We start from the raw sequence: 230686 nt of genomic DNA, 5'->3' as shown, positions 1-230686 counted from the left end.
CGTCGTCAGGCAGGCGGATGCCTTCTGACTCCAGCGCTTGCGTAAAAGCCGCCAGGCTGTCGTCGTCACCCAGCCAGCAAAATACCTGTACGAGCCGGAGTTCATCATTCTGGCGAAGCTGCGTCAGCAAACGGCGGGCGAGATAACGGGCCAGCAGCACAGAGCGACTCTGCATCCCCAGCACCTGTGAGCAACGCAGCAATGCGTTGCCCGCTGCATCCGTACTTTGTAACGGCGTCGGGGGTAGTGAAGACGAGAGCAAAGGCTCGTGGTCGGCCTCTTCATCGCCGAGCGGCGTGACCAGCAGGACGTGTTCGACGGGTAATGTGCGGGAGCGATATTGCCACCAGGCATCAAGGGACTCGGCTATCGTTACCTGATAGGTATTGCGGTTGTACAGCGCCACCAGCCAGACCAGCCAGCGTCCGGCCACGGCAATCAGCCACAGCAACAGTGGAAGTACCAGGCTCCAGAACCAGAATGACGGCGTGCGCGTGGGTTTACCTTCCGGCCACAGCAGCATGGTCGCCATCGCCGACAGAAACAGCATGACCGGCAGCGCCACCCACCAGCGCCGCCAGCTGGCGCGGTGAATATCGGCGTAGTCAGGATAGTGCGGCGGGTGATTCATCCACGCACGTCCATATGCGTCAGGGAACTGACCAACGTACAGCCACAGGCGCATTGATGCCCGTCGAGCGCCACCGCCTTACCGTTCATGATGCTGCCGGTGGTGCCCTGCGCAATGGTGGTCATGCCGTGCTGGTTACATTTGGCCTTATCGTCAACGCAGGCCACCGCCTTACCAAAGGCGCTATAGCTGCCGCTCAGCACTTCACCGCCGTAGGGCTTAAGCGTATCGCCCACGCGGATGAGTTTTTGCAGGCTCATACGATGTTGGCCCCGGAGGCTTTGAGCATCTCCAGCGACGATGACATCATAGCCTGATGGTTGCTGCTGATGGTAGCAGAGCGATTTTGGGCCACTGTAAGGCCCGGCTCCGTACCCGGTAGAGACTGCACGTCGGCGGTGAGTTTTTGTGTGACGCCGTTTGCCAGGTCTTTGACTTTATGGACTTCAGGGGCATACGCCGTTTTCGGTTCCACCAGATAGATAACCTTATTAGAGGTTGGCGCAGCCCCGACCACTTTGCCTTCCACTGAAATCAACTGCAGCTTTTTGTTGGCCTTATTGCCACAGTAAATCATGCGATAGCGGAAGTAACCGCCCCATGGCTCACGCCCACCGAGTGCACTTTGCATAAACCAGGCGCGGGAATCGTGGACTTGCTCATCGTAGAATGCCAGCAGTTCAGCGCGGGGTTGAGTTCGGATACCGGTGCCCAGACTGTCGATAAATAACTGCGGATAAAGCCTGTCACCGTCCGCTTTCATTTCTTTATATTCGGCCTGGTCATCATCGCCGTTAATCAGAAACACCGCATGCTTGGGAATAACGTCCAGCGCAATCTGGATTGTTTTATCCCAGAAGATATCTCCGTTGATGTCTCGCACCCACTCTTTATAGTCGTGCTGGAACTCACGGGCAGCTTCGCGCAACTGGTACTGCGCGTTGGTTGGGTCGAGATCGGGTTTGCCCTGTAAGCTCTCATCCGGCGGTTTGCGCGCTTTTTTCGCTTCGGCACGGCGGATGGCGAGTTTCCTTACGGCTTCTTTATGGGCATCTTTCTCGTCTTTCAGCTCTTGAGCGTTTAACTGTGGAGCTTTATTGAAGAAACTGTTGGCAAACATGGGCCCCTGAGGAAGCATGCTGCCATGAGCATAGCGACCAATGCGCCAGGCGGTGATCCAACCCACCTGATCGATAACGGCGCTTTCGAGGGTTTGAGAAAGTTGATATGCGCGATAGCCATTCTGGCTCTCTGCGGTTTCTCCAGTGCCCTGCAAGGTTGTGTTAAGCAGGGTTTGACGCCAGAGGTTGAAGCGTTTGGTGACTACAGGAGCAATTGCAAACTCAGTAACTGAATTACCCGACATTACACGTGATGGTGAAATGTCTTTTATTAATTCGGTGAGCGAAGAAGGATGGACTGATAAAGGCGAACCAGCCTCAAACGCAGCTGAATATAGGTCATGTAATACTATTTGAGATAATACTTCCCCTGCGCCGTTAAGGGATTTTCCCTGATCGCCAGCCGGGTAACCGCCCCCGATATCAGAATGCATGCCGGGATAAATAACCTCATTCGAATAAGACGGATAACTACCATCGTCAGCCCTGCGAATAGAATCCAGCGGGAAACACAGCCGCTGTTCATGCGCCGCGACAAAATGACGGCAGCATTTAATTAACCCAGGGAATTTAGTTTCATCAGGCAGAGGTTGGGTATTATCCGCCCACCCCATATGCCCTGCGGCTCCGGGCAATATATGGGCAGCACCCACGGAGGCCACTGTATCCAGCAGGCCAGCAAATTCAATACTGACAGGTAGTCCGGCCAGAGTGAGTGGTTGGTTTCCGCCAGATTTATTGGGGGCTGGCAGTTGCGTCAGCCAGTTGATAAAGGTCCGAGCTTCAGCGGCTCCGCGTGAAAAACCATAAATGAACAGCTTAACCCCCAACAGATGGGGCTGCTGGCTCTGTTTGGCCTGGCTTTCCAGAGCCTTTAATAAGGGGTTGATGGCATTACGACGGTTCACTTCACCCGAGAACGGTGCATGGGCACGCATGTCCGGTAACATTCCTTTGGCGACACCATCATCAAGACGCTTAGCCCCTTTGGTGATCACATAGCTCAGGGCATCGACCAGCCTTAACAACGCCCAGTTAATACGATCTTCTCCACCAGCCGCAAATGCCAGACCATCATTACTGTAATCCATTTCGCCAATTTTAGGGAAAGGGGTGCCAACACCGGGAATATAATAGCGAAAATAGCCGTCTCTCTCAGCATCCTGATATGTAGCGTGATAAAGTTTTGCAATATTAGTGGGATGCGTAGGATCACTACTTGTATCGTTATGTTCATTGTTGCCAGTCCCGTCAAAAAACAGGCTGATATGCAGGCTACGACAACATACAAAACCGACCTTTTTCCCTGACTGTTTGCCTAAGCGGGTTTTGTAATCCTGCTCTTCCTGTATTTGCTTTTTATAGTTGGCATTGACCTGCGCTTCCGTAAGAGGCAGGCGACCGGCCTTCGGAAATAATGGCGGTGCCCAACAAGGATTGGCTAAACTCATTTCACCGGACATGACGCAGGCTCCTTCATGTTAAGAGGCTCTTTGATTGGGTAATTCGGCGTACCGTATCCTGAACAAACCGTTGTGACTTTTACCTGGTCACAAGGTAAGAAATGCACGGTTAAACCACAGCGTTCTTTGCCATACTGAGGGATATCGACAATAGTGCTGTGCTGTTGGAAACTACTTTTCAGTTTCTTTTCCCAAATCAGATAGTTATCCCAATCCTCGTAACCAGGGGGAAGGGGCGCTGTATGAGGGTCAACTTCCCATTCAATATGTGCTTTCAGACCCGGCGTCCATTTGTTGGGAAGTTGAATGCAGCAATAACCACCGCCCAGCCCTGGCACATGGTATCCGTTTACAGAAAAACCATTGATTCCAATACCATCAACATGGTTAACAGCGCGTAAATCCCCTGCGGTATAATCATCGTCACTTGCATGTGAACAACCAGATGCAAAAAAAACAAACAGCAGAAAAACAAATCTTAAGCCGGACATGATGCAGGCTCCTTCATGTTAAGGGGCTCTTTGATCGGGTAATTCGGCGTACCGTATCCTGAACAAACCGTTGTGACTTTTACCTGGTCACAAGGCAGGAAGTGCACCGTTAAACCACAGCGTTCTTTGCCGTATTGGGGGATATCAACAATAGTGCTGTGCTGTTGGAAACTACTTTTCAGTTTCTTTTCCCAAATCAGATAGTTATCCCAATCCTCGTAACCAGGGGGAAGGGGCGCTGTATGAGGATCAACTTCCCACTCAATATGTGCTTTCAATCCCGGCGTCCATTCATTAGGAAGCATGATGCAGCACGAATTACCCGTCAGTGTTCCACCGTAGCCATTGACCGAGAACGAGTTAACGCCACTGTCGGCCATGTGATTAAAACCTCGTAGATCACCAGCGGTATAACCATCATCACTGGCATGTGAGCAACCAGAGAGCAACATCGCTACTGCGAGTATCAGTCCATTGATAAAGCTTATTTTTATCTTCATCATCACTCCCTCGTTATTCCTTAAAATCCAGCAAACTGCCGAGATAGCCCGCTTCATTTGCCCGCATAACCAGCGCCATACAGCGGGCAAAGTCCGCTTCCCGCGTCATGTCCGGGGATGGCAGTTCCTTCCTGAATGCTTCTGCATCACTAATACATCCCATCATCTCAACCTGCGCATCATCCACCCGACTCATTTCGGGTTCATCGGCAAGTACCCGTTCCGGTGTCCAGGTTCCGGCTTTCCATGTGGGGTCACCATCACGATTTCGCCAGCTCCAGAACAGGGCGATATCCGTAAACGCAGCCTGTTGCTGTGGCGTCAGAACGTGCTCGAACAGCGGCGCAAATATCCGGTTGTCGTAGTAACGCAGCAACCCGGTCTGTTCTTCCCAGTGAACCTGCGACAGCGCCTGCAGGTGGCGACATAGCAAATCGAAGCTCAATGGTGAAATCAGCAGCGTGAGGCGTGGTGTATTAGCAAAATGTTCGACCAGTTGCTCAAGCCAGCCGCGGTGATTACTGACGGGAAAATGCAGTCGCATCAGTATCGGTGAGTATTCGGTTGTTCCGGCTTCGGGTGTGTCGTCAAACAGCGCAAACCAGCGGATGGCGGGCGAAAGCTGGCGCAGCGCATTCTGCAGGGGCTGTTCGGTTCCGGCCTGGTCCACCAACACGTCAACATAGTCCTGTCCGGCTGCGGTACAGAGTGCTTCGGCCTGCTTTATCCACGCCGTGCCGATATCGGTCGTCATGTCCATGTCCTTATCCACGCGGCGCAAAGGCCGCCGCTTCTTCCTGCGCCCGCTTCAGGCAGTCTTTACACACCGATTTCGGCAGTTCCGGCAACGGTGTATCGACACTGGCAGGCGCGTCCCAGACGTGCTGCCCCTTCAGGCTCATTTTGCCGGGGGTATGAATGCTGATATCACCCTGCGGTGAAATGCTGATGGTTCCGCCACCGCAACCCAGCACAATGCCGTTCTTCGCCGAGAGGTGAAGCTGGCCCTGAGTGGACTGCACGGTGACATCTTTCAGGCCCGTGAGCGCCATGATGTCGCCGTGTGATTCGAGGGTGAGCGGCCCTTTACCGGATACCAGCCGCATTCCTTCCTGCTGTGCCAGCATCGAAATAGTCTGGCTGGCGTTTACTGAGATACGCTGGGCGCTGGCAATGCTGGTTTCATCCTGACTTTGCAGGTGTAGCGTTTTTCCGCTGTTCAGTAAGATGGACTGCGGGCTGACCACCCCGATACCGTCCGGTGCACTGAGCAACATCGCCGGGGATTTCAGTTGGTCGGCAGCCGTAAGATAGGCTTTCAGATGGGTGGCATCGGGTTGCAGATTGTTGTGTGACTGGGTGATGGTGCGCCATTCATCTATCTGGTTCACCGCACCTTTGACCAGGCTGATGGCCGGGGTCATGTCCAGCACCTGTCCGGTGGCGGTAGCTTGTGCATCGGCGGTCAGGTAAAGCCCTTTACCGGCGCGTAGCGTACCCGTGCTGTCAGTGCGCAGTTCAAACCCTTCACCGCGCTTGTTACGCGAGCTGTCCACGATATGACCGAGTGACAGCTGGCTCTTACCGCCGAATTCAGTCGATAATTTTACGTGCTCATAACCTCGCTTATCCTCAAATCTCAGTTTGTTATTTGAAGGCGTTCTGAGCACATTACGTTGATAGTTATAGAGATTAACGTGGTCTTCATGGCGGGAGTCGTGCATGGCACAGAGGATATAAGGCCGGTCCGGGTCACCGTTGGTGAAGGCGATCATCACCTGGGTTCCCGCTATCAGCGGGAAGTGCCAGCCGTAGACATTACCGGCGTAAGGTTTGGCAAGGCGCACCGGGACGCTTTCAAAGCCCGGTTGCCAGGCGGTGTTCAGGTCAAACTGGAAGCGAACCCGATAGCGGCCAGTGACATCCAGCTCAGCGTACTGCGCGTTTTCGACCGGGCTGGTGACGCGTGCCAGCAGCGTACCGGCAATGGTGGGGCGTTCCAGCAACGGGGGGCGATATGAAATATGCTGGCGGTTAGGGATGGCAGTAAAGCTGATGGTATAAGCCGTGTCACGGGATACCCGAGATGAAGAAGTGGAGACCACTAACAGGCCGTCGGGGGCATCTTCCCAGGATTTCCCCTCGGGTTTGATGATCATTCCCGGACGGATATCCATGCCGTTCGACTTACCCTCAAAAATCACCTGTTCGCTGATAAGGCGCTCGCGGCGACGTTTGACGAACCAGCGGCCTTCTTCCGGCTGTTCTCTGGCCTCTTTACCTTGTTCCAGATAGTGCTCACCGTAACGGTAGAGTTCACCCGTCAGTGCCGGTTTATCGAGGTCAGTGTCGGCATTCGCCTGCATGTCGTTTTGTGCCTGGCGATAATACTCATCATTGACGCGGGTCTGTCCTGCTACCGAATGGCGATTTACCGAGATACCCCACAGGGATTCAAGGCCACCGTCAAACAAACCTGACGGGTTGCGGAACGCAATAGACGGTCCATCAATAAAAGCATAGCCAGAGTCACCAAGGACCAGCACATCACGGTGATTTTCTTCATCCCAGGCAAAGTAATAGAACACGCCGACACGCGCCAGATGACGTTGAATAAAGGCCAAATCGCTTTCTGCATAGGAGATATAAAAGTCACGTACCGGATATTGTGTGCTGAGCTGGTAGCGATAATCGAGGCTGGAGAATTCCCAACGTTTGAGAATATCTTCGACGGCACCGATAACACTTTTATTCTGATAAACCGCATAGGTCAGGCTGTTTTGCAGTAGCGCCAGCCTCGGCTCCAGCACCACGACATAGCGGGTGATATCGGCAGAACTTTCGCACTGTTGAAAAGAAGTAATAACGCCACGCAGTACGCGAGGGGTAACGGCCTGCCAGGGCTGACCGTCCGGGTACATAAGAAACTGTGCCGTGGTATTTATCAGAATGTCAGCCGGAATGTCCGGGGTCGCACTGGTCAGTTCAATGGTGTAACGCCACGGCGTACTGAGGGCTTCCTCGCCGCTGAAACGCAATACCGACAGCTGGATATCAGGGCGCTGCTTGTGCAGTTCCGCCACGTTTAGCTGGTAGTGGTTATAAACCGGGATTTTCCCGCCCTGAAGACTGAAATTATTTTCACTCATGTCTGACCCTCTCCCTGGTTATCGGTGTTTCAGCCCCGTGTGTACCACTGTCCGAGTAAGTAATGCAGATGAACGCTTGCGCCACAGGTAACAGCCACAATTAACAGCAATGCTACTCCCCGCATTATCCACGGTGAGCGCCGCCAGAAGCGGATATCTGGACGGGAACGTCGGATAAAAACGGGGCTATTGATTTTGCTCTCAGGGGCAGGAAGGCGTTGACGTAGCTGGTTCATCAGCGCCTGGCGTTCGGGATGATCTTCTACGCGGTATTTCCCCCGGTACCCCAATAACAGCATGCGGTAATAACAGGTGACTAATACAAGGGAGGGAGCAGACTCACGCAACAGCTTTTTGATGTGTTCGTAGAAAAGATCGCCGCCATGAATGTTACCCAGAAAATGGCCCTGCAGCGGCGTGCGGTTCCACCAGGTGGACACATCCGTATCCGGCTGGGACATTATTGCTTCATCCACAAATATACAGTGGGCAAATTTGATTTCTTCAGCGAGCCGTTCAGAGGCACCGGAAGAGACCAGCTTATCTTCTACAAGCTGGATCATACCAAGGCAGTGCTGATACAAACCATCGTCAACCGCCGGAGGCTTGCCGTTTCTGATGGCAAGGGCCAGCAGCCAGGTATCCTGCATCAGGGTATCAAAGGCTTGTGCTGTAATGTCGTTGTCTGAAGAATGCAAAGGCTACCGTCCTGGTGAGTGCCGTACTCTGTCAGTTCATTGGCCCATGGAACGTGATAATTTCAAAGAATATCAAACCATAGCCTGGATAAAGTGCGCCCAAAAACTCCCAGACAGATCGTTTGCATGATGAATGACGAGGCAGGCACTACGTTTCAACATCGCGATATTAGAGCAATATTAGCACCAAGATCAAATTTTTAGATCTATATGTTGAGGAAATGAATTTTCTAGGATTTTTCTTCTAAATATTAATGAGTGAAGTGACTAAAAAATTAACAATACTTGCTATGTATGACTGATCATGATGTAGCTAATGGTGATTTATGTTGGGAAAATTTATGTTTTCGTTGCATCACTAGCTGATCGATATTTCATTGATTTACATCAATTAAAAATTTTCTATCGGGTAACTTAGGTGACTTTCATCGGGAGGGGCATTATATCGGTTTGCGAAGGTAGTTACTGGGTGTTACCGCAAAACTGCAAATTATAGCCAAAGCTCGGTTCGGTGGGATACTTACAGTTCCACTTCACGGAGGATTGCAAATATGTTCTGGATACCTAATCACTCAGTCATATCTATAATTACGGCATGCTGTCTGTGAGCCTGGATTACCTGACCAAGATTGAAAGTAAAATTTACAAAAAGAGTGAAAGGAATTTTTGGCGCAGTCGTAAGTGACAGACAAGTCAGTTTTTCACAAAAAATAAGTAGTTATATTTTTTGTGTTGTCACTCATTGAATAAATAGGTAGGCTGAATATACGTATTTATCATAAACTCATCAATTTATTTTTTAGATATAGTTGATACAGTTCTCCTTGTCCCAGACGAAAGCCCTCGTATTTAAGTTTAAACTGGCTCATCCCTTAAGGAATAGGCCAGAATTTAAATTCCGAGAGTGTATTTTAGAATAGCTATCACGCATTACCATTAGATAAAAACTTACCCTATCAGCTTTCAAATGATTATATCTGAGTTATCTGGTCAAGTAAATTCTGCAGCCCTTGCTGTACTATAGAAATATCATCATTATTATTAACCACAGGGGCCGATATTAACTTTGAGCGTGTTGCTTCAGATAATAATATACTTGCCGAATTTAAATGTTCAGCATTAGATGAGATAAAACCTATTGGTACACTGACAGGTTGATGCTCCAAATGAAGGTGAAATAGGGCACAAACCATTAGGCCGGGCATTAATAATAACTCTAATTTACCATCCATGAGACATATGTCTGCATTGAATAAACTTTGAAACTGATCTCTATATTTAAAAGTACGTTCTTTAGCTATCTGATTTCGACCGCTGATCATCACATAGACACCAGCGGGATATGTACTTTTTTTGCTACTCCTCGACTCCAACAAACGGTCAATTTTTTGTACAAGCTCTTTAGCACCACGGGTTCTAGCCCAAAGAGATAATTGAGGAGCAAGCCATAAACCATTTTGAATGACCGAGTGATCTGAAGTAAGTTCCTCATTTATCTTTTTATCACCTCCTCCTTGTGAATCAGGGCTACTGCTTTCCTTTGTTACTAACTCTTCTGCTTTCAACATTTCCTCACCAATTTTTGATATGATTAAATCAGCATTATTTTGTAAGTGAAATGCACCCAGTAATGGGGTGACTTCTTTATTTTCATAACCAAAAATCCGAGATAAATGAACATCCTGAACATAACGGCGCAGGTCAAAAGCATCATTCAAAATATAACGCCTGAGCAATGAGTAATTAAATCTATGGATAAATTCTTCAAAACTATCATTTTGTGGGCGTTCTTGATTGGAAAGGGCATCAGTAATAGCCTCTGATATTTCAAGTCGACTACTAAAAACTTCATCATCGATATCACGACGAACATTAACCTGCCCTTCTAAGTCTAGATGGAATACACAGGATAATGGAATACTAAAACGCTCACCAGCATCGACAGCACTAATTTTATAAATCTCGGCTTTATCTTTTTTACAAATATTATGAAAGTTCTCTTGGAATGCTTGTTCTGCGTACTGAATAGTTCTTGATTGTCGCTCAATATTTCGTGTTGCTAGTTCTACAAATGAATTTAGCCTTCTTAATCTATTAGGTCGTCCTGCAGGACTAAAACTTATTAGGTCAAAAACAACTTCAGAGCTCCATTCTTGAATTTTAAAGAATCGTGGCAAATGGTCAGAACTGTCTTGAAAGCGAGTTAATGCGTAAGACGTTAATTCTAACTGCTCATCCTCATTCCATTTAATGAGGCGCTCACCAAGTAAAGTTTGTATTACAGCATCTGTTTCTTTCTTCGTGAAACCAAAAAATTCTTGAACTTGTGCTGGACTCAATATGCCACAAACATAAGCAATGCGAAGTGCAAACTCAGTGACAACAGGTAATGCCTCTTCAGCACTTATTGAACATTCGATAGCAAAACTTTGTGCAGGAATTGCGAAAGTAATCTCGTCAATCGCAAGGATTTCTCTTAATTTTTTCTCTTCTAATGTAATCATTTCTGTTCATCCACAATGGCTAGTGCCTGCACTAAATTGAAGTTTTCACTATCACGATGTTGTTCGATGTAGGCTAATACACGACCCAGTGCTGAAGTTTGATGCCGTTCTCGCCACATGCGTGCGGCCCCGACGATCACTAATCTATCCATTGCACGAGAAATAGCTACGTTCACTCGCTCCAAGTTGCGCCAAAAATTTTAACGACGATTGCCGATAAGTGCATCAATAAAAAGCAACTGGCTGAGATAAAAGCCAAAGAATCATCTGACGACAGGCTGCTTAAACAATGGGTAGCAAAAGAGACGCTCAATGAGCTATGCCGAAAGAAAGGGAATTGTTGACGCCATCTCGACTATCGGGTGCTTTCAAATCAGGATTGTAGAAAATAAGGACGAATAGATGATCATGCGACAATACGTTTTATCTGCATCACTTTGCTTACTCTCATCTCCTGCTCTGGCTATTCCCAATATGTGGAGTAGCGGCTTCGGGCAGGGCAATGCGGAATACACAATCACCAGCACGGATAATGTTGCCTTCACGATCTACTGCACCGACAATCCCGACAAGGATGGAATACTTGAGCATGGTGTAGCCGTCACGTTAGCCAATGGCACGACTGTATATCCTGGGGATCAAGATCCTAATATTGTTGTTGTAATAAGTGACCAGCAGTATTGGATCCCACCCTCTCTAGGGTGGCGAAATGCCGATAATGCATGGGTATCGTTCATTGGCGATATTGCGAAGGCTCAGAGTTTCGATGTTTACATCAATGATAAGAAGGTAAGCAGTTATCAGGTCAACCTGAAAAATGCCCAAAAGGTACTTCCACAAGAGGGGGAATGTACTGAAATTTATTACCGATAAAGAACGCCGAATTATTAACCCATTCTTTTATTAACCCCTGCCGCTTATGCGACAGAGGTTTTTCTTTTTCAGCAGCCATTAGCCATATCGAAAGTCGGATTAGCGGTTTCTCTTTCATTGGAGTGAGCTATGCAATACCCATCCCACCGGCGCGTGATCCAAATGGCGCTAACTCTGCTTGAAAAACAGATGAAGCAGAAGCCCATTAGTTTTAATTCTAGTGTGGAGACGCTTCAGTACCTGCGTTTGCAACTGGAGCAACTCGAACGCGAGGTTTTTATGGTGCTGTATCTGGATAATCAGCACCGGCTAATCACCAGTGAAATCAGCTCGCAGGGCACCATCAACGCCACGTCGGTCTATCCGCGAGAAATCGTGAAAGCTGCACTCTCTCATAACGCTGCGGCGGTGATATTCGCGCACAACCATCCGTCGGGCATGGCTGAACCGAGCCATGCGGACCGCACCATCACCAACACGCTGATAAACGCGCTTTCGCTTATGGATATCAAGGTGCTGGACCATGTCGTCATTGGTCACGGCGAATCGATATCGTTTGCCGAACGCGGCTGGTTATAGGGGAATGGAGATGAAACCATCACCTGATGCGCCGCAATGGGGACTGAACAGTAACATCATACCGCGCTTAGGCGCTCGTCTGGTACAGGAGGGCAACCGGCTGCACTATCTGGCTGACCGTGCCGGTATCTGCGGGGCGTTTGGTGAAGCGCAGGCGCTTACACTAGAAAATACCTTCCCGTACTTTATCGACCAGCTCGAGCGGATGCTGATTTCCGGTGAACTCTGTCCCCGCCACCAACGCTGTGTGACGCTACACCATTGCGGCCTGACCTGCGAAGCCGATACGCTCGGCTCACACGGCTATGTCTATATTGCCCTTTATCCGACACCGGCGGTGTAACGCGACCGTTTCTTATCTTTGCACGCCGTACTGCTTCACTCACCCATTATCCTTACCTACCGCGAGATAACCCTATGCCAATATTACCTGTCCCTGCCGCGCAGGCGGCTCAACCCTGCCTGTCACCAATTGCCGTCTGGCAGACCTTGCTCACCCATCTTTTAGAGCAACACTACGGTCTGACGCTCAACGACACCGCGTTTAGCAACGATGCCGTTATTCAGGCACATATTGAGGCCGGTATATCGCTCGCCGACGCGCTGAATTTTGTCGTTGAAAAATATGAACTGGTGCGCACTGACCGCGCCGGTTATAGCGTCAAGGAGCAGTCACCTTTTATTACTCATATCGATATTCTCTGTGCCAGAAAAGCCGCAGGGTTAATGACGCGCTGCGGATATAAAGCCGTCAGCAATATCACCAACGGCGTTTCCCATGCTCAAGAGCTCGGTTCATGAAGCTCTCTATTAACGTCGAGGCCGAGAGCGTCAGCGTACTGGCGCTCAACTTGGGGAAAATTGCCGTTGAGTTGGAGGGTATTGAATTAGCCAAGTTGGTTGATGCAGTTAACCAAAATGGGGTGGTGCTTCACGTTGCTGACGAGCTGGGGAGTATCAACGCCGCGAACTCACAGGCACCAGTGACCCGCCTTAACGGTATACGGTGCAGCACGGCCCATATTACCGACGGTGACAACGACTTGTTATTTCAAGCTTCGCACCAGTCGGAGGAGTTTGGCAACGCGGAGTGGATACACTTTACCGGCACCGGTTATCTGCTCCGGCTGAGCGCCTGGCAGTATCCGGTACTGCGGCTTAAGCGCATGGGATTATCGAAAACCTGTCGCCGTTTGGTTGTCACACTGATGCAATCCGACGCAATCGACATTCTTCATCTGGATGCCTTCGGCGACGTGTTGTCGGAATTTACCACGTTTGACTGGTAAGCCATGAAATACCCGCCCTTACTCCCCCAACGTTGCTATCTACAACACATACTGTACTCCGCCGCCCTTAACCGGCGGTGGTATCCTTTATAGAGAAAGAAAATCATGCAGACAGAACCCGATGTATTAACCGACCATACCGATCTTATCTGCTCGACCAACATTGAGCGCATTGTCACCGGACGTGATAGCGCGCTGGCACAGATTGAATCCCTTATCAGCCAGCTTGAAAGCATCTCGGAAACCACCAGCAGAATTGGCGGTGGAATGGCAAGAAACTGGGCAATGCGACAAGACTTTCGCTGCGGCTGCTGGCTTATGGAGAAAGCAGAAACGGCAATGAAAGTTATTACCCGCAATATGGACCGCGGTATATGGCGAGATCTGATGAAGAAATCGGGGATGCTTTCTATTATGGATGCTCAGGCCCGGGAGCGGTGGGACAGAAATCTTGAAGGGGATGAGATCCCTGCCATCAGTGAAGCCAACATACTCAGTACCTTTGAGCAGCTCCACCAGAGCAAAGATGAGGTATTTGAGCGGGGAATTATCAATGTTTTTAAGGGGCTAAGCTGGGATTTTAAAACCAATAGTCCCTGCAGCTTCGGTAAGAAGGTCATCATTAACAATCTGGTGACCCATAACCGCTGGGGATTTAGTCTGAACTGGGGCTGGAGGCGGGATCAACTGGCAGATTTGGAGCGGATGCTGTTTTTACTTGATGGCAAACCGATACCTGACAACCGTAGTGATATATCTACCCGTTTGATGGAGCATATTCGGGACAGCCCAACTAAGGAAGTTTACGAAGATGAGTTCTTCAGCATTCTTTACTATCAAAAAGGAACTGCCCATTTGACGTTTAAACGCCTGGATCTGATTGAAAGGATGAATGACATCATCGCTAAGCACTATCCGGGAATGTTAGCTAAGCCACGTTAATGTTGATGGCCGTTGAGAAAATTTACTTACACCAGCCGTTACATAAACTTTTGTAAGGCGTGGTTTTTAGTGAGGAGGTTTGCGTAACTCATTGATTTTAAATGGTACGCCCTACAGGGCTCGAACCTGTGACCTACGGCTTAGAAGGCCGTTGCTCTATCCAACTGAGCTAAGGGCGCATTGCTGTCCCGATTCGGGAGCGTTGCGGGTTCGGATTATACGGGCAGACAGGGTTGAGTCAATGGCTTTCGAACTCTCTGCTTAATGCCTGAACAATTTGGTACTCTTTCCGGTCTGCCCTGCGGCAGAATATGGGGCGTTTACCTTATTTCTCTGACTTCAGCGCTGCGGCTATCACGCGAGCAGACGCATGGTAGGCCACACCTTCATAGGCAGTCAGTTCCGGTTGCAGGGTCTGCACGATGCCGTGCTTGCCGATCACCGCTGGCTGGCCGATATAGACGTTCAATCCTTCATCCCACGCCGAAACGGGGTATACGCTGTGCGCATCGGACAAAATCGCGTCCACCAGACGTGCCGTCGCGGTAGCGATACCGAAGCTGGTCCAGCCTTTTCCTTGCAGGATCTCCCACCCGCCACCGCGCACCGCATCGTTCATTTTAGCCCAGTCGACGTCACGGTTGCCCGCCACTTCTGCGACCGGACGCCCGCCGAGAGTGACAGTGCTCCAGGCGACAAACTGGGATTCGCCGTGTTCGCCCATCACGTAACCGGTGACGCTTTTCGGGTCGATATCAAAGAACTCGCCGACGACGCGTTTCATGCGCGCGGTGTCGAGCGACGTGCCGGTCCCGAAGACCTGTGAATGCAGGAAACCGCTGGTTTGCTGAATAATCTGAGTAACGACGTCGCACGGATTGGTGATGTTGACGATAACACCGCCAAAACCGCTGCCGATCACGCGGGGAATGACTTCACGCACTGCGGCGCGTGTCTCAGCCACCTCTTCGAGGCGGTCTTCACGGAGTAACGTTTTTGGACCAACGGCGATCACCAATACATTGGCGTCGCGCAGCTCGCTGTAATCATTGGCGATCACCTTCACGCGTGAGGCGGTGAGCGACGCCATATCGCGCAGCTCCAGCGCCTGGCTGGCGGCTTTCTTCTCATCTTCATCCAGCAGAACGATCTCGTCGCACAGACCTTGTGTGACCAAAGAAAATGCAACGTCAGCGCCCACGTGGCCTGCGCCGATAATCCCCACTTTGCGTGTCATTGGTTCCTTTCCTTATGATTTAAAAAGCCCTGTTTCTAAAATAGACACTTTTAAGGAGAGTGTCTCAGTGAATCTTCAGGAAAGTTATTCGCATTCAACGCCTGACAGCGCCCGCCGCTTCTGACAAAATAGGCGTATCCCCTGCATTTATTAATTGATGGATTTACTCCCTGATGGCAGCAAAGATTATTGACGGTAAAACGATTGCGCAGCAAGTCAGAAACGAAGTTGCAGCGCGTGTTCAACAACGGCTGGCGGAAGGTAAACGTGCCCCTGGCCTGGCCGTGGTGCTGGTCGGTGAAAACCCGGCATCACAGATTTATGTCGCCAGTAAACGCCGCTCGTGCGAAGAAGTCGGGTTTATCTCCCGTTCGTATGATTTGCCGGCCACCACTACGGAAGGCGAACTGCTCAAGCTCATCGACCAGTTGAATAACGACGGCGAAATCGACGGCATTTTGGTCCAGCTTCCGCTGCCGGCAGGTATTGATAACATCAAGGTTTTAGAAAGTATTCATCCGGATAAAGACGTCGACGGGTTCCATCCTTATAACGTCGGTCGACTGTGTCAACGCGCGCCTACCCTGCGCCCTTGCACACCGCGTGGCATCGTTACCCTGCTCGAACGCTATGGCATTGATACCTTCGGGCTCAATGCGGTGGTGATTGGCGCATCTAACATTGTGGGCCGACCGATGAGCATGGAACTGCTGCTGGCCGGTTGTACGACGACCGTGACGCACCGCTTCACCAAAAATCTTCGTCATCACGTCGAAAACGCCGATCTGGTGGTGGTAGCCGTCGGTAAACCGGGCTTTATTCCGGGTGAATGGATTAAACCGGGCGCGATTGTCATTGATGTCGGTATTAACCGTCTGGAAAGTGGTAAAGTTGTCGGCGATGTGGAATATGATGCCGCCGCTGAGCGCGCTTCCTTTATCACACCGGTGCCGGGCGGAGTTGGCCCGATGACGGTCGCGACGCTGATTCAAAACACCTTGCAGGCGTGTGAGGAATATCACGACATCAGCGCCACTAAGTCTTAATTCATTCGTACCAAACAAAGTCAGGAATACATGGAAACTTTTTTTCTCGAAAAGCACCCGCACGTTGAACTCTGCGACCTGCTCAAATTTATGGGCTGGTGTGACAGCGGCGGTAGCGCGAAATCCGTCATTAGCGAAGGCCAGGTAAAGGTCAACGGTAAAGTCGAAACCCGCAGACGCTGCAAAATCGTAGCCGATCAGCAGGTTGAATTTGCCAGCAACACGGTCGTCGTTAAAGCGTCTGCTGAATAATATTCTCAGCGTTTTAAGCCAGAAAAGAAAATGCCCTGAAAGCGTCATGCTTTACAGGGCATTTTTATGACTTAAAGAAAGTTACGGATTCTGAGTGACCCACAACACCGGCCATTCGCCGCCGCTGCTATAGCCATCACAGGCTGGCTCCGAGGCGAACGCCGCCAGCCGGAACACTTTACCGTCAAACATCCAGCGGGAAGATACACCGCAGTCGCCGATCCCGCGGCCTTTATCGTACGTCGAGAGCATGCCGGTTTTAGGGTCAAAATCTGCGTTAATCAGCTCTGGCGACTGTTCATCGTCGCCCAGTCTGAACGGCATATTCAGCGTCAGGTTCTCCATCTTATAAGGAGCCTGTCGTGACACCATGAACCCCAAGGCGAACAGGTTATAGGCTCCCATGTCGCAGTTAACGGTCATCAGCGCTTTATCATTACTGAGGGCGAAAATATGCACTTCGCGTTCGGAAGGATCGAGGCTGCAATCGTTGTTCTCGATGGTGGTGGCGGCGTTTTGCGTAATGGCGGAAATCTCCGCCTCGGAGAGCGCGTGCGGTTCGCTAAAGCGCGGCAATACCAATGCCGCCGGGGCTGGCGGCACAGTGCTCACCGGTTTGTTGCCGCGGTTCGCCCAGGCCGTTTTAGTGCCAACACGGCCCTGCCGGTCATCAATGGCCAGCAAGGCGGCCTTCAGGCCTTTGAGCGAAATCATCGGCCTGACCGGTTGTGCGGGATCGGCTTTACCAGCCAGCTGAATGTTGCTGCCTTCACGAATTGTGGCGATGAAATCGTTGACCACCAGACGGTTACTGGTGGAGAGATGTTTTTTACTGACATCCCATTCCCGGTGATTAAAAGTGAGCGTTTTTCCATTCATCTGCAACCGGTTAGCGAGAGATGCGTCGGCGCTTTGTTCATCGCTGTTGCGCTGGTAATCAATACTGATTGTCGATTTGCCTTCCGGCCCGGCTTCGCGGGTGATTTTCATCACCAGCTCCTGCCCGTCCTGACTGTTACGCGCGGCGCAATGGTTAAGGTTGTCGCAGCTTACCTGCCAGTCGTTATACATGGCCTGCATCGGCTCGGCCTGCGCGCTAAAAGCCAGCACTCCGGCCAGCAGGCATAAAGGGGCGGTTATCGATCTGCTCATTTGAGGTTCAGCTCTTCTCGAAGTTATCTTCCTGATAATAGCGTAACCTCTTCGGGGAGACTGCTAACAAAGCAGCATTTTTTTATTCGAAATTAGAAAGAGATACCTTGCCCTGTCCGTTTCGAGGCAAACAATTATTTTCACCTGTTACGAAATCACGTAATGGTGACGTAACAAAACTTTCAGTACACTGGCTTTCGCACGCCATTGCCAATAACGAAAAAATAATGGCGTAAAGGATGATGTTCATTTCTCCGGGAGATACAGATGAAGTTGTGGATTTGGTTGATAGCCCTGCTGGCACTGCCTGCGCTGGCGGAAGAGCCGCCGGTGGTCTATTCCGGCACGCTGGGTAAAACCGCTATTGTTGTCGAGCTGGATTTAAATAAACCCGATGAAGTCACGGGCCGCTACTTTTATCAAAAATACCGTCTTGACCTGCCTTTAAACGGCGCCGTGGACGGCCAGGAACTCAAACTTCAGGAAGGGCTGGATGATTTTGACGACACGCCGCGCCCTGAGCTTTCACTGACCAAAGATGAAAAAGGTGGCTGGCAAGGGAGCTGGACCAATCCGCAGGGTAAAACGCTGCCGGTAAAACTACAGCCAGCACAAATCCCCGTCCCACCGGCGGATGATACGTGGCTGACCACCCTCGCCCACACTGAACCTTATGAATTTTTACGCCTTTCCGGGCTTCAACTGACCGCCGGTAAAAGTGAAAACTTTATGGGCTATCAGTTGCAATGGTGGACTGAGCCGCAATCAAAAATCGCACTGTTTGAAATTGCCTCCGGTTATCCGGAAGCCGAACTGCACGCGATCAACCAAAAGCTGCGCGCCCGTCTGTGGCAGGAAGTCAGTGGCTGGCATGCCTGTATGCTGGGCGCCAGCCGGTTCGGCAAGGGTGAATATATGCAGACCGTGACGCCGAAATTCCTGAGCAATGACGTGGTCAGCATCAGTATTTTCACCTCCTACGACTGTGGCGGTGCGCATCCTGACTTTGGCGAAGCGCCGGTGAATATGAATGCGAAAACAGCAGAATCGCTGACGCTGGAAGATGTGGTTTGGGTAGGCGAAGGTGCGCCGTTCCATTATCTCAATGCAGAAGACGGCGTCTCAACCGGCAAAAATGATGTGGATTTTGATACATTCGCTGAGTATCGCGACAAGAAATGGGCTCCGTGGCTGGTGAAACAGCTGACCGAAGCCTATCCGCAGGAAATGAAGAAACCGACTGAGGAGAGTGATGATGATTGTGATTACTCCCAGCCGGAAATCTGGCAGTTCCCGGCTTGGTATTTCACGCCGAAGGGGCTGTATTTTGATCCGTCATTCGCCCGCGTTCAGCGTTCCTGTGAAGGTCCGGAATGGTCGGTTCTGCCATGGTCAGCCATCAAAGGTCATGCGGGTAGTACCCCGGTCGCCGCAGCGCAGTAAACATTTTATCCTCATTAAAAAATACAAAAGGCACCCGAGGGTGCCTTTGTCATTCATCACGTTGTCGTTTCGAAAGCAGTTACGACATCCAGCCCTGAATCTGCGCGTACTGCAACAGCATGATGGTTTTGCCGTCTTTGATGCGGCCATCTTTTATCATTGCCAGGGCGTCGCTGAACGGCACTTCGAGGACATCAATATCTTCGTCCTCTACCCCGCCGCCGTCGTTCTGACGCTGGGACTCATCGTACTGCGCAGCGAAGAAGTGGACGATCTCCGTAACGCTGCCCGGCGACATGTAGGCTTCAAACAGCTTATCGACTTTACCGACTGCAAAACCGGTCTCTTCGATCGCCTCTTTGCGGATGCAATCTTCTGGCGAATCGTTATCCAGCAGACCCGCGCAGGTTTCCAGCAGCATACCGGTGGCATTGCCATTGACATAGGTCGGCATACGGAACTGTTTGATCAACAGGACGGTCTTTTTGATTTTGCTGTAGAGAAGGATCGTCGCGCCGTTGCCCCGGTCATATACTTCGCGGGTTTGCGGCTGGCGTTCGCCATTGCGCTTGATCAGATCGTAGGAGAATTTACGCAGAATGTACCAGTTGTCCGACAGCAGCTCGCTTTGGACGTTTTCGATTTTGGATGACTTACCTGAAGAACTATCGTCTTGAGATGACATTCAATGCCCCCGCTCAGAAGTGGTGAGAGAAGCCCGTCATCTTAGCCGGAATATTCTCCCCACGCTATCGTCATCCTTGTGAAATCGCCTTGAGTAGTTCATCGCGGTGCCGTTCAACCCATTGTTTATCGAGCGGTCCCCAGCTCGATAGCTGATAGTACCCGTCATTGTTGCGGATCCCCTGCTGCACAAAATCGAGTTCAACGCCCATCCCCGGCAGCGCTTTCAGCACGTCTTGTAAGGTCCGGCGCGGCCAGCCGGTAATTTCCATCAGCTTCGGCACATTAGGTTTTTGTTCATTTTCTAGCCACCAGCAAAGATACAGACGGCGGGCAAACACCGAATTCAAATTCATCAAACGCACTCCGGTCGTGTTATTAGGAAAGGATCACACCAAGCGTAGAAGATTTTAAGAAACATAACCCCGTGTCCGGAGTGGGTTTTTTACATTATCTCCTTTATTTCTCCACGTTTTATGCGCGGCGAGCAGGTAAAGTGCTTGGACGTAGAACTACACTCTAACACTCGCTCCGTCCTCTTTGGACCTTACTGCCGCTGGGAACTGCTTCTCAGTGGATTTTTTTGTCAGATTACTGACGTTCTGTTTGTTTGCTGATGTTCGTCACTCCCGCCTGAGTGATAACGAGGTTCTTGACGCATGGCCAATTTTTTCATCGATCGCCCGATTTTTGCCTGGGTTTTAGCGATCATCATTTCCTTGTCCGGCGCACTGGCTATTTATTCCTTGCCCGTTGAGCAATACCCCGATCTGGCTCCCCCGAATGTGCGTATTACGGCGACGTATCCGGGTGCCTCTGCCCAGACGTTAGAAAATACCGTAACGCAGATTATCGAACAAAACATGACCGGGTTAGATAACCTGATGTACATGTCCTCGCAGAGCAGCAGCAACGGCAGATCGCAAATTACGCTGAGCTTTATTGCCGGAACGAATCCTAATGAAGCGCTGCAACAGGTGCAGAATCAGCTCCAGCAGGCACTGAAAAGGCTGCCGCAGGACGTGCAGACGCAGGGCGTGACGGTTTCTAAAACCGGTGATACGAACCTGATGACCGTGGCGTTCGTCTCCACCGACGGCAGTATGGATAAGCAGGATATCGCCGATTATGTGGCCTCGAACATTCAGGATCCGCTGAGCCGCATCGACGGCGTCGGCAGTATTACCGCTTACGGTTCGCAGTACGCCATGCGCGTCTGGCTCGATCCGAACAAGCTCAACAACTATCAGCTCACCACCAGTGACGTCGTCTCAGCCATTGAGGCGCAGAACAGTCAGGTGGCGGTCGGTCAGCTCGGCGGCGCGCCCTCGGTAGATTTTCAGGCGCTGAACGCCACCGTTAACGCCCAGTCTCAGTTGCAGACGCCGCAGCAGTTTCGCGATATTACGCTGCGGGTGAATCAGGACGGCTCTCAGGTCAAACTCGGCGATGTCTCGGTGATTGGCCTCGGGGCGGAGGATTACAGTATTCTCAGCCGTTATAACGGTCAGGCGGCCTCCGGGATGGGCGTACAGCTGGCATCCGGTGCCAACGAACTGCAAACCGACAAACTGGTGCGTGCGCGTCTGAGTGAGCTGGAGAAATATTTCCCACACGGCCTGGAAACCCGCATTGCCTACGAAACCACTCCGTTCGTTAAAGCAGCGATCACCGACGTGGTGAAAACGCTGTTTGAAGCAATTGTGCTGGTGTTTCTGGTGATGTATCTGTTCCTGCAAAACTTCCGCGCCACGCTGATCCCCACCATCGCCGTGCCGGTCGTGCTGCTCGGTACCTTCGTCGTTTTGCATCAGTTCGGCTATACCATTAACACGTTGACCATGTTCGCTATGGTGCTCGCCATCGGGTTACTGGTCGATGACGCCATCGTGGTGGTGGAGAACGTCGAGCGTGTGATGAGTGAGGAAGGGCTAAGCCCCCGGGAAGCCACGCGCAAATCGATGGGACAGATTCAAAGTGCGCTGGTCGGTATCACCATGGTGCTTTCGGCGGTGTTTATCCCGATGGCCTTCTTCGGCGGCACCACCGGGGCGATTTACCGCCAGTTCTCCATTACTATCGTGGCGGCGATGGTATTGTCCGTCTTTGTCGCGCTGACACTAACACCGGCGTTGTGCTCCACCATTCTCAAGCCAATTGCCAAAGGCCATCATCACGGTAAAACCGGCTTCTTTGGCTGGTTCAACCGCATGTTCGATAAGAATGCCCGACGTTATGAAAACGGCGTCGGCAGCATTCTCAAACACAGCGTGCGCTACATGTTGGCGTATCTGCTGATCGTCGTGCTTCTGGCGATCCTGTTTATCAGGCTGCCAACGTCCTTCCTGCCGCAGGAAGATCAAGGAGTGCTGACCGTTCAGGTTCAGCTGCCGCCGGGCTCCACGTTGCAGCAGACACAAAAAGTGGTCGAGAAAATCGAGCACTACTTCCTCACGGACGAGAAGAAAGATGTGGTCTCCGTGTTCTCCACCCTGGGCGCAGGCCCCGGCGGGAACGGACAAAATGTGGCACGACTCTTTGTCAGCCTGACAGACTGGGACTCCCGTACTTCCGGTCAGAACTCAGTTTTCGATATCATTAACCGGGCCACCAACGAATTTAAACACATCAAGGAAGCGCGGGTTATCGCCAGCGGGCCGCCAGCGATTAATGGGCTGGGCACGTCAGCCGGTTTCGATATGGAATTGCAGGATCACGCCGGTAATGGCCACGATGCCCTGATGGCTGCGCGTGACCAGTTGCTGGAGATGACAGCGAAAAACAGCAATCTAAGCCGTGTGCGTCACAACGGTCTGGATGACAGCCCTCAGTTGCAGATCGACATCGATCAGGCGAAAGCGCAGGCGCTCGGCGTATCGATAGCGAACATCAACAGCACGCTGAGTACGGCGTGGGGGTCAACTTATGTGAATGACTTCGTGGATCGAGGCCGTGTGAAAAAGGTGTATGTGCAAGCCGAAGCGCCGTTCCGCATGATGCCGGACGACGTCAACAAATGGTACGTGCGAAACACCAGCGGTACGATGGTACCTTTCTCGGCGTTCGCCTCTTCCCACTGGCAGACCGGTTCACCGCGTCTTGAGCGTTATAACGGCTATTCGGCACTGGAGATCGTCGGTGAAGCCGCGACCGGAGTCAGCAGCGGCACTGCAATGGACGAAATGGAAAAACTGGTCGCCAAACTGCCTGCCGGATTTGGTCTCGAATGGACAGGGCTTTCCTATCAGGAACGGTTGTCAGGCGCGCAGGCGCCGGCGCTGTACGCGATTTCGCTGCTGGTGGTCTTCCTGTGTCTGGCGGCACTGTATGAAAGCTGGTCGATTCCGTTCTCGGTCATGCTGGTCGTACCGTTAGGCGTGATCGGCGCGGTGATCGCCACCTGGTTGCGCGGGCTGGAAAACGACGTTTACTTCCAGGTGGGAATGTTGACCATTATCGGGCTGTCGGCGAAAAATGCCATTCTGATTGTCGAGTTCGCCAACGATCTCAACGCCAAAGGCAAGGCGCTGATGGAGGCCACGCTGGAAGCCTCAAGAATGCGCCTGCGCCCTATTCTGATGACCTCACTGGCGTTTATCTTCGGCGTATTGCCAATGGCAACCAGCAGCGGCGCAGGTTCCGCCAGCCAGCATGCGGTGGGGACCGGTGTTATCGGCGGGATGATCTCCGCGACGGTATTGGCTATCTTCTTCGTACCGCTGTTCTTCGTGCTGGTGCGCCGCCGTTTTCCGGGGAAATCCGGTGAACCGGTGATTGCCAATATTGTTGAAATAGCGCCAGACGACGTGAAATAACCGCGTAAAAAGCCCACAAAAAAGGCGTTAATGTGAATTAACGCCTTTTTTATTACTGATTTACTGGTGTAAGAATCGTCGCTAAATCGGACGTAATGGTCTTCCTGAACAAACGTTTTTATTATGACGGGCTGACACTGCGAATAAATCTTTCTTGCTTTACAGGCCTGAGTTTTACAGCAATTACGCGTTCAACATACGGTCGATAAAGTCTTTCCAGTTACCTAATTCTTGCTCTAACATTTGACTCCCCTTTATTGGACGCGGGGATTATACGACTGTTTTTTGTACAAACCAAAGATCTCTTACGATTCTTTAATCACGATCACAATCCCGCCCCGTCTGGATCCTGCCCGCGTTTTGCCTCATTATGTGCCCTATCCTCGCACCGGCATTTTATGCTGGTGAAAAGTTCATAATTACTGACAGGTTACGTTTTTCTATGGCAACGACTTCAGCTTCAGCCGCATTTATTCTCTATGGCATCAAAAATTGCGATACCGTCAAAAAAGCCCGTCGCTGGCTGGAAGAAAACGCGGTCAGTTATCAGTTTCATGATTATCGCGTTGAGGGGCTGGACGACGCGCTGTTGCAGAAACTGATCGATAAACAAGGCTGGGAAGCGATGCTGAACACCCGTGGCACCACCTGGCGCAAACTCGATGACGCCGTCCGCTCGGCCAGCGATAACGAAGCCAGCGCCAAAGCGGTAATGCTCGAACATCCGGCAGTGATCAAACGCCCGTTTTTACTGGCTCCCGATGGCCAGTCTCTGCTGGGATTCAAACCAGAGAGCTATCAGCAATTCCTCGCGGAGGTGAAATAACATGAGCTGCCCCGTTGTCGATCTCGCCCAACAGTTAATTCGTCGCCCTTCCCTCAGCCCGGAGGATGCTGGCTGTCAGGACATCATGATTGCCCGCCTGCGCGCTGTAGGTTTTCACATCGAAACCATGAATTTTGGCGATACCCTGAATTTCTGGGCCACGCGCGGTGAAGGTAAAACGCTGGCGTTTGCCGGCCACACAGACGTTGTGCCAACCGGTGATCACAAGCTTTGGGTCACCGGTCCGTTTGAACCGACACTGCGCGACGGCATGCTTTACGGCCGTGGCGCGGCGGACATGAAAGGCTCGCTGGCGGCGATGGTCGTCGCCGCCGAACGTTTCGTGGCTGCCAATCCCCATCACAAAGGCCGTCTGGCGTTTCTGATCACTTCCGATGAAGAGGCCAGCGCGGTCAATGGCACGGTAAAAGTGGTCAATGCGCTGATGGAACGCAACGAGCGTCTGGATTATTGCCTGGTCGGCGAACCTTCCAGCACCTCGCGCGTCGGCGACATTGTGAAGAATGGCCGTCGCGGCTCCATGACCGCTAACCTGCATGTCCACGGCGTTCAGGGACATGTCGCGTATCCGCATCTGGCTGACAATCCGGTTCATCGCGCCATGCCTGCGCTGAACGAGCTGGTGGCTACCGTCTGGGATAACGGCAATGAGTTCTTCCCGCCGACCAGCATGCAAATCGCCAATATCAACGCCGGAACCGGCAGCAATAACGTCATTCCCGGCGAACTGTATGTACAGTTTAACTTCCGATTCAGCACCGAACTGACCGATGACATTATTAAACAGCGCGTGGCAGAGCTACTCGATCGCCACAATCTGCAATACACGCTGAACTGGGTGGTCTCCGGTCAGCCATTCCTGACCTCACGCGGCGAACTGGTAGATGCGGTGGTCAACGCCGTTCGCCATTACAGTGAAATCACGCCAGATCTGCAAACCACCGGCGGCACCTCAGACGGACGCTTCATCGCGCTGATGGGCGCACAAGTGGTCGAACTGGGGCCGGTTAACGCCACTATCCACAAGATCAACGAATGCGTACACGCCGCCGATCTGCAAGTCCTGAGCCGCATGTATCAGCGCATCATGGAGCAGTTAGTCGCATGATCACCAATGAGATGCTGACCGGGCGCTCAGCCGCGCATCTGGTCACATTGGGCGACGGGCCGCACCGTCTGCAAAAACAGGCCGCCGACGCGTTCGCCAGGATGCAGCAGGCCGCGCAGGAAGCTGGTTTTGATTTGCAGCCTGCCAGTACTTTTCGCGATTTTGAGCGCCAGCAGGCTATCTGGAATGGCAAATTTCGCGGCGAGCGACCAGTATTAGATAAAGACAGTCAGCCGGTGGATATCAGCGGATGTTCTGACGCCGAACGCTGCGGGCTAATCCTGCGCTGGTCGGCACTTCCGGGCGCCAGCCGTCACCACTGGGGGAGCGATCTGGATGTGTATGATCCACACCTGCTGCCCGCAGGCCAGTCGTTACAGCTGGAGCCGTGGGAGTATGAACTAGGCGGATATTTTTATCCGCTGAACAAATGGATGTCAGACCATATGGCGGAGTTTGGTTTTTACCGCCCGTATGATAAAGACCGTGGCGGAGTTGCCATTGAACCCTGGCACCTGAGTTATCGCCCGCTGGCCGTATTGTGCGCTGCGCAACTGACGCCGGACGTGCTCATCAGCGCATGGCAGGGGCAAGATTTAGCGGGATCCGACTGGATAATCAGCGAGATCGCGACTATCTTCCCAAGATTCATCGCCCTACCTACATAACAATTTAAGGAGCACGCCATGGAGTGGATTAAAGATTACTGGTGGATCATTCTGATCATTCTGTTCGGGATGTTAATCAGCGGCATTAAAGAACTGCGACGCGTTGATGTCAAAAAGTACCTCAACGACAAACCTGAAATCCCGCCGCATCGCGATAACAATGCCGAGTGGGATAAAGACGATGACTGGCCGAAGAAGAAGTAAGGCCGGTAAAAACGAAGGCAGCCAGGATGGCTGCCTTTTTTTATGGCAATGACCAGATTACTGCGGCTGATCGTTTTGCAAATGCGAGATAGCGGTATTGATCATCTGCGAGTCCAGCCCGTGCGCCATGCCCGCCTGAATGTTCAGGGTGCACACGTTGCCTAAGGATTTCAGGCGCTCTGCGGCACTTTTCGACTGAAACGGATTGATTACCGGATCCTGCTCACCGTGAATAAAATGCACCACGGTGCCTGCGGCAATCGGTTTTTCCGGCAGATTGGCGAAACGGCCACTGAACGCGACGATACGCGACGCCAGATGCTCTTCTACTTTGGTGGATTCCAGCGCCATGATAGTACCCTGCGAGAAACCAACCAGCGTGGTGTGTTCCGGCGTTACGCCGGTTTTCTGCTGCCAGTCACGGACAATCTGAATAAACAACGGCATCGCGTCATCAATGCGCGGCTGACGGTTTTTCTCGGTCACGCCCTGCACGGAGAACCACTGGAAGCCGCGGCCAAAATCACAAATATCCGGGCTGCCGACGCTTACCACCTGCGCCTGCGGAAAGGACACGGCGAAAAACTTGCCGATTTCGCCCATGGAAATCGGGTTATCGCCCACGCCGTGAAATAGTAGAATCAGCTGGTTAGCGCGCTCTTCCGGTTGCTGGACGATAATCTGTTCTGAGCTCATGGGTCTCTCCCGTTTTTAGGTTAATGCCGCCACTATACGCCGCCAGCCGGACAGTGAAATCGGGTTTTATTGAACGAGTCTTTCCATTTTTTGCAATGACTGCACATCGTTAAATTCTTTGCCGCCAGCGTTCGCAGACCGCTGAGTCCAGCGCCACCAGCGCCTGCTGCGTTTCCTGTCGCCAGCGCTGAACCAGCGCTTTTCGCCCCGACAGCCCCGCCGTCTGCACCACTTCCGCCACATTTTTCCCTTGTTGCAGATGCGCCCGCAGCGCCGGAAGGGGCAACTGACTCATAAGCAGCAAGCGGTTGAGCGCGGGCAGGCTGCTTTCCAGCGGCCGGTGCGCGAAGGCGAATCCGGCCAGTTCGCGCCAGTCGGCCTCATTGAGTGCTGTCTCTGCGCCAAGTGGAAGCGGTAAAGTAATTTCCATCAGCGGTGCCAGCCAGCGCCAGTCGCGATGAAGTTGCTGCTCAGCCGTCTGCGCCAGATCCCGCCCCGTCAGACTCACCGGTAAAATCGCCATCACGGCATAACATCCGCTGCTGGCTTCTTTCTGCGTGCTGATGCGTGCAAGGTGGAATCCGGCCTGCTGCCACAGGGCAGCCAGCTCACCGGTATACCCAAAACTCACTGACAGGAAATCTAACCCCTGTTTGCGTGCGCGCTGCTTTTGTTCCGTCAGCAACGTGCGGGCAATGCCCTGACGCCGGAATGCCGGATGCACCGCTATGCGGCTGATGCGTCGCGAACGCAATACCGCCGCCTGCTCCAGTCCGGCATGGGCAGCAAGTGACTGCGCCACCAGATTTCCGCGCGGGCGTCGTCTTCCCGCCCAGACGTCGTGTGCCAGTTCCGGGCTCAGCCCGCCCTCATCCACCAGCCACAGCGCGCCGGTCAGAATATCGCCCTGTCGGGCGGCGCTGAAAGTCATGCCCGGCGCATCCAGCAAACGGCGTAAATCCAGCGGCGACGTGCGGTAGTGCGCGCTGGTCAGCAGGCCGTAGAAATCCTGTAACAGCGCAGGATGCCGCAGCCAGTCGTCGGCATCGGGGGTAAATATGTCCGAACGTCCACCCACGTTTTTAACGTCCGTCAGGGGCTCGCCGAAAAGTAATGCTTCCCCGATCAGCGGCTCGAGCAGATCCTGTTCTGACCAGCGGATCGGCGCGGTCAGCCTTAGATCGTGCCAGTGCGGCAGCGAGGCGCAAAACTTCAGCAGGAATCCGCGTCCGGTGCCTTCGTAACCCTGCACCGTGGTGGTGAGCAACACACGCGGGAAAGCCGTCACCAGCTCCGCCAGCATCGGCGCAGGAATAGCAGCGGCTTCATCGATAATCAGCCAGTCCGCCCCCTCCACCGCTGCTTCACGGCACCGCGCCAGCAGGGCATCGGGCGCGATAAAATAGGTGCTTTCGGGCGCGAGTTCGAGGATCTGACCTGCCGGGCGCTTACCCGGCGCAGTCACCCAACAGCTGCCCGGCCACTGCGCGGCCAGCATTCCCGCCAGCCGCGACTTACCACGACCGCGCGGCGCAGTCAGCACCCACACACCGGATTTGGCCCGCATCAGCCGCTGTAAAATCTTTTGCTGCTCGGGCGTCGGTTGCCCCTCGGGTGGCAGCCAGTCAGGTGCAGGCGGTAAAGGAGAAAGTAAAAAAGGTTGATGTTGCCTGCACAGTGCGACATGCGGCGTGCTTTCCAGTAATGCCTGAAAACGGCGGATAAAACGCGGCGTGGGGATCGCCTGTGGTTGTTCGCTCCAGCGCAGGCTGTCGGCATCAGGTAACTGTGACCAGCGGCACCAGTCCGGTACCAGCAAAACCAGCCAGCTCCCGGCTTTTAGCGTACCCGAAAACGCTGCCAGCGCGTCCACGTTCAGCCCGTTGCGGGCATCAAAAATGCCGTGAAAAATATCCTGACCGAGCAGCGAATGCGCCGCAGACGGTGAGCAGGCGTTCACTCCCACAGGCGGTGAATCACTGATCCACAGCCAGTCTCCGGCGCCGTTTACCGAAAAATCGAGTGCCTGCGCTACACACCAGTCCGCTTCACCGCTGAATACCAACACGCACCGCACGCCCCGGCGCAGCATCTGTAGTTGTAACGATGTGGCCGATACCGCAGGCATCTCAGGTTTTCCCGACCAGCATGGAGAGCAACCCGGCGGCGATAAGCGGCCCGACCGGCACACCTTTAAACAGCGCCACGCCGAGCACCGTACCCACCAGCAAACCGGCAACAAGGTGCGGCTGAGTGCCCATCAGCGTCAGTCCGCGTCCGCCGAGCCACGACACCAGCACGCCAACCAAAATGGCGGCGATGGATTTCCAGTGGAAGAACGAATGCACGACGGTACTGGCACTTATTTTTCCGCTGGCGATCGGCGCCATCACCCCGATGGTGAGAATAATAATGCCGATAGTCAGACCGTATTTTTCAATCCACGGGAAGAAGGTATTCAGCGGCGTGATGCGCACCGTCAGCAGGAAGAACATCGCGATAGTCACCGCGCTGTTGTGGCTGATAATGCCCAGCCCGGCGAATACCAGTAAGATCAAAAGCGTTGGATCGAGAAAAGCCATAGCGTTCCCTGCGTTTTCTGTCAGAAAGGCAGAAAGGCTCCGGAGAGCCTTTCTGAATCGGTCTTTGATTATTGAACAGTTTTTGCGGGCAGACCAGAACTGAATGGCCATGATGCCGCGAAATCAGCGGTTGGCGAAGGTGTTGCACTGATCCGGATTACCGGTATCGAAACCGCGTTTGAACCAGTCATAGCGCTGCTGTGACGTGCCGTGGGTAAAGCTGTCCGGCACTACGCGTCCCTGACTTTGCTGTTGCAGACGATCATCGCCGATCGCCTGTGCAGCATTCAGCGCTTCTTTCAGATCGCCTTCTTCCAGTACGTTCTGCTCCTGCATCGAATGGCCCCAGACACCGGCGTAGCAGTCGGCCTGTAATTCCATTTTCACCGACAGCTGATTCACCACCGCCTGCGAGGCGCCCTGCTGCATCTGACGCACTTTGCGCTCAGTGCCCAGTAAACTCTGTACGTGGTGTCCAACTTCGTGGGCGACAACATAACCCTGTGCGAAATCACCGCCTGCGCCCAGTTTGTCCTTCAGTTCCTGATAGAAAGAGAGATCGATGTACACCGTGCTGTCCGCCGGGCAGTAGAACGGCCCCATGACCGACTGACCGGTGCCGCATCCGGTGCGGGTCGCGCCACGGTACATCACCAGTTTCGGCTCGCGATACGTCATCCCCTGCTTCTGGAAAATGTCTTTCCACGTATCTTCCGTCGAGGCGAGGATCACCGACGTGAATTTCGCCTGCTCGTCATCTTTCGGGCTGATGGATTGGGACTGCGTCTGATGTTGCGCATTGCCGGACTGTCCTCCATCAATCAGCGGAGAAAGGTCGATGCCATAATACCCGGCGACCAGCACCACAATGATAATCACGATGCCGCTTTTGCCGCGCAGAGGGATGCGCATACCGCCGCCACCCAGACCGCCGCCGCTGGATCCCTGTCCGCGTCTGTCTTCTACATTGTCGCTTTCGCGACGCCCTTGCCAACGCATACTCCACCTCCAGACTGTTTTTATAAAGACTAGCCAGCGCACGCGGTTAATACCATCCGCGCAAGGACGTAATTTTAGGTCAGAAGGAATTAAATGAAATAAAACAGGGCGAAAAAGAGGAAATTAAATGCGGGATAGAAAATTGGGTGGCGAAATAGCCACCCGTTATAGCCCATGCCCGCGACGGAAACGATTGCGCATCCGGGCTAAAAACTAAGCGTTGCTTAGTCCAGTTTCACACCGATGCGGTGAGCGACTTCTTCGTAAGCTTCGATCAGGCCACCCAGACTCTGGCGGTAACGATCTTTATCCATCTTGTTCAGCGTCTCTTTGTCCCACAGGCGGCTGCCGTCTGGTGAGAATTCATCACCCAGCACCACTTCACCGTTGAACAGACCGAACTCGAGTTTGAAATCGACCAGAATCAGACCAGCATCGTCAAACAGCCTGGTCAGCACGTCGTTGGCTTTGTAGCTTAGCTCTTTCATACGCGCCAGATGCTCTTCGTTCACCCAACCGAAGGTTTTGCAGTAAGACTCGTTGATCATCGGATCGTGCATCGCATCGTTTTTCAGGAACAGATCGAACAACGGCGGATTCAGAACCAGACCTTCTTCAATGCCCAGACGTTTCACCAGCGATCCTGCAGCACGGTTACGGATCACGCATTCAACCGGGACCATATCCAGTTTTTTCACCAGCACTTCGTTATCAGACAGCAGGCGTTCCATTTGGGTAGGAATCCCGGCTTCTTCCAGCTTAGCCATGATGAAATGGTTAAATTTGTTGTTAACCATACCTTTACGGTCGAACTGCTCAATACGCTGACCATCCAGTGCTGACGTATCGTTACGGAATTCCAGCACCAGCAGGTCCGGGTTTTCAGTGGTATAGACGGTTTTCGCCTTGCCGCGATACAACTCAGCTAACTTTTGCATCTTTACTTACTCCAGTGGAAAAAACAGATGTAAAAAGGGGCCGGAGCCCCTTGGTATTATTTTGCACTGCTCTGGCTAAATGCGGCCTGCATGACCGCCACCATCGCGTCGTTCTGCGACTGGCTGAGAGCATGTCCTTTAGGATCAAGGAACTGCAAGCTACTACGGTTGTCGAGGTCACCAACCTGAAGTTTGTAGTCACCGGAAGAGAGGCCCGGATCTTTCGCACCCAGTGTCTGCCACGCATCGTCATTCAACGGTTTGTAGGTGACGGACAATGTACCCTGCGGACGGCTGCTGTCGGTCACTTTCATGCCCGCTTTCGCCAGTGCATTCGGTAGGCGATCCCACACTACGCCGTAGGAGGTACGTACAATCAGCACCGGTAAACCGGTATCATCAGCGCCGCTCTGCACGTCGATTTCACCGACGCGACGATTGTCGAGACGGGCTTGTGTATCCTGCTGCACTTTATCCAGACTGGCGGTGATGGAGTTCATCATCTGGCTGTTATACCGCTGGATTTCAGCTGAGGCGGTGACGGCTTTATCCTGCTGTTTCAGCTCAAGCGTTTTCACGGTCAGCGCTAACTGGTAGCTCTGCTGTTTCACGCTGATCTGGTAACGGCCCTGATACTGGAAGTCTTCATCTGCACGATTCCAGTCGACAAAATCAGTGGTCAGCGTCTGGTTAGCGTCATCGCGGTTTGCAATTTTGTAATTATTTTGTTGAACGGCTTTCACCACGCTGTTCCACAAATCGCGGTTTTGCGCGGTGTTTTCCAGCAATACAGTACTGCTGTCACCGGCGAACTGCGTTTGTGAACCGTTCAGCAAGGCCAGAGGCTGCATTGGTGGACGGATATCGAGCTGTTTGCCGACCGCACCTTGCATTGCGCCCTGACGGATTTCGTAAGTGCCATTCTGCACTGGCAGAATCATGCCCGCCGGTGCTTTGAGCTCACTGAGCGCGGGCGCATCGAGGTAGGATTCATCACCGCTGACCTGACGCTTGTAACGCTGGTCTGTGGAACAGGCCGCCAGCAGCATAATCAGGGAAACCCCGACCACTTTCGCTACGGCTGTTTTCTGCAAACGGGTCATCTGGAAACTATTCTTGTCAAATAAAGAGGCCATCAAATCTTCCTAAGAGTTACAGCAAACCGGCGCTTTTTAATGCTTGTTCCACGACCGGACGGGCAGCATCTGTTAACGGCGTCATAGGCAGACGCAGAGTATCGGTTGCCATCAACCCCAGTGCCTTACAGGCCCATTTCACCGGGATTGGGTTTGCTTCTACGAACAAATGCTGATGCAACGGCATCAGGCGCTGATTCAGGCGACGCGCTTGGGCAAAGTTGCCCCTTGCCGCCAGTTCACAAAGTTGGGCCATTTCACGGGCAGCCACGTTGGCTGTGACGGAAATGACGCCTTTGCCACCAAGTTGCATAAAGTCCAGACCGCTGGCGTCATCGCCGCTCAACAGAATGAAATCTTCATCATCAACCAGCACTTGGATCTGACTAACACGACTTAAGTTCCCTGTTGCTTCTTTAACAGCAACAATATTCTTTAATTTTGCTAAACGCGCGATGGTTGGCGGCAACATATCGCAGCCGGTACGTGAAGGCACGTTGTAGAGAATTTGCGGCAGCGAGGTGTTTTCAGCGATGGCTTTGAAGTGCTGATACAGGCCTTCCTGCGTAGGACGGTTATAATAAGGTGTGACTGTCAGACAGCCCACAACACCACTCTTTTCAAAACGTTGCGTCAGAGAAATCGCTTCGGCGGTGGCATTGGCACCAGTGCCTGCGATAATAGGGATGCGCCCATCGGCCAGTTCCAGCGTTTGCATGACCACGTCACCGTGTTCGTCATGGCTAAGCGTAGCCGACTCGCCTGTCGTGCCAACGGAAACGATCGCCGCAGTACCACTGGACACATGATAATCAATCAGTTTTTTCAGACTCGCGCGATCGACAGCACCTTTGGTGTCCATCGGCGTAACCAGTGCAACAATACTTCCCGTAAACATTGACCTTCCCCTCCACAAACAGGTCACTCATGGTACTTTTGACACCACTGCAAAAGCAAGCAATCAACGTGTTGTAAGCGCTTGTCCGACGGTTTTTTTTATGTTTACCTTGGGAATACTCCCAAGCACGACAGGAACAGCCATTTTGCCGCAGCCACAACAACATTATCTGGTTATCACCGCCTTAGGTGCCGATCGCTCTGGTATCGTCAATACCATTACCCGCCAGGTCAGCAGCTGCGGCTGTAATATCGAGGATAGCCGTCTGGCGATGCTCGGTGACGAGTTCACCTTTATCATGCTGCTTTCCGGTAGCTGGAACGCCATCACGCTGATTGAGTCTACCCTGCCGCAAAAAGGCGCCGAGCTGGAATTACTCATCGTGATGAAACGTACCAGCGCACCGGTTCGTCCGCCGATGCCTGCCACCGTCTGGGTGAAAGTAGAAGTCAAAGACTCTCCGCACCTGATCGAACGCTTTACCGATTTATTCGATACGCACCAGATGAACATTGCAGAACTGGCGTCGAAAACCCGCCCTGCCGATGCCACCACGCCCGCGCAGCTCTCTATCCAGATGACGGCGCACAGTGCGGCGAATACCGATCCGGCAATAATTGAGCAAGCCTTTCATCAGCTATGTACAGAACTGAATGCGCAAGGCAGTATTAACGTCGTTAGTTATTCTGAGAATGAAAATAAACTGCAGTAATCGCTAAGAGATACGGAGAAAGACAATGAGCCCACTGAAAGCCGGTGATCCTGCGCCGCAATTTAGTTTACCCGATCAAGACGGTGAACAAATTAATCTGGCCGACTTCCAGGGACAGAGAGTCCTGGTCTATTTTTATCCAAAAGCTATGACCCCAGGCTGTACCGTACAGGCCTGCGGACTGCGCGATAACATGGATCAGCTGAAAAGTGAGGGGGTGGAAGTGCTGGGGATCAGCACCGATAAACCTGAAAAACTGTCTCGTTTTGTCGAGAAAGAACTGCTGAACTTCACCTTGCTGTCCGATGAAGATCACCAGGTGTGCGAGGCGTTTGGTGTCTGGGGTGAAAAAACCTTTATGGGGAAAACCTACGACGGCATCCACCGCATCAGCTTCCTGCTCGACGGCAATGGCAAGGTTGAAAAAGTGTTCGACGACTTCAAAACCACCAATCACCATGACATCGTGATGGCCTATCTGAACGAGAAATCAGCCTGATTGTTTACGCCTGATCCACGTTCATAAAAAAAAGCGCAGACGCGCTTTTTTTATTTGAGTGAGAGAATGATGGCCTCAGACCGTTTCGTTCAGCAATTCATCCGGCCAGACGTGAACAACCGCTTTGACCAGCGTGGCCAGCGGTATCGCAAAGAACACGCCCCAGAATCCCCATAGTCCGCCGAACACCACCACCGAAAGGATGATCACCAGCGGATGCAGGTTCACCGCTTCGGAGAACAGCAAAGGAACGATGACGTTGCCGTCCAGCCCCTGCACTACCAGATAGGCGACGATGAGCGTCCAGAAATCTGCGCCGAGCCCCCACTGGAACATCGCGACAATCACCACCGGAATGGTGACCAGCATCGCGCCGATATAAGGGATCAGAACCGAGATACCTACCAGCACCGCCAGCAGCAGCGAATAGCGCAGATCCATTACCCAGAAGACCAGATAAGTCGCAACGCCGACGATTATCATCTCAAGCACTTTGCCGCGAATATAGTTGGTGACCTGCTGATTCATCTCCGCCCAAACCTGCCCCGCCAGCCCCCGATCGCGCGGCAAAACGCGGCGCACAGCATTGAGCATTTGCTCTTTGTCTTTGAGCAGGAAGAAGACCATCATCGGTACCAGAATCAGGTAAATGGCCAGCGTCAGTAATCCGACCAGCGACGCCAGAGAATATTTCACCACCGATTCGCCCAGCCCCGAGAGCTTGCTGCGCATGTTCTCGGCCATCATGTCGATGATGCCCGCATCCACCAGCGCCGGATAACGCTTGGGCAACGTGGCGGCAAAATCGTAGAAACGGTTAAGCATGCTCGGTAAATCCGCCAGCAGATTGACGCCCTGCTGCCACGTCACCGGGGCAATAACCAGAATGCCTATCATCAGGATCCCGGCAAACATCAGCAGTACAACGCTGACCGCCAGCGTGCGCGAAAGCCCGACGTGTTGGAGGCGTACAGTCGGCCATTCCAGCAAATACGCCAGCACAATCGCCACCAGCAGCGGGGCTAAAATGCCGTTCAGAAAGTAAAGGATACAAAAACCGGCGACCAGAATCGCCAGCAGCGCAATAGCCTGCGGGTCGGTAAAGCGGCGGCGATACCACTGTAATAACATGTCTAACATCTGAGAACGCTCCTGAGATTTTTATTGCCTGTGGGGTTGCGCTGTTCGTTCCCTGCGCGCTCAGACACAAGTAACTATCTTTTAAATTCGTTGTCACACAACTGAAGCCAGCGGAGTGTTTTAAACTCCCACGAGGATAGCTACTATAGAGTTCAGCGCCAACAATAGCGCCAGAAAATAATGCTCACTTCGCCAGTTCATGAAATAAAAGCTCTTAAAGCTCATCGATGTGCGGTTCACTTATTGGGAAGCAAATGTTTATGGTAATGCGGTTGAAAAAAACGGTGATCGCCCTGTGTCTTGGCAGCCTGTTCACTGGCGTAATTTTCCCGGCAGGCGCTGACGACAGTTCATTCTGGTCAACGCCGGTGACCTCTTCTTCCAAAAACACTAACTCGCCTTTGGCACCGCCGGTGAGCGATCAGTTACCGGATATCGGCACCACGGCGGGAGGCACGCTGAGCATAAATCAGGAATTACAGATGGGCGATTTTTACGTCCGTCAGATGCGTGCCAGTACGCCGCTGATTAACGATCCGCTGCTGAATCAGTACATCAACGAACTCGGACAGCGTCTGGTCGCACACGCCTATTCCGTGCGCACGCCGTTCCATTTCTTCATCGTCAATAATGACGAGCTGAACGCCTTTGCCTTCTTCGGCGGCAACGTCGTGCTGCACTCGGCGCTGTTCCGCTATACCGATAATGAAAGCCAGCTGGCCTCGGTCATGGCGCATGAAATCTCCCACGTTACGCAGCGCCATCTGGCCCGTGCGATGGAAGATCAGCAACGTAATGCGCCGCTGACCTGGGTCGGCGCGCTGGGTTCAATCCTGCTGGCGATGGCCAGCCCGCAAATGGGCATGGCGGCGCTGACCGGTACGCTGGCCGGCACGCAGCAGGGAATGATCAGCTTTACGCAGGGCAACGAACAGGAAGCCGACCGTATCGGTTTGCAGGTTCTTCAGCGTTCCGGGTTCGATCCGCAGGCGATGCCCGCGTTCCTGCAAAAACTGGCCGATCAGGCGAGTTATTCCACCCGTCCACCGGAAATGTTACTGACGCACCCCCTGCCGGACAGCCGTCTCGCCGACGTACGTAACCGCGCCAATCAGATGCCGCACACTGTCGTACAGTCTTCGCAAAATTACCTGATGGCGAAAGTGCGCATGTTAGGGATGTACGGCTCCGAAAGTTTCCCGCTGACCGATGATTATCTGCAAAAGCTGAGCGACGGCAACGTACGTGAACAGCTGGCGGCGAAATACGGCCAGGCGCTGCAATTTTACAAAGCGAAGAAATACGATCAGGCGCGGGCGATTCTGGAACCTCTGCTGGTACAGAATCCGGGCAATGAATGGTTGCTGGATCTCTCCACCGATAACGATATCGAAAGCAAACGCGCACCGCAGGCCATCGCCCGTCTGGAGCAGGCGGGAGCGGCTACCAGTTCTAACCCGGTACTTCAGCTTAATCTGGCGAATGCCTATCTCGAAGGGGCAAAACCGGCCAACGCCAGCAAAATTCTTAACCGTTACACCTTCAGCTATCCGGGCGATCCGAACGGCTGGGATCTGCTGTCTCAGGCTTCAGCCGCGCAGGGTTTACGCGCGCAGGAACTGGCCGCCCGCGCGGAAAGCATGGCGTTGATCGGACGTCTGGATCAGGCCATCGAAATGCTGAGTAACGCCAGCGCATTGCAAAAATTAGGCAGCCTGGAACAGGCCCGCTATGACGCCCGTATCGACCAGCTTCGTCAGCTACAGGGCCGTTTCCGTCAGTATCAGAAAGGCTGATTTTGACTCATTAAGGGAGAATGTTATGGCACATGATGTCGCGATTTATCACAACCCGCGCTGCTCGAAGAGCCGCGAAACGCTGAAATTGCTTGAAGACGCAGGGATCGAGCCAGCAGTGATTTTGTATCTGGAGACGCCACCGACGGTCGCCACGTTGCAGAATTTAGTAAAAAAGCTCGGGTTCAGCTCGGTGCGGGAACTGATGCGAAAAGGCGAAGATATTTATAAGGAACTCGGTCTGGCCGATAAAAGCCTGAGCGAAGCACAGCTGTTGCAGGCAATGGCTGAGAATCCGAAGTTGATTGAACGCCCGATCGTACTGGCCAACGGCAAAGCGCGTTTAGGGCGCCCGCCGGAACAGGTTAAAGAGATTTTGTAATTCCGCTCGTCCGTTTGGGTTCAAGATTCGAACCCGAACATCCTCCGATCACAGCCCCAGAATGTCCTTCACGAACGGGATAGTCAGTTTACGCTGCGCGGTGATAGACGCGCGATCGAGCTGATCAAGCGTCATAAACAGCGTGCGCATTTCGCGATCCAGACGTTTGAGCAGGAACCGCCCGACGTCTTCCGGCAATTCAAATCCGCGTAGTTTGGCGCGCAACTGCAATGCCTGAAGTTTCTCTTCGTCGGAGAGCGGCTGAAGCTTGTAGATCTGTCCCCAGTCGAGACGTGACGCCAGATCCGGCAGGCTGAGATTCAGCTGACGCGGAGGACGATCGCCGGTAATAAACAGACGCGTGCGGCCGGTTTCCAGGATGCGGTTATACAGATGGAAAACCGCGGCTTCCCATTCGTCATCGCCGGCAATCCCTTCGATGTTATCGATACAGACCAGCGCAAGATGCTCCATGCCGTCCAATACTTCAGGCACAAAATAGGCGCGTTTATCTAAAGGAACGTAACCCACGGCTTCGCCGCGCTGGGATAATTCTGCGCAGGCTGCGTGAAGAAGATGGCTGCGGCCGCCGCCTTCGCGGGACCAGAAATAAATATAGGTGCCGTGTTCCTGATGCAATGCGGTCTGAATCGCAGAAAGCAGAGAGGGATTCTCACCCGGATAAAAACTGGCAAAGGTTTCATCATCGGGAAGATAAAGTGGCAGGGAAAGCTGTGCCGGCGTATTCAGAAGCACCTCAACCGAAGCGGTATGAAGACCGCAGATGTTGTCATGTCAATAAAAAGGAACGACAGAATTCTAGCAAGGATCCGCAGCAAATTGAACTGTGCCGAGTGCAACCGCTTGTGATCCGAGCACCTGACCGGAAAGCACTGCGCCTGCCGGTCAGGTGTTTCAGCTAAAATTCACCCATCAGACCGGCGGATTTTCCCGTTCGTCTTCGATATCAATGATCTTTTCTTCGCCACGGAAGATCTCAATCACTTTAAACAGCAGACTGAGGAAGATGCCGACGATGGTCGCCAGCGCCATACCTTTAAGCTCCGCTGCACCGATGTGAATCTTAGCACCGCTGACACCGATGATCAGGATAACCGCGGTCAGGATCAGGTTCTGAGCTTTGTTGTAATCGACTTTCGATTCAATCAGCACACGGATACCGGATGCGCCGATCACACCGTACAACAGCAAGGAGACGCCGCCCATCACCGGCACTGGCACGGCCTGAATGGCCGCCGCTAATTTCCCAATGCACGACAGCAGGATCGCCAGAATCGCCGCGCCGCCTATTACCCAGGTGCTGTAGACCTTGGTGATGGCCATCACGCCAATGTTTTCTCCGTAAGTGGTGTTCGGCGTAGAGCCGAAGAATCCGGAAAGTACGGTAGACAGGCCGTTTGCCAGCATCGAACGGTGCAGGCCGGGGTCGCGCAGCAAGTCTTTCTTGACGATGTTTGCCGTCACCACCAGATGCCCGACGTGTTCAGCAATCACCACCAGCGCGGCAGGCAGAATGGTCAGAATCGCCACCCATTCAAAGCGCGGGGTATAGAACGTTGGCAGCGCAAACCAGTGCGCATTGGCAATAGCAGAGACATCCACCACGCCCATAACGAATGACAGCGCATAGCCGACCAGCACACCGATGAGGATCGGGATGATCGCCAGGAAGCCGCGAAACAACACTGAACCCAGAATGGTCACCGACAGCGTCACCACTGAAATGGTCACTGCGGTGGAATCCACCGGTGCGCCATCAGCAGGCAGCAGCCCGGCCATGTTCGCTGCCACGCCCGCCAGTTCCAGACCGATGACGGCAACGATTGCGCCCATCGCCGCCGGAGGGAACATCACGTTGATCCAGCCGATACCCGCCTTCTTGACGATAAGCGCTACCAGACAGAACAACAGCCCGCAGGCGATAAATCCGCCCAATGCCACTTCATACCCCATCGGCAGCAGTAATAGCACCGGTGAGATAAATGCAAAACTGGAACCGAGGTAAGCCGGTATTTTCCCTTTACATACAAACAAATACAGCAAAGTCCCTATGCCATTGAACAGCAGCACCGTTGCCGGATTGATTTTGAACAGAATGGGTACCAGAACGGTGGCACCAAACATGGCAAACAGATGCTGGAAACTCAGGGGGATTGTCTGCAGTAAAGGCGGACGTTCGCTTACCCCGATGACACGACGGGTCATGGATTGATCCTCTGTGAAATGATGTTGTATTTAACGAGTAAAAAAAAATCAAAAAAAAGCCGACTTCTCAGTCGGCTATTGCTTATTTCGTACCAAATATCTTATCGCCCGCATCACCGAGTCCCGGGATGATGTAGCCTTTTTCGTTCAGCCCCTGATCAATCGAGGCGGTGTATAGCTCAACGTCCGGGTGCGCGGCTTCCAGAGCGGCAATCCCTTCCGGTGCAGCCACCAGCACCAGCACTTTGATGCTCTGGCAGCCCGCTTTTTTCAGCAGGTCGATAGTTGCAATCATCGAGCCACCGGTCGCCAGCATCGGGTCAACCACCAGCGCCAGACGTTCTTCGATATTAGAAACCAGCTTCTGGAAATACGGCACAGGCTTCAGGGTTTCTTCATCACGGTATACGCCCACGACGCTGATACGCGCGCTCGGTACGTGCTCCAGAACGCCTTCCATCATGCCCAGACCGGCACGCAGGATCGGCACAACAGTAATTTTTTTACCCTTGATCTGATCGATTTCAACCGGACCATTCCAGCCTTCGATAGTCACTTTCTCAGTTTCTAAATCGGCAGTCGCTTCATACGTCAGCAGACTTCCCACCTCAGAAGCCAGTTCGCGAAAACGTTTCGTGCTGATGTCGTTCTCACGCATCAGGCCCAGCTTGTGTTTCACCAGCGGGTGTTTCACCTCGACGATCTTCATTTTTTATTCTCCTAAGGTGGTTGAACTGCAAAAAAAAATCGCGAGATTATAACGCCATTTTTTTTCTGCGCCACAGCCAATTGCCTGATCACGATCAACATAACTGGCATCAGTGGATTTGTGCGCTGCCCATGAGTATAGATCGAGACACTTCATAAGGCGCTCGCAAACGTTTGCCTGCGCTGTTAGAATTGCCCCGCTTTATTCTTCAACCACCAACCCAAACCGCCGTGGGGACTTCGCAGTGACCGACAAAACCTCTCTCAGCTATAAAGACGCAGGCGTAGATATCGATGCCGGTAACGCATTGGTAGATCGCATTAAAGGTGTAGTAAAACAGACTCGCCGCCCTGAAGTAATGGGTGGACTGGGCGGTTTTGGTGCCCTCTGCGCATTGCCGCAAAAATACCGTGAACCCGTACTGGTTTCGGGCACCGACGGCGTTGGCACCAAGCTGCGTCTGGCGATGGATTTGAAACGCCACGATACTATCGGTATCGATCTGGTCGCGATGTGCGTCAACGATTTGATCGTTCAGGGTGCTGAACCGCTATTCTTCCTCGATTATTACGCCACCGGTAAACTGGACGTCGATATCGCCGCCAGCGTGATCACCGGTATCGCCGAAGGCTGCAAGCAGTCAGGCTGTGCGTTAGTCGGTGGTGAAACCGCTGAAATGCCGGGCATGTATCATGGCGAAGATTATGACGTGGCAGGTTTTTGCGTCGGCGTGGTGGAAAAATCAGAAATTATTGACGGCAGCAAAGTCGCTGACGGCGACGTGCTGATCGGTCTTGCCGCCAGTGGACCGCATTCCAACGGCTACTCTCTGGTGCGAAAAATTCTGGAAGTCAGCAATACTAATCCGGAAACTACCGATCTGGCAGGCAAGCCTCTTGCCGATCACCTGCTGGCACCGACTAAAATTTACGTGAAATCGATCCTGAATCTGATCGAAAACGTCGATGTTCACGGCATTGTGCATCTGACCGGTGGCGGCTTCTGGGAAAACATCCCGCGCGTTCTGCCGGACAACACTCAGGTCATCATCAATGAATCCAGCTGGCAGTGGCCAGACGTCTTCACCTGGTTGCAGACCACCGGTAACGTCAGCCGTCACGAAATGTACCGCACCTTCAACTGTGGTGTGGGCATGGTCGTGGCACTTCCGGCAGAACTTGCCGATCAGGCGATAGCTTTACTCAATGATAATGGCGAAAAAGCGTGGAAAATTGGCTATGTTAAAGCCTCTGACTCAGCTGAACGTGTGGTGATTGAGTAATCCGGTAGATCAACTGACTGACGACAGGTAGCGATATGAAAAGGATTGTGGTTCTGGTATCGGGCGAAGGCAGTAATCTTCAGGCCCTGATTGATGCCTGCCAGCAGGGACGAATTAATGCAGAAATCATCGCTGTTTTCAGCAATAAATCCGCCGCTTACGGTTTGGAACGTGCGCGACTGGCAGACATTGCGGCGCACGCTCTGGATGTCAAAGCCTACGAAGACCGCGCGGCGTTTGACGTCGCGCTGGCCGACGCTATCGATGAATACCAGCCGGATCTGGTCGTGCTGGCGGGGTATATGCGTATCCTTACTGCCGACTTCGTCCAGCGCTTTGCCGGACGCATGATCAACATCCACCCTTCCCTGCTGCCGAAATATCCGGGTTTACACACTCACCGCCAGGCGATTGAAAATCAGGATACAGAACACGGTACATCGGTGCATTTTGTAACGGAGCAACTGGATGGCGGGCCGGTGATTTTGCAGGCCAAAGTGCCGGTATTTAGCGATGACAGCGAAGACGATCTGGTGGCCCGCGTACAGACGCAGGAGCACAATATCTATCCTTTAGTAGTCAGCTGGTTCGTTGAAGGCCGTTTATCCCTGAAAAACGATCGGGCGTTGCTGGATAACAATCCACTCCCTGAGCAGGGTTACGCGGCGGATTAATCTGCTTGAGTACGATGATTTCACTACAAACCGGCCTCGTGCCGGTTTTTTATTTCCTGTCATTTGACACTTGTTTACAGTTCAGCCGATATAATGGCGTTCCCGGCGCACGTTTAAACGTCGTTTGTGCGCCGACCTTCATCTGGAACACGGTTGTTTCAGATTTCATTTCCAAGAAGGTTACCTCAGGTAAAACGGCTTTATTTTTTGAGGAACACCCCATGTTTAGCAATAACAGCGTCAGATTACGTCCCCTGGAAAAGGATGACCTGTCGTTTGTTCACCGTCTTGATAATAACGCCAGTATCATGCGTTATTGGTTTGAAGAGCCTTACGAGGCATTCGTCGAACTGACCGATCTCTATAACAAACATATCCATGACCAAAGCGAACGCCGCTTTATTATCGAATTCCAGGGCGGGCCGGTTGGCCTTGTCGAACTGGTGGAAATTAATCATATTCACCGCCGTGCGGAATTCCAGATCATCATTGACCCGCAGCATCAGGGGAAAGGATTTGCAGGCGATGCCGTACGTCTGGCGATGGATTATGCTTTCTCGGTACTTAACCTCTACAAACTGTATTTAATCGTCGATAAAGAAAATAAAAAGGCGATCCACATCTACAGCAAATTAGGGTTTGAGCTGGAAGGCGAACTGAAACAGGAATTCTTCGTGAACGGAGAATATCGCAGCGCCATCCGCATGTGTATTTTCCAGCCGCAGTTCCTGGCGAAATACAAAACCAAACCGGTTCAGATCAAACCGGAAGCGGTGATTGGTGCCGGCGCGGTCTGATTTACCTCAGACAGTCTGTAGCAATTTTTGTCGGTGAAGGACGCCAATGTCCTTCACCGGTAAGACTTTTCCTGCTTATTTCCTGCGTTTTCTCCTCTTTTATTTCATCTGATAAAACTCTCCCTGTTATGTTGGACTTTCCTGTCAATCTTTCGCAATATTGTTAGTAGACACTAGGCCCCTCACACAAAAGGCTTCCTGTTACGCTGACCGTTGGAAAAGCGAGCAGCACGAAGATGATGTTGAGCTAAATTGCGGTGTTTTCAGGCGGGTTTCGCCTGTATGGGCCAGGTTGTACGCTAAACGAACGGAGTGAAAATGGGTCAGGAAAAGCTTTATATCGAGAAAGAACTAAGCTGGCTGTCCTTCAATGAACGCGTTTTGCAGGAAGCAGCAGACAAAAGTAATCCTCTGATCGAACGGATGCGGTTTTTAGGAATTTATTCCAATAACCTTGATGAGTTTTACAAAGTCCGCTTTGCTGATTTAAAACGACGGATCCTCATTAGTGAAGAACAAGGTTTTCTCGGCGCATCGCGGCATTTGCTGAAAAAGATTCAGGCGAAAGTCCTGCGGATCGATCAGGAATTCGACAGCCTTTACAACGACCTGTTGCTGGAAATGGCGCGTAATCAGATTTTCCTGATTAACGAGCGTCAGGTGTCGGAAAATCAACAGCTCTGGCTGCGTCAGTATTTCAAACATCACCTGCGCCAGCACATCACGCCGATCCTCATCAATCACGACACCAATCTGGTGCAGTTCCTTAAAGACGATTACACCTATCTGGCGGTCGAAATTATACGCGGCGAAGAGATCCACTACGCGCTGTTGGAAATCCCGTCGGACAAAGTCCCGCGCTTCGTCAATCTGCCGCCGGAAGCGCCGCGTCGCCGCAAACCGATGATTCTGCTCGATAACATCCTGCGTTATTGCCTCGACGACATTTTCAAAGGCTTCTTTGACTACGACACACTGAACGCCTATTCGATGAAAATGACCCGTGATGCCGAATACGATCTGGTCACGGAAATGGAATCAAGCCTGCTGGAGCTGATGTCTTCGAGCCTGAAACAACGTCTGACTGCCGAGCCGGTACGTTTCGTTTATCAGCGTGATATGCCCAATGAAATGGTGGAATTACTGCGCGGTAAGCTCGGGATCTCCAACTACGATTCGGTGATAGCCGGTGGCCGTTACCACAATTTCAAAGACTTCATCGGCTTCCCGAACGTCGGTAAAGCCAATCTGGTGAACCGTCCTCTGCCCCGCCTGCGCCATTTGTGGTTCGATAAATTCCGCAACGGTTTTGCCGCAATCCGCGAGCAGGACGTGCTGCTGTATTATCCGTATCACACTTTCGAGCACGTGCTGGAGCTGCTGCGTCAGGCGTCTTTCGATCCGAACGTGCTGTCGATAAAAATCAATATTTACCGTGTTGCCAAAGACTCGCGAATTATCGAATCGATGATCCACGCGGCGCACAACGGCAAAAAAGTAACCGTTGTGGTCGAGTTGCAGGCACGTTTCGACGAAGAGGCGAATATTCACTGGGCGAAACGTCTGACAGAAGCCGGTGTACACGTTATTTTCTCTGCGCCTGGCCTGAAAATTCACGCAAAACTCTTTCTTATTTCCCGCCGCGAAGGCGACGAAATTGTCCGCTATGCTCATATTGGGACCGGGAACTTTAACGAGAAAACAGCACGTCTTTACACCGACTACTCGCTGCTGACTGCAGATTCGCGCATCACTAACGAAGTCCGCCGGGTGTTTAACTTCATCGAGAACCCTTACCGCCCGGTTTCATTCGAGCATCTGATGGTGTCGCCGCAAAACTCGCGTGACATGCTTTACCGGCTGATTGACCGTGAAATCGCCAACGTTCAGGCCGGAGGAACCGGTGGTATTACGCTGAAAATCAACAATCTGGTGGATAAAGGGCTGATCGACCGTCTCTACGTGGCGTCCAACGTGGGGGTAAAAATCCGTCTGCTGATCCGCGGTATGTGTTCACTGGTGCCCAACCTGCCGGGATTCAGCGAAAACATTCAGGTCACCAGCATCATCGACCGTTATCTCGAGCATGACCGCGTTTACGTGTTCGAAAATGGTGGCGATACGAAAGTCTTCCTGTCGTCCGCCGACTGGATGACGCGCAATATCGATTACCGTATCGAAGTGGCGGTCGCGTTGCTCGATCCGCGTCTCAAACAGCGCGTGCTGGATATTCTGGAGTTGCTGTTTAATGACACAGTCAAAGCCAGAGTGATTGATAAAGAACTGAGCAACCGGTATGTTCCACGCGGAAATCGCCGAAAAGTCCGTGCACAACTGGCGATTTACGAGTATTTGAAAGATCTGGAACAACAGAGTCAGCAAGCCTGAACCCCCTGGAGCGTTACACGACTATGCCCCTTAAAAACAGCTCATTGAGTGCCAAGCCACAGGAAATTGCGGCTATCGATCTCGGGTCGAACAGTTTCCACATGGTGATTGCGCGCGTCGTCAACGGCGCCTTACAGGTGTTAGGCCGCCTGAAGCAGCGCGTTCATCTGGCTGACGGCCTCGACAGTAAAAATGTGCTCAGTGAAGAAGCCATTCAACGCGGGCTGGATTGCCTGGCTTTGTTTGCCGAACGCCTGCAAGGCTTTCCGGATAACAACGTCACTATCGTTGGGACGCATACTCTGCGTCAGGCAGTGAATGCTGAGGAATTCCTCAAGCGCGCCGCCGAAGTCATCCCCTACCCGATAGAAATCATCTCCGGTCAGGAAGAAGCGCGTCTGATTTTCATGGGTGTGGAACACACGCAGCCGGAAAAAGGCCGCAAGCTGGTGGTTGATATCGGGGGCGGATCTACGGAACTGGTCATCGGTGAAGACTTCGAGCCGTTACTTGCCGAAAGCCGCCGTATGGGCTGTGTCAGCTTTGCGCAAATGTTTTTCCCGAACGGGGAAATCAGCCGCAGCAATTTCAAACGCGCGCAACTCGCTGCCGCACAAAAGCTTGAAACGCTGGCGTGGCAGTACCGTTTGCAAGGCTGGCAGTATGCGCTCGGCGCATCCGGCAGCATCAAAGCCGCCCATGAAGTGCTGGTGGAAATGGGTGAGAAAGATGGTCTCATCACGCCGGAACGTCTGGAAATGCTCACCGAAGCGGTACTGGACTTTAAGAGTTTCGATGCGCTGGATTTACCGGGGCTGTCGGAGGATCGTCAGTCGGTATTCGTACCGGGCCTGGCTATTTTGCGCGGCGTGTTTGATGCGCTGGCGGTTAAAGAACTCCGTCTTTCCGACGGCGCGCTGCGCGAAGGCGTGCTGTACGAAATGGAAGGCCGCTTCCGTCATCAGGACATCCGTACCCGTACCGCGAAAAGTCTGGCCGAGCACTACAATATCGACCGGGAACAGGCGCGCCGCGTGCTGGAAACTACCGAGCAACTCTACAGCCAGTGGCTGGCGCAAAATACCAAGCTGGTTCAGCCACAGCTGGAGTCGCTGCTGAAATTCAGTGCCATGTTGCATGAAGTGGGACTGAGTATTAACCACACCGGCATGCACCGCCACTCTTCTTACATCCTGCAAAACACCAATCTGCCGGGGTTTAATCAGGAACAACAGACGTTACTGGCGACCATCGTGCGTTTCCATCGCAAAGCGATCAAACTGGAAGAGCTGCCACGCCTTAACCTGTTTAAGAAGAAGCATTACATTCCTCTGATCCAGTTATTGCGCCTTGGTGCGTTACTCAATAATCAGCGTCAATCGACTACCACGCCTGAGTCTTTGCGGTTGTCGACGGATGATAATCACTGGACGCTGCGCTTCCCTGCCGGTTATCTGGCGCAGAATAACCTGGTTCAGCTCGATTTTGAGCGTGAACAAAGTTACTGGGATGATGTGACCGGCTGGAAACTCATGCTGGAAGAAGAAGACGGCGAAGCGAAAGAAAACTAAGCGGTTTTGTGTCAATCAATGACGCAGGATAGCGAAACAAAAAGCCCTCAGGCACGTTGTGGACTGAGGGCTTTTTCTTAAGTGCCTTGCCTGCGGGTCAGGCTGGCGACACTTCCAGCAGCGTCGATAAAAGCTGAGGTTTTCCGACCAGATAACCCTGCATGTAATCTACGCCCAGCGCGTGCAGCGCCGCTTTCTGTTCTTCGGTTTCCACATATTCCGCCACAATCGCCAGATGCTTCATCCGCGCCACCTGACAAATCGACTGCACGATGTAGCCATCCAGCGAATCCGTCAACATGTTACGCACAAAGCTGCCGTCAATTTTGAGGATATCGGCTTCAATCGCTTTCAGGCGTCCATAGCTGGCGTAGCCTGTCCCGAAGTCGTCGATAGCGATACGGCAACCGTAATGGCGCAGCTCACGCATGGCGTAGTCAGCGTATTTCACGTCCTGCAATAAATGCGACTCGGTGACTTCCAGCACGATCTGGAAGGGCTCCACTTCGTACTCCTTCATCAGCGCTTTGAAATCGCGAGTGAATGTCGGACGACACAGCGTCGATGGCGTAAAGTTGATAGCAAAACGCAGGCTCGGCAACCGCACGCGATTCTGGCAGATAAACATCAACGTGTGCCTTAGCACCCACATATCCATCTGATACGACAGACCAAATTCGTGCACCACTGGCAGGAATTTATCTGGCGCGATCAGCGCTTTATCTGAACCTTCCGACATGCGCAGCAGAATTTCATGATAGCTGTCACCCCGCACGCCCAGAATCGGTTGTGCCATCAGAACAAAGCGGTCGTCATCCAGCGCGCGCTGGATTTTATGCAGCATATCGACCTTGTCTCTGATTTCAGTCTGCACCTGACTGTGATCGCTTTTATTCGATTCCGGCTTCCCGGTGGTCAGCGACATTTCGGCAATCCCGCTCAGTTCACCCAGCAAAATCGGCAGATGTTCGACGGGAGAATAGACCGTACAGTACGACAAACCGATATTCGGATGCAGCGGTAAACCGTTCCAGATCAACCGAAAATCTTCAACGTACTCATACAGCTGACGCAATTTTTCTTCGACATCGTCACAGTTCAGCCGAAGAACCAGATCATAGCCCGGCAGATGATAGACTTTTTCGCCCGGCAGTAAGTAAGGCTTCAATCCCATCGCCAGCTGTCGTTTGAACTGGATACGTAGCTGCATCCCGTAATTACGGCTCAGCACATCCATATCCGAGACACGCACAAAGCACAGCAGAGAGCGCGGGTACTTCGCCAAATCCCGGTTAAAAGCGCGCAGATTTGGCAGGCCGAATACCGGATCCTGCAACGCTGCCGCTCTGAATTTTTTCATCAGCAGGCGCTGGCGCGAAGAAATCACCGCCATCAGCAGCAACGTGAAGGTATAAACCAGCATCAGGGCGGAGACAAAAACCAGACTGTGAATAAAGTTCTGCTCAGAGATAAAGCCCTGATAGTTGTGGAACAGAATCGTGAGCGTAATGGTCCACACGATGCTGATGAAGTAATAGCCGTAACGCAGCGCGCCGAACAGCAGAACCGGGAACAGCAGCGTGAGCGTATAATCACTGAGCAGAATCTTCATGAAAGGCTCGCTCAGCCCTTCGATACACAGCAAGGCTACCATCGTGCAAAGGATGAAAAACCACACCACTATTTCTAAAGGCTTCACGCTGGGTGCACATTGCTTGCGTAGCATCATACGTAACACACGCCAGTACCTTGGCTGCCGCATAATGCGGATCACCAGATAAATCAGATGTGAGTTAAGCAAGATCCCCAGAATCATGGATTGCAGATTGATCAGCGTACGCAGCGTCATAAATTCGCGGGTCGCCATGCCCAGATACTGCGGCAGCAGGCCGCTTTCCACTACGATTTGCAGCGCAATGGTGAAGAAGAACGTCAGGAAGATAAGCAACCAGCCGACGCGCACCCACGGCTTACTCATCAACCCGAGCGGGGCGGACCAACGGCTGCCGGCCTGCCAGCGATATCCAAGCCAGGCAAGAAACAGTGACGTGAAGTAAATCACCGTCATCAGAGTGCCCATTTCTGCCCCCACGCGCAGGTAATAGCGCAGGAACAGCGCCAGCACAATACCGGGGAATGCCGCCCAGTCAAAGACCATCAGCAGCGCTACGCAGGTCGCGAGCGGCATATAAATCAGATAAGTTCGACCTTCCGGCAACATAATGATCGGAGAGAGCGAAGAGGTGATAGGGATCAGCACCAGCGCGCAGAAGATCGGAAGTCCCCACCATTTGTGGCGCAGTTCATTCCAGGAAAAGAATTTTTGCATTGGGTCCATCATAAGTTTCGCGGATGTGAGTCATGCCGCAGTAAAGGTATCAGGATAAAACGGGTGTCATGAAATCGCCGGGCGACAGTGACGACAGGCTCTATATTCAATTATCGTCATAAAAATGTCATTTCACAGAAACCAACAGAAAAAAAGAAAAACAGCGGAGGTCGGTGTCATAAATCTTAAAATAAAGCTGAATTCTAATCGGCTTCATATTAATGCTCTTGATACTGATCAATAAACACATTCTTCAACTTTTTGACTAAAAAGATCCTAAACAATTCTGCACGTGATTAACAAATTAACAAATACATTCAAATCCATGAGATTAACTTTAAACATATAGATTATCTGAATGGTAATGTCATCGCACAACTTCACCTGTCAGTGAAAATAAACCGCACTTTTTGCTTTTTGCCTTTATCTGGAGAGTCGTTTAGATGTGCGTTATATTGTAACCGTTATCATTTACATCTTTTATCGCTGCCATCGGAGCAAAGATCCCCCTAACGGACTTTACTATGTCTCGAAAATCCAACATCAAGTTGATGACGAAAATCGTGTTGTCGATAAGCTTTATTATTTTGTTCGGACGTCTTGTCTACTCCGCTGTCGGCGCGTATTCGCATCATCAGAATCAAAAGCAAACTCAACGCGAAGCGCAGACCCAGGCACGTCCTGAACACACTGATACGACGAAATCCCTACCGGCGCCCTGAAGGCCTGCCGGACGTAAAAAAGAGAAAGGACCCTGAATGTCTGCCGAAAAACCAAAGAATTACGGCCAAAAGCTGGCGGAAAGTCGCCGCCGGATCCTCGATCTCCTGCTTAACACCGATGAACTCGCCGACAGTATTCTCGGGGAAGAGATTGAGGTTGATGACGCCACCCGCGCACAACTCATGGACTACACCGCTGAACTCAGCGCGCGGGTACAAAAACTCCACGCAGCCGACGTCGCCGACGTACTGGAAGCGTTGCCGATCCGCGAACGCCTGGCGCTGTGGCGACTTGTTGAACCGGCCGCGCGCGGTAAAGCGCTGGTCGAGGTCTCAGAAACCGTCTGGGACAGCCTGATCGAAGAAATGAGCGACAAAGACCTGCTGAAAACCATGTCGCTGCTCGACGTGGACGATCAGGTGTATCTGGCGGAATACCTGCCGCGTGACCTGACGGGGCGCGTACTCACGTCGCTGGAACCGAAGCAGCGGGAAAAAGTCCGCGAAGTCATGAAGTTCAACAAGGAATGCGTGGGCCGTATCATGGATTTCGAGCTGATGACCGTCCGCCCGGACGTCACTCTCGCGACCGTACAGCGCTTTCTGCGTTTGCAAAAACGTATTCCACAGGCCAGTGACAAGTTGTTTATCACCGATCGCAAAAATACCCTGCTCGGCGAACTGCCACTGACCGCGATTTTGCTTAATCCGCCGGAGACGAAAGTCGCCGATGTGATGATTACCGATCTCACCAGTTTTGAGCCGGAAGACAAAGCCGAAGACGCCGCCAGTGCGTTCGAACGCTATGACCTGATTACCGCGCCGGTAGTGGATAAAAAGGGCAAGCTGATGGGTCGCCTGACGGTGGAAGAGATAGTCGACTTCGTCAACAACGATACCGACAGCAATCTGCGCCGCATGGGCGGTCTGAGCCCGGAAGAGGATGTATTTTCCCCGGTCAGTAAAGCGGTGCGCAACCGCTGGGCGTGGCTTGCCATCAATCTGTGTACCGCCTTTATTGCGTCGCGCGTTATCGGCTTGTTCGAACATACGATTTCGCAACTTGTGGCGCTGGCCGCCCTGATGCCGATTGTCGCCGGGATTGGGGGTAACACGGGTAATCAGACTATCACGATGATCGTACGAGGCCTGGCGCTGCACCATGTGCAGGTAGGTAATCTAAAATTCCTTATGTTCAGGGAACTCGGTGTGGCGCTTATCAACGGCTTAGTCTGGGGAGGCCTGATGGGTATCGTCACCTGGCTGCTGTACGGCGACTGGGAGATGGGTGCTGTGATGACGCTGGCGATGATCCTTAATCTGCTGCTGGCCGCGCTGATGGGTGTGATTATTCCTTTAACCATGGTGCGCATCGGCCGCGATCCTGCCATTGGTTCCAGCGTGATGATTACCGCGCTGACTGACACCGGCGGCTTCTTTATCTTCCTCGGTCTCGCCACAATCTTCCTGATCTGATGACGTTTTTCCGGCCTGCGGGCCGGAAATGTCCCTTTTCGCAAAACAATCAGAAGAATAGCCCTGAAAATCTCGCCTTATTTCTGTAACAGACTATTCGTTATCACCGAAGGAGTGATGTAGAATTCATACTAATAATCTTAAAATAATAATCATTCACTTCAATACATCGCTAGCAGACTGAAAAGGTCTTATCTCCTGTGAGCCGGTGATAAATAACAGCTAAAACAAGCGTCACCGTTACTGTCTGCCACTCATTGCCAGTCAGAATAAGGTTTTCACCGTGGAAAAAAGCAAACCGACCGTTTTCCTTACGAATCAGGTCAACTGGAAAGTGCCTCTGCTGACGGGCATCGCTATTTGTCTGCTGACTCTGGCGTGTCTAAATATTATCCAAAAAACATCCAGTCTGGCAGGATTGTGGTTACCCACGGCGTTTCTGATCCCCGTACTGTTCCATCACCGTTATCTGGACTGGATCCCGCTGCTTTGCGCCGCGGCATTAGGTATTTCAGCCGCGCATACTCTGATGGGTTCGCACATCCTCGGTTATCTGCCCTACGTCCTCAATAATCTGATTGAGGCCACGCTTTGCGCCCTGCTGTTGCGGCGGGCATTATCGCAACAAGATCCGCTTTCCGGCCTGGGTCAGTGGGTGAAATTTTTGGTCATTGCCGTGATTTTCTGTCCGCTGGTCAGTTCAGTGATCATGATGATGTTCATTCTGCACATCCACACCTCGGCAGAGTTACAGGAACGTTTTGCGACCTGGTTTATGTCTGAAGCTGTGGCAATTCTCGCGCTGACCCCGCTGGGGCTTATCTATCAGCGAGGTAATTTCACGCAAATCCTGACTTCCCGCCGTCTGGTTGAATTACTGGTCACGCTGATTGTGACGCTGACGCTCGGTTTTATGGCGCTAAAATGGCTGCCTTATACCTTCGCCTTTATTACCATTCCTCTGCTTTGGGCTGCCATTCGTTTGCCGCGCATCGAGGCATTTATTATTTTCCTGTCAATGATGCTGATGATTGCCCTGCTGCAAACCAGCGGCATTGTTACCGTCCAGCCTCATGCTATTCAGATCCCGCAGGGGTTGATTTTCCTGCCGCTGTTACTGATTCTTCTGCCCGCCAATGCGATGGCGATGGCGATGCATGCCCTGCGCACGGAGAAATCGCACATCACACAAAGCGAAAACCGTTTTCGTAACGCGATGGAGTATTCGGCGATTGGTATGGCACTCGTCTCGCCGCAGGGCAAATGGCTGCAGGCGAACAAATCACTGTGTAAACTTCTGGGCTATGACGCTGACTACCTGAAAACGCTGACTTTTCAGGATATAACCCATCCGGAAGATTTAGGTAAAGATCTCGCCCTGCTCCAGCAGTTGTTAGACGATGATATTCAGAGCTACAACATGGAGAAGCGCTATCTTTGCCGTAGCGGCGAAATGGTTTGGGTCCTGTTGGCGGTTTCACTGGTGCGCGATGAAAACCAGAATCCGCTCTATTTCATCTCTCAGATTGAAGATATCACCGAGCTGAAGCACACCGAAATCACCAATAAGCGGCTGTCCGAAGCGTTGCATGAAGAGAAAGAGCTGTTGCACATCACGCTGAACTCAATCAACGAAGCCGTGATTTCCACCGACCGCGATCTGAACATCACCTTTATGAATCCGGTGGCTGAGAAAATGACCGGCTGGAAAGAGTCTGAGGCGCAGGGGCAACCGGTCGGTCGTATTGTACACATCACTAAAGGGCCAGATGGGCCGTTGCTCGACAATTTGCAGCAGTTTGATATCAGCGAAAATCTGCACTCGTCCGTGGAACAATCGTTAGTTTTACACGGCCATAGCACGGGTCTGTTTGACGTCCAGCTGGCGGTTTCACCGTTGCGCACGCTCAAAGATGAACCGATCGGCATTGTGCTGGTCTTGCAAGACGTCAGTAAATCCCGCGAGCTGATGCGCAAACTCAGCTACAGCGCCTCGCATGATCTGCTCACCGGTTTAGCTAACCGCGGCAGTTTCGAAAAAAGCCTGAAAAAAGCACTCAGCCTGACGGCGATACAGCATCAGGCGCACAGTCTGGCGTTTATCGATCTCGACCGTTTCAAGGCAATAAACGATACCGCGGGCCACGCGGCGGGTGATGAATTACTGCGTCAAATCAGTACGCTGATGCAGGACCACATCCGCAACAGCGACCGTCTGGCACGACTGGGCGGTGATGAATTTGCGCTGATCCTGTTCGATTGCCCGCTGGATCAGGGGCTGAACACTCTTCAGCAACTGGTCAATAAGATCAATGCGTTTCAGTTTGTCTGGGAAAATCAGATTTACCGGATCGGTGCCAGCGCCGGCCTGACGCTGATTAATAATGCCAATATCAGTAGCAGCGAGTACATGGCACAGGCGGATGTCGCCTGTTATACCGCCAAACACAAAGGACGCGGGCGGGTATTCACCTATGAATCGCGGCAAAAACTGCAACTTTCCTCCCACACGGCGCTGTTCCGCCCCGAGGACATCACCCGTATTTTGAGTGAGAATCAGATAACCCTGCATTGCCGCGCCGCGTCGCCGCCCAAAACACCGCTGTCGGTATGCTTCTATCAGATATCTTTACAGCTGGCGATCCCCAATCAGATCGCGCAGACCGCCGAACTGTTCCTGCAGGCCGCTCATTTCTACGACATGATGCCGCAGGTTGACCGCTGGCTGTTACGCCGCGTGCTGACCGATTACGGACAGGGCATCGCCAATAAAGGCATTTGCGTGGCGATCCCGCTGTCGACGGAAGGTTTGTTGCAGCCAGCTCTGCGCGCTGATTTGCTGGAGATGCTCAATGAAACGCCGCTGCCAATGTCATCTATCAACCTGATGATTGACGACGCCGTTCTGCTTAAACACCCTGATTTGCGCAAATTTATTGCCGACATTCGCCAGCGCGGCTGCAAAATTGTTGTGCAGAACATTGGCAAGAACATGGTGGAATTTAACCAGTTGCAGGCGGATACGGTGGATTACGTGCAGATTGACCCGAGCTTTATGGCGCAGATCCATTACAACCAAATGCATGAAGTGCTGGTGACTATTTTGCACGGCAACACCCACCGGCTGAATGCTCAGACGCTGGCGGGACCGGCGGATATCACCGAGACGCTGGAGAAACTGACCGGGATCGGCATCGATCTGGTTGGCGGCGACACCATCGCCCCGGAAACTCCGCTGGAAAAACTGCTTAACACCGGCTATTTCGGCATTCACTAGGGCATGTCAGGCTGCCAGTCGTTGTTGAACCATAAATGCAGCGTGGCGTAGGTGCGCCACGGTTGCCAGGTTTCTGCGTAACGGGCGATTTTCCCCGGTGTCATGCCCGGAAAACGCTGTTTGATCAGATAATCCCCACCAAGAAAAACATCCGGCGCTGACCATGCTCGCATCGCCACATAACTGGCGGTCCAGCTGCCAATGCCGGGCATTGCCAGCAGCATTTTGATACCTTCCTGCGCATCGGTCATTTCATCAAGCGGCAACCGCCCTTCTTCCACCGCCTGCGCCAGCCCGATTAAGCAGGCCGCACGTTTCGCCTGTACGCCAATCCCACGCAAATCATCCACCGTCAGTTGCCCGACAGTCGCCGGTGACGGGAAGAGATGCGTCAGTGCCGCAAACGGCGTATTCACCGGCTCGCCCCATCTTTGCGTAAGCCGCGTGGCCAGCGTCGCTGCCATTTTCACGCTGACCAGTTGCCCGAGGATCGCCCTGACCACCAGCTCAAAACGGTTCACGCAGCCCGGCAATCTCAGCCCGATAGCGTTTTTCGCCAGTGCTCCCAGCCCGGCGGCGATCTGTTCCGGCTGTGCATCCAGATCCAGCAACCGCCGCACCTGCTTCGCAACATTGTCCGCAACGGGTTCCAGCGACGACGATACTTGCAGTTCGACACTGTTCTTTGCGGGTAAAGGCCGCAGCCTGAACCAGCCGGTCAGCCTTTCACCGTTGTGCTTCACCGCCAGCGTGCGCTGGTAAAATTCGCCATCCTGCTGCTCAACGCCCTGTAAAGCACGCGCGCCAAGAAAGGTCGTCATCCACTGCCAGTCGTACGGTGGATGATAGGTCAGAAGCGTTGTAGTCACGGGACGATCCTTATAAAAATGGCCCCCAAACGGGAGCCATTGAGCGTAGCTGAAAAAAGAGAGAAAGGATTACTTTCTGCGCCAGGTGGTGCCTGCCGCGCCATCTTCCAGAACGATACCCATTTCATTCAGACGGTCACGCGCTTTATCCGCCATGCCCCAGTCTTTACTGGCGCGGGCGTCGTTACGCTGTTTGATCAACGCTTCGATTTCAGCGACTTCGTCATCATTATCCGCCTGCGCACCGGATTTGAGGAACTGCTCTGGATCCTGCTCCAGCAAGCCGAGCACGGCCGCCAGCTGGCGTAACTCTGCCGCCATGCCGTTGGCGGAAGACATGTCTTCCGTTTTCAGACGGTTGATATCACGCGCCATATCAAACAGTACGGAATAGGCTTCCGGCGTGTTGAAATCGTCGTCCATCGCCGCACGGAAGCGGGCAACAAACGCTTCGCCACCCGCTGGCGCTGCGCTGGCGTCGGTGCCGCGCAGTGCGGTGTACAGGCGTTCCATCGAGGTACGCGCCAGTTTAAGGTTCTCTTCGCTGTAGTTCAGCTGACTGCGGTAATGGCCGGACATCAGGAAGTAACGCACGCTTTCGGCGTCGTAATATTTCAGCACGTCGCGCACAGTAAAGAAATTATCCAATGATTTGGACATTTTCTCACGGTCGATCATCACCATGCCAGAGTGCATCCACGTATTCACATACGGGCCTTCGTGCGCGCAGCTTGACTGAGCAATTTCGTTTTCATGGTGCGGGAACATCAGATCAGAACCCCCGCCGTGGATATCAAAATGATCGCCCAGCTGTTTGCAGTTCATCGCAGAACATTCGATGTGCCAGCCCGGACGGCCTTCACCCCAAGGTGACGTCCAGCTCGGTTCACCCGGCTTGGACATTTTCCATAGCACGAAGTCCATTGGATTACGTTTCACATTCGCTTCGACTTCAACGCGCGCACCGGCCTGCAACTGATCCAGATCCTGACGGGACAGCAAACCGTAATCAGGATCGCTTTCCACCCAGAACATCACGTCGCCGTTCGACGCCACATAGGCGTGGTCGCGGTCGATGAGCTTCTGTACGATTTCAATAATTTCACCAATGTGCTGCGTGGCACGCGGTTCAGAATCCGGTGGCAAAATGTTCAGCGAAGCAAAATCATTGTGCATTTCGGCAATCATACGGTCGGTTAAGGCCGAGAAATGTTCGCCTTGCTCAGCGGCACGTTTGATGATCTTGTCGTCGATATCGGTAATGTTACGCACATATTTCAGGTCATAACCGAGGTAACGCAGGTAGCGCGATACCACATCGAAAGACACAAAGGTGCGACCGTGGCCAATGTGACACAGGTCGTAAACAGTGATCCCACACACGTACATCCCGACTTTACCGGCATGAATTGGCTTGAATTCCTCTTTTTGGCGACTCAGGGTATTAAAAATCTTCAGCATCAGGCTATTCCGTGTGTTGGGCGTAGAAAATGATGGTTAGGCGCTTTCGCGACACTTCGGCTCATAATATAACGAAAACGCCTTCACCGAAACGGCATAAGGCCGCCGGACGGGCTTTAGTCGTCACAAACCGTCTGCTGACGGCAACTTTTGAGTTATGGTATAAGAAAAGGCTATAGTAGCGACTCTTACTAAGAGCACACATCAACATAAGCAGGATGATTAATATGGTCACTTTCCACACCAACCACGGCGACATCGTAGTAAAAACTTTTGCTGACAAAGCGCCCGTAACGGTTGAAAACTTCCTGAACTATTGCCGTAAAGGCTTCTACGACAACACAATTTTCCACCGTGTTATCGACGGTTTCATGATTCAGGGCGGTGGTTTTGAGCCAGGCATGAACCAGAAAAATACTGATGCTCAGATTAAAAACGAAGCAGACAACGGCCTGAAAAACACCAAAGGCACGCTGGCGATGGCACGTACCAACGATCCGCATTCTGCTACTGCACAGTTCTTCATCAACGTGACTGATAACGACTTCCTGAACCACAGCGGCAAAAATGCGCAAGGTTGGGGCTACTGCGTATTCGCAGAAGTGGTTGAAGGTCAGGACGTGGTTGATGCGATCAGAGCGGTTAAAACCGGTCGCAGCGGCATGCACCAGGACGTTCCAAAAGAAGATGTTGTGATCAAAAGCGTCACAGTCAGCGAATAACCGACGTTTTTAAAGAACGCGTCGGAATGACCACGTTTTTTATCGCAGATATTCATCTTTGCGCACAGGAACCGGCAATTACTGCCGGTTTTCTGCGTTTTCTACGCGAAGATGCGCCGCAGGCCGACGCACTGTACATTCTCGGTGACTTATTCGAAGCCTGGATTGGTGACGATGATCCTGAACCGTTACACGCGCAAATCTCTGCGGCGTTAAACCACCTCCACCAGCAAGGCGTGCCCTGTTTCTTCATCCACGGCAACCGCGATTTTCTGCTCGGCAGACGTTTCGCGCGCGACAGCCTGATGACGCTGCTTCCGGAAAAGAAAGTCCTCGAACTCTATGGTCGTCGCGTGCTGATCCTGCACGGTGACACGCTGTGTACCGATGATATCCCCTATCAGAACTTCCGTAAAAAAGTACACAATCGGCTAATCCAAAAACTGTTCCTGCTGTTGCCGCTGAAATGGCGTCTGGGCATTGCCGCCAAAATGCGCGCCAACAGCAAAGCCTCGAATCAGGGAAAATCACTGGCGATTATGGATGTAAATCCTCAGGCTGTGGTCAGTGAAATGCAGGCGGCAGGCGTGGAATGGATGATTCACGGCCACACTCATCGCCCCGCGGTCCACGACGTACCGCTCGGTGAGAAAACCGGCCACCGCGTGGTGTTAGGTGCATGGCATGAAGAGGGATCGATGGTCAAAGTGACTGCTGAAAACGTGGAACTGGTCAGCTTCCCGTTTTGAGACTGCACACGGGTGTTCCGCTGTGAAAGCGGAACTGCTCATCTGGCGATAAAATTAACTCCGCTTCAATCCTTCCGAAAAATTCCACCCTATCGCTGATATCCGTGCCGGCATACTGCTCCGCCAGCGCCAGATAATCGGCGAAGTGCCGTGATTCCGAGCGCAAAAGCGACGTGTAAAAACGCGACAACGTTTCATCCAGATGGGGCGCGATTTTAGCGAAACGCTCGCAGGAACGCGCCTCGATATAGGCGCCGATAATCAGCCGGTCCACCAGAATGTTCAAATCGTCGTGATGCCGGGTGTGTTTGATCATTCCGCTGGCGTAACGCGACGGAGAAAGTGGGGTATAGGTGACATTACGCTTTTGCATGATTTCCACCACCTGTTCGAAATGGTGCAACTCTTCGCGCGCCAGCCGCGCGGCACAAAATAATAATTCGGTACGGTCGAGGTATTTGGTCATCAGGCTCATCGCCGTGGCCGCCGCTTTCTTTTCGCAATTGGCGTGGTCAATCAGCATCACCGCCTGATTTTCCAGCGCAACATCCACCCAAAGAGCCGGTGTTTTACAGTGCAGAAAATCATAAATCGGTGCCAGTAAAGTCTGCGTCATAAATCAGTTTCCCGTCGGGTACGTTAAAAACAGAGTGGTGGGGATTATACAAATCTGCCGACAACTTCTCAGCAAAAAAGCACGGTTCTCCGGCGACGCAACCGTTTTCCTTGCTTCATGAGCGTGATATCATTTGCGCCCTCTCCGCCAGAACCAGTCCTCTGGCGATGCTTGCATAATCACAGGAGCTATACAGACATGTCATCCAACGTTACCCCGGCAAAAATCGCCATCGTTATGGGGTCTAAAAGTGACTGGGCGACCATGCAGTTCGCCGCCGAAGTGCTCACAACGCTGAATATTCCTTTTCATGTCGATATCGTCTCCGCTCACCGTACGCCGGATAAATTGTTCACCTTCGCGGAACAAGCTTCGGCCAACGGGTTTGATGTAATCATCGCAGGCGCAGGCGGCGCGGCACATCTGCCGGGCATGCTGGCCGCGAAAACACTGGTGCCGGTACTGGGCGTGCCGGTGCAAAGTGCTGCGCTGAGCGGCATCGACAGCCTGTATTCCATCGTACAAATGCCGCGGGGTATTCCGGTGGGTACGCTGGCTATCGGCAAAGCGGGTGCCGCAAACGCTGCCCTGCTCGCCGCACAAATCCTGGCGCTGCACGATACTCAGATCAGCAAAAATCTGGCCGCATGGCGCAAAGCACAAACCGATGAAGTCCTGAACAACCCGGACCCGCGGGAGGAAGCATGAAGCCGGTCTGCGTACTCGGAAACGGTCAGTTAGGCAGAATGCTGCGTCAGGCGGGCGAACCACTGGGGATTGCCGTTTATCCGGTAGGTCTGGATGCTGAGCCGGAAGCCGTGCCTTATCAGCAAAGCGTAATCACCGCTGAAATCGAACGCTGGCCTGAAACCGCGCTGACCCGCGAACTGGCGACGCATACCGCGTTCGTCAACCGCGATATTTTCCCGCGTCTGGCCGATCGTCTGACGCAAAAGCAGCTGCTGGACCAGCTTGGGCTGGCCACCGCGCCCTGGCAGTTACTGGCCGATGAAGCCGAATGGCCGCAGGTTTTCTCACAGCTCGGTGAACTGGCGATTGTAAAACGTCGCGTCGGCGGTTATGACGGCCGCGGCCAATGGCGTCTGCGTTCAGGTGAAGAAGCCACATTGCCGAAAGACTGCTACGGAGAATGCATCGTCGAACAGGGCATCCATTTTTCCGGCGAAGTATCGCTGGTCGGTGCGCGCGGGCACGATGGCAAAACTGTCTTTTATCCGCTCACCCACAATCTGCATCAGGACGGTATTCTGCGCACCAGCGTGGCACTGCCGGAGCCCGACGCCGCGCTGCAACAGCAGGCGGAAAGTATGCTGTCGGCAATCCTTAATGAACTGAATTATGTCGGCGTGATGGCGATGGAGTGTTTTGTGGTCAGCGAAGGTTTGTTGATAAACGAACTGGCTCCACGTGTACATAACAGCGGGCACTGGACGCAAAACGGCGCATCTTACAGCCAGTTTGAAATGCACCTGCGGGCGATCCTTGGCCTGCCGCTCCCGAAACCTGTCGTCAGTACGCCGTCGGTGATGGTCAATCTGATTGGGACGGATGTCGCTGCGCAGTGGCTCAGCCTGCCGCTGGTGAACCTGCACTGGTACGAGAAAGAAGTACGTCCCGGACGTAAAGTAGGACACCTGAATCTCAACGACGCCAGTGCCAGCCTGCTGAAAGATAACCTGTCTGCACTGATCCCGATGCTCCCGCAAGAGTACGCCAGCGGTATTGAATGGGCGATTGAGAAGCTGTGATTTGAGCACCTCCCGCTAAAAAGGAGATGCTCTGGTGACCTAAATAATTCGAGTTGCTGTTCAAAAGGCTTCAGCCTTTTGAACAGCACATGTGCTGGCCCAACGGGGCGAGGCTCTGCCGAGTAACGCAGCAAGTAAAGAAATCCCGATGAGCTTACTCAGGTAAGTGATTCGGGTGACTGAACGCAGCCAACGCTCCTGCGGCTCGAAGTATGGCGGTTACGCGTCGTATTGCCTGAACAACGCCCTTCCCCGCAGCAACCGCACACCCAGCCAGCCGCCGCAGACCGAGAGCAGCAACGCGCTGACTACCGGCACGGCAATCCACATCAGGTAATTCGGCTCCCAGGGGAAATCGAACACTTTGCGCTGCAACAGCCATAATGCCGCTTCCGCCCCGATGGCCGCCGCGATACCGGCGACCAGCCCGAGTACCGCAAATTCACACCACAGCGTGCGATGCAGCATTTTTTTGCTGGCGCCGAGCGTGCGATAAACGATCAGCTCCTGACGGCGCTGGCGCATCCCAACCTGAATTTGTGCCAGCAGGAGCAGCCCACCGCACAGCATCACCAGAATCACCATCACTTCCAGCGCCCTGCTCACCTGCTGCAGAACCTGTCCAATCTGACGCAAAATCGAGCCGATATCCATCATACTGACCGTCGGGAACTGGCGGTTGAACTGCGTGATCGTGCTGTCGTCGCCGTGATAGCGGAAGCTGGTCAGCCAGCTTTGCGGCTGGCCGTCGAGCGCGCCCGGCGGGAAGATGAAGTAGAAGTTCGGCTTCAGACTGTCCCAGTCCACTTTACGCAGACTGGTAATTTTGGCGCTGAAATCCTGTGTATCACCGTTAAAAGTCACGGTATCACCGAGCTTCACGCCCAGACGCCCCGCCAGCCCTTCATCGATCGACACTTCACCGACTTTCGGCGGCCCGTTGCCTGCGACCAGCGGATTGTGATCCGGCAGGCCTTCCATCCACGTCAGGTTCAGCTCACGGTTTACCGCCTCACCGCCCGCATCATCAGGTTTGATGATGTCGGTGGCAATCTTGTCGTTAATTTTGGTCAGACGCACACGCACGATCGGATAGAAGGTTTCCGGCTCGGCTTTATGCTGATGCAGAAAATCCGTCACCTGCGGGATTTGCTCTTTGGTGATGTTGAGCAGGAAATAATTCGGGCTGTCCGGCGGCAGCTGTTGCTCCCAGCGATCCAGCAAGTCCCCGCGCATCACCAGCAACAACGCCAGCAACATAAACGACATTGAGAACGCCGCCAGCTGGCTCAGCGTTACCCACGGCTGGCGCAGCAGACGGTTAACCGCCAGACGCAGAGGAAGCTGGCGGAACGTCAGGCGGCGCAGTAATAACAGCGCGCCCCAGCCGATAACCCCCAGTAACAATGACAGCACCAGCACGCCCGCCAGCAGTGACCAGAGCAGCGAACTTCCGCCCATCAACGCCGCCAGCAGCCCGACGACGACTAACACCATTACCGGCAGGAAATAGCGCAGCGGCCAGACGTTGGCGACCACGTCGTTACGCAACACGCGCAGCGGCTGAGTCGCCAGCAGCTGGCGGTAAGGACGAATGCCGATCAGCAAGGAGATCACCACCATCGCGCCCATCGACCACACCCACGGCCAGACGCCAGCAGGCGGAAGCGCCGCAGGCAGAACCGGAGCCAGTACCTTCATCAGCCCCGCTTCAAACGCCAGCCCGACCAGGCTGCCGCAAATACCCGCCAGTACCATCACCGCTAGCCACTGGCCGATGATCAACCTGCGCAGCGCCTTCTTCCCCGCGCCGAGCGTTTTAAGCACCGCCACCAGGTCGTAACGGCTGCGGCAATAATGTCCCATCGATACGGCTATCGCGGCAATCGACAACATCAGCGTCAGCAATGCCGAGAGCGTGAGGAACTGCTGTGAACGTTGCAAGGATTTGCCCAGCGCGCCGTCGGAATCTTCCATGCCGGTCCAGCGCTGATCGGGTTTCAGCAATCCTTTAATGGCGTCGCCGTAGCTCTGAATCGCCTCAGGCGTTCCGGCAAACATATAACGATAGGTCAGACGGCTGCCCGGCTGGACTGCGCCGGTTTTCGGCACATCGTCCAGATTCATGATCACACGCGGAGCCGTCTGGAACGGATTAAAACCCGAGTCCGGCTCCTGCACAATCACGCCGGCGATTTTCAGCGTGGAATCGCCGACGTCCAGATTGTCGCCCACTTTCACGTTCAGCAATGCCAGCAGACGCGGCGCGACCAGAACAGTGCCCGGTTCCGGTTTCAGCCCGGCCGGTTCTGTCTGTAATGCGCCATACAGCGGATAGGCCAGATCGGTCGCTTTCACGGATGCCAGCTGCGGGGTATTTTCGGCAAAGGTCATGGTCATGAAAGAGAGCTGACGGCTGACTTTCAGCCCCTGCTTTTCCGCGTCCTGCAACCAGGCTTCGGTAATCGGATGCGCAGAGCGCAGCACGCGGTCACCGACGATAAATTCGCGGCTTTGCTGGCTCAGCCCTTTATCCATACGGTCACTGATACTGCCGAGCGCCAGCACACAGGCCACCGCCAGCGTCAGTGCCAGCCAAACGATCAACAACGAAGGTGAACGCCATTCACGCCAGAACCAGCGCCAGATCATGCTTCCTCCCACAACTTACCGTCACGCAGACGCAAACGCCGCTGGCAGCGCGCCGCCAGTTGCTCATCATGGGTGACCAGAATCAGCGTGGTGGCCGCATCGCGGTTCAAAGAGAACAAGAGATCCATGATGCGCTCACCGGTGGCGCGATCCAGATTGCCGGTGGGCTCATCTGCGAAGAGTAATTTCGGCTTGCCGATAAATGCCCGTGCCAGCGCCACACGCTGCTGCTCTCCGCCTGAAAGCTGTGCCGGAAGATGATGTAAGCGCCCGCCCAGCCCGAGACTTTCCAGCAACTGCACAGCCTGCTGACGGCTGTTGCTGTCACTTTCACCGCGCAGCAACGCCGGAAGCTGAACGTTTTCCAGCGCGTTCAGCGTCGGCACCAGCATGAAAGACTGAAACACGAAGCCAACATTTTTGGCCCGCAGCGCGGCGCGGCCCTCTTCGTTTAGCGAACGGAGAGATTTGCCAAGCAGCACCACATCACCGCTGGTGCCGTCGTCCAGTCCGGCCAGAATGCCCAGTAATGTGGATTTACCGGAACCCGACTCGCCGATCAGCGCAATTGTCTGCGCCGGTTTGACAACCAGCTCCACACCGGACAGGATGGTTAGCTGTCCTTCACCCTGACCGACGTGCTTATTAAGATGATGAACTTCAAGAACGTTTTCCGCTGGCATCTCCCCTTCCTTATGTTGTTAGGATTATTGAGTTTTCGCGCCGTTGCTGCTGATAACTTGCTGATTATTGGCGACAGTTTAAGTGCTGTCTATCGCCTTCCGGTAGCCGAATCCTGGCCGTCACTGCTAAATAACAAATGGCAAAAAGAAGGGAATAAACCCAACATTATTAACGCCAGCATCAGCGGCGATACTGCCGGACAAGGGCTGGCGCGACTGTCTGCGCTGCTGCAACAACATCATCCGCGCTGGGTGCTGATCGAACTGGGCGCCAACGACGGACTGCGGGGATTCCCGCCGCAAACCATCTCACAAACGCTGACACAGATTATCAGCCAGATAAAACAGGCCGATGCCCAACCGCTGCTGATGCAAATTCGCCTGCCGCCAAACTATGGCCGACGCTACGGTGATGCGTTCTATGCCATTTATCCGGCACTGGCGAAGCAGGAAAACGTGCCGCTGGTGCCATTCTTTATGGAACAGGTCGCCGCGAAGCCGGAATGGATGCAGGACGACGGTTTACATCCTGCGCTGGCCGCTCAGCCGTTTATCGCCGACTGGATGGCTGAGAAACTCGCCCCGCTGCTGAGCAATTAGGTTTAAAATACGATAAATAAAATAATACCGGGACGTGAGTAAAACCAAGACGTTACCTTTTTCACCCGACTCCCTAGTAAATCACAGCTATAAAAAATAGGGACACCTCACAGGTAAAGTTATGCAAAAAGCAGTATTAATCACCGGCTGTTCCAGCGGTATTGGGCTGGTGGCGGCGCAGGACTTGCGCAGCCGCGGTTATCGGGTGCTGGCCGCCTGCCGGAAAGCGCAGGATATTGACACGCTTGAGCAGATGGGTTTTGAAACCCTCCAGTTAGATCTCAATGATGAAAATAGCGTCGAACGGGCCGCTGCCGAGGTCATTGCGCTGACCGGCAACCGCCTGTATGGCTTGTTCAATAACGCCGGATATGGCGTTTACGGCCCGCTTAACAGCATTAGCCGGGCACAGTTTGAGAAGCAATTTTCCACTAACCTGTTTGGCACCCATCAGCTGACGCAACTTTTACTGCCCGCCATGTTGCCGCATGGCGAAGGCCGTATTATCCAGACCAGTTCCGTTATGGGGCTTATCACCACGCCACGACGGGGCGTCTATGCCGCGAGTAAATTCGCGCTGGAAGCCTGGTCCGATACGTTGCGCATGGAGCTGCATGGCACAGGCATTCAGGTCAGTCTGATCGAGCCAGGCCCTCTGAGCAGCAATTTCACCGCCAATGTGAATCAGTCGCAGGCCGATCAGCCAGTGGAAAATCCGGGGATCGCGCGACGTTTTACGCTCAAACCGGAAGCAGTTTTGCCAAAACTGCACCATGCTTTAGAAAATCCGCGCGCACGGCTGCGTTATCCGGTCACGCTGGTCGCCCATGCACTGACCGTGCTCAAACGACTTTTGCCTGGCCGCTTGCTGGATAAAGTTTTACGCGGAAACAGCTAACTTAAATCGGAGGGGTTGAAGCCGCGATTGCCCGCCCCCATTTGTTTATTAATACTTTAATTTTATATACCCAAAATATGAAGGGTATAGCGAGAGAAAGAATTCATGCTTGCACAACCTACTATCATCGATATCGACGAAACCAACTTGCAACAGGCGCTGGAGCAATCCATGTCTGTGCCGGTGATGTTCTACTTCTGGTCCGAACGCAGTCAGCACTGCCTGCAACTGGGGCCAATTCTCGACAGACTGGCCGCCGAATATGCCGGTCAGCTCATTCTGGCGAAGGTCGATTGCGATGTGCAACAGATGATCGCCCAGCAGTTTGGTCTGCGTTCCATTCCTGCGGTTTACCTGTTTAAAGACGGGCAACCAGTGGATGGTTTTCAGGGACCGCAACCGGAAGAGGTGATCCGCGAATTGCTGCAAAAAGTCCTGCCAAAAGAAGAAGAGCTTAAATTGGCTCAGGCGCAGGAATTGCTGCAGGACGGTAAAGCGCAGGAAGCGCTGCCACTGTTGAAAGACGCGTGGCAGTTGAGCAATCAGCGCAGCGATATCGGCCTGCTGCTGGCGGAAACACACATTCATCTGAACCGCATCGACGACGCCGAAGCGGTGCTGGCAACCATCCCGTTGCAGGATAAAGACTCCCGTTATCAGGGATTGATCGCCCAGATCGAACTGCTGAAACAGGCGGCGGATACCCCTGAGATTCAACAGCTTCAGATGGAACTGTCAGGCGATCCTGATAACGCCGAGCTGGTCGTTAAACTTAGCCTGCAACTGCATCAGGTGGGACGTAACGAAGAAGCACTGGATTTGCTGATGGCTCCGCTGAAGAAAGATTTAGGGGCTGCCAACGGTGCAGCGCGTAAAACGCTGATGGATATTATGGCCGCTCTGGGCACCGGCGATGCGCTGGCCGCAAAATATCGCCGCCAGTTATATTCTCTGCTGTACTGATTGATCAGAAAGTAACGAATTAAGACTCCCGGCGCACACCGGCTTCCCCCAGCCAGTGTGCGCTTTTTTTGTGCCCTTTTTCCTGTCTTTTTCCCTCTGAACTATCCTTTATTAATACGATGACTCGTGTAAGTGTGCGACAATTGATCTCGCCTCTTACCCTTTGGTAAACGCGCAGGGACTTGTTTTATCGGGATATTCCAGCCGGAATATTCAGGACACAGTTTTACAGGAGTTTTATACTATGTTTGATCTCATCCCCATCCCCATTATCATTCTGATCGTACTGGCACTGCTGGTGGTTTACGCCGGGATCAAAATCGTGCCACAAGGCTACCAGTGGACCGTAGAGCGCTTTGGCCGTTATACCAAAACACTGATGCCTGGGCTGAACCTGGTCGTGCCGTTTGTTGACCGCGTTGGCCGCAAGATCAACATGATGGAGCAGGTTCTGGATATTCCGTCTCAGGAAGTTATTTCCCGCGATAACGCCAACGTAGCCATTGACGCAGTCTGCTTTATTCAGGTCATCGACCCGGCGCGTGCCGCCTACGAAGTCAGTAATCTGGAACAGGCCATCGTCAATCTGACCATGACCAACTTCCGTACCGTTCTGGGTTCGATGGAACTCGACGAGATGCTGTCACAGCGCGACAATATCAACGCACGTTTGCTGCATATCGTCGATGAAGCTACCAATCCCTGGGGCGTGAAAATCACGCGTATCGAAATCCGCGACGTGCGCCCACCGGCAGAACTTATCTCCGCGATGAACGCACAGATGAAAGCTGAACGTACCAAGCGTGCCGATATTCTCGAAGCAGAAGGCGTGCGTCAGTCGGCTATTCTGCGCGCTGAAGGTGAAAAACAGTCGCAGATCCTCAAAGCAGAAGGTGAGCGTCAGTCGGCCTTCTTACAAGCGGAAGCGCGTGAACGTGCAGCCGAAGCCGAAGCGCAGGCAACTAAAATGGTGTCCGAAGCCATCGCTGCGGGGAGTGTCCACGCCATCAACTACTTTGTGGCGCAGAAATATACCGACGCACTGACCAAAATCGGTTCCGCTAATAACAGCAAAGTGATCATGATGCCACTGGATGCCAGCAGCCTGATGGGCTCGATTGGTGGTATCGCCGAATTATTGAAAGAAACTAAAGGCGGCAAATAATGCTGCAAAACCTGATGGCAACGCCGCATCTGTTCTGGCTGTCGCTCGGCGGCCTGTTACTGGCTGCTGAACTCGTCGGGGCGAGCGGTTATTTGTTATGGAGCGGCGTGGCGGCGGCGCTGGTAGGGTTAGTCACATGGATCCTGCCGCTGCCCTGGGAATGGCAGGGCGCGGCGTTTGCCGTGCTCACCATTATTGCGGCGTGGCTGTGGTGGAAATGGCTGAATCAGCGCGTGGATAAAAACGGCGGCAACGCGTCGCTTAATCAACGCGGCCAGCAGCTGGTAGGCACTTACGCCACCGTGATAGAGCCACTGGTGAATCACTTTACGCGGGTAAAAATCGGTGACAGCAGCTGGCGCGCCATCTGCACCTCGCCGTTAAGCGTTGGTGACGAAGTGATTATCACCGGCGTCGAAGGCGCGACGCTGCGGGTGGAACCTCACCCCCGCTAATCCTAATGGCTGTGGCAACAGCCGCTGAGATTGTCGATGATCGGGCAGTTAGCACCGTCATCCCCCGGACAAGACTCCGCCAGCGTCAGAAGGCGCTGATGCATGACTTTCAGTTCTTCAATGTGCCGCGCAATTTCCGCGGCCTTTTCCAGCGTCCGCGCTTTCACATCGGCACTGTGGCGCTCGGGGTTATGGAAAAGTGCGACTAACTCCTGACACTCCTCCAGCGTAAATCCAACCTGCCGCGCCTGACGCAGAAGCGTCAGTTCTTCAATATGTTTTTGCGCGTAACTGCGATAACCATTTTCGGCGCGCATCGGCGCAGTCACCAGCCCCTTCTCTTCGTAAAAACGAATCGCCTTGCTGGTCAGCCCGGTTTTTTTTGCCACATCACTGATATTCATTTTGACTCCTTGACCTTCCCCTTGCTGGAAGGTTTATCCTCTATAACTAATGAAAGTTGACCATCGGGTCAAGACAAAAAGGAAATCATCATGACAACGACCGTTTTATCCCTGCAAGGTTTGTCCTGCGGACACTGTGTCGCTTCGACGCGTAAGGCGCTGGAAGCGGTGGAAGGCACCACGGCTGTGGAAGTTTCACTCGACAAAGCCATCGTTGAAGGCGACGCCAGCAGCCAGAGTCTGATCGACGCTGTGGTGGACGCCGGCTATGAAGCACAAGTGCTGGAGGATCCATCCCCAAAATCTGAGCCGCTGACCGATAAGGCGACTGTTTTGCCGGAACCCCTGTCAGCGGCTGTCTCACCCGTTCCGGCACACATTCCTGCCACTGATGACAGCGTACAGCTGTTGCTCAGCGGAATGAGCTGCGCCAGCTGTGTCAGTAAAGTACAGCGGGCGCTGGAAGGCGTGACCGGCGTCGAACGGGCGCGGGTTAATCTGGCAGAACGCAGCGCGCTGGTCAGCGGCGACGTGGATCAGGAGGCGCTGATTGCCGCCGTTGAACGTGCCGGTTACGGCGCTGAAATTATTATTGATGAAACTAAACGCCGCGAGCGTCAGCAGCAAACCGCGCGCAGTAGCATGATCCGCTTCAGCTGGCAGGCCGCCATCGGTCTGGCTGCCGGTATTCCGCTGATGCTGTGGGGGCTGCTCGGCGGCGAAATGATGGTCACCGCAGAGAGCCAGACCGGCTGGCTGATTGTCGGCGTTCTGACGCTGGCTGTCATGGTGGTCGCGGGCGGACATTTCTATCGCAGCGCATGGAAAAGCCTGATGCACGGCAGCGCCAACATGGACACGCTGGTATCACTCGGTACTGGTGCGGCGTGGGCGTTCTCCTTCGCCGTCAGCCTGTGGCCGGACGCCTTTCCCATGCAGGCACGCCATCTTTATTATGAAGCCAGCGTGATGATTATCGGCTTAATCAATCTCGGCCATGCGCTGGAACAACGCGGGCGCCAGCGCTCTTCTCAGGCGCTTGAACGTCTGTTAGATCTTACCCCGCCGACCGCCCGCGTAGTCACAGAACAGGGCGAACAATCCATCCCGCTGGCGAATGTTGAGCAAGGGATGACACTGCGCCTGACCACCGGAGATCGTGTGCCGGTCGACGGAGAAATCCAGAGCGGCGAAGCCTGGATGGATGAGGCGATGCTGACCGGCGAACCTGTCCCGCAACAGAAATCGCAGGGAGAAAAGGTACATGCCGGGACACTGGTGAAAGATGGCAGCGTGCTGTTTCGCGCAGACGCCATTGGCAGCCAGACTACGCTTTCCCGCATCATCAAGCTGGTGCGCGAAGCGCAAAGCAGTAAGCCTGAGATCGGTAAACTCGCGGACAGAATCTCTGCTGTGTTTGTCCCTGCCGTGGTGTTGTTCGCGCTGTTCAGTGGGGCTATCTGGTACTTCTTCGGACCGCAGCCGCAGCTGATGTACACGCTGGTAATCGTCACTACGGTGCTTATCATCGCCTGTCCTTGTGCGCTTGGGCTCGCCACGCCGATGTCGATCACCGCCGGTGTCGGGCGGGCGGCGGAGTTTGGCGTACTGGTGCGTGATGCCGATGCGCTGCAAAAAGCCAGTACGCTCTCGACGCTGGTCTTTGACAAAACCGGGACGCTGACCGAAGGCCAGCCGAAAGTCACCGATATCCATACTTTTGGCGGTATCAGCGAATCCGAAGCGCTGCGTTTTGCTGCAGCGCTGGAACAGGGCTCCCATCATCCGCTGGCGCAGGCGATTGTTGAAAAAGCGCAAGATCAGGCCATTCCCGACGTGCAGAACTTCCGCACGCTCGGCGGTCTGGGCTTACGCGGCGACGTCAACGGCAAAACGCTGCTACTGGGCAATCAAGCACTCATGGAGGAAAACGGTGTTAATGCTCAGGTGACTGAGGCATTGCTCAATGAGATGATGGAGCAAGGCGCAACACCGGTTCTGCTGGCGGTGGACGGGCAGATGGCGGCGTTGTTCGGACTGCGCGATCCACTGCGCGAAGACAGCGTCGGGGCATTGCAGCGTCTGCATCAGCTCGGCTATCAGTTGGTGATGCTGACCGGCGACAACCTGCGCACTGCGCAGGTGATTGCAGCGCAGGCAGGTATCGATACGGTAATTGCAGGCGTGCGGCCAGACGGTAAAGCAGACGCCATTAAAGCATTGCAGGCCAAGGGGCAGCAGGTTGCGATGATTGGGGACGGGATTAACGATGCGCCAGCGTTGGCACAAGCGGATGTCGGAATTGCGATGGGCAGCGGCAGCGACGTAGCGATTGAAACCGCCGCCATCACCCTGATGCGCCCGAGCCTGCACGGCGTCGCCGACGCACTGGCGATGTCGCAGGCTACGCTGCGCAACATGAAACAGAACCTGCTTGGGGCATTTATCTACAACGTGATTGGTATCCCCATCGCCGCCGGTGTGCTTTATCCGCTGACCGGCACCCTGCTCAGCCCGGTGATTGCCGGAGCGGCGATGGCGCTCTCTTCCATCACCGTGGTGGCGAACGCTAACCGCCTTTTACGCTTCACGCCTAAAAAACAGGCCTAAAAAACAAGACGTTTCCTCTGTTCGCCCAACGTATGACGCGATAGCATGGTCTCTCATTTTTCGGGAGACCAGGCTATATGGCGCAGTTTTTTAAACAGACATTCAGTTGGCTACGCAGGCTGCTTCCCGTCGAGTATTCCTATCCTGCCATTGATGTTCAGCTTCCCGGCCACCGTTCCCTTCATCTGGTCGGCAGCATTCATATGGGTACGCAGGATATGCAGCCGCTCCCCGCGCAGCTGTTACGCCGTATGCAAAAAGCCGATGCACTGATTGTCGAAGCAGATATCAGCGGAACCGAATCTCCTTTCGAAATGTCCGGCGAATACCCGCCGCTGACAGAACGTCTGCCCGAATCGCAATACCTGCACGTCGAAAAGTTATGCGAAGAGCTGGGAGTGTCGATGTGGACGCTTAACCCGCTGCCGTCGTGGCAGGTCGCGCTGATGTTGCAGGCGACGCAAGCGCAGCGCCTCGGGTTACGCGGTCATTACGGCATTGATTATCAGCTGTTGCAGAACGCTAAACAGCAGAGCATGCCGATCATTGAACTGGAAGGCCCGCAGGAACAGTTTGCGCTGTTGCAGCAGCTTCCCGACAACGGTCTGGGGCTGCTGGAAGATACGCTGACGCACTGGCACACCAACGCCCGTTTGCTGCAAACCATGATCAGTTGGTGGCTGGATACTAAACCGGTGGCAGCGTTAGATCAGTTGCCGAATACCTTCAGCAGTGAGCTATATGATGTGCTGATGAATCAGCGTAACGCACGCTGGAAACAACAGCTCTCTGACCTGCCCCCAGGAAATTACGTGGTCGCCGTGGGCGCGCTGCATTTGTACGGCGAGGGGAATTTGCCGGATTTGCTGGCGGGTAAGTAAAAGCACAGATAAAAAAATGGCCGGGTTTTAAGGCCGGCCAGTCAAAGAGGAATTTCATTTTATTTTTATAGCTACAATGCCAGCCCTTGCGGACACGGCACCGGCGCGCACAGGGTAACAACCTGCGCTGGGTCTTGGCAATAAGCATTCATTGCACTACTATTTCTCCCTCGCTTATTAATCATACTTTATTGTTAAATTTCATCGAATTGAACTGCCGACGATTTTTCGAACAAAAAAGTAATCAGAGATGAAAGATCATGACCCCAGCGGTACTTCTTCTGGAAAAGAATAAAGTCAGCTTCACTCTTCATCCGTACGAACACAGCAGCGATGAAACAAACTTCGGTGACGAAGCGGTGAAAAAGCTTGGGCTGGATGCGCGTCAGGTCTATAAAACGTTGCTGGTTTCCCTCAACGGCGACGCCAAAAATCTGGCCGTTGCCGTAACACCGGTAGCCTCAATGCTGGATCTGAAGAAAGTTGCCAAAACCCTTGGTGCGAAAAAAGCCGACATGGCGGATCCGACGATCGCCCAGCGCGTGACCGGTTATCTGGTCGGCGGCATCAGCCCTCTCGGACAAAAGAAATTACTGCCAACGGTTATCGACAGCCCGGCGCAGACGTTTTCCACCATTTATGTTTCAGGCGGTAAACGCGGACTTGATATTGAACTGGCGGCAAGCGATCTTTGTCGCTTACTGAAAGGCCAGTTCGCTGAGATCGCGAAAGTCGACTGACAGCCCTGCCCCGATAATTCTAAGATGAAGGTTCACCTGCTATGACCGATAACACGGCAACGCCGGAAAGCCCGCAGAAAGACGCAGTCAAAAAGACTGCGTTTTCTATTTTGGCGGCGATCAGCGTTTCTCATCTGCTTAATGACATGATTCAGTCGCTGATCCTGGCGATTTATCCGTTGCTGCAAAATGAATTTGCGCTCAGCTTCACCCAGATAGGGATGATTACGCTGACGTATCAGATAACCGCGTCGCTGCTGCAACCTCTCATCGGTTATTACACCGACAAGCACCCGCAACCCTATTCGCTGCCAATTGGGATGGGGTTTACGCTCTCGGGCCTGCTGCTGCTGGCCGCGGCACAGAGTTTCCCTGTCGTGCTGCTGGCGGCTGCTCTGGTAGGCACCGGTTCTTCGGTGTTTCACCCGGAATCATCCCGCGTGGCGCGCATGGCCTCTGGCGGACGTCACGGGCTGGCGCAATCGCTGTTTCAGGTGGGCGGTAACTTTGGCAGCTCCCTCGGCCCGTTGCTGGCTGCGTTGATTATCGCGCCTTATGGCAAAGGCAACGTTGCGTGGTTTTCGCTGGCAGCGTTGCTCGGCATTGTCGTGCTGCTGCAAATCAGCAAATGGTATCGCCAGCAAAATCTGATCGCCAAAAAGCGCGGCCCGATGAAAAGTACTATAACCGTACTCCCGCGTCGGACGGTGGCGATGTCGCTGGGCATTTTGCTGGTGCTGGTGTTCTCAAAATATTTCTATCTGACCAGTATCAGCAGCTATTACACCTTTTATCTTATCCACAAATTTGGCGTCTCGGTGCAAAGCGCGCAGATCCATCTGTTTGTTTTCCTGTTTGCGGTCGCGGCGGGGACGATCATCGGCGGGCCGGTGGGTGATAAGATTGGGCGCAAATACGTCATTTGGGCGTCAATTCTCGGTGTCGCGCCATTTACGCTACTTTTGCCGCACGCTAATCTCATGTGGACCAGCGTGCTGAGCGTGATTATCGGCGTGATTCTGGCCTCGGCATTTTCGGCCATTCTGGTATTTGCCCAAGAGCTGATGCCGGGAAAAGTCGGCATGGTGTCCGGCCTGTTCTTCGGGCTGGCCTTTGGAATGGGCGGGCTGGGGGCGGCAGTGCTCGGCTATGTAGCGGATATCACCAGCATCGAGCTGGTGTATCAGATTTGTGCCTTCCTCCCGTTGCTCGGGATATTTACTGCCTTCCTGCCGAATTTAGAACGTAAAAACGCTTAAGCGGTACCTCCTGCTGCCGATATTCTGAATATCGGCAGCAACTAATCCTTTCCCTACTTGAGTTTTGCCTGATAAAACCCATTTAAATCATCCATTCAGATTTTTTTTGTTGTCTGTGGGGGATTTACGGCAAAAAAGGCCAAAATTCCTCAACGTGGAAATGATTTTTACCATAAACTTAGAAACAATCTGCAACACATTGCCCTGAGCATAACCAGAAGGAGTCTGAATGCATCATTCTACGCCCTTGATTACCACGATTGTCGGTGGCCTGGTACTGGCCTTTATCTTTGGCATGATCGCCAATCGATTACGTATTTCCCCTCTGGTTGGCTATATCGCTGCAGGCGTGCTGGCCGGGCCATTTACACCAGGCTTTGTTGCGGATACCTCTCTTGCTCCTGAACTGGCTGAAATCGGCGTAATATTGCTGATGTTTGGCGTGGGTCTGCATTTCTCTTTAAAAGATTTACTGGCCGTAAAGGCGATCGCCATTCCTGGCGCTGTAGCGCAAATCGCAGTAGCGACGCTGCTGGGAATGGGGTTATCAAGCCTTATGGGCTGGGATCTCGCCACCGGTCTGGTCTTCGGACTGTGTCTGTCCACCGCCAGTACCGTGGTGCTGCTGCGTGCTCTGGAAGAGCGGCAGTTAATTGAAAGCCAGCGCGGGCAAATCGCCATCGGCTGGCTGATAGTTGAAGATTTGGTGATGGTGTTGACGCTGGTCTTATTACCGGCCTTCAGCGGCATGCTGGAAAGTCATCACGCCAGCCCGACCGAGCTGCTGATTGAGCTGGCGGTCACCATCGGTAAAGTCGTGGCCTTTATGACGCTAATGATGGTGGTCGGACGTCGCGTAGTGCCGTGGATCCTGGCGAAAACGGCCAGTACCGGTTCTCGCGAACTGTTTACACTGTCGGTTCTGGCGCTGGCGCTGGGTATCGCTTACGGTGCGGTCGAGTTCTTCGACGTCTCCTTCGCGCTGGGTGCGTTCTTCGCCGGGATGGTGCTCAACGAATCCGAACTAAGCCAGCGGGCGGCGCATGACACCCTGCCGCTGCGCGATGCGTTTGCCGTGCTGTTCTTCGTATCAGTCGGTATGCTCTTCGACCCGATGATTCTGGTGCGCGAGCCTCTGACAGTGATTGCCACCCTGGCCATTATTGTGTTCGGCAAATCCATCGCCGCCTTCTTACTGGTGAAAATGTTCGGGCACTCGAAACGCACCGCGCTGACGATTTCAGTCAGTCTGGCGCAGATCGGCGAATTCGCATTTATTCTGGCAGGGCTGGGCATTTCTCTGGGGCTGCTGTCTGAGCCAGGTCGCAATCTGGTACTGGCAGGGGCAATTTTGTCGATTATGTTTAACCCGCTGCTGTTTACGCTGCTGGAAAAATATCTGGCGAAAACCGAGACCATTGAAGATCAAAGCATCGAAGAAGCGGTGGAAGACGAAAAACAGATCCCGTTTGATCTGTGTAATCATGCACTGCTGATCGGTTATGGCCGCGTCGGCAGCCTGCTGGGCGAGAAGCTTCAGGCCGCTGGCATCCCGTTGGTAGTGATCGAAAATTCCCGTCCGCGGGTCGAAGCGCTACGCGAACAGGGGATCAGCACTGTTCTGGGCAACGCCGCCAATCAGGAAATCATGGATCTGGCGCGTCTGGACTGCGCCCGCTGGCTGCTGGTGACTATCCCTAACGGTTACGAAGCCGGTGAAATCGTTGCGTCAGCGCGCGCCAAGCGGCCGAATATCGAGATCATTGCCCGTGCGCATTACGATGACGAAGTGACGTACATCATGGAGCGCGGGGCGGATCGCGTGGTGATGGGCGAACGTGAGATCGCCAACAGCATGCTGGATATGTTGCAGATCGACATCATGACCGAAGACGAAAAGCGGCCATTTTGCCCGGTGTGATCACCTCTGAATCACGGGCGCATTTTTGTGCGCCCGTTTCAATATCGTTTATTTCCCCACAACATCCCGCTACATAAAAAACACCTAATCAGATTAATTCGCTGTATTCTGTTGGTATGCCAAACAGTGATCGGTAGGCGCGATGTTGTTACCCCATCTGGAAACGTTAAACATATTAAGTACGCCGGTCTGGGTCGTTTCGGCGCACAGTCAGCATATTCTTTTCGCCAATACGGCGGCCAGAAAGCTGGCAGGCAACAGCCTGCTCGGGCCGCTGCGTAATGGCCAGTTCTCCGTTCATTCTCAGTTATCCCTCGAGTCCTATTTGCCGAATCTGGCAAAAGATGATCAGATCGTCGAAATCTGGACGATCCACAAAGAAGGCCGGGCTTTCCCACTGAGCTGCCGGCTGTCTTCAGTCCAGCTGGATACAAACGAAACCGCCATTGTGTTCGAAGGCGCGCACACTTCCGCCGCCAACGTGCCCGTTCCCGTTCCAAATGCCACGCCCTATCGCCGGGATGAAAGTGGTTTCTACGAACGGCTGTTCCAGACTAATACTGCGCCGATGTTGTTAATCGATCCGTCCAATAACGGTCAGATTGTCGATGCAAATCAGGCAGCCACACGCTTTTATGGTTATACGCGCGATGAGATGTGCACCAAACACACCTGGGAAATCAATGCGATGGGGCTGGATGTGCTGCCGGTGATGCATGAAATCGCACGGCTGCCCGGCGGACACAAGCCGCTGACGTTCGTGCATAAACTGGCCGACGGCAATCTGCGCCACGTCCAGACTTATGCCGGTCCGGTGGAGGTGAACGGCGTGCGGCTGATGCTGTGCATCATTCACGACATCACCGAGCAGAAGCGTCTTGAGCAGGAGCTGGAACACGCAGCGCTGCGCGATCCGCTGACCGGGCTGGGTAACCGCCGTCAGTTCATGCAACTGGTGGAAAATGCGCGGACGCAGAATCCGCAACGGACGCACAATTTCAGCCTGATGCTGGTGGATGCTGATCACTTTAAGGCGATAAACGATGAGCATGGCCACAATAAAGGCGACGATGCGCTGATTATGCTTGCCCGCACGCTGGAAACCGGCATCCGCGAAAGCGATACGGTGTTCCGCTGGGGCGGCGAGGAGTTCTTAATCCTACTGCCGCTGACGCCGCTGGAGGGCGCAATGCACGTCGCTGAGGATTTGCGCGAAGCCGTACAGCAATTATCCCAGCCGGGGCTTCCTGCGCTGACGGTGAGCGTAGGTGTGGCACAATACGAAGCGGGCGAGGATTTTACCAGCTTGTTTAAACGTGTGGATGACGCACTTTATCGCGCGAAAACGTCAGGCCGTAATCAGGTTCAGGCGGGATAAGCGGGATTCAGGCGGAAAGTAATACCGCCTCCCCGCCCTTGTTACTCAGCGTTCCCAGTAGCTCTCTTCGAGGCTGTCTTCACGCTCAGGCAGACCACGTGTCAGACGCGGAGAATGCTGATTCAAAACCTGATAGCTGACGCGGTTGGCGTATTTACACACCTGCGCCAGCGATGAATAGGTCAGATATTCGCGAGAATGTTTACTGGAGTTCGGTACTGAGGTGCGGTGGAAACCGTTTGCAGCGATATCATGCAACAATGCGGAAAGCGCACCGTCACCCGCTCCGTTAGTATTCATAATTTTTTCCGGCCCGCCCATATACGGCGCGATGTGGGAATAAATCTTCAGCGGCTGCTCACAGCATTCACGACGCATCGCACGGCTAAATTCATACTGGTTGAATTCTGCAATTGCGCCCGGCAGCAGCGGATGCTGAGTGGTGCGTTTAAAAGCGTCTTCGGTAAAGCTCGCCATAAACAGACCGTTCGGTCCGGCGGTACATAACACCAGATCGACCCATTCCAGCGCCTTGTCAGCGGCCATCAGCGGATCTTTCAGACCGGTAAGCGCAAAACCTTCATCTTCATTCATCGCCAGAATCGACACGTGGTCGCGCAGAAAATCACGCCACGCCTGCGGATCGTCTGCGATCACATATTGCGTGCCCAACGTTAGGACCACCGGGACATGATATTTTTTTGCGTATTCAATAGCCTGCATGGTGGCCTGCGGGATCGGCTCACCCGGTTTGCTGCGCAGCAAATACGACGTCAGCAACAGTGCGGAAGCACCGGCAATCACGTCTTCCGGCACGCTTTCAGCTTTCAAACCGTTCATCTTGCCCGGGCTGATGGCAAAGGTGCGCTCACCGGTTTCACTGATAAGCGTAAAGCAGCGGCCAATTGCGCCGTCCACGCCCTGCAGGAAGTTGAGATCTACGCGGCTGGAGGTGTTACAAAGATAGCGGTAAGCGTAATCGCCAATCTTAACGTTATTACACATCACGCCGAGCAGCACCGAACGGTCATCGGCCAGCACGGAATAGTTGTGCAGCGTATTGCCGACGGTACCGCCAGCGAACTGATGGGTGATCAGCGCATTCAGCATCAGTTCCTGGTACAACGCTTCCGACATTTCATCATCCAGAATGTTGGATTCGCCGGGCGTTAGCCCGTAACGGGCGACAAAATGTTCATCCACGCGCGCTTCGATATCCACCATTGTCTGGTCGATGCCGACGATATAAGACGCACCGCCTTCGGATTCCGGTTGCATCTCCTGCAGCATTGAATCACGCAATAAAGGGTCGCGTGCGCTGACCGGAAAATAGTGTTTTGACTTACGCTTACCAGGAAATTTCATTCTTTATTCTCGGAAAATTCAAAAAACTCGGCCTTCAATCAGAAGTGCTGAGTGACCAGTTGTTGCAGCAAATCGATATGCTCCGGCTGGTCATTTAAGGCGTCAATATATTCGAAGCGCTCGCCGCCTGCATGAATAAAAATCTCACGGTTCTCTTCTTTAATCTCTTCCAGCGTCTCCAGACAATCGGAGGCAAAGCCCGGACAGATAATCTGAATGTTCTTAACACCCTGAGCCGGAAGGCCTTTCAGCGTTTCATCTGTGTACGGCGTCAGCCAGGGCTCGCGACCAAAGCGCGACTGGAAGGTCAGCATAATTTTGCCGGTCGGCAGCTGCAACGCGTCGGTCAGCGCCTGCGCGGTATCGCGGCAACGCTGTTCGTAATCATCACCTTCTGCCACAAAACGTTTCGGGATCCCATGGAAGGACAAGACCAGACGGTCCGGTTCTCCGTGCTGCGCGAAAGAGCGTTCGATGCTGTTTTTTAACGCCCCGATGTACGCCGGATGGGTGGCGTAATCGCGAATAAAGCTCAGTGAAGGCAGTCGACGTTGGGATTTCAACACGCGCGCCACACCGTCAAACACGGCGGCGCTGGTGGAACACGAATATTGCGGATACAGCGGCAGAACCACCATTTTGGTGACGCCCTGAGCCAGCAATTTTTCGATCGGATCTTTCATACCCGGCTTACCGTAGCTCATCGCCAGTTCGACCGGTGTTCCAGGCAGACGTTCGGCCAGCGCTTTTTGCTGACGACGACTGTAGACCATCAGCGGCGAACCCTCCTCCATCCACACGGACTTGTACAATTTGGAGACGCGCGGAGAACGCAGAGGCAAAATCACCAGATTCAGGATTGGCCACCACAGCAGACGCGGTGTATCCACAACGCGAATATCACTCAAAAACTCGCCCAGATACTTTCTCACGGCCTGCGGAGTTGGTGCTTCCGGCGTCCCGAGATTAACCAGAAGAACCCCGAATTTGGTCTGCGTCATGCTGAATATCCTAAATTGATGGCATCGAAGCCAGGGTGAAAAATATGGGCGCTTCCGTTTACGGTGATTCAGAAAGAAGCGCACGTCATTGTAACGAAAACAAAGACGATCGGAACAACGGCAGTAGCTATCAATGCGAATTGTGACTGTTTCTGGCGGGGAATGACTGAAAAACAAACGGGGCGACCTAAGTCACCCCGTTGGCAGAAGAGAAAGCACGAATTAGCTTAAGATGGCAGCCAGTTCGTCACGCACGGCAGAAACCTGCTGTGTGCCGTCAATTTTGACGTATTTGGTATTGCCTGCTTCTGCTTCTTTACCGTAGTAGGACACCAGTGGCTCAGTCAGCTCATGGTATTCAACCAGACGTTTACGCACAGTTTCTTCCTGATCGTCTTTACGGGTGATCAGGTCTTCGCCGGTCACATCGTCTTTACCTTCCACTTTTGGCGGATTGTACTGGATGTGGTACACGCGGCCTGAGCCAGGGTGTACACGACGACCAACAATGCGATCGACGATCAATTCGTCAGGCACGTCAAATTCCAGAACATAATCGACGTTGATGCCCGCTTCTTTCATCGCATCGGCCTGCGGAATGGTGCGAGGGAAACCGTCTAACAGGAAACCATTGCGGCAATCTTCTTGCTGAATACGTTCTTTCACCAGAGCGATAACGAGTTCATCCGTCACCAGTTTACCAGCGTCCATAATCTCTTTTGCTTTCTTGCCGAGTTCACTTCCGGCCTTCACAGCAGCGCGCAACATATCGCCGGTAGAAATCTGTGGAATACCAAATTTCTCCATGATGAATTGAGCCTGTGTTCCTTTACCAGCGCCAGGAGCCCCCAGCAGAATGATACGCATTGCGTAAATCCCCTTGCATGTAATTATTATGAATCTCGAAAACCGGTCAACCATACCATTCTGAGCACTTTTGCTCAAGGAACAACCCCTGCGGGCACCGGGTTTACGCAACGGAAAACGCAGCGGCCATAAAAAAAGGGCCTCGTTTTCACGATGCCCTTTTCAGTGTTATTTCAGCCAATTATGCCTGCAACAACGTATTCATGCGGCGGATAAACAGGTTTGGATCTTCCAGCGTACCGCGCTCAGCAAACAGCGCCTGATCCAGTAGCAGTTCTATCCACTCACTGAACTGCGCTTCGTCCGCTACGTCAGAGGCACGTTTCACCAACGCATGCTCAGGGTTCAGCTCGAAGATGTATTTCACTTCAGGCGCGTCCTGGCCGGCAGCCGCAAACAATTTTGCCATCTGCGTGGTCATTTCATCCGCACCGGTGGTGACGATAGCAGGCGTATCAGTCAGACGGTGCGTCAGACGCACTTCTTTCACGCGCTCACCCAGCAGAGATTTCACACGCTCAACGAACGGCTCCAGTGCTTTTTCTGCTTCTTTCTGCTCTTCGGTTTCTTCGTCGGCCAGTTTATCCAATGAATCATCGGCTTTACTGACGGACTGGAAGACTTTGCCATCGAACTCGGTCAGATAACTCATCATCCATTCATCGATGCGGTCAGACAGCAGCAGAACTTCAATGCCCTTTTTACGGAACAGTTCCAGATGCGGGCTGCTCTTCGCCGCGGCATAACTGTCAGCGGTGATGTAATAAATCTTGTCCTGACCTTCCACCATGCTCGAAACATACTCTTCCAGCGACAGTGTTTGTTCACTGGTATCGTTGCGGGTGCTGGCGAAACGCAGCAGTTTGGCGATAGTTTCTTTATTAGCGCCGTCTTCTGCCGGGCCTTCTTTCAATACCAGCCCAAACTGTTTCCAGAATTGCAGGTATTTTTCGTTGTCATCTTTAGCCAGTTTTTCCAGCATTTGCAGAACACGCTTGGTAAGCGCACTGCGCAAGTTCTGGGTAACGCGACTGTCCTGCAGAATTTCACGGGACACGTTCAGTGGCAAATCGTTGGAGTCGATCAGACCACGCACAAAGCGCAGATAGTTCGGCATGAACTGCTCGGCTTCGTCCATGATGAACACGCGCTGTACATAGAGTTTCAGGCCGTGTTTGTGATCGCGATTCCACATATCCCACGGCGCCTGCGAAGGGATGTACAGCAGGCTGGTGTATTCCTGCTTACCTTCGACGCGGTTGTGGCTCCAGCTCAGCGGATCGCTGAAATCATGAGAGATGTGCTTGTAGAATTCGACGTATTCTTCGTCACTGATTTCGGCTTTGCCACGGGTCCACAGAGCCTGCGCCTTGTTGATTTGTTCCCAGGTGACGGTGCCGTCTTCTTCGTTGCGGGTTTCCACTTCAACCGGCAGCGCAATGTGGTCAGAATATTTGCTGATGATGGAGCGCACGCGCCAGTCATCCAGGAACTCGTCCTGATCTTCACGCAGATGCAGGGTGATTTCAGTCCCGCGGTCCGCTTTCTCGATATCGGCCAGGGTGTACTCACCTTCACCGGCAGATTCCCAGAACACACCTTCTTCAACGCTGGCACCGGCGGCGCGGGTGCGTACAGTCACTTTGTCCGCCACGATAAAGGCAGAGTAAAAACCTACGCCGAACTGGCCGATCAGCTGGCTGTCTTTGGCCTGCTCTGAACCGACAGACTGCAGGAAAGCTTTGGTGCCGGATTTCGCGATAGTCCCGAGGTTGTCAATGACTTCATCGCGGGTCATGCCGATACCGTTGTCGCTTAGCGTCAGGGTGCGTTTTTCTTTATCAAACGCCAGACGCACATGCAGCTCGCCATCACCTTCATACAGCTCAGGGGTCGACAGCGCGCGAAAACGCAGTTTGTCAGCCGCATCGGAAGCGTTGGAGATTAACTCACGCAGGAAAATTTCTTTGTTTGAATACAGAGAATGGATCATCAGATGAAGAAGTTGTTTTACTTCAGACTGGAATCCGCGTGTCTCTTGTCCTTTCATACTCATCAAATTACCTCAATGCAGATACTGTTATTGGCCAAATCATACGTTGAGGAATAAGTGGGGTTAGGGACGGGGCTTTTCAAGCATAAGAAGAAATTTTTAAGAAGAAATGCAGAGGGGATAGGGAGAAAGTAAACCGGGTGCGCTGATCTGCACCCGACCTATAACAGTCAGAACTTGAAGGGATTACGGCCCGCGAGAGAATGTGACAGCGTGGTGCCATCAACCATATCCAGTTCGCCGCCTACCGGCACCCCGTGGGCGATGCGGCTCGCCAGCACGCCGTACTGGCCGCACATCTCAGCGATATAGTTGGCGGTAGCTTCACCTTCAACAGTCGGGTTGGTTGCAAGGATCACTTCCTGAATGTTTTCACTTTCAAGACGCTCCTCCATGCGGCCCAGACCAATGTCGTCCGGCCCGATGCCATCAAGTGGAGACAAATGGCCCATCAACACAAAATAGCGACCGGAGAACTGACCGGTTTGTTCAATCGCGTGAATATCCGCCGGGCTTTCAACCACGCAAATCTGGCCGTTCTCTTTACGCCTTGGATTGGCGCAAATTGTACAGATTTCCTGCTCGGTAAACGTACGGCAGTCGGCACAGTGGCCGATCTCAGACATGGCACGCGTTAATGACTGCGCCAGCCGCATTCCACCGCTGCGATCGCGCTGCAGCAGCTGGAATGCCATACGCTGGGCTGACTTCGGGCCAACGCCCGGCAGACAACGCAACGCCTCCATTAAAGATTCAAGGAGAGGGCTGGTTTGCATCAGAACGGCATCTTAAAGCCTGGTGGCAATTGCATTCCGCCGGAGATAGCATCTGTTTTTTGCTTGCGCGCTTCGTCAATACGACGTGCAGCATCATTGAATGCTGCAGCAATCAAATCTTCCAACATGTCTTTGTCATCTTCAAAAAGAGTTGGATCAATCTCAACGCGACGCACGTTGTGCGCACCGTTAATAGTGATTTTAACCAGGCCAGCGCCTGACTCGCCCGTCACTTCCAATGCAGCAATTTCGGCCTGAACTTGTTGCATTTTTTCCTGCATTTGCTGGGCCTGTTTCATCAGGTTACCAATGCCGCCTTTTCCAAACATATGCTTTCTCTCCATAGTGCCGCGACGTAGCGCGGCGTTTAATTTAAATTGGGCGAATACTTTCTTCATCCAGTTCAGCGTCAAAGAACCGACACAGAGTCTGAATGTTATTATCCGCGATAATCGACTGGCGCGCCTCAGCCAGCTTTTCCTGGTAAATAGTTTGTCGCCATTCCAGCGGCGTTTTCGCCGCCAGATTATCGTCTTCCAAAACGGTGAGTTCAACCGTTGTCTGATGCAGTGTCGATAAAGCCTCAGCGAGCACTTTCTGCGCGGAGGGCGAATTCAGATGCTTTTGCGATGAACGCAGATGCAGACAAATTTTGCCCGGCTCAGGCTGTTCGCGGTACGCATTCAGTGCCAGTTGCTGCACCAGTTTCGGAATAGCTAACCGGCTGATTTCTGCCGCCCATTCATCACGTTCAATGGCTTCTTCCGCCAGGCGGGAGACCAGTTCCGGGGATTTTTCATGCTCCAGCGCGGTCCGTAACGCTTTCGGCGTCGCGACCGGTTCCGGCGATTCTTCCGGTTCGGTCAACGCTTTCCAGCGGTACGCCTCTTCTTTAACCGGCACCGCGGGTTCTTTCTTCACGCTGGCCAGGGTTTGCGCACGCTCAGTCACCGAGGCGAGACGCTCCAGTGCTGAGTTTGCCGGCCGCGCTTTTCCTGGCGCTGCCGGCTCAGCTTTTTTTGGGGTGGTACTCCCCTGCTGTCTGAGTAATTGTGTTCGTGCCTGCAACAGCTGGGCAGTGGAATCTGGCATCGATGCAGGTTCCGTATTGCCGTGCGGGTGCGGTGAATCATTGTTGTACTGCTGCGGAGACGTCGGCTGAGGCTGCGCTGGCGCTGTGCGCAGTGTATGACCTGACGGCGCCTGGGCGACCGGCTGCGGAACGGGCTCTGCAATAATCACTTTCGGATGGAATGCCAGCGCCCGCAGCAATGTCATCTCGACACCCATGCGTTTGTCCGGCGCATACGCCAGCTCTTTACGGCCAATCAGTAACGTCTGGTAGTACAGCTGCACGTCAGCCGGCGGAATCACCCGCGCCAGTTCACGCAAGCGTTGTTCGATGGCGGCGTAATGGTTGTCGAGCACCGACGGCAACAGCTGAACCATCGCAATGCGATGCAACAATGACAGCGTTTCTACCAGCAGATTTTCCCAGTCCACCCCGCGCGACGCAGCCTGTTCGACCTGCGCCATCATCTGACCTCCGTCGGCGCTGACCAGTGCCTCGAGCATCGCCAGCGGCTGTTCATCATCCAGCGTACCGAGCATTTGCGCCACAGTTTCGGTGGTGACGGCACCCTGGCCCATCGCGATCGCCTGATCGGTGAGACTCAGCGCATCACGCATACTGCCATCGGCAGCACGTGAAAGCAGCTGAAGCGCGCGCGGCTCAGTGGCAATGGTTTCCTGGGATAATACGTTTTCGAGCTGTTTACGGATCTGCTCCGGATCCAGAGCTTTCAAGTGGAACTGCAAACAACGCGATAAAATCGTGACGGGTAGCTTCTGCGGATCTGTCGTCGCCAGCAGGAATTTGACGTGCGCAGGCGGCTCCTCGAGGGTTTTCAACAGCGCATTGAAGCTGTGACGCGAGAGCATGTGCACTTCGTCAATCAGATAAACTTTGAAGCGACCGCGCGCCGGTGCGTACTGGACGTTATCGAGCAACTCGCGAGTATCTTCGACTTTGGTACGGGACGCGGCATCGATTTCAATCAGATCGACGAAACGGCCCTGCTCGATCTCACGGCAATTATCACACACGCCGCATGGCGTAGAGGTAATGCCGGTTTCGCAGTTAAGCCCTTTCGCCAGCAGACGGGCAATGGTGGTTTTCCCCACGCCGCGGGTACCGGAAAACAGGTAGGCATGATGAATGCGCCCGAGCGACAGGCCATTAGCCAGTGCGGTCAGCACATGTTCCTGTCCGACAACGTCGGCGAAAGTTTGGGGGCGCCACTTACGGGCAAGAACCTGATAGCTCATTAATACTTCATCGTTGATTTATAATGAATAATTTGACGATACACGAAAAAACATCGTTTAACCCGTCTTTCTGCGCTGGTCTGCGTAACGGAGACTGAAGACTCAGCATAATGATGCAGGAGTCAGACTACCACTACTTAGTGTATCAGCAGGGTCGCTATCATTCCTATTACTTTACTTTTTGCGGGCTGCGCCGCAGGTTCTCCCCCTTCTTCCTCCTCCTGAGATTTTCCCTGCAGGGATGAGGGAGAACCTGACATGAGGATTACACTGTTTTCACCTCTGCCAAAAGAATGCTTCCTGCCACGCGTAAGGAGAGCCATGAAACACCTGACACTGCCTCTGTTATTGTTGATTTCCCCCGCCTCACAGGCGAACTGGTCGCTGCAAGGCTTCCCTGCTTTTTCTGAGACGTCCTCAGGAATTATCACCACTCACGCCACCCTGCCAAAAGGCCAGCGCAGGCTTGAACTTCTTCAGGATAATCAATGCTGGCAGCCTGCGGATGACGTGAAACTTAACGTCATGCTCTCGCTGCAACCGTGCGCGAGCAAAACGCCGGTGAACTGGAGGCAATTTCGCGCTGGCGATTATCAGGTACGGATCGATACCCGCAGCGGAACGCCGACCCTTCAGCTGAGTCTTAACACCGCGCCCGAAACGGTCGCTACGGTGACGAAAATCTGCCCGCGCTGGAACGGAAAATCGCTTTCAGTGGACGTCTCTTCAACGTTTTCCGAGGGTGAAATAGTACGCGATTTTTACTCCGGTCAGAAAGCCAAGGTTTTGAAAGGACATATTCAGATAATGCCCGATCCCTCCAGTGGCGGTTTGCTGCTGCTTGAATCCGCAGTAAGTAACCCAGTCAGCACTTTTAGCTGGCAAAACGCCACGGTATATTTCGTCCTGACCGACCGTTTCGAGAATGGCAATCCGGCTAACGACCACGGCTATGGCCGCCACAGCGACGGGCTACAAGAGATCGGCACCTTCCACGGCGGCGATCTGGCTGGCCTGACACATAAACTGGATTATCTGCAACAACTTGGGGTCAACGCCCTGTGGTTAAGTTCACCGCTCGAGCAGATCCACGGCTGGGTCGGCGGTGGCACTAAAGGCGACTTTCCGCATTATGCCTATCATGGTTATTACACGCTCGACTGGACAAAACTCGACGCCAATATGGGCAATGCCGAAGAGTTACATCAGTTAGTGACCGAGGCCCACAAACGAGGGATACGCATTCTGTTTGACGTGGTAGTCAATCACACGGGCTACGCCACGCTGGCTGATATGCAAACCTTCGAGTTCGGACAGCTGTATCTGAAAGGAAATGAGATCGAAAAAACACTGGATAAAAACTGGACTGACTGGAGACCCGGCCCCGGCCAGAACTGGCACAGTTTTAACGATTATATTAACTTCAGCGATAAAGAGGGCTGGAGTACGTGGTGGGGCGAGAAATGGATCCGCACCGATATCGGCGATTATGACTCGCCGGGGTTTGACGATCTCACCATGTCATTGGCTTTTCTGCCTGATATCAAAACTGAATCTAAAGTAGTGAGCGGGTTACCGATTTTTTACCGTCATAAACCTGATACCGCCGCGAAAGAAATCCCCGGTGCCACTCCGCGTGAGTATCTGGTGACATGGCTCAGCCAGTGGGTTCGTGATTACGGCATTGATGGATTCCGTGTTGATACCGCTAAGCATGTTGAAAAGCCGACGCTGGCATTACTGAAAGCGCGTTCTGTCGAAGCGCTGAAACAATGGAAAGCCGCCAATCCGGAGCTGGCACTGGACGATGCGCTGTTCTGGATGACTGGCGAAGCCTGGGGTCAAGGTGTAATGAAAAGTGATTATTACGACAATGGTTTCGATGCGATGATCAACTTTGATTTTCAGGATCAGGCCGCTGCCGCCCTGAGTTGCTTTGCCCTTATCGATGCAACTTATCAGCAGATGGCAGAAAAAATGCAGGACTTAAACGTACTGAGCTATCTCTCTTCACATGATACCCGGTTGTTCTTCGACGCGGACGCGAAAGGCGCACTGCCTTTACAGCGGCGGGCAGCAGATTTGCTGCTGCTGGCGCCCGGCGCAGTGCAGATTTATTACGGCGACGAAAGCGGGCGCGCGTTTGGCCCGACGGGATCGGATCCTTTGCAGGGAACGCGTTCTGATATGAACTGGAATGAGCTAAGGGGCGAGAAGCAAACCCTGCTGACGCACTGGCAAAAACTGGGGAAATTCAGGCAGCACCATATTGCTATCGGCGCAGGCATTCAGACATCACTGCACACGCCAGATTATTATGCATTCAGCCGCAAAAAAGGTGACGATAAAGTAATGATAGTTTGGGCGGGAGAACCGGAAAAATAACAGGAAGGGAACAAAACGGCCTCGCGATAAAAGCGAGGCCGTTTATCATTCATCAATGCCCGTCGAAAGAAACCAGACTGTAGCAGTTGATGTTCAGGGAGTTCAGACGTTTTTCTCCACCCAGCTCTGGCAGGTTGATGATGAAAGCGGCATCGGTCACTTCCCCACCCAGACGGCGGATCAGTTTCGCAGTGGCTTCAATAGTGCCACCCGTTGCCAGCAGATCGTCGATCACCAGAATTTTTTCGCCCGGCTGGATCGCATCAACGTGGATTTCCAGGCTGTCAGTGCCGTATTCCAAATCGTAGGTTTCGCTGATGGTCTCACGCGGTAATTTGCCCGGTTTGCGCACAGGAACAAAACCCACGCCCAGAACCAATGCCACCGGGGCGCCGAACAGGAAACCACGAGCTTCGGTGCCGACCACTTTGGTCACACCAGCATCGCGATAACGATCGGCCAGTAATTTAATGCTTTCAGCGTAAGCTTTCGGGTCTTCCAGCAAACTGGTGACGTCGCGGAACAGTATGCCTGGCTTAGGATAGTCAGGGATGGTTTTGATACTGTCTTTAATTAACTGAAGCTGCTGTGCGGTAGCGGTCATAATGTCATTGCCTGATATAGCTGCTGTTCATACTTAAACGCGGGCGGTCAAATGTCCCCCGTCATGCCTGATATAAAGCATGTCGTCTAAGGAAGGAAATTGGGAGCGCACCGACGTACGAGATGCCCAAATCTATGCAAAGCCGCTTTAAAAAGCAACCCGCAGCCGGACATGATCACCTTTTTTATTGCTCAAGGTCAACCACTGGTAATCGCCACATCATAATAAGCAACATAAACATCATGCAGAGCAATAAAATACGAACCCATAATAACGGGACGAAATAGATCGAGATGGCAAAGGTCACCAGAATCAGCACCACCGCTTTCGGTTTCGCGCCTTTTGGTAATGCGCGATGCTGCTGCCAGTGACGCAAATAACTGCCGAACCAGGAGCGGTGCAGTAACCAGTGGTGAAAACGCGGCGACGAGCGGGCGAAGCACCAGGCGGCCAGCAATAGAAAGGGGGTCGTCGGCAGTAGTGGCAGCACAACACCCAGCGTCGCCAGCACCACGCAAATCCAGCCAAGAATGATCAGTAGTACGCGTTTCATTCAATTCCTTTTAATTCGGATAAACCACGGCAAGTATTCCTCTGGCCAGTGTAAACTGACGCAGCAACTCTGTCATATTTGCCGGACGCGTCATCAATGGAGATTTCCCGTGAGCACAGAACGAATTTTACATGTCCTTGATCAGCAGATCGAAACACTGTCGCGGGAAATCGAACCGATTGGCCACGTCTCCGCCACGCAGGCGCGATTTGATATCGCCCTGTTCTCCACCAAAGGCACGCGTCTGCGGGATTATCTGGCTGAGATAAAAAATAATTTGCGCCAGCTTAATCAGGAAGTGGTGGAAAAGCGTTCCGCGCAGGTGGCATTTATCGCTGAACGGCTGGTGGCGCAAATCACTGCTATGCAGCGTGAACTGGCTACCCAAACGCTGCGCAAAACGCATCAGACGCCGGAACGTAAAAGCCATGATAACTACACCAGACTGGCGGAAACTCAGCAGTTTGAGCGGCGACTCATCGCCATGATTGAAGACCGGGAAACCACACTCGGGCAACTGGCGACGTTCAGCGATCAGCAGCGAGTACAGAAGGAACTGGCCGCGTTAGAAGGACGACTTATGCGTTGTCGGCAGGCGCTGGCGAAAATAGAAAAGCAGATTGAGCGGCAGGAAAAAGGTTTTTGAATCTTTATCACATTTTTTGAATTCAGCCTGCTTCGTTGACCTTTTCTTATCTATAATGATAAGTCCAAAACCTGCTAATTATAATGTTGGCCAATATGTCAGTAGAAAATGCGCCTCCCGAACTTCAGCTTGCTGTTGATCTGATTTACCTGCTCGAATGCAACGAGATTGCGCCTGAAACCGCCCTTGCCGCACTGGAAATTGTGCAGCGCGATTATCAGGAAAAGCTGAAGAGCAGCAAAAGTTCGCTTTCCATCAGTTATCTGTAAGCTCACCAGCCTGGGTTAGTGGCTGCCGGAGGAAATATCAGGGGATTTCATCGCTTTCCCCTGATGTGGAAACCACTCTCAGCCCAGCGTCACCGCATCCGGTTCATCTCCTGGCTGTCTCAGCACCCGCTTCACTTCCTGAACTTCGCTTCCGTCCTGATTATGCAGATACACTTCCAGCTGATTAAAGGCAATGTTGATGTCGTTCTCGCGGCAGAGTTTATCGATGCTGCGGTTGAGTTCATCGACGGTGTAACTGCGGTCTCCCAGCTCGCGAACATACACACGCAGTTCGTGATCCAGCGTGCTTGCGCCAAAATTAAGGAAGAAGACCAGCGGCGACGGATCGTTCATGACCCGTGGATTTTCATGCGCTGCCTGCAATAAAATCTCTTTCACTTTGTCGAGATCTGAACCGTATGCCACGCCAATTTTAATCAGCACACGAGTCACGGTATCGGTCAGCGACCAGTTAATCAGCCGCTCGGTCACGAAAGCTTTATTAGGAATGATCACTTCTTTGCGATCGAAATCGGTGATGGTCGTGGCGCGAATGCGGATGCGGCTGACCGTACCGGAGAATGAGCCGATGGTAACGGTATCGCCGATTCGCACCGGCCGCTCAAACAGGATAATCAGACCCGACACGAAGTTGGCGAAGATCTCCTGCAAGCCGAACCCCAGCCCGACCGACAGCGCCGCCACAAGCCACTGAAGTTTATCCCATGAAACGCCCAGCGATCCGAGCGCGGTCACGGCTCCGATCACTGTAATCGAATAGGTGAGGATGGTGGTGATCGCATACGACGTTCCCTGCCGCAGTTGCAACCGCGAGAGAACCACGACTTCCAGCAATCCCGGTAGGTTACGCGTGAGCACATAGGCCACGATCACCGCCAGAAAGCCGAGCAGTAAATTCCCAAGCGTAACGGTTTGCTGCGTCACCGTGCCCGCGACTGTTCCGGAATAATGCCATAACGAAATGCTGTCGAGATAAGAAATCACCGTCAGCAAATCCGACCAAATCCAGTAGAACACCGTTGCGAAGATAAAGAACAGCACCATGGTGGTCAGGCGCAGCGACTGCTGGTTAATCTGATCCAGCCCCAGCGGCGGCTCTTCAACTGGCTCACTGCCTTCCACGCCATCTTTAGTGACCGCCGTCTGACGTCGTGCCAGCGCACGCCGGTAGGCCAGACGACGGGCCGCCACGCTCAGTCCGCGCAGCGCAGTAAGATAGGTGATATTCCAGAAAATAAGCAGATACAGGCTGTCTATCCAGCGCCCGGCCAGCCGCAGGGTAGTGTAGAAGTAACCCGTCACCATCAGGCCAATCAGAAATACCGGCGCCAGCGCGATGGCAGTAACCACCACCAGACGAATATTGTGCGAATCTTTTTCGCGCCAGCCATCGCGCGCAATCGGGAAAACCAGCACAGTCAGTGCGGTGAGTGTCAATAAAATCACCACCTGCCCGATAATGTCATCCACCAGCCCGAGCGGCGCTTTTTCGCCACGCACTGACCAGAAGATCAGCGGCAGCATCACCAGACTCAGGCGGATCACCGAGCGCCGGTAATGCGCACAGGTGGTCGCCGGTGTATTGAAGTGGCGTTCGTTGATACCGCCCGGTTTAAGAATACGGTAGCAGAATCCCATCACCAGTTGGAAAACGGCCAGCCGCTGAGACAGTGTCCATAAAAAGTCGCTGAGCTCGATATCACACTGCGAGAACCAGTAGCCAACACCCAGCATCAGCAAGACACCCGGCAGAACGTTGAGCACCATCAGCAACAGAGCCTGCGGCGTGTGCAGCTGGCTGTCGCGCTTGAGCTGTCCGACGTCGTTACTCAGGCTTTCAATCCGCTCATTAATGTATTTTTTGCGCCACATCAGCAGCAAAATCACCATCAGCAGTGGCACAGTCACCGGCAGGGAGTGAATCGCCCCGAGCATCAGTTCGCCGCGCGGAAGATTAATACTCAGGCTGCTCAGCTGGCTTTTGACGTCATCGGGCAGGGATTTAATAAAATCCCAGTTCATCGGTTTATTACTGCTTACCCAGAAAATCTGCTGGGTCAACGTTTCCGTCAGCGACTGATTGATGCTCTGCAACTGCTGCTGGTTGATCTGCAGATTGATCGCCAGAGACAGCTGATTACCCAGCTGTTTATTCAGCTGATCGAGCAGCTCCCGGCGCATATCCACAATTTGATCCAGTGCGTCGCTGATATCATCATTAATGGTTTCTTTGCTGTTAGTCACCACGCCCTGAATGTAGCTGTCACCCTGAAATAACGCATCGCGCTGCTGGTTGATAGTGAATTGCTCAAGGCGTAAATCCGCAATGCGCGCGCTCATGTCGGTGATCAGACCGGATGGCGGAATAGTGTTTTGCTGTTGCTGGTACAAAATGCGTGACAGCAACAGGCTGCCTTTGAGCACGGTGATCTGTTCTTTAAGATCATGCTCCGACTGCGCCGAGCGATCTAACCAGTTTTTGACCGTGATGTTTTTCTGCACCAGCTGATTGCCCTCTTCGGTGGCGGCGATCAGGCGTTCACTCAGCTTGCGGTTGATCCCCAGTTCCTGCGCCACCAGCGGGTCATTCTGAATATTGGAGGTATCGTCTGGAGTCTGCGCTTCTTTTGCCGTGCGCTCAGAGAGGATCAGGCGTTTACCATTCACCACTTCCTGCAATAACTGGGCGGTGTGCTCCAGCTGATTAATATGGGCGTTGGTATAATCACGCTGCTTTTGCAGTAAATCTTGCAACGTGGTGTTGGCTTCCAGGCTTTTGCGTTGTAAATCGATTTGTGCGTTCAGCAACGCTTGCTGGGTCACCAGCGTGGTTTGCTGAGTGTTACGTAAATCCTGCTGCCCCGGCGACATCCCGTTGAGCTCATTGCGGATTTTCTGGATACCCAGCGAATAGGTATACATCGCGTTCTGGACCCGTTCCGGCTGGGTTTGTAGCGAAATTAACTGCGTATTGAACGTCGAGAGATCTTCCTGTGAGGACTGAAGATCGTCGAGGGTATCGTTGAGGCGGTTTTCCAGCTGACGCAGAGAAAGCGCGGAAAGCTGGGCTTTATTGACGTCATCTTTAGTGCTGTTTTTCAGCTGTTCGAGTCCGTCTATTGCCGCACGCAATTTCTGTGGCGCTTCGGTAACCTGCTGATGCAGCTGCGTGGCGTCCTGCTTCACGCGATCGAGCGCGTCAAGGTACTCCATCGTATGGATTAAATCCTGCTGCGACAATTTATCGACTGGCGTGAGGTTTTTCTGCCGGTTAAAGGTATCGAGCTGGTTTTGCACTTCGTTGCGGGTCGGGACATCGTTACTGCCCGCATGAGAAGGAAGAGAGATAAGTAAAAGTGCGAGGCATATCACGAGTATATAAATTCGTAATATCCCATTTTTTTTCAGGGTTAACATGTTGTCAGAAGGTACGGCCAGAAACCGGTTAAACATACGTGAGCTTCAACTCATTTACCGAATGAATAGTATGGTGACGACAATAGCAGCCTTCCGGCTTAAAGAAAGAGGAAAAGCGTTTCTGAATACAACATGAGATCGCTTAATTTATCCACACAACGCCCCATAAACATTGCAGGCTTATTGTTTTTATCTGGGAATATTATTGATACTTTGGCGCGGCAGAAAGGAAGGGAGAATGGCGGAGCATATCGATGTAAGTGTCAACAAACTTCCCGGCATTGGCTTCTAAATCAAAGCTTTCTGGAATGAATAACCAGTTTTCCATCAGGCCGGTCAGGTAGGCGCGCAGAATAATAGCGGCCTGACGGGTATCGAGAGTGGCGGGCAATTGTTTTTCTTGAATACATCGCAGCAGAATACGCTCGATTTTCCCGTACCCTTCCATATATAGCGATTTTCGCGCTTCATGGACGGATGTCATCTCCCCAACAAATTCACATTTATGGAATATAATCTCCATCAGTGCCTTACGTTGAGTATCAGTGACCGTGGAAACAAGAATGTAAATTAAGATTTCACGTAAAATACGCAGTGGATTATTAGGAAACTTTGTCTGATACTCTACTTCGAGCACTTTTACCCGGGATTCATAGGCTTCCCAGATCGCATTAAAAAGTTCTACTTTGTTTCGGAAATGCCAATAAATTGCGCCCCGCGTCACACCGGCTGCATTTGCAATATCAGTCAGTGATGTCGACGATACCCCACGGGCCGAAAACTCTCGTACAGCAGCATCCAGTATCTGCTGTCTGGTTTCCAGCGCCTGTGATTTGGTTTTTCGTGCCATAGGTTTATCTTTCAGGGGAGTTTGATTTACATACATTCTTGAATGTATGTAACATAGCACGCAGATACTATAAGCGCAGCAATGGATTTGGAATGTTGTGATCCATTGGACAATTTGAAATCGGACACTTGAGGTTTATTTATGAACAAAAACAGAGGGTTAACGCCTCTGGCGGTAGTTCTGATGCTATCCGGAAGCTTAGCACTTACAGGATGTAACGATAAAGAAGCTCAACAAGGTGCGCCACATGCTCCGCAGGTTGGCGTCGTTACCCTGAAAACTGAACCGCTGAATGTGACTACCGAACTTCCTGGTCGTACTGCTGCTTTCCGCATCGCTGAAGTACGTCCGCAGGTTGGCGGCATCATTCTAAAACGCAACTTCGTTGAAGGCAGCGAAATCAAAGCAGGGACCTCTTTATATCAAATTGATCCAGCCACTTATCAGGCCGCGTATGACAGCGCTAAAGGCGATCTGGTAAAAGCTCAGGCCAACGCACAGATTTCCCGCGTGACTGTGAATCGCTACAAACCTCTGCTCGGCACTAACTACATCAGTAAGCAGGATTACGACACCGCTGTCGCTACCGCAGCGCAAGCTGATGCTGCCGTAGTGAGTTCGAAAGCTGCCGTTGAATCAGCTCGTATCAATCTCGCTTACACCAAAGTCACCTCTCCTATCAGCGGACGTATTGGTATTTCGTCTGTCACTGAAGGTGCGCTGGTGTCGAACGGTCAGGCCACTGCATTGGCAACTGTCCAACAACTCGATCCTATCTACGTTGACGTGACTCAGTCGAGTAACGACTTCCTGCGTCTGAAGCAGGAACTGGCTGACGGTTCCCTGAAACAAGCCAACGGCAAAGCGCAAGTCAAACTACTGATGGACAACGGTAAAGAATATTCACAGGCGGGTACATTAGAATTCTCTGATGTGACGGTTGATGAAACCACCGGCTCTATTACGTTACGTGCCATCTTCCCGAATCCAAATGACTCACTGCTGCCAGGGATGTTTGTGCGCGCACGTCTGGATGAAGGGGTTAATAACAACGCTCTGCTGGTTCCTCAACAAGGTATCACTCGTAACCCACGCGGTGATGCAACAGCTATGGTAGTTGGCGCTGACAATAAAGTTGAGCTTCGCACTGTCACCACAACGCAGGCTATTGGCGACAAATGGGTCGTGACCGATGGCCTGAAAAGTGGCGATAAAGTCATCGTGACAGGTCTGCAAAAAATTAAGCCCGGCGTACAGGTTACTGCACAGGAAGTTGATCAAAAAGCAGCTGCATCCGATACAGCGACGAAGTCTTAATAGGAGCCGGTAATTCATGGCTAAGTTTTTTATAGATCGTCCCATCTTTGCATGGGTGATCGCCATCATCATCATGTTGGCAGGGGCATTGGCAATTCTTAAATTGCCTATCGCACAGTATCCAACGGTTGCGCCACCGGCTATCCAGCTGACCGCAACTTATCCGGGTGCGGATGCGCAAACGGTGCAGGATACGGTGACCCAGGTTATCGAACAGAACATGAACGGTATTGACAACATGATGTACATGTCGTCGACCAGTGACTCTTCAGGTACTGTCCAGATTACCCTCACATTTGCTTCCGGTACTGATGCAGATATTGCACAGGTTCAGGTTCAGAACAAATTGCAGCTGGCAACACCGTTGCTGCCGCAGGAAGTTCAGCAACAAGGTATCTCCGTTGAGAAATCGAGCAGCAGCTTCCTGATGGTCGCGGGCTTTATCTCTAATAACGGGACCATGACGCAGGATGATATCGCCGACTACGTGGGGTCTAACATTAAAGACCCGGTCAGCCGTACTTCAGGTGTGGGTGACGTTCAGCTGTTTGGTGCCCAGTACGCAATGCGTATCTGGATGGATCCGAACAAACTGAACAACTTCCAGCTGACGCCGGTTGATGTCATCAACGCGATTAAAGTCCAGAACAACCAGATTGCCGCAGGTCAGCTCGGTGGTACACCGCCGGTGCCTGGTCAGCAACTGAACTCCTCTATCGTGGCGCAGACCCGTCTGAAGTCCGCTGATGAGTTCGGCAAAATCATTCTGAAAGTGAATCAGGACGGCTCTCAGGTACGTCTGAAAGACGTGGCAAAAATTGAATTGGGTGGTGAAAACTATGATGTTATCGCCCGCTTCAACGGACAACCGGCATCAGGTTTGGGTATCAAACTGGCTACCGGTGCGAACGCCCTTGATACGGCGTCATCAGTAAAAGCAACACTGGCTAAACTTCAACCGTTCTTCCCTGCGGGCTTAGAAGTTGTTTATCCGTATGACACCACACCGTTCGTTAAAATCTCGATTAAAGAAGTAGGTAAAACGCTGTTCGAGGCCATCGTCCTTGTATTCCTGGTGATGTTCTTGTTCCTGCAAAACTTCCGCGCGACGCTGATTCCGACGATCGCCGTTCCGGTAGTATTGCTCGGTACGTTTGCCGTGCTTTCTGCGTTTGGCTATTCGATAAACACCTTAACGATGTTCGGGATGGTGCTCGCGATAGGCTTGCTCGTCGATGACGCCATCGTCGTCGTCGAGAACGTAGAACGCGTGATGGTCGAAGACGGCCTGCCACCCAAAGAAGCCACTAAGAAATCCATGGAACAGATCCAGGGTGCTCTGGTGGGTATTGCGATGGTGCTGTCCGCAGTATTCATCCCAATGGCCTTCTTCGGCGGCTCAACCGGTGTTATCTACCGTCAGTTCTCCATCACCATCGTCTCTGCCATGGTGCTGTCGGTGCTGGTGGCGATGATCCTGACGCCTGCCCTGTGTGCGACCATGTTGAAGCCGGTTGCCAAAGGTGAGCATCACGAGAAGAAAGGCTTCTTCGGCTGGTTTAACAAGAAATTTGAGCAAAGTACGCACCACTACACCGACAGCGTAGGCAATATTCTGCGCAGCACCGGTCGTTATCTGGTGATTTACTTGCTGATCGTTGTTGGTATGGCATTCCTGTTTATCCGCCTGCCTACCTCCTTCCTGCCAGAAGAAGACCAGGGTGTATTCCTGACCATGGCGCAGTTGCCTGCAGGTGCAACCCAGGAACGTACGCAGAAAGTGCTCGATGAAGTCAGCAACTACTACCTGACTAAAGAAAAAGCCAACGTGAACTCTGTGTTTACCGTTAACGGCTTTGGCTTTGCGGGTCGTGGCCAGAACACCGGTATCGCCTTCGTCAGTCTGAAAGACTGGTCTGAACGTAGCGGCGCTGAAAACAAAGTCCCTGCGATTGCAGGCCGTGCAATGGGCGCGTTCAGTACCATCAAAGATGCACTGGTGTTCCCGTTCAACTTACCGGCCATTGTGGAGTTGGGTACGGCAACGGGCTTTGACTTCCAGCTGATTGACCAGGCAAACCTTGGGCATGACAAACTGACGCAGGCGCGTAACCAGTTACTGGGCATGATTGCTCAGCATCCAGACTTGCTGACTCAGGTACGTCCAAACGGTCTGGAAGATACGCCACAGTTCAAAATCGAAATTGATCAGGAAAAAGCGACCGCCCTTGGCGTGTCTATTTCTGACATCAACACCACCTTGGGTGCATCGATTGGTGGTAGCTACGTCAATGACTTCATCGACCGTGGTCGCGTGAAGAAAGTGTACGTGCAGGCTGAAAACAAGTATCGCATGTTGCCTTCCGACATCAACAATCTGTATGTCCGCGGCAGCGCGGGTCAGATGGTGCCGTTCTCCGCGTTCTCCACCGCGAAATGGGAATACGGTTCACCGCGTCTGGAGCGTTATAACGGTCTGCCATCGATGGAAATCCTGGGTCAGCCAGCACCGGGCAAGAGTAGCGGTGATGCGATGGCGATGATGGAGTCTCTGGCTTCCAAACTCCCAAGCGGCATCGGCTATGACTGGACGGGTCTGTCTTACCAGGAACGTTTGTCAGGTAACCAGGCTCCGGCTCTGTATGCCATCTCACTGATCGTGGTCTTCCTGTGTCTAGCCGCATTGTACGAGAGCTGGTCGATACCGTTCTCCGTCATGCTGGTTGTGCCACTCGGGGTTGTCGGTGCGCTTCTGGCGGCAACGATGCGCGGTCTGAGTAACGACGTTTACTTCCAGGTGGGTCTGTTAACCACCATCGGACTGTCAGCGAAAAACGCCATATTGATTGTCGAATTTGCCAAAGACCTGATGGATAAAGAAGGTAAAGGGCTGATTGAATCGACGCTGGAAGCAGTCCGTATGCGTCTGCGTCCGATTCTGATGACCTCACTGGCCTTCATCCTCGGTGTTATGCCGCTGGTTATCAGTTCCGGTGCAGGCTCAGGTTCTCAGAACGCCGTAGGTACCGGTGTTATGGGCGGGATGATCACTGCTACGCTGTTGGCGATCTTCTTTGTTCCGGTCTTCTTCGTGGTGGTTCGTCGCCGCTTCGGTAAGAAGAACGAGGATATTGAACACACGCATAAAGTAGAGCATCCGACGTTATAACCGGATCCCCTACCCTGACGAAAGGCCGCTGATGCGGCCTTTTTTTTCGTCTAAACCTTGAACATAAATTGAGATAGGTGCATAATTATTGTTATAGTATAACATAGCATTTAGAGGCATTATGAAACCTACTATCCATCCTGCTTATCGCACCGTCGTGTTTCACGACACCAGCGCTAACGAATACTTTAAAGTCGGTTCCACAATTTCCACAGACCGCACCATTGAACTGCAAGGTGTGACCTTTCCTTACCTCACCATTGAAGTGTCTTCGGCCTCACATCCGTATTACACCGGCAAACAGAAAGAGTACTCAAAAGAAGGCAGCACCGCGCGCTTCAACCAGCGTTTCGGCAGCTTCCTCGGTAAGAAATAAACAGCATCAGGGAGATGTAGTATGCAGGTTCTGAGTTCATTACGTTCGGCGAAAAAACGCCATCCGGATTGCCGCGTTGTCCGCCGTAAAGGCCGGATCTATGTGATTTGCAAAAGTAATCCGCGCTTTAAAGCCGTTCAGGGGAAGAAGAAAAAACGTTAAGTGAGTTTAATTGATTGAGTTGCTGTGGCACAAAAACAAAAACCCCGTCGCTTGCCCGACGGGTTTTTTTTATATGCTAAGACATGATGTAAACCTCCCCACAGCGGTGCCATGAGGAGGGGAAATCTTATTTCATACTGGCGACAATCGTCTCGACGTTATGTTTAAACGCTTTTATGTATGTCGTTGCCGGGCCCTGCGGACCTGATAAAGCTTCCGGATACAACTCTCCACCAGGCTGCGCGCCACTGGCTGCAGCAATCTGCTTCACCAGGCGTGGATCGGTCTGATTCTCGATGAAGTAGGTTTTTACCTTCTGTTCTTTAATCTGCTTAATCAGTGATGCCACACCGCTCGCGCTGGCTTCCGCTTCGGTAGAGAAACCAACCGGAGCCATAAAGCTCACATGATATTCCTGACCGAAATAGCCAAATGCATCATGGCTGGTCAGTACTTTACGTTTCGACTGAGGAATACCAGTGAACTCGGTTTTCGCCCACGCATCCAATTTTTGCAGCTGCTCAATGTAAGCCGTGCCGCGCTGACGGAAATAATCAGCATCTTCCGGATCCGCTTTAATCAACGCATTCATCACATTGGTCGCGTAAATCACCCCGTTAGCCATACTGTTCCACGCATGCGGATCGGTAATTTGCTTGCCGTCTTCTTCCATTTTGCGTGAGTTAACGCCTTGCGATGCCGTTACCAGATGCCCTTTATAACCGGACGCACTAACCAGACGATCGATCCAACCTTCCAATCCTAAACCGCTGACGAATACGACATCAGAGGCGTTAATCGCTTTGCTATCCTTGGGTGAAGGTTCGAAACTGTGCGGATCGCCGTCCGGCCCGACCAGGGTGGTCACCTTGACGTGCTCGCCACCGACTTCCTGAACGATATCACCGAGAATAGAAAAGCTGGCTACCGCGTCTACGGTTTTCGCCATCGCCAATGGGCTCGACAGCAGGGCAGCTACTGCGAGTGATACAGGTAATACTTTCATCATGTCCCCTTAATTTTTGGTGCTACTTTTCATTGTGTTACTGCTTAAGAGCGCGAGGCGGTTAACATCCCGCCACGCTTTCCAAATAAAACTGAAATAAAGAAAATAACCGTCGCGCTGAGCACAATCGCCGGGCCTGCCGGCAGTGAAGCGTAATACGACCAAATCAGCCCGACGACGCTGGAAATCACCCCGATAATCATCGCGCTCAATAGCGTGTGCGGTAAATCGCGTGCCCAAAAACGCGCACTGGCCGCAGGCAGCATCATCAATCCGACAGACATCAGCGTGCCAAGGATCTGGAAACCGGCGACCAGATTAAGCACCACCAGCGCCAGGAAAATACCGTGGATCGCCGCCAGCCATTTACTGGCACTCACACGAAGAAAGAGTGAGTCAAAAGATTCGATCACCAGCGCGCGATAGATGCAGGCCAGCACCAGCAACGACACGCTGCTGATGATCCCGACCATGATCATCGCAGAAGAATCGATTGCGAGAATGGAGCCAAATAAAACATGCAGTAGATCGACGCTTGAACCTCGCAGCGAAACTAGCGTAACGCCCAGCGCGAGTGAGCCAAGGTAGAAACCGGCGAAGCTTGCGTCTTCTTTCAATTGCGTTTTGCGACTCACCAGCCCTGACAGCATGGCCACCGCCAGCCCGGCGATAAACCCGCCAATCCCCATCGCCACCAATGACATACCTGAAATCAGATAGCCTATTGCAGCCCCCGGTAAAACGGCGTGAGAGAGCGCATCACCAACCAGACTCATCCGCCTTAACAGGAGAAAGACGCCTAAAGGTGTCGCGCTTATCGATAATGCAATGCAGGCGATCAGCGCGCGGCGCATAAAACCAAATTCAATAAAGGGGTCGGCCAGCAAATGGAAAAGCATCATGAGTTGGCGACTCCCGCCACGAGAGAAAAAGGTTCAGACGAAACGCAGGCATGCGCGGGATGAGGAAAATGGCTCAGAACATCGTTCGCACTTCCCCACAGATTTTGTTGACCACTGAGATAAAGCACATCGGAGAAATGCCGGGAAACCATTGAAATATCATGCAACACCGCAATGACGGTCTTGCCTTCCCGATGCCATTGCGCGATGACCTTAAGGAGCAATTCGGTCGTCTGGCTGTCGATGCCGGTAAATGGCTCATCGAGCATGATGAGCGGAGCCTGCTGCACCAGCAAACGTGCGAATAACGTGCGCTGTAACTGTCCGCCAGAAAGCGAGCCCACTGGAAAACTCGCCATCTCCGTCATCCCTACGGTCTCCAGCGCCTGTTCCACATTTATCGTTGACTGGCGGTTAATCCCGCCAAATAAGCCACTCTGCGGCCAGCATCCCATCGTCACGATATCGAGCACGCTGATAGGGAAACTGCGATCCAGTTCTGCCTGCTGCGGTAAATACGCCAAACGTGGACGCCTGCCCCGACTGAATGTGATGTCACCAGCGACGGCCTGCTGCAGGCCCGCCAGTGTTTTTAGAAACGTCGATTTCCCAGCGCCGTTGGCACCAATCACCGCCGTTAATGAACCAGGCAAAAAGCGGCCACAGAGCGGCATAGTCACCGCGCGACGGTCATAGCCGACTTCGACATTGTTAACAAAAATCATGGTAGTGAAATCGCCCAGTAAATCGCGGCCCAAAGAACAGCGAGTGCGGTCAGTACGCCGATACAGCGTGCTGGCGAAGAAATCGTAAAGAGTGTTTTGGTCATAACCCCTCCAAATGGTTATAATATAACATCACATAGTTTTTTATCAATGCATGAACTGTTTCAGTTTCTTAACAGCATCAGACAGCGCCAAAAAATGTCAGAAAAGGGTAAAAATTAATGAATGCATCATAAATCCCATGAAAATCAAATCACTACACGCTCAGGCAAAGAGAATTTTTTTTCGTACTTGAAGCACAGAATCCGGAAAGTATGTAATAATGAAAGGACAGGACTTAAGAGGAAATTACCCGTGCTGAAAATGTTCCCCAGCGATATTTGTGGTAAAACCCCCTCTGTTAAAGAGTTACAAGAGATTATCCAGCGTTCTTTATCTGAAATTGAAGAACCTTTAATTGGTGATTTATCTTATTTTTCTGAAAATGCCCGTTATGAGCCGGATTCTTTGCAAATTGTGTCTATAACTCAAACGAACGAAAGCCAATATTCAATGAGTTATCGTTACAAATGGACAGTTTTCAATGGGTGTCTGGACATTAATGCAGACGAGTATACGACGCAAAATGTGACATTCAGGGTCAAGCCAGAAGGGCTTGAGTTTGATATTATTGACACATCCAGAGGAACTACTGCAGACGAATTGTAAGTTTGAGTAATACGTTTGCACAGCGTTCTAAAAATGAATTATATTTAATCTGTTAACTGTAGAATAATCCCTTGTAAAACCTCCTTGAGATACCGGTTTATTGTGATTGTTACTGATGTTTAACCGAGTTTGTGATGTTTGCAGTTTCAAGAGTTTGTTGTGAGAGCTGGTTCCTGTAAGCCATTAAGTTTTGTTGTTTACTCACAGAGTGTTATCAACACCGAATAAACCATTACGGAGGGGATGATATGGATGAGTACTCGCCTAAGCGGCACGATATCGCTCAGTTACGATTCCTGAATGAAATGTTGTATGATGAAGGAATTGCAACACTGGGTGACAGTCATCATGGTTGGGTTAACGACCCTACTTCAGCTGGTAACCTGCAACTCAACGAACTGATCGAACACATTGCATCCTTTGTGATGAGTTTTAAAATTAAGTACCCCGACGATAACCATTTAAGTGATCTGGTTGAAGAGTATCTGGATGATACCTACACCCTGTTCAGTAATTATGGAATAAATGATTCTGATTTACGCCAATGGCAGAAGACCAAAAAGCGATTATTCAGAATGTTCTCAGGGGACTACATCTGTACCCTAATGAAGACTTGAGTAATAATTTATATGCTGTCATCAGAAAAAAATGAAAAGGCCACGATGAACAAAATCGACTATTTGATGCGTTTAAGAAAATGCACCACTATTGATACACTTGAACGTGTTATTGAAAAAAATAAGTATGAACTTTCAGACGACGAACTCGAATTGTTTTACTCGGCAGCTGACCACCGTCTGGCAGAACTGACGATGAATAAGCTGTACGATAAAATCCCTGTTGCCGTGTGGAAATTTGTACGTTAACAGTTTGCATTGAGCCGAATTATCGCTCGGCTCAATGTTTATTATTTCAACAATATAACGTTAGCTTTGTTTAACAATTCCCTGCGCGCAACCCATCTTTCTTTTCTTTAACTCGTTGATGAAACGTTTTTAAGAGAAACTGGAAACATTGTTCCGTTTTCCCAGAGCGCAATGGAGCCGGTTTACGCATCATCGCAACCGTACGACTTAATGTCGGCTGCTGCAGATGAATTATTGTTAATTCATTATCGTTAAGTGTTGAAGTATATAATTCTGGCAGAATTGCCAGGGCTAAACGCGACCGCACCAGCCCGTACAGCGTCTCCTGAAAATCTACCCGATAATTTACCTGCAAATTCAGACGATGGGTCTCGTTCATCGACGTCACCAACCTGCTGACATTTCCCTTCGAAAACAATGCAATATCTCTTTTCGCCAGCTGTCGCCACGGAATATTGTGTCCTTCGGCCAGCGCATCATCACGTCTGATGACCACCACAAATGGGTCTTCGAGCAGCGGATACACAGCTATTGATTCGGGCACCGTGCTGTCAGTCGCACCGATACCGAAATCAACCGATCCGTTCTCCAGTTCCAGTAATAAAGCATCATTGGTGAGATCGTGAAATTCCACACGCATATCAGGGAAATATTCTGACAGCAATTGCGGTACAACTGGAAATAATAAAGTGCTGACTGAAGGCACTAATCCAATACGTAATGTTCCATCCCCGCCCTGTTGCATTATTTGCTGCATATCATCGAACGCGCTGTGAGCCGTATTTAATAAGCGTTCTGCATAAGGCAGAACTGCTTCGCCCTGTTCGGTGAGCCTCACGTTTTGCGCCGTCCGGTGCAATAGTCTCCCGCCTAAAACTGACTCAATTTGTCGCAGCGCACTGCTCAATGCTGGCTGGCTGATCGCCAATCTGTTGGCGGTTTCAGTGAAACTTCGCAGCTGTGCCAGTGTGACAAAATATTGAATTTGCTTGAGAGACAGTGCCGGCAAGCGGCGCCAGGGTTCAGACATGATGTGCAGTTATTCCGATAAAATAGAAAACGTTTGCTCAGCATAACCGCATCTTATAATCAGATAAAATAAATCATCTGTGCAAAGCCGCTTCCTCTCCCTACATTAGCCTCACTACTCTGCAAATCCGGAAACAGCTATGACCGATAACCTGACCTCCTTGCCCATGCGCCAGAAGGCAATTAATGCTGCACTGGGGAAAATTCCCTTTGACCGCCTGTTGATCAACGCACAGGTCATTGACATGGTGACGGGCGAAATACGTGATGCAGACGTGGGTCTGGTCGGCAGCATGATTGCCAGCGTGCATCCGCGCGGAAAATTCACTCAGAGCACTAATGTTGATGATCTGTCTGGTTTTTTTCTATCACCAGGCCTGATAGATACCCACGTCCATATTGAAAGCTCGCACCTTCCACCAGAAAAATACGCAGAAATAGTCGTCGCTCAGGGTACGACCACCGTTTTTTGGGATCCTCATGAGCTGGCGAATGTACTTGGCGTAGCGGGCGTAGAGTACGCAGTGAAATCCAGCCGTAACCTGCCACTGCGGGTCATCTGCGCGGCACCGTCGAGCGTACCTTCAACGCCGGGGCTGGAGATGTCAGGCGCGGATTTCAAAGGCCAGGAAATGCAAACTATGCTGAGCTGGCCGGAAGTGGCGGGCGTCGCAGAAGTTATGGATATGTACGGCGTGCTCAACGGTAGCGAACGAATGATGGAGATCCTCGACGCCGGATTGCGCAGTGGCAAGTTGATTGAAGGCCATGCGCGCGGCCTCAAAGACGAGCAGCTACAGGCCTATCTGGCGGCGGGTGTGACCTCCGATCATGAGCTGACCTCTGCAGAAGACGCGCTGGAGAAGCTGCGTGCCGGGCTGACACTGCAAATTCGGGGTTCACATCCTTATTTGTTGCCGGATATCGCGGCGGCACTATTATCTTTGCCTCATCTTTCCTCGCAAATTACGCTGTGTACCGATGACGTACCGCCGGACCATCTGATGGAAAAAGGCGGCCTGATCCAACTTATCAAACTGCTGATCTCCCACGGACTACAGGTTGAAGACGTGCTCAGGATGGCGACATTGAATGCCGCTAACCGCATGAATCGTGCCGATCTCGGGCTGATTGCCGCCGGACGCACCGCAGACATCATTGTTTTCGACTCATTAGAAACGCTGAACCCAAGTAAAGTGTTTGTCGCCGGAGACTGCGTCGCAGAACACGGCAAAATGCTGTTTAGCCCTGCGGCAGCCAATGACGTCATACCGCCACGCGACACCATGCGCCTTGAGACACTGACCAAAGAGGATTTCCGGTTGAGGGTCCCGGGTCTGGTAAACGGTAAGGCGCGCTTACGCAACATAAAAGGTGCACGCTTCACGCAGTGGAGTGAAGTCACGGTTGCCGTTCGCAATGGCAGGGTACAAATCCCTAAAGGATTCAGCTTGATCTGGGTACAGCACCGGCATGGTCGACATGACGCCACACCGAAAATGGCTTTGCTGGAGGGGTGGGGAGAATTACGCGGCGCGATTGCGACGTCCTATTCCCATGACTCGCATAATCTGGTGGTACTGGGCCGCGATCCTGCGGATATGGTGCTTGCCGCTAATCAGTTGATCGAAAGCGGCGGCGGCATGGCGCTGAGTCAGAACGCTCAATTGCTGGCTAAAGTGGAAATGCCCATCGCTGGAATGCTCTCAGACTTACCCGCCGAAACGCTGGCTTCACAGTTCAAAAATCTGCGTGAACTCAGCGCACAGATTGCTGACTGGGAACCGCCGTATCGGGTATTCAAAGCCATTGAGGGAACCTGTCTGGCCTGTAATGCTGGTCCGCACCTGACAGATTTAGGACTGACTGACGGCGGACTGCGTGAGATCGTCGATCCGGTTCTGCAAATCTGGCCCGACGAGGCCTGATGTTTTTCTATAAGAAACACAAAAAAATAACAGCACACACAATCCGTTAAATATCCTTTTCAGGGGAAAGTAATGACTGACAGTTCTGCAAAAAATGTGGCCGCGTCCTCTGACGAAAGCTGGCTTCAACGCCGTTTCCAGCTTCGTCAGCGCCACACTAAAGTAAAAACCGAGTGTCTGGCCGGTATTACCGGTTTTCTGGCCGCTGCCTATTTACTGGTGGTGATCCCCGGCCTGCTGGCTGTGGGCGGGATGGATAAAGGCGCTGCCACTACCGGCGTGATTCTGGTCTTTGTGCTCGGTTCCCTGCTGATGGCGTTCTACGCCAACCTGCCGTTTATGGTCGGCCCCGGCATTGGTGGATCGGTGCTGGTAGGTATTACGCTGGCCGGAGACGGCATCACCTGGCCGATTGCACTGGGTATCGCCTGCTGGTCGGGGATCTTATTTTTTGTGATGACAGTGTTCGGCCTGCGCGAAGTGGTCACCCGTTCGGTTCCTCAATCCATCAAACTGGGGCTAACGGCATCGATTGGGATTTACGTTGCCCTGCTCGGTTTCCGCAACGCCGGGCTGGTGATGGCCAATGCCAAAACGCATGCGCTGGCGCTGGGGGATTTCACCGCGCCGGGCGCGCTTATCGCCCTGTTGGGTTTGCTGGTCGCCGTAGGGTTGCAGGCACGTAAAGTTCCGGGCGCCATTTTGTGGGCAATTTTACTGGCGACGGTTGTGGGGATCCCGTTTGGCGTGACGCATTTACCTGAGCAGTGGATTTCGCTCCCTCACTCTGTCGCTCCGCTACTGGGTAAAGTCGATCTGACCGGTGCTATCAATATCGCTTTCCTGCCGTTTCTGTTTATCTTCTTCGCCTCTGAATTTTTCTCCACCATGGGGACAACGCTGGCGGTCGGCGGTGAAGCGGGCTTACTCGATGAACACGGCAATATGCAGCACATCAACAGGCCATTCATGGTGGATTCAATTGCCGCCGCGCTCGGGCCGATTGTCGGCATTCCTGCAGCGACTGCGTTAATCGAATCCTCAGCGGCGGCAGAAGCAGGCGGTAAAACCGGTCTGACTGCGCTGGCGGCGGCTGTGATGTTCCTGTTGATGCTTTTGTTTACGCCGATTGCCCTGATGATCCCGAAAGAAGCCACTGCACCAGCGCTTATCCTGATCGGTCTGAACATGTTCAGTAATTTACGTAAAGTGGATTTGGCGAATTTCACCGATGCATTACCGGTGCTGATGATGGTAATGATAACGCTGATTTCCAACAGCTTCGGTACCGGAATCGCGGGCGGGTTGCTGTTTTACATCATCATTAAGGCGGTGGCGGGTAAAGCGCGCGAGGTTCCGCTGGGGCTGTATATTCTGGCGATACCGTTGGTATATTACTTCGCAACGTTAGTACATCACTAAAAGTGATAAAAGGTAGGCAGGTGGCATTTTAGCGTTGTGAATTGAGAAAATTTTACTGAGGAATGGACTGTGGAGGGTCTAAATTGGTGGAGGCCCTGCCAGCTACATCCCGGCACACACGACACCTGCTATGGCTGCTTCCTTCCGGACCTGACCGAGTTAACAAGTTAGTGTTGCGGGAGAACCAACAGAGCCCCCATTGTCGTTGTTGGCTTCATTTCTCTGTGGGAGAACTGAAGCGGTGGGCATTATCAGTGATGCCCGACTCAAAAGCAAGTTAACCGCCGACAACCGTTGGTTTCTTAAACAATACCGCGTAAACCCGACTGCCTGAAAAGTGAAATTACGTCATACTGTCCGGCAAACACTGAGGAGGATGTGATGCCGGAACCCGATAACTTTCGTCAGCGCGTATTTCAAATTATAGCTGCAATCCCCGCCGGACAAGTCACTACTTACGGTAACATCGCGCAGTTAGCAGGCTCGCCGCGGGCGGCACGGCAGGTGGGCGGTGTCCTCAAGAAATTGCCCGAAGGCAGCACCCTTCCCTGGCATCGAGTCATTAACCGTCACGGTGAAATTTCATTGCAGGGCGAAGATTTTAAACGCCAGCGTCAGGCGCTACTCGCCGAGGGGATCGTCTTTAAGAAAGGCAAAATCGATTTAGAAAAGTACGGCTGGAAGTGGTAGTTCACCTGAACGTATCTACAAAAAAGCACCGCCGAAGCGGTGCCTTAGTTTACAGCCTGTGTAGTTAGTACGTTGACTGCGCTGGTGCTGCACTCACCGGAGCAGGGGCTGTACCCAATCCCGTCGGCTCAGATGGATTACTCAACGGCCCAAGCGAACTTGGCTTAGTGGCAACCGGTACGGCAACAACCGGCACAAGTTGCAGATCGGCCTTAGTACCCTGACCATTGTTAATCACTTCTTTAATACTATCGGTCACAAATGTCATCTGACCATTAATGGTCACCGCAGCGCTCAGTAAGACGCGTGCATTCGGTGGGATATCCTGTGGGTTATACGGCAGGATAAACGTGAATGGTGACTGTTTGCCCTGCGTTCTCGCCACTTTCTGCGATATCACTTTGGATGGCGCATCGGCCAGAGAGGCATCTGATAATGTCACGGTCAGCACCGCATCAGGCGGTAAAGCGACACGCTGATTGATGAACACGCTACCGGAGACATTCGGGCCAGTTATTGCAGGCTGGCTGGCCGGACTGGCTGCCGAATTCACCGGAGCCTGCTGAGCGGGTGCCTCGTGATGCTGTGCGCATCCGGCAAGAGTCAGAGACAGCGCGGTTCCACCTACTATCTGCCAAAGTTTCATAGATCGTACTCCCTTTTTATTATTCGCTTGTCGACAAGCTGTAATAAACGCCGACATGAAAATGGTTTCTTTAACCAGCTTACCCATTAATCATGGCACAATAATCTGGTTTTTTCCTCCCGATGGCGAAACAGGTCTTCTGAGTGCTCATAAGATCCACTATCATTAACAGGTTAGACCTGTTCAGCAGCGGTACTTATGTGCTGCTTTCAGGGTGAATCAACCGGTAACTTTCATGAGGCCACTATGAGTCAGGCATTAAAAAATCTGCTGGATCTGCTCGATCTGGAAAAAATTGAAGAAGGACTGTTTCGTGGTCAGAGTGAGGATTTGGGCTTGCGCCAGGTCTTTGGTGGGCAGGTTGTCGGTCAGGCGTTATACGCCGCCAAACAGACTGTTCCGGTTGATCGCGGGATCCACTCTTTTCACAGCTACTTTTTGCGTCCGGGTGACAGCAGTAAGCCAATCATCTATGACGTTGAAATCCTGCGTGACGGCAACAGCTTCAGCGCCCGTCGCGTAAAAGCAGTGCAAAACGGCAAACCAATCTTCTACATGACCGCCTCTTTCCAGAGTCATGAAGAAGGCTTTGAACATCAGAACACCATGCCAGACGTGCCGCAGCCGGAGTCGCTTATTTCTGAGTCAGATATCGCACAAAATCTGGCGCATCTGATCCCGGAAAAGATCCGCGATAAATTCCTCGGCCATCGCCCCATTGAAATGCGCCCGGTGAAATTCCATAACCCGCTGAAAGGCAGCGTCGAAGAGCCGCACCGTGCGGTATGGTTCCGCGCTAACGGTGAAATGCCGGACGATTTGCGCATTCATCAGTATCTGCTGGGCTATGCGTCTGACTTCAATTTCCTGCCGACAGCGCTTCAGCCACACGGTATTGGTTTTCTGGAGCCGGGTATGCAGGTTGCAACGATCGATCACTCGATGTGGTTCCACCGCCCGTTCCGCATGGATGACTGGTTGTTGTACGCCGTAGAGAGTACCTCAGCCTCCGGCGCTCGTGGTTTTGTTCGCGGTCAGTTCTACACCCGTGACGGCGTGCTGGTGGCGTCCACGGTGCAAGAAGGCGTGATCCGCAAACGGGCTGCGGAATAAGTCTCTTCGGGTGAAAAAACGGATATGAAAAAGGGGCGATATTATTATCGCCCCTTTTGCTATTCATCATTATTTTTAGTTTTAGTACTGCTCGCGAAGAGAATTAGCGCACTGCTTTCTCTGAACGTTTATTTACTGGTTGTAAGCATTTTCGCCATGGCTGTTGACGTCCAGACCTTCGCGCTCCTGCTCTTCAGGGACACGCAGACCGACCATCATATCCGCCACTTTGTAACCGATGAAGGCAACAACACCAGACCAGACCAGCGTGACGCAGACGCTGAAGAACTGTACCCAGACCTGATGGCCCATGGTCACTCCTTCTGCATAACCTACACCACCCAGTGAACTGGACGTGAATACGCCGGTCAGTAAGCAGCCTACAATACCGCACACGCCGTGAACACCAAACACGTCACAGGTGTCATCAACTCGCAGCCATTTTTTCAGGGTAACGACGCCCCAAAGACCGGTGATACCGCCGACCAGACCGATTATCAGTGCACCACCGACGCCGACCGTACCACAGGCTGGAGTGATAGCAACCAGACCCGCGATAGCACCGGAGCTTGCACCCAGCAGAGAAGGTTTTCCGCGAACCAGCCATTCAACCAATGTCCATGACAAGATTGCGCCAGCGGTAGCAATGACCGTGTTCAGGAAGGCCAAAGCCGCAATCGGGCTGGCAGCACTTGCTGAACCTGCGTTGAAACCGAACCAGCCTACATACAGGATTGCCGCGCCAGTGAAGACCATCGGCAGATTGTGTGGTTTGAACGCTTCTTTGCCAAAGCCCGCACGTTTGCCCAACAGATAAGCACCGACCAGACCAGCGATGGCGGCGTTGATATGAACCACCGTACCGCCTGCGAAGTCCAGCGCACCATCTGCCGCCAGAAAACCACCTGCCCAAACCATGTGTGCCATCGGAATGTAGGAGAAGGTAAGCCAAATCACAGTAAAAATCAGTACCGCAGAGAAACGTACACGTTCAGCGATACCGCCCACGATCAACGCCACGGTGATACAGGCGAATGAACACTGGAACGCTACGTGAATCATCTGCGAGAAGGTGCCGGTGACAGAATCCAGGCCGATGCCTTTCATCATCACGTTACCGAAACCGCCGAAGAATGCATTACCTTCGCTGAAAGCCAGGCTGTAACCGTAGAGGATCCACAATACGCAGACCAGAGCAAATGTCACGATGACCTGAGTCAACATGGACAACACGTTTTTAGAACGCAGCAAGCCGCCGTAGAACAGCGCCACACCGGGCACGGTCATGAACAATACCAGTGCAGTACAAATCATCATAAACGCGTTATCAGCACCGTTAGCGGCTGCTGGCGCGGCGGCCATGGCAAGCGAAGGCAACAATGCAACCGCGCCAAGCCCCATCATGGATAAAAGTTTTTTCATTATTAACCCACCCCTGTTTCTCAAAACCGTTTCTAAGCTCTTTAATCTCAACCCTTTATGCAAAGAGATGAGCCTGAAATTACAGTGCTGCTTCGTCGGTTTCACCGGTACGAATACGGATAACACGTTGCAATTCAGCAACGAAAATTTTGCCATCACCGATCTTGCCGGTGTAGGCCGCTTTGCTGATCACATCGATCACTTCATCGAGCTGGTCGTCAGCGATAGCAATGTCGATTTTTACTTTTGGCAGGAAGTTCACGCTGTACTCTGCACCGCGATACAGTTCAGCGTGACCTTTCTGACGGCCGAAACCTTTAACTTCCGTTACGGTCAGCCCCTGAATTCCAACAGCAGACAGCGCTTCACGCACGTCTTCCAGCTTGAAAGGTTTGATCACCACAGTAACCAGCTTCATTTTGCCACTCCTCGAATTAAGGGCTTGCCGCGAGAGAACCCGCGCCCGATACGAAATGGATAAAGCAAAGGCTGTGCCAGAGTTGGAATTTCTTACAGATTGCTTGCTTACCCGCGTAATACGGCATTTTCAGAATAATCGTGATGGGGCGCACAGTTGGCTGTTCGGGTCATTATCAGAAAGCCCGCACCATTTAAGTGCTACACGCTGCTTTTTAGTGCAACAGGGATCGCCGCGATTGAGACATGCATGAAAGGGGTGCATAAAGAGAGGAACATTGCGAAATACAGAGTGGCAGAAAGAGACCCAACACAGCGTAACGCGCTGCGTTGGGCAGATGATTACGCGTTTTCGATAGCCGGAGTAACCTGCTCCGCAGAGGCAAGTTCTTGACCGGCAAGCTGTAACTGATACATCTGATAATACCGGCCTTTTTTGGCTAATAGCTGCAAGTGGTTACCCTGCTCTACGGCCTGACCACGATGCAATACCAAAATATTATCAGCATCTACAATGGTCGAAAGACGATGTGCGATCACCACCAGCGTAGTTTGCTGACGAATGGCCCGCAGCGCACGCTGGATCGCCTGCTCTGTTCCCGAATCGATATTGGCCGTTGCCTCGTCAAGGATCAGAATCTCGGGCGCCTGCACCAAAACGCGCGCCATCGCCAGTAACTGTTTCTGCCCGACCGAGAGATTGTTCCCCTGTTCTCCCAAACGCGTATTCAGCCCTCCAGGCATTTCACGGATAAGAGGCGAGAGCTGCACAATATCGAGCGCATGCCAGACCTGTGCTTCATCAATATCGCGCCCTAAGGTCACGTTGGCGAAGACGGATTCGGCCAGCACGACAGGATCCTGCTGAACCATCGCAATCCCTTTACGTAAGCTGGCATGCGACAGGTCCGCAAGGTTTCGGCCATCGACTCTGATTTCACCTTTATTGAGCGGGTAATATCCCATCAGCAAATTGGCCAGCGTACTCTTGCCACTGCCGGTATGCCCCACCAGCGCCACAAATCCACGCGACGGTACATGCAGCGATATGTTTTCAAGCACCCATTTTTCCGGGAGATAGGCAAAACTGACATCTTTGACTTCAATCTCACCGCTGGTAAGCAAATTTTCATCTGAACCGTATTGCTGCTGCGTTCTGTCCATGAGATCGAAAATACGTTCGCCAGCCACTACAGCCTGCTGAAGAATCGACTGTTGTGAAGTCAGTTCGATCAGCGGTTCGTTGAGACGCCCCAGATAGTTAATGAAAGCATATAAAACACCGACACCGACAGAACCTTCTGCGCTGAATCCAAACAGCAGCAGTAATCCACACAAGATCAGGGAGGAGAACAGGCTCAGCAGCGGACGCAATAGAAAACCTTCCAGGCGGAGCGTTTGCATACGCGCCAGATAATGTGACTGGCTGGCGCGCGTCAGACGTTCACCGAAACGTTTTTGCTGACGGAACTGCTGAATGACGTTCATCCCGTTAATGACTTCGTTGAAACCGTCATTGATATCTGCCAGATAGCTCCGCACTTTGCGCACGATCGGTGTGCTGTAAATCTGATACAGCCCCATGACCACAAACACCGCCGGGAAAATACAGATAGCTACCGAGGCCAGACGCCAGTCGAGACTGAACATTGCCACTAACATCGCACCTATCAGGGCAATGCTGCGTAATACGGTGGATACTACGGTGACGTAAAGATCGCGGATCACTTCCGTATCGTTGGTGACACGAGAAATCAGCTGCCCGACCGGCTGGGTGTCGAACGCACTGAGTGGCTGGCGCAGGGCGGCGTCCATCACATCTGTGCGCAACCGCTGAACCACACCGACAGCGGCGCGATTAAATAACAACGCCTGAAAATAGTGCAAACCAGCAGCCAGAAATTGCAGCAAGATGAAACACAGCGCCAGCAGACTGACCTTACCCCATGGCATTTCGCCTTTTGCAACGTAGTGATCGATAAAGAAACTGATCAGAATCGGTCCGGTTACTTCTGCCGCTGCCGCAATCCACAGCATCAGCACTGCAGCGGAAAGCGGTTTTTTGTAAGGCTTGCCGTAACCTAGCAGGCGTTTTAGCGTGGGCCACATTTTTTGAATTTTATTTACTTTTTGCTCAGCCACGGTGTTCCGCCCCCTGTTCCTGAGACACATCATCCAGTGCGGCTTCCAGTTGCTGATAGCGATACATATCGCGATACCAGCCAGACTTGGCGGCGAGTTGTTCATGATTCCCGCGCTGCGAAATCGTGCCGTGGTTAAACACCAGAATCTCGCTGGCTTCAGTCAGGGCGGAAAGACGATGGGCGCTGATGATTACTGTACGGTCACTGCCCCACTGACGCAGATTGTGCAAGATCTGATGCTCTGTCCGGCCATCGACCGCAGACAAAGCATCGTCGAGGATCAGGATTTCGGCTTTCAGCAACAGTGCGCGAGCGATAGAAATTCGCTGTTTCTGACCGCCGGAAAGCATGACGCCCCGCTCACCGACTTCGGTTTCATAGCCGCCGGGTAACCGCAGAATATCGTCATGTACACTGGCAAGACGCGCCGCTTCTTCAATTTCTTCCTGTGTGGCATCCGGCCGCCCCAACGCAATATTTTGCGCAACGGTGTCGGAGAACAAAAATGGCGTCTGGCTGACAATCGCCAGACGTGCGCGCCAGTCATCGAGCCGAATCTCTTTGAGTGAGAGGCCGTGGTACAGCACCTCACCGTCTGTCACATCAAACTGCCGCTGGAGTAATGCCAGCAAGGTACTTTTGCCCGATCCTGTCGGGCCGCATAGCCCGAGCATTTGACCTGGTTGCAGAGAAAACGTTACACCAGTCAGCGAAGGATGTGCGGTTTCGGGGTAATGGAAGTCAGTAATTCTGGCCTCGAGTACAGAACGTCCAGCTGGCAAGGGTTGAGTCCCGTCCACCACGCTCGGCGCCTCCTGTAAAAGACTGCGGATACGGCTATAGGCAGCGCTTCCGCGCTCAACAATATTGAACATCCAGGCTAGCGCCAGCATCGGCCAGATCATCAGACCAAGATACATGACAAAACTGGTTAACTGCCCGAGGGTCAGATGTCCGTTAACTACCATCCAGCTACCGCCACCAATCGCCAGCAGGTTTGCCATGCCAATCGACACGTAAATAGTCGGATCAAAACGGGCATCGACGCGCGCCACGCGCATGTTTTTCGCGCCAGTGTCGGCGGCCACGTCGGCAAACTGAGAAGACTGATGATTCTCCAGACCGAAAGCTTTGATCATGCGGATGCTGGTCAGGCTTTCCTGAGCCTGATCGTTCAATGAGGAAAACGCGGCCTGCGCGGTTTTAAAGCGATGATGCAGTTGGTCGCCGTAGCGTTTAATGATAATCGCCATAACCGGCATCGGGACGAGGGAAAGCAGCGTCAGCTCCCAGCTGATTTGGGTTGCCATCACGATCAGCACCGCCAGTCCCATGACCAGTGAATCCACCAGCGTCAGAACGCCCTCACCTGCGGCAAAAACCACGCGATCGACATCATTGGTTGCGCGGGCAATCAAATCGCCGGTGCGGTGACGCAGATAAAAAGCGGGATGCTGGCGGCTTAGCTGCCGGAAAAAATCCTGACGCAGTTCTACTGCCAGTTGATAGGAGGCACCGAACAACAACACGCGCCAGACGTAACGCAGCAGATACACTACAATCGCTGTCGCGATCATCAGCCCAAGCCACGCAAAAAGCACGCCGTAAGACATGGTTTTCGTCGTGACGCCATCAATAATTACCCCGACCAGCTTGGGCGGCAATAATTGCAAAATGGCAATGATGATGAGTAAGGCAACGGCACCAAGATACCGGCGCCATTCACGTCGGAAGTACCAGCCTAATTGGGCGAACAATCTCACGCAGCGTTTTCCATACAAATAATAACAATGATTTTAATGGGATAAGGTGCTTAAAAAAGTGCAACTATCCTCTTCAAGCTGACAAGGATAACAGAGTTAACAGGCGTTTCTGATGAAACTTTTTACTGTAACTTTTGCATTAAATCGGTAATGCGGTGGTGGATTTTATACGTTCCATTGCAAAATTTGAGGTCACGTCATTCAATCCCGGAATGCCGTTCACAAGTCGCTTGTAAAAGTTATCGTAGCTTTTCATATCGGCCACTTGCACCTGAAGTAAATAATCGTATTCACCGGCCATGCGGTAAAAACCCAGCACTTCAGGAAAAGCTTCAACCTGCTGCACAAAACGCTGATACCACTCACTGTTGTGATGTTGCGTTTTGATAAGTACGAACGCCGTCAGACTCAGCCCCAGTTGGTCACCGTCCAGCAACGCGACTTTCCCGCGAATGATCCCGTCGTCTTCCAACCGCTTGATTCTTTTCCAGCACGGCGTTGTGGTGAGATTTACCGCATCCGCCAGCTCGTTGAGAGATAATGTGCAATCTTTCTGCAACAGCGATAAGAGCTTAATGTCAGTTTTATCTACCATCCATCACCTCAGGAGAAAATTATTCTATAAAAACCGCATTCCATGGGTTAAAGAGTAACTTATTTTTCTGCTGGTTACGTTATTCTTAGTTTCATTAAATCATTTAACTAAGACAATACACCATGCGCAACTCCTGGGTTAATCACGCAATTAAAGAAATTGACGCGGATTTTCAGCGTTCTGCAGATACACATTTGATTCGCCTGTCGCTGCGCGACTTCCCCGGGATTTCGTTGTATCTGAAGGATGAAAGCACCCACCCTTCAGGCAGCCTGAAACACCGCCTTGCGCGATCACTGTTTTTATATGGCCTGTGCAATGGCTGGATCCGCGAGAATACGCCCATCATCGAAGCGTCTTCCGGCAGCACCGCTATTTCCGAAGCTTACTTCGCCCGCCTGCTCGGCCTGCCGTTTATCGCCGTCATGCCTTCATGCACTGCACCCCGCAAAATTCAGCAAATCGAGTTTTATGGCGGCCGCTGCCACTTCGTACAAAACTCCGGCCAGATTTATGCGGCGTCCGAGCAACTCGCCCGCGAAATGAACGGGCACTATATGGATCAGTTTACTTACGCAGAACGGGCAACTGACTGGCGTGGGAACAACAATATTGCAGACAGTATTTTCCGTCAGATGTCTCTGGAACCGCACCCGGTGCCGCGGTATCTGGTGATGAGCGCCGGTACAGGCGGAACATCCGCAACGCTTGGCCGCTACATTCGTTATCAGGGGCACGACACTGAACTGGTGGTGGTCGATCCGGAAAACTCAGTATTTTACGATTATTATCAGCAGCGGGATGCCAGCGTCACTGCCCAATGCAGCAGCCGTATCGAAGGCATTGGCCGCCCGCGCGCAGAACCGTCATTTATCCCAAGCGTTATTGACGACATGATGCAAGTGCCCGACGCCGCCAGCATCGCCACGCTTCACTGGCTGGAGAAAGTCCTTGGGCGCAAAGTGGGAGGATCGACCGGCACCAACGTATGGGGTGCGCTACAACTAGCAAAACAGATGCGTGAGAAAGGCGAAACCGGCTCGATTGTCACCCTGCTGTGCGACAGCGGTGAACGGTATCTGAATACTTATTTTGATGAGAACTGGATCGCGAAAAATATCGGGGATATCTCGGGGTACGCGCAAGAACTGGAAGGGCTCAACTAACGCTTCTGGTTCGAAAAATGTTGAGTAAAAAGAAGAATGAAAAAAGCCGGGACAGATGACCCGGCTCGCTGCAAAACCTTAATATTCGGGGGAATAGGTGAGGTTTGGAGTGTGCAGCCAGTGTTGCAAAAAGTGAGATACTGCCTGATTACGGCAATGCCCGATAATTTGTAAGTGTGGGGATTGTGCTTTTAGCACGGGTAATGCGTTCCCCATAATCAGCCCCATGCCGACGCCTTCCAGCATTTCTTTGTCGTTCATGGCATCCCCAAACGCCATGCATTCCGACATATTGATCCCAAGCCCTTCAGTCAGCATCGCCAGCGCGCTTCCTTTATTGCTGCCAGCAGGCTGCACATCCAGACAATCCATCGCAGAAAAACACAAGTCGATACGCGGCCCAAAATGCGCCTGGAGCTGAGGCACCAGTGACAACAACACATCATGCGGCGCACAGAAACACACTTTGCTGTTACCCGAATCCGGCAGTAAACGCAGATCCTGTAACTGATAGCGAAAACCGCTGAACTGATGTGGGATCAATAAGTCCGGATCGTCCAGCGCGGTGAACCAGCCTTCGTCGCGGAAAACATGCAGACTGGCCGGCGTATCCCACGTTGTGTGCAGCAATTCGTGGGCGCAATCATCTGGTAAATCGCTGGCATGAAGGCGGTGGCCAGAAAGATCGTGAATGCGCGTGCCGTTGCCGGTGATCAGATAACCGTCCAGCCCGATATTGGCCAGAATATTTTTCATTTCAAGATAGTGACGGCCGGTGGCGAACGTCAGGGTGACCGGCTTTTCAACCAGCTGACGCAGCGTGGACAGCGTTTTTTCGCCCAGCGTGTGGTCAGGTAAAAGCAGCGTGCCATCCATATCAAATGCGGCTAAACGGTACATATTTCCTCTCTGGGCGGGCTTGGTTTTCACGTTCAAAGTATGGACTGAGATTTGCGGAACTAATAGTGAACAGTTTATGAATACTGTTCCGGTTTTAGCTCACACTTTGGTTTTTTACTTAAGCCAAGGCAGCAGAACCTGCGATATGCTAAACCCGGAATTTCTCTGCTAAAAAAGGTTCTGAATTTACCGTGCGTCTGCAAAACCGGCTTAATCAGTTTCAGCGTTTACACCTAAAAACCGGCTCTTCTCCGGCTCAATTCACCGTCGCCGAACTGGCGGATATCTTCTGTTGCAGCGAGCGCCACACCCGAACCTTATTGACCCACTTTCAGGATGCCGGCTGGATTAGCTGGCAATCTCAGGCCGGACGCGGTAAACGCGCTTCCCTGTGCTGCCTTAAAACGCCGGAGGATTTGCGCGGAACCTATTTACAGGAATTACTAAAGAACGGCGAGCATTCCGCTGCATTGCAACTGAGTCAGCTGGCGCCTTCACATCTGAATGCACTACTCGCGCCACATCTCGGCGGCCAGTGGCAGGAAGATGCCCCGACGCTGCGCATTCCCTATTACCGCCCTCTCCAGTCTCTGGATCCTTTAACACTGACCGGCCGCGCCGAGCAACATCTGGCACATACGGTCCACGCTGGTTTGACGCGTTTTATTCCCGGCGATACCTCGCCACAGCCGAATCTGGCCCATCACTGGCAAATCAGTAATGACGGTAAGACCTGGCAGTTCTTCCTGCGCAGTCAGCTTTTTTGGCATAACGGCGAACCCTTGAAAACGGCTCAACTGGTGGCACGCTTTGAACAACTTCGCCAGTCGGCACGCGGTAAACACAATCTGGCCTCAGTGGCTAAATTATCTCACCCCCATGCGCTGTGTTTGCAGTTCGATCTGGATAAGCCTGATTACTGGCTGGCGCACCGTTTTGCCGATCTCAACTGTCTGCTGGCACACCCGGACGACCCGCATATTGGCGCGGGTCCATTCCGACTGACCACGTTTTCCCCGGAATTAATCCGGTTGGAACAGCATACCTATTACCCTTTGCAGCATCCGTATCTGGCCGCTATCGAGTTTTGGATCACGCCATTACTGTTTGCCCAGCGGGACAATGTTAGTTGCCAGCATCCGGTGCGGATTATTCTCGGTGAGGAAGATGAGCTTTCGCAGGTGAAACCCGTCCGGCGCAGCACAAGCCTCGGTTTCTGCTATATCGCCGCGAATTTGCGACGCGGCGTGCTGAGTGAAGCGCAGGCGCGAAAAATCATCCGGCTGATCCAAAGCAGCGGCATGTTAGATAATCTGCCGATCGACCACGATCTGGTCAGAGCCAGTAAAGAAATGCTACCCGGCTGGCCGATCCCAGTTCATAAGGATGTGGATGTCACGCTGCCAAAAAATGTGCGGCTTTTGTTCCATCCGCCGGTAGAGTTTGAACTGGTAGCACAGGCGCTACAGGAAAAACTGGCGCAAGAAGACTGTACGCTGGAGGTGGTGTATCACGCCGGACGCTTGTGGGAAGACGGTGAATTGCTGAAATCAGCTGACCTGCTGCTGGGGGATCGCCTCATCGGTGAATCTCCGGAAGCGACGCTGGAAAACTGGCTACAGCAGGATCCACTCTGGGCTGGCATTTTGCGGGAAGAAGACCGGATCCTGCAGCAGCAACGTCTGGAGTCTATCCAGCAAATCCCGCTGGAAAATTCACGCTCTGAAGAACTGCGCGACCATTTTTATCAATGGATGTCACGCAGCATTATCACTCCCTTGTTTAATTATCAGTATCAGGTTAGCGCTCCACCGCGCATCAGCGGCGTTCAGCTAACGGCATGGGGCTGGTTCGATTTCTGTCAGGCATGGGTTCCGCCACCGCTGCCTCAGGAAAACGCGTGACGCAGCTGTTTCACTACACTACGGCGGTAAAGGTAAGTACCATGAGCAGGATTTTACTGCCCGATGCGCGGTCAGTTTTAGCGAACAGGAAATCTTAATGAAAAGAGCAGTAGTAGTTTTTAGCGGTGGACAGGATTCAACAACCTGCCTGATCCAGGCTTTGAAAGAGTATGACGAAGTACATTGCGTCACTTTCGATTACGGTCAGCGTCATCGCGCTGAAATTGAGATCGCGCAAAAACTGTCGGTACAGTTGGGCGCGCGTGCCCACAAAGTGCTGGATGTTGGTTTGTTAAACGAACTGGCGGTCAGCAGCCTGACCCGCGACAACATCCCCGTGCCGGGCTTTGGAGAAGAAACAGAGGGCGGTTTGCCAAGCACCTTTGTTCCAGGGCGTAACATTCTGTTCCTGACACTGGCGGCGATTTACGCTTATCAGATTCAGGCAGAAGCGGTGATTACTGGCGTGTGCGAAACTGATTTCTCCGGTTATCCGGATTGCCGCGATGAATTCGTTAAAGCGCTGAACAATGCTGTTTCTCTTGGGCTGGCGCGGGATGTTAGATTCGAAACGCCGCTGATGTGGCTGAACAAAGCCGAGACCTGGGCGCTTGCCGATTATTATCAGCAACTCGATCTGGTTCGTCATCACACCCTGACTTGTTACAACGGAATTGCCGGTGATGGTTGTGGTGAATGTGCAGCCTGCCATCTTCGCGCGAATGGCCTGCAACAGTATCAGCAGGATAAAGTAGGCGTGATGACCAGCCTGAAGAAGAAAACCGGTCTGAAATGATCCCTGCATTCTGATAACAACGGGCAGCCACTTCGCTGCCCGTTTTCATTTCATTCAGTTGTGGCTTTTCTGATCGTTTTCCAGCTCAAGTTCGCGCAACCTTTCCAGTAACTCACCTTCCAGCGGTAACGCTTTTTGCGTGCGCAAATCGATGCACACAAAAGTCAGCGTAGCATCCGCCACGATATCACCTTCACAGGTCACTACCTGCTCGATGACACCGCTTCGGCCATTCAGTTGCTGAAGGCTGCTGTCGATGCGTAAAACATCACCCAACACAGCGGGCTTGCGGTAGTTGATGTTGATATTCACCACAATGAAAGCAATTTTGTTTTGGCTCATCCATTGAAAGCCAGACTGATTATCCAGCCATTCCCAACGTGCCGTCTCCAGGAATTCCAGATATCGGGCATTGTTAACATGCTGGTAAACGTCGATATGAAAACCGCGAACTTTGATAAACGTATGCATAGTGATTAAACAACTCCTGCTGATCGCCTGAGGCGCAAACCGAACTGGTCAGATGTCTTTAGAGATTAGCAGAAGAAAACGGCGGCACCCGTTAAGGGTTTGCCGCCGCGACATCCGTCACAGTTTCAGACGGTCCTTGTTACGTTCAAACAGTGCTGCACCGATTCCCGGTACTTCACGCAGCTGTTCAATATCGGTGAACTGCCCCAGCTCTTCACGGTAGCTGATAATGGCCTGCGCCTTTTTCATCCCCACCCCGTTCATCACTTTCGCAAACTCCTCCGCCGTGGCGGTATTGATGCTGACGGTACTTTCGTCAGTCACCGCTACCTGTTCCTTTTTCACCTGTGGACCTGCTACTTTGCTGGCCGTCGTTGCCGGAGCAACGGACGTTGTGGCAACCGTGCCGGTGGTATTGGGCGCCGCCTGCAACATTACAGGTAAGGTAGAAAGCCCCAGTGCCAGAGCGAGTGAAAGTGAAGTGATGCCTAATTTTTTCATGCTGTATCCTCCATGTGTTTGACAGCACGGAGAGAGTGCATCAGGAAAAAAAAACGAACAATGCCCAACTTTCAAATGTGGAAAAGGCCGCGAAAGCGGCCTTTGTTTGTTGCAACGCGTTGCAAAATTTTGCGGCGTTTACTGGTTTTGTGCGGCAGAACCGAACTTGATTTTTGCTTCCTGACGCAGGTTAGTCAGGAGCGCATCGAAGGTCACGTTCGAGGAGGTCTGTTGCATCTCCTGAGCAAAACGTGCGATATCGGCTTCAGGAACAACACCTGGCGTAACAGCGGTCAGTTTAATCAACACACTGTTTCCTTTGGCATCCTGAGACAACCCGTAAACAGCCTGATCTTTCTGCGGCTGCGGCATAGCAAAGACGTTCTCTTCAAACGCGGAAGGCTGCTGGCTGCGCTGGACTTTCTGCACATCACCAAAGCTCAGACCTGCGGCTTTCATCGCCTCATCGCCTTTGCCTTCTTTCAATGCCGTCAGCAGTTTCTCGCCTTCCATACGTGCCTGATCTTGTGCTTTCTGGCGTTTCACTAGCGTCGTCACCTGATCTTTCACTTCAGCAAATGGCTTAACGCCTTCAGCTTTGTGCGAATCGACACGTACCACAAACGCACGATCACCATCGACTGTAATGATGTCAGAGTTGCTGCCCGGAGAACCGTCCTGAGGGATCAGGCCGCCTTCAAAAATCGCCTGCACAACTGGCTTGAAGTTGATCGCTGCCGGGATTTGATTCTGCGTGAACCAGTCAGTATGCACCGCTTTCACACCGGCAACTTCTTCAGCCGAGGCCAACGATTCGTTATCGTTGGTCGCCGCTTCACTGACCTTCTGCTGCAATGCGTAATAGGCATCGAGTGATTTCTCTTGTTTGAGCTTATCAGTGATGTTGTTACGCACTTCGGTCAGAGGCTTCACCTGTTCAGGTTTGATGTCTTCGAGACGCAAGATAAAGAAACCGCTGTCAGATTTAATCACACCTGAGACCTGACCTTTGGTGGTCAGGTTAGCGTTTTTAAATTCAGGCAATGTAGTTTCAGGTTCCATCCAGCCCAGATCACCACCCTGTTTTGCACTCAGTGCGTCGGTAGATTTGGTTTTAGCCAATTCAGCGAAGTCAGCACCGCTCTTGAGCTCAGCTGCAACCGCATCCGCTTGCGCCTGAGTCTTCAGAACGATAACGCTGTAGCGACGGCGCTCTGGCTGACCGAACTCGTTCTTGTGCTGATCGTAATAGGCGCTGATATCAGCATCCGATACGTCTGCTTTACCCTGCATGGCCGCTGCATCCATTTCGATGTAGCTGATTTTAACCTGCTCAGGGGCCAGGAAGTTATTTTTGTTCTGCTCGTAGAAAGCCTGCAATTCAGCGTCAGTCACCTGCTGTTTCGCTGCAAGCGTATCCGTGTCCAGCGTTGCCGTATGCACATCGCGGGTTTGCAGGATAAGGGCGCCCAGCGTTTTACTTTCAACAGGGAGAATGAAATCGGACTGACCAAACGCTTGTTCAAGCTGCTGGCTGATCAATTGCTGTTTCATCAGCAACGCAAAATTATCCGCGCTGTAACCCATACTCTGGATACTTTGGAGATATTTAGCGTTGTCGAAACGACCATTGGTTTGAAATTGCGGCGTCGCAAAAATCGCGTCTTTGATCTGCTGATCGTTGACGGTAATGCCCAACTTCTTGGAATACTGATCCAGCAAAGTAACGTCGATCAGGTTGTTCAGGGATTCCTGACGCAGTTGCTGCATATACCCTTCACTGCCCGCCAGCGCTGAGAATTGATCCCCAAGCTGTTGTTGCAGTCGGCTACGCTGGTTTTGCACTGCCTGCTCTAACTGAGCACGACCGATCTCCTGACCATTCACTTTCGCTGCATAGTCGCCTGAACCGCCGACCAGGTAGTTGCCCACCCCTGTCAAAATAAAGGACAGAATAATCAGGGCCAGAATGATTTTGAGCACGACGTTATTGGACGCCGCGCGTAAATTGTCCATCATAGTGAGGCAACACTCCGCTGTAATAAAAAAAGCGCACCGTTTTCGATGCGCCTTGTATCTTACCTTACCAGCCCGGTGACGTCAGGTTATTGTTTAACAACCAGACCTGAGTAAATATGCATCAGTGATACGCTTCACACAGATTTGACGTCAGCCCTTCGGGTAATTAACCGTTAACGGCATCTTTCAGCGCTTTACCTGCACGGAAGCCAGGTACTTTAGCCGCTGCGATGCTGATTTCTTTACCGGTCTGTGGGTTACGGCCAGTACGTGCTGAACGTTCGCGCACGGAGAAAGTACCAAAACCTACCAGAGCAACTTCTTCCCCGGCTTTCAGGGTATCAGTGACAGATCCAAGAACCGCATCCAAAACACGTCCCGCTGCGGCTTTAGAAATATCAGCGCCGGCAGCAATTTTGTCGATCAATTGTGACTTATTCACTCTTTTCGTCCCCTCTTAATATTTTTCATCACGCCGAATTTCCCTTCGGACGTGACCGCGCTGCTGTTATATCAATCTTGTCAGGGCTATGCAAGCGACTGAAAGCAGCCTGAAACCTACTGACCGCTGACTACGTTAACGGCACAAAAAAAAGCTGGCAAGTGAGAATTCACCGGCCAGCCAGAGTTTTATTCAACTGTGTAAGTCGACATCACTATTTCGCAGCAACCGGTAACGCACCGTATGCTGGATTTTGCAGAGCAAAGTTCAGGACATCATCAATGCGTTTGACCGGATGGATCTCAAGATCTGCCAGCACGTTCGCCGGAATTTCTTCCAGATCGCGTTTGTTGTCGTCCGGGATCAGCACCACTTTGATACCGCCACGGTGTGCAGCCAGCAGTTTTTCTTTCAAACCACCGATTGGCAGCACCAGACCACGCAAAGTGATCTCGCCCGTCATCGCCACATCTGCACGCACAGGGTTACCGGTCAGGCATGACACCAGCGCCGTACACATTGCGATACCCGCGCTTGGGCCGTCTTTCGGCGTTGCCCCTTCTGGTACGTGAACGTGAATATCACGTTTTTCGTAGAAGTCAGGGTTGATGCCCAGCTTGTCAGCACGTGCACGCACGACCGTCAGCGCAGCCTGAATGGATTCCTGCATCACTTCACCCAGAGATCCGGTGTACGTCAGCTTACCTTTACCCGGTACGCAGGCCGTTTCGATGGTCAGCAGCTCGCCGCCCACTTCAGTCCACGCCAGGCCAGTGACCTGACCGACACGATTTTCGGTATCCGCACGGCCATAATCGACCTTTTGCACGCCGAGGAAATCTTTCAGGTTGTCGCCGTTAATTTCTATGTGCTTGAGGGTTTTATCCATCAGCAATTGTTTAACCGCTTTACGGCACAGTTTGGACAACTCACGTTCCAGACTACGCACGCCCGCTTCACGGGTATAGAAACGAATGATGCCGATGATTGCACTGTCATCCACAGTCAGTTCGTTCTTTTTCAGCGCGTTACGTTCGATCTGCTTCGGCAACAAATGCTGTTTAGCGATGTTCAGCTTTTCGTCTTCGGTGTAACCGGAAAGACGGATCACTTCCATACGGTCCAGCAATGGCGCAGGGATGTTCATCGAATTCGACGTCGCGACAAACATCACGTCTGACAGATCATAATCGACTTCCAGATAGTGATCGTTAAACGCTACGTTCTGCTCTGGATCCAGCACTTCCAGCAGAGCTGAAGCCGGGTCGCCGCGCATGTCAGATGACATCTTGTCGATTTCATCGAGCAGGAACAGTGGGTTTTTCACGCCGACTTTGGCCATTTTCTGGATCAGTTTGCCCGGCATAGAACCGATATAGGTACGACGGTGACCGCGGATTTCCGCTTCATCGCGAACGCCACCCAGCGCCATACGGACATACTCACGCCCTGTCGCACGTGCGATGGACTGACCGAGGGAGGTTTTACCTACACCCGGAGGCCCGACCAAGCACAGGATTGGCCCTTTGATTTTGCTGACGCGCGTCTGCACTGCAAGGTATTCAAGGATTCGGTCTTTGACGCGTTCAAGGCCAAAGTGATCGGTATCCAGAACTTCCTGTGCTTTGCGCAGATCTTTCTTCACTTTGCTGCGGGCGTTCCATGGTACCTGAAGCATCCAGTCGATATAACCACGAACGACAGTGGCTTCGGCGGACATCGGCGACATCATCTTCAGCTTCTGCAGTTCAGCTTCGGTTTTTTCACGCGCTTCTTTCGGCATTTTCGCCGCGTCAATTTTGCGTTTCAACGCCTCATGTTCATCAGGCGTGTCGTCCATTTCACCAAGTTCTTTCTGAATCGCTTTCATTTGCTCATTCAGATAATACTCGCGCTGGCTCTTTTCCATCTGTTTTTTGACACGATTACGGATGCGTTTTTCAACCTGTAACAGGTCGATTTCCGATTCCATCATCGCCATCAAATATTCCAGACGCTCGGTGATATCAAACATTTCCAGTACGGACTGTTTATCAGCGAGTTTCAATGGCATATGCGCGGCAATGGTGTCAGCCAGACGTGCAGCATCTTCAATGCTGTTCAGCGATGTCAGCACTTCTGGCGGGATTTTTTTGTTCAGTTTGATATAGCCTTCAAACTGATTAATCGCTGTGCGTACCAGAACTTCCTGCTCGCGTTCATCAACGGCCGGAGATTCAAGGTATTCTGCCTGGGCAGCAAAATGCTCGCCACTGTCAGAAAGTGTGGTAATGCGTGCGCGTTGTAACCCTTCCACCAGCACTTTTACCGTGCCATCCGGGAGCTTCAGCATTTGTAATATTGAGGCAACCGTACCCACGGAGAAGAGATCGTTAACGCCCGGCTCATCGGTCGACGCTTCTTTCTGCGCAACCAGCATGATTTTTTTGTCGTGATCCATCGCGGCTTCGAGGCATCGAATCGATTTTTCCCTGCCAACAAACAACGGGATCACCATGTGCGGATAAACCACCACATCGCGCAGAGGCAATACGGGGATTTCTATGCGTTCAGAACGCTCAGGGTTCATAGAGCTCTCTCTTAGTTTAGCTTCCGCCAGGTTAAGGAAATCTCGTGAAACACGAGTCAGACGGGTTTCAGCAAGTCGTTAACTGAGTATATGGGGATGAATGTCCGACATTCAACGATAAGAATGTGCGAAAAAAAAATGGGGGACTAAATCCCCCATTTTGTGGCTAACTCTCTGGATAGTTTGGCTAATTATTCACCAGACGCTTGTTGCGCCTCGGGCTTGCCATAAATCATCAGAGGTTCTGACTGGCCCGCAATCACGGACTCATCAATCACCACTTTCTCCACATCGTCGAGAGACGGCAGATCATACATAGTGTCCAGCAATGCAGCTTCAACGATTGAACGCAGGCCACGGGCACCGGTTTTACGGTTCATGGCTTTTTTCGCAATCGCAATCAGCGCTTCATCACGGAATTCCAGTTCAACGCCTTCCAGATTGAACAATGCCTGATATTGCTTAGTCAGGGCATTTTTCGGCTCTTTCAGAATTTGAATCAATGCATCTTCATTCAGCTCACTGAGCGTCGCGACCACTGGCAGACGACCGATAAACTCAGGGATCAGACCAAATTTGATCAAATCTTCCGGTTCAGCCTGTGCCAGCAACTGACCTTCAGTGGCTTTTTGCTCTTTGCCTTTCACTTCTGCACCAAAACCGATACCGGTACTGGTGTTAATACGCTGGCCAATCACTTTATCCAGACCGGCAAATGCACCGCCACAGATAAAGAGGATTTTCGAGGTATCAACTTGCAGGAATTCCTGCTGAGGATGCTTACGTCCGCCCTGCGGAGGAACAGCAGCAACCGTACCTTCAATCAGTTTCAGCAGCGCCTGCTGGACACCTTCACCGGACACGTCACGTGTGATCGATGGGTTGTCAGACTTGCGGGAAATCTTGTCGATTTCGTCAATGTAGACAATACCGCGTTGCGCTTTCTGAACGTCGTAATCGCATTTCTGCAACAGTTTCTGAATGATGTTTTCAACATCTTCACCCACGTAACCGGCTTCGGTCAGTGTGGTGGCGTCGGCCATAGTAAACGGCACATCCAGAAAACGCGCGAGGGTTTCAGCCAGCAGCGTCTTGCCGCTACCGGTAGGCCCGATCAGAAGAATGTTACTTTTGCCTAACTCGATACCATTGCTGGTATCGCCGTTACGCAAGCGTTTGTAGTGGTTATACACCGCCACGGCCAGCACTTTCTTCGCAGGTTCCTGACCGATGACGTAATCGTCAAGATGCTGACGAATTTCGTGCGGTGTAGGTAAAGCACTGCGTTCGCGGTGTGGCGCGACTTCTTTAATCTCTTCGCGAATAATGTCATTGCACAAATCGACACATTCATCGCAGATATACACTGACGGCCCGGCAATCAGCTTACGCACTTCATGCTGGCTTTTGCCGCAAAAAGAGCAGTACAGCAGCTTTCCTGAACCGTCTTTGCGCTTATCTGTCATCAGTAAACCTCTTCTCTAGTATCAGTCCCGCAGCGTTACAATAACACCGCGACACGACCATATTACACAACAGCCGCATGAGGGCTGATGTCTGTTCATTCATGTTATGACTCACATCGGGCAGAAAAGTGTCATTAATGACACACTCTTTTTCCTTCTCGGAAAAATTACCACCCGGATAACTTCCGTATGAGTATAACTATAGACCATCAGCCCGGCACGATTGAGCCGTCAGGCGCGATGGGTAAATACAGAATCCACTAAACCGTACTGTACAGCCTCATCAGCAGACAGGAAACGGTCGCGCTCTGTATCGCGCTCGATTTCTTCAAGCGTCTTGCCCGTGTGTTTCGCCATCAGCTCATTCATTCGGGATTTCACTTTCAGGATTTCTTTCGCATGGATTTCGATATCCGTCGCCTGTCCCTGGAAACCGCCCAGCGGCTGGTGGATCATCACGCGTGAGTTTGGCAGGCAGAAACGCTTACCTTCTGCACCTGCGGTCAACAGGAACGCGCCCATTGAACATGCCTGCCCCATACAAATCGTACTGACGTCCGGCTTGATAAACTGCATGGTGTCATAAATCGACATCCCGGCAGTAATCACGCCACCCGGTGAGTTGATGTATAGGTAGATGTCTTTTTCCGGGCTTTCTGCTTCCAGGAACAGCATCTGGGCAACAATCAGGTTAGCCATATGGTCTTCGACCTGGCCGGTCAGGAAGATGATGCGTTCCTTAAGCAGACGGGAGAAGATGTCGTAAGAACGCTCGCCCCGTGAAGTTTGCTCAACCACCATGGGTACCAACGCCATGTTTGGTGCAAATTGCTCTCTTTCACCACTGTATGACATAACCGTCTCCTAATAGATTCTGTTTGGCGCTATTTAAAACCGATTCTACTTGAGATAGACACACATGACTATGCTCAAGCGGCCAAGTCGCCATTTACACGCCTGACGGTCGTTATCAGTCAGATTCTGACTACAAATTTATGTGAATTCGTGTTTATCAATTGGGGGATTTAGGCCCCTTTTTCAAGCCTGTCGTCATAATTCTTTTCTCCATCCCCCAATTGGGGCCGCTCAAAGGCCATTTTGCGGGAGACAACGGAGTGATTCTACGTGCGCTGTGCCTTTAGAGATAAATATAGTGCAAAAACAACAGCCAAAACAAAAATACCTGATTTTCGGCAAATAAAAAGCCCGCAGTGAGAACTGCGGGCTTTTAGACGTGAATCTGCGGACAGATTCAACAACGTGCAATAAAATTATGCAGGTTGAGTCTGGTTCATCAGCTCGGTAAAGGTAGTGGCTTTTTCAGTCACTTTCGCTTTAGACAACAGAGTTTCGACCGCTTGTTCTTCCAGAGCGACGTTACGCATGTTGTTCATCAGCTCTTTATTTTTGCTGTAGAACTCAACAACTTCCTGTGGGTCTTCGTATGCAGAAGCCATTTCTTCGATCAGTGCTTTAACGCGATCTTCGTCAGCTTTCAGTTCATGCTGGCTGATGACTTCGCCCAGCAGCAGACCGACAACAACGCGGCGTTTAGCTTGCTCTTCGAACAACTCGCGTGGCAGTTCCAGCGCTTGTTTCTCGTTGCCACCAAAACGTTGTGCAGCCTGGCGACGCAGAACGTCAACTTCGCCGTCGATCAGTGCAGCTGGCACGTCGATTTCATTAGCGCTGACCAGACCGTCGATTGCCTGAGTTTTGATGCGGTTACGAACAGCACCTTTCAGCTCGCGTTCCATGTTTTTACGCACTTCAGCACGCAGACCTTCAACTGAACCATCAGCCACGCCGAAACGTTTGATGAATTCTGGCGTCAGTTCTGGCAGCTCGCGTTCTTCCACTTTCTTCAGGGTAATAACGAATTTAGCCGCTTTACCTTTCAGATTTTCAGCGTGGTAATCTTCAGGGAAGTTTACGTCGATGGTGAATTCTTCACCGGCTTTGTGACCGACCAGACCTTCTTCGAAGCCAGGGATCATGCGGCCCTGGCCCATAGCCAGTACGAAATCAGAGGCTTTGCCGCCTTCGAAATCTTCACCGTCGATGGAACCGGAGAAATCAACAGTCACGCGATCTTCTGCGGTGACAGCTGCATCAGTTTCTTTCCAGTCAGCTTGTTGCTTGCGCAGAGTTTCCAGCATGGTATCAACATCAGCGTCGTTAACTTCAACAACCGGTTTTTCAACTTCGATGTTTTCCAGATCTTTCAGCTCAACTTCCGGGTACACTTCAAATTCTACGGTGAAAGTGAAGTCTTCACCCTGCTTGTACTCACCTGGAATATAGTTAGGTGCGCCAGCTGGATTGACTTTTTCTTTGATGATCGCATCAACAAAGTTGCGTTGCATCAGATCGCCCAGTACGTCCTGACGTACTGACGCGCCGTAACGCTGTTCGATAATATGGCTTGGTACTTTGCCTTTACGGAAGCCGTCAATACGTACTTTTTTAGAGACGTTGACCAGTTCACTTTTCACTGCTTTTTCAATGCTTTCAGCAGGAACAGTAATCGTTAAGCGGCGCCCAAGGCCTTGAGTGGTTTCAACAGAAACTTGCATCTTGTTACCTCAAAAAAAAATCACAGTGCTCGGTCAACTCCAGAAGTCGTTCTCAAGATGAGAAGCACCGAAAGCGCAAACTTACCTTGAAAACGACTTCTAAGAACCGGGACAGTTCTGTATCAGAACGTAGCCCTGTATTCGAGAGCGTCCGAAACCATTCCGGAAAAATTAGACGCGACATTATAGCGACGCAGACGCATTGAGTCGAGGACGGTATCTACAAGCGCGGGAGGGAAACTCACACGGGGACTCGATCCTTCGAAAAATGCGGTCGATGCAGAGGCGTAAACTGCCCTTGTCGTCTGCCTGTCTTAGGAAAAACAAAAACGGCCCGCGGGCCGTTTCATGAAATTCGCATCTACTAATACCGCATCTGATAAGTAAAGTTCCAGTGATACTGCGTCAAACGGCGATATTTATGCCTTTTGTGAATCAGATCTCGACGATCAGGCCATTGTTCCGGCACCGCGACACGGGGGTGATGCCGGCACCGTGTCCTGCAACCCTTCCCATTCTTTTTGGGTGTAGGTGTGTAATGCCAGCGCATGAACGCTGCCTGCAAGTTCTTCGGCCAGATGTCCGTAAATAGCACGATGGCGCGCAAGAAAACGTTCACCAAGGAACTTATCGGAAACCATGACCACTTTGAAATGGCTTTCTGAGCCTGCCGGTACATTATGACGATAGCTTTCGTCAGTCACTTCCAGAAACGCGGGTTCAAACGCCTCGACTAACTTTGCTTCTATTTGCTCACGAATCATCGCTATCTCCTTACACCGTATCAGCAGAGAACTGCGCACGTCGGGTTCCCTTTGTCTTACATTCCTTTATCTTCACGTTCTACCCTTTAAGAATAGGCTGTTTTCCGACATCCACGTTAATCACTTCAAAAAATTTATAGGTTTGATTGATAAAATCGGCGCTCAGTCTGTCAAAGAATCTGCGGTTAAGCCATGGATGAAGACCGTAATCAGCAGACCTGATGAAATAAAGCGCTAAAAAATCACTTTTCCAGATTGTTGGGACTTCCCCCCGCAAATGGCAATGTTATGATGTCGGCATAATTATGAGCACTATTCCCTTATAAATATTGAGAAAACACACATGTTAAAGAAAATCATTTTCCCTGTTCTGGCGATGTTGATGCTGGCAGGCTGCGCCACCAGCACCAACACGCTGGACGTTTCGCCAAAAATCGTTCTGCCTTCACAAGACCCAACGCTCCAGGGCATCACTATCAGTGTAAATGGTGCTGACCAACGTAAGGATCAGGCACTGGCGAAAGTTAACCGCGATGGCCAGCTGATTTCCCTGACCCCTTCACGCGACCTGCGTTTCCTGTTGCAAGAGTCTCTTGAAAAACAAATGACCGCACGCGGTTATATGGTGGGTGCTGACGGTACAGTCGATCTGCAAATCGTCGTGAACAACCTGTATGCGGACGTTCAGGAAGGTAATCTGCGTTACAACATCACCACCAAAGCAGACATCTCCATCATTGCTACTGCGAAAAATGGCAGCAAGCAGGTGAAAAACTACCGCTCGACTTATAACGTTCAGGGCGCGCTGTCTGCCACTAACGCTAAAATCACCACCGCGGTGAACACCACGCTGGGCGATGTCATCAGCGACATGGCGTCAGACACCAGCATCAGCGACTTCATCAAAGCGAACGCGCGTTAAGTTTTCATTGTTGTCAGCCTGATACTTTCTGCCCGGCCTGTCCGGGCAGAATGCTCTATAAAGTCCGTGAATTTACTCCCCGTGAAGCAACCCTTCCTTTATTATGCCCATGCACCACTCTTTCACCTGTCCGCAGGAACATACTTTTCATGATCAGTCAGTATTTTAAGATTTTCACACAGCGTAATACGGTCATTTTACTGCTGCTGGGTTTTGCTTCAGGATTACCGCTGGCGCTGACCTCCGGCACGTTACAGGCGTGGATGACGGTCGAGAATGTCGATCTGAAAACCATCGGTATCTTCTCGCTGGTCGGTCAGGCTTACGTCTTCAAATTCCTGTGGTCGCCGATGATGGACCGCTACACGCCCTCTTTTCTCGGGCGCAGGCGCGGCTGGCTGGTGCTGACGCAACTGCTGCTGGTGATGGCGATTTTCGGTATGGGCTTTATGGATCCGTCGAAAGATCTGTTCTGGCTGGCGGCGCTGGCGGTTCTGATTGCTTTTGCCTCTGCATCACAGGATATCGTCTTTGACGCCTATAAAACGGACTTACTGCCCGCTGAAGAGCGCGGCAATGGTGCAGCGGTTTCGGTCCTGGGGTACCGGCTGGCGATGCTGGTTTCCGGTGGGCTGGCACTGTGGCTCGCCGACCGCTATCTCGGCTGGCAGCACATGTACTGGCTGATGGCAGCCCTGATGCTGTGCGGTGTGCTGGCGACGCTGATGGCGCCGGATCCGGAAAATTCACAACCCGCACCACGCACCATCGAAATGGCGGTGGTCGCACCGCTGAAAGACTTCTTTGGCCGCAACAACGCGTGGCTGATTTTACTGCTGATCGTGATGTACAAAATGGGCGATGCCTTTGCCGGCAGCCTGAGTACCACTTTTTTAATTCGCGGCGTGGGGTTCGATGCAGGGGAAGTCGGACTGGTGAATAAATCATTAGGACTGCTGGCGACGATCGTCGGTGCCCTGTTCGGCGGGATGCTGATGCAACGTCTGAGCCTGTTCCGCGCGCTGATGCTGTTTGGGATTTTGCAGGCCGTCTCCAACGCTGGTTACTGGATCCTCGCAGTAACCGACAAACATCTCTATTCCATGGGCGCTGCAATCTTCTTTGAAAACCTGTGCGGCGGCATGGGTACGGCAGCATTTGTTGCCCTGCTAATGACGCTCTGCAACCGATCATTCTCCGCCACGCAGTTCGCACTGCTTTCTGCGCTTTCCGCCGTGGGCCGCGTGTATGTCGGGCCGATTGCGGGCTGGTTTGTCGAAGCCTATGGCTGGCCATGGTTTTATTTGTTCTCTATCGTGGCCGCTGTTCCTGGTTTGCTGTTGCTGGCAGTCTGTCGCGACACGCTGGAGTACACGCAAAAAACCGACAGTTTCCTGCCGCGTATCCACTTCGCCACACCGTATCGCTGGGCGTTGCGCTGCATGGTTGCCGGAAGCGTATTGCTCGGTCTTTGGCTGTTAACGCTGATGGTGAACAGTCTTGGCTGGGCGTCGTGGCAATCGCTGGCAGTGATGCTGCTCGAAGCCGGAGCATTCATCTGTCTGGCGGGAATTTTCCTCGGCAGCCTGCTGGATTTCCTGTCACTGCGCCGCAGTGCACGCGCCTGATTTTCCGCCGTTCATTTTCAAAATGAATGGCGGAGGCAATTTAACAATTCATCTATAAATATTGCTCAACAATTTGCCGTCGGAAAAAATATTATTTTCTGTTTTTATTTTTTCGGCGGTCATTTGATGCTTTTTATTTCACCTTAAATCTACATTAATTTAACATTAATTAAACCTTCCAGCCGAATAATCGGTGAGAATAATATTTACAAATTTCGACACCCCTTGTTTTTCATCACTATAGAAAAAAATCTATACGCAACATATTGTTGCCCACTGTGAATTGTCACGATCCGTGACATGTGTGACTGCGTTAACATAAAGTGTCAACAGCGCTTTGACACTTGTTTAAGCGTGTTTACAGTCCTGCAACCTTCCCGTAAAATGCCCGCACACCTGAAGCGACAATAGAGCCCTAGTTATTGAGGTCGTTAGATGAGACTTAAGAAATACAATAAAAGTATTGGGATGTTGTCCTTATTTGCTTCCGCGTTAATGTTAAGCGGTTGCAATACGGCATTGATGGATCCCAAGGGAGCAATTGGACTTGAACAGAGAACGCTGATTTTAACGGCAATCGGTTTAATGCTGATCGTTGTTATTCCAGTTATTATCATGGCGTTTGCCTTTGCGTGGAAGTATCGTGCTTCCAACACAAAAGCAACCTACAGTCCTAACTGGTCCCACTCCAACAAAATTGAAGCCGTCGTCTGGACTGTTCCAATTATTATCATTGCCATTCTGGCAACGATTACCTGGAAGACCACCCATGCGCTTGATCCGTTCAAGCCAATCGTATCTGACCAAAAACCGATGACGGTAGAAGTCGTTTCTCTGGACTGGAAATGGTTGTTCATTTATCCGGAACAGGGCATCGCAACTGTTAACGAACTGGTTATCCCGAAAGACGTGCCTGTTCAGTTCAAAGTCACTTCAGACTCTGTGATGAACTCGTTCTTTATTCCTCAGTTAGGCGGACAGATTTACGCGATGGCGGGTATGCAGACTCAGTTGCATTTGATTGCAAATGAAGCCGGTACCTACAAAGGCATCTCGTCAAACTTCAGTGGCCGTGGTTTCTCTGGCATGAAGTTCAACACGATTGCGACCCCAACCCGTGGCGATTTCGACACCTGGGTAGCGAAAGTGAAAAGCGCACCGAACCAACTGGCAACCACTGATGACTTCAACAAACTGGCTGCACAGAGCATCGACAACCCGGTCGAATATTTCTCTGTCGCTAAACCAGGCCTGTTCAAAGAAATCATTGGCAAATACTCCATGCATGACATGAAGGCAGCGCCAGAAGGTCATACCATGCCAATGCCTGCAGGCACTGACATGAAAGGCATGGATATGGGTGGACAGTCTCACGCAGCCGGAGCCGAGGAATAAACGATGTTCGGAAAATTAACGCTTGATTCGGTTCCGTATCATGAACCGATTATCATGGTCACCGTTGCCGCAATAATCCTGGGCGGTCTGGCAGTTGTTGCCGGTATCACCTATTTCGGCAAGTGGAAGTATCTGTGGACCGAGTGGCTGACCTCCGTCGACCACAAAAAATTAGGTATCATGTACATCATTCTGGCTTTCGTCATGCTGTTGCGTGGCTTTGCCGATGCCATCATGATGCGTAGCCAGCAGGTACTCGCTTCTGCGGGTGAACCTGGCTTCCTGCCGCCTCATCACTACGACCAAATCTTTACCGCGCACGGCGTGATCATGATTTTCTTCATGGCGATGCCTTTCGTTATCGGTTTGATGAACGTGGTGGTTCCTTTGCAGATCGGTGCACGCGACGTTGCGTTCCCGTTCCTGAACAACGTCAGCTTCTGGTTCACCGCTGCTGCTGTGATTCTGATCAACATCTCTCTGGGTGTCGGTGAATTCGCGCAGACTGGCTGGTTGGCTTATCCGCCGTTGTCCGGTAAGGAATACAGTCCGGGGGTAGGGGTCGATTATTGGATATGGAGTCTACAGATATCCGGTATTGGTACCTTACTGACCGGTGTTAACTTCTTTGCGACCATCCTTAAGATGCGCGCACCAGGCATGCCGCTGATGAAAATGCCGGTATTTACCTGGGCCGCACTGTGCACCAACGTGTTGATTATCGTGTCCTTCCCGATTCTGACCGTAACTGTTGCATTGCTGACTTTAGACCGTTATCTGGGCACCCATTTCTTCACGAATGATATGGGCGGCAACATGATGATGTACATCAACCTGATTTGGGCCTGGGGCCATCCGGAAGTGTACATTTTGGTTCTGCCAGTCTTTGGTGTGTTCTCTGAAGTTACCGCAACCTTCTCTAAGAAACGTCTGTTTGGTTACACCTCGCTGGTATGGGCAACCATCGCCATCACCGTGTTGTCGTTCGTCGTATGGTTGCACCACTTCTTCACCATGGGTTCAGGCGCTAACGTCAATGCCTTCTTCGGCATCATGACGATGATCATTTCTATCCCGACCGGGGTAAAAATCTTCAACTGGCTGTTCACCATGTATCAGGGCCGTATCACGCTGAACGCAGCGATGCTGTGGACCGTTGGCTTCATTGTCACCTTCTCTGTGGGCGGTATGACCGGCGTTCTGTTGGCGGTTCCGGGTGCTGACTTCGTGTTGCACAACAGCCTGTTCCTGATTGCTCACTTCCACAACGTTATCATCGGTGGTGTGGTCTTCGGTTGCTTCGCAGGTCTGACTTACTGGTTCCCTAAATCCTTCGGCTTTACGCTGAATGAAAAATGGGGTGTGCGTTCATTCTGGTTCTGGATCATCGGCTTCTTCGTTGCATTCATGCCGCTGTACGTACTGGGCTTCATGGGGATGACCCGTCGTGTCAGCCAGAATATCGATCCTGAGTTCCATCCGCTGCTGGTTATCGCCGCGTGCGGTGCAGCGCTGATTGCTATCGGTATCCTCTGCCAGCTGATCATGATCTTTGTTTCTGTCCGCGACCGCGACCAGAACCGCGATCTGACCGGTGACCCGTGGGATGCACGTACTCTGGAGTGGTCAACCTCTTCTCCTCCTCCGTTCTACAACTTCGCTATCGTGCCGCAAATTCACGACCGCGACGAATTCTGGGACATGAAAGAGAAAGGCACCGCTTACAAGCAACCTGCAAAATATGAAAAAATTCATATGCCACGTAACAGCGGCGCAGGCTTCATCATCGCTATGTTGAGTCTGGTTTGTGGTTTCGCATTAATCTGGGATATCTGGTGGCTGGCAGCAGTAAGCTTCCTCGCACTGGTTGTGACCTGGATTGTGAAAAGCTTCGACGAAGATGTTGATTACTACGTATCAGCTGAAGAAGTCGAACGTATTGAAAATCTTCATCATGAACAAATCCGTAAAGCAGGTGTGAAACATGGCAACTGATACCCTGACTAACCACGACGCAGCCCATGCAGAGCATGGGCACCACGACGCGGGTGAGACCAAAGTCTTCGGCTTCTGGATCTACCTGATGAGTGACTGCGTACTGTTTGCGAGCTTATTCGCAACTTACGCGGTGCTGGTGCACGGGACCGCGGGTGGCCCGACTGGTAAAGACATTTTTGAACTGCCGTTCGTTCTGGTAGAAACCTTCTTCCTGCTGTTCAGTAGTATTACGTACGGCATGGCGATGCTTGGCATGAACAAGGGCAGCGTAAAAGCGGTCAACGGCTGGTTGTTCCTGACCTTCCTGTTCGGTCTGGGCTTCATCTGTATGGAAGTGTATGAATTCCATCACCTGATCAAAGAAGGTTTCGGCCCGGATCGCAGTGGTTTCCTGTCAGCGTTCTTTGCGCTGGTAGCAACTCACGGGATCCACGTAACCTGTGGTCTGATCTGGATCATCATCATGATGGTACAGGTAAGTCGTCGTGGTCTGAACGCCGTTAACCAAACCCGTCTGATGTGCCTGAGCCTGTTCTGGCACTTCCTGGACGTTGTCTGGATCTGTGTATTCACCGTTGTTTACCTGATGGGGGTATTAGCATGAGTCATTCTGCCACTTCCCACGGCGGCGCAAGCCACGGCAGCGTGAAGTCATACCTGATTGGCTTCATCCTGTCAGTGATCCTGACGGTTATCCCGTTCGCCATGGTCATGAGCGATACTGCTTCGCATTCACTGATCATTGGTACCGTGGTTGCATCCGCGGTCATCCAGATCGTTGTCCATCTGGTGTTCTTCCTGCACTTAAGTACTGCGTCGGAAGCTCGCTGGAATCTGGTGGCATTTCTGTTCACCGCTGTGATTATCTTTATCGTCGTTGTGGGCTCATTGTGGATTATGTATAACCTCAACCTCAATATGATGGTCAGTTAAAGAGCCGAGCTGCACGTGATGATTAAGCAATACCTGCAAGTAACGAAACCAGGAATTATTTTCGGCAACTTAATTTCTGTCATCGGGGGATTCCTCCTTGCTGCCAAAGGCAACATCGACTTCCCACTCTTTCTCGCCACTTTGGTGGGCGTTTCGCTGGTCGTCGCATCGGGTTGTGTGTTTAACAACTTCATCGACCGCGACATCGACCGGATCATGGAAAGAACGAAGAACAGGGCCCTGGTAAAAGGACTTATTCCGCCGAAAACAACCCTGGTTTATGCCACTATTCTGGGTATTGTGGGCTTTGCGTTGTTGTATATCGGCGCCAATCCGCTGGCCATGTGGCTGGCGGTGATGGGCTTTGTGATTTATGTCGGCGTTTACAGCCTGTACATGAAACGCAACTCGGTCTACGGCACGCTGATCGGCAGCTTGTCTGGCGCGGCGCCACCGGTAATTGGTTACTGTGCCGTTTCCGGCCAGTTTGATACCGGTGCGCTGATCCTGCTTCTGATATTTAGCCTGTGGCAGATGCCGCATTCGTACGCGATTGCCATCTTCCGCTTCAAAGATTATCAGGCAGCAGGCATCCCGGTTCTGCCCGTGGTGAAAGGCATTTCCGTCGCCAAGCATCATATTACCGTCTACATTCTGGCGTTTATGATTGCCACGCTGATGCTTACCCTGAGCGGCTACGCAGGTTATAAATACCTGATTGTCGCGGGTGCAGTGAGTGTGTGGTGGCTGGGCATGGCACTGAAAGGTTACAAGGCTGAAAACGACGTGGTCTGGGCGAGGAAGTTGTTTGGCTTCTCCATCGTGACCATTATGTCGTTGAGCTTCATGATGTCTGTGGATTTTAATTCCGCACCGACATCGCTGCTAACCTACGTTTGGTGATCCGAGCTGTTAGCCTGACGCGCTGTCGTTCATTCCGATAATCAGCACACTGAAAGGCCAGTAGCGATACTGGCCTTTTCTTTTGTTCTGACGGAAAGCAAAACCCGTAATATCTGCTAAAGATCCATCGTTTTACCCCAACTCGCCAAAAGCACTACAATGCACGATTGTTATTTTGAGGTAGTAATGTGAACGATAACCAGATGACCCCGCAGGAAAGTCGGGCAACATGGGGACTAGGGACAGTATTTTCTTTACGCATGCTCGGCATGTTCATGGTTCTTCCCGTCCTGACCACCTACGGTATGGCGTTATCCGGTGCCAGCGAAACGCTGATCGGCATCGCAATCGGTATTTATGGCCTCGCGCAGGCCGTGTTCCAGATCCCGTTTGGATTAATGTCTGACCGTGTTGGCCGTAAACCGCTGATCGTCTTTGGTTTGATCATTTTCTGTATCGGCAGCATCGTTGCCGCCTCGACTGAATCCATCTGGGGCGTGATCATTGGTCGTGCTCTGCAAGGCTCCGGGGCAATTGCCGCCGCGGTCATGGCGCTACTGTCGGATCTCACCCGCGAGCAGAACCGCACCAAAGCGATGGCCTTTATCGGCATCAGTTTCGGCGTGACGTTTGCGATTGCGATGGTACTCGGCCCAATCATCACGCACGCCTGGGGTTTACATGCACTGTTCTGGGCGATTGCCGCGCTGACCATCGTCGGTATTATTATTACCGTCGCCGTCGTCCCCTCCCCTGCCACGCATATTCTCAATCGCGAATCGAGCATGGTGAAAGGCAGCTTCGGCAAAGTGCTGAGCAACCCGAAATTACTGAAGCTGAATTTCGGCATTCTGTGCCTGCACATCCTGCTGATGTCGAGCTTTGTGGTGTTGCCGCAGGTGATGGAACACGCGGGTTTCCCGCCAAGTGAACACTGGCGGGTGTATCTGGTCACTATGCTGACGTCATTTGTCGCGGTGATCCCGGTGATAATTTACGCCGAAAAAAAGCGCCACATGAAGCAGGTTTTTATGGGCTGCGTGGCGGTTTTACTGCTGGCTGAAATCGTGCTGTGGTCTGCCGGTCTGCATTTGTGGGCAGTCATCGCCGGTATCCAGCTGTTCTTCCTTGCCTTCAACGTGATGGAAGCGATTTTACCTTCGCTTATCAGTAAAGAATCTCCGGCCGGATATAAAGGCACCGCAATGGGGCTTTATTCTACCAGCCAGTTTATCGGCGTGGCGATTGGCGGCAGTTTAGGTGGCTATGTTTACGGTAATGCGGGTGCGGGCGCGGTCTTCCTGGTGTGCGCGGCCATTGCCGTTGTCTGGCTGCTGGTCAGTTCGACCATGACCGAACCGCCGTACGTCAGCAGTCTTCGCATCACGCTGTCTGAACTGGCCGTGAAAGACTCCGCCCTGCAGGCACGTATCATGGCGCAGCCAGGTGTGGCTGAAGCAGTGGTTGTGCCGGAGGAATTCAGCGCTTACGTGAAAGTTGATACTAAACAGACCAACCGTAAGGCGCTGGAACAGCTGGTCAGCGCTGCCTGATTAAAATCTCCTTACTGTTGTAAATATTGGCGTGCCTCTGAAAATGGCACGCCATTTCATTTTGATGTCGCCGCTGTGATACACCTCACTTTAAAATCTCACGTAATCATTATCCTCAGGAATTCCTTAATAAAAATTCTGGCAGCCATGACGGCTTTTCAGCCTTTGGGGATCTCATGAAAACGTATGCTTTAGTGGGCACCGGTGGACGCTCTGGTTTATACATTGACGCGATCACCGGCAAATACCGCCATAACGCACAGTTTGTGGCTTTCTGCGACACCAATCAGACACGCATGAATTATGCAAATCAACAACTGGCGCAGCGTGACATCGCGCCGGTTCCCACCTGGAAAGCCGCCGACTTCGGCGACATGCTCAGTGAGACTAAACCCGACATCGTGATTGTCACCAGTGTGGATCGCACACATGACGATTACATTGTCCGCGCCCTGCATGCCGGTTGTGATGTGATCACCGAAAAGCCGATGACCATCGATGAAAACCGCGCGCTGCGTATTCTCGATGCGGTTGATGCTACTGGCTATCAGGTTCGCGTAGCCTTCAACTATCGCTATGCGCCGCACCACAGCAAAATCCGCGAACTGCTGATGCAGGACACCATCGGCGAAGTCCTTTCTGTGCATTTTGAATGGCTGCTCAATACCGAACACGGCGCAGACTATTTCCGCCGCTGGCACCGTGAAAAGCGCAATTCTGGCGGCCTGCTGGTGCACAAATCCACCCACCATTTTGATCTGATGAATTTCTGGCTTAACAGTACGCCGGAAAAAGTTTATGCACAGGGCGACCTGCGTTTTTATGGTAAAGAGAATGCCGAGAAGCGCGGCGTAACGGAGTTTTACCCGCGGGCACACGGCTATTCACAAGCAGAGAACGATCCTTTCGCTCTTAACATGGCAGATAACGCCCAGCTCAAAGCGCTGTATCTGGATGCTGAGCACGAGGACTACTATTTTCGCGACCAGAGCGTGTTCAGCGACGGCATCAGCATTGAAGATACACTATCGGTGCTGGTGAAATATCAGAACAAAGTGCAGATGACCTATTCGCTGAACGCTTATCTTCCGTGGGAGGGGCTGAACGTAGTCTTCAACGGCACCAAAGGCCGTATTGAAATGAAAATAGTCGAGATGTCCTACGTGAATGCAGGCGGTAAACGTGAAAACGAGGGGTGTCTGGAAGAAGCGAAGATTATGGTGTATCCGCTGTTTGCCAAAGCGTGGGAAGCCGAATTCTCACTCGGTGAAGGCGGGCACGGCGGCGGTGATAACGCGATGCTCGAAGATCTGTTCGGCGAACGCAAAGAGGATCCGTTAAAGCGCGCCGCCGATCACCGCGCCGGGGCAATGTCGATCCTCACCGGGATCGCCGGGAATCTCTCGATTCAGTACGACAAACCGATCTACTTCAAAGACTTCGAGCTGGTGAAACGCCTGCAACAGAAGAAATAGCACGTATTAAAAAGGGACGCCATAAGCGTCCCTCATCACTAAATAACCAGGTCATTGGAGTTGCAGCTCAAAAAACGACGGTGATTAGTCGCGGAAATTTTTGAACTGGAACGGCTGTCCCAAATTCCCGTTACGCACCAGCGCCATCACTGCCTGCAAATCATCACGTGCTTTACCGGTTACGCGAACTTCATCGCCCTGAACCTGCGCCTGGACTTTAATCTTACTGTCTTTGATAAGCTTAACGATTTTCTTCGCCAGTGTCGATTCAATACCCGAATGCAGTTTGGCTTCCACGCTGTAGGTTTTACCGCTATGTTCCATCTGCTCTGGAATTTCCAGCGCGCCGCCTTCGATCCCACGCTTGGCTAACTTCTCACGCAGAATATCCACCAGCTGATTGACCTGAAAATCAGATTCGCTGGCCACTTTGATGCTCTCATTTTTTTCGTTGAGATCGAAGCTGGCTGGCACATTGCGGAAATCCCAGCGGGTTTGCAGGTCACGGCTGGCGTTTTCCACGGCGTTACGAACTTCCTGCATGTCGATTTCGGAAACAATGTCAAAAGACGGCATAATCGCTTCTCCCTGTAGTTTTGTATTGCACGTTATATGGCGTGCATAATACCGCCTTCAACCGCCGATGCCAAACGACAGCAAAGTTCCAGCCACAAATGGGCACGGTGGTCAAAAAGTGCAGGTGAAAATGTGATGTGCAGCACAAATGTCTATACTAATACGATAACCGGACAGCAGAATATTCTTTCTACACCCGATTCCTACGGCGTATTTCGCCACCACTCCCAGGAGGCACAATGAAAATTACAGTATTAGGTTGCGGTGCGCTGGGACAACTTTGGCTATCAGCCCTTTATCAGCAAGGTCACGACGTACAGGGGTGGATCCGCATTGCGCAGCCTTTTTGCGCCGTCAACGTGATTTCCCCGGAAGGCGTGGCGTTTAACCGAAATATGCCGACCAACGATCCAGAGCATCTGGCGCAAAGCGAGCTGCTGCTGGTGACGCTCAAAGCGTGGCAGGTTTCCGGTGCAGTCAGCGCCCTGATGCCGATGCTCAATGATAATTGCACCATTTTGTTGTTACACAACGGCATGGGCACGGTGGAGGAGTTGCCAGCTAACCGGCTGGCTATCTTACAAGGCGCCACCACCCACGCCGCCCGGCACGAAGGTAACGCGATTTTGCACGTGGCCTCTGGCATGACTCACATCGGCCCGGTGACGGCGCGGGGCTCGGCGCACAGTGGGCTGGCAGATACCCTGCATCATGCGCTGCCAGACGTTGCGTGGCACGACAACATCAGGCCGTCGCTATGGAACAAGCTGGCGGTCAACTGCGTTATCAATCCGCTCACCGCCCTGCATGAATGTACCAACGGCGATCTGATCGGTTACGCCGATCAGATTGAGCAGATTTGTCTGGAAGTTGCGAAGGTAATGGCGATCGAGGGATATGAGATCCACAGTGAATCACTGCTGAGTTTTGTCTATCAGGTGATCGACACTACAGCGGCCAACCATTCCTCAATGTTGCAGGACATCCGTCATCAGCGTCACACCGAAATCGATTATATTACCGGTTATGTGCTGCGCCGCGGGCGCAAACATGGGCTGAGCCTGCCGGTAAACACCCGACTATTTGAACAAATTAAAAGAAAGGAAAATGACTATGAGCGCATCAGTTCTGGTCTGCCTGGCACCTGGTAGCGAAGAGATTGAAGCAGTCACCGCCATAGATTTGCTGGTTCGCGCAGGCATTCGCGTCACCACTGCCAGCGTAGCAGGCGACGGTAATCTGGAAATCCGCTGCTCGCGAGGCGTGCGCATTCTGGCGGATGTCGCGCTGGTGGACGTCGCCGACGAAGATTTTGACGTGATCGTTCTGCCGGGCGGCCTGGGCGGAGCAACCTGTTTCAGCGAAAGCCCCCTGCTGGTGGAGAAAGTCCGTCAGATGCACATCAGCGGGAAAATTGTCGCTGCAATCTGCGCCGCACCCGCGCTGGTACTGGAATATCACGACCTGTTCCCGGTGGGCAATATGACCGGTTTCCCAGGGCTACGCGATAAAATCGATCCGAATAAATGGTCAGATCGCCGGGTGATTTTCGATCCGCGCGTTAATCTGTTGACCAGCCAGGGACCGGGCACGTCGATGGAGTTTGCGCTAAAGATTATCGATCTGCTCCTCGGTAAAGCCAAAGCGGCAGAAATCGCCGCGCAGCTGGTGCTCTCGCCAGGGATTTACAACTACACCGACGAAGGTGCCCGCGAATCCTGACCGATATATCAGAAAGCAAAAGGGGCTCAGCGCAGCTGAACCCCTTTTGTTGAGTCCGAAGATCTTCTACGGACGATAGACCTTCACATTATTAAAGCCCTGCTCTTTCAGATACAGCGCCTGCAAACGGCTCATGACACCGCGATCGCAGTACAGCAAATAGGTTTTACTCTGATCCAAATCGCCGAACTGCGTCGCCAGCTTATAGAATGCCAGCGTCTTCACTTCGACATTCTCAAGCTCCAGCGGTTCGGCTTCGGCTTCATCCGGCGCACGCACATCAAGCACGATATCGGTAGCCACAAACTTCGCCACGGTTTCGACTTCCGGGACTTCCTGAGCGGCCTGCTGAGCGATTTCACGGATATCAACGTTTCGCGCTTCGCTTACCACTTTATCCAGCACCGAGAAATCAAACATCGCTTCTTCGGCTTCGATTTTGGCTTTCACCGCTTTCACGGTCGGGCTTTTGGAAATCACGCCGCAATATTCCGGCATGGTTTTGGCGAAGTCTTCAGTACCTATCTCACGGGCAATTTTGATGATGTGTTCTTTGTCGTGAGAAATCAGCGGACGCAGGATCAGCGTGTCGGACACGTTGTCGATGAGACGTAAGTTGGTCAGCGTCTGGCTCGATACCTGACCCAGCGCCTCGCCGGTCACCAGCGCCTGAACGCCGTAGCGCTCCGCGATAGAAGACGCTGCGCGTACCATCATACGTTTAAGAACGACGCCCATCTGCCCGTCTTCGATTTTTTCCAGGATCTCACCGACCACCGGTTCGAAATCAATAGCGATAAAACGTACGCGGTGTGAACTGCCAAAACGGTTCCACAGGTAATGAGCCACCTGTTTTACGCCGATTTCATGTGCTGCGCCGCCGAGATTAAAGAAGCAGTAATGCACACGACAGCCGCGACGCATCAGCATATAACTGGAAACGCCAGAATCGAAACCGCCTGAAATAAGCGACATCACGTCTTCCTGCGTACCGATTGGATAACCACCCTGACCTTCGAGACGGCTTTTCACCAGCACCAGCTTATCGTCGTTGATTTCAAGTTTCACCGTCACTTCTGGTGAGGTGAGATTCACCCGCGCAGACTCGATATGCTGGTTCAGACCACCGCCCACGTAGCGTTCTACGTCGCCGGAGCTGAACTCATGCTTACCGCGACGCTTTACGCGTACGCAGAAGGTTTTGCCTTCCACTTCAGAACGATACGCGTCGAGCGCCTGTTCGAAAATGTTGTGCATGTCGGTATAAGGACGATCTTCTACTTCTTCCACGTAGCGGATACCCGGAATACGGCACAGCATTTCCTGGATGAGATCGTGTTTGCTTTCGTCTTTACTGCGAACTTCGATATGATCCCAATGGCGAACGACTGCCAGCGTCTCATCATGCGGTCGCACAATGTTGCGAATGCTGCTTGAGAGGATCTTAATGAACCGCAAACGCACAGATTGGCTCTTGATGGTGATTTCAGGGAACAATTTAATGATAAACTTCATGGCAGTCTTTTGTTAGCAGGTTAAAAAACGGGGTAGTAAGTCGCTGAATAAGGATCTAGGATCCTATTATTGCTAAGCCTTATGTTTGTTTATGAATCATCAGTTTTGTGCCACATTGGGCTTAGCAATAAACTCAGCGGCGCAGAGTATATCACTTTTCATGGATATTCTGCGCGCAAAACCAAGCAGCAGTGCCATGCTTAACGGGATGTCTTCCGAGGCTGAGAACCGCATATGCCGTCTCAGCGCTCTGGTCACCGAGTCTGATCAACGATATTGAAAGAGAATTATGCCGAAAAAATCTGCACCACCCGCCAATTTTGAAACGGCTCTGGCCGACCTGGAACAGATTGTTGCCCGTCTTGAGTCAGGCGAATTGCCATTAGAAGATGCCCTGAATGAATTTGAGCAAGGCGTCCAGCTCGCCCGTCAGGGCCAGCAAAAACTGCAGCAGGCCGAACAGCGTGTACAGATCCTGCTCGACAGCGATGAAGATGCACCGCTGACACCTTTTACACCGCAAGCTGAGTAAAGGTTTATGTCTGAAGCGATGTCTCTTTCTCAGTCAGGCGAGTTCTCCCGTGAGCTGCGCGCCATGCAGCAGCGTGTCGATAGCGTACTGACCGCCTACATTGACGCGCAGCCGCTGGCTGATTTACCTCTGGTTGAAGCGATGGGCTATGGTGCGCTGCTCGGGGGTAAACGTATGCGCCCTTATCTGGTGTATGCCACCGGCCAGCTGTTCGGGCTGGATCTTAAAAATCTTGATGCGCCTGCTGCTGCGGTCGAATGCATTCATGCCTATTCGCTGATCCATGACGATCTCCCGGCCATGGATGACGACGATCTGCGCCGCGGCCAGCCGACTTGCCACATCAAATTCGGCGAGGCGAATGCGATCCTCGCCGGAGACGCGCTGCAAACACTGGCTTTCACTATTTTAGCCGACGGCGACATGCCGGACGTACTGGTAAAAGACCGTCTGTCGATGGTGTCTGAACTGGCTACTGCAAGCGGTGCCAGCGGCATGTGTGGTGGACAGGCGCTGGATCTGGCCGCTGAAGGCCAGCAGGTCAGCCTTGATGCACTGGAAAAAATTCACCGTCATAAAACCGGTGCACTGATCCGCGCCGCAGTGCGGATGGGTGCGCTGGCGGCCGGCAATACCGGACGCGCCGTATTGCCTATACTGGATACCTATGCACAGGCGATTGGCCTGGCGTTTCAGGTTCAGGACGACATTCTGGACGTGATTGGCGATACCGCCACGCTGGGCAAGCGTCAGGGTGCTGATGAACAACTGGGTAAAAGTACTTACCCTGCCCTGCTGGGGCTCGACGGCGCAAAGGCCAAGGCCATGGACCTGTATCAGGAAGCCGTTTCCGCACTGGACCAGCTCGCCGCGCTTTCTTACAACACAGCGCCACTTCTCGCGTTAGCCAGCTTTGTTATTGAGCGCGATAATTAATACTTACTATGAGCAACTGATGAGTCTTGAATTAGCCAAATACCCGACACTGGCGCTGGCGGAGAATCCTGAAGATCTCCGTTCACTTCCTAAAGAGAGCCTGCCTAAGCTCTGCGACGAACTGCGCCAGTATTTACTGGCCAGCGTCAGCCAGTCCAGCGGACACTTCGCCTCCGGTCTGGGAACGGTTGAGCTGACCGTAGCCATGCATTATGTCTATAAAACGCCGTTCGACCACGTGGTCTGGGACGTAGGCCATCAGGCCTATCCGCATAAAATTCTGACCGGGCGCCGTGATCGGATTTCGACAATCCGTCAGAAAGGCGGACTGCACCCGTTCCCCTGGCGCGGTGAGAGCGAATACGACACATTGTCCGTTGGTCACTCTTCGACGTCGATAAGCGCCGGTCTGGGCATGGCCGTTGCCGCCGAGCGTGAAGGCAAAAACCGCCGCACTGTCTGCGTCATTGGTGATGGCGCTATCACCGCCGGTATGGCCTTTGAGGCCATGAACCACGCCGGTGATATCAAACCCGACATGCTGGTTATCCTCAACGACAACGAAATGTCGATTTCCGAAAACGTTGGGGCGCTGAACAATCACCTGGCACAGCTGTTGTCCGGTAAGTTGTATTCTCATCTGCGTGAAGGCGGTAAGAAAGTCTTATCCGGCATTCCACCTATTAAAGAGTTGGTGCGCCGTACAGAAGAGCATTTGAAAGGCATGATGGTGCCGGGCACGCTGTTTGAAGAGCTGGGCTTTAACTACATTGGTCCTGTTGACGGGCACGACGTGGTGGCGCTGGTGCAAACGTTGAAAAACATGCGTGACCTGAAAGGTCCGCAGTTGCTGCACATCATGACCAAAAAAGGCAAAGGCTACGCGCCTGCCGAAAAAGATCCGATCGGCTGGCATGCGGTGCCAAAATTCGATCCAGCTTCCGGTATTTTGCCAAAAGGCAAAGAGGGTTTACCGACCTATTCGAAAGTCTTCGGCGACTGGTTGTGCGAAACGGCGGCCAAAGACAGCAAGCTGATGGCGGTGACACCTGCGATGCGCGAAGGCTCCGGCATGGTGCGCTTTTCCCGCGAATATCCGCAGCAGTATTTTGACGTGGCGATTGCCGAGCAGCACGCCGTGACCTTTGCGGCCGGTCTGGCGATTGGTGGCTACAAGCCGGTCGTGGCCATCTACTCCACCTTCCTGCAACGTGCCTACGATCAGGTGATCCACGACGTGGCTATCCAGAATCTGCCGGTGCTGTTTGCTATCGATCGCGGCGGTATCGTCGGCGCTGACGGCCAGACACATCAGGGCGCGTTCGACCTCTCCTTCCTGCGCTGTATCCCGAATATGATCATCATGACGCCAAGTGATGAAAACGAATGTCGCCAGATGCTGCACACCGGTTATCATCACAATGCGGGTCCGGTGGCGGTGCGATATCCGCGTGGCACCGGTACCGGCGCGACCTGCGGACCACTGGCGTCATTACCGATCGGTAAAGGCAGGTTGCGTCGCGAAGGTGAAAAAGTGGCGATCCTCAACTTTGGTACACTGCTGCCGGATGCGCTTGAAGCCGCTGAAAAACGTAATGCCACCGTAGTGGACATGCGCTTTGTGAAACCGCTGGACGAAGCCCTGATTCTGGAACTGGCCGCCAGCCACGAAGTGCTGGTGACGCTGGAAGAAAACGCCATTATGGGCGGCGCTGGCAGTGGCGTGAATGAACTGCTGATGGCAAAACGTATGCTGGTGCCGGTGCTGAATATCGGTCTGGCGGACAAGTTTGTGCCACAGGGTACGCAGGACGAAATCCGTCATGACGTCGGGCTGGATGCCGAAGGTATCGACCGTCAAATCACCGACTGGCTGGCCTGATTATTTCCCCCTCTTTCGCCTGAAAGAGGGGTTTGCCCCACTACATTCCCTTCTCTTACACAATCCCGCCGTTCCGTGAGCTACAGTTAAGCATGCTAATCATTTTTTAACGCCTGCCGGACATGGCGCAGGCTTTTACGGAGAGATGCAATACACCACGTTGGGAAAAACCGGGTTGAAAGTATCGCAACTGTGTCTGGGTTGTATGACGTATGGCGAACCGGATCGCGGCAGACATGCCTGGACGCTGCCGGAAGAAAGTAGCCGCCCAATCATCAGACAGGCGCTGGATGCGGGCATTAACTTTTTTGATACCGCCAACAGCTATTCTGACGGCAGCAGCGAAGAGATCGTCGGACGTGCGCTGAGGGATTTCGCAAAACGTGATGAAATCGTTGTTGCCACCAAAGTGTTTTATCCGATCACTGGCCTGGAAGGCGGATTGTCACGCGCCTCCATCATGCAATCCATCGACGACAGCCTGCGTCGCCTCGGCATGGAATACGTCGATCTGCTGCAAATCCACCGCTGGGATTACAACACGCCCATTGAAGAAACACTGGAAGCGCTCAACGATGTGGTAAAAGCCGGTAAGGCGCGTTTTATCGGTGCATCATCAATGCACGCCCATCAGTTTAAACAGGCGCTGGACATTTCGCAGCAAAATGGCTGGCTCGTTTCGTCTCGATGCAGGATCAATACAATCTGATCCAGCGCGAAGAAGAAAAAGAAATGTATCCACTTTGCCTTGAAGAGAATATTGCTGTACTTCCGTGGAGCCCGCTGGCGAGAGGGAAGTTAACGCGTCCGTGGGGCGAAACTACTGCGCGTTCAGTGTCCGACAGTTTTGCCAATACGCTGTATGATGCCACGGACGAAGCTGACGGTAAAATCGCTGAGCGCGTGGGTAAAATTGCCGAAGACCACGGCGTGCCCCGCGCACAAATCGCGCTGGCGTGGATCCTCAGCAAACACGTGATCACCGCGCCAATAATCGGTGCTTCCCGCCCTGCTCATCTCGACGACGCAATTGGCGCGCTGGATATCAGGCTGACCATCGAAGAAATCGCCGAGCTGGAAATGGCTTATGTGCCACATAAAGCCGTTGGTTTTGAATAGGATTTACGTAACATTTGGAGCTGAAAACAAAAAGGCGCGGCAGAGTTAACCTGTCACGCCTTTTTCACATTGAACTAAACCTTCAAATCGTCCCGTCAGGCGAAGTGATCAAAACCCTGCCATTCCAGCTCTACCGGTTTACCGCCTCGCAAGAACTTAATGCCTTCCGAAAGCGGTGCGATCTGACCCACGCAGGTGAAATCCACGCCCAGATGGCTCAGCGCAACGTCCAGCGCGCCACGGTTGATTTCAGGTACAGTGAAGCAAAGCTCATAGTCTTCCCCGCCGGTCAGTGCCCATTTCAGCGCCTGCTCAGGATCGGCAATTTTCTTCATCGCGTCAGAGAATGGGATAGCGTCGAGATCCAGACGCGCGCCGCAATCGCTGGCTTTAAGAATATGCTTTAAATCGGAGATCAGACCATCAGAAAGATCAATGGCAGACGTGGCTAAATCACGCAGTGCCTGCCCCTGCAAAACGCGTGGTGAGGGCCGCAGATGGCGCTTAAGCAGGAACTTGCGGGTATCAGCATCGCTGATGTTCAGCTGTTCAAGGAGAATGGCCAGACCCGCCGCGCTGTCACCCAGCGTGCCGGTCACGAAAATCCAGTCGCCAACGCCTGCGCCGGAACGTGTTAATGCACGACCAACGGGAACCAGACCCTGAATGGTCAACGTCATGCTCAGCGGGCCGCGCGTAGTATCGCCGCCAATCAGCTGCATGCCGTAATAATTAAGTTGTTCGAACAGGCTGTCGCTGAACGCCTCTAACCAGTCTGCTTTCACCTCTGGCAGTGTCAGTGCGAGAGAAACCCAGGCCGGATCCGCGCCCATTGCGGCTAGATCACTGAGATTCACGGCCAGCGCTTTGTAACCCAAATCGGCCGGAGAAATGGTTTTAAGGAAATGAATGCCTTCGACCAGCGTATCAGTACTGACGGCCAGTAACTGCTTTTCGCCAACCGTCAGTAAGGCACAATCATCACCAATGCCTAACTGAACATCCTGCCGGGCGGTTCTGAACCGGTTAAAGTAGCGATTGATAACGTCAAATTCGCCGGATGCCATAGTACAATTCCAAATCGTTAGAATGACTTAAGGCCGGAAAACCGGCCTTAAGAGGGGTGCCACACAAAGGATAAGCGAGGTGACATCACCAGACTATCAACAGAGCGCGTATCCGGCTGAAAATGAGTGTGATCATTTATCAGAAACGCTGACTCTGGCTGACATTATTTCTTGCGAATATGCGGGCCCGCTTTGTCCAGCACACCGTTGACAAACTTGTGGCTGTCTTCAGCACCGAAGGTTTTCGCCAGTTCGATTGCTTCATTGATGGCCACTTTGTAAGGGACATCCTGGCGCTTGCTCAGCTCAAACAGAGCCAGACGCAAGATCGCTCTTTCCACCTGGCCTAATTCATCCAGCTGACGTGACAGGTATGGCTCCATCAATGCATCGAGTTTCTCTGCACTGTTTGCTACACCCGACAACAGTTCGCGGAAATAGGCAATGTCTACGTCTTTGACATCCTGCTCGGTCAGGAATTCTAATTCAACATCGGCGATGTCATTTTTCGACAACTGCCAGGAGTAAAGCGCCTGAACGGCACATTCACGGGCGCGGCGACGAGCAGCAGGTTTCACGGATTTCCCCTTAACTAGATTCAGGCCTTAATAGCCTTGATAACATTAATCATTTCAAGCGCGGTTAGTGCAGCTTCTGCACCTTTGTTACCGGCTTTTGTCCCTGCGCGTTCAATGGCTTGTTCAATGCTTTCTGTTGTCAGCACACCAAAGGCAACCGGGATTTCGCTGTTCATTGCGACGCTGGACAAGCCAGAGCTGCATTCGCCCGCGACGAATTCAAAGTGGGCAGTGCCCCCGCGGATCACGGTACCGAGTGCAACCACGGCGTCGTACTTACCGCTTTCAGCCAGAGCACGGGTTGCCAGAGGCAATTCGTATGCGCCCGGGACCCAGACTACGGTGATGTTGTCATCGCTGACCTGACCAATACGTTTCAACGCATCAATAGCACCGGAAAGCAGGCTGTCGTTGATGAAATTGTTAAAACGAGCAATCGCGATCGCTACGCGCGCGTTAGGCGTGGCTACAACACCTTCAATAACGTTCATAGTTTTCCTTAAAGTGGGTTCAGGAGTTTCTCAACCCCAGCCGCAGGGGGGCGGATTCTATCATAAAATTCCCCTGTCTGGACATGTGCTTTTAAACCCATGCGGACAAGGAGGCGTAAAATTCTCGGTACGTAGCTTTCTGTGCTTTCTGTGCTTTGTTTCAGCGCTTTATTTCAATATTGCGGTTTCATGTGTAAACGCAGATCCGGGCCAATCTGCCGGACATCACTGAAAGTGAATTCCGGCGCATCACTCAGATAATGCAATCCGGGCAGTGCACACAGCGCCCGGCCATTATTACCCAATAACTTAGGCGCCATATAAACGATTAATTCATCAACCAGACCGGCTTGTAATAAGGCACCGGCAAGTTGTGCGCCAGCTTCCACCCAGATGGAGTTTATCTGGCGTTTTGCCAGTTGCATCATCAGCAGAACCAGATCGATACGGTTATCGCGGCCGGGAACGCACCATTGTTCTACGGATTCAGGCCAGGCGTGATTGTCTTTATCCAGACGCGCCAGAAGTACGTTCCCCGGTAAGTTCACCAACTGATGCTCGGGCGTAACGCGGTTCTGGCTGTCGAGAATAATCCGCAGCGGCTGACGCAGATTTTCTTCGGGATAAATTGTCTGAACGTCGCTGCCCAGTTCGCTCCAGCGCACATTCAGCGAAGGATTATCCGCCAGTACGGTGGCGCTGGTACTCAGAATAGCTGAGCTTTCTGCGCGAAAACGCTGAACGTCAGCGCGTGCGGCAGCAGAGGTGATCCACTGGCTTTCGCCCGAGGCCATGGCCGTTCTGCCATCCAGCGAGGCGCCCATTTTCAGCTGCACGTAAGGGAAACCGGTGCGCATCCGCTTGAGGAAACCAAGATTGACGGCTTCCGCCTGCGAATGCATCAGACCGTGGCTGACATCCACACCGTTTTGCTTAAGACGATATAAACCGCGCCCGGCAACTTCAGGGTTCGGATCCTGCATCGCAGCGACCACACGGGTGATGCCTGCCGCCAGCAGCGCATCGGCACACGGCGGCGTTCGCCCATGGTGGCTGCAAGGCTCCAGTGTGACATAGGCCGTTGCACCTTTGGCTTTTTCACCTGCCATACGTAACGCATGGACTTCCGCATGAGGTTCACCCGCACGCACATGATAGCCTTCACCGATGATTTCGCCATCCAGTACAATGACACAACCGACGTTCGGGTTTGGCGTGGTGGTAAAACGTCCGCGGCGCGCCAGCTCGAAAGCACGCGCCATATAACGTTCGTCAGAAGTTATTTCGGGCAGCATTCACGGTCCTTAATCCTGAAGACGGGCAATCTCTTCGCCAAATTCGCGGATATCTTCAAAGCTGCGATAAACAGATGCGAAGCGAATATAGGCCACTTTATCCAGCCCTTTTAGTGCATCCATCACCAGACCGCCAATCATTTTGGCCGGAATTTCACGTTCGCCAGTGGCGCGCAACTGTGACTTAATGTGACTGATGGCGGTTTCAACATCATCTGAACTGACCGGCCGTTTTTCCAGCGCTTTCAGGAACCCGCTACGTAATTTGTCTTCGTTAAAGGGTTCACGGACTTCATTGCTTTTTATGACGCGTGGCATCACCAGTTCCGCCACTTCAAACGTGGTGAAACGTTCATGGCACACCAGGCACTGACGGCGACGGCGAACCTGCGATCCATCGCCCACCAGGCGGGAATCAATGACTTTAGTATCAACAGCGGCACAAAATGGGCAATGCATAGCACTTCCTGATCGCGAACTCGATGGGACATCAGTTTAACCCGAAGTGTGCCGACAACAAAGGCTGTCGCTACTTTCATAGACATCGGGTTAAACTTACGCATCTCTATTGGTGCCCGGACGGATGTTGCATCGGGCAGAAGAAAGGAAATCTCTGATATGACGAAACACCCCCGCCTTTGGCTGGCCTGCGCCGCACTGCTCAGCCTGACCGGCTGCGCGAAGCAAAATCAACAATTGCCGGAACTTAAAACCGAAGTGGGCCAGCTGAATCAGAAACTGCAACGACTGACTGATTTGGCGGTCGCGCTGGAACAGCAAACTACGCTTAACCGTCAGTCCACCAACGGCGTGTATTTGCTGCCTGCGGCGAAGAGTCCGGCGTTGCTGAAAAGCGATTTGGGCGAACTGACCGTCACGCTGCTGCGTGTGGCACCTGACGCCAGTGGATTACAGGCCGTGCTGGAAGTGAAGAATAATACCGGACAACCTCTGCCGCCGTTTACTGCGTCACTCAGCTGGGGTCAGTTGGATCCGGTGACCGGTAAACCGCTGACGGTAGATATGCAAACCCAGAATATTACCGTCGAACCGGACTTGTTACCGGGGCCAGTGAAAACCTTCGAGGTGAAGTTTAGTCAGGTCACGATGGAAACGCTGGGCTTTGTTCATCTGCACAATATTGTCGCCACGGTACCGCCTTCTGCCGCCACAGTTCAGCCATAACATCCCGAATTTCAGGCAAAAAAAACCCCGCAGCGCGGGGTTTTTTGATCACTGAACCATCAGCAGATTAAGGCAGAATCGAAGGCTGATCTGCACCTTCTTTTTCCACTTTTTGCTGCAACATATGTTCACGCTTCATACCCAGTTTCAGGGCCAGCGCCGAAGCAACATATATTGATGAAGCCGTACCGATTGAAACACCAATCAACATGGTCAGTGAGAAACCACGCAGCAATGCACCACCAAACAAATACAACATCAGGATCACGACTAACGTGGTACCGGATGTGATCAATGTTCTGTGCAACGTCTGGGTCAACGACACGTTAAAGATTTCGTAAGATGTCCCACGGCGGATCTTGCGGAAGTTCTCACGAATACGGTCCGATACTACGATGCTGTCGTTAAGCGAGTATCCGATAACCGACATCAACGAAGCGACAATAGTCAGGTCAACCTCGATATGGAACAACGAGAGCACACCCATGGTGATCACAACGTCGTGAGCAAGCGCAATAACAACACCGGCTGCCAGACGCCACTCGAAGCGGAAACCCACGTAAACCAGGATAGCGATCAATGCCACTAACAGCGCCATAGCACCATTTTGAGCCAAATCTGCCCCAACGCTCGGGCCAACGAACTCGATACGTTTCACCAGGGCATTCTGGCTGGTCGTTTCGTTAATCACGCTAAGAACTTTAGCACCCAGTTCCTGGCCGCCTGTTTCACCCTTACTCGGTGGCATGCGAACCATGATGTCACGGCTGCTACCAAAGTTCTGTACCAGCGGTTCTGCAAAGCCTGCTTTCTCAAGCGAAGCGCGCATCACGTCCAAATCCGCCGGTTTTTCCAGCGAGATTTCAATGACCGTACCGCCGGTGAAATCCAGACCCCAGTTGAAACCCTTCACACCGATAATGGCGATAGAAAGGATCAACAGGAAACCAGAGATACCGAAAGCCCAGTAATCCCAGCGCATAAAGTCATAGACTCTACGGCCGTGGTTTAATTGTTCAACAGTATATTCCTGTGCCACAACGCACTCCTCAGATAGACAGCTTTTTGATGCGCTTGCCGCCGTACAACAGGTTTACGATGGCACGGGTACCGACGATTGCGGTAAACATTGACGTCGCTACACCAATACCGGTTGTAATCGCAAAGCCTTTAATTGCCCCGGTGCCGACGGCATACAGGATGATGACCTTGATTAGCGTCGTGACGTTGGCATCAAAGATGGAGCTGAACGCGCCTTTGTAACCTTCTTCAATAGCCTGCTGTACTGAACGTCCGTTACTAAGTTCTTCCTTAATACGTTCGTTAATCAGTACGTTGGCATCAACTGCTACGGCAAGGGTTAATACGATACCCGCAATACCCGGCATAGTGAGTGTTGCCCCTGGTATCAGAGACATGATCCCAACAATAAGCACCAGGTTAGCAAGCAGCGCAGAGGTCGCAATCAGGCCAAACTTCTTATAGAAGAACAGCATGAAGATAATTGAGACCACAAGTCCTGCGAGACAAGCCTCCAGACCCTGCTTGATATTTTCCATACCCAAGGTCGGGCCGATGGTACGTTCTTCAACAATCTGAATTGGCGCGATCAACGCACCAGCACGCAGCAGCAGAGACAGCTGACGGGCTTCATTCGGATCGTTAACGCCGGTAATACGGAAGCTGTTACCCAGACGTGACTGAATAGTCGCCACGTTGATGACTTCTTCCTGTTTCGCCAGAATTGAACGGCCGTTAGCATCTTTCTTACCGCTGTCTTTGTATTCCACGAACAAGGTCGCCATCGGTTTGCCGATGTTATCCTTAGTGAAGTTAGACATGGCGTTACCGCCAGCACTGTCGAGAGAGATGTTTACCTGCGGCTGATTGTACTCATCCATGCTGGAGGTGGAGTCAGTGATATGGTCGCCGGTCAGGATCACGCGTTTGTACAAGACAACCGGGCGGCCTTCACGGGTATTTTTCACTTCGCTGTCACCCGGCACACGGCCAGAGGTTGCAGCGGTGGCATCCACATTGGTATTTACCAGACGGAATTCCAGCGTCGCGGTCGCGCCCAGAATTTCTTTCGCACGTGCGGTGTCCTGAATACCAGGTAGTTCAACCACAATACGGTCAGCACCCTGACGCTGTACCAGCGGCTCAGCCACACCGAGTTGGTTAACACGGTTACGCAGGATGGTGATGTTTTGCTGAACGGCATACTCGCGAGCTTCATTCATACGAGCATCAGTCATCACCACTTTGACAGCATTATCGCCGCTGTTGGTGATCACTAAATCGCGGTGACGCGGGCTCAGATAGCTGACCGCAGAATCGCGGGTGGCAGCATCACGGAAACGCACTTCAACGCCATAGTTGTCGAGCTTACGCACCGTGGCATAAGGAATATTCTTGTCGCGCAGATCGCTGCGCATGTTGTCCATCGTCTGCTCTTGCAGCTTACTCAGCGCGGTATCCATATCCACTTCCATCAGGAAGTGCACACCACCACGTAAGTCGAGGCCCAGCTTCATCGGCTCGGCGCCCAGCATGCTCAACCAGCGCGGCGTTGCCGGCGCGAGGTTCAGTGCAATGACAAACTTGTCGCCCAGCGCTTCGGTCAGCGCTTCACGTGCACGAAGCTGTACATCCGTGTCTTTGAAACGGGCAAGAATAGCGCCATTCTCCAGAGCAACTGATTTGATCTGGATTTTGCTTTGATCTAATACGTTACGGACTTGGTCCAGCGTTGCTTCACTGGCGTCGGAACCCCGAGCACCAGTGATTTGAACAGCCGGATCCTCACCATAAAGGTTGGGAAGTGCATAAAGCAGCCCGACGATGACCACAATGATCAGCATCAGATACTTCCACGCAGGATAACGGTTTAACACGGCAGTTCCCTTCGGGAAAATCGAAAATTAGATAGACTTCATCGTGCCTTTTGGCAGAACTGCTGCCACGAAGTCACGCTTGATCATCACTTCGTTAGTGTCGTTCAGTGCGATAACAACGTAGCCGGTTTCAGCCACTTTCGTTACGCGACCGATCAGGCCACCGGTAGTCATCACTTCGTCACCTTTACCGATGGAGTCCATCAGTTTTTTGTGTTCTTTAGAACGTTTCTGCTGCGGGCGCAGGATCATGAAATAGAAAATCAGACCAAAAACGACCAGCATAATAACCAGAGAGTAAGGACTTCCCTGTGACGGTGCGCCAGACGCTGCGACAGCATCGGAAATGAAAAGACTCATTTAAATTCCCTCATTGTTGTTGTGAAGCAAAAATGTTGTTGTAAAAAATACCGTATTTCCAATATGGAGTCTGGCGATGAAACGTCTCGCACAATACCCCATTATGACGGCTCAACAAATGATAAAATCGGCACCGCCCTGAGGTGATACCGACACGACTAAGAAATCAGAAGTTTAAAGGCGGAACCGGTTTGCCTTTACGCTCGTAGAAGTCTGTCACAAAGAGCTCTAATTTACCCTCTTCAATAGCCTGGCGTAAACCGGCCATCAGACGCTGGTAATTGCGCAAATTGTGAATGGTATTCAAACGCGCACCCAGAATTTCGTTGCAACGGTCAAGATGATGCAAGTAGGCGCGGCTATAATTGCGACACGTGTAGCAATCACAGTGTTCATCCAGCGTCGAGGTGTCATCTTTATACTTGGCATTACGGATTTTCACGATGCCGTCGGTGACGAACAGGTGGCCGTTACGGGCATTACGCGTTGGCATTACGCAGTCAAACATATCGATACCGCGACGCACGCCTTCCACCAAATCTTCCGGTTTGCCGACGCCCATCAGATAGCGAGGTTTATCTTCAGGAATTTGCGGGCAAACGTGCTCGAGAATACGGTGCATGTCTTCTTTCGGCTCGCCTACCGCCAAACCGCCCACAGCGTAACCATCAAAGCCGATATCTACCAGCCCTTTTAATGATACATCTCGTAAATCTTCGTAAACGCTTCCCTGGATAATCCCAAACAAAGCATTCTTATTATTCAATTCGTTGTGGCGATCACGACTGCGGCGTGCCCAGCGTAAAGACATCTCCATCGAACGTTTAGCGTAATCCCAGTCAGCAGGATATGGCGTACATTCGTCGAAGATCATCACGATGTCAGAACCGAGATCATTTTGGATCTCCATCGATTTTTCCGGGCTCAGGAACACCGGATCCCCGTTGATCGGATTACGGAAATGTACACCCTCTTCTTTAATTTTGCGCATCGCGCCCAGGCTAAACACCTGAAAGCCGCCGGAATCAGTGAGGATCGGACCGTGCCAGTTCATGAAATCATGTAAATCGCCATGCAGCTTCATGATTTCCTGACCCGGGCGCAGCCACAGGTGGAAGGTGTTACCGAGCAAGATCTGCGCGCCGGTTTCTTTGACTTCTTCCGGGGTCATCCCTTTAACGGTACCGTAGGTGCCCACAGGCATAAATGCCGGAGTTTCAACCACACCACGTTCAAAGACCAGACGTCCGCGACGAGCGCGGCCATCGGTAGTGCTTAATTCGTACTTCACATTGCCTCCAGCATCAGAGAAACAGTCTGATGAGGTTAAGTCCGTGGCATGACGCCCGGAAAAGAAAGCCCGGATGCACCGGGTGCGTCCGGACCGGTAGTTTTAAAAAACTTACTCGCCCACCACTTCCTGCGGAGCCAGCGGGTCACGGTTGATGAACATCGCATCGCCGTAACTAAAGAAACGGTACTGCTCAGCCACCGCCTGGTGGTAAGCATTCATGGTATTTTTGTATCCGGCAAACGCCGATACCAGCATGATCAGGGTCGATTCTGGCAAGTGGAAATTAGTGATCAGGGAATCAATCACCTGATAATGATAACCTGGATAAATGAAAATCTTGGTATCGCCGAAGAAGGGCGCAATCAGCGCATCTTCACTGGCTTTGGCGGCACTTTCCAGCGAACGGACAGACGTGGTACCCACGGCCACCACTTTGTTGCCGCGCGCTTTACAGGCCAGCACAGCATCCACGACGTCCTGAGGCACTTCGGCATACTCAGCGTGCATGATGTGGTCTTCGATGGCATCTACGCGTACCGGCTGGAACGTCCCTGCACCGACGTGCAGCGTGACGAACGCAAACTCCACGCCCTTTTCTTTGAGCGCATCCATCAGCGGCTGATCAAAGTGCAGACCGGCAGTCGGTGCAGCGACAGCACCCAAACGTTCGCTATAAACCGTCTGATACAACTCGCGGTCTGCGTCTTCGTCAGGACGGTCAATGTATGGCGGCAGCGGCATATGGCCGATTTCGTTGAGCAGGGTAAAGACATCGCGGTCTTCGTTAAATTCCAGTTCAAACAGCGTATCGTGACGCGCCACCATCGTCGCTTTAATGTCTTCTTTATCACCGAGCAGCAGCTCTGCGCCGGGCTTAGGCGATTTGGAAGCACGAACGTGGGCCAAAACGCGATGTGAATCCAGCACACGCTCAACCAGTACTTCAATCTTGCCGCCGCTGACCTTACGACCAAATACGCGGGCAGGGATCACGCGGGTATTATTGAAGACCAGCAGATCGCCGGGCAAGATTTTATCGAGAATATCGGTGAACACGCCGTGCGTTAACTCACCGCTCGGCCCGTCCAGAGACAACAAACGACAGCCGCTGCGCTGGGTCTGCGGGTAGCGGGCAATCAGGGATTCCGGGAGTTCAAAAGAAAAATCGGCAACACGCATGGTTTTTCACTTCACTTTAACGACAAAAACAGGCGGCTTAGTCTAGTGGGACGGGGCATCCCCTGCAAGCTTATGCGCTAATAAAGGCACCCCTGACCTGTCAGAGATCACGTTTCCTGCGTTATACTTCGGTGATGAATTTTTTAGCGCACCTCCATCTGGCCTCGCTGGCCGACAGCTCCCTGCTGGGTAACCTGCTGGCGGACTTCGTTCGCGGTAACCCTGAAGGACAATATTCCTCTGAAATCGTCAGCGGTATCCGCATGCATCGCCGCGTCGATACTCTTACCGATTCTTTGCCGGAAGTTCGGATCGCACGCAGCTTTTTCCGTGATGATTTCCGCCGCGTTTCGCCGATCACACTTGACGTGGTGTGGGATCACTTCCTGTCGCGCCATTGGGCGACAATTCATCCACAGCAATCACTGGAAGATTTTCTTGACGCCTGTCAGCATGAAATTACGCCGCATTTACCGGATATGCCGGAACGCTTCCAGAATCTCAATGCCTGGTTGTGGCCGGAACGCTGGATGGAACGCTACGCCGCGCTGCCCTTTATCGGCGATGTACTGCGCGGCATGGCCTCACGGCGGCCAAAACTCAGCGCGCTGACCGGTTCGTTTCACGATATCGAACTGAACTACGACGCGCTCGAGCAGCTATTCTGGCAATTTTATCCGGTGATGATGCAGCAGGCGCGAGACCGACAAATCTGACAAACGGCTTGAAACCTGTGAGTCAGAGCACAAATCCTTGCAACGCTGAGGGATTCTCTTAAAGAAGACCGCGACTTACTTCAAAAACTGATAGCCGGATGCTATCTGATTGATTGGCGTGATGGGGTTTATTCACTACCGGCTTGCCCCTATACTGGCAGTCGTTTTGTTCACCCTTTCCACCTACGATGCCCTCATGGGTCTAAAAAGGAGTAATTTATGGTTCTGGTAACTCGCCCAGCCCCTGATTTCACCGCAGCTGCAGTTCTCGGTAGCGGCGAAGTAGTTGAAAACTTCAACTTCAAAAAACACACCGCAGGCAAACCAACTGTTATCTTCTTCTGGCCAATGGACTTCACTTTCGTTTGTCCTTCTGAGCTGATCGCTTTCGATCACCGTTACGAAGAATTCCAGAAACGTGGCGTAGAAGTGGTAGGCGTTTCCTTTGACTCCGAGTTCGTTCACAACGCATGGCGTAACACGCCTGTTGAGAAAGGCGGCATCGGCCCTGTCAAATACGCAATGGTTGCTGACATCAAACGCGAAATTCAGAAAGCCTACGGTATCGAACATCCGGACGCTGGCGTTGCACTGCGCGGCTCCTTCCTGATCGACAAAGAAGGCGTTGTACGTCACCAGGTAGTTAACGATCTGCCGCTGGGTCGTAACATCGACGAAATGCTGCGTATGGTTGACGCGCTGCAATTCCACGAAGAGCACGGCGAAGTGTGCCCGGCTCAGTGGGAAAAAGGCAAAAAAGGCATGGGCGCATCTCCGGATGGCGTAGCTAAATACCTGTCTGAAAACGCTTCAAACCTGTAATCCTCTCAGGATATCAAGGTCAATAACGGTCAGCCTCGCTGGCCGTTTTTTTTGCCCGCTATTTGCCGCGATCACACTTCTCCCCTCCCTTTTGCTCACTCCCTGTCTTTTACGTCTACGCTAAAAACGTATCACCCGCATCAGAGTGGTGCGCACTTTTATAAAGAGTGGCGTGCGCTTTGCATAGATCTACTGCGTTACACAACATCGTTAACACCCAAAAAAGCGTTATCACACAAGAGCCTGAAGGTTCTGATTTCAAAAGACAGGAGTTTGCATGTTACGGAGTACATGGAAAAAATCGCTCATCGCGCTGGCTATGTTCACCAGTTTTCCGCTCTTAGCCGCGTCAAATCCGGCCGTTGAAGCGAAAAGCGGTATGGTCGTCACCTCGCAACATTTAGCGTCACAGGTCGGTGTCGACATCCTTAAGATGGGCGGCAACGCGATTGATGCCGCCGTCGCGGTCGGTTATGCGCAGGCCGTCGTCAACCCATGTTGTGGCAACATTGGCGGCGGTGGCTTCATGACGGTGCATCTGGCGGACGGTAAAGACACCTTTATCAACTTTCGTGAAACCGCACCCGCCGCGGCCAGCGCCAATATGTATCTTGACGGTGATGGCAACGTGAAGAAAGGCGCCAGCCTTTACGGTTATCTGGCTGCGGGCGTTCCGGGGACGGTGCTGGGAATGGATACGGTTCAGAAAGAGTACGGCACGCTCACGCGTCAGCAGGTCATGGCACCGGCGATTAAGCTCGCGCGCCAGGGCTTCGTGCTGACCCGCGCGGATACCGATATTCTTGATACTAAAGTCGCCCGTTTCAAAGAAGACCCGGAAGCCGCGCGCATCTTCCTGCGTAAAGACGGCAGCCCGTTGCAACCCGGCGACAAACTGGTGCAAACCGATTTAGCCAACACGCTCGAATCCATTTCTAAACATGGCCCGGATGCATTCTATAAGGGTAAAATCCCGGCTGCGGTAGAGGCAGCGTCGAAAAAAGGCGGCGGTATTCTGACTGCAGCGGATTTCGCTAACTACAAAGTCACAGAGGACGCGCCGATCACCTGTAGCTATCGCGGCTATAAATTTGTCTCCGCGCCACCACCAAGCTCGGGCGGCGTAACAATGTGCGAAATCCTCAACATTGTTGAAGGCTATGATCTGAAAAGCATGGGCTTCAACTCCGCGGCATCCATTCACACGCTCACCGAAGCCATGCGTCACGCCTATATGGACCGCAACACTTATCTCGGCGATCCGGCGTTTGTGAAAAATCCGGTAGATCGTCTGATCAGCAAAAGCTACGCCGAAGAAATTCGTAAGAAGATAGAAACGGATAAAGCGACGCCATCCACTCAGGTTCAGCCGGGCATGGAGCCGCACGAGAAGCCGGAGACCACGCATTATTCTATCGTCGATAAAATGGGTAATGCCGTTTCTACAACATATACCATCAACGGTCTGTTTGGTTCCGTCGTGATTGCACCGGGGACCGGTTTCTTTCTCAACGATGAGATGGATGATTTCACCACCAAAGTCGGCGAGAAAAATCTGTACGGGCTGGTTCAGGGTACACGTAATGCCATCGCCCCCGGTAAGCGCCCACTATCGTCGATGAGCCCAAGTCTGGTGACCAAAGACGGTAAAATCTTCATGGTGCTGGGTTCACCGGGCGGGTCGCGCATCATCACTATCACGCTGCAAACCGCGCTTAACGTGATTGATTACGGTATGCCTCCGCAGGAGGCCGTCAATGCGCCGCGCATTCACCACCAGTGGTTGCCGGATGAAGTCTATTACGAGCAGCGAGGCGTCTCTCAGGACAGCCTGAATATTCTGGCGAAGATGGGCTACAAAATGGTTGAGCAAACCCCCTGGGGCGCAGCAGAGCTGATTTTGGTGGGCTTACCGGGCGCAGCGGGTGTCACGCCGATGAACTCAGGCAATGATTCGGCGTTGTCCGGGAAAGTCCGTGAAGGCTATCTGTATGGCGCGAACGACGTGCGTCGCCCGGCAGGTGCAGCGGTAGGTTATTAACCCCCTGCGTAGAAAATAAAAAGCCTCCGCTATCGCGAAGATAACGGGGGCTTTTCTTTACCAGAAGGTAAGTGTTTACTTACGCGTTACTTCTTTAGCACCAGCGCCTGCTTCTTGCGGTCATTGCGCAATTTGAACGCATAACCGATCAGCAGCGCCGCAACCCAGACCATGCCGACGTAAAGTGAGACGCGGGTATCCGGGAAGTAACCGATGAGGCCGATGATAAACACCAGGAAAATAATGCCGAATACCGAGGTGTAAACGCCGCCGCGCAGCGGAAACTCCAGCTCCTTAACCTGTTGTTTATTCAACTTACGGCGAAAACCTATCTGGGAGAACAGGATCATAATCCACACCCAAACAGTCGCGAAGGTCGCCAGAGATGCAATCACCAGGAATACGCTGGAAGGCATGATGAAGTTGAGGTATACCGCAATCAGCAGCGCGCCCATCATCACCAGTACCGTGACCCACGGCGTGCCCAGACGCGACACTTTACTGAACATTTTTGGTGCCTGCCCCTGCTCTGCCATTCCGTGCAGCATACGGCCCACGCCAAACACATCGCTGTTAATCGCCGACAATGACGCGGTGATCACCACGAAGTTCAGGATGCCTGCCGCTGCGGTGATTCCCATATGCTGGAACGTCAGCACGAACGGACTGCCCTGCGTACCAATCTGATTCCATGGGAAAATCGACATAATCACAAACAGCGTACCCACGTAAAACACTAAAATACGCAGCGGTACGGAGTTGATCGCTTTCGGAATAGACTTCTTCGGATCTTCAGCTTCACCGGCAGTAATACCGATAATTTCAATGCCGCCGTAGGCGAACATGACCAGCTGTAAAGACAGAATGGTGCCCATGATGCCCTGACTGAAGAACCCGCCGTGGCTCCACAGATTATGAATACCCGTTGCCTGGCCGCCGTTACCGAGGCCCCAGATAATAATGCCGAAGCCCGCGACAATCATGATGATGATGGTCAGTACTTTGAAGAAGGAGAACCAGAATTCCAGCTCGCCGAACACCTTCACGCTGACCAGATTGATGGCACCGATAATCAGCACCACGCTCAGCACCCACGTCCACTGCGGCACATCCGGGAACCAGACGCCCATATAAATGCCGAACGCCGTGACGTCCGCGATGGCGACGATCAGGATTTCAAAACAGTAGGTCCAGCCGGTGATATACCCCGCCATCGGCCCGAGATAATCCTGCGCATAGCGCGAGAAAGACCCACTTTGCGGGTTGTTGACGGACATCTCGCCCAGAGCCCGCATGATGATAAAGGCGATAATGCCGCCGACCAGATAGGCCAGCAACACGCTTGGTCCCGCCAGTTTGATCGCATCCGCCGATCCATAAAACAGCCCGGTTCCGATGGCCGATCCCAATGCCATAAAGCGAATATGACGCGTTGTCAGCCCGCGTTTTAGCTTCGTGCCCGGCGCTTCTGGCTGCGCGGTTGGTTGTTCAGCTGATTGTTGCATTGACCCTAACCCGTTTCTGTATTTTGAAAATCAAAAATGCGAACTCTAAAAAACACTGCACCCTGTCAATGAAAAAGCCACGGAAAGATTTCCGTGGCCTGATTGGCGAAACATTCATTCAACTACGTTCGAACATTCTGCCGATAATTATTGATGCGCAGTGACGTTGCGCGGACCACTGATTTTGTCATAAATACCAACCAGCACCAGCATTAATACTGAAGGCGGTAACCAGGCAAGACCCTGTGCTGCCAGCGGCAGGTTTGCAGTCCAGGCTGGCATGATATCAGCAAAGGCAGAGGCTTTGATGCCATCGACAATACCGAACACCAGACTGACCAGCATGACCGGTGCCACGATGCGGGTCGTATTATTCCACCAGCGCAGGGTGAAGCTCAATACCACCAATGCGATACAAGGCGGATAAATGGCCGTCAGCACCGGAATAGAAATCTGAATCAGATGGCTCAACCCGAGGTTAGACACCAGCATGGAGAACAGACCCAGAATGAACACCAGTGACTTATACGACAGTGGCAGGTACTGAGCAAAGAATTCAGCACAGGCACAGGTCAGGCCAACCGCCGTGACCATACAGGCGATAAAGATCAGCGCGCCGAGGAAGAAGCTGCCGACGCCGCCGAAGGTATGCGCCACATAGGCATGCAAGATAACTGCGCCGTTGGTTGCGCCCGGCACCAGTGAAGCACTGTTTTCGCCGAGTTTGAACAGGCTCAGATAGACCAGCACCAGGCCTAAACCGGCAATCAGACCGGCCAGAACGGTATAACGGGTCAGCAGTTTGGCATCAGTCACACCGCGCGAACGGGCAGCATTCACGATAACAATGCCGAAGACCAGCGCACCAAGGGTATCCATCGTCAGATAGCCATTAACGAAGCCGCTGGAGAAAGGAACGGTCTGGTAAGCATCCACCGCAGGCATGGTCTGTCCGGCAGGCCACAGCAGCGCGGCAACACCCAGAGCAGCCAGCGCAACCATTTTGAGCGGCGCGAGGAAATGCCCGACGGTATCGAGCAGGCGGCCCGGATAGAGGGAAATACCGATCACCAACGCGAAATAGATCACGCTATAAATCAGCAAAGGAAGCGGGCCGTCACCGGTCATCGGAGCGATACCGACTTCAAAAGAAACGGTTGCAGTACGTGGCGTGGCGAACAGCGGGCCAACAGCCAGATAACAGACGGTCGCCAGCAGAATACCGGCACCACGGCCAATTGGCGTACTCAGGGCGTCAACACCGCCACCCACGCGCGCCAGCGCAATCACTGTCATCACCGGAAGACCTACCGCGGTTATCATAAACCCGGCAGCTGCCCACCAGACTTCAGGTCCGGCCTGCAAGCCAACCATCGGCGGGAAAATGATGTTTCCCGCCCCGACGAATAAGGCGAAGGTCATAAAACCCAGCGCCAGAATATCTTTATTTGTTAAACGAGTACTCATGATTGGTGTCGTGTTGCCTGTTCAAATGAATAAAGTGACCGTTGCTGTCGTCGTGCTGTTCCGTCAGGAGGATGAATGGCGTCAAAAACCAAAGAGCCCCACGGTGAGATCGGAATGAGCTTAAAACGCCTGATGATATGCAGAAAATTACGTTGTTATGCAGGGAGTATCGAGCGACAGCGGGGGCTAAGGTAAACGTTTATAGCGCAGAAAGGCAAGCCGGGATCCAAAAAGCAGAGCGTTCGACCAGATTAATGAACCAAAGCAGCCTTTATCACTGAATACGGGGGAAAACACGCAATATGATATGTATGATTTTTAAGCGAAGTAAGCACAAGATATGCTCCTTAATGACAAAAAGTGCGTGGAATCACCATTAAAAGACGATTACACGCACAATATTCAGCATATTTATGAGGTCATAAAACGATCACTTATGTGATCACCAAACGCGGGCAGCGATATCGACCACCAGCTTCAGTTTTTCCCATTGCTGCGCTTCTGTCAGGCTGTTGCCCTCTTCCGTCGAAGCAAAACCGCACTGCGGGCTGAGGCAGATCTGATTGATATCCAGATATTCCGCCGCTTCCGCCAGACGAGCTTCGACGGTTTTGGCCAGTTCCAGCTCGCCGGATTTGGTGGTGATTAAACCCAGCACCGCCTGCTGATGGCCTTTTTTAATGAAGCGAAGTGGCTCGAACCCCCCGGAACGCTCATTGTCATATTCAAGGAAGAAGGCATCGATATTCACGCCGCCAAACAGGATCTCAGCCACAGGCTCGTAGCCACCTTCGGAAATCCAGGTGGAGCGGAAGTTACCGCGACACACGTGCAAACCAATCACCAGATCGTCCGGTTTACCGGCAATCGCTTTGTTAAGCACATCGGCGTAAGTACGCGCTAACTCTTCAGGAGAGTCACCACGTTCCCGGATTTGCTGCTTCTGATCTTCCGAGCACAGGTACGCCCAGACGGTATCGTCGAGTTGCAGATAACGGCAACCCGCATCGTAAAACGCTTTAATCGCATCACGGTACACCTGCGCCAGATCGTCGAAATAGTCTTTCAGATCCGGATACACCTCTTTGCTGATGGCGTTACGACCACCGCGAAAATGCATCACGCTCGGGCTTGGAATAGTCATTTTTGGCACTGCGCTGCCGCTGATGCTTTTTAGAAAACGAAAATCTTCCAGCATCGGATGCGAGCCAAAGCCGAGTTTGCCGGTGACTTTAATGCTGCGCGCTTTAGTCTGTACGCCGTTGAACTGAATCCCCTGCACTGCGTCATAACCTTCCACACCATCCAGCCCTTCAAAGAAATCGAAGTGCCACCACGCACGGCGGAACTCACCGTCAGTGACCACTTGCAGACCAGCTTCGCGCTGTAAATCCACAACGCGGCGAATTTCAGTATCCTCCACGGCACGTAGCTGCACGGCATCGATCTCACCCGCCTGAAACTGTTTACGGGCTTCTTTGATCGCCGCCGGGCGCAGGAAACTGCCGACCACATCAGCACGGAACGGAGGGTTAGTACGTTGCATGAAAGACTCCTTAATGGCACCCCGTCTCAGACGAAATGCAAATGATTGACAAGGTGAATAATTACGTCGCGTTACATTTAGACTTCTAGATGTCTAAATGGCTTTAAGGCCATACTGTCATGCAGGGTGCTCATCGGCAATAGAGGAATTTTCATGGCAGGTGAAATAAATTCATGATGGATTGTGGATTTTTCCTGAGGCAAAAACAGGAAATAAAAAAGCCCGCCATTGTTAAATGACAGGCCTGATGGAAAGCAAATTAAGGTTTAGCAGAAACTATGGTGTGATTATCAGAAGGAACAATCAGTCTAGGTGCCAGCGTAAACATAAAGCGCGTGCCGACGCCGACTTCGCTCATTACTTCAAGCCTGGCGTTATGGTGGCTGAGCGCGTGTTTGACGATCGCCAGCCCAAGTCCGCTGCCACCGGTCTGGCGAGAGCGGGCTTTATCGACGCGATAGAAACGTTCAGTCAGACGCGGCAAGTGCTGAGGCGCAATTCCCGGCCCGTTGTCGCTTATCTGAAACTGTGCACCCTGTGGCGTTTGTTGCCAGCTGACTTCTATTCTGGTGCCCGGCGGCGTGTGGTTCACCGCGTTATACACCAGATTCGAAACCGCACTGCGCAGCTGATCTTCGTTGCCGAAGATCTTCAGCTTGTCGTTTACGCGGAACACCACTTCGTGCTGGCCGCCGCTGAGCGTCTGCACTTCGCGCTCCAGCATCCCAAGCATCACCGGAATATCGACTTTCTCGTGCAAATCCATATTGGCGGAAGCTTCGATTTTCGACAGCGTCAGCAGTTGTTTGACCAGCCCGTCCATGCGCCGCGTCTGCTCCTGCATGGTGTCGAGTGCTTTGGTGCGAAACGGCTCTTCCAGCCTGGCGTCTTCCATCATTTCCAGATAACCCTGCAAAACGGTCAGCGGGGTGCGAAGTTCATGGCTGACGTTCGCGAAGAAGTTGCGTCGCGCGCCTTCCAGCTGACGCATTTGCGTAACGTCACGCGCCACCATCAGTAACTGCCCTTCGGAATAAGGCATTACGCGAAATTCGACGTAATGTTCATTATTGAGCTGAAGGTTTAGCGCACGGCTGAAATCACGCGCCTGGATCCAGGCACGAAACTCCGGATAGCGCAGCAGGTTAAAGATGTGCTGCCCGTTATCTTCTGGCCAGCGAAAGCCGAGGAGTTCCTGTGCCAGACCGTTACACCAGAAAATGTTGCCCTCTTCAGTGGTAAGCACCACCGCATCTGGCAGAGATTCTGCACCGCTGCGAAAACGTTTGATGAGTTGCCCTAATTCGCGACGACGACGACGGTTGCGCATCTGCATCTGGTTCAGCCCGTAGAATAGCGGCTCCCAGCTCCAGCGGCCATTTGGCGGGGTGATGCTGCGGTCAAGCCACAGCCAGTGTGAGAGTTTAAGCTGGTTATAATAATTCCAGCCCAGCGCCGCCAGCACCGACGCAAAGAGAAGCCAGCCAAAATGGCCGACAAAAATACCGAGGATGATCGCTGGCAGGCAAAACAGAAAAAACTCGCCGGCCAGCCTTTTCCATGACAAACGTTCTAACACACAGATTCTCCGCTGTGGGGACTAATAACGCGTTGAGAAACGGTATCCCGTGCCACGGACAGTTTGGATCATTCTGTCATGTCCACTGGTTTCCAGCGCTTTGCGTAAACGACGAATATGCACGTCCACGGTGCGATCTTCCACATAAACGTTAGTGCCCCAGACGTTATTGAGCAACTGTTCGCGGCTGTAAACACGTTCCGAGTGGGTCATAAAGAAGTGAAGTAATTTGAATTCGGTCGGCCCCATGTCGAGCGCCTGTTCATTGGCCATCACGCGGTGGGAGGAAGGATCGAGGGTCAAACCCTGCATGTCGATCACCTCTTCCACCGCCATTGGCGAAATACGGCGCATCACAGCTTTAATACGGGCAACCAGTTCTTTGGGAGAAAACGGTTTGGTGATGTAATCATCGGCGCCCACTTCGAGGCCACGCACCCGGTCTTCTTCTTCACCGCGCGCGGTCAGCATCATCACCGGAATTTCGCGGGTCAGGGCTTCACGTTTAAGATGCTTAATAAACTGAATACCGGAACCACCCGGTAACATCCAGTCGAGCAGGATCAGCTCAGGATAAGGCTCGACCAGCTGGCCGATCGCAGAATCAAAATCTTCCGCTTCTACTGCCTGATAGCCATTTTGTTCCAGTACAAAACACACCATTTCACGAATTGGAGCTTCGTCTTCAACCACCAATATACGTCTAGCCATCTTAGGTCCTGCCAATAGGTTAGCGATCTTTTATTTGATTGCGGGCGCCATTATGCGTCAGTTTTGTGACAGATTTATGAATAGAAAGAATGGTCTATTACACGGCAATTTGACAGCCATCTTGCTGAAATGCGCCTGATTTTTCTGGGGACATCGTCCCCCGTGGGCGTTTATACTTTGCGCCATTGTTACCGTGCAGCGAACCACCGGGAGTTTCATGCGCCTGATCCACACTTCAGACTGGCACCTTGGCCAGTATTTCTTTACTAAGAGCCGCGCCGCCGAGCATCAGGCTTTTCTGCGCTGGCTGACGGAACAGGTAGAAATTCATCAGGTGGATGCCGTGATCGTGGCGGGCGATATTTTTGACACCGGCTCTCCACCGAGTTATGCGCGCGAATTGTATAACCGCTTCGTGGTGGAATTACAACACACCGGCTGCCAGCTGGTGGTCCTGGCGGGTAACCACGACTCCGTCGCCACGCTTAATGAATCGAAGGAACTGCTTTCCTGCCTCAATACACGAGTGATCGCCACCGTAGGCGAAGATCTTTCTGAGCAGGTTCTGGAATTAAATCATCGTGATGGCTCTCCCGGCGCGGTGCTGTGTGCTATCCCGTTCTTACGCCCACGCGATTTGATCGCCAGTCAGGCCGGTCAGTCAGGCAGCGATAAACAGCTAATGTTGCAGGAAGCCATCGCCGCACATTACGACGCCCTGTATCAGGCCGCGCAGGCGAAACGCGAGCAACTCGGCGTACCACTCCCGATCATCGCCACCGGCCATCTGACCACCGTCGGCGTCAGCACCTCGGATTCAGTACGCGACATCTATATAGGCACCCTTGACGCTTTCCCGGCACAGGCGTTTCCGCCGGTCGATTACGTCGCACTCGGGCATATTCACCGCGCCCAGTGCGTGGCAAAAACCGATCACATCCGTTACAGCGGCTCACCGATTGCGTTGAGTTTTGACGAACTCAGCAAAGCCAAAAGCGTGTTTCTGCTCGATTTTACGGGTGCAACACTTAACAACATCGAAACACTGGAAATTCCGGTATTTCAGCCGATGCAGATGATCAAAGGCTCGCTCACCGAAATAGAAAAACAACTGATGCAGTTCACAGATGGCGATGCCACTAAACCGGTCTGGCTGGATATTGAAGTCGCGACGCAGGATTATCTCAGTGACATTCAGCGGCGGATCCAGGCGCTGACCGCCGAACTGCCGGTGGAGGTCGTTCTGCTGCGTCGCAGTAAAGAACAACGCATTAACAGTATTGAGCAACAGGAAAAAGAGACACTCAGCGAACTGAGCGTCAGCGATGTGTTCGAGCGGCGGCTTTCACTGGAAGCAGATACCGACGAACAGCGTCAGGCGCGGATGCGCACGCTGTTCGCACAGGTGGTTGATCAGGTCACCAGCGGTCATCGTGAAGAGGACACCGCACAATGAAAATTCTCAGCCTGCGTTTAAAAAATCTTAACTCGCTGGAAGGCGAATGGAAAATCGACTTCACCGCGGAGCCTTTTGCCAGTAACGGATTATTCGCTATTACCGGCCCGACCGGCGCGGGGAAAACCACCCTGCTCGATGCCATCTGTCTGGCGCTGTATCACCAGACGCCGCGCCTGAACGTCACTCCCAGCCAGAACGAACTGATGACCCGCCACACCGCCGAATCGCTCGCCGAAGTGGAGTTCGAAGTCAAAGGTGTGGGTTATCGCGCATTCTGGAGCCAGCGCCGGGCGAAAAACTCGCCGGACGGCAATTTACAGGCACCGAAAGTCGAGCTGGCATTGCTGGCGGACGGCAAAATTCTGGCGGATAAAGTACGCGATAAACTCGACGCTATCGCCGAACTGACCGGGCTGGATTTTGGCCGCTTTACTAAATCGATGATGCTGTCACAGGGGCAGTTTGCCGCCTTTCTCAATGCTGATGCCAACGACCGCGCCGAACTGCTGGAAGAACTGACCGGCACGGAAATCTACGGTCTGCTGTCTGAGCGTGTGTTCGAACAGCATAAAGAGACGCGCGTGGCGCTCGACGGTTTGCATCAGCGCATGGCCGGTATCGAACTGCTCAGCGAAGAACAGCGTCAGGCGCTGGAAACGCAGCTTAAAGAACTCAACGCACGGGAAATCAGCCTCAGCCAGCAGGCGCAGCAGCGTCAGCGGGATCTTAGCTGGCTGCAACAATGGCAGCAGGTGCAACAAAAGCATCAGCAATCGGTGCAACAGCTGGCCGCGGCGCAGCTGGAAACGGCGCAGGCCGCGCCGCAGTTACAACAACTGGCACGCAGCGAACCGGCAGAAAAACTCCGTCCGTTACTCAATGATCGCCAGCGTTGTCAGGATGAATCGCAACGTCTTCAGCAGCAACTGGCGCAGCTCACGCAGCAACAGGAACAGCAAATTGCACAAATGACGCCGCTGACTCTGGCGGTGGAACAGGCGCAAACGACACGGCTGAAACAGGCGGAAGAACAGCGTCAGACGCAGACGCTGATTGAAGAAAAAATCCTGCCGCTGGATGGCGAAATTATCCAGTGGCGTAAATCACTGGCCGACACGCAACAGTCGGTCAGTGACGTGCAGAAAGGGGTCAGAGAGCATAACGCGACGCAGGTGCAAATGACCGCCGAACGTCAGAAACTGGACGAAGAAAGCCGCCAGCATCAGACCCGCCAGACCGCGCTAAACGATGCGCTGAACGCCGCACAACAGCGTCAGGCTGAGCTGGAAAAACAGCATCCTTTGGCAGCATGGCAGAAACGGCAAACAGAGCTGGCGCAGCTGCGCCCGGTGCGGCAACAGCTGTATTCACTCGCGCAGATTTTCCCGCAACTGAACCAGCGCGTGCAGCAACAGCAAAAAGATTTGGTGCAATATCAGACGCAGCTGGCCGAAGAAGAACAGCGTCTAGGCGCGATCCGCCAGCAATGTCAGAAACAGCTGGAGCATCTGAACGATGTTAAAGCGCGGCATAAACAGGAAATGCTGATCGTCAGCCTTGAAGCTGAACGAGCCAATCTGCAAAGCGGTAAAGCCTGCCCGCTGTGCGGTTCCACATCTCATCCGGCCATTGAACACTATCAGGAGGTTAAACCTTCTGAAACGGCGCAACGCGTCGAGAAAATGCAGCTGGAATTCGATGCGGCAAAAGCCAGCGGCATTGAGCTGGCAGCGAAAATCAAAAGTCTGAAAGAACAGCAAACACGCGTGCAAAACCAGCTGGAGCAGGAAAGCCAGCAACTGAATGCGCATACCGAAAACTGGCAGCGACTCAGCGCGCCGCTGAATCTGACATTCGGATTGCAGGATTCCGTGGCCATTCAGCAATGGCTGGTGGAACGCGATCAAGAAGAACAGCAGTCTCAGGATCTGCTGAGTCAGCACGAACAGCTGGCGCGGGCGTTGCAACAGGCGAAAGATGCCCTGAATGACGCCCTGAACGCGCAGCAGAAAGTGCAACAGCAAAGCGTGTTGCTGACCGAACGCATTACCCGACTGGAAGAGACGCAGGCAAAAACTCAGCAGGACTTTGCGCGGCTGCAAAAGCTGTTCACTGAAGGCGAGAAATCTCTTTCTGAACTGAATGCCAAACGCCTTGAACTGTTCGGTGATCGCCAGGTGGCGCAGGTTCGCGAGCACTTACATCAGCAGCAACAGGCGGCGGAAAAAGCGGTCAGTGACGCACAGGGCGCGCTGCAAAAAGCGCAGGAACTGCGCGATCAGCTGGCCGGTCAGCTGGCGAGTACGCAGCAGCAACAGTTGCAGGCTACGGAACAATTGAAGCGGGCGGAACAGGTGTGGCAACAAGCACTGAGCGCAAGCGGATTTGCCGATGAAGCCGCGGTGACACTGGCCCTGCTCGACGACGCACTGCGTCAGCAACTTCAGCAGCGCAAAGAACATCTGCAACAACAACTGGCGCAGGCGAACGCATTGCTGAGCGATGCCAAAGCACAGCTGGAAAAACATCGCCTTGCCCGCCCTGCCCATCTGAGTGAAACAGAAAATGATCTCGAAGCCCTGACGGCGCAGCAGGCGGAACTGGCGCAACAGCTGAAAACCTTACAGCAACGTTTGGGCGAAATAACCAATAAACTCAACGACGATAAGGCGCGAAGCGGCAACCAACAGGCGCTGATCGCTCAGATTGCGCAGGCACAGCTGACCTGTGATGACTGGGGCTATCTGAATCAGATGATCGGCTCCAGTGACGGCGCTAAATTCCGTAAATTTGCCCAAGGCCTGACGCTGGATCATCTGGTCTATCTGGCGAACCGTCAGTTGGAAAAACTGCATGGCCGCTATCTGTTGCAGCGCAAAACCAGCGATGCGCTGGAGTTACAGGTAGTGGATACGTGGCAGGCCGATGCGGTGCGCGATACCCGCACGCTTTCCGGCGGTGAGAGTTTCCTGGTTAGCCTGGCGCTGGCGCTGGCGTTGTCTGATCTGGTCAGCGACAAAACCCGCATCGATTCGCTGTTCCTTGATGAGGGTTTCGGCACGCTCGACGCCGACACGCTGGACACCGCGCTCGATGCCCTCGACAGCCTGAATGCCTCCGGTAAAACCATCGGCGTTATCAGCCACGTCGAAGCCATGAAAGACCGCATTCCGGTGCAAATCAAAGTCACCAAAGTGAACGGACTGGGCGTCAGCCGGCTGAGCAATGAATTTAAAGTGTGACAGCTAAGTCGCAGGGCAAGCCGCTAGCAATCGTGCTACCGCCATGCCCTGCGGTGGATCCTTTCTGTGAGCACCCGCACAAAAATCGCACCGTTGCAGTGCGCTCTCTTCTGACAACCTGACGAATATTCGGTTATTTCGTTATATCGGCAATCTGGCACGCCCTGTGCTTAACGTTATGTATACAAGTTGCAGTACAAGCTGCACAGCCTGCATAACAGCCAAGGGGAACGCCGATGAAAAACGACAAACCTGAAATCCTTCCGTTCAATAAACAACGCCGTCAGATGATGAAATGGCTGGCGATCACCGGCGGTGTCATGACGCTGGGCGGTATGATCCCCACCACTGTTTTCGCCGCAGACGACGATGAAATCCGCATCGGCTACTGGCCGATTGTCGGTGGTTTGCCGTTGTATGTCGCGCTAGAGCAGGGCTTCTTTAAAGAAGCCGGGCTGAACGTAAAAGGCGTCAAATTTGCCAGCGCACAGCAAATTGTCGAAGGGATGATAACCGGCAGGATCCACGGCTGCGCCAACGGCACCGCCACCGGCGCGCTGGGTTTAGGGGAAATCACATCGCCCGGCTTGTTCAAAATTATCTGCTCGAATCCGTCTAATCACACGCTGGTGTTAGATGAGTTTCTGGTACCGCTCAACAGCACGGCAAAAACTATCGCCGATCTGAAGGGCAAGAAAATCGCCTGCGGGCCAGGGATCCAGAACGTCACCATGGCGAAAATCATTCTGGAGAAAAACGGTTTCACCGATCCGTCGGTGATCGAATTACCTGTCGGCCAGCACGCCCCGGCCCTTGCCGCCGGGCAAATTGATGGCGTCTATACGCTGGAACCCACCGGCACCGTCGGGCGAATGAAACACCTCTCGCGCACGCTGGAAACCGGCGTCATCTCTAAATACGTGCTCGGTAACGCCGATGCCCCGTGGTTCGGCGGCGCAGCAGCGCTCAATTCCACCTTCATTCAAAGCAACCCGGACGCCGCTAAAAAGTTTATCGCCGCCTACCAGAAAGCCGTGGAATTTATTGCCGCCCACCCAGACAAAGCGCGGGAAAACGTGGCGGGTTATACCAGCATCGAACCGGCGCTGGTGAAAGAAGTACCGTTACCAGGCTTCGTAATGTATCCCGACTTAAAGGGCGACAATCTGCAATGGTTCCAGAAGTTTTATGACGTATTTACGGAAAGAAAAATCTTCAGCAAGCCGGTGGATGTCGCTTCGCTGATTTATCAGGGATAAGGAGAAATATCATGACGTCACGATGGTCTTCGAGATTATTGCCGCTGATTGGCCCGGTGCTGCTTTTTCTGTTCTGGCAATTGGCGGTGAGCGCCAGATGGCTGAATCCGGTGCTGCTGCCTTCACCCGTCGAAACGCTGGGCTTCATGTTCGAGTCATTTTCAGATGTCTCGATGCGCACTGACATCGGCGCGACGTTGTACCGTACGCTGGTGGCCTTTGGCTTCGCAGCGGTGATCGGTGTCCCGCTCGGCGTCATTTTGGGCAGCAACGAAAAGGTGTATCGCAGCCTGGAGTTTCTGATCGACTTTTTCCGCTCGACGCCGTCATCGGCGCTGATCCCCCTATTTATGCTGATTTTCGGCATCACTGACGCCAATAAAATCGCCATCGCCGCATTTGCCGCCGTGCTGGTTATTCTGTTTAACAGCGCTTACGGCGTGATGAACGCCAAAAAGACCCGTCTGATGGCGGCAAAGGTCATGGGCATTTCCCGCTGGCATATTTTCAAAGACATTCTGCTGATGGAAAGTCTGGCGCAGACGTTCGTTGGCCTGCGCACCGGTGTGTCGATCGCGCTGGTGATCGTGATCGTCGCCGAAATGTTTATCGGCTCGGAAACCGGCCTCGGGCATCGGATCATCGACGCGCAGCAGGTGTTCAACATCAAAGACATGTACGCCTCGATCCTGATCACCGGCGCGCTGGGTTACTTGCTGAATCTGGCCTTTTTGCTGATCGAGAAAAAAACCGTCCACTGGAGTAGCAAAGCATGACGCAACCTCTCTCGCTGAACCCCGATTACAAAGGCCCGCAGTTGCCGCAGTACGCCACGCGCCCGGATACCCATGTCACTATCCGCGGGCTGACCAAAGCCTTTGCCGGGCAGCCGTTGTATACCGATCTGAATCTGGATCTGCCGCGCGGAAAAATCGTTTCGATCTTCGGGCCGAATGGCTGCGGCAAATCCACGTTAATGAACATGATCGCCGGGCTTATCCCGTTAGACAAAGGCGACATTCTTTTCGACGGCAAAACGCTGGCGCAGACCACCATCGGCTATGTGTTTCAGAACTATCGCGATGCGTTGTTCCCGTGGATGAGTGCACGTTCCAACATCGCCTATCCGCTGGTGCGCAACGGCATGAATAAAACCGAGGTTAACGCCCGCGTAGAGGAACTGACGCAGATGTTTGATATCCGTTTCGATCTCAAACGTTATCCGTACGAACTTTCCGGCGGCCAGCAGCAAACCGTGTGCATCATGCGCGCGCTAGCGACACGGCCGGAAGTGATGTTCCTCGACGAGCCGTTCTCGGCGCTGGATTTCGAAATGACATTGTTTATTCGCGATAAATTGCAGGAAGTGCAGCTGGCGACCGGCGTCACCATGCTGATCGTTTCTCACGATCTGGAAGATGCAGTATTTCTGGCGGATGAGATTTTGCTGCTCACACGACGCCCGACGCAGGTGGCGGAAATCGTACCGTTCGATCTGCCCCGCCCGCGCGGTTCAGAAATCATGAGTCACCCGGAGTTTATCCGCGTGAAGGCACATACGCTGGAAGTGTTTAAGCGGGAAATGGCGCTCTGAGGGAAACAACAGGCGCGGTATTTTTTGCAAACCCCGCGCCCGATATTTTATTTAAGCGTGAAAAACGATTACAGCGCAAACCGCGACTGTGGCCACAGCCATGCCGCACCGCGCACACCGCTGGAATCACCGTGAACGGCTTTAAGTATCGGTGTTTCACATTCACCGCCAAACACCCACTGCTTCACCAGTAGCGGAACAGTCTGATAGAGGCGGTCAACATTGCTCATTCCCCCGCCAAGGACAATTGCGTCGGGATCAAGAATATTCACCACGTTAGCCAGCGCTTTCGCCAGACGACGTTCATAACGCCCAAGGGCCAGTTCTGCCGTTTCGTCGCCTTCTTCCACCAGGGCAATGATCTCAGGCCCTTTCAGCCGCTGACCGGACAGCCGGAAATAGTCCTGCGCAAAACCAGTGCCCGAAACGAATGTTTCGACGCAGCCGGACTTCCCGCAATAACACGGCACTTCGCTGGCAAACTGTCTTTCTTCCTCATCCTGCCAAGGCAGCGGGTTATGGCCCCACTCACCGGCATTGCCGTTTCCGCCCGCGTGCGCCGCACCGTGCAGCGCCACACCGGAACCGCAGCCGGTGCCGATGATTACCGCAAACACCGTATTACGGCCTGCGCCAGCGCCATCCGTGGCTTCGGACACCGCAAGGCAGTTGGCGTCGTTGGCAATGTGCACTTCGCGGTTAAGCAACAGCGCCAGATCTTCATCCAGCTGCTGGCCATTGAGCCATACCGAATTCGAATTTTTCACTTTGCCGGTAAAGGGAGAGAGCGTGCCGGGAATACCCAGCCCGACGCTGCCATGCTGGCCGGTGGCCTTTTCGGCGTCCTGTACCAGTCCTTCAATCGCTTTCAGCGTGCGTTCATAATCATTTCTTGGCGTATCCACGCGTTTACGAAACAGCTCACGGCCTTCGTCAGATAACGCGATGACTTCTATTTTTGTGCCACCTAAATCAATGCCAATTCGCACGTTTTCTTCTCCTGTTACATCGGGTAGGGTCAGTTTTTTATCATTAATCCAGTTTAGAAGCCTGAAGCGACAACCACCAGAATAAGGTGTTATGCAATGTTTCGCACAGGGGTGATTTCTTAACGACGGCTGACGCTCAATTGGGTATCATGCCGCCCTGTATTCATTTAATCAGCGTACCACGAGTGCGCCGGGACAGGGATAACGCCATGTTATGGTTTAAGAATTTGTTGGTTTACCGTTTGAGCCGTGAAGTTTCGTTATCTGCTGACGAAATGGAAAAACAGCTCAGCGCTTTTACCTTTACCCCGTGTGGCAGCCAGGATATGGCGAAAACCGGCTGGGTTTCACCAATGGGTTCCCACGGTGGCGACGCGCTGACTCACGTCAACGGCGGCCAGATCCTCATCTGCGCCCGTAAAGAAGAGAAAATTCTGCCTTCTCCGGTGATTAAGCAGGAGTTACAGGCCAAGATCGAACAGCTCGAAGGTGAACAGCATCGTAAGCTGAAGAAAACCGAAAAAGACTCCCTGAAAGACGAAGTGCTGCACAGCCTGATGCCACGCGCCTTTAGCCGCTACAGCCAGACCTTCATGTGGATAGACACTGTAAACGGCCTGATCATGGTCGATGCCGCCAGCGCCAAGAAAGCTGAAGATATGCTGGCTCTGCTGCGCAAAAGCCTGGGCTCGCTGCCTGTGGTGCCGCTGACCATGGAAAGCCCGATCGAACTGACGCTGACCGAGTGGGTGCGTTCAGGCGTGACCCCTGCAGGTTTCGCCTTGCAGGACGAAGCCGAGCTGAAAGCAATTCTGGAAGAAGGCGGCGTGATTCGCTGTAAAAAACAGGCGCTGGTCAGTGACGAAATCGCCACGCACATTGAGAATGGCAAACTGGTGACCAAGCTGGCGGTAGACTGGCAGGAACGTATCGCCGTCGTACTGGCTGATGACGGCAGCATCAAGCGTCTGAAATTCAGCGACGTGATACGTGATCAAAACGAAGATATCGACCGCGAAGATTTCGCCGGCCGTTTCGATGCCGATTTCATCCTGATGACCGGTGAACTGGCCGCGCTTGTCCAGAATCTGATTGAAGCGCTGGGCGGCGAAGCTCAACGCTAACAGACTGATGCAAAACGTAAAAAAGGCGCTCATTGGCGCCTTTTCTATTGGTACTGTGTCTGAAAGGTTTATTTACTCAGATACTTACACAGGTACGAAGTGGTTTCGCCGACCTGCAGGTTGAATTCGCTTTTACCCGGAATATAGAACGTTTCGCCGGGTTTGAAGACCTGCCAGTCCGGAGAACCAGGGATCAGCACTTTCAGTGAGCCACTGATGACTGTCATTTCTTCCGGTTTTGCCGTGCTAAAGGTGTATTCGCCGACGGCCATCACGCCAACGCTGGCGGCACCCGTACTTTCGCTATCAAAACCAATCGATTTTACTTTCCCGTCAAAATACTCATTATTTTTCAACATAGATTGGCCCTTTGCGATAATTTTCAGAGGTTTCATATTAGGGGCAAAAACCTGCTGCTGTCACTGATTATTATAGCTTTCTCCCCACCCGTCGACACCGCCCGCAAACCACAATCCCTGATTTGATTTTACGTCTGCACAGTGCCATTGTGGGGAGTCACGTCTGCGCCCCCCACTTACGCCACCAACTCTGCCGCCAGTTGCACCATCAGCACATTCGCCAGTAATACCGGAATGTCGAGATGCTTCTCTAACACTTCAACGTGATGATGGTTGTAGCCAAAGCAATCAAGCACTACCACTTCCGCACCCTGCTCAGCAAAACGCATCGCGGCGTCAGTCAGTGCCTGATCGTCAGGCAAAAAGGGGCTTGCCACTGCAAAACACGGTGCCTGCTCAAGCTTGCGCCATTTATTTGTCTGCCAGCCAATCTGGGACTCCACCGGCACCACAATGCCTGCCCGATGCGTCCCGACCATTGCACCAATCAGCGGCGGGATCATCCGCTCCGGTTCGATTAAGTTTGCGTTTGCAGCGTGCAACCCCCTGAATTCGCCACCGCACAGCAACAAAATAGTGCTGCAGCCCTGCGCTTCCAGCTGGTTAATCTTTTCCTGCAATCCGCGCTCGGCACCCGCCGCCGCGAGTAAGACCTGCGAACCATCCAGTAACGGTGCGACCAGCACGGCATCACCCTCCCGCGGCGCATAACGCTGCTCAATTTGCTCCCTGCTGAGGCCGTCCAGTAGCCCGACGTGCGTGACGGGTTCGTCCGGCAGATGCGCCATCAGCAACGGTGTGATGTCGCTGCGCGGCGCCTGTCCAATGGTGAGGGTAGCAAAAGAAGTCATCATAAGCAGGGTGTCCGGCCATTCAGGTCAGTCGCCCCTGAATGACGCAAGGAAGGATAAAACGCAGATATCGTAAATGTGTTTTGTAAACTCATCACAACGTCCTCTTAAATCACGTAACCGGCGCACAAGCGCATGAGCTAAAACGGTTACGAACGCTGTTCATCGTGGAACAGTCATTGTTTAGTGCTGGCTAACAATAAGCCCTGGTGTCGGTCTGGTACTCACTTCACTTTCTGCATCAGTTGCCCGATGCGTTTACTGCAAGCCGGAGAAATGCTGATGATTAATCCAGTCATCATCACCCAGCTTTTCAGCAATTTTTCGGGTCACGGCGGTCAGGCCGTCCTTTATCCCTTCCGGTATGCCCTTTCCTTCGGAAGGCGAAGAGAAAGACAGGCCCAACCCCACAATCTCATTTCGGTGTTTATTAAAAATGCTGGTGGCTAAAGAACTGATCCCTTGCAACGTTTCGTTGTTGGCAAAGGACAATCCGGTCTGACGGATTTCAGCCAGCCGCACGAGTAATGAGTCGATACATTTCGGCGAATTCGCCGAGTTCACCTGATATTCTCCGCGATACCGCTCACGAACTTCGTCGTCGCTGTAACGGGCCAGAATCGCCCGACCAATCGCTGTTTCATGCGCCGGTAATAAACTGCCCGCCGGTGTTACCACCTGCAGATAAGTCCTGCCGGGGAACATCCGCATGATCATGATCTCGCGGCCTTCGAGCATCGAAACATAACCGGTGCACTGCGTCAGCTGACTCAGCTGCGTCATGTAAGGCGTTGTCGCATCGACCAGCGGCGTCGATAAATAGTGGCTGGATATCGCCAATAATAATTTTCCGATTCGATATAAACGACTGTCCGGATCGCGCTCTAATAAGCCTTCACTTTCCATGGTCATTAATAATCGGGAAACGGTACTTTTTGGCAAGGCTAAATTGTTCACTACATCGCTAAATGACAGCCCAGGGTGACCCTGATTGACGCTCTGCCTTGAAAATAACTTCAGTACTGCCGTCGCATTCTCTAAAGTGCTCATAAAGAGAAGAGTTCCGATATGTGGAACAAGGTTCCTGTAAAGTTGATTGAAAAATAGTGCTGATACGTGTCAGCGTCAAGGCGTTTATTTTGGACGGAATAAAATTGCACTTAATTAATATGCTTAAAGATAATCCTAAATCCATTCATTAAAGAGAAAGGGAAATGAATTGCCGAGTATTTACGGGGTGAAGTGCGTCAAACTCAGCAGAATATAGCGATTAAAGATTACGCAAAATATACAGCGCAATAGAGGCTTCGACGAGGATGATAGTGATCGACCAGACAGCCGGCATCGCTTTGCTGTGCTGGTGAAAGAACGATATCAGGGGTTTCATCATGGGGTCCGTAGTGGAGGTTAAAGTAATCACCTGAGTTATTACATTACGCTTATCTATTCGTAAGAACAATAAGTAACCCAATGTGATAACAATCACATAAAGTGGCTCATTTTGTTTACGTTTTCCGATGTTTCCCTCCCCGCAGACATAAAAAAAACGAACCACCTGGGCTCGTCATTTTACATCATCACGCCTGTCAGCGTTCCATTGGCAATGCCAGCGCATCCAAGATGGCATTCACCACCTGCGCCGGACCCTGCGTACCGTCGACAACGTGATGTGCAGCCTGCTGATACAATGCTTCCCGCTCATTCAGCACCTGCATCATTTCTTCAGTGATCGGCTTACCGGTCAGGGTCGGACGCTGATCTTCCATTGGGGCATCTTCCAGACGGTTTGCCAGCGTGGAGGCCGGTGAACGCAGATAAATAACGGTGCCGGTTTGGCGCATAAAATCGCGATTTTCCGCCGAAAGCACTACACCGCCACCGGTCGCAACCACGGTCAGCGGCGAGCTTATCGCCTTCAGCGTTTCAGTTTCACGACGGCGAAAACCTGCCCAGCCTTCACGTTCAACGATTTCGGCCACGCTCAGCCCTGAAGTACGCAGCAGATGGAGATCGGTATCGACAAATTTGTAGCCCAGCGCTTTCGCCAGAGCACTTCCAACTGTCGTTTTACCCGCGCCACGCGCGCCTACCATGAAAATGGGTTGTGTCATTAACGCTGTCCTTAATTCCCCGGGAGCCTCGTTGCTCATCTGATGAAAACCCATCATTTACCTGAAGTATGAATGTCAAAAGTGGTGGCTAATCTGACCTGTCACGTACTCGCAAGATAGTACAACAAAAAAGCCTCACTGGCAGACTTTTGTCACCTGCCGGTGAAGCTTCTGTAGCGTTTTATTTACGCCACCCGTGGCATCATACTGATAAATCCTTACAGCGCAATGTTCTCAGCGGGTTCGTTCGTCAAAGTGCTGTATCAGTGTGGTTTACAAATATAGACCAGTGCCGGGGGGAAATTTTTCACGACGCGGATTTTTTTCCAGGTGAAGTAGCGGGAGAGCATTTTCTCGGAAAGATGACTGTACTGAAACAGCACCAGCACACCGTCTTTCGCCTTCAGTTGCTGCTGCGTTTTCTGCAAAATCTTCATGCTGATACGCGTCGGCATCGACAGCAGCGGCAAACAGGAAAATACGGCGTCATAATTTCCCGTCAGATGCTCGGCCGAGTGGGCCATGACCTGTAACCGACGATCGTCGAACATGTTCAGCCTGCGGATAAACGCGGGCTCAATCTCAAAAGCATCCAGCCGCGCATCTGCCCGCATACGGTTGAGGATCCGCCGCGTCAGCACGCCGTCGGCTGCGCCTAACTCGGCGATATGCAAAGATTTTGTCCAGTCGATCTGACTGAGCATGGCGTGACACAACCAGGGAGACGACGGCATCAGCGTCCCCATTGTCCTTGGTGAGCTAATAAAATTCTGCAAATAAAAAAATTGATTCTGGATCGAAAGACCGGTGTTCTTAATCGTCATTCTCGCGGCATTCAACATATTAACTACCTCCTGAGGACATAGACCCTTATATAACAGAAAAATTCTTAAGAAATGATTAATAAGGGGAATAAACGTCACAGAGGCTAATTAAAAATAAATCACATGGGATAACTCCCAAAAAAAGCATTATGCCGGGTTATGTATAAATAACAAAAAGGCCAACGTCAGGTGACATTGGCCTTCTCATACACTATCTGAAGTCAGTCAGATTTTATTTGTACAGCTCAACATTTGCACGGTTAAGGCTTGAATCGCCCGGCGTACCGGCACCGACAATGCGGTAGTGTGTTGCGCCTTTATCACTGGCAATCTGGTTCAGCGCATCTTTCATGCTGCCCGGAACGGTACTTGGCGCACTCACAGACACCATACCCAGTGACTGGTAAGTCCCGCTTTGTGCTTCTTGCGCAGTAATTGGCGAGGCCGCCAGCGCTGAGAATGAAGCAACAGTAATAGCAACAGCTGTAATTGCAGGTAAGAGTTTCATATTACGCACCTTTCTTTCGTTAGTTTTGTTAATTAATGGAGCGGAAGCAATCCGTTGAAATAATTATCGTTGAAACAATGAAAGGGGGCGTAATGCAACGTAAAGAAGTTTAACCTTTGTGGTAAAAATAAGGAGAGAATGAAAGAAAGTATTTCAGTGATGATAACTGCAAGAGAATTAACGATATTTGATGGAGAAATGATGGAGAGTTTTCAAAGTTATTTATAGCCCGCACAACATTCGCACAAATCGACGCCGTAGTGCAATCACTGATATGATTATTTTTTATGAATTTTCTGCTTCCTTGATCACCGGCACAGTCAGGGGCGCAGATTCGGGCTTTCGCGCGCGCGGTGGCTCATTTAAACAGGAAACTGAGGACGTATTTATGGGGAGCATACATTATGGCGGGTGGTAGCCTTCTGGCCTTGATAGACGACATCGCATCAATTCTTGATGACGTGGCCGCAATGAGTAAAGTGGCAGCCAAAAAAACCGCCAGCGTGCTCGGAGACGATTTAGCGCTGAACGCACAACAGGTCACTGGCGTAAAAGCCGACAGGGAATTACCGATCGTCTGGGCCGTGGCAAAAGGTTCCATGCTAAACAAAGCCATACTGGTGCCGCTGGCGCTGCTGATCAGTGCCTTCATTCCCTGGGCTATCACGCCGCTGCTGATGATTGGCGGCGCGTACTTATGTTATGAAGGGTTTGAGAAAGTCGCGCACAAATTGATGCCCGGCAAACACCATGAAGAAGAAAAACCGGCAGCAGAGCAGGTAAAAAGCGATGCTGACGCGAAAAAGCTCGAAAAAGAAAAAGTAAAAGGCGCAGTACGCACCGACTTTATTCTTTCTGCTGAAATCATCGTGATTTCTCTGGGTATCGTTTCCGCCGCACCGTTCCTCAATCAGGTCACCGTCATGGTGCTGATTGCTGTCGCTATGACCATCGGCGTGTACGGACTGGTGGGCGCGATTGTCAAAATTGACGATGCGGGTTTGTATCTGAGCAAACTTTCAGGTGAGAGCGGCATCATGAATGGCGTGCGTGCGTTTGGCCGCGGCATTGTCAATCTTGCGCCATGGCTGATGAAAACGCTGTCGGTCGTTGGCACCATTGCTATGTTCCTGGTCGGTGGCAGCATTATCAGCCATGGCCTGCCGTTCATGCACAGCCTGCTGGAAAAATTCACCCATGGCCATCAGGGCTGGGTGAATACGCTGATCACCGGCGCTACCGATTTGGGTGTAGGCCTGATCGTCGGCGCCGCTGTTTTGGGTGCGGTTCTGCTTGGTCAAAAAATGTTTGGGAAGAAGTAACCCCTGCTTTTCAGCGCCCTTCTTTTACCGAAGGGCGCAATCCAACACCATCAATTTGTTCAGTTCTTCGACGCCACCAGCATCATTATGTCGCTGGTGAAAGAACCGTCGGACTGGATCTCGAAATGCTGAATGACATCGTCTGACATCACTTTTTGCAGCTCGCGGATCGCCACGGAGAAATGTTCCGGCGTACGCATGCGCGCGATCCAACTAGTGAACTCCAGCGGCAGGCGGTTGGTGGTGACTTCGCGGGTAATCAGCCCGGCCTCTGACGACATATCCAGCCATTCGCCCGGCGAATAGTTGCGGACATGCGACGTATCGCGCAACACTTCGATGGTTTGCAGATAGATATCCAGCAGCGGATGCCCCGGCGACACCACATCCATCATGATGAATTTCCCGCCCGGCTTCAGCACGCGCGCCACTTCGCGCAGTGCCTGGCCAACGTCATGCCAGTGGTGAGCGGAATAGCGGCTGATAATGACATCGGCGCTTTGGTCGGCAAACGGCAAAGATTCGGCTACGCCCTGCTGTACGCGGATATTATCCAGCTGTTTGTCCTTCGCCGCCTGCGCTACCACTGCCAGCATTTGCGCCGACAAATCGTAGGCAATGACGCTTTTCACCACGCCCGCCGCCACAAAGCTGGCGTGACCTGCGCCGCAGCCCAGGTCGATAACCAGCGCCTCTTTGTGCGCTGCCAGCAAAGTCGCCAGACGTTGTAAATCCGCGCCCTGCGAATGGACGGCGCTGGTCAGATAATCCTGTGCCTGCGAACCAAACTGCTTATCAACCGCCTGACTGTGGCTATTTTTCATGTTCATCATTGCTCCTGCCTGTCTTGTTTTTATCGGGTTAAATGCGGGTTTCAAGTGACCTCAAAATCACTATAGGCATTGTTCTATACGGGTACAATATGAGCGCTTATACTGGTATCAGTTACTCCCAGTTTGAGAGATAAGAATGATAGATAATGCAGAATCGCTCACCGGCCCGAAGGCACTGGGGCTATTTTTACGTACGAATCGTGAACGGGTCACGCCGGAGATGGTCGGACTACCGGGTTCGCCAAGGCGCAGAACCAGTGGGCTGCGGCGCGAAGAGCTGGCACAAATCAGCGGCATCAGCGCCACCTGGTACACGTGGATTGAACAGGGGCGGGATGTCTCAATTTCCGCCGCGACGCTCGACAATCTCGCCAAATCGTTGCGGATGGAACCTGCGGCGCGCGAATACCTGTTCAGTTTAGCGGCGGTGAAAGATCCGCAGGCCGTGCACATTTCAGGCGCGCCGGACGTCAGCCTGAAAAACTGTGTGGATCAGTTCACCTGCCCTGCTTATCTGCTCGATAGCTGCTGGAACGTACTGGCGTGGAATCCGCAGGCCGAAACCCTGTTCAGCGGCTGGCTGGGGGGGGATCCGCAACCCAATCTGCTCAACTTCATGTTTCTGCATCCGCTGGCGCGCCAGCTAGTGACCAACTGGGCTGAGCGCGCCAAGCGTGTGGTCGCAGAATTTCGTGCCGAAACCAGTCACTACGCGCATTCCGATGCAGTGCGTGAGACTGTTATCAGCCTGCGCGAACGCAGCACAGACTTCAATCAGTGGTGGACGCAGCAGGAAGTACTCTCGCGGGAAGGCGGTGAACGGCGTTTCAATCATCCGGCGGAAGGTGAGAAAAGTTACCGCCAGCAGACGTTTTTTCCGGCGGGATATGCCGAATGTAAGCTGGTGATGCTGGTGCCAGAAGAGTAAAAATATGGGCCAGACAACGCTGTTTTCTCACACTTAATCGGCCTTGCCGCCAATTGACATATTGATGCTGTATGTGTGAGGCTGATTTGATTAGCTTCCCGAATCATTTCTCCACTGACGGATGATTATCATGATGACACGCCAGATTTATCAGGACGAAGAAATCGAAATCCGTGCTGCAACCGAACTGGAGGCCGTGCTACATCTTGCGGCTGTTCAGGCCTCTGTTAAAGAAATTGGCGCATGGGAAACCTGGTGTACTGAAAAATATGCACTGGAGGACAGCCGCAAATATCTGACCGACAGCGAGCAAAAGCGCCATCGAGGCGCAGAATTCAATTTCTGTCTGTTCGATCGCGCCAGCGGTGAGCTGATTGGCAGCGTGGGCATCAACCGCATCGTGCAGGAATATAAGTTCGCCAATCTCGGATATTGGATCCGCACCGGATATACCGGCCGGAGTCTGGCGACGCTGGCGGTCAGAGCGGCCGCGCGTTTTGCCTTTACTGAACTCGAACTGACGCGGCTGGAAATTGTGGCGGTGGAAGGTAACGCCCGCAGCCGTCGCGTCGCGGAAAAAGCGGGTGCGACTTCCGAGGGCCTGCACCGTAATCGTCTTTATTATCACGGTCAGCCGCGCGACGCCTGGGTCTATTCTCTGATCCCAGGCGATCTCTGAGCTGGCTTCACAAAAAGATAAGGCACAGAACATGACTTTTTCTACCCATACCGTATCTACCGACTGGCTGGCGAAGAATCTGAATTCACCGGACGTGGTCATTATCGATTGTCGGAAATCCAAACCGGGGATCACCCCGCCGATTGATTTCCATGCCAAATATCTGGAAGCACATATTCCCAACGCGATTTATGTGGAAGTCGACAGTATTTCCGACTGCACCACCGGCCTGCCGCATATGATGCCGACGGCGGAAGAATTTGCCGCGTCGATGAGCCGTCTTGGCGTCGCCGATACGCAAACTATCGTGCTATATGATGAAGGCGATTTATTCTCAGCGCCGCGCGTCTGGTGGATGCTGACAAGCTTCGGGGCAAAAAGCGTCCGCGTGCTGGACGGTGGCCTGAATGCCTGGCTTGCCGAGGGTAAACCGACGCAAAACGGTGAACACACCCGAGTACCTTCGACGTTCAACGCGAAACTGGTGCGTCCGGTAGTGGTCAGCGCACAGCAAGTCAAAGAATCACTGGGCAAAGTGCAAATCATCGATGCCCGATCTCTGGCGCGCTTTAAAGCCGAAGCGCCGGAGCCGCGTCCTGGTTTGCACGGCGGCCATATTCCCGGCAGCCTTAGCGTGCCCTTTACCGAACTGACGCAGGATGGCCACCTGAAATCGCCACAAGCTCTGAAAGCAACCTTCGAACAGGTGGGCGTGGATCTGAATAAGCCGGTGATCACCAGCTGTGGCTCGGGCGTCACCGCCGCAGCGCTGGCTTTTGGGTTGGACGCGCTGGGCGTGAAAGATGTCGCGCTGTACGACGGTTCGTGGGCTGAATGGGGCGACGTGAACGAAGATTTCCCTATCGAAACCCACTGAAATCAGAACGTAAGAGATCAAAAAACCGGGTGAGAAGCCCGGTTTTTTTATGACGTTTTTTGCAGCGCCAGTTCGCTGACACCAAACGACTGCGCGATCTCCTTCATCAACGTGATCACGCTATAGGCCACTCGCGGTACTTCGGTAAACGCTTCGATCAGTAACGGTTCACTGACAGGTTCGTGCACGATTTCATGCAATGCCTGTCGTAAAATCGCCAGCTGTTCGGCTGAGGTCTGCGCTGAAGTGATCAACGGCAGACCGGGCACGGCGGCCGTTTGGCCAATCACGATCAAGCCAGTAAGGGCTTCGGGCTGCGCATGTTTCAGCAATTCCATCGTCACGCAATCTACCGCCGTAATATCGGCTTTACTTTGCTGAACGAAAAGGAGAGATTCGCGGTGGCTGCCGGTCGCTGAGGCTTCTGAAAAGAAACGCCCTGCGTCGGCCAGCGGTGCCACCAGCGCGCGCAGGCTGTTATAACCGGACTGAGAATCGGTGCTGTTAAACGCCAGACGCCGGTGACGGAAATCGGCCAGATATCGCCCTTTATCCTCCTCACGCGCAACTAAAAAACTGCGGTAACGGAACCCATCACAGCCGGGCGCGCGATAGCTGAATAATCCTACCACTTGCACCTGTGGCAAGCTTTCCACCAGCGGGAATCCGCAGGTCTGGCTGAGCAGTAAATCCGGCATCTGCCAGTGCGCCAGCAACTGCTGCGGCCAGCTCAGAGAATCAGGCGTATCGGGCAATCCGAGTCGCCGGAGCTTGTCCCGCAATACGCGGGCAAACGCCTCAACGTCGGGCCGGGAGATAGCGTACATCGGTAAAGACATCAGCATGATTTGGCGACTCCGTCAGGGGGTGTCCTGCTGATAATCATAGTCGCTGCGGGGCGGTTGCGCTGGCAGTCCATCGGGTGCAAAAGGATGACTTTCTACGCTCACCGGAGACCTCGAGTGATCGCGAAACCACTGCCGGTAACCTTTCACCACGAAACCCTCACTACGCGCAATGTAAGCCTCGCGATCGGCGACATACACCTTACGTAACGCAAACCACGGCACGCCAGGCAGATCGTGATGCACCAGATGGTAATTCAGATTAAGAAACAAGATCCGCCATACCAGCCCCGCTTCGTTCAGGGTAGAACGGGCCTCGGGTGCATGTTCGGCGCGGTGTTCAAAGAAAGAGCGCACTTTTGTCAGGCTAAGCGCCGGATAACTTACCGCCAGAATAAAAAAGACAGGCGATAAACCGAACGGTGCCATCCAGTACAGCAACCCGCCCAGTAAAACGCCATGCGTCAGCCACATCGTGGTTGCTCGCGCATCACCACGACACACCGCCGTGAGTGCGCCGGTCAGCGTGCTGCAAATATCCAGCAGCGGGCCGATGAGCATTCTGCCCGGCAGAGTATTGCGTAATCTAACCAGCGCTTTCATTGCTGGTGAAAGCGCTTCCCAGCTGTTACGGCTGAAGTAATACCCTTCCGGATCGTCGCCAGGCAACGTGAGATGTTCGTTAATGTGATGCTGTAAATGGGTATCGCGATACAGGCCATACGGATACCAGACCGCCAGCGGCAGCGTTCCAAACAGCTGGTTAAGCCAGGGTTTGCGGGTCGGATGGCCGTGAATAAGTTCATGTTGCAGCGACATGTACCATGTGGTGAACCAAATCAGCAGTGGCGTGCCGATCCATACTCCGAGTGACGTCCAGAATATGACGACGGCAAACCAGCCGCTGTAAACGACAAGGATAAGCGCCCACGTCGGCAATTCCAGCCGCCAAAGAATGTGCCGGGATAGAGCACTAATATCCGCCCGCTGTCGAGTGCTGAGATAAAATGAGGTAGACGCCATAATTTGCCGCGCTGCTGTTGATAAGGACTTCGGCAAATTATCCCGCATCCCGACATTTCAGCGAACTGACTTAAAATGCATTCTATTGCCGGTTAAACGCTAAAGCCCGGCGGGACCGTTCAGGCGTAAAAAAGCCCGCCGGAGCGGGCCTAAGACATCCTGTTACTTCGCTTAGCCTCGCAGATCTTTCTGCACGGCCTGAGTAAATTCTTCCATCGGGCAGAAGCCCTGTTTATCAACGGCACAGCCTTCGATTTGCAGCGTCACACGCTCAGGAGGGTTTTTGATACTCAGCGCAACGTTGTTACGGATCTGCTTCGCTGTCGGATAAATATATTCGATCTTCATCAGATCTTTGTTGGCTTTCTTATCATGCCAGCGCTGGAAAACAACGGTACCGCTGATTGGCGTACGTTCGTACTGGCCCGGCAAGGTGTAGTCCTGTGTTTTCAGCGCTGCGAGCAGCGAGGCGATATTCGAGTCGTGACCGACCAGCACGGCCAGTTTTGACTGCTGCGCCGCTTTCTCATCAGCAGTATTCGCCAGTTTTGGATCCAGTGAGCCTGCAATAAAGGTGAGTAACGGCTTAGCGGCGTTAGCCGCAATGGTTGGCGAGCCGAACAGGGTCTCGTGATACAGATTCTTGATGGTTTCCAGCTTCGTCCATTGCTCAGGCGTACTGATTTTTCCCCATGCGATGTCTTTCATCGGGAAACCTTCGTAATACTGCAACATAAACGCGTCGGTCGCACCGGTCGCCATGCGCAGAGGCCCGGTGATGCCCGGCTCTTTGCCCTGCGTCAGCACGACTTCCGACGGCTGCGATGCCAGATCGCACTGTTGTTTCTCTTTGCAGATTTTGCTGTTCTTGTAATCGAGAATACTTTCCAGCAACTGGTAATTCGGTTTCAGACGCTGATTCAGCCCTGCCAGCCCCCCCTCACCGGCATGCTGATTAACAGAATTCAGCGCACTGGTTTTGAAGGTATCGTTCACTTCAGCAGTAATAATGGGGTTGAATACTGGATCCATTTTACCGATTTCAACACGGTTGATAACCGACACATCACAGCCTGGGAAAGCGCCGGCAGTAAAGTGTTTCGCGGTATCAATGGTACGCGGTAAACTGTTGGCATAAGTGAAAACTTGCGCGTTTGCAGGGCATCCGGCGGCAGACAACAGTTTGTCTTTCGCCAGCCATGCGCGGAAATAATGGCCCATATGTTCGGAAACCTGACCGCCTTTTGGCGTCAGCAAGCCGCCTTCGGTTTTCCAGACAGGCCAGGTGTGCGTGGTGGATTCGGCCAGCACATCACCATAATTGACCAGCGGCGCACGGATACCGTGGCGGCTGAGCACCAGCACCTGTTGCAGTTCTAAGTTATCGGACTGAGCGGCCTGAGCGACAGGCATGGAGAGCGGCAAAACGCAGGCAAGTGCAGACAATGCAAGAAAACGGGATGCTTTTTTCACGAGTGATCCTCTTGATGAATAGTTTTGTAGATTCCCTGAAAACAAAAAATCACCACAGGATCCAACAGATTGATTCCTGCGGTGAATTTTCAGCATAGTGTAATATTCACCAGAAGTGGGGGATCAGGTTCACAACCTGCGCCCAGTACTTTGTTCAGTCACAAAGAAAGTCACTCAGAACTGATAACGCAGCCAGGCAAAGAACACGTTGCCGTTATTGTAAGTGCCCGGAATATAGGTCGCCTGAAAAGTGAGTTTGTTATAGCCGACCGAGGCCAGCGGTAATACTATCGGAATAGGAATATATTTATAGTCATCACGCGCGGTTACTGCAGCGGTATAACCTAAACCTAAACGAAAATTTTTATCATTTATTGGCTGCCATATTTTTTCCCAGCCGTAACCGCCTATCGGCTCCCACTTATTATGAGAGTCTTTAAACGCCATAAAATAGATGCCGTTCCAGTTTCCTTTCTCATCATAACGGGAAATGCCATAACCACCGCCCCACGGACGCTCGTTATATCTGTCAGTTTTTTCCTTGTCATAAGTCAGACGATTGTGCCAGGTAATCACCGGCAGATAGAGATCCTGCTTATCTGACTCGTTCCAGGTATCGGACACGTTCTCTTTGAAAGCATCCCACATCACCGGAAAAATAGATTCTGTTCCGTCTTTATTGGGACTGTTCATCGGGTCGAGCCCGCTATTGGTTGCCCAGGCTGGCGAACTTAAACCTAATATCAGAACGACAATCAAACAGCCTGTAACTTTATTGATTAACATTTTCACAATAACTCCCTGCATTGAGGTAGTATCATAAACAAAGCTTGGTTCAATAAAGTAAACGAAGGTGTAACGAAAGAACTCCGCCAACCTTAATTTAATGAATTTACAGCAATTAAATTCCGTATTATCAGAATAATCCTTAAATGATTTAGATTTTGTTTAGACAATTATCTTCCAACCGCCCTTCCTCACTAAGAATATTCTCAGAGATACTGAAGGAGTTATCTTATTATTAAACTAAAAAAATTAAATTAACTATCAAAACTGAAAGCGGAACCAGCCAAAGAGCACGTTACCTTTGCTATTGGCGCCTGGCACGTAGGTTGCCTGAAACGTCAGCCGTGAATAGCCTGCGGAAACCAGCGGCAGAACCATCGGGAAAGGAACGTAATCATAATTATCACGCGCCGAGACGGCAGTAATATATCCGGCACCTAAACGAAATTCTTTATCATTGAGCGGTTGCCATATTTTTTCATAACCATAACCGACAACAGGTTCCCATTTATTAAAGGAGTCTTTGAACGCCATTGCATAAAGCGCATGCCAGTTTCCTTTTTCGTCATAGCGAGAAACACCATAACCCCCACCCCAGGGATGTTCATTATATCCATCAATTTGTTTTTTACTGTGAGTATGGCGATTATGGCGTGTTAATACTGGCAGAAAGAGATCCTGATGCTGCGGAGCATTCCAGGTTTCTGCAATATTATTTTTATATGCAGACCATAAACTTTCGTTATTACCATTTTCGGAAACAGTTTTAGTTTGTGGAACAATAACGCTTTCATCAGCTTGAGCGGTATTAGCGCCAATAAGTAAAAAAGCAAAAATTGAAAAAGAGAACACTGCGCGAATATTCACGAAACGGATGTTTTTCATTGGCCTGATCGCCCTGTTAATTTGACCGGGCCATCATATAATGTAAAAAATATACATATACTTAATCAGACATTAGGCAATCATAAACAATGTAGATGTATTGATTTATAAATGTATAAAAACAAGGCGTTAGGAATTATGCGCATAAAACACTGAAACATTGACTTACATTTATGAGTTCTGGCTTATGCATGCCACTTATTTTTGGACGTTAAAATATAAAAAAATCCGCAGGCTTTCGCGCTGCGGATTTTTATTACTGACATAATGTAGAGGATCAGCCCAGCTGTTTACGCGCATTACGGAACATGCGCATCCACGGACTGTCTTCGCCCCACTCTTCCGGGTGCCAGGAGTTGCTGACAGTACGGAAGACACGCTCCGGATGCGGCATCATCACAGTAACGCGGCCTGAGAGGTTAGTCACAGCGGTGATGCCATTCGGTGAACCATTTGGATTCGCCGGATAGTTTTCCGTCACCTGACCGTGGTTATCCACAAAGCGCAGCGCCACCAGATTACGGTGCTCAATCTGCGCCAGATGCGCAGCATCTCGCACTTCCACATGGCCTTCGCCGTGTGAAACCGCAATTGGCATACGTGAACCGGCCATGCCCTGCATGAACATTGACGGGCTGGCAGTCACTTCCACCAGACTGAAGCGCGCTTCGAAGCGGTCAGACAGGTTGCGCACAAATCGTGGCCAGTGTTCTGCGCCCGGAATCAGCTCTTTCAGGTTGGACATCATCTGACAGCCGTTACACACGCCCAGTGCCAGCGTTTGCGGACGATGGAAGAATTCGGCGAATTCTTCACGCACGCGATCGTTAAAGAGAACAGACTTCGCCCAGCCCTCGCCCGCGCCCAGCACATCACCGTAGGAGAAACCACCGCACGCCACCAGCGTGTGGAAATCCTGCAAATCACGGCGACCGGCCAGCAGATCGCTCATGTGGACGTCTACCGCGTCGAAACCTGCACGGTGGAAGGCGGCTGCCATTTCCACGTGGGAGTTCACGCCCTGCTCGCGCAGCACGGCGACTTTCGGACGCGCACCTTTGGCGATGTATGGCGCGGCGACGTCTTCGTCCGTTGCGAACGTCAGTTTGACGTTCAGACCCGGATCGAGATCGTGCGTTTTGGCCTGATGTTCCTGATCGGCACATTCCGGGTTATCACGCAGACGCTGCATCTGCCAGGTAGTTTCCGCCCACCAGGTACGCAGTGTGGTGCGGCTTTCGCTGTACACCGGCTTGTCGCCATGAGTGATAATGAAACGGTCGCCGGTTTCCACTGTGCCGAGATAATGCGCACACTTCGCCAGACCAAACTTCGCCAGCGTTTGCTCAACCGCTTCGCGATCTTCGGCACGAACCTGAATCACCGCACCCAGTTCTTCATTGAACAGTGCAGCCAGCGCGTCATTGCCAAGCGCGGCGATATCAGCCGTCAGGCCGCAATGACCGGCAAAGGCCATTTCGGCCAGTGTAACCAGTAAGCCGCCGTCGGAACGGTCATGGTAAGCCAGCAGTTTTTGCTCCGAGACCAGCGCCTGCATAGCGTTGAAGAAGCCACCGAGCTGCTCTGCACTGCGCACGTCGGCAGGGGTGTTACCCAATTGACGATAAACTTGTGCCAGCGCCGTGGCACCCAGTGCATTGTGACCGGCCCCCAGATCCACCAGCAGCAGCGCGGTGTCGCCTTTATCGGTACGCAGCTGCGGCGTCACGGTATGACGCACATCTTCGACGCGGGCAAACGCGGTGATCACCAGAGACAGCGGTGACGTCATCTCGCGCTGTTCGTTGCCTTCCTGCCAGCGGGTTTTCATCGACATGGAGTCTTTGCCCACCGGAATGGTGATGCCCAGCGCCGGACACAGCTCTTCGCCCACGGCTTTCACTGCCGCATACAGACCGGCATCTTCGCCCGGATGACCGGCCGCCGACATCCAGTTAGCCGAAAGCTTAACGCGCTTAAGGCTGCCGATTTCTACCGCAGCAATGTTGGTCAGCGCTTCGCCGACGGCCATGCGCCCGGAAGCGGCGAAGTCCAGCAACGCTATTGGGGCACGTTCGCCCAGAGACATCGCTTCACCATAATAGCTGTCGAGGCTGGCGGTGGTGACCGCGCAGTCAGCCACCGGGATCTGCCACGGGCCGACCATCTGATCACGCGCGACCATGCCGGTCACGGTGCGGTCACCGATGGTGATCAGGAAGGTTTTTTCTGCCACCGCAGGCAGATGCATTACGCGTTTTACCGCTTCGGCGATCTGAATATTTTGCGCGTTAAGGTTATCACCGCTCGCTTTCAGCGTGGTGACATCACGGGTCATTTTCGGCGTTTTGCCAAGCAGCACGTCCAGCGGCATATCGATCGGCTGGTTGTCGAAATGGCTGTCTTCCAGAGACAAGTGCATTTCTTCTGTGGCTTCGCCAATAACGGCGTAAGGCGCGCGCTCACGTTTACAGATGGCATCGAACTGCTCAAGCTGAGCCGGTGCAACGGCCATCACGTAGCGTTCCTGAGATTCGTTACACCACACTTCCAGCGGACTCATGCCCGGCTCGTCGTTGAGGATATCACGCAGCTGGAAGCGGCCGCCGCGGTTGCCGTCGCTCACCAGTTCCGGCATGGCGTTGGATAAGCCGCCCGCGCCGACATCATGGATAAACAGAATCGGGTTGGCTTCACCGAGCTGCCAGCAGCGATCGATGACTTCCTGGCAGCGTCGTTCCATTTCTGGGTTATCGCGCTGTACGGAAGCAAAATCCAAATCTGCATCGGACTGACCTGAGGCCATAGAAGAGGCCGCACCACCGCCCAGCCCGATATTCATCGCCGGACCACCAAGAACGATAAGCTTAGCGCCGACGGTAATTTCGCCTTTCTGCACGTGATCGGCACGGATATTACCGATACCGCCCGCCAGCATAATCGGCTTGTGGTAACCGCGTAGTTCCGGGCCATTGTGGCTGTTGACGTTTTCTTCGTAAGTGCGGAAGTAGCCCAGCAACGCCGGGCGACCAAATTCGTTGTTGAACGCTGCGCCGCCCAGCGGACCGTCGGTCATGATATCGAGCGCGGTAACGATGCGATCCGGCTTACCGAAATCTTCTTCCCACGGCTGTTCAAAGCCCGGAATACGCAGGTTAGAAACGGAGAAACCGACCAGACCCGCTTTAGGTTTTGCCCCACGACCGGTTGCGCCTTCGTCACGGATTTCACCGCCGGAGCCGGTTGCCGCACCCGGCCACGGAGAGATCGCCGTCGGGTGGTTATGAGTTTCGACTTTCATCAGAATATGCGCCTGCTCCTGATGGAAATCGTACAGACCGTCTTTCGCATCGGCGTAAAAACGGCCGACCTGCGAACCTTCCATCACAGCGGCGTTATCTTTATACGCAGAAAGCACGTAGTCCGGCGTCTGTTCGAAGGTGTTTTTGATCATCTTAAACAGGGATTTCGGCTGTGTTTCGCCGTCGATCACCCAGTCAGCATTGAAGATTTTGTGGCGGCAGTGTTCGGAGTTAGCCTGCGCGAACATATAGAGTTCGATGTCAGTCGGGTTGCGCCCCAACGACGTAAAGGCTTCCATCAGGTAATCAATTTCGTCCTGCGCCAGTGCCAGACCCAGTTTGATGTTGGCATTTTCCAGTGCGCTGCGGCCTTCGCCAAGAATATCGACGTGCTGTACCGGCGCGGGCTGATGCTGTGCGAACAAGGCGCTGGCGTCTTCGAACTTACCGAAGAGAGTTTCCATCATCCGGTCATGCAGCAATGCGCCCAGCAGTGTCCACTGCGCTTCGGTCAGCTGCGGTGCCTGTACATAGAATGCCAGACCACGTTCCAGACGCAGCACCTGAGATAAACCGCAGTTGTGAGCGATGTCAGTGGCTTTAGAAGACCACGGAGAAATGGTGCCGGGACGTGGAGTGACCAGCAGTAAGCGGCCAGTAGGAGCGTGTTCAGCGAGAGAAGGACCGTATTTCAGGAGGCGTTGTAACTTGGTTTGTTCGTCCGAACTCAGCGGCGCGCTGACATCGGCAAAGTGTACATATTCGGCGTAGATATCGCTGACCGGAAGGCGGGCATCCTGACAGCGGGACAACAATTTGTTAATGCGAAAAGCCGACAAAGCGGGCGAACCACGCAGTATTTCCATAATCACAGATCTCTCGTCTTCGAAGACACTGACCACAGTGCTTCATTGGGCGCAACAGGGGGAAAACGCGGCCTATTATAAAGAAAGCCATCGCCCGACGAAACCGTTTGCGCAGGGAATATTGATATTCATTTATAGACTGACATTTTGCATGGGTATTATGAATAAAGTTGCAGACTGTCGTTTTGTTGAGCAAAATGCGTCAGCACTGGGGATATAACCATACTAACTGCACAGCATATCGTAAAAAAACAAGAGCGCCGCAGCGAGATAACTATTTGACGCGACTAAAAATTAATTATGTCCTGATGGGAATTGCCGCCCTGTTGCTGGCGCTGGCCTTATGGCCTGCCGTGCCGTGGCACAGGGGTGAAGGCGACCAGTTGGATCAAATAAAATCCCGTGGAGAATTGCGCGTCAGCACGCTCAATTCTCCACTGACTTTTATGGACTCCCCGGAAGGTAATCTCGGCTTCGATTACGAGCTGGCGAAACGCTTTGCAGATTATCTGGGCGTGAAGCTGGTCGTCTCTCAGCACACCACGGTTGACGCCATGTTCAGTGAACTTGACCACGATAACGCCGACATGCTGGCTTCGGGTCTGGTTTACAACAATGAACGGCTGAAAAACTATCGGGCCGGCCCGGAATACTATTCCATTTCGCAACAGCTGGTTTACCGGCAGGGTACCGCACGCCCGAAAAGCTTCGCCGACATTAAAGGTACACTGATGGTTTCCGCCGGCACCGCGCACATCGCGACGCTCGAAGCCGCTGGCAAAAAATTCCCTAACCTGACGTGGAGCACCACCGACAAAATGTCGCCGCGTGACCTGCTGCAACAGGTGGAAAATGGCAAGCTCGATTACACGCTGGGCGACTCAGTGACTATAGCGTTGATGCAACGCGTGTATCCGCGTCTGGCCGTTGCTTTCGACGTCACAGAAGATGAACCCGTCACCTGGTATTACCGCAAGCAGCCGGACGATGACAGTCTCTCCGCCGCCATGCTGGATTTTTTCAGTCAGATTGCCGACGACGGTACTCTGGAGAAACTCGAGGAAAAATATCTCGGCCACGTAGGCGATTTCGATTACGTCGATACCCGCACCTTCCTCAATGCTATCGACAAAACGCTGCCGGACTTACAACCGCTGTTTGAGAAATACGCGCAGGATATCGACTGGCGGTTACTCGCCGCGATTGCCTATCAGGAATCGCACTGGGATCCCCAGGCCAAATCACCGACCGGCGTGCGTGGCGTGATGATGTTAACCCGTGCAACGGCCTCAGGGCTGGACGTGGATGACAGGACCGATGCCGAGCAAAGTATTCGCGGCGGTGCGCTCTATCTTTCAAGGCTGATGGAAAAGATGCCGGAAACCATCCCGCAGGATGAGAAAATCTGGTTTGCCCTTGCCGCCTATAACATGGGTTACGGCCACATGCTGGATGCTCGTAAGCTGACGGCGCAGCAGAAAGCCAATCCCGACAGCTGGGCTGATGTAAAACAGCGGTTGCCGATGCTGAATCAAAAACGCTATATCGGCCGTACAACCTACGGCTATGCGCGTGGGACTCAGGCTTATAACTACGTCGAGAACATTCGCCGCTATCAGCTCAGTCTGGTGGGGTATCTGATGGAAAGAGAGAAACAACAGGCGCAGCAGGCGGCGTTGCAAGCTCAGTTAGGCCAGGGCTATCCGGTGGTGGATGCAAAGGAAGCGCTGGCCGAGTAACTTTGTCACTATTCTTCGGGAGGCACGCCATTGTCAGCCGCGCGTTGCGCCAACCGCAGCGCTTTTTTCTGACTGCGGCGGTAACGGAAGAATGCGCTCAGCTGTTCCGAACAGGCATCGGCCAAAATGCCGGACGTGATTTCTACCTGATGATTCATGCCCGGATGGCGCAGCACATCGAGCAGAGAACCAGCCGCCCCGGTTTTAGCGTCTGCCGCGCCATACACTACGCGGCGGATCCGGCTGTGGATCATCGCGCCCGCGCACATCACACAAGGCTCGAGCGTGACATACAGCGTAGCGTTGATCAGGCGATAGTTTTGCACTACGTTGCCGCCCTGCCGCAGCGCCATAATTTCGGCATGTGCAGTGGGATCGTGATGGCCGATGGAACGGTTCCAGCCTTCGCCAATGACCTGATTATCTAAAACCAGCACCGCGCCGACGGGCACTTCACCTTCATCCTGTGCTTTAAGGGCCAGATTCATGGCATGGTGCATCCAGAACTCATCATCTTTATCTTTTACTTCTGCCAACTCAACCTCTGCCACTTCAACCTCAATCATTATTTCCAGCGGCCATTATACCGTTGTTCATCCGCCCCGCCCATGAATGGTCATCGCGATACGCTAAAACGGATTGATTTGGTGAATAAGTAATATTTTCTAAAGGAATTGGTTGTTGAAACATGGGAAAAGAAAAGGCCGGAAATCCGACCTTTCTTTGAGCAAAGCACAGAGCCGGAAACGTCATTCCAGCTGCTGCAGGTCACCCTGTTTGCTGACCCGAAAACGGTGCTCGCAAAAGTACAGCAGCGGGTTATCCTGCTTGCTGTCGCTGTATCCGCTGTAAAGTTTCAGTGGTGATCCGATGCGGCTTTCCAGCTGTATGACTTTCTCTTCGCCGAGGCAGCGCAGTGGTAAAACCCAGCCACCTTTAGCCCGAGCAATCCGGCTACCCACCAGTTTCACCTGCGGTAAAAACAGCGATTCATGATACACCTGCTTCACAAGATTTTCCGGCGAGCCGGTAATCAGCCAGACTTCGGTATCATCGCTGTCGAGATATTCCCGCAACCGGCGCTGAACCACAGGGAACTCCACCACTTTCTGGCGGAACGCATTCACAAACTGCAACTCCAGCGCTTTTAATCGCGCTTCGCTATGCCCGAAGGTGATCGCCCAAAGCAAAAGGCTCATCGGCCAGCGGGTTGCGCGCCCCTGAAAGAATAACCCCAGCCCAATCAGCGGCAGCAAAGGCACCACCAGAATCAGATTTTGCGGCATACGCCAAAGCAGGAAGCGTAAGAAGGATCCAAACATGTCCTGCTGATGCAGCGTGCCATCAAGATCAAAAAACACTACCCGTCGGTCAGGCTTCGTAGTCAATCCGTCACTCCTCGGGATCGTTGAACCCCATCATCCAGGTAAATATAAAACCAGCTAATACCGTAATGACTAAACCTGCCAGATACAACATCACTTTGCCGGAAACAATGGTCAGCGCCAGCGGCAATCCTGAAATGCCAAATGTGATCACCGTTGCGACTTTCCAGTAACAGATTAGCGCACCTCCGACAGCTCCGCCCAGACATGCGCCGATAAAAGGTCGCCCGAGGGGTAATGTCACGCCAAAAATCAGCGGTTCCCCGATGCCTAAAATGCCGACCGGCAAGGCGCCTTTAATCACTTTTTTCAACCGTGCATTACGGGTTTTCATGTACACCGCAATCGCGGCACCCACCTGCCCGACGCCGGCCATTGCCAGGATCGGCAACAGGGGATTGGAACCGTGCGCCTGAATCAGCTCGACGTGGATCGGCACCAGTCCCTGATGTAAACCTGAGAGTACCAGCGGCAGAAACGCCCCGGCTAAAATAGCGCCGACCAGTAAACCGCCTTTGTCGATGGCGATATTCACGCCGTGCGCGATACCGTCAGAGATAATTCCGCCGAGCGGTTGCAGGATGATGATCGCCAGCGTTGCTGTTACCAGCGTGGTGATCAGCGGATTGAGGATCAGCTCAACGGATTCCGGCAACCACTGCCGCAGGCGTTTTTCCAGCCAGCACATCAGCGCAACCACCAGTAACACGGCAATCACGCCACCACGACCGGGCTGAAGTGCTTCCCCAAATAAGGTGATTTGCGCCAGCGCCGGGCTGGAGAGGATCCCTGCCATCACGCCGCCCATCGCCTGTGAACCACCGAATACCCGCGCAGCGTTCACACCGACCAGAATATTCATGATGGCAAACACCGCACCGCCGAATACCGCCAGCAACCCGAGAATATTCGGATAGTCTGTTGCGATCGAACCGGCAATATCAGGCCTTTTAAGCAGATTGATGATGCCCATGATCAGACCAGAGGCGATAAAGGCCGGAATCAACGGGATGAAGACATCAGCCAGTTTGCGCAGTGCCCCGCTCATTGGCGCGGAGTATTTGGCTTTTGCGTCAGCTTTATTGCGCGCGATATCGCTTTCATCTGTGCCGCTTCGTGCCTGGCTCAGCTGTAAACGCATGGCGTCCACGACTTTCGCCGCCGCCCCCGGCCCGACAATAAACTGATGCTGTTCGCCCTGCTTCAGATAACCCTTTATACCTTCCAGTGTTTTCAGGCTGGTCAGATCCAGAAGCCCGTCGTCGTACACTTCCACGCGGACACGGGTCATGCAGTTTTCCAGCTTACTGATATTGGTTTCACCGCCCACCCCCTGCAAGATCTTTGAAGCCAGCAGGTGAGTTTTGTTCATCGCCGTCGCCATGCTTATCCCCTTTGCTTTAATCCGCCAGAGCTGCGCGCAGGAATCCGTTATGTTTTTTCAGACGTGCGGCGGCCTGCGGCGCATCGATCCCTGCCAGCAACATCAGAATCGCCGGTTTCACTTCAAATTCGGTTTCTGACAATGCCTGTTCAGCGGCTTCGCGCGACGCTCCCGTGGCTTCCACCACAATACGGCAGGCGCGATCGACCAGCTTAACGTTGGTCGCTTTCACATCCACCATCAGGTTCTGATAGACCTTGCCGGTTTTGACCATTGCGCCGGTGGAAATCATATTCAGCACCAGTTTCTGCGCCGTACCGGATTTCAGGCGGGTAGAACCGGTCAGCGCTTCCGGGCCGACAACCGGAGAAATCGCGATACTGGCTTCACGGGCAATCGGCGAATCCGGATTGCAGGAAATCGCAACGGTGGCGCAACCGAGCTGCGTAGCGTAACGCAGCGCGCCAATCACGTAAGGCGTCCGGCCACTGGCGGCAAGCCCCACCACCGTATCTTTGGCGGTCAGGCTGAGATTTTTTAAATCTTCAATGCCCAACGCTTCGTTGTCTTCCGCGCCTTCCACTGCTTTAAGCATCGCGCCCGGCCCACCGGCAATCAGGCCGATTACCATGGTATGCGGGACGCCAAACGTTGGCGGACACTCAGATGCATCCAGCACGCCCAGACGGCCACTGGTTCCTGCGCCGAGATAAATCAGGCGGCCACCGGCTTTAAACGAGGCGGCAGCTTTATCGACAGCCTGCGCGATTTCCGCGAGCACCTTATTGATCGCCTCCGGCACCTTGCGGTCTTCACGGTTAAAGCAGGCCACCAGATCCAGCGTGGACATTTCATCCAGATTCATCGTATCCGGGTTGCGGCTCTCTGAAACCAGAGCACCTAAGTTCATGGTATGGCTCATCACAGACTCCTGAATTTTTAATTCAAATTAATTACATAATACTTGAATATTTTATTCATCAATGCGAGGAATATTTGCTACTTTAAAGAACATAATCAGTAAAACGTGATGTCGGTATTTTGAGGAACGGGGAAAACCCAGCATGAGTTGTATGATTCGGATCCGCCAGCTCTACCCAACGCTGGCACAAAATGATCGCAAGCTGGCCGATTTTTTACTGGAACAGCCGGAGCAGGCACGCCATCTGAGTTCGCAGAAACTGGCGGAAATGGCGGGCGTCAGCCAGTCAGGCGTCGTGAAGTTTGCACAGAAATTAGGGTACAAAGGTTTTCCCGCACTGAAACTGGCGATGAGCGAATCGCTGGCCTCCCCGAAAAACAGAGCGCCTGTAACGGTGCACAATCAGATCCTCAGCACGGACAGTTTGCATGTGGTCGGGGAGAAATTGCTGGCTGAAAAGCAGGCGGCGTTACGCGCTACGCTGGATATTAACGGTGAGCCCCGGTTAAAGATTGGCTTATCAATGCTGGCCGATGCCAGAAAAATTGTGCTGACGGGGATCGGAGCGTCCGGTCTTGTGGCAAGGGATCTGGCGTATAAGCTGCTGAAAATCGGCGTGACGGCCATCGCTGAATCGGATACGCATGTGCTTATCGCTACTGTGCAGGCGCTGTCTAAAAAAGATTTGCTGCTGGCGATTTCATCGAGCGGCGAGCGCAGTGAAATTAATCTGGCGGCGCGGGTCGCACGAGAGAGCGGTGCGAAAGTACTGGCAATCACCGGTTTTACGCCGAATACGCTGCAACAACAGGCCGACCACTGCCTCTATACCGTCGCAGAATTACCGGCCACGCGAGGCGCTGCGCTCTCGGCAACCACAGCACAGTATTCGCTGACCGATCTGCTGTTTGTGGCGCTGGTTCAGCAGGACACCGAACATGCGCCGGAGCGGATCCGCCACAGTGAAGAGTTAGTAAAAAAGCTGGTTTGATCAGGATCAGTTCAGGCGTGGAAAGGCGCTGGCGCGGAAACTATGCCAGCGCAATTCTGGTATACTGCGCGTCCTGATTATTGAAGATACGAGAGATGTTATGGCCCTGCTGATCACTCACAAATGCATTAACTGCGATATGTGCGAACCGGAGTGCCCGAATCAGGCGATCTCGATGGGCAATGAGATTTACGAAATTGACAGCGATCGCTGTACGGAATGTGTCGGCCATTACGATAAGCCGACCTGCCAGAGCGTCTGCCCGATCGACAACACCATCATCATCAATCCGGACCATACCGAATCCAACGAGCAGCTCTGGGACAAATTCGTCGTACTGCATCACGCGGTGTAATTCAATTTTCGATGATTACCGTAGCGCACGCGTAACGTCGCTCATCGGCCAGCGTCACATGCACAGTTTTCACGCCTAATTCCGCTGCCATTTCAGCGGCACGGGCGTGAAATATCAGGCCCGGTTTTCCCAGCACGTCGTTCACTACTTCAAACTGTTCAAACGCCAGCCCGTTGCGGATCCCCGTGCCCAGCGCTTTCGCCGCTGCTTCTTTCACAGCAAAACGCTTTGCCAGAAAGCGAACCGGCTGCTGGTGCTGCTGATAAACAGCCCATTCATTGGCGCACAAAATACGTTTTGCCAGCCGGTCGCCGCTGCGTTCAATTACTGCTTCGATACGGGTTATCTCAACGATATCCGTACCTAAACCTAAAATACTCATTAACGGCGCGCTTCCCGCATCAGGTTTTTCATTTCACGAACGGCACCCGATAAACCATCAATCACTGCCTGACCAATAATTGCGTGGCCGATGTTCAGCTCGTGCATCTCTGGCATCGCCGCAATCGGCTGTACGTTGTGGTAAGTCAGTCCGTGGCCGGCATTCACTTTCAGCCCTTTACCCGCGGCATAAGCAGCGCCCTGCTTGATGCGCTGAAGCTCGGCCTGACGCTCAAGGTCAGTTTTCGCTTCGGCGTAAGCACCGGTATGAATTTCGATATAAGGTGCACCTACGGCTACGGCAGCATCGATCTGACGCAGGTCAGCATCGATAAACAGGGAAACCAGAATGCCCGCTTCACTGAGACGTGAGACGGCAACGGTCATTTTGTCGATCTGCCCGGCAACGTCCAGGCCGCCTTCGGTGGTGACTTCTTCGCGCTTTTCCGGCACCAGACAGCAGAAATGCGGCAGGATTTCACAGGCAATACCGACCATTTCGTCGGTCACTGCCATTTCGAGATTCATACGTGTCTGGATGGTCTGACGCAGAAGACGGACATCACGATCGGTGATATGGCGACGGTCTTCGCGCAGGTGAACGGTGATCCCGTCAGCTCCCGCCTGTTCAGCAATAAACGCAGCCTGAACCGGATCAGGGTAAGCCGTACCGCGTGCATTACGCAGTGTTGCGACATGATCAATGTTAACGCCTAACAGCAACTCAGCCATAACAGCTCCAGATTTGAGAATGGATTAATTTAAGAGTGGATCAATAAGCCAATTTCCGCAGTTTACACCCTACGGTGCAGTGGCGTGTAGTCCGGCAGGAAAATTAGCTGGCAGAATTGTCAGAAGGTGCAACAGGCTTTTTGACATGAAACTGGCGGAACAGCTCACGGCTTTTCAGCGGCTTACCGCCGAGATAGGGCTTGAGTGCAATACGGGTAAAACGTTTGGCGGCACGCAGAGTGGCAACGTCGGGGAAATCACGACTGGCCAGCGCTTTCAAATCTTTACCGGTAAAGCTTGAGTTGTCGATCACCAGACTGGCGATAAACCCTTTCTCTTCGCGATAACGGTAGGTCATGTTGTCACTGACTTCTTCGCCGCTGCCCGCGCAATGCAGAAAATCTACGCCGTAACCCAGATGATGCAGCAGTGCGAGTTCAAACTGACGCAGCGCATATTCCGGAGAGCCGGTGGCACCCGCCAAATTTTGCAGACAGTTGAGATAATCGAAGAATAACGAGGAGTAATTAGCTTCCTGCTCAAGCACGCGGGAAACCAGTTCGTTAACATACAGGCCGCTGTAAAGCATTAAACCCGAAAGGGGAAGTGCCAGGGAGACCGGTTCGGCATTACGCAGGGTTTTCACTTCACCCCGCCCACTCCAGCGAACCAGTAGAGGCGTAAAAGGCTGCAAGCAGCCTTTCAGATTGGACCGGCGGCCACGCGCACCTTTAGCCAGTATGCGCACCCGCCCTTGTCCTTCAGTGAAAAGATCCAGCATGAGACTGGTTTCACTGTAAGGTCGCCCATGCAAAACAAATGCGCGTTGCCAGCCTTCCATAGGCGCGGACCTTATAAGTCGTCTGTATAACCCAGACTGCGCAGCGCACGTTCGTCGTCTGCCCAACCGGATTTGACCTTAACCCACAATTCAAGATGAACTTTCGCTTCAAACATGTTTTCCATGTCCTGACGAGATTCGATACCGATCGTCTTGATTTTTGAGCCTTTATTACCGATAACCATTTTCTTCTGGCCTTCACGTTCTACCAGAATCAGGCCATTGATATCGTAACCGCCACGTTCATTACTCACAAAACGCTCGATTTCTACGGTCACGGAGTAAGGCAGTTCTTCGCCCAGGAAACGCATCAGTTTTTCACGGATGATTTCAGAGGCCATAAAGCGCTGTGAACGGTCAGTAATGTAATCTTCAGGGAAGTGATGAATCGCTTCAGGCAGGCGCTTACGCACGATGCTGGCGATGGTATCTACGTTGATACGTTTTTCGGCAGACATTGGCACGATGTCGATAAAGTTCATCTGTTCACTAAGGAACTGCAAGTGCGGCAACAGCTTCGATTTGTCAGTGACATTATCGATTTTGTTGATAGCCAGCAGAACCGGCGCTTTGATATCGCGCAGTTTATTCACGACCATTTCGTCGTCAGGCGTCCAGTGGGTACCTTCAACCACGAAAATAACCAGTTCAACATCACCAATAGAACTGCTGGCAGCACGGTTCATCAGGCGGTTTATCGCCCTCTTTTCTTCCATGTGCAGTCCGGGGGTGTCCACGTAAATCGCTTGATAAGGGCCTTCGGTATGGATACCCATAATACGGTGACGTGTTGTTTGTGGTTTACGCGAAGTAATGGAGATCTTCTGCCCCAGTAATTCGTTCAGCAAGGTTGATTTACCGACGTTAGGACGGCCAACGATTGCTACAAAACCACAGTAATTCTTTTCTTCGCTCATTCAAGCTCCAGCTGTATCAGCGCTTGTTCCGCTGCCGCCTGCTCGGCTTTTCTGCGGCTTGAACCGGTTCCTACAACCGGCTGATTCAAGCCACTGACCTGGCAGTGGATGGTAAACTCTTGGTCGTGCGCTTCACCGCGAACCTGCACAACCAGATAAGAAGGCAACGGCAGATGGCGACCTTGCAAAAACTCCTGTAAACGGGTTTTTGGGTCTTTCTGCTTATCACCGGGACTGATTTCGTCTAAACGACTACGGTACCAATCGAGAATCAGCTTTTCGACGTTCTGGATATCACTGTCCAGGAATACGCCGCCAATGAGTGCCTCCACGGTATCCGCAAGAATTGACTCACGGCGGAAACCACCACTTTTTAATTCGCCCGGCCCTAAACGTAAGCATTCGCCAAGATCGAATTCACGTGCCATTTCAGCTAACGTATTTCCGCGTACCAGCGTGGCACGCATGCGACTCATATCGCCCTCGTCAACCCGAGGAAAACGTTGGTACAGTGCGTTAGCAATCACATAACTAAGAATGGAATCACCCAGGAACTCTAAACGCTCATTGTGTTTACTGCTTGCGCTGCGGTGAGTCAGTGCCTGCAATAAAAGTTCCTGCTGTTGAAAAGTGTAGCCCAGCTTCCGCTGAAGCCTGTTTATTACGATGGGATTCATGAGTTACCAATAGATCAAGAATGCGTCAAAAACTTCAGCATACGGAACAGGCCTGCTTCGCCCTAAGCCAATCCAAAGCTGTTTCGTTTGCAGTGGCTCTCTCAGTGCATTTTCAATATGAAATTAAAATCCGAAGAGCCAACTTTTATCGCCCGAAGGGTTATTCTACAACGTGTGGATATTTAATGCTGCGCTAATATGCCCGTCATTACTGAAGTTGCAGGGGCTTTCACCTCCTGCAACTCGAATTATTCCGGACAGCAATAACAAGAATTAATGTATTCCACCGATACGGCTTAAACGAACGCCGGTAGGCCATTCACCTTCTTGTTTTTTAAAGCTCATCCAGATGGCAGAAGCTTTACCCACTAAGTTCTTTTCTGGCACAAAGCCCCAATAGCGGCTGTCTGCGCTGTTATCCCGGTTATCGCCCATCATGAAGTAATGGCCGGGCGGAACAACCCAGGTGCCCATCGGCTGGCCCGGTTGCTGATAATAAGCCCCTAACTGGTCACGCGCGCCAGGCACGGTCAGAATGTGATGTGTCACATTACCCAGCGTTTCATTGAACTGAACCAAACGGACGCCATCCTGAGGGACGTTCGCCGTCGGCGGAGTTTCAAAAAATCCACTGCTTGCTTCACCACCGGACGCCTGACCGAAAGTCTGAACAAAATCACTGGCCGCGCCGGCGTCATAGGTCACTGCCAGCGCGGTATTACAATTACTGCCACTTTTGCAGGCAGGATGAATGGTGACTTGCTTACTGAACGGATCGTAAGTCACCCGGTCACCCGGTAAGCCCACGAGGCGTTTAATATAATCCACTTTTGGGTTAAGTGGATATTTGAACACCACGACGTCACCGCGTTTCGGCTCGCCCGTTTCGATCAGTTTAGTCTGAGTAATTGGATCTTTCAGACCGTAGGCATATTTTTCTACCACAATGAAGTCGCCGATTAACAGCGTTGGCATCATGGAACCTGACGGGATCTGGAAGGGTTCATAAATAAATGAACGCACCACAAACACGACTAACAATACCGGGAATACCGAAGCGCAGGTTTCTACCCAACCTGGCTGCTTAGCCACCTTGTTCAGCGTTGTATCGTCAATGGCACCGCCAGTTTCGGCCTTAATTTTGGCAATTTTAGCCCGACGTGCGGGTGCCAGTTTGAAACGATCAAGGCACCAGATAATCCCTGAAACCAGCGTTGCAATCGCCAGAACCAGGGCAAACATGTTAGCCATGCATACTCCCTACAACTCAATTAAGGATTTATTTATTGCCGTCTTTGCCCACATGGAGAATGGCCAGGAACGCTTCCTGAGGCAACTCAACGTTACCCACCTGCTTCATGCGTTTCTTACCATCTTTCTGTTTCTGCAACAGTTTCTTCTTACGACTGACGTCACCGCCGTAGCACTTGGCTAAAACGTTTTTACGTAACTGTTTAACAGTCGAGCGGGCAATAATATGAGCACCAATCGCCGCCTGAATAGCAATGTCGAACTGCTGACGCGGGATTAACTCCTGCATCTTCTCAACCAGCTGGCGCCCGCGACCTTGCGAGTTACCACGGTGAGTGATCAGCGCCAAAGCATCCACGCGTTCACCGTTGATTAGAACATCAACACGTACCATGTCAGAAGCCTGGAAACGTTTGAAATTGTAATCAAGTGAGGCATAACCGCGGGAAGTTGATTTCAGACGGTCAAAGAAATCGAGAACCACTTCTGCCATTGGAATTTCGTAGGTCAGCGCAACCTGGTTACCGTGATAAACCATATTGGTCTGAACGCCACGTTTCTCAATACACAGTGTAATGACGCTGCCCAGATATTCCTGAGGCATCAGCATGTGACACTCAGCGATAGGTTCGCGTAATTCCTGAATATTGTTCAGCGCAGGCAGCTTAGACGGGCTGTCAACGTAGATGATTTCATTACCGGTGGTCACGACTTCATAAACAACCGTCGGTGCCGTGGTAATCAGATCCAGATCGTATTCACGTTCCAGACGCTCCTGAATGATTTCCATGTGCAGCAGGCCAAGGAAGCCAATGCGGAAACCAAAGCCTAGCGCGGTAGAACTTTCTGGTTCATAGAACAATGAGGCATCGTTCAGGCTAAGTTTACCCAGCGCATCGCGGAAGTTTTCATAATCGTCAGAGCTTACCGGGAAAAGACCGGCGTAAACCTGTGGTTTCACTTTTTTGAAACCAGGCAGAACTTTATCCGCAGGATTACGTTGCAGCGTCAGGGTATCGCCTACCGGAGCGCCCAGAATGTCTTTAATCGCACAGACCAGCCAGCCTACTTCGCCGCAGTTCAGAACATCTTTATCAACGCGTTTCGGCGTAAAGATACCCAGACGATCGGCGTTATAAACCTGTCCGGTACTCATCACTTTAATCTTGTCGCCCTTCTTCATTGTGCCGTTTTTGATACGGACCAAAGAGACAACGCCCAGATAGTTATCGAACCATGAGTCGATGATAAGCGCCTGCAGAGGGGCATCAGGATCGCCTTCTGGTGGCGGAACATCACGCACCAGACGTTCCAGGACCTCCGGAACACCGACACCGGTTTTCGCAGAGCAACGCACCGCATCTGTTGCATCGATACCGACGATATCTTCGATTTCCTGTGCAGCACGATCAGGGTCAGCCGCTGGCAAATCGATTTTATTCAGAACCGGCACGACTTCCAGATTCATTTCCATCGCGGTGTAGCAGTTTGCCAGAGTCTGAGCCTCTACGCCCTGCCCCGCATCCACGACCAGCAATGCGCCTTCGCACGCAGCCAGTGAACGGGAAACCTCATAAGAGAAGTCAACGTGGCCGGGAGTGTCGATAAAGTTCAGGTGATAAACTTGACCATCCTTCGCTTTGTAATCGAGGGTCACGCTCTGAGCTTTGATGGTAATGCCGCGTTCGCGCTCAAGATCCATCGAATCGAGGACCTGAGATTCCATTTCACGGTCGGACAATCCACCGCAAATTTGAATAATACGGTCGGACAGCGTCGACTTACCGTGGTCAATGTGGGCAATAATGGAGAAATTTCGTATATGCTTCATTATAAAAGTTTTTCTGCCTTGGTATTTCTGGATCATTCGCCATGAACATACAGCGACGGTTTGTAGGTTGGCTGTCTTTCGCCTAAGTGGCAGCATTCTACATGTCAGCACCGTGAAAACCTAGTCTCGACATAGCCTAACTACAGATTATGCGAGCTTTCCTGAAAGCCAGAACGCGCATTTACCTCAGTTATCTGCGTCACCCTCTGCCAGCAGATACTTTCGGACGTTCCAGATTTCCGATTCTCGACATTCATTGGCCTTTACCGCTTTAGGAAAATGCCCATATACAAAAAGCCCTCTCCATACTTAATATACTGTTATAAAAAGAAAATCTGATTCCATAATTATAATTTCAATCTCCATTCTTCCTTAATCATCTTTTTTATTTTTTTAACTCAATCCGGTCACAAGGTTATCATCATGATCAATGAAGGGCGGCTGCTCAGTCAGCATGGCTTTGCCAAAGCCAACTCGTGGATCACACTGGTCCTGTCAATTCTCTTACTGGTCGCCGGGGCGATACAATTTGCTTTTCTGCTGACCGTTGATCACCCGGCAAACAGCCTCTACAGCGTGTTTTTCACGGCACTGTTAAGCATTGCTTTGGGTGTAGTTCTGATGTTTTTAAGACGCCTGATCCGGCCTCATCAAATCTATCAGTTACATGAAAATGGCATTTTGGTGATTAGCCAGGAAGACAAAAAAAACAGGTTCATCCCATTCGAAAGGATTATGGATATATATCGTTTCAGAACAGGAAAATATTCGCGGCGGTTATTAAATACAATGTTATTTCGCGAAGAAAATAGCAGAATCTGGCACCGTATCACGCCAAATATCGCTAACTCTGAACGGTTAATTGAGATTATTAAAACCGAGCAATTGATGTTTCGCGGCCCGTGGGCACTAAAGACACTCGCACAAGGCGGTGATGTTCATTTTACCAGCATGACGTATTCACGCTGTGGCCTGAAACATTTCTTCAGTACTAACTTCATGATGAATGAGAAAAAAATCAGACTGAGCGCACTGGCGTTGACGCCGGACGAAGGTAAAACCGTGCCGGTTGAGGATATTCAGTTTATCAGCGGGGGAAGTAACAGCCCGCTGGTCCGGTTGCTCGATAAACATGGCAGAATTTTATTCTCCGTTCCGTATGCATCGCTTTCCAGTGCCGATCTTTTTATCGCGCTGATTGAGCATATGATTCAGAACCGGATACCGGTCAGACATTAGAATAGGCTGGATTACAAGGAAGTAAGTCAAAAGCCGCTATCTCGCAGAGATGACGGCTTAATATCAGGATGGGAGGTTCGGTTCTGACTCAGTAGAATAGCGGAATGCATTTGGCGGTAAGCCCACCTGCAAAACCACGGGCTGATAACCTGACTGACCATCAACTTTCGCCGCGAGCATTTTGGCGATCAAAAAACCAAGCCCGCCGCCGAGTACCGCACCGACTACTGCATACATATCTGCTTTAAGCAGTGCCTGTAGCAGGCCGCCACCTAGGATCACGCCAAACAGCGGCGTCATATACACCAAAAATGCCGAACGCAGCAAGCTTCCTTCAGGAATGCCCAGTTCGACTTTTTGTCCCGGCTCCAGGCGCTCAGAAATGTTTACCTGCAGATTATGCTCGGTTTGCGGCCCCAGTTCGTTGAGTACGCGGGCACCACATCCTGAACGTGAATGGCAGCTGCTGCATCCAGCCTGCGTTTCACAACGCAGTGATGCCACACCATCTTGCCAGGAGACCACGGTGGCCCATTCTTTCATCATGTGATCGCCCTTACATTTATTTTGCGGAGAACACGATGCTGTCAGCGATACGTTTGGCAGTGGAAGGCGGCAATTCGCCGACGACAGTAATTTCATTGCCATTACGTATTTCTGTTTGCACCGTTCTTCGCCCCTGCCTGATCAATTGCTCAGAAGGGCCGTTGGTTGTTGCACTGACATTGACTGAGAAACTGAACAATCCGTCAGTATACAACCGTGATTCTATCGTAACGGGCATATTTGGCAACGTTCTGCGGCTACTGGCCACTTCAGTGATACCTGCCGGAAGCCATTTCACCTGCCATGAAAATTTCACTTGCTCGGAAGCCGGCAAAGAAAGCACAGGAGGAAGATTGGCTTTCTCAAGGTCAGCCAGTGAGCTGATGACAACTTTATCAACGTTATTAAAACCAATCACCCGGAACTGCTCCAGCGTTTCACCATCGCGATCCAACAAATCGACGCGCATTGGCAACTTCGTTTCTTCATCCACCCAAATCACGTAACTGAAACGCGTGCCATCACGCGACACAACGCGAATCACCTGGCTTAAACGGTCAGCAGCTCGCGCGCGACCTACGGCAATAAAGTCGTAATACTTTGAGAGTAAGGAGAAATCACTAAAGACAATGGAAGGCAGCGAATCAACGATGTGATCGCCATCCAGCGTGAAAGGTTGCAGGCCGGTTTCAAAGTAGCTGATGTCTTTTCCGCGCTGGACAATTTCACGGCGCGGACCGTCCATCAGAACCAGCTGTGCCAGCGAGGTTCGGTTAGTGATAGCATGACGATAGCGATAGGAATCAATCCCTTGCTTCGTGATGTTGATAAAACCCATTTCATAATTCAGCGACTGACTGGCTTTGCCCATATCCTGTAATAACGCCTCGGTAGATGACTCTGCCGAGGCGATACCTGAATAAAGCAGGCTGCCCGTTGCTAAATAAACGGCAAACCAAATTTGCTTCATTACTGCGTTTGCGTTCCTAAAGACTGAATACCAGGGACCTGAACAGCGGCCTGTTGCGGAGTAACAGGTTCGAGTTGAAGCTGTTCTGAGTGCAGACGACGCTGCAATTCATAATCCTGCAACATCGCATTGATTCGCTTACGCTGCTCCTGAACATTCTGCTGCCCGTTAACGGTATTACCTTCGCTCGGTACGCCGAAGCTGACCGGAGAAGCTTTACCCATCATTGGTAGCGTATTGAACGCAGGTGTTTCAGGTGAAGCACCAGAGGCATCAGGCTGATTATAGTGCTGAACACCGACAATCACCGCCAGCGATACACAGGCTGCAACACCGACCTGAGTCAGTTGGCTTGCCCAAGGGCGAACCTTCTGCCAGAACGGCATTTTTTGCCATGTATGAGGCTGAGGTTGCGATTCGGTAGCAGAGCCAGGAACCAGTTTAACCGGCTCGTTTGCCAGCGCAGCGGCCACACGATCTGCGATATCCAGATGCACCACATTCCCAATGTCACCACGTAAGGTATCGCGGATCAAATGATAACTCTGCCAGTTTTGCTGAAGCGCAGGATCTGTTGATAATGAACTTAACAGTTCATTATCAATGGCTTCACCATCCATCAGAGCGGAAAGCTTTTCTTTCTGCATGCCTAAGTACCCTTCCTGTGTCCGTCATCTCTAACGCTGGATGAGCGGTTGAACTTTATTATCAATTGCTTCCCGGGCACGGAAAATTCGGGATCTCACCGTACCCACCGGACAGTCCATGATGGTCGCTATCTCTTCGTAGCTCAATCCATCCAGCTCCCTCAGAGTGATCGCCATGCGAAGATCTTCAGGGAGTGCTTCAATAGTACGGAAAACTATTTGCCGTAACTCTTCTGACAACATCAAGTTCTCAGGGTTCGATATTTCTTTCAGAGCGCCGCCACTTTCAAAATTCTCGGCTTCGTTTGCATCCACATCACTAGAGGGTGGACGCCTGCCCTGAGCCACTAAATAATTTTTCGCCGTATTGACTGCAATACGGTACAGCCAGGTATAAAAAGCGCTGTCGCCACGGAATGATTCCAGTGCGCGATAGGCTTTAATGAAAGATTCCTGAACCACATCTGGCACATCGCCCTGTGGCACATAGCGGGATACAAGGCTCGCTACCTTATGCTGGTATCGGATAACCAGTAAATTGAACGATTTTTGATCACCCTTCTGGACCCGCTCAACCAGAACCTGATCGGCTAACTGCTCGCTCATCCGAGGTAAAATCTCCCCAAAACTATCTCCGCGCATAAAGTAGTACTGCCAGCTTTCATCATTATATTCCTGAGCAAGTACAGCTTGGAGTTCACATGGAACATTAAGTTCCACATCGCCATTGTTTTTTCTATTGAAGTCTCATGCCCGTGGCTTTTGCACGGAGGTTTAGGCTAACATGAATTTCCCTCTTCTTCTGCAAACATCATACGTTATGCAACCTTCATCTGAATTTGTCAGTGATGTATTGATTATCGGAAGTGGCGCTGCGGGCCTGTCTTTGGCTTTGCGACTTGCAGACCACTGTCACGTAACTATTCTCAGCAAAGGCCCTCTCAACGAAGGATCCACATTCTACGCACAAGGTGGTATTGCCGCCGTTTTCGATGAAGCAGACAGCATTGCCTCACACGTTGAAGACACTTTAATCGCCGGTGCAGGCTTATGTGATAAAGAAGCCGTTGAATTTATCGCCAGCAATGCACGCCATTGTGTCCAGTGGTTGATCGATCAGGGAGTCCTGTTTGATACCGAAACCAACGCGAGCTCAGAAGAACGTTATCACCTGACCCGCGAAGGGGGTCACAGTCACCGCAGGATCCTGCATGCTGCTGATGCAACAGGTAAAGAAGTAGAAACTACGCTGGTAAGTAAAGCAAGAGCACATGCCAATATTTGTGTTAAGGAACGCTATAACGCGGTCGATTTAATTACTTCCAGCAAAATTGGGTTACCGGGTACTCAGCGCGTGGTCGGCGCGTATGTCTGGAACCGCGACAAAGAGCATGTCGAGACGCTGCGAGCCAAAGCCGTTGTGCTGGCGACGGGCGGTGCGGCGAAAGTGTATCAATACACCACCAACCCGGATATTTCATCCGGCGACGGCGTCGCAATGGCCTGGCGTGCTGGCTGCCGTGTGGCCAATCTTGAGTTCAATCAGTTTCACCCGACCTGCCTTTATCACCCGCAAGCACGTAATTTCCTGCTGACAGAAGCTCTGCGCGGCGAAGGCGCCGTACTCAAACGCCCGGACGGCTCGCGCTTTATGCCGGACTTCGATCCGCGTGGCGAACTGGCTCCCCGCGATGTCGTTGCCAGAGCTATCGACCATGAGATGAAACGCCTCGGCGCGGATTGCATGTATCTTGATATTAGCCACCGCCCACCGGAATTCATCAAACATCACTTCCCAATGATTGATGAAAAGCTGAGCTCTCTTGGTATCGACCTCACGAAAGAAGCCATTCCGATTGTTCCTGCCGCACATTACACCTGCGGTGGCGTGATGGTCGATCAGCACGGACGCACCGATCTCGATGGCTTATATGCTATCGGTGAAGTCAGCTATACCGGATTGCATGGTGCAAACCGGCTGGCGTCGAATTCTTTACTCGAATGCGTGGTATATGGCTGGTCAGCGGCCGAAGATATTATTAAGCGGTTACCTCACGTCAAACTGGCGAAGCACGTGCCGCAGTGGGACGAAAGTCGGGTGGATAATTCCGATGAGCAGGTGGTTATCCAGCATAACTGGCATGAGTTGCGGTTATTTATGTGGGACTACGTCGGGATTGTGCGGACCACGAAACGTCTGGAGCGCGCTCTGCGCCGTATCATGACCCTGCAGCAGGAAATTGATGAGTACTACGCTAACTTCCGTATTTCGAATAACTTGCTGGAATTGCGAAATCTGGTGTTAGTGGCGGAGCTGATTGTCCGTAGCGCTATGGAACGCAAGGAAAGCCGCGGACTGCACTACATCCTGGATTACCCTGATTTACAGGAAAACCCGCAGCCCACTATCCTTCACCCATAATGGCTTCAAAGTGCGAAGGAACGCACTTTTCAATTTTTTTACTCCCCGCCCTTCTCAATAATTCAGATAAAAATCCGTAATCAATGCGCAAAACGCTTCGCTGTAAATCCCTTCAGATTTCCGCAGCGCCAGCTCCTGTTCGACAATCTCAGCCGGTTGTCGGGATAAAGTCAGCAGCAGGCGGTTCAGCGGTTTCCCAGGACGATCGCGAACCGCCATCCGCCAGGCGCTCAACCAGCCTTTCTGGTGCGCCATCGCTTCAAACGTCATCCCAATTTCATAGGGCAGAACTACGCTAAATACTCCCTCAGGCGTAATGAGCTTAGCGGCGCAATCGAGCAGTGCGTCATGGGTCAATGTTTCGGTGTAGCGCGCAGCGTTTCGCGCTTCATCCCGGCAGACCACCGCCGATTCGAAATAGGGCGGGTTACTGACGATCAGATCGTATGCTGCCAGATGTTCATCGGCGTAATCATTGATATCCTGCCCATACACGGCCATCCTTTGTGCCCATAAAGATTCGGCAAAATTTTCAGCCGCCTGCGAGGCCGCGTCAGGCTCCAGCTCCACGGCATCAATTTGTGTCTGGGGGCCGCTGCGCTGCGCCAGCATCATAGCGATAAGTCCGCTACCGCAGCCTATATCCAGAATGCGCCGGGCATTGCTCACCGGAGCTGTTGCGCCAAGCAGAACGCCGTCAGTGCCGACTTTCATCGCACAACGGTCGTGCGCTACGAAGAACTGTTTAAAGGTAAATCCATTACGCCGTAAAGGCTGAGGGGAACTGACTTCTTTTGTCACTAATTTCACCTTAATTGCGCCAGCCATCAGGCCTGTGAACGAAAACTGACGTAGCATAGGGCAAAGAGATGCAGAGGAAAAGGCACACAAACCGCTTAAATAGGTGAAGATCGCGTCCAACACGTCTATAATCGGCGCCCCAAGTAGAGGTAGACCATGACTGTAACGAATTTTTCCGAACTCGAACTCGATGAACGCCTACTAGACGCCTTAGGCGAAAAAGGCTATACCCGCCCGACTGTCATTCAGGCAGAGGCAATTCCGCCTGCAATGGACGGACGCGATGTGTTGGGTTCGGCTCCTACCGGCACCGGCAAAACAGCGGCATTCCTGTTGCCTGCATTGCAGCATTTGCTGGATTTCCCGCGTAAGAAATCTGGTCCGCCACGAATCCTGATCCTCACGCCAACCCGTGAACTGGCTATGCAGGTTGCCGATCAGGCACGTGAACTGGCTAAGCATACTGATCTGGATATTGCGACAATCACCGGCGGCGTGGCATACATGAACCATGCCGAAGTGTTCAGCGAAAACCAGGACATCGTCGTCGCGACGACCGGCCGTTTGCTGCAATACATTAAAGAAGAAAACTTCGACTGCCGCGCCATCGAAACACTGATCCTCGATGAAGCTGACCGTATGCTGGACATGGGCTTTGCGCAGGATATCGAAACCATTTCTGCCGAAGCACGCTGGCGCAAACAGACGTTGCTGTTCTCCGCAACGCTGGAAGGGGAAGCCATCCGTGAATTCGCCGAACGCATTCTGACTGAACCGGTAGAAATCGAAGCCGATCCGTCACGTCGCGAACGTAAAAAGATCCTGCAGTGGTATTACCGCGTTGATGATGTTGCACACAAAACTCAGATGCTGATCCACCTGCTGAAACAGGAAGATGTGACGAAATCAGTGATCTTCGTGCGTAAGCGTGAGCGTGTTCACGAACTGGTTGCGTGGCTGCGTGAAGCGGGTATCAACTCCTGCTATCTCGAAGGTGAGATGGTTCAGGTTAAGCGCACAGAAGCAGTGAAACGCATGGTCGAAGACCGTGTTAACGTGCTGGTTGCCACCGATATCGCCGCGCGCGGTCTTGATATCAACGACATCAGCCACGTCTTTAACTTTGACCTGCCGCTGACCGCTGATATCTACCTGCACCGTATCGGTCGTACCGGTCGTGCTGGCCGTAAGGGTACTGCGATTTCATTCGTGGAAGCGCATGACCATTTGCTGCTGGGCAAAATTGGCCGTTATCTGAATGAGCCGTTGAAACCTCGCGTGATCGACGAACTGCGTCCAAAAACGAAAGCTCCGAGCGAGAAAACCACCGGCAAGCCATCGAAGAAAGTGCTGGCAAAGCGTAAAGAGAAGCAAAAAGCCGCGCAGGAAAAATCGAAGGTGAAGGTAAAAGTTCGTCATCGCGACAGTAAAAACGTTGGCAAGCGTCGCGTAAAACCTGATGCGGCGAAAGATGCCTCAAAATAAGTATCAGCTAATCTCCTGATACAGATGAAAAAAAACCGCCTTATCAGGCGGTTTTTTATTGGGTTCAATCAGCAGAGCAGCCGTGATTACAGGCTTTCTGTGAAGGTACGGGTGATTACATCACGCTGCTGTTCAGCAGTCAGTGAGTTAAAACGTACCGCATAACCAGAAACACGAATAGTCAGCTGTGGGTATTTTTCAGGGTGCTTCACCGCATCTTCCAGGGTTTCGCGACGCAGTACGTTAACGTTCAGGTGCTGGCCACCCTCTACGCGTACAGTCGGCTGAATTTCCATCGGCACTTCGCGGTATTCGAACTGACCCAGTTCGCTGACAGCAACGATCTGGTCTTCCGCATAACCCGCTTTTGCGCACACGCAGCGAGCTTCAGCTTTCTCATCATCCAGCAGCCAGAAAGAGTTTTTCAGGGCTTCGTTGTTAGTTTTGGTAATTTGGATCCCGGTGATCATATGTTGCCTCCATAATTGGCTACGATACTGTTAATTGGTTGAGTGTCAGGTTCCTACGGCAACCTGTTATTTCTGCTCTCAGATATAACAGCACTACACCCCGCGAACCTTGACTAATATCAATCTTTTTAGTGCGCCTATTTTCGCCTCACGCCATATTTATGTTTTATATCAATTTTTCCAACCCCTACTCTTAAATTATTTTTGTAAATTATCAATAAAATTTGCATTGATAACCTTAAGCCACAGATAAGCATCAGCAAAATGATGTGCGGGTTTCACTCAGAGGAACGAGCAGGTAAGCTACGCGCAACAAAACCACCTTCAAAGGAGAGCGTCAATGTCCACTACTCTCACCTGGCATGACGTGATTGGTCAGGAAAAAGAACAGCCCTATTTCGTTGATACCCTGAAGTTTGTTGCCGCTGAACGCGCAGCAGGAAAAACCATTTATCCGCCGCAGCAGGACGTGTTTAACGCCTTTCGCTCGGCAGAACTGGCGGATGTGAAAGTGGTGATACTCGGGCAAGACCCTTACCACGGCCCGAATCAGGCTCATGGTTTATCCTTTTCCGCTCGCCCCGGCATTCCTGCTCCTCCGTCGCTGGTGAATATGTATAAAGAGCTGATGACGGATATTCCGGGGTTTGAGCGTCCGAACCACGGCTATCTGCAAAGCTGGGCCGATCAGGGCGTGTTACTGCTCAACACCGTTTTGACCGTTGAAGGTGGGCAGGCTCACTCTCACGCCAAACTGGGCTGGGAAACGTTCACCGATCGGGTGATTGCGGCGCTGAATGAAAATCGTGAAGGGATTGTCTTCTTACTGTGGGGTTCGCACGCGCAGAAAAAGGGCAATATCATTGATACGCAACGCCATCATGTCCTGAAAGCGCCGCACCCTTCCCCGCTGTCGGCACATCGTGGATTCCTGGGTTGTAAACATTTCTCACAGGCGAATACCTTGCTGGAAAAACAGGGCCTGGCCCCCATTGACTGGGTGCCGGTATTACCCGCGGAATGACGTAAAAAAAGAGGCACCCGCAAAGGTGCCTCTCCCATCATATGTCTCTGTTCAAAACAGAATCAGGCTTTCGCTTTAGAAACCGCGACCATCGCCGGACGTAGCAAACGACCATTCAGCGTGTAACCCTTCTGCATAACCATAATCACGTGATTAGGCTCCAGCTCTTCGGATTCAATCATGGTCATCGCCTGATGCAGTTCAGGATTGAATGGCACGTGAATATCGCCTACCACTTCCATGCCGAACTTACGAACCGCATCCAGCATCGATTTCAGGGTCAACTCAACACCTTCAATCAGACCGGTCAGTTCAGGATTGGATTTATCAGCCAAATCGATCGCACGTTCCAGGTTATCAATAACTGGCAGCAACTCGCCGGAGAATTTTTCCAGTGCGAATTTGTGCGCTTTTTCGATATCCAGTTCAGTACGGCGACGGACGTTTTCCACTTCCGCTTTCGCACGCAGCAAGCTGTCACGCTCACGCTGCTGGACTTCTTTCAGCTGTGCTTCTAATTCAGCAATGCGTTCATCGCGCGGGTCAACGACATCTGCCGCCTGAGTTTCCGCTTCCGCATGCAGCTCTTGTTCCTGATTCAATTCTTCAGAGACTTGCTCGTCAGGTGTCTTATGTTCTTTACTACTCATGAATATCTCCGCGTTTTAGCATTAATCTTGCTAGTTGGCTTATTATGGGGATCAAAACCGGGGATTCAAGGTTTGGTTTTTAATGAAACCGGTCATAATGCAGGAGTCATCACACCCTGCTGAGGATAACCACAGCGATGAATAAAAAATTTGAGTGCATTGGGATCGTCGGACACCCTCGCCATCCTTCCGCACTTGCCACCCATGAAATGCTCTATCACTGGTTAATCTCAAAGGGTTATCAGGTCATTGTTGAGCGGCAGGTGGCACAAGATTTAGCCCTGGAAGGTGCGCAAACCGGCAGTCTGGCGGAAATCGGTAAACTGGCAGATCTGGCTGTCGTGGTCGGCGGTGACGGCAATATGCTCGGCGCGGCGCGGGTACTTGCACGTTATGACATCAAAGTTATCGGCATCAATCGCGGTAATCTGGGGTTTCTGACCGATCTGGATCCGGATAACGCGTTACAACAACTGGATGACGTTTTGCAGGGCGAGTATCTGAGCGAGCAACGTTTTCTGCTGGAAGCGATGGTACGCTGTAAAGATCAGCAATGCCGCGTGAGCACGGCCATCAATGAAGTGGTGCTCCATCCGGGGAAAGTCGCGCACATGATTGAATTTGAAGTCTATATCGACGACAAATTCGCGTTCTCTCAACGCTCCGATGGCCTGATTATTTCGACACCCACCGGCTCGACAGCGTATTCCCTGTCCGGCGGTGGTCCGATCCTCACGCCGACATTAGAAGCGATTGCACTGGTGCCGATGTTCCCGCATACGCTCTCGGCGCGTCCGTTGGTGATTAACAGTAACAGCACCATCTGCCTGCGGTTCTCGCATATGAGTACTGATCTAGAAATCAGCTGTGACAGCCAGATTGCGTTGCCGATTCAGCCGGGCGAAGAAGTGGTGATCCGCCGCAGCGAATTCCATCTGAATCTGATCCACCCAAAAGATTACAGTTATTTCAACACATTAAGTACCAAGCTCGGGTGGTCAAAGAAACTATTCTGAACTAAAAAAATAATTCGCCAGCCTCTTTACTGTATATAAAACCAGTTTATACTGTATGTAATTACAGGTCTGTTGTTATGTACAGGAAGGTGATCATGCTGGCGCAATTAACTATCAGTAACTTTGCTATTGTCCGTGAGGTAGAAATCGATTTTCATGCAGGGATGACAGCAATCACCGGGGAAACCGGTGCTGGTAAGTCCATTGCTATTGACGCGCTTGGGCTTTGTCTGGGTAATCGCGCCGATGGCAGTATGGTGCGTCTCGGTGCAAGCCGCGCAGATATCTGCGCGCGCTTCACCTTAGCCGATACCCCGTCGGCGAAACTCTGGCTGGCTGAAAATCAGCTCGATGAGGGTCAGGACTGCCTGTTGCGTCGTACTATCAGTAATGATGGACGCTCAAGGGGCTTTATCAACGGGACACCGGTGCCATTATCGCAGCTGCGTGAACTGGGCCAGCATCTGATCCAAATCCACGGGCAGCACGCTCACCAGCTTTTACTCAAACCTGAGCACCAAAAACATCTGCTTGATGCCTATTCCGACCAGCCCTTGCTTCTGGGTGAAATGCGCAAAGCGTATCAGAACTGGCACCATAGTTGCCGTCAGCTGGCGCTGTATCAGCAACAGATGAACGAACGTGAATCACGCCGCCAGCTATTGCAATATCAGCTAAAAGAGCTCAACGAGTTCTCTCCACAGGCCGGCGAGTATGAACAAATCGATGAAGAATACAAACGTCTGGCGAACAGCGGGCAGCTTCTCTCGCTGAGCCAGAGCGCGTTGTATTTACTTGCCGATGGAGAAGATCAGAATATTGTCAGCCTGCTCTACAGCGCGCGGAATCAACTCACTGAACTGGCGGAGCTCGACAGCAAGATGAATGACCTGATCATCATGCTGGACGACGCCTCGATTCAAATCAGTGAGGCCAGTGACGAACTTCGCCACTACAGTGAACGTCTGGATATGGATCCCAACCGTTTGTTCGAACTGGAACAGCGTTTATCTCGTCAGATGAATCTGGCACGTAAGCATCATGTGAGGCCAGAAGAATTGCCCGAGCATCATCGTCAGTTACTAGAAGAACAACAGGCGCTGGATGATCAGGAAACTAATCAGGCCGAACTGAGTGAAGCGGTACAGGTGCATTACCAGCAAGCTGTCGCCATTGCAGCAGAACTGCACGATAAGCGCCAGTTCTTCGCTGATGAACTGACACTGCTCATAACTCAAAGTATGCAGGCTCTTTCCATGCCACACGGTAAGTTCCAGATTCAGGTGCATTTCGAACCGGAACATCTGGGAGCAGAAGGCGCTGATCGTCTGGAGTTTCAGGTCACCACTAACCCGGGACAACCGTTACAGGCTTTAGCTAAGGTCGCTTCAGGAGGCGAGCTTTCTCGTATCGCGCTGGCGATTCAGGTTATTACAGCGCAGAAGATGGAAACACCCGCACTGATCTTCGATGAAGTAGATGTTGGCATCAGTGGTCCGACTGCGGCGATTGTCGGACGTCTGTTGCGTCAGTTGGGTGAATCAACCCAGGTCATGTGCGTCACGCACTTACCGCAGGTTGCAGGTTGCGGACATCAGCATTATTTTGTCAGTAAGGAAACTGATGGTGAAGTGACAGAAACGCAAATGAATCGCCTCGATAAAAAGGCGCGTTTGCAGGAACTGGCGCGCTTGCTGGGCGGAAGTGAAGTCACCCGAAACACCCTGGCCAATGCAAAAGAGTTGCTCGCAGCGTAAAAAGCTCAACTTTTTTACAGTTCAGCGGTCATACAGGTGCCCCGCAAAGGTTTCAAACTGATGAAAGGTCTATTATCATCGGCATCTTATGCCCTAAAGGAATGTAATGACTATGCGCTGTAAAACGCTAACTGCCGCCGCTGTAGCTCTTGTAATGCTTACTGCGGGCTGTTCCACTCTGGAAAAGGTGGTTTATCGGCCTGACATTAATCAGGGGAACTACTTATCTCCTGCTGACGTACAAAAAATTCATACCGGCATGACTAAGCAACAAGTTGCTTATGTTCTTGGCACGCCGATGTTGCACGACCCGTTTGGCAGTGATGTCTGGTACTACGTGTTCCGTCAGGAACCGGGCCATGAGGGCGTCACTCAGCAAACCCTGACACTGACATTCAACGGCTCAGATACGCTGACTAACATTGATAACAAGCCGACGTTAAGCGATCAGAAATAAATCGTCCCGGTATGATGATCGCTGGTAACAACCACGAAATCATCTTTCAGGGTAAAAAAATAAGGCGCCTGAGGCGCCTTATTTTTTTGAACGTTCAGCGCGGATACGCCGTAACTCTTTTGGGTCCGCAATCAGCGGCCGGTAAATCTCGATCCTGTCACCGTCATTGACGATATCAGCCAGTTTGACGGGGCGGCTGTAAATCCCGAGCTTGTTCTTTTTCAGATCAATATCTTTACGCAACTCCAGCAACCCTGAAGCCAGTAGCGCCTGTTCGACGTTACTCCCTTCCTCCAGCTTAACGGTTCGAAGATACTGTCGTTCCGGTAACGCATAGACCACTTCAACGCGGATTTCAGACACTGTAGACCTCTTTTGCACGCAGGGTGAATGCCTGAACCATGCTGCCAGCGAGCTCTTTAAAGATTTTCCCGAATGCTAATTCGATCAATTTATTCGTAAATTCAAAATCGAGGCTGAGCTGCACTTTGCAAGCATCCGGACTAAGTTCTATGAAGTCCCACCCCCCGGTCAGCTTACGAAACGGGCCATCAACCAGTTGCATATCAATACGCTTATTACTGATTAACGTGTTCTTAGTGGTGAAGGTTTTGCTGATACCGGCTTTCGAAACATCAACAGCCGCCGTCATCGACGTATCAGTGTTATCCAAAATGCGGCTGCCAGTACAACCAGGCAAAAACTGCGGGTAAGCATCAACATCATTCACTAAAGTGTACATCTGCTCCACGCTGAAGGGCACCAGCGCAGAACGACTTATCTGTGGCATATCATTTTCCAGGTGTCATAAAACGTACAGATAATACCATTTATCCGCCCGGTAATAAAAACTACGAAGCACAGGGGGCAAAAAAAGGAAAAACAGCAGAGTCCTACGTGTGGGGATTTCATTCGGCAACGCTTACAGTATAATAAGTATCACTATGACAAAGAAAAAAGCACATAAACCCGGTTCCGCGACTATCGCGATGAACAAACGCGCTCGCCACGAATACATCATTGAAGATGAATTCGAGGCGGGGCTTGCTTTGCAGGGATGGGAAGTCAAATCGATGCGCGCTGGTAAAGCTAACATCACTGACAGCTACGTCACATTCCGCGACGGTGAAGCCTTTTTGTTTGGCGCAACCATTCAACCTCTCAACATGGCGTCCAGTCACATTGTTTGTGACCCGACCCGTACAAGAAAATTACTGCTGAACAAACGTGAGTTAGAAACGCTGTTCGGTAAAGTAAGTCGCGACGGTTATACTGTGGTCGCGCTTTCCATGTACTGGAAAAATGCCTGGTCAAAAGTGAAGATCGGTCTGGCGAAAGGTAAGAAAGAGCACGACAAGCGCGATGACATTAAAGATCGCGAGTGGAAAGTAGACAAAGCACGTATTATGAAACACGCAAATCGCTAAGTCTCTGGCTTAGCTTGGTGTTTTACTGGTATACTGCGAAATAGTACTTGGGGCTGATTCTGGATTCGACAGGATTTGCGAAGCCCAAGGAGCATGCCGAGGGGCGGTTGGCCTCGTAAAAAGCCGCAAAAAAATAGTCGCAAACGACGAAAACTACGCCCTAGCAGCTTAATACCCTGCTTAGAGCCCTCTCTCCCTAGCCTCCGCTCTTAGGACGGGGATCAAGAGAGGTCAAACCCAAAAGAGATCGCGTGGACACCTTGCCTGGGGTGAAAGCGTTAAACCCAATCAGGATAGTTTGTTAGTGGCGTGTCCATCCGCAGCTAACCGGCGAATGTAAAGATTGGACTAAGCATGTAGTGCCGACGGTGTAGTAATTCTGGACGGGGGTTCAAATCCCCCCAGCTCCACCAAATAATGATCCGGTTATTACCAGATAAGTCCGGAGAAGTCCTGAAAGCCCGCATCCCTTCTAGGTTTGCGGGCTTTTTTGTGTCTGTAGAAGTCCGAGAAGATCCGCCTGAAACCGGCGTCTATTGGTATACGAATTGGTATACGCTAAGATATATACCAATAAAC

Annotated in this window: 211 protein-coding genes, 1 tRNA gene, 2 other RNA genes, 4 pseudogenes and 1 other annotated feature (1 of these 219 cut by a window edge); of the genes and pseudogenes, 100 read left to right on the top strand and 118 right to left on the bottom strand. The window is 52.4% G+C overall.

The annotated features are described in order from the left end of the window. The 10 genes and pseudogenes from GE278_06020 to GE278_05975 form a co-directional block, all read right to left on the bottom strand. On the bottom strand, positions 1–631 hold the 5' portion of the coding sequence (locus GE278_06020; protein ID QLK60352.1) for a hypothetical protein. It extends 506 nt beyond the left edge of the window; only the first 631 of its 1137 coding nucleotides appear in the window; its start codon is at positions 629–631; its stop codon lies beyond the left edge, outside the window. Continuing rightward, the gene (locus GE278_06015) at positions 628–885 is read right to left on the bottom strand and encodes a PAAR domain-containing protein (protein QLK63215.1); all 258 of its coding nucleotides are present in this window, start codon (positions 883–885) and stop codon (positions 628–630) included. Before GE278_06015 ends, GE278_06020 begins: the two co-directional genes overlap by 4 nt. A 2-nt stretch (positions 886–887) precedes the next feature. Next, complete coding sequence (locus tag GE278_06010; protein QLK60351.1) at positions 888–3215, bottom strand: DUF2235 domain-containing protein; 2328 nt, start codon at positions 3213–3215, stop codon at positions 888–890. After that, positions 3200–3706: a DUF3304 domain-containing protein gene (locus GE278_06005; protein QLK60350.1), complete on the bottom strand. Its 507-nt coding sequence runs from the start codon at positions 3704–3706 to the stop codon at positions 3200–3202. Before GE278_06005 ends, GE278_06010 begins: the two co-directional genes overlap by 16 nt. Beyond that, on the bottom strand, positions 3694–4206 hold the full coding sequence (locus tag GE278_06000; protein QLK63214.1) for a DUF3304 domain-containing protein: 513 nt from the start codon (positions 4204–4206) through the stop codon (positions 3694–3696). Before GE278_06000 ends, GE278_06005 begins: the two co-directional genes overlap by 13 nt. A gap of 13 nt (positions 4207–4219) precedes the next feature. Then, a complete protein-coding gene (locus tag GE278_05995) occupies positions 4220–4960 on the bottom strand; it encodes a DUF4123 domain-containing protein (protein ID QLK60349.1) in 741 nt (246 codons plus the stop codon). A 10-nt stretch (positions 4961–4970) separates the two neighbouring features. Beyond that, positions 4971–7355 carry a type VI secretion system tip protein VgrG gene (gene vgrG / locus GE278_05990; protein QLK60348.1) on the bottom strand — a complete coding sequence of 795 codons (2385 nt, stop codon included), beginning with the start codon at positions 7353–7355 and terminating at the stop codon, positions 4971–4973. Between the two features lie 29 nt (positions 7356–7384). Next, positions 7385–8053 carry a DotU family type IV/VI secretion system protein gene (locus tag GE278_05985; GenBank protein ID QLK60347.1) on the bottom strand — a complete coding sequence of 223 codons (669 nt, stop codon included), beginning with the start codon at positions 8051–8053 and terminating at the stop codon, positions 7385–7387. Positions 8054–9024: 971 nt separating this feature from the next. Continuing rightward, positions 9025–10557, bottom strand: coding sequence for a hypothetical protein (locus GE278_05980; protein ID QLK60346.1), 1533 nt, complete (start codon positions 10555–10557; stop codon positions 9025–9027). Next, a pseudogene (locus tag GE278_05975) lies at positions 10554–10739 on the bottom strand (hypothetical protein). Before GE278_05975 ends, GE278_05980 begins: the two are co-directional and overlap by 4 nt. Before the next feature lie 226 nt (positions 10740–10965). Between GE278_05975 and GE278_05970 the strand changes: the two are divergent. The 6 genes from GE278_05970 to GE278_05945 all read left to right on the top strand — a co-directional run bounded on the left by GE278_05970 (position 10966) and on the right by GE278_05945 (position 14240). After that, complete coding sequence (locus GE278_05970) at positions 10966–11430, top strand: hypothetical protein (GenBank protein QLK63213.1); 465 nt, start codon at positions 10966–10968, stop codon at positions 11428–11430. A gap of 129 nt (positions 11431–11559) precedes the next feature. Further along, positions 11560–12009, top strand: a complete 450-nt coding sequence (gene radC, locus GE278_05965) for a DNA repair protein RadC (GenBank protein ID QLK60345.1) — start codon at positions 11560–11562, stop codon at positions 12007–12009. A gap of 4 nt (positions 12010–12013) precedes the next feature. Next, positions 12014–12352 (top strand): type IV toxin-antitoxin system YeeU family antitoxin, encoded by a 339-nt coding sequence (locus GE278_05960; GenBank protein ID QLK60344.1) that lies wholly within the window; start codon positions 12014–12016, stop codon positions 12350–12352. 74 nt (positions 12353–12426) lie between these two features. Further along, on the top strand, positions 12427–12810 hold the full coding sequence (locus GE278_05955) for a toxin (GenBank protein ID QLK60343.1): 384 nt from the start codon (positions 12427–12429) through the stop codon (positions 12808–12810). Beyond that, positions 12807–13298, top strand: coding sequence for a hypothetical protein (locus tag GE278_05950; protein QLK60342.1), 492 nt, complete (start codon positions 12807–12809; stop codon positions 13296–13298). Before GE278_05955 ends, GE278_05950 begins: the two co-directional genes overlap by 4 nt. Positions 13299–13403: 105 nt before the next feature. Next, a complete protein-coding gene (locus GE278_05945; protein ID QLK60341.1) occupies positions 13404–14240 on the top strand; it encodes a DUF4942 domain-containing protein in 837 nt (278 codons plus the stop codon). 102 nt (positions 14241–14342) lie between these two features. Here the strand turns inward: GE278_05945 and GE278_05940 are convergent. Both GE278_05940 and GE278_05935 read right to left on the bottom strand, forming a co-directional pair. Continuing rightward, positions 14343–14419: transfer RNA gene (locus GE278_05940), tRNA-Arg, on the bottom strand. A gap of 146 nt (positions 14420–14565) precedes the next feature. Then, positions 14566–15477, bottom strand: a complete 912-nt coding sequence (locus GE278_05935; protein ID QLK60340.1) for an L-lactate dehydrogenase — start codon at positions 15475–15477, stop codon at positions 14566–14568. A 173-nt stretch (positions 15478–15650) separates the two neighbouring features. Between GE278_05935 and folD the strand changes: the two genes are divergently transcribed. Both folD and ybcJ read left to right on the top strand, forming a co-directional pair. Beyond that, a complete protein-coding gene (gene folD / locus GE278_05930) occupies positions 15651–16523 on the top strand; it encodes a bifunctional methylenetetrahydrofolate dehydrogenase/methenyltetrahydrofolate cyclohydrolase FolD (GenBank protein ID QLK60339.1) in 873 nt (290 codons plus the stop codon). A 30-nt stretch (positions 16524–16553) separates the two neighbouring features. Beyond that, positions 16554–16775, top strand: coding sequence for a ribosome-associated protein YbcJ (ybcJ, locus tag GE278_05925; GenBank protein QLK60338.1), 222 nt, complete (start codon positions 16554–16556; stop codon positions 16773–16775). Positions 16776–16856: 81 nt separating this feature from the next. Here ybcJ and GE278_05920 read toward each other — a convergent pair whose 3' ends face one another. Next, positions 16857–17927 (bottom strand): DUF1176 domain-containing protein, encoded by a 1071-nt coding sequence (locus GE278_05920; protein ID QLK60337.1) that lies wholly within the window; start codon positions 17925–17927, stop codon positions 16857–16859. A gap of 267 nt (positions 17928–18194) precedes the next feature. On the opposite strand from GE278_05920, the gene GE278_05915 reads away from it, so the two are divergent. Further along, positions 18195–19370 carry a hypothetical protein gene (locus tag GE278_05915; protein QLK60336.1) on the top strand — a complete coding sequence of 392 codons (1176 nt, stop codon included), beginning with the start codon at positions 18195–18197 and terminating at the stop codon, positions 19368–19370. A 79-nt stretch (positions 19371–19449) separates the two neighbouring features. On the opposite strand, the gene nudK is transcribed toward GE278_05915, so the two are convergent. Both nudK and GE278_05905 read right to left on the bottom strand, forming a co-directional pair. Further along, a complete protein-coding gene (gene nudK, locus GE278_05910; GenBank protein ID QLK60335.1) occupies positions 19450–20055 on the bottom strand; it encodes a GDP-mannose pyrophosphatase NudK in 606 nt (201 codons plus the stop codon). A gap of 70 nt (positions 20056–20125) precedes the next feature. After that, positions 20126–20410 (bottom strand): helix-turn-helix domain-containing protein, encoded by a 285-nt coding sequence (locus GE278_05905; protein ID QLK60334.1) that lies wholly within the window; start codon positions 20408–20410, stop codon positions 20126–20128. A gap of 303 nt (positions 20411–20713) precedes the next feature. Between GE278_05905 and acrD the strand changes: the two genes are divergently transcribed. After that, entirely contained in the window at positions 20714–23869 is a 3156-nt protein-coding gene (gene acrD, locus GE278_05900; protein ID QLK60333.1) for a multidrug efflux RND transporter permease AcrD, read from the top strand. Positions 23870–24052: 183 nt separating this feature from the next. On the opposite strand, the gene ypfM is transcribed toward acrD, so the two are convergent. Beyond that, a complete protein-coding gene (gene ypfM / locus GE278_05895) occupies positions 24053–24112 on the bottom strand; it encodes a protein YpfM (protein ID QLK63212.1) in 60 nt (19 codons plus the stop codon). A gap of 199 nt (positions 24113–24311) precedes the next feature. On the opposite strand from ypfM, the gene GE278_05890 reads away from it, so the two are divergent. Genes GE278_05890 through GE278_05875 form a run of 4 tightly spaced genes read left to right on the top strand, consistent with a single transcriptional unit; the run spans position 24312 to position 26696 of the window. Next, entirely contained in the window at positions 24312–24695 is a 384-nt protein-coding gene (locus GE278_05890) for an ArsC family reductase (protein ID QLK60332.1), read from the top strand. Position 24696: 1 nt separating this feature from the next. Beyond that, positions 24697–25824, top strand: a complete 1128-nt coding sequence (dapE, locus tag GE278_05885; GenBank protein QLK60331.1) for a succinyl-diaminopimelate desuccinylase — start codon at positions 24697–24699, stop codon at positions 25822–25824. Further along, on the top strand, positions 25821–26492 hold the full coding sequence (locus tag GE278_05880) for a D-alanyl-D-alanine carboxypeptidase family protein (protein ID QLK60330.1): 672 nt from the start codon (positions 25821–25823) through the stop codon (positions 26490–26492). Before dapE ends, GE278_05880 begins: the two co-directional genes overlap by 4 nt. An 18-nt stretch (positions 26493–26510) precedes the next feature. Next, complete coding sequence (locus GE278_05875) at positions 26511–26696, top strand: hypothetical protein (GenBank protein QLK60329.1); 186 nt, start codon at positions 26511–26513, stop codon at positions 26694–26696. 57 nt (positions 26697–26753) lie between these two features. On the opposite strand, the gene GE278_05870 is transcribed toward GE278_05875, so the two are convergent. From GE278_05870 to dapA, 7 genes are all read right to left on the bottom strand, one after another. After that, positions 26754–27392, bottom strand: coding sequence for an esterase (locus GE278_05870; GenBank protein ID QLK60328.1), 639 nt, complete (start codon positions 27390–27392; stop codon positions 26754–26756). 109 nt (positions 27393–27501) lie between these two features. Continuing rightward, positions 27502–29520: a GNAT family N-acetyltransferase gene (locus GE278_05865; protein ID QLK60327.1), complete on the bottom strand. Its 2019-nt coding sequence runs from the start codon at positions 29518–29520 to the stop codon at positions 27502–27504. Between the two features lies 1 nt (position 29521). Further along, positions 29522–29974, bottom strand: coding sequence for a DUF441 family protein (locus GE278_05860; protein QLK60326.1), 453 nt, complete (start codon positions 29972–29974; stop codon positions 29522–29524). 123 nt (positions 29975–30097) lie between these two features. Next, the gene (locus GE278_05855) at positions 30098–30973 is read right to left on the bottom strand and encodes a hypothetical protein (GenBank protein ID QLK60325.1); all 876 of its coding nucleotides are present in this window, start codon (positions 30971–30973) and stop codon (positions 30098–30100) included. Between the two features lie 224 nt (positions 30974–31197). Then, positions 31198–31911, bottom strand: a complete 714-nt coding sequence (gene purC / locus GE278_05850) for a phosphoribosylaminoimidazolesuccinocarboxamide synthase (GenBank protein QLK60324.1) — start codon at positions 31909–31911, stop codon at positions 31198–31200. Positions 31912–31967: 56 nt separating this feature from the next. After that, entirely contained in the window at positions 31968–33047 is a 1080-nt protein-coding gene (bamC, locus tag GE278_05845) for an outer membrane protein assembly factor BamC (GenBank protein ID QLK60323.1), read from the bottom strand. Positions 33048–33063: 16 nt separating this feature from the next. Beyond that, positions 33064–33945, bottom strand: coding sequence for a 4-hydroxy-tetrahydrodipicolinate synthase (dapA, locus tag GE278_05840; GenBank protein ID QLK60322.1), 882 nt, complete (start codon positions 33943–33945; stop codon positions 33064–33066). Between the two features lie 145 nt (positions 33946–34090). Here dapA and GE278_05835 point away from each other — a divergent pair, with 145 nt between their 5' ends. Both GE278_05835 and GE278_05830 read left to right on the top strand, forming a co-directional pair. Beyond that, positions 34091–34657 (top strand): glycine cleavage system transcriptional repressor, encoded by a 567-nt coding sequence (locus GE278_05835; protein ID QLK63211.1) that lies wholly within the window; start codon positions 34091–34093, stop codon positions 34655–34657. Between the two features lie 25 nt (positions 34658–34682). After that, positions 34683–35156 carry a thioredoxin-dependent thiol peroxidase gene (locus GE278_05830; protein QLK60321.1) on the top strand — a complete coding sequence of 158 codons (474 nt, stop codon included), beginning with the start codon at positions 34683–34685 and terminating at the stop codon, positions 35154–35156. 75 nt (positions 35157–35231) lie between these two features. Here the strand turns inward: GE278_05830 and GE278_05825 are convergent, their stop codons facing one another. Continuing rightward, positions 35232–36296 (bottom strand): AI-2E family transporter, encoded by a 1065-nt coding sequence (locus tag GE278_05825; protein ID QLK60320.1) that lies wholly within the window; start codon positions 36294–36296, stop codon positions 35232–35234. Between the two features lie 254 nt (positions 36297–36550). Here GE278_05825 and GE278_05820 point away from each other — a divergent pair, with 254 nt between their 5' ends. Beyond that, positions 36551–38092 carry a M48 family metalloprotease gene (locus tag GE278_05820; GenBank protein ID QLK60319.1) on the top strand — a complete coding sequence of 514 codons (1542 nt, stop codon included), beginning with the start codon at positions 36551–36553 and terminating at the stop codon, positions 38090–38092. A gap of 25 nt (positions 38093–38117) precedes the next feature. Then, the gene (gene arsC / locus GE278_05815) at positions 38118–38474 is read left to right on the top strand and encodes an arsenate reductase (glutaredoxin) (protein QLK60318.1); all 357 of its coding nucleotides are present in this window, start codon (positions 38118–38120) and stop codon (positions 38472–38474) included. Between the two features lie 48 nt (positions 38475–38522). Here the strand turns inward: arsC and hda are convergent, their stop codons facing one another. The 3 genes from hda to GE278_05800 all read right to left on the bottom strand — a co-directional run bounded on the left by hda (position 38523) and on the right by GE278_05800 (position 41409). Then, positions 38523–39230 carry a DnaA inactivator Hda gene (hda, locus tag GE278_05810; protein QLK60317.1) on the bottom strand — a complete coding sequence of 236 codons (708 nt, stop codon included), beginning with the start codon at positions 39228–39230 and terminating at the stop codon, positions 38523–38525. Between the two features lie 177 nt (positions 39231–39407). After that, complete coding sequence (gene uraA, locus GE278_05805) at positions 39408–40700, bottom strand: uracil permease (GenBank protein ID QLK60316.1); 1293 nt, start codon at positions 40698–40700, stop codon at positions 39408–39410. Positions 40701–40782: 82 nt separating this feature from the next. Next, positions 40783–41409 (bottom strand): uracil phosphoribosyltransferase, encoded by a 627-nt coding sequence (locus GE278_05800; GenBank protein QLK60315.1) that lies wholly within the window; start codon positions 41407–41409, stop codon positions 40783–40785. A gap of 244 nt (positions 41410–41653) precedes the next feature. On the opposite strand from GE278_05800, the gene purM reads away from it, so the two are divergent. The 5 genes from purM to ppx all read left to right on the top strand — a co-directional run bounded on the left by purM (position 41654) and on the right by ppx (position 48121). Continuing rightward, complete coding sequence (gene purM / locus GE278_05795) at positions 41654–42691, top strand: phosphoribosylformylglycinamidine cyclo-ligase (protein ID QLK60314.1); 1038 nt, start codon at positions 41654–41656, stop codon at positions 42689–42691. 35 nt (positions 42692–42726) lie between these two features. Beyond that, positions 42727–43365, top strand: a complete 639-nt coding sequence (gene purN, locus GE278_05790) for a phosphoribosylglycinamide formyltransferase (protein ID QLK60313.1) — start codon at positions 42727–42729, stop codon at positions 43363–43365. Positions 43366–43586: 221 nt separating this feature from the next. Further along, the gene (speG, locus tag GE278_05785; protein QLK60312.1) at positions 43587–44162 is read left to right on the top strand and encodes a spermidine N1-acetyltransferase; all 576 of its coding nucleotides are present in this window, start codon (positions 43587–43589) and stop codon (positions 44160–44162) included. 318 nt (positions 44163–44480) lie between these two features. Next, a complete protein-coding gene (gene ppk1, locus GE278_05780; protein QLK60311.1) occupies positions 44481–46550 on the top strand; it encodes a polyphosphate kinase 1 in 2070 nt (689 codons plus the stop codon). Between the two features lie 23 nt (positions 46551–46573). Next, positions 46574–48121, top strand: coding sequence for an exopolyphosphatase (gene ppx / locus GE278_05775; GenBank protein ID QLK60310.1), 1548 nt, complete (start codon positions 46574–46576; stop codon positions 48119–48121). 97 nt (positions 48122–48218) lie between these two features. Here the strand turns inward: ppx and GE278_05770 are convergent, their stop codons facing one another. Continuing rightward, on the bottom strand, positions 48219–50459 hold the full coding sequence (locus GE278_05770) for an EAL domain-containing protein (protein ID QLK63210.1): 2241 nt from the start codon (positions 50457–50459) through the stop codon (positions 48219–48221). Between the two features lie 515 nt (positions 50460–50974). Here GE278_05770 and GE278_05765 point away from each other — a divergent pair. From GE278_05765 to GE278_05750, 4 genes and pseudogenes are all read left to right on the top strand, one after another. Then, positions 50975–51172 (top strand): DUF2633 family protein, encoded by a 198-nt coding sequence (locus tag GE278_05765; GenBank protein QLK60309.1) that lies wholly within the window; start codon positions 50975–50977, stop codon positions 51170–51172. A 36-nt stretch (positions 51173–51208) separates the two neighbouring features. Continuing rightward, the gene (gene mgtE / locus GE278_05760; GenBank protein ID QLK60308.1) at positions 51209–52648 is read left to right on the top strand and encodes a magnesium transporter; all 1440 of its coding nucleotides are present in this window, start codon (positions 51209–51211) and stop codon (positions 52646–52648) included. Between the two features lie 283 nt (positions 52649–52931). Continuing rightward, a pseudogene (locus tag GE278_05755) lies at positions 52932–55201 on the top strand (PAS domain S-box protein). Further along, positions 55140–55925: an EAL domain-containing protein gene (locus GE278_05750; GenBank protein QLK63209.1), complete on the top strand. Its 786-nt coding sequence runs from the start codon at positions 55140–55142 to the stop codon at positions 55923–55925. Before GE278_05755 ends, GE278_05750 begins: the two are co-directional and overlap by 62 nt. Here the strand turns inward: GE278_05750 and alkA are convergent. After that, complete coding sequence (alkA, locus tag GE278_05745) at positions 55922–56794, bottom strand: DNA-3-methyladenine glycosylase 2 (GenBank protein QLK60307.1); 873 nt, start codon at positions 56792–56794, stop codon at positions 55922–55924. The genes GE278_05750 and alkA overlap by 4 nt on opposite strands. A gap of 69 nt (positions 56795–56863) precedes the next feature. Next, the gene (gene cysS, locus GE278_05740) at positions 56864–58255 is read right to left on the bottom strand and encodes a cysteine--tRNA ligase (protein QLK60306.1); all 1392 of its coding nucleotides are present in this window, start codon (positions 58253–58255) and stop codon (positions 56864–56866) included. A gap of 227 nt (positions 58256–58482) precedes the next feature. Between cysS and ppiB the strand changes: the two genes are divergently transcribed. Both ppiB and lpxH read left to right on the top strand, forming a co-directional pair. Then, positions 58483–58977, top strand: a complete 495-nt coding sequence (gene ppiB / locus GE278_05735) for a peptidylprolyl isomerase B (protein QLK60305.1) — start codon at positions 58483–58485, stop codon at positions 58975–58977. Between the two features lie 26 nt (positions 58978–59003). Continuing rightward, entirely contained in the window at positions 59004–59726 is a 723-nt protein-coding gene (gene lpxH, locus GE278_05730) for a UDP-2,3-diacylglucosamine diphosphatase (GenBank protein QLK60304.1), read from the top strand. On the opposite strand, the gene GE278_05725 is transcribed toward lpxH, so the two are convergent. Further along, a complete protein-coding gene (locus GE278_05725; protein QLK60303.1) occupies positions 59710–60342 on the bottom strand; it encodes a tRNA-(ms[2]io[6]A)-hydroxylase in 633 nt (210 codons plus the stop codon). The genes lpxH and GE278_05725 overlap by 17 nt on opposite strands. Before the next feature lie 198 nt (positions 60343–60540). Between GE278_05725 and purE the strand changes: the two genes are divergently transcribed. Next, entirely contained in the window at positions 60541–61050 is a 510-nt protein-coding gene (gene purE / locus GE278_05720) for a 5-(carboxyamino)imidazole ribonucleotide mutase (GenBank protein QLK60302.1), read from the top strand. Then, positions 61047–62111 carry a 5-(carboxyamino)imidazole ribonucleotide synthase gene (gene purK / locus GE278_05715; protein ID QLK60301.1) on the top strand — a complete coding sequence of 355 codons (1065 nt, stop codon included), beginning with the start codon at positions 61047–61049 and terminating at the stop codon, positions 62109–62111. The genes purE and purK overlap by 4 nt, the downstream gene beginning before the upstream one ends. A gap of 219 nt (positions 62112–62330) precedes the next feature. Here purK and GE278_05710 read toward each other — a convergent pair whose 3' ends face one another. Next, entirely contained in the window at positions 62331–64763 is a 2433-nt protein-coding gene (locus tag GE278_05710) for an FtsX-like permease family protein (protein ID QLK60300.1), read from the bottom strand. Further along, positions 64760–65446 (bottom strand): ABC transporter ATP-binding protein, encoded by a 687-nt coding sequence (locus GE278_05705; protein ID QLK60299.1) that lies wholly within the window; start codon positions 65444–65446, stop codon positions 64760–64762. The genes GE278_05710 and GE278_05705 overlap by 4 nt, the downstream gene beginning before the upstream one ends. Between GE278_05705 and tesA the strand changes: the two genes are divergently transcribed. The 5 genes from tesA to GE278_05680 all read left to right on the top strand — a co-directional run bounded on the left by tesA (position 65414) and on the right by GE278_05680 (position 69527). Then, positions 65414–66046, top strand: coding sequence for a multifunctional acyl-CoA thioesterase I/protease I/lysophospholipase L1 (gene tesA, locus GE278_05700; GenBank protein QLK60298.1), 633 nt, complete (start codon positions 65414–65416; stop codon positions 66044–66046). The two genes, GE278_05705 and tesA, sit on opposite strands and share 33 nt — an antisense overlap. Positions 66047–66167: 121 nt before the next feature. Then, positions 66168–66944: an SDR family oxidoreductase gene (locus tag GE278_05695; GenBank protein QLK60297.1), complete on the top strand. Its 777-nt coding sequence runs from the start codon at positions 66168–66170 to the stop codon at positions 66942–66944. A 105-nt stretch (positions 66945–67049) separates the two neighbouring features. After that, entirely contained in the window at positions 67050–67907 is an 858-nt protein-coding gene (locus tag GE278_05690; GenBank protein QLK60296.1) for a tetratricopeptide repeat protein, read from the top strand. A gap of 244 nt (positions 67908–68151) precedes the next feature. After that, positions 68152–69072, top strand: coding sequence for an SPFH/Band 7/PHB domain protein (locus GE278_05685; protein QLK60295.1), 921 nt, complete (start codon positions 68152–68154; stop codon positions 69070–69072). After that, positions 69072–69527, top strand: a complete 456-nt coding sequence (locus GE278_05680) for an NfeD family protein (protein ID QLK60294.1) — start codon at positions 69072–69074, stop codon at positions 69525–69527. Before GE278_05685 ends, GE278_05680 begins: the two co-directional genes overlap by 1 nt. Positions 69528–69529: 2 nt before the next feature. On the opposite strand, the gene cueR is transcribed toward GE278_05680, so the two are convergent. After that, positions 69530–69931, bottom strand: a complete 402-nt coding sequence (gene cueR, locus GE278_05675; GenBank protein QLK60293.1) for a Cu(I)-responsive transcriptional regulator — start codon at positions 69929–69931, stop codon at positions 69530–69532. A gap of 90 nt (positions 69932–70021) precedes the next feature. Between cueR and copA the strand changes: the two genes are divergently transcribed. The 6 genes from copA (at position 70022) to GE278_05645 (ending at position 78720) form a co-directional block, all read left to right on the top strand. Beyond that, the gene (gene copA / locus GE278_05670) at positions 70022–72541 is read left to right on the top strand and encodes a copper-exporting P-type ATPase CopA (GenBank protein QLK60292.1); all 2520 of its coding nucleotides are present in this window, start codon (positions 70022–70024) and stop codon (positions 72539–72541) included. A 77-nt stretch (positions 72542–72618) separates the two neighbouring features. Then, entirely contained in the window at positions 72619–73422 is an 804-nt protein-coding gene (locus GE278_05665; GenBank protein QLK60291.1) for a conjugal transfer protein TraB, read from the top strand. A gap of 260 nt (positions 73423–73682) precedes the next feature. Continuing rightward, complete coding sequence (ybaK, locus tag GE278_05660; protein QLK60290.1) at positions 73683–74162, top strand: Cys-tRNA(Pro)/Cys-tRNA(Cys) deacylase YbaK; 480 nt, start codon at positions 73683–73685, stop codon at positions 74160–74162. A 41-nt stretch (positions 74163–74203) separates the two neighbouring features. Further along, positions 74204–75421 (top strand): MFS transporter, encoded by a 1218-nt coding sequence (locus GE278_05655; GenBank protein QLK60289.1) that lies wholly within the window; start codon positions 74204–74206, stop codon positions 75419–75421. A gap of 229 nt (positions 75422–75650) precedes the next feature. Continuing rightward, complete coding sequence (locus tag GE278_05650; GenBank protein QLK60288.1) at positions 75651–77342, top strand: Kef family K(+) transporter; 1692 nt, start codon at positions 75651–75653, stop codon at positions 77340–77342. Between the two features lie 142 nt (positions 77343–77484). Beyond that, a complete protein-coding gene (locus GE278_05645) occupies positions 77485–78720 on the top strand; it encodes a diguanylate cyclase (GenBank protein QLK60287.1) in 1236 nt (411 codons plus the stop codon). 45 nt (positions 78721–78765) lie between these two features. Here GE278_05645 and GE278_05640 read toward each other — a convergent pair whose 3' ends face one another. The 7 genes from GE278_05640 to GE278_05610 form a co-directional block, all read right to left on the bottom strand. Further along, positions 78766–80085 carry an inosine/guanosine kinase gene (locus GE278_05640; GenBank protein QLK60286.1) on the bottom strand — a complete coding sequence of 440 codons (1320 nt, stop codon included), beginning with the start codon at positions 80083–80085 and terminating at the stop codon, positions 78766–78768. Positions 80086–80123: 38 nt separating this feature from the next. Beyond that, on the bottom strand, positions 80124–81086 hold the full coding sequence (locus tag GE278_05635; GenBank protein QLK60285.1) for a ferrochelatase: 963 nt from the start codon (positions 81084–81086) through the stop codon (positions 80124–80126). 222 nt (positions 81087–81308) lie between these two features. After that, a complete protein-coding gene (locus tag GE278_05630) occupies positions 81309–81953 on the bottom strand; it encodes an adenylate kinase (protein ID QLK60284.1) in 645 nt (214 codons plus the stop codon). 181 nt (positions 81954–82134) lie between these two features. Continuing rightward, positions 82135–84009 (bottom strand): molecular chaperone HtpG, encoded by a 1875-nt coding sequence (htpG, locus tag GE278_05625; GenBank protein ID QLK60283.1) that lies wholly within the window; start codon positions 84007–84009, stop codon positions 82135–82137. A gap of 167 nt (positions 84010–84176) precedes the next feature. Next, on the bottom strand, positions 84177–84782 hold the full coding sequence (gene recR / locus GE278_05620; protein ID QLK60282.1) for a recombination protein RecR: 606 nt from the start codon (positions 84780–84782) through the stop codon (positions 84177–84179). After that, entirely contained in the window at positions 84782–85111 is a 330-nt protein-coding gene (locus GE278_05615) for a YbaB/EbfC family nucleoid-associated protein (protein QLK63208.1), read from the bottom strand. The genes recR and GE278_05615 overlap by 1 nt, the downstream gene beginning before the upstream one ends. 43 nt (positions 85112–85154) lie before the next feature. Beyond that, positions 85155–87110: a DNA polymerase III subunit gamma/tau gene (locus GE278_05610; protein QLK60281.1), complete on the bottom strand. Its 1956-nt coding sequence runs from the start codon at positions 87108–87110 to the stop codon at positions 85155–85157. Continuing rightward, positions 85758–85822: a sequence feature (DnaX frameshifting element), on the bottom strand. (Overlaps the previous gene by 65 nt.) A gap of 321 nt (positions 87111–87431) precedes the next feature. Between GE278_05610 and GE278_05605 the strand changes: the two genes are divergently transcribed. Beyond that, positions 87432–89495: an alpha-amylase gene (locus tag GE278_05605; GenBank protein ID QLK60280.1), complete on the top strand. Its 2064-nt coding sequence runs from the start codon at positions 87432–87434 to the stop codon at positions 89493–89495. 52 nt (positions 89496–89547) lie between these two features. Here GE278_05605 and GE278_05600 read toward each other — a convergent pair whose 3' ends face one another. Both GE278_05600 and GE278_05595 read right to left on the bottom strand, forming a co-directional pair. Beyond that, a complete protein-coding gene (locus GE278_05600; protein QLK60279.1) occupies positions 89548–90099 on the bottom strand; it encodes an adenine phosphoribosyltransferase in 552 nt (183 codons plus the stop codon). A 184-nt stretch (positions 90100–90283) separates the two neighbouring features. After that, positions 90284–90652, bottom strand: coding sequence for a DUF454 family protein (locus tag GE278_05595; protein QLK60278.1), 369 nt, complete (start codon positions 90650–90652; stop codon positions 90284–90286). Positions 90653–90761: 109 nt separating this feature from the next. Between GE278_05595 and GE278_05590 the strand changes: the two genes are divergently transcribed. Then, positions 90762–91298: a prephenate dehydrogenase gene (locus tag GE278_05590; protein QLK60277.1), complete on the top strand. Its 537-nt coding sequence runs from the start codon at positions 90762–90764 to the stop codon at positions 91296–91298. A gap of 95 nt (positions 91299–91393) precedes the next feature. Beyond that, positions 91394–91567, top strand: coding sequence for a DUF2496 domain-containing protein (locus tag GE278_05585; protein ID QLK60276.1), 174 nt, complete (start codon positions 91394–91396; stop codon positions 91565–91567). Between the two features lie 78 nt (positions 91568–91645). On the opposite strand, the gene mscK is transcribed toward GE278_05585, so the two are convergent. Together mscK and acrR are read right to left on the bottom strand one after the other, a co-directional pair. Continuing rightward, the gene (gene mscK, locus GE278_05580; protein ID QLK60275.1) at positions 91646–95041 is read right to left on the bottom strand and encodes a mechanosensitive channel MscK; all 3396 of its coding nucleotides are present in this window, start codon (positions 95039–95041) and stop codon (positions 91646–91648) included. 166 nt (positions 95042–95207) lie between these two features. Further along, positions 95208–95855: a multidrug efflux transporter transcriptional repressor AcrR gene (acrR, locus tag GE278_05575; GenBank protein QLK60274.1), complete on the bottom strand. Its 648-nt coding sequence runs from the start codon at positions 95853–95855 to the stop codon at positions 95208–95210. A gap of 141 nt (positions 95856–95996) precedes the next feature. Between acrR and GE278_05570 the strand changes: the two genes are divergently transcribed. The 4 genes from GE278_05570 to rpmJ all read left to right on the top strand — a co-directional run bounded on the left by GE278_05570 (position 95997) and on the right by rpmJ (position 100879). Then, complete coding sequence (locus GE278_05570; GenBank protein ID QLK60273.1) at positions 95997–97172, top strand: efflux RND transporter periplasmic adaptor subunit; 1176 nt, start codon at positions 95997–95999, stop codon at positions 97170–97172. 16 nt (positions 97173–97188) lie between these two features. Beyond that, complete coding sequence (locus GE278_05565; protein QLK60272.1) at positions 97189–100341, top strand: efflux RND transporter permease subunit; 3153 nt, start codon at positions 97189–97191, stop codon at positions 100339–100341. Positions 100342–100462: 121 nt separating this feature from the next. Beyond that, on the top strand, positions 100463–100717 hold the full coding sequence (locus tag GE278_05560) for a type B 50S ribosomal protein L31 (GenBank protein ID QLK60271.1): 255 nt from the start codon (positions 100463–100465) through the stop codon (positions 100715–100717). A 21-nt stretch (positions 100718–100738) separates the two neighbouring features. Then, a complete protein-coding gene (rpmJ, locus tag GE278_05555; protein ID QLK60270.1) occupies positions 100739–100879 on the top strand; it encodes a 50S ribosomal protein L36 in 141 nt (46 codons plus the stop codon). A gap of 127 nt (positions 100880–101006) precedes the next feature. Here rpmJ and GE278_05550 read toward each other — a convergent pair whose 3' ends face one another. The 3 genes from GE278_05550 to GE278_05540 are packed head-to-tail and all read right to left on the bottom strand — an operon-like array spanning position 101007 to position 103545. Beyond that, entirely contained in the window at positions 101007–101885 is an 879-nt protein-coding gene (locus tag GE278_05550) for a metal ABC transporter substrate-binding protein (protein QLK63207.1), read from the bottom strand. Positions 101886–101929: 44 nt separating this feature from the next. Further along, complete coding sequence (locus tag GE278_05545) at positions 101930–102787, bottom strand: metal ABC transporter permease (GenBank protein QLK60269.1); 858 nt, start codon at positions 102785–102787, stop codon at positions 101930–101932. Then, positions 102784–103545: an ATP-binding cassette domain-containing protein gene (locus GE278_05540; GenBank protein QLK60268.1), complete on the bottom strand. Its 762-nt coding sequence runs from the start codon at positions 103543–103545 to the stop codon at positions 102784–102786. Before GE278_05540 ends, GE278_05545 begins: the two co-directional genes overlap by 4 nt. A 330-nt stretch (positions 103546–103875) precedes the next feature. Here GE278_05540 and GE278_05535 point away from each other — a divergent pair, with 330 nt between their 5' ends. The 3 genes from GE278_05535 (at position 103876) to hha (ending at position 105086) form a co-directional block, all read left to right on the top strand. Then, positions 103876–104220: a hypothetical protein gene (locus GE278_05535; GenBank protein ID QLK63206.1), complete on the top strand. Its 345-nt coding sequence runs from the start codon at positions 103876–103878 to the stop codon at positions 104218–104220. A gap of 248 nt (positions 104221–104468) precedes the next feature. After that, positions 104469–104837 (top strand): Hha toxicity modulator TomB, encoded by a 369-nt coding sequence (tomB, locus tag GE278_05530; protein ID QLK60267.1) that lies wholly within the window; start codon positions 104469–104471, stop codon positions 104835–104837. A gap of 45 nt (positions 104838–104882) precedes the next feature. Continuing rightward, a complete protein-coding gene (gene hha, locus GE278_05525; GenBank protein QLK60266.1) occupies positions 104883–105086 on the top strand; it encodes a hemolysin expression modulator Hha in 204 nt (67 codons plus the stop codon). 70 nt (positions 105087–105156) lie between these two features. Here the strand turns inward: hha and GE278_05520 are convergent, their stop codons facing one another. Next, complete coding sequence (locus tag GE278_05520) at positions 105157–106116, bottom strand: LysR family transcriptional regulator (GenBank protein QLK60265.1); 960 nt, start codon at positions 106114–106116, stop codon at positions 105157–105159. A 139-nt stretch (positions 106117–106255) separates the two neighbouring features. Here GE278_05520 and GE278_05515 point away from each other — a divergent pair, with 139 nt between their 5' ends. Next, positions 106256–108043 (top strand): amidohydrolase family protein, encoded by a 1788-nt coding sequence (locus GE278_05515; GenBank protein QLK60264.1) that lies wholly within the window; start codon positions 106256–106258, stop codon positions 108041–108043. 72 nt (positions 108044–108115) lie between these two features. Beyond that, positions 108116–109465, top strand: coding sequence for an NCS2 family permease (locus GE278_05510; protein ID QLK60263.1), 1350 nt, complete (start codon positions 108116–108118; stop codon positions 109463–109465). Between the two features lie 93 nt (positions 109466–109558). Here GE278_05510 and ffs read toward each other — a convergent pair. Next, an RNA gene (gene ffs / locus GE278_05505) (signal recognition particle sRNA small type) lies at positions 109559–109655 on the bottom strand. A 191-nt stretch (positions 109656–109846) separates the two neighbouring features. Between ffs and GE278_05500 the strand changes: the two genes are divergently transcribed. Then, positions 109847–110155, top strand: coding sequence for a methylated-DNA--[protein]-cysteine S-methyltransferase (locus tag GE278_05500; protein ID QLK60262.1), 309 nt, complete (start codon positions 109847–109849; stop codon positions 110153–110155). A 64-nt stretch (positions 110156–110219) separates the two neighbouring features. Here the strand turns inward: GE278_05500 and GE278_05495 are convergent, their stop codons facing one another. Continuing rightward, a complete protein-coding gene (locus GE278_05495; protein QLK60261.1) occupies positions 110220–110801 on the bottom strand; it encodes a hypothetical protein in 582 nt (193 codons plus the stop codon). A gap of 246 nt (positions 110802–111047) precedes the next feature. Between GE278_05495 and tesB the strand changes: the two genes are divergently transcribed. Then, positions 111048–111914 (top strand): acyl-CoA thioesterase II, encoded by an 867-nt coding sequence (tesB, locus tag GE278_05490; GenBank protein QLK60260.1) that lies wholly within the window; start codon positions 111048–111050, stop codon positions 111912–111914. 132 nt (positions 111915–112046) lie between these two features. On the opposite strand, the gene amtB is transcribed toward tesB, so the two are convergent. The 5 genes from amtB to GE278_05465 all read right to left on the bottom strand — a co-directional run bounded on the left by amtB (position 112047) and on the right by GE278_05465 (position 118255). Then, on the bottom strand, positions 112047–113336 hold the full coding sequence (amtB, locus tag GE278_05485) for an ammonium transporter AmtB (protein QLK60259.1): 1290 nt from the start codon (positions 113334–113336) through the stop codon (positions 112047–112049). Positions 113337–113415: 79 nt separating this feature from the next. After that, positions 113416–113754, bottom strand: a complete 339-nt coding sequence (gene glnK, locus GE278_05480; GenBank protein ID QLK60258.1) for a P-II family nitrogen regulator — start codon at positions 113752–113754, stop codon at positions 113416–113418. 341 nt (positions 113755–114095) lie between these two features. Further along, positions 114096–115895, bottom strand: coding sequence for a SmdB family multidrug efflux ABC transporter permease/ATP-binding protein (locus tag GE278_05475; protein QLK60257.1), 1800 nt, complete (start codon positions 115893–115895; stop codon positions 114096–114098). Next, positions 115888–117660 carry a SmdA family multidrug ABC transporter permease/ATP-binding protein gene (locus tag GE278_05470; protein QLK60256.1) on the bottom strand — a complete coding sequence of 591 codons (1773 nt, stop codon included), beginning with the start codon at positions 117658–117660 and terminating at the stop codon, positions 115888–115890. Before GE278_05470 ends, GE278_05475 begins: the two co-directional genes overlap by 8 nt. A gap of 139 nt (positions 117661–117799) precedes the next feature. After that, entirely contained in the window at positions 117800–118255 is a 456-nt protein-coding gene (locus tag GE278_05465) for a winged helix-turn-helix transcriptional regulator (GenBank protein ID QLK60255.1), read from the bottom strand. Between the two features lie 122 nt (positions 118256–118377). Between GE278_05465 and GE278_05460 the strand changes: the two genes are divergently transcribed. Continuing rightward, complete coding sequence (locus GE278_05460; GenBank protein ID QLK60254.1) at positions 118378–119421, top strand: pyridoxal-phosphate dependent enzyme; 1044 nt, start codon at positions 118378–118380, stop codon at positions 119419–119421. A gap of 78 nt (positions 119422–119499) precedes the next feature. Here GE278_05460 and cof read toward each other — a convergent pair whose 3' ends face one another. Then, positions 119500–120321: an HMP-PP phosphatase gene (gene cof / locus GE278_05455; GenBank protein ID QLK60253.1), complete on the bottom strand. Its 822-nt coding sequence runs from the start codon at positions 120319–120321 to the stop codon at positions 119500–119502. Positions 120322–120512: 191 nt separating this feature from the next. Here cof and GE278_05450 point away from each other — a divergent pair, with 191 nt between their 5' ends. Next, on the top strand, positions 120513–122225 hold the full coding sequence (locus GE278_05450; GenBank protein ID QLK60252.1) for an SgrR family transcriptional regulator: 1713 nt from the start codon (positions 120513–120515) through the stop codon (positions 122223–122225). Between the two features lie 97 nt (positions 122226–122322). After that, positions 122323–123021, top strand: coding sequence for a 7-cyano-7-deazaguanine synthase QueC (queC, locus tag GE278_05445; protein QLK60251.1), 699 nt, complete (start codon positions 122323–122325; stop codon positions 123019–123021). Positions 123022–123075: 54 nt separating this feature from the next. Here queC and GE278_05440 read toward each other — a convergent pair whose 3' ends face one another. From GE278_05440 to bolA, 10 genes and pseudogenes are all read right to left on the bottom strand, one after another. Further along, the gene (locus tag GE278_05440; protein QLK60250.1) at positions 123076–123492 is read right to left on the bottom strand and encodes a YbgC/FadM family acyl-CoA thioesterase; all 417 of its coding nucleotides are present in this window, start codon (positions 123490–123492) and stop codon (positions 123076–123078) included. A gap of 117 nt (positions 123493–123609) precedes the next feature. After that, a complete protein-coding gene (locus GE278_05435) occupies positions 123610–123993 on the bottom strand; it encodes a competence protein ComEA (protein QLK60249.1) in 384 nt (127 codons plus the stop codon). Positions 123994–124131: 138 nt separating this feature from the next. After that, a complete protein-coding gene (gene ppiD, locus GE278_05430) occupies positions 124132–126012 on the bottom strand; it encodes a peptidylprolyl isomerase (GenBank protein QLK60248.1) in 1881 nt (626 codons plus the stop codon). Positions 126013–126178: 166 nt separating this feature from the next. Further along, the gene (gene hupB, locus GE278_05425; protein ID QLK60247.1) at positions 126179–126454 is read right to left on the bottom strand and encodes a DNA-binding protein HU-beta; all 276 of its coding nucleotides are present in this window, start codon (positions 126452–126454) and stop codon (positions 126179–126181) included. 214 nt (positions 126455–126668) lie between these two features. Beyond that, positions 126669–129023, bottom strand: a complete 2355-nt coding sequence (locus GE278_05420; protein ID QLK60246.1) for an endopeptidase La — start codon at positions 129021–129023, stop codon at positions 126669–126671. Positions 129024–129214: 191 nt separating this feature from the next. Continuing rightward, complete coding sequence (gene clpX / locus GE278_05415; GenBank protein ID QLK60245.1) at positions 129215–130489, bottom strand: ATP-dependent protease ATP-binding subunit ClpX; 1275 nt, start codon at positions 130487–130489, stop codon at positions 129215–129217. Positions 130490–130720: 231 nt separating this feature from the next. Next, positions 130721–131344 carry an ATP-dependent Clp endopeptidase proteolytic subunit ClpP gene (clpP, locus tag GE278_05410; protein QLK60244.1) on the bottom strand — a complete coding sequence of 208 codons (624 nt, stop codon included), beginning with the start codon at positions 131342–131344 and terminating at the stop codon, positions 130721–130723. 416 nt (positions 131345–131760) lie between these two features. Further along, the gene (locus tag GE278_05405; protein QLK60243.1) at positions 131761–133065 is read right to left on the bottom strand and encodes a trigger factor; all 1305 of its coding nucleotides are present in this window, start codon (positions 133063–133065) and stop codon (positions 131761–131763) included. After that, a pseudogene (locus GE278_05400) lies at positions 133020–133285 on the bottom strand (hypothetical protein). The gene GE278_05405 and the pseudogene GE278_05400 overlap by 46 nt, the downstream one beginning before the upstream one ends. Before the next feature lie 229 nt (positions 133286–133514). After that, a complete protein-coding gene (gene bolA, locus GE278_05395) occupies positions 133515–133829 on the bottom strand; it encodes a transcriptional regulator BolA (GenBank protein QLK60242.1) in 315 nt (104 codons plus the stop codon). Between the two features lie 343 nt (positions 133830–134172). On the opposite strand from bolA, the gene GE278_05390 reads away from it, so the two are divergent. The 9 genes from GE278_05390 (at position 134173) to GE278_05350 (ending at position 144636) form a co-directional block, all read left to right on the top strand. Next, on the top strand, positions 134173–134751 hold the full coding sequence (locus GE278_05390) for a hypothetical protein (GenBank protein QLK60241.1): 579 nt from the start codon (positions 134173–134175) through the stop codon (positions 134749–134751). A 149-nt stretch (positions 134752–134900) separates the two neighbouring features. Beyond that, positions 134901–136379: a muropeptide MFS transporter AmpG gene (gene ampG / locus GE278_05385; protein QLK60240.1), complete on the top strand. Its 1479-nt coding sequence runs from the start codon at positions 134901–134903 to the stop codon at positions 136377–136379. 435 nt (positions 136380–136814) lie between these two features. After that, positions 136815–137774, top strand: coding sequence for a cytochrome o ubiquinol oxidase subunit II (locus GE278_05380; protein ID QLK60239.1), 960 nt, complete (start codon positions 136815–136817; stop codon positions 137772–137774). A 3-nt stretch (positions 137775–137777) separates the two neighbouring features. Further along, positions 137778–139769 (top strand): cytochrome o ubiquinol oxidase subunit I, encoded by a 1992-nt coding sequence (locus tag GE278_05375; protein QLK60238.1) that lies wholly within the window; start codon positions 137778–137780, stop codon positions 139767–139769. Further along, positions 139759–140376 (top strand): cytochrome o ubiquinol oxidase subunit III, encoded by a 618-nt coding sequence (locus GE278_05370; GenBank protein ID QLK60237.1) that lies wholly within the window; start codon positions 139759–139761, stop codon positions 140374–140376. Before GE278_05375 ends, GE278_05370 begins: the two co-directional genes overlap by 11 nt. Further along, positions 140373–140705 (top strand): cytochrome o ubiquinol oxidase subunit IV, encoded by a 333-nt coding sequence (locus tag GE278_05365; GenBank protein ID QLK60236.1) that lies wholly within the window; start codon positions 140373–140375, stop codon positions 140703–140705. The genes GE278_05370 and GE278_05365 overlap by 4 nt, the downstream gene beginning before the upstream one ends. Positions 140706–140723: 18 nt before the next feature. Beyond that, on the top strand, positions 140724–141608 hold the full coding sequence (gene cyoE, locus GE278_05360; GenBank protein QLK60235.1) for a protoheme IX farnesyltransferase: 885 nt from the start codon (positions 140724–140726) through the stop codon (positions 141606–141608). A 188-nt stretch (positions 141609–141796) separates the two neighbouring features. Further along, the gene (locus tag GE278_05355) at positions 141797–143161 is read left to right on the top strand and encodes an MFS transporter (GenBank protein QLK60234.1); all 1365 of its coding nucleotides are present in this window, start codon (positions 141797–141799) and stop codon (positions 143159–143161) included. A 176-nt stretch (positions 143162–143337) separates the two neighbouring features. Next, a complete protein-coding gene (locus tag GE278_05350) occupies positions 143338–144636 on the top strand; it encodes a gfo/Idh/MocA family oxidoreductase (protein ID QLK60233.1) in 1299 nt (432 codons plus the stop codon). A gap of 84 nt (positions 144637–144720) precedes the next feature. Here the strand turns inward: GE278_05350 and GE278_05345 are convergent, their stop codons facing one another. Next, positions 144721–145212, bottom strand: coding sequence for a YajQ family cyclic di-GMP-binding protein (locus tag GE278_05345; protein QLK60232.1), 492 nt, complete (start codon positions 145210–145212; stop codon positions 144721–144723). Between the two features lie 239 nt (positions 145213–145451). On the opposite strand from GE278_05345, the gene panE reads away from it, so the two are divergent. Both panE and yajL read left to right on the top strand, forming a co-directional pair. Further along, a complete protein-coding gene (gene panE / locus GE278_05340; protein ID QLK60231.1) occupies positions 145452–146363 on the top strand; it encodes a 2-dehydropantoate 2-reductase in 912 nt (303 codons plus the stop codon). After that, on the top strand, positions 146326–146934 hold the full coding sequence (gene yajL, locus GE278_05335; protein ID QLK60230.1) for a protein deglycase YajL: 609 nt from the start codon (positions 146326–146328) through the stop codon (positions 146932–146934). The genes panE and yajL overlap by 38 nt, the downstream gene beginning before the upstream one ends. A gap of 66 nt (positions 146935–147000) precedes the next feature. Here yajL and thiI read toward each other — a convergent pair whose 3' ends face one another. Continuing rightward, positions 147001–148449, bottom strand: a complete 1449-nt coding sequence (gene thiI / locus GE278_05330; GenBank protein ID QLK60229.1) for a tRNA 4-thiouridine(8) synthase ThiI — start codon at positions 148447–148449, stop codon at positions 147001–147003. Between the two features lie 289 nt (positions 148450–148738). Here thiI and xseB point away from each other — a divergent pair, with 289 nt between their 5' ends. The 4 genes and pseudogenes from xseB (at position 148739) to GE278_05310 (ending at position 152918) form a co-directional block, all read left to right on the top strand. After that, the gene (gene xseB, locus GE278_05325; protein ID QLK60228.1) at positions 148739–148981 is read left to right on the top strand and encodes an exodeoxyribonuclease VII small subunit; all 243 of its coding nucleotides are present in this window, start codon (positions 148739–148741) and stop codon (positions 148979–148981) included. A gap of 6 nt (positions 148982–148987) precedes the next feature. Continuing rightward, entirely contained in the window at positions 148988–149917 is a 930-nt protein-coding gene (ispA, locus tag GE278_05320) for a (2E,6E)-farnesyl diphosphate synthase (GenBank protein QLK60227.1), read from the top strand. A 19-nt stretch (positions 149918–149936) separates the two neighbouring features. Beyond that, on the top strand, positions 149937–151799 hold the full coding sequence (locus tag GE278_05315; GenBank protein QLK60226.1) for a 1-deoxy-D-xylulose-5-phosphate synthase: 1863 nt from the start codon (positions 149937–149939) through the stop codon (positions 151797–151799). A 145-nt stretch (positions 151800–151944) separates the two neighbouring features. Next, a pseudogene (locus tag GE278_05310) lies at positions 151945–152918 on the top strand (aldo/keto reductase). A 95-nt stretch (positions 152919–153013) separates the two neighbouring features. On the opposite strand, the gene thiL reads toward GE278_05310, so the two are convergent. The 5 genes from thiL to nrdR form a co-directional block, all read right to left on the bottom strand. After that, positions 153014–153985 (bottom strand): thiamine-phosphate kinase, encoded by a 972-nt coding sequence (thiL, locus tag GE278_05305; GenBank protein QLK60225.1) that lies wholly within the window; start codon positions 153983–153985, stop codon positions 153014–153016. Between the two features lie 164 nt (positions 153986–154149). Next, complete coding sequence (gene nusB, locus GE278_05300; GenBank protein QLK60224.1) at positions 154150–154563, bottom strand: transcription antitermination factor NusB; 414 nt, start codon at positions 154561–154563, stop codon at positions 154150–154152. A gap of 20 nt (positions 154564–154583) precedes the next feature. Then, the gene (gene ribE / locus GE278_05295) at positions 154584–155054 is read right to left on the bottom strand and encodes a 6,7-dimethyl-8-ribityllumazine synthase (GenBank protein QLK60223.1); all 471 of its coding nucleotides are present in this window, start codon (positions 155052–155054) and stop codon (positions 154584–154586) included. Positions 155055–155227: 173 nt separating this feature from the next. Next, complete coding sequence (gene ribD / locus GE278_05290) at positions 155228–156337, bottom strand: bifunctional diaminohydroxyphosphoribosylaminopyrimidine deaminase/5-amino-6-(5-phosphoribosylamino)uracil reductase RibD (protein ID QLK63205.1); 1110 nt, start codon at positions 156335–156337, stop codon at positions 155228–155230. Between the two features lie 21 nt (positions 156338–156358). Beyond that, positions 156359–156808: a transcriptional regulator NrdR gene (gene nrdR / locus GE278_05285; protein QLK60222.1), complete on the bottom strand. Its 450-nt coding sequence runs from the start codon at positions 156806–156808 to the stop codon at positions 156359–156361. A gap of 159 nt (positions 156809–156967) precedes the next feature. Between nrdR and GE278_05280 the strand changes: the two genes are divergently transcribed. Beyond that, the gene (locus tag GE278_05280; GenBank protein ID QLK60221.1) at positions 156968–157534 is read left to right on the top strand and encodes a DUF3251 domain-containing protein; all 567 of its coding nucleotides are present in this window, start codon (positions 156968–156970) and stop codon (positions 157532–157534) included. A 67-nt stretch (positions 157535–157601) separates the two neighbouring features. On the opposite strand, the gene secF is transcribed toward GE278_05280, so the two are convergent. From secF to queA, 5 genes are all read right to left on the bottom strand, one after another. After that, a complete protein-coding gene (secF, locus tag GE278_05275; protein QLK60220.1) occupies positions 157602–158573 on the bottom strand; it encodes a protein translocase subunit SecF in 972 nt (323 codons plus the stop codon). A gap of 10 nt (positions 158574–158583) precedes the next feature. After that, positions 158584–160431, bottom strand: a complete 1848-nt coding sequence (secD, locus tag GE278_05270; GenBank protein ID QLK60219.1) for a protein translocase subunit SecD — start codon at positions 160429–160431, stop codon at positions 158584–158586. 27 nt (positions 160432–160458) lie between these two features. After that, positions 160459–160791, bottom strand: a complete 333-nt coding sequence (gene yajC / locus GE278_05265; GenBank protein QLK60218.1) for a preprotein translocase subunit YajC — start codon at positions 160789–160791, stop codon at positions 160459–160461. Positions 160792–160957: 166 nt separating this feature from the next. Beyond that, positions 160958–162082 carry a tRNA guanosine(34) transglycosylase Tgt gene (gene tgt / locus GE278_05260; protein QLK60217.1) on the bottom strand — a complete coding sequence of 375 codons (1125 nt, stop codon included), beginning with the start codon at positions 162080–162082 and terminating at the stop codon, positions 160958–160960. 111 nt (positions 162083–162193) lie between these two features. Continuing rightward, positions 162194–163264 (bottom strand): tRNA preQ1(34) S-adenosylmethionine ribosyltransferase-isomerase QueA, encoded by a 1071-nt coding sequence (queA, locus tag GE278_05255; protein QLK60216.1) that lies wholly within the window; start codon positions 163262–163264, stop codon positions 162194–162196. Between the two features lie 134 nt (positions 163265–163398). Between queA and GE278_05250 the strand changes: the two genes are divergently transcribed. From GE278_05250 to ggt, 3 genes are all read left to right on the top strand, one after another. Then, positions 163399–163980, top strand: coding sequence for a DUF479 domain-containing protein (locus GE278_05250; GenBank protein ID QLK63204.1), 582 nt, complete (start codon positions 163399–163401; stop codon positions 163978–163980). A 219-nt stretch (positions 163981–164199) separates the two neighbouring features. Further along, positions 164200–164802: a peroxiredoxin C gene (locus tag GE278_05245; GenBank protein QLK60215.1), complete on the top strand. Its 603-nt coding sequence runs from the start codon at positions 164200–164202 to the stop codon at positions 164800–164802. Between the two features lie 277 nt (positions 164803–165079). Next, positions 165080–166843 (top strand): gamma-glutamyltransferase, encoded by a 1764-nt coding sequence (gene ggt, locus GE278_05240; protein QLK60214.1) that lies wholly within the window; start codon positions 165080–165082, stop codon positions 166841–166843. Positions 166844–166929: 86 nt separating this feature from the next. Here the strand turns inward: ggt and proY are convergent, their stop codons facing one another. The 5 genes from proY to phoB all read right to left on the bottom strand — a co-directional run bounded on the left by proY (position 166930) and on the right by phoB (position 173651). Continuing rightward, positions 166930–168348: a proline-specific permease ProY gene (gene proY / locus GE278_05235; protein ID QLK60213.1), complete on the bottom strand. Its 1419-nt coding sequence runs from the start codon at positions 168346–168348 to the stop codon at positions 166930–166932. Positions 168349–168495: 147 nt separating this feature from the next. Continuing rightward, on the bottom strand, positions 168496–169815 hold the full coding sequence (gene brnQ, locus GE278_05230; protein QLK60212.1) for a branched-chain amino acid transport system II carrier protein: 1320 nt from the start codon (positions 169813–169815) through the stop codon (positions 168496–168498). A 442-nt stretch (positions 169816–170257) separates the two neighbouring features. Then, positions 170258–171361: a 5-methyltetrahydropteroyltriglutamate--homocysteine S-methyltransferase gene (locus tag GE278_05225; protein ID QLK60211.1), complete on the bottom strand. Its 1104-nt coding sequence runs from the start codon at positions 171359–171361 to the stop codon at positions 170258–170260. A 259-nt stretch (positions 171362–171620) separates the two neighbouring features. Further along, the gene (gene phoR, locus GE278_05220) at positions 171621–172940 is read right to left on the bottom strand and encodes a phosphate regulon sensor histidine kinase PhoR (GenBank protein ID QLK60210.1); all 1320 of its coding nucleotides are present in this window, start codon (positions 172938–172940) and stop codon (positions 171621–171623) included. Positions 172941–172961: 21 nt separating this feature from the next. Beyond that, positions 172962–173651 (bottom strand): phosphate response regulator transcription factor PhoB, encoded by a 690-nt coding sequence (gene phoB / locus GE278_05215; protein QLK60209.1) that lies wholly within the window; start codon positions 173649–173651, stop codon positions 172962–172964. 217 nt (positions 173652–173868) lie between these two features. On the opposite strand from phoB, the gene sbcD reads away from it, so the two are divergent. The 5 genes from sbcD (at position 173869) to GE278_05190 (ending at position 181205) form a co-directional block, all read left to right on the top strand. Further along, a complete protein-coding gene (sbcD, locus tag GE278_05210) occupies positions 173869–175107 on the top strand; it encodes an exonuclease subunit SbcD (protein QLK60208.1) in 1239 nt (412 codons plus the stop codon). After that, complete coding sequence (gene sbcC, locus GE278_05205; GenBank protein ID QLK60207.1) at positions 175104–178352, top strand: exonuclease subunit SbcC; 3249 nt, start codon at positions 175104–175106, stop codon at positions 178350–178352. Before sbcD ends, sbcC begins: the two co-directional genes overlap by 4 nt. A 236-nt stretch (positions 178353–178588) precedes the next feature. Continuing rightward, complete coding sequence (locus GE278_05200) at positions 178589–179611, top strand: ABC transporter substrate-binding protein (protein ID QLK60206.1); 1023 nt, start codon at positions 178589–178591, stop codon at positions 179609–179611. 11 nt (positions 179612–179622) lie between these two features. Next, a complete protein-coding gene (locus GE278_05195) occupies positions 179623–180387 on the top strand; it encodes an ABC transporter permease subunit (protein QLK60205.1) in 765 nt (254 codons plus the stop codon). Positions 180388–180428: 41 nt separating this feature from the next. Beyond that, a complete protein-coding gene (locus tag GE278_05190) occupies positions 180429–181205 on the top strand; it encodes an ATP-binding cassette domain-containing protein (GenBank protein QLK63203.1) in 777 nt (258 codons plus the stop codon). A gap of 68 nt (positions 181206–181273) precedes the next feature. Here GE278_05190 and GE278_05185 read toward each other — a convergent pair whose 3' ends face one another. Further along, positions 181274–182194: a fructokinase gene (locus GE278_05185; GenBank protein QLK60204.1), complete on the bottom strand. Its 921-nt coding sequence runs from the start codon at positions 182192–182194 to the stop codon at positions 181274–181276. Between the two features lie 209 nt (positions 182195–182403). Here GE278_05185 and rdgC point away from each other — a divergent pair, with 209 nt between their 5' ends. After that, positions 182404–183318 carry a recombination-associated protein RdgC gene (gene rdgC / locus GE278_05180; protein QLK60203.1) on the top strand — a complete coding sequence of 305 codons (915 nt, stop codon included), beginning with the start codon at positions 182404–182406 and terminating at the stop codon, positions 183316–183318. A gap of 68 nt (positions 183319–183386) precedes the next feature. Here rdgC and ppnP read toward each other — a convergent pair whose 3' ends face one another. From ppnP to GE278_05150, 6 genes are all read right to left on the bottom strand, one after another. Next, a complete protein-coding gene (gene ppnP / locus GE278_05175) occupies positions 183387–183677 on the bottom strand; it encodes a pyrimidine/purine nucleoside phosphorylase (GenBank protein ID QLK60202.1) in 291 nt (96 codons plus the stop codon). A gap of 176 nt (positions 183678–183853) precedes the next feature. Continuing rightward, positions 183854–184531 carry a hypothetical protein gene (locus GE278_05170; protein QLK60201.1) on the bottom strand — a complete coding sequence of 226 codons (678 nt, stop codon included), beginning with the start codon at positions 184529–184531 and terminating at the stop codon, positions 183854–183856. A 255-nt stretch (positions 184532–184786) separates the two neighbouring features. After that, positions 184787–185578, bottom strand: coding sequence for a helix-turn-helix domain-containing protein (locus GE278_05165; GenBank protein QLK60200.1), 792 nt, complete (start codon positions 185576–185578; stop codon positions 184787–184789). A gap of 536 nt (positions 185579–186114) precedes the next feature. Next, a complete protein-coding gene (gene aroL, locus GE278_05160) occupies positions 186115–186639 on the bottom strand; it encodes a shikimate kinase AroL (protein ID QLK60199.1) in 525 nt (174 codons plus the stop codon). 263 nt (positions 186640–186902) lie between these two features. Then, positions 186903–187481 carry a methyltransferase gene (locus GE278_05155; protein QLK60198.1) on the bottom strand — a complete coding sequence of 193 codons (579 nt, stop codon included), beginning with the start codon at positions 187479–187481 and terminating at the stop codon, positions 186903–186905. 214 nt (positions 187482–187695) lie between these two features. Then, positions 187696–187971: a DUF1471 domain-containing protein gene (locus tag GE278_05150; protein ID QLK60197.1), complete on the bottom strand. Its 276-nt coding sequence runs from the start codon at positions 187969–187971 to the stop codon at positions 187696–187698. Between the two features lie 404 nt (positions 187972–188375). Here GE278_05150 and GE278_05145 point away from each other — a divergent pair, with 404 nt between their 5' ends. After that, on the top strand, positions 188376–189293 hold the full coding sequence (locus GE278_05145; protein ID QLK60196.1) for a DUF808 family protein: 918 nt from the start codon (positions 188376–188378) through the stop codon (positions 189291–189293). 59 nt (positions 189294–189352) lie between these two features. On the opposite strand, the gene GE278_05140 is transcribed toward GE278_05145, so the two are convergent. Then, a complete protein-coding gene (locus GE278_05140) occupies positions 189353–190123 on the bottom strand; it encodes a methyltransferase domain-containing protein (GenBank protein ID QLK63202.1) in 771 nt (256 codons plus the stop codon). 139 nt (positions 190124–190262) lie between these two features. Here GE278_05140 and GE278_05135 point away from each other — a divergent pair, with 139 nt between their 5' ends. The 3 genes from GE278_05135 (at position 190263) to sseA (ending at position 192610) form a co-directional block, all read left to right on the top strand. Then, on the top strand, positions 190263–191054 hold the full coding sequence (locus tag GE278_05135) for a helix-turn-helix domain-containing protein (protein QLK60195.1): 792 nt from the start codon (positions 190263–190265) through the stop codon (positions 191052–191054). A 130-nt stretch (positions 191055–191184) separates the two neighbouring features. Continuing rightward, a complete protein-coding gene (locus tag GE278_05130) occupies positions 191185–191733 on the top strand; it encodes a GNAT family N-acetyltransferase (protein QLK60194.1) in 549 nt (182 codons plus the stop codon). Positions 191734–191764: 31 nt separating this feature from the next. Beyond that, a complete protein-coding gene (gene sseA / locus GE278_05125; GenBank protein QLK60193.1) occupies positions 191765–192610 on the top strand; it encodes a 3-mercaptopyruvate sulfurtransferase in 846 nt (281 codons plus the stop codon). A gap of 47 nt (positions 192611–192657) precedes the next feature. Here the strand turns inward: sseA and GE278_05120 are convergent, their stop codons facing one another. From GE278_05120 to purL, 6 genes are all read right to left on the bottom strand, one after another. Beyond that, positions 192658–193458 carry a PhnD/SsuA/transferrin family substrate-binding protein gene (locus tag GE278_05120; protein ID QLK60192.1) on the bottom strand — a complete coding sequence of 267 codons (801 nt, stop codon included), beginning with the start codon at positions 193456–193458 and terminating at the stop codon, positions 192658–192660. A gap of 12 nt (positions 193459–193470) precedes the next feature. Continuing rightward, positions 193471–194478 (bottom strand): fatty acid desaturase, encoded by a 1008-nt coding sequence (locus tag GE278_05115; GenBank protein QLK60191.1) that lies wholly within the window; start codon positions 194476–194478, stop codon positions 193471–193473. Between the two features lie 171 nt (positions 194479–194649). After that, the gene (locus GE278_05110) at positions 194650–195951 is read right to left on the bottom strand and encodes a bifunctional glucose-1-phosphatase/inositol phosphatase (GenBank protein QLK60190.1); all 1302 of its coding nucleotides are present in this window, start codon (positions 195949–195951) and stop codon (positions 194650–194652) included. Positions 195952–196125: 174 nt separating this feature from the next. Further along, positions 196126–196737 (bottom strand): lipid IV(A) palmitoyltransferase PagP, encoded by a 612-nt coding sequence (gene pagP / locus GE278_05105; GenBank protein QLK63201.1) that lies wholly within the window; start codon positions 196735–196737, stop codon positions 196126–196128. A 261-nt stretch (positions 196738–196998) separates the two neighbouring features. Then, positions 196999–197622: a lipid IV(A) palmitoyltransferase PagP gene (gene pagP / locus GE278_05100; protein ID QLK60189.1), complete on the bottom strand. Its 624-nt coding sequence runs from the start codon at positions 197620–197622 to the stop codon at positions 196999–197001. Between the two features lie 277 nt (positions 197623–197899). After that, entirely contained in the window at positions 197900–201790 is a 3891-nt protein-coding gene (purL, locus tag GE278_05095; protein ID QLK60188.1) for a phosphoribosylformylglycinamidine synthase, read from the bottom strand. 278 nt (positions 201791–202068) lie between these two features. Here purL and mltF point away from each other — a divergent pair, with 278 nt between their 5' ends. Then, positions 202069–203529, top strand: a complete 1461-nt coding sequence (gene mltF, locus GE278_05090; GenBank protein QLK60187.1) for a membrane-bound lytic murein transglycosylase MltF — start codon at positions 202069–202071, stop codon at positions 203527–203529. Between the two features lie 8 nt (positions 203530–203537). Here the strand turns inward: mltF and tadA are convergent, their stop codons facing one another. The 4 genes from tadA to murQ form a co-directional block, all read right to left on the bottom strand. Continuing rightward, positions 203538–204095 carry a tRNA adenosine(34) deaminase TadA gene (tadA, locus tag GE278_05085; GenBank protein ID QLK60186.1) on the bottom strand — a complete coding sequence of 186 codons (558 nt, stop codon included), beginning with the start codon at positions 204093–204095 and terminating at the stop codon, positions 203538–203540. Positions 204096–204278: 183 nt separating this feature from the next. Further along, positions 204279–204917 carry an acid phosphatase AphA gene (gene aphA / locus GE278_05080; protein ID QLK60185.1) on the bottom strand — a complete coding sequence of 213 codons (639 nt, stop codon included), beginning with the start codon at positions 204915–204917 and terminating at the stop codon, positions 204279–204281. Positions 204918–204921: 4 nt separating this feature from the next. Further along, entirely contained in the window at positions 204922–206286 is a 1365-nt protein-coding gene (locus GE278_05075; GenBank protein QLK63200.1) for a PTS sugar transporter subunit IIC, read from the bottom strand. Positions 206287–206314: 28 nt separating this feature from the next. Next, positions 206315–207208: an N-acetylmuramic acid 6-phosphate etherase gene (gene murQ / locus GE278_05070; protein QLK63199.1), complete on the bottom strand. Its 894-nt coding sequence runs from the start codon at positions 207206–207208 to the stop codon at positions 206315–206317. A 154-nt stretch (positions 207209–207362) separates the two neighbouring features. On the opposite strand from murQ, the gene GE278_05065 reads away from it, so the two are divergent. Together GE278_05065 and GE278_05060 are read left to right on the top strand one after the other, a co-directional pair. Then, positions 207363–208211 carry a MurR/RpiR family transcriptional regulator gene (locus GE278_05065; protein ID QLK60184.1) on the top strand — a complete coding sequence of 283 codons (849 nt, stop codon included), beginning with the start codon at positions 207363–207365 and terminating at the stop codon, positions 208209–208211. 100 nt (positions 208212–208311) lie between these two features. Beyond that, positions 208312–208566: a YfhL family 4Fe-4S dicluster ferredoxin gene (locus GE278_05060; GenBank protein ID QLK60183.1), complete on the top strand. Its 255-nt coding sequence runs from the start codon at positions 208312–208314 to the stop codon at positions 208564–208566. A gap of 1 nt (position 208567) precedes the next feature. On the opposite strand, the gene GE278_05055 is transcribed toward GE278_05060, so the two are convergent. From GE278_05055 to lepA, 7 genes are all read right to left on the bottom strand, one after another. Next, the gene (locus GE278_05055; GenBank protein QLK60182.1) at positions 208568–208948 is read right to left on the bottom strand and encodes a holo-ACP synthase; all 381 of its coding nucleotides are present in this window, start codon (positions 208946–208948) and stop codon (positions 208568–208570) included. Further along, positions 208948–209679: a pyridoxine 5'-phosphate synthase gene (pdxJ, locus tag GE278_05050; GenBank protein QLK60181.1), complete on the bottom strand. Its 732-nt coding sequence runs from the start codon at positions 209677–209679 to the stop codon at positions 208948–208950. Before pdxJ ends, GE278_05055 begins: the two co-directional genes overlap by 1 nt. 103 nt (positions 209680–209782) lie before the next feature. Beyond that, positions 209783–210520: a DNA repair protein RecO gene (recO, locus tag GE278_05045; protein ID QLK60180.1), complete on the bottom strand. Its 738-nt coding sequence runs from the start codon at positions 210518–210520 to the stop codon at positions 209783–209785. A gap of 11 nt (positions 210521–210531) precedes the next feature. Further along, the gene (era, locus tag GE278_05040; protein QLK60179.1) at positions 210532–211437 is read right to left on the bottom strand and encodes a GTPase Era; all 906 of its coding nucleotides are present in this window, start codon (positions 211435–211437) and stop codon (positions 210532–210534) included. Continuing rightward, positions 211434–212114 carry a ribonuclease III gene (locus GE278_05035; protein ID QLK60178.1) on the bottom strand — a complete coding sequence of 227 codons (681 nt, stop codon included), beginning with the start codon at positions 212112–212114 and terminating at the stop codon, positions 211434–211436. The genes era and GE278_05035 overlap by 4 nt, the downstream gene beginning before the upstream one ends. A gap of 273 nt (positions 212115–212387) precedes the next feature. Then, on the bottom strand, positions 212388–213365 hold the full coding sequence (gene lepB, locus GE278_05030; protein ID QLK60177.1) for a signal peptidase I: 978 nt from the start codon (positions 213363–213365) through the stop codon (positions 212388–212390). A 28-nt stretch (positions 213366–213393) separates the two neighbouring features. Further along, positions 213394–215196 carry an elongation factor 4 gene (gene lepA, locus GE278_05025; protein ID QLK60176.1) on the bottom strand — a complete coding sequence of 601 codons (1803 nt, stop codon included), beginning with the start codon at positions 215194–215196 and terminating at the stop codon, positions 213394–213396. A gap of 423 nt (positions 215197–215619) precedes the next feature. On the opposite strand from lepA, the gene GE278_05020 reads away from it, so the two are divergent. Continuing rightward, positions 215620–216435, top strand: a complete 816-nt coding sequence (locus GE278_05020; GenBank protein ID QLK60175.1) for a hypothetical protein — start codon at positions 215620–215622, stop codon at positions 216433–216435. A gap of 63 nt (positions 216436–216498) precedes the next feature. On the opposite strand, the gene rseC is transcribed toward GE278_05020, so the two are convergent. The 4 genes from rseC to rpoE are packed head-to-tail and all read right to left on the bottom strand — an operon-like array spanning position 216499 to position 219204. Further along, complete coding sequence (gene rseC / locus GE278_05015) at positions 216499–216981, bottom strand: SoxR-reducing system protein RseC (protein ID QLK60174.1); 483 nt, start codon at positions 216979–216981, stop codon at positions 216499–216501. A gap of 16 nt (positions 216982–216997) precedes the next feature. Continuing rightward, positions 216998–217951 carry a sigma-E factor regulatory protein RseB gene (rseB, locus tag GE278_05010; GenBank protein ID QLK60173.1) on the bottom strand — a complete coding sequence of 318 codons (954 nt, stop codon included), beginning with the start codon at positions 217949–217951 and terminating at the stop codon, positions 216998–217000. Further along, positions 217951–218598: an anti-sigma-E factor RseA gene (gene rseA, locus GE278_05005; GenBank protein ID QLK60172.1), complete on the bottom strand. Its 648-nt coding sequence runs from the start codon at positions 218596–218598 to the stop codon at positions 217951–217953. The genes rseB and rseA overlap by 1 nt, the downstream gene beginning before the upstream one ends. 30 nt (positions 218599–218628) lie before the next feature. Continuing rightward, a complete protein-coding gene (gene rpoE / locus GE278_05000) occupies positions 218629–219204 on the bottom strand; it encodes an RNA polymerase sigma factor RpoE (protein QLK63198.1) in 576 nt (191 codons plus the stop codon). Between the two features lie 178 nt (positions 219205–219382). On the opposite strand from rpoE, the gene nadB reads away from it, so the two are divergent. Beyond that, positions 219383–221020 (top strand): L-aspartate oxidase, encoded by a 1638-nt coding sequence (gene nadB, locus GE278_04995; protein QLK60171.1) that lies wholly within the window; start codon positions 219383–219385, stop codon positions 221018–221020. A gap of 54 nt (positions 221021–221074) precedes the next feature. Here the strand turns inward: nadB and GE278_04990 are convergent, their stop codons facing one another. Beyond that, a complete protein-coding gene (locus tag GE278_04990; protein QLK60170.1) occupies positions 221075–221821 on the bottom strand; it encodes a methyltransferase in 747 nt (248 codons plus the stop codon). A 156-nt stretch (positions 221822–221977) separates the two neighbouring features. Here GE278_04990 and srmB point away from each other — a divergent pair, with 156 nt between their 5' ends. Beyond that, positions 221978–223306: an ATP-dependent RNA helicase SrmB gene (gene srmB, locus GE278_04985; GenBank protein ID QLK60169.1), complete on the top strand. Its 1329-nt coding sequence runs from the start codon at positions 221978–221980 to the stop codon at positions 223304–223306. Positions 223307–223392: 86 nt separating this feature from the next. On the opposite strand, the gene grcA is transcribed toward srmB, so the two are convergent. Then, on the bottom strand, positions 223393–223776 hold the full coding sequence (gene grcA / locus GE278_04980) for an autonomous glycyl radical cofactor GrcA (GenBank protein QLK60168.1): 384 nt from the start codon (positions 223774–223776) through the stop codon (positions 223393–223395). 340 nt (positions 223777–224116) lie between these two features. On the opposite strand from grcA, the gene GE278_04975 reads away from it, so the two are divergent. After that, entirely contained in the window at positions 224117–224800 is a 684-nt protein-coding gene (locus GE278_04975) for a uracil-DNA glycosylase (GenBank protein ID QLK60167.1), read from the top strand. 62 nt (positions 224801–224862) lie between these two features. Here the strand turns inward: GE278_04975 and grpE are convergent, their stop codons facing one another. Next, the gene (grpE, locus tag GE278_04970; protein QLK60166.1) at positions 224863–225450 is read right to left on the bottom strand and encodes a nucleotide exchange factor GrpE; all 588 of its coding nucleotides are present in this window, start codon (positions 225448–225450) and stop codon (positions 224863–224865) included. Positions 225451–225587: 137 nt separating this feature from the next. Here grpE and nadK point away from each other — a divergent pair, with 137 nt between their 5' ends. The 3 genes from nadK (at position 225588) to bamE (ending at position 228680) form a co-directional block, all read left to right on the top strand. Further along, the gene (gene nadK / locus GE278_04965) at positions 225588–226466 is read left to right on the top strand and encodes an NAD(+) kinase (GenBank protein QLK60165.1); all 879 of its coding nucleotides are present in this window, start codon (positions 225588–225590) and stop codon (positions 226464–226466) included. Positions 226467–226543: 77 nt separating this feature from the next. Continuing rightward, on the top strand, positions 226544–228223 hold the full coding sequence (gene recN, locus GE278_04960; GenBank protein QLK60164.1) for a DNA repair protein RecN: 1680 nt from the start codon (positions 226544–226546) through the stop codon (positions 228221–228223). Positions 228224–228335: 112 nt separating this feature from the next. Further along, the gene (gene bamE, locus GE278_04955; protein ID QLK63197.1) at positions 228336–228680 is read left to right on the top strand and encodes an outer membrane protein assembly factor BamE; all 345 of its coding nucleotides are present in this window, start codon (positions 228336–228338) and stop codon (positions 228678–228680) included. A 78-nt stretch (positions 228681–228758) separates the two neighbouring features. Here bamE and GE278_04950 read toward each other — a convergent pair whose 3' ends face one another. Continuing rightward, positions 228759–229043, bottom strand: coding sequence for an RnfH family protein (locus tag GE278_04950; GenBank protein ID QLK60163.1), 285 nt, complete (start codon positions 229041–229043; stop codon positions 228759–228761). Then, complete coding sequence (locus GE278_04945; GenBank protein QLK60162.1) at positions 229036–229470, bottom strand: type II toxin-antitoxin system RatA family toxin; 435 nt, start codon at positions 229468–229470, stop codon at positions 229036–229038. Before GE278_04945 ends, GE278_04950 begins: the two co-directional genes overlap by 8 nt. Positions 229471–229624: 154 nt before the next feature. On the opposite strand from GE278_04945, the gene smpB reads away from it, so the two are divergent. Both smpB and ssrA read left to right on the top strand, forming a co-directional pair. After that, complete coding sequence (smpB, locus tag GE278_04940) at positions 229625–230107, top strand: SsrA-binding protein SmpB (GenBank protein ID QLK60161.1); 483 nt, start codon at positions 229625–229627, stop codon at positions 230105–230107. A gap of 49 nt (positions 230108–230156) precedes the next feature. Next, positions 230157–230520: a transfer-messenger RNA gene (ssrA, locus tag GE278_04935) on the top strand. Positions 230521–230686 lie beyond the last annotated feature (166 nt).

The organism is Enterobacteriaceae bacterium Kacie_13, from assembly GCA_013457415.1.
In the GTDB taxonomy this organism is placed as follows: Bacteria; Pseudomonadota; Gammaproteobacteria; order Enterobacterales; family Enterobacteriaceae; genus Rahnella.
This window is presented reverse-complemented; position numbering and strand designations above follow the sequence as displayed.

Excerpts from the sequence above, each read along its gene's own strand:
- sseA (QLK60193.1), top strand. The coding sequence starts at position 191,765 with ATGACTTTTTCTACCCATACCGTATCTACCGACTGGCTGGCGAAGAAT.
- GE278_05250 (QLK63204.1), top strand. The coding sequence starts at position 163,399 with ATGAATTTTTTAGCGCACCTCCATCTGGCCTCGCTGGCCGACAGCTCC.
- panE (QLK60231.1), top strand. The coding sequence starts at position 145,452 with ATGAAAATTACAGTATTAGGTTGCGGTGCGCTGGGACAACTTTGGCTA.
- GE278_05435 (QLK60249.1), bottom strand. The coding sequence starts at position 123,993 with ATGAAAAAATTAGGCATCACTTCACTTTCACTCGCTCTGGCACTGGGG.
- GE278_05405 (QLK60243.1), bottom strand. The coding sequence starts at position 133,065 with ATGCAAGTTTCTGTTGAAACCACTCAAGGCCTTGGGCGCCGCTTAACG.
- GE278_05970 (QLK63213.1), top strand. The coding sequence starts at position 10,966 with ATGCGACAATACGTTTTATCTGCATCACTTTGCTTACTCTCATCTCCT.
- pdxJ (QLK60181.1), bottom strand. The coding sequence starts at position 209,679 with ATGGCTGAGTTGCTGTTAGGCGTTAACATTGATCATGTCGCAACACTG.
- uraA (QLK60316.1), bottom strand. The coding sequence starts at position 40,700 with ATGACCCGTCGTGTCATCGGGGTAAGCGAACGTCCGCCTTTACTGCAG.
- GE278_05945 (QLK60341.1), top strand. The coding sequence starts at position 13,404 with ATGCAGACAGAACCCGATGTATTAACCGACCATACCGATCTTATCTGC.
- GE278_05170 (QLK60201.1), bottom strand. The coding sequence starts at position 184,531 with ATGATGACTTCTTTTGCTACCCTCACCATTGGACAGGCGCCGCGCAGC.
- amtB (QLK60259.1), bottom strand. The coding sequence starts at position 113,336 with ATGAAAAAACTTTTATCCATGATGGGGCTTGGCGCGGTTGCATTGTTG.
- GE278_05880 (QLK60330.1), top strand. The coding sequence starts at position 25,821 with ATGATCACCAATGAGATGCTGACCGGGCGCTCAGCCGCGCATCTGGTC.
- era (QLK60179.1), bottom strand. The coding sequence starts at position 211,437 with ATGAGCGAAGAAAAGAATTACTGTGGTTTTGTAGCAATCGTTGGCCGT.
- rseC (QLK60174.1), bottom strand. The coding sequence starts at position 216,981 with ATGATGAAAGAATGGGCCACCGTGGTCTCCTGGCAAGATGGTGTGGCA.
- GE278_05515 (QLK60264.1), top strand. The coding sequence starts at position 106,256 with ATGACCGATAACCTGACCTCCTTGCCCATGCGCCAGAAGGCAATTAAT.
- aroL (QLK60199.1), bottom strand. The coding sequence starts at position 186,639 with ATGACACAACCCATTTTCATGGTAGGCGCGCGTGGCGCGGGTAAAACG.
- GE278_05870 (QLK60328.1), bottom strand. The coding sequence starts at position 27,392 with ATGAGCTCAGAACAGATTATCGTCCAGCAACCGGAAGAGCGCGCTAAC.
- queC (QLK60251.1), top strand. The coding sequence starts at position 122,323 with ATGAAAAGAGCAGTAGTAGTTTTTAGCGGTGGACAGGATTCAACAACC.
- GE278_05060 (QLK60183.1), top strand. The coding sequence starts at position 208,312 with ATGGCCCTGCTGATCACTCACAAATGCATTAACTGCGATATGTGCGAA.
- GE278_05460 (QLK60254.1), top strand. The coding sequence starts at position 118,378 with ATGCGCAACTCCTGGGTTAATCACGCAATTAAAGAAATTGACGCGGAT.
- phoB (QLK60209.1), bottom strand. The coding sequence starts at position 173,651 with ATGGCTAGACGTATATTGGTGGTTGAAGACGAAGCTCCAATTCGTGAA.
- GE278_05655 (QLK60289.1), top strand. The coding sequence starts at position 74,204 with ATGACCGATAACACGGCAACGCCGGAAAGCCCGCAGAAAGACGCAGTC.
- GE278_05560 (QLK60271.1), top strand. The coding sequence starts at position 100,463 with ATGAAACCTACTATCCATCCTGCTTATCGCACCGTCGTGTTTCACGAC.
- tesA (QLK60298.1), top strand. The coding sequence starts at position 65,414 with ATGATGAACTTCAAGAACGTTTTCCGCTGGCATCTCCCCTTCCTTATG.
- GE278_05200 (QLK60206.1), top strand. The coding sequence starts at position 178,589 with ATGAAAAACGACAAACCTGAAATCCTTCCGTTCAATAAACAACGCCGT.
- GE278_05380 (QLK60239.1), top strand. The coding sequence starts at position 136,815 with ATGAGACTTAAGAAATACAATAAAAGTATTGGGATGTTGTCCTTATTT.
- GE278_05495 (QLK60261.1), bottom strand. The coding sequence starts at position 110,801 with ATGAAACTTTGGCAGATAGTAGGTGGAACCGCGCTGTCTCTGACTCTT.
- GE278_05665 (QLK60291.1), top strand. The coding sequence starts at position 72,619 with ATGGCGCAGTTTTTTAAACAGACATTCAGTTGGCTACGCAGGCTGCTT.
- GE278_05600 (QLK60279.1), bottom strand. The coding sequence starts at position 90,099 with ATGACCGCTACCGCACAGCAGCTTCAGTTAATTAAAGACAGTATCAAA.
- acrD (QLK60333.1), top strand. The coding sequence starts at position 20,714 with ATGGCCAATTTTTTCATCGATCGCCCGATTTTTGCCTGGGTTTTAGCG.
- GE278_05570 (QLK60273.1), top strand. The coding sequence starts at position 95,997 with ATGAACAAAAACAGAGGGTTAACGCCTCTGGCGGTAGTTCTGATGCTA.
- ribE (QLK60223.1), bottom strand. The coding sequence starts at position 155,054 with ATGAACGTTATTGAAGGTGTTGTAGCCACGCCTAACGCGCGCGTAGCG.
- GE278_05695 (QLK60297.1), top strand. The coding sequence starts at position 66,168 with ATGCAAAAAGCAGTATTAATCACCGGCTGTTCCAGCGGTATTGGGCTG.
- glnK (QLK60258.1), bottom strand. The coding sequence starts at position 113,754 with ATGAAGCTGGTTACTGTGGTGATCAAACCTTTCAAGCTGGAAGACGTG.
- GE278_05565 (QLK60272.1), top strand. The coding sequence starts at position 97,189 with ATGGCTAAGTTTTTTATAGATCGTCCCATCTTTGCATGGGTGATCGCC.
- GE278_05150 (QLK60197.1), bottom strand. The coding sequence starts at position 187,971 with ATGAAACTCTTACCTGCAATTACAGCTGTTGCTATTACTGTTGCTTCA.
- GE278_05915 (QLK60336.1), top strand. The coding sequence starts at position 18,195 with ATGAAGTTGTGGATTTGGTTGATAGCCCTGCTGGCACTGCCTGCGCTG.
- GE278_05375 (QLK60238.1), top strand. The coding sequence starts at position 137,778 with ATGTTCGGAAAATTAACGCTTGATTCGGTTCCGTATCATGAACCGATT.
- GE278_05135 (QLK60195.1), top strand. The coding sequence starts at position 190,263 with ATGATAGATAATGCAGAATCGCTCACCGGCCCGAAGGCACTGGGGCTA.
- GE278_05065 (QLK60184.1), top strand. The coding sequence starts at position 207,363 with ATGAGTTGTATGATTCGGATCCGCCAGCTCTACCCAACGCTGGCACAA.
- GE278_05950 (QLK60342.1), top strand. The coding sequence starts at position 12,807 with ATGAAGCTCTCTATTAACGTCGAGGCCGAGAGCGTCAGCGTACTGGCG.
- purK (QLK60301.1), top strand. The coding sequence starts at position 61,047 with ATGAAGCCGGTCTGCGTACTCGGAAACGGTCAGTTAGGCAGAATGCTG.
- GE278_05145 (QLK60196.1), top strand. The coding sequence starts at position 188,376 with ATGGCGGGTGGTAGCCTTCTGGCCTTGATAGACGACATCGCATCAATT.
- GE278_05640 (QLK60286.1), bottom strand. The coding sequence starts at position 80,085 with ATGAAATTTCCTGGTAAGCGTAAGTCAAAACACTATTTTCCGGTCAGC.
- tadA (QLK60186.1), bottom strand. The coding sequence starts at position 204,095 with ATGATTGAGGTTGAAGTGGCAGAGGTTGAGTTGGCAGAAGTAAAAGAT.
- GE278_05890 (QLK60332.1), top strand. The coding sequence starts at position 24,312 with ATGGCAACGACTTCAGCTTCAGCCGCATTTATTCTCTATGGCATCAAA.
- ispA (QLK60227.1), top strand. The coding sequence starts at position 148,988 with ATGTCTGAAGCGATGTCTCTTTCTCAGTCAGGCGAGTTCTCCCGTGAG.
- thiI (QLK60229.1), bottom strand. The coding sequence starts at position 148,449 with ATGAAGTTTATCATTAAATTGTTCCCTGAAATCACCATCAAGAGCCAA.
- xseB (QLK60228.1), top strand. The coding sequence starts at position 148,739 with ATGCCGAAAAAATCTGCACCACCCGCCAATTTTGAAACGGCTCTGGCC.
- GE278_05605 (QLK60280.1), top strand. The coding sequence starts at position 87,432 with ATGAAACACCTGACACTGCCTCTGTTATTGTTGATTTCCCCCGCCTCA.
- GE278_05955 (QLK60343.1), top strand. The coding sequence starts at position 12,427 with ATGCCAATATTACCTGTCCCTGCCGCGCAGGCGGCTCAACCCTGCCTG.
- GE278_05680 (QLK60294.1), top strand. The coding sequence starts at position 69,072 with ATGCTGCAAAACCTGATGGCAACGCCGCATCTGTTCTGGCTGTCGCTC.
- purE (QLK60302.1), top strand. The coding sequence starts at position 60,541 with ATGTCATCCAACGTTACCCCGGCAAAAATCGCCATCGTTATGGGGTCT.
- GE278_04975 (QLK60167.1), top strand. The coding sequence starts at position 224,117 with ATGTCCACTACTCTCACCTGGCATGACGTGATTGGTCAGGAAAAAGAA.
- sbcD (QLK60208.1), top strand. The coding sequence starts at position 173,869 with ATGCGCCTGATCCACACTTCAGACTGGCACCTTGGCCAGTATTTCTTT.
- GE278_05765 (QLK60309.1), top strand. The coding sequence starts at position 50,975 with ATGTCTCGAAAATCCAACATCAAGTTGATGACGAAAATCGTGTTGTCG.
- thiL (QLK60225.1), bottom strand. The coding sequence starts at position 153,985 with ATGGCATCCGGCGAATTTGACGTTATCAATCGCTACTTTAACCGGTTC.
- rpoE (QLK63198.1), bottom strand. The coding sequence starts at position 219,204 with ATGAGCGAGCAGTTAGCCGATCAGGTTCTGGTTGAGCGGGTCCAGAAG.
- ppnP (QLK60202.1), bottom strand. The coding sequence starts at position 183,677 with ATGTTGAAAAATAATGAGTATTTTGACGGGAAAGTAAAATCGATTGGT.
- pagP (QLK60189.1), bottom strand. The coding sequence starts at position 197,622 with ATGAAAAACATCCGTTTCGTGAATATTCGCGCAGTGTTCTCTTTTTCA.
- GE278_05130 (QLK60194.1), top strand. The coding sequence starts at position 191,185 with ATGATGACACGCCAGATTTATCAGGACGAAGAAATCGAAATCCGTGCT.
- GE278_05635 (QLK60285.1), bottom strand. The coding sequence starts at position 81,086 with ATGACGCAGACCAAATTCGGGGTTCTTCTGGTTAATCTCGGGACGCCG.
- GE278_05115 (QLK60191.1), bottom strand. The coding sequence starts at position 194,478 with ATGGCGTCTACCTCATTTTATCTCAGCACTCGACAGCGGGCGGATATT.
- proY (QLK60213.1), bottom strand. The coding sequence starts at position 168,348 with ATGCAACAATCAGCTGAACAACCAACCGCGCAGCCAGAAGCGCCGGGC.
- GE278_05865 (QLK60327.1), bottom strand. The coding sequence starts at position 29,520 with ATGCCTGCGGTATCGGCCACATCGTTACAACTACAGATGCTGCGCCGG.
- GE278_06005 (QLK60350.1), bottom strand. The coding sequence starts at position 3,706 with ATGTCCGGCTTAAGATTTGTTTTTCTGCTGTTTGTTTTTTTTGCATCT.
- GE278_05535 (QLK63206.1), top strand. The coding sequence starts at position 103,876 with ATGTTCCCCAGCGATATTTGTGGTAAAACCCCCTCTGTTAAAGAGTTA.
- lepA (QLK60176.1), bottom strand. The coding sequence starts at position 215,196 with ATGAAGCATATACGAAATTTCTCCATTATTGCCCACATTGACCACGGT.
- GE278_05440 (QLK60250.1), bottom strand. The coding sequence starts at position 123,492 with ATGCATACGTTTATCAAAGTTCGCGGTTTTCATATCGACGTTTACCAG.
- GE278_05545 (QLK60269.1), bottom strand. The coding sequence starts at position 102,787 with ATGATGCTTTTCCATTTGCTGGCCGACCCCTTTATTGAATTTGGTTTT.
- GE278_05725 (QLK60303.1), bottom strand. The coding sequence starts at position 60,342 with ATGACGCAGACTTTACTGGCACCGATTTATGATTTTCTGCACTGTAAA.
- lepB (QLK60177.1), bottom strand. The coding sequence starts at position 213,365 with ATGGCTAACATGTTTGCCCTGGTTCTGGCGATTGCAACGCTGGTTTCA.
- GE278_05420 (QLK60246.1), bottom strand. The coding sequence starts at position 129,023 with ATGAACCCTGAGCGTTCTGAACGCATAGAAATCCCCGTATTGCCTCTG.
- nadB (QLK60171.1), top strand. The coding sequence starts at position 219,383 with ATGAATTTCCCTCTTCTTCTGCAAACATCATACGTTATGCAACCTTCA.
- GE278_04945 (QLK60162.1), bottom strand. The coding sequence starts at position 229,470 with ATGCCACAGATAAGTCGTTCTGCGCTGGTGCCCTTCAGCGTGGAGCAG.
- purL (QLK60188.1), bottom strand. The coding sequence starts at position 201,790 with ATGGAAATACTGCGTGGTTCGCCCGCTTTGTCGGCTTTTCGCATTAAC.
- dapE (QLK60331.1), top strand. The coding sequence starts at position 24,697 with ATGAGCTGCCCCGTTGTCGATCTCGCCCAACAGTTAATTCGTCGCCCT.
- GE278_05390 (QLK60241.1), top strand. The coding sequence starts at position 134,173 with ATGTTAAAGAAAATCATTTTCCCTGTTCTGGCGATGTTGATGCTGGCA.
- tesB (QLK60260.1), top strand. The coding sequence starts at position 111,048 with ATGAGTCAGGCATTAAAAAATCTGCTGGATCTGCTCGATCTGGAAAAA.
- clpP (QLK60244.1), bottom strand. The coding sequence starts at position 131,344 with ATGTCATACAGTGGTGAAAGAGAGCAATTTGCACCAAACATGGCGTTG.
- GE278_05520 (QLK60265.1), bottom strand. The coding sequence starts at position 106,116 with ATGTCTGAACCCTGGCGCCGCTTGCCGGCACTGTCTCTCAAGCAAATT.
- GE278_05770 (QLK63210.1), bottom strand. The coding sequence starts at position 50,459 with ATGGACCCAATGCAAAAATTCTTTTCCTGGAATGAACTGCGCCACAAA.
- rseA (QLK60172.1), bottom strand. The coding sequence starts at position 218,598 with ATGCAGAAAGAAAAGCTTTCCGCTCTGATGGATGGTGAAGCCATTGAT.
- GE278_05855 (QLK60325.1), bottom strand. The coding sequence starts at position 30,973 with ATGCGTTGGCAAGGGCGTCGCGAAAGCGACAATGTAGAAGACAGACGC.
- GE278_05350 (QLK60233.1), top strand. The coding sequence starts at position 143,338 with ATGAAAACGTATGCTTTAGTGGGCACCGGTGGACGCTCTGGTTTATAC.
- acrR (QLK60274.1), bottom strand. The coding sequence starts at position 95,855 with ATGGCACGAAAAACCAAATCACAGGCGCTGGAAACCAGACAGCAGATA.
- rseB (QLK60173.1), bottom strand. The coding sequence starts at position 217,951 with ATGAAGCAAATTTGGTTTGCCGTTTATTTAGCAACGGGCAGCCTGCTT.
- GE278_05595 (QLK60278.1), bottom strand. The coding sequence starts at position 90,652 with ATGAAACGCGTACTACTGATCATTCTTGGCTGGATTTGCGTGGTGCTG.
- GE278_05035 (QLK60178.1), bottom strand. The coding sequence starts at position 212,114 with ATGAATCCCATCGTAATAAACAGGCTTCAGCGGAAGCTGGGCTACACT.
- sbcC (QLK60207.1), top strand. The coding sequence starts at position 175,104 with ATGAAAATTCTCAGCCTGCGTTTAAAAAATCTTAACTCGCTGGAAGGC.
- folD (QLK60339.1), top strand. The coding sequence starts at position 15,651 with ATGGCAGCAAAGATTATTGACGGTAAAACGATTGCGCAGCAAGTCAGA.
- arsC (QLK60318.1), top strand. The coding sequence starts at position 38,118 with ATGGCACATGATGTCGCGATTTATCACAACCCGCGCTGCTCGAAGAGC.
- GE278_05055 (QLK60182.1), bottom strand. The coding sequence starts at position 208,948 with ATGAGTATTTTAGGTTTAGGTACGGATATCGTTGAGATAACCCGTATC.
- ggt (QLK60214.1), top strand. The coding sequence starts at position 165,080 with ATGTTACGGAGTACATGGAAAAAATCGCTCATCGCGCTGGCTATGTTC.
- GE278_05875 (QLK60329.1), top strand. The coding sequence starts at position 26,511 with ATGGAGTGGATTAAAGATTACTGGTGGATCATTCTGATCATTCTGTTC.
- bamE (QLK63197.1), top strand. The coding sequence starts at position 228,336 with ATGCGCTGTAAAACGCTAACTGCCGCCGCTGTAGCTCTTGTAATGCTT.
- queA (QLK60216.1), bottom strand. The coding sequence starts at position 163,264 with ATGCGTGTTGCCGATTTTTCTTTTGAACTCCCGGAATCCCTGATTGCC.
- purC (QLK60324.1), bottom strand. The coding sequence starts at position 31,911 with ATGCAAAAGTTAGCTGAGTTGTATCGCGGCAAGGCGAAAACCGTCTAT.
- vgrG (QLK60348.1), bottom strand. The coding sequence starts at position 7,355 with ATGAGTGAAAATAATTTCAGTCTTCAGGGCGGGAAAATCCCGGTTTAT.
- clpX (QLK60245.1), bottom strand. The coding sequence starts at position 130,489 with ATGACAGATAAGCGCAAAGACGGTTCAGGAAAGCTGCTGTACTGCTCT.
- ppx (QLK60310.1), top strand. The coding sequence starts at position 46,574 with ATGCCCCTTAAAAACAGCTCATTGAGTGCCAAGCCACAGGAAATTGCG.
- GE278_05585 (QLK60276.1), top strand. The coding sequence starts at position 91,394 with ATGTCAGTAGAAAATGCGCCTCCCGAACTTCAGCTTGCTGTTGATCTG.
- GE278_05345 (QLK60232.1), bottom strand. The coding sequence starts at position 145,212 with ATGCCGTCTTTTGACATTGTTTCCGAAATCGACATGCAGGAAGTTCGT.
- GE278_05800 (QLK60315.1), bottom strand. The coding sequence starts at position 41,409 with ATGAAGATCGTCGAGGTGAAACACCCGCTGGTGAAACACAAGCTGGGC.
- recN (QLK60164.1), top strand. The coding sequence starts at position 226,544 with ATGTACAGGAAGGTGATCATGCTGGCGCAATTAACTATCAGTAACTTT.
- GE278_05685 (QLK60295.1), top strand. The coding sequence starts at position 68,152 with ATGTTTGATCTCATCCCCATCCCCATTATCATTCTGATCGTACTGGCA.
- GE278_05615 (QLK63208.1), bottom strand. The coding sequence starts at position 85,111 with ATGTTTGGAAAAGGCGGCATTGGTAACCTGATGAAACAGGCCCAGCAA.
- grcA (QLK60168.1), bottom strand. The coding sequence starts at position 223,776 with ATGATCACCGGGATCCAAATTACCAAAACTAACAACGAAGCCCTGAAA.
- GE278_05225 (QLK60211.1), bottom strand. The coding sequence starts at position 171,361 with ATGCAACGTACTAACCCTCCGTTCCGTGCTGATGTGGTCGGCAGTTTC.
- smpB (QLK60161.1), top strand. The coding sequence starts at position 229,625 with ATGACAAAGAAAAAAGCACATAAACCCGGTTCCGCGACTATCGCGATG.
- copA (QLK60292.1), top strand. The coding sequence starts at position 70,022 with ATGACAACGACCGTTTTATCCCTGCAAGGTTTGTCCTGCGGACACTGT.
- GE278_05860 (QLK60326.1), bottom strand. The coding sequence starts at position 29,974 with ATGGCTTTTCTCGATCCAACGCTTTTGATCTTACTGGTATTCGCCGGG.
- tomB (QLK60267.1), top strand. The coding sequence starts at position 104,469 with ATGGATGAGTACTCGCCTAAGCGGCACGATATCGCTCAGTTACGATTC.
- GE278_05905 (QLK60334.1), bottom strand. The coding sequence starts at position 20,410 with ATGAATTTGAATTCGGTGTTTGCCCGCCGTCTGTATCTTTGCTGGTGG.
- GE278_05650 (QLK60288.1), top strand. The coding sequence starts at position 75,651 with ATGCATCATTCTACGCCCTTGATTACCACGATTGTCGGTGGCCTGGTA.
- GE278_05370 (QLK60237.1), top strand. The coding sequence starts at position 139,759 with ATGGCAACTGATACCCTGACTAACCACGACGCAGCCCATGCAGAGCAT.
- GE278_05365 (QLK60236.1), top strand. The coding sequence starts at position 140,373 with ATGAGTCATTCTGCCACTTCCCACGGCGGCGCAAGCCACGGCAGCGTG.
- GE278_05630 (QLK60284.1), bottom strand. The coding sequence starts at position 81,953 with ATGCGTATCATTCTGCTGGGGGCTCCTGGCGCTGGTAAAGGAACACAG.
- ppk1 (QLK60311.1), top strand. The coding sequence starts at position 44,481 with ATGGGTCAGGAAAAGCTTTATATCGAGAAAGAACTAAGCTGGCTGTCC.
- grpE (QLK60166.1), bottom strand. The coding sequence starts at position 225,450 with ATGAGTAGTAAAGAACATAAGACACCTGACGAGCAAGTCTCTGAAGAA.
- GE278_05610 (QLK60281.1), bottom strand. The coding sequence starts at position 87,110 with ATGAGCTATCAGGTTCTTGCCCGTAAGTGGCGCCCCCAAACTTTCGCC.
- nrdR (QLK60222.1), bottom strand. The coding sequence starts at position 156,808 with ATGCATTGCCCATTTTGTGCCGCTGTTGATACTAAAGTCATTGATTCC.
- GE278_05315 (QLK60226.1), top strand. The coding sequence starts at position 149,937 with ATGAGTCTTGAATTAGCCAAATACCCGACACTGGCGCTGGCGGAGAAT.
- cof (QLK60253.1), bottom strand. The coding sequence starts at position 120,321 with ATGTACCGTTTAGCCGCATTTGATATGGATGGCACGCTGCTTTTACCT.
- GE278_05920 (QLK60337.1), bottom strand. The coding sequence starts at position 17,927 with ATGAGCAGATCGATAACCGCCCCTTTATGCCTGCTGGCCGGAGTGCTG.
- ybaK (QLK60290.1), top strand. The coding sequence starts at position 73,683 with ATGACCCCAGCGGTACTTCTTCTGGAAAAGAATAAAGTCAGCTTCACT.
- GE278_05140 (QLK63202.1), bottom strand. The coding sequence starts at position 190,123 with ATGAACATGAAAAATAGCCACAGTCAGGCGGTTGATAAGCAGTTTGGT.
- cysS (QLK60306.1), bottom strand. The coding sequence starts at position 58,255 with ATGCTGAAGATTTTTAATACCCTGAGTCGCCAAAAAGAGGAATTCAAG.
- ampG (QLK60240.1), top strand. The coding sequence starts at position 134,901 with ATGATCAGTCAGTATTTTAAGATTTTCACACAGCGTAATACGGTCATT.
- GE278_05935 (QLK60340.1), bottom strand. The coding sequence starts at position 15,477 with ATGACACGCAAAGTGGGGATTATCGGCGCAGGCCACGTGGGCGCTGAC.
- bamC (QLK60323.1), bottom strand. The coding sequence starts at position 33,047 with ATGGCCTCTTTATTTGACAAGAATAGTTTCCAGATGACCCGTTTGCAG.
- GE278_05280 (QLK60221.1), top strand. The coding sequence starts at position 156,968 with ATGACGAAACACCCCCGCCTTTGGCTGGCCTGCGCCGCACTGCTCAGC.
- yajC (QLK60218.1), bottom strand. The coding sequence starts at position 160,791 with ATGAGTCTTTTCATTTCCGATGCTGTCGCAGCGTCTGGCGCACCGTCA.
- GE278_06010 (QLK60351.1), bottom strand. The coding sequence starts at position 3,215 with ATGTCCGGTGAAATGAGTTTAGCCAATCCTTGTTGGGCACCGCCATTA.
- recR (QLK60282.1), bottom strand. The coding sequence starts at position 84,782 with ATGCAAACCAGCCCTCTCCTTGAATCTTTAATGGAGGCGTTGCGTTGT.
- recO (QLK60180.1), bottom strand. The coding sequence starts at position 210,520 with ATGGAAGGCTGGCAACGCGCATTTGTTTTGCATGGGCGACCTTACAGT.
- GE278_05705 (QLK60299.1), bottom strand. The coding sequence starts at position 65,446 with ATGCCAGCGGAAAACGTTCTTGAAGTTCATCATCTTAATAAGCACGTC.
- GE278_05830 (QLK60321.1), top strand. The coding sequence starts at position 34,683 with ATGAGCCCACTGAAAGCCGGTGATCCTGCGCCGCAATTTAGTTTACCC.
- radC (QLK60345.1), top strand. The coding sequence starts at position 11,560 with ATGCAATACCCATCCCACCGGCGCGTGATCCAAATGGCGCTAACTCTG.
- GE278_05075 (QLK63200.1), bottom strand. The coding sequence starts at position 206,286 with ATGAACAAAACTCACCTGCTGGCTTCAAAGATCTTGCAGGGGGTGGGC.
- srmB (QLK60169.1), top strand. The coding sequence starts at position 221,978 with ATGACTGTAACGAATTTTTCCGAACTCGAACTCGATGAACGCCTACTA.
- GE278_05165 (QLK60200.1), bottom strand. The coding sequence starts at position 185,578 with ATGAGCACTTTAGAGAATGCGACGGCAGTACTGAAGTTATTTTCAAGG.
- pagP (QLK63201.1), bottom strand. The coding sequence starts at position 196,737 with ATGTTAATCAATAAAGTTACAGGCTGTTTGATTGTCGTTCTGATATTA.
- rdgC (QLK60203.1), top strand. The coding sequence starts at position 182,404 with ATGTTATGGTTTAAGAATTTGTTGGTTTACCGTTTGAGCCGTGAAGTT.
- GE278_05510 (QLK60263.1), top strand. The coding sequence starts at position 108,116 with ATGACTGACAGTTCTGCAAAAAATGTGGCCGCGTCCTCTGACGAAAGC.
- lpxH (QLK60304.1), top strand. The coding sequence starts at position 59,004 with ATGACCACGTTTTTTATCGCAGATATTCATCTTTGCGCACAGGAACCG.
- mgtE (QLK60308.1), top strand. The coding sequence starts at position 51,209 with ATGTCTGCCGAAAAACCAAAGAATTACGGCCAAAAGCTGGCGGAAAGT.
- GE278_05960 (QLK60344.1), top strand. The coding sequence starts at position 12,014 with ATGGAGATGAAACCATCACCTGATGCGCCGCAATGGGGACTGAACAGT.
- GE278_05995 (QLK60349.1), bottom strand. The coding sequence starts at position 4,960 with ATGACGACCGATATCGGCACGGCGTGGATAAAGCAGGCCGAAGCACTC.
- GE278_05710 (QLK60300.1), bottom strand. The coding sequence starts at position 64,763 with ATGATCTGGCGCTGGTTCTGGCGTGAATGGCGTTCACCTTCGTTGTTG.
- cueR (QLK60293.1), bottom strand. The coding sequence starts at position 69,931 with ATGAATATCAGTGATGTGGCAAAAAAAACCGGGCTGACCAGCAAGGCG.
- dapA (QLK60322.1), bottom strand. The coding sequence starts at position 33,945 with ATGTTTACGGGAAGTATTGTTGCACTGGTTACGCCGATGGACACCAAA.
- GE278_05820 (QLK60319.1), top strand. The coding sequence starts at position 36,551 with ATGTTTATGGTAATGCGGTTGAAAAAAACGGTGATCGCCCTGTGTCTT.
- GE278_05500 (QLK60262.1), top strand. The coding sequence starts at position 109,847 with ATGCCGGAACCCGATAACTTTCGTCAGCGCGTATTTCAAATTATAGCT.
- GE278_05690 (QLK60296.1), top strand. The coding sequence starts at position 67,050 with ATGCTTGCACAACCTACTATCATCGATATCGACGAAACCAACTTGCAA.
- GE278_05155 (QLK60198.1), bottom strand. The coding sequence starts at position 187,481 with ATGTTGAATGCCGCGAGAATGACGATTAAGAACACCGGTCTTTCGATC.
- purN (QLK60313.1), top strand. The coding sequence starts at position 42,727 with ATGAAAAGGATTGTGGTTCTGGTATCGGGCGAAGGCAGTAATCTTCAG.
- GE278_05195 (QLK60205.1), top strand. The coding sequence starts at position 179,623 with ATGACGTCACGATGGTCTTCGAGATTATTGCCGCTGATTGGCCCGGTG.
- GE278_05245 (QLK60215.1), top strand. The coding sequence starts at position 164,200 with ATGGTTCTGGTAACTCGCCCAGCCCCTGATTTCACCGCAGCTGCAGTT.
- htpG (QLK60283.1), bottom strand. The coding sequence starts at position 84,009 with ATGAGTATGAAAGGACAAGAGACACGCGGATTCCAGTCTGAAGTAAAA.
- bolA (QLK60242.1), bottom strand. The coding sequence starts at position 133,829 with ATGATTCGTGAGCAAATAGAAGCAAAGTTAGTCGAGGCGTTTGAACCC.
- nadK (QLK60165.1), top strand. The coding sequence starts at position 225,588 with ATGAATAAAAAATTTGAGTGCATTGGGATCGTCGGACACCCTCGCCAT.
- GE278_05645 (QLK60287.1), top strand. The coding sequence starts at position 77,485 with ATGTTGTTACCCCATCTGGAAACGTTAAACATATTAAGTACGCCGGTC.
- GE278_05550 (QLK63207.1), bottom strand. The coding sequence starts at position 101,885 with ATGAAAGTATTACCTGTATCACTCGCAGTAGCTGCCCTGCTGTCGAGC.
- GE278_05020 (QLK60175.1), top strand. The coding sequence starts at position 215,620 with ATGATCAATGAAGGGCGGCTGCTCAGTCAGCATGGCTTTGCCAAAGCC.
- GE278_06000 (QLK63214.1), bottom strand. The coding sequence starts at position 4,206 with ATGAAGATAAAAATAAGCTTTATCAATGGACTGATACTCGCAGTAGCG.
- yajL (QLK60230.1), top strand. The coding sequence starts at position 146,326 with ATGAGCGCATCAGTTCTGGTCTGCCTGGCACCTGGTAGCGAAGAGATT.
- murQ (QLK63199.1), bottom strand. The coding sequence starts at position 207,208 with ATGAACTTAGGTGCTCTGGTTTCAGAGAGCCGCAACCCGGATACGATG.
- GE278_05465 (QLK60255.1), bottom strand. The coding sequence starts at position 118,255 with ATGGTAGATAAAACTGACATTAAGCTCTTATCGCTGTTGCAGAAAGAT.
- hha (QLK60266.1), top strand. The coding sequence starts at position 104,883 with ATGAACAAAATCGACTATTTGATGCGTTTAAGAAAATGCACCACTATT.
- speG (QLK60312.1), top strand. The coding sequence starts at position 43,587 with ATGTTTAGCAATAACAGCGTCAGATTACGTCCCCTGGAAAAGGATGAC.
- rpmJ (QLK60270.1), top strand. The coding sequence starts at position 100,739 with ATGCAGGTTCTGAGTTCATTACGTTCGGCGAAAAAACGCCATCCGGAT.
- nudK (QLK60335.1), bottom strand. The coding sequence starts at position 20,055 with ATGTCATCTCAAGACGATAGTTCTTCAGGTAAGTCATCCAAAATCGAA.
- cyoE (QLK60235.1), top strand. The coding sequence starts at position 140,724 with ATGATTAAGCAATACCTGCAAGTAACGAAACCAGGAATTATTTTCGGC.
- GE278_05825 (QLK60320.1), bottom strand. The coding sequence starts at position 36,296 with ATGTTAGACATGTTATTACAGTGGTATCGCCGCCGCTTTACCGACCCG.
- mscK (QLK60275.1), bottom strand. The coding sequence starts at position 95,041 with ATGTTTAACCGGTTTCTGGCCGTACCTTCTGACAACATGTTAACCCTG.
- GE278_05980 (QLK60346.1), bottom strand. The coding sequence starts at position 10,557 with ATGATTACATTAGAAGAGAAAAAATTAAGAGAAATCCTTGCGATTGAC.
- brnQ (QLK60212.1), bottom strand. The coding sequence starts at position 169,815 with ATGAGTACTCGTTTAACAAATAAAGATATTCTGGCGCTGGGTTTTATG.
- ppiD (QLK60248.1), bottom strand. The coding sequence starts at position 126,012 with ATGATGGACAATTTACGCGCGGCGTCCAATAACGTCGTGCTCAAAATC.
- ppiB (QLK60305.1), top strand. The coding sequence starts at position 58,483 with ATGGTCACTTTCCACACCAACCACGGCGACATCGTAGTAAAAACTTTT.
- ybcJ (QLK60338.1), top strand. The coding sequence starts at position 16,554 with ATGGAAACTTTTTTTCTCGAAAAGCACCCGCACGTTGAACTCTGCGAC.